The organism is Spirosoma areae (genome assembly GCF_054781775.1).
Map to the genome: position 1 here is coordinate 114,323 of NZ_BAAGTT010000052.1, position 224,272 is coordinate 338,594.

General features: G+C 52.5%; 191 protein-coding genes (1 of these 191 only partly in view). 88 read left to right on the forward strand and 103 right to left on the reverse strand.

Annotated features, from left to right (window positions below; translation table 11 throughout):
- From ACYVI1_RS29365 to ACYVI1_RS29390, 6 genes are all read right to left on the reverse strand, one after another.
- A protein-coding gene (locus ACYVI1_RS29365; RefSeq protein ID WP_460915004.1) for a DUF4267 domain-containing protein crosses the window boundary here: on the reverse strand, positions 1-118 show its 5' end (the start). Its footprint begins 293 nt before the window's first position; only the first 118 of its 411 coding nucleotides appear in the window; it begins with the start codon at positions 116-118; its stop codon lies off the left edge, out of view.
- A gap of 76 nt (positions 119-194) precedes the next feature.
- Positions 195-785 carry a Crp/Fnr family transcriptional regulator gene (locus ACYVI1_RS29370; RefSeq protein ID WP_460915006.1) on the reverse strand — a complete coding sequence of 197 codons (591 nt, stop codon included), beginning with the start codon at positions 783-785 and terminating at the stop codon, positions 195-197.
- A gap of 162 nt (positions 786-947) precedes the next feature.
- Entirely contained in the window at positions 948-3,416 is a 2,469-nt protein-coding gene (locus tag ACYVI1_RS29375; protein ID WP_460915008.1) for a TonB-dependent receptor, read from the reverse strand.
- 48 nt (positions 3,417-3,464) lie between these two features.
- On the reverse strand, positions 3,465-4,238 hold the full coding sequence (locus ACYVI1_RS29380; protein ID WP_460915011.1) for a hypothetical protein: 774 nt from the start codon (positions 4,236-4,238) through the stop codon (positions 3,465-3,467).
- A 22-nt stretch (positions 4,239-4,260) separates the two neighbouring features.
- On the reverse strand, positions 4,261-4,854 hold the full coding sequence (locus ACYVI1_RS29385; protein WP_460915013.1) for a hypothetical protein: 594 nt from the start codon (positions 4,852-4,854) through the stop codon (positions 4,261-4,263).
- Between the two features lie 160 nt (positions 4,855-5,014).
- Positions 5,015-6,676: a 7TM diverse intracellular signaling domain-containing protein gene (locus ACYVI1_RS29390; protein ID WP_460915015.1), complete on the reverse strand. Its 1,662-nt coding sequence runs from the start codon at positions 6,674-6,676 to the stop codon at positions 5,015-5,017.
- A gap of 170 nt (positions 6,677-6,846) precedes the next feature.
- On the opposite strand from ACYVI1_RS29390, the gene ACYVI1_RS29395 reads away from it, so the two are divergent.
- The 3 genes from ACYVI1_RS29395 to ACYVI1_RS29405 all read left to right on the forward strand — a co-directional run bounded on the left by ACYVI1_RS29395 (position 6,847) and on the right by ACYVI1_RS29405 (position 9,342).
- A complete protein-coding gene (locus ACYVI1_RS29395; protein WP_460915017.1) occupies positions 6,847-7,605 on the forward strand; it encodes a cytochrome b/b6 domain-containing protein in 759 nt (252 codons plus the stop codon).
- Entirely contained in the window at positions 7,602-8,432 is an 831-nt protein-coding gene (locus tag ACYVI1_RS29400) for a molybdopterin-dependent oxidoreductase (RefSeq protein ID WP_460915019.1), read from the forward strand. Before ACYVI1_RS29395 ends, ACYVI1_RS29400 begins: the two co-directional genes overlap by 4 nt.
- A 136-nt stretch (positions 8,433-8,568) precedes the next feature.
- Positions 8,569-9,342 (forward strand): DUF1223 domain-containing protein, encoded by a 774-nt coding sequence (locus ACYVI1_RS29405; protein WP_460915021.1) that lies wholly within the window; start codon positions 8,569-8,571, stop codon positions 9,340-9,342.
- Here the strand turns inward: ACYVI1_RS29405 and ACYVI1_RS29410 are convergent, their stop codons facing one another.
- From ACYVI1_RS29410 to ACYVI1_RS29440, 7 genes are all read right to left on the reverse strand, one after another.
- Positions 9,343-10,350 (reverse strand): substrate-binding domain-containing protein, encoded by a 1,008-nt coding sequence (locus ACYVI1_RS29410; protein WP_460915023.1) that lies wholly within the window; start codon positions 10,348-10,350, stop codon positions 9,343-9,345.
- 86 nt (positions 10,351-10,436) lie between these two features.
- Positions 10,437-11,378 carry an ABC transporter permease gene (locus ACYVI1_RS29415; RefSeq protein WP_460915025.1) on the reverse strand — a complete coding sequence of 314 codons (942 nt, stop codon included), beginning with the start codon at positions 11,376-11,378 and terminating at the stop codon, positions 10,437-10,439.
- A gap of 2 nt (positions 11,379-11,380) precedes the next feature.
- A complete protein-coding gene (locus tag ACYVI1_RS29420; RefSeq protein ID WP_460915027.1) occupies positions 11,381-12,454 on the reverse strand; it encodes a TolB family protein in 1,074 nt (357 codons plus the stop codon).
- A complete protein-coding gene (locus ACYVI1_RS29425; RefSeq protein ID WP_460915029.1) occupies positions 12,451-13,839 on the reverse strand; it encodes a glycoside hydrolase family 140 protein in 1,389 nt (462 codons plus the stop codon). Before ACYVI1_RS29425 ends, ACYVI1_RS29420 begins: the two co-directional genes overlap by 4 nt.
- Positions 13,840-13,963: 124 nt before the next feature.
- On the reverse strand, positions 13,964-14,797 hold the full coding sequence (locus tag ACYVI1_RS29430; protein WP_460915031.1) for a phosphogluconate dehydrogenase C-terminal domain-containing protein: 834 nt from the start codon (positions 14,795-14,797) through the stop codon (positions 13,964-13,966).
- Positions 14,794-15,657, reverse strand: a complete 864-nt coding sequence (locus ACYVI1_RS29435; RefSeq protein ID WP_460915033.1) for a sugar phosphate isomerase/epimerase family protein — start codon at positions 15,655-15,657, stop codon at positions 14,794-14,796. The genes ACYVI1_RS29430 and ACYVI1_RS29435 overlap by 4 nt, the downstream gene beginning before the upstream one ends.
- 3 nt (positions 15,658-15,660) lie before the next feature.
- Positions 15,661-16,671, reverse strand: coding sequence for a GntR family transcriptional regulator (locus ACYVI1_RS29440; protein ID WP_460915035.1), 1,011 nt, complete (start codon positions 16,669-16,671; stop codon positions 15,661-15,663).
- Between the two features lie 124 nt (positions 16,672-16,795).
- Between ACYVI1_RS29440 and ACYVI1_RS29445 the strand changes: the two genes are divergently transcribed.
- The 3 genes from ACYVI1_RS29445 (at position 16,796) to ACYVI1_RS29455 (ending at position 20,950) form a co-directional block, all read left to right on the forward strand.
- On the forward strand, positions 16,796-17,851 hold the full coding sequence (locus ACYVI1_RS29445) for a Gfo/Idh/MocA family protein (protein WP_460915037.1): 1,056 nt from the start codon (positions 16,796-16,798) through the stop codon (positions 17,849-17,851).
- 33 nt (positions 17,852-17,884) lie between these two features.
- Positions 17,885-19,348 carry a sugar ABC transporter ATP-binding protein gene (locus ACYVI1_RS29450; protein ID WP_460915040.1) on the forward strand — a complete coding sequence of 488 codons (1,464 nt, stop codon included), beginning with the start codon at positions 17,885-17,887 and terminating at the stop codon, positions 19,346-19,348.
- Between the two features lie 84 nt (positions 19,349-19,432).
- The gene (locus ACYVI1_RS29455) at positions 19,433-20,950 is read left to right on the forward strand and encodes a hypothetical protein (RefSeq protein WP_460915042.1); all 1,518 of its coding nucleotides are present in this window, start codon (positions 19,433-19,435) and stop codon (positions 20,948-20,950) included.
- 40 nt (positions 20,951-20,990) lie between these two features.
- On the opposite strand, the gene ACYVI1_RS29460 is transcribed toward ACYVI1_RS29455, so the two are convergent.
- The 8 genes from ACYVI1_RS29460 to ACYVI1_RS29495 all read right to left on the reverse strand — a co-directional run bounded on the left by ACYVI1_RS29460 (position 20,991) and on the right by ACYVI1_RS29495 (position 32,453).
- A complete protein-coding gene (locus ACYVI1_RS29460; protein ID WP_460915044.1) occupies positions 20,991-22,787 on the reverse strand; it encodes a sensor histidine kinase in 1,797 nt (598 codons plus the stop codon).
- A gap of 113 nt (positions 22,788-22,900) precedes the next feature.
- A complete protein-coding gene (locus tag ACYVI1_RS29465) occupies positions 22,901-24,037 on the reverse strand; it encodes a sensor protein KdpD (protein ID WP_460915046.1) in 1,137 nt (378 codons plus the stop codon).
- 294 nt (positions 24,038-24,331) lie between these two features.
- The gene (locus ACYVI1_RS29470) at positions 24,332-25,687 is read right to left on the reverse strand and encodes a sigma-54-dependent transcriptional regulator (protein WP_460915048.1); all 1,356 of its coding nucleotides are present in this window, start codon (positions 25,685-25,687) and stop codon (positions 24,332-24,334) included.
- A gap of 263 nt (positions 25,688-25,950) precedes the next feature.
- The gene (locus ACYVI1_RS29475; RefSeq protein WP_460915050.1) at positions 25,951-26,529 is read right to left on the reverse strand and encodes a hypothetical protein; all 579 of its coding nucleotides are present in this window, start codon (positions 26,527-26,529) and stop codon (positions 25,951-25,953) included.
- Positions 26,530-26,811: 282 nt separating this feature from the next.
- Positions 26,812-27,675 (reverse strand): chromate resistance protein ChrB domain-containing protein, encoded by an 864-nt coding sequence (locus tag ACYVI1_RS29480; protein WP_460915052.1) that lies wholly within the window; start codon positions 27,673-27,675, stop codon positions 26,812-26,814.
- 47 nt (positions 27,676-27,722) lie between these two features.
- Entirely contained in the window at positions 27,723-27,917 is a 195-nt protein-coding gene (locus tag ACYVI1_RS29485; protein ID WP_460915054.1) for a type II toxin-antitoxin system antitoxin, read from the reverse strand.
- An 85-nt stretch (positions 27,918-28,002) separates the two neighbouring features.
- A complete protein-coding gene (locus ACYVI1_RS29490) occupies positions 28,003-28,866 on the reverse strand; it encodes an SPFH domain-containing protein (RefSeq protein ID WP_460915056.1) in 864 nt (287 codons plus the stop codon).
- 407 nt (positions 28,867-29,273) lie between these two features.
- Complete coding sequence (locus ACYVI1_RS29495) at positions 29,274-32,453, reverse strand: Ig-like domain-containing protein (protein ID WP_460915058.1); 3,180 nt, start codon at positions 32,451-32,453, stop codon at positions 29,274-29,276.
- A 227-nt stretch (positions 32,454-32,680) separates the two neighbouring features.
- Between ACYVI1_RS29495 and ACYVI1_RS29500 the strand changes: the two genes are divergently transcribed.
- A complete protein-coding gene (locus tag ACYVI1_RS29500) occupies positions 32,681-33,469 on the forward strand; it encodes a hypothetical protein (RefSeq protein ID WP_460915060.1) in 789 nt (262 codons plus the stop codon).
- Between the two features lie 34 nt (positions 33,470-33,503).
- A complete protein-coding gene (hemH, locus tag ACYVI1_RS29505; protein ID WP_460915061.1) occupies positions 33,504-34,562 on the forward strand; it encodes a ferrochelatase in 1,059 nt (352 codons plus the stop codon).
- 183 nt (positions 34,563-34,745) lie between these two features.
- Here the strand turns inward: hemH and ACYVI1_RS29510 are convergent, their stop codons facing one another.
- Positions 34,746-35,828, reverse strand: a complete 1,083-nt coding sequence (locus ACYVI1_RS29510; protein WP_460915062.1) for a hypothetical protein — start codon at positions 35,826-35,828, stop codon at positions 34,746-34,748.
- Between the two features lie 206 nt (positions 35,829-36,034).
- Between ACYVI1_RS29510 and ACYVI1_RS29515 the strand changes: the two genes are divergently transcribed.
- The gene (locus tag ACYVI1_RS29515; RefSeq protein WP_460915064.1) at positions 36,035-36,997 is read left to right on the forward strand and encodes an OmpA family protein; all 963 of its coding nucleotides are present in this window, start codon (positions 36,035-36,037) and stop codon (positions 36,995-36,997) included.
- A 70-nt stretch (positions 36,998-37,067) separates the two neighbouring features.
- On the opposite strand, the gene ACYVI1_RS29520 is transcribed toward ACYVI1_RS29515, so the two are convergent.
- From ACYVI1_RS29520 to nadE, 4 genes are read right to left on the reverse strand one after another with little or no spacing between them, the layout of a single operon-like run.
- A complete protein-coding gene (locus tag ACYVI1_RS29520) occupies positions 37,068-37,940 on the reverse strand; it encodes a DMT family transporter (protein WP_460915065.1) in 873 nt (290 codons plus the stop codon).
- On the reverse strand, positions 37,940-38,380 hold the full coding sequence (locus tag ACYVI1_RS29525; RefSeq protein WP_460915066.1) for a PIN domain-containing protein: 441 nt from the start codon (positions 38,378-38,380) through the stop codon (positions 37,940-37,942). The genes ACYVI1_RS29520 and ACYVI1_RS29525 overlap by 1 nt, the downstream gene beginning before the upstream one ends.
- Entirely contained in the window at positions 38,377-38,607 is a 231-nt protein-coding gene (locus ACYVI1_RS29530) for a hypothetical protein (protein ID WP_460915067.1), read from the reverse strand. Before ACYVI1_RS29530 ends, ACYVI1_RS29525 begins: the two co-directional genes overlap by 4 nt.
- A 27-nt stretch (positions 38,608-38,634) precedes the next feature.
- Positions 38,635-40,749 (reverse strand): NAD(+) synthase, encoded by a 2,115-nt coding sequence (nadE, locus tag ACYVI1_RS29535; RefSeq protein WP_460915069.1) that lies wholly within the window; start codon positions 40,747-40,749, stop codon positions 38,635-38,637.
- 238 nt (positions 40,750-40,987) lie between these two features.
- On the opposite strand from nadE, the gene ACYVI1_RS29540 reads away from it, so the two are divergent.
- The 3 genes from ACYVI1_RS29540 to ACYVI1_RS29550 all read left to right on the forward strand — a co-directional run bounded on the left by ACYVI1_RS29540 (position 40,988) and on the right by ACYVI1_RS29550 (position 44,439).
- A complete protein-coding gene (locus ACYVI1_RS29540) occupies positions 40,988-41,323 on the forward strand; it encodes a hypothetical protein (protein ID WP_460915070.1) in 336 nt (111 codons plus the stop codon).
- A 164-nt stretch (positions 41,324-41,487) separates the two neighbouring features.
- Positions 41,488-43,533 (forward strand): 1,4-alpha-glucan branching protein GlgB, encoded by a 2,046-nt coding sequence (glgB, locus tag ACYVI1_RS29545; protein WP_460915072.1) that lies wholly within the window; start codon positions 41,488-41,490, stop codon positions 43,531-43,533.
- A gap of 132 nt (positions 43,534-43,665) precedes the next feature.
- Positions 43,666-44,439, forward strand: a complete 774-nt coding sequence (locus ACYVI1_RS29550) for a hypothetical protein (RefSeq protein WP_460915074.1) — start codon at positions 43,666-43,668, stop codon at positions 44,437-44,439.
- 65 nt (positions 44,440-44,504) lie between these two features.
- On the opposite strand, the gene ACYVI1_RS29555 is transcribed toward ACYVI1_RS29550, so the two are convergent.
- Entirely contained in the window at positions 44,505-45,467 is a 963-nt protein-coding gene (locus tag ACYVI1_RS29555; protein ID WP_460915076.1) for an alpha-E domain-containing protein, read from the reverse strand.
- A gap of 219 nt (positions 45,468-45,686) precedes the next feature.
- Here ACYVI1_RS29555 and ACYVI1_RS29560 point away from each other — a divergent pair, with 219 nt between their 5' ends.
- Complete coding sequence (locus ACYVI1_RS29560; protein WP_460915078.1) at positions 45,687-46,505, forward strand: NIPSNAP family protein; 819 nt, start codon at positions 45,687-45,689, stop codon at positions 46,503-46,505.
- A 99-nt stretch (positions 46,506-46,604) separates the two neighbouring features.
- Here the strand turns inward: ACYVI1_RS29560 and ACYVI1_RS29565 are convergent, their stop codons facing one another.
- Positions 46,605-47,261 carry a DUF3267 domain-containing protein gene (locus tag ACYVI1_RS29565; RefSeq protein WP_460915080.1) on the reverse strand — a complete coding sequence of 219 codons (657 nt, stop codon included), beginning with the start codon at positions 47,259-47,261 and terminating at the stop codon, positions 46,605-46,607.
- A gap of 69 nt (positions 47,262-47,330) precedes the next feature.
- On the opposite strand from ACYVI1_RS29565, the gene ACYVI1_RS29570 reads away from it, so the two are divergent.
- The gene (locus tag ACYVI1_RS29570) at positions 47,331-48,725 is read left to right on the forward strand and encodes a Gfo/Idh/MocA family protein (RefSeq protein WP_460915082.1); all 1,395 of its coding nucleotides are present in this window, start codon (positions 47,331-47,333) and stop codon (positions 48,723-48,725) included.
- A gap of 27 nt (positions 48,726-48,752) precedes the next feature.
- Here the strand turns inward: ACYVI1_RS29570 and ACYVI1_RS29575 are convergent, their stop codons facing one another.
- The 4 genes from ACYVI1_RS29575 to ACYVI1_RS29590 all read right to left on the reverse strand — a co-directional run bounded on the left by ACYVI1_RS29575 (position 48,753) and on the right by ACYVI1_RS29590 (position 50,317).
- Positions 48,753-49,262, reverse strand: a complete 510-nt coding sequence (locus ACYVI1_RS29575) for a GNAT family N-acetyltransferase (RefSeq protein WP_460915084.1) — start codon at positions 49,260-49,262, stop codon at positions 48,753-48,755.
- 253 nt (positions 49,263-49,515) lie between these two features.
- Positions 49,516-49,770 (reverse strand): Txe/YoeB family addiction module toxin, encoded by a 255-nt coding sequence (locus ACYVI1_RS29580; protein WP_460915086.1) that lies wholly within the window; start codon positions 49,768-49,770, stop codon positions 49,516-49,518.
- 2 nt (positions 49,771-49,772) lie between these two features.
- Positions 49,773-50,027 carry a type II toxin-antitoxin system Phd/YefM family antitoxin gene (locus ACYVI1_RS29585; protein ID WP_460915087.1) on the reverse strand — a complete coding sequence of 85 codons (255 nt, stop codon included), beginning with the start codon at positions 50,025-50,027 and terminating at the stop codon, positions 49,773-49,775.
- Positions 50,028-50,098: 71 nt separating this feature from the next.
- Positions 50,099-50,317: a hypothetical protein gene (locus tag ACYVI1_RS29590; protein WP_460915323.1), complete on the reverse strand. Its 219-nt coding sequence runs from the start codon at positions 50,315-50,317 to the stop codon at positions 50,099-50,101.
- A 50-nt stretch (positions 50,318-50,367) separates the two neighbouring features.
- On the opposite strand from ACYVI1_RS29590, the gene ACYVI1_RS29595 reads away from it, so the two are divergent.
- A complete protein-coding gene (locus tag ACYVI1_RS29595; protein ID WP_460915089.1) occupies positions 50,368-51,213 on the forward strand; it encodes a hypothetical protein in 846 nt (281 codons plus the stop codon).
- Between the two features lie 6 nt (positions 51,214-51,219).
- On the opposite strand, the gene ACYVI1_RS29600 is transcribed toward ACYVI1_RS29595, so the two are convergent.
- Together ACYVI1_RS29600 and ACYVI1_RS29605 are read right to left on the reverse strand one after the other, a co-directional pair.
- Positions 51,220-53,070: an ABC transporter ATP-binding protein gene (locus tag ACYVI1_RS29600; RefSeq protein WP_460915091.1), complete on the reverse strand. Its 1,851-nt coding sequence runs from the start codon at positions 53,068-53,070 to the stop codon at positions 51,220-51,222.
- A gap of 63 nt (positions 53,071-53,133) precedes the next feature.
- A complete protein-coding gene (locus ACYVI1_RS29605; protein WP_460915093.1) occupies positions 53,134-53,373 on the reverse strand; it encodes a hypothetical protein in 240 nt (79 codons plus the stop codon).
- Between the two features lie 226 nt (positions 53,374-53,599).
- Here ACYVI1_RS29605 and ACYVI1_RS29610 point away from each other — a divergent pair, with 226 nt between their 5' ends.
- The 4 genes from ACYVI1_RS29610 to ACYVI1_RS29625 all read left to right on the forward strand — a co-directional run bounded on the left by ACYVI1_RS29610 (position 53,600) and on the right by ACYVI1_RS29625 (position 57,323).
- Positions 53,600-54,424 (forward strand): leucine-rich repeat domain-containing protein, encoded by an 825-nt coding sequence (locus ACYVI1_RS29610; protein ID WP_460915094.1) that lies wholly within the window; start codon positions 53,600-53,602, stop codon positions 54,422-54,424.
- Positions 54,425-54,490: 66 nt separating this feature from the next.
- Positions 54,491-55,012 (forward strand): thioredoxin family protein, encoded by a 522-nt coding sequence (locus ACYVI1_RS29615; protein ID WP_460915096.1) that lies wholly within the window; start codon positions 54,491-54,493, stop codon positions 55,010-55,012.
- 91 nt (positions 55,013-55,103) lie between these two features.
- Positions 55,104-56,006, forward strand: a complete 903-nt coding sequence (gene rbsK, locus ACYVI1_RS29620) for a ribokinase (protein ID WP_460915097.1) — start codon at positions 55,104-55,106, stop codon at positions 56,004-56,006.
- A gap of 51 nt (positions 56,007-56,057) precedes the next feature.
- On the forward strand, positions 56,058-57,323 hold the full coding sequence (locus ACYVI1_RS29625) for a hypothetical protein (protein ID WP_460915099.1): 1,266 nt from the start codon (positions 56,058-56,060) through the stop codon (positions 57,321-57,323).
- Positions 57,324-57,363: 40 nt separating this feature from the next.
- Here ACYVI1_RS29625 and ACYVI1_RS29630 read toward each other — a convergent pair whose 3' ends face one another.
- Positions 57,364-58,821 carry a sulfatase family protein gene (locus tag ACYVI1_RS29630; RefSeq protein ID WP_460915100.1) on the reverse strand — a complete coding sequence of 486 codons (1,458 nt, stop codon included), beginning with the start codon at positions 58,819-58,821 and terminating at the stop codon, positions 57,364-57,366.
- 12 nt (positions 58,822-58,833) lie between these two features.
- Positions 58,834-59,826, reverse strand: coding sequence for a GRP family sugar transporter (locus ACYVI1_RS29635; protein WP_460915101.1), 993 nt, complete (start codon positions 59,824-59,826; stop codon positions 58,834-58,836).
- A gap of 101 nt (positions 59,827-59,927) precedes the next feature.
- Here ACYVI1_RS29635 and ACYVI1_RS29640 point away from each other — a divergent pair, with 101 nt between their 5' ends.
- The 6 genes from ACYVI1_RS29640 to ACYVI1_RS29665 all read left to right on the forward strand — a co-directional run bounded on the left by ACYVI1_RS29640 (position 59,928) and on the right by ACYVI1_RS29665 (position 65,085).
- Entirely contained in the window at positions 59,928-60,371 is a 444-nt protein-coding gene (locus ACYVI1_RS29640; RefSeq protein WP_460915102.1) for a DMT family transporter, read from the forward strand.
- Positions 60,372-60,447: 76 nt separating this feature from the next.
- A complete protein-coding gene (locus tag ACYVI1_RS29645) occupies positions 60,448-61,071 on the forward strand; it encodes a hypothetical protein (RefSeq protein WP_460915103.1) in 624 nt (207 codons plus the stop codon).
- A gap of 10 nt (positions 61,072-61,081) precedes the next feature.
- Positions 61,082-62,350: an MDR family MFS transporter gene (locus ACYVI1_RS29650; protein WP_460915105.1), complete on the forward strand. Its 1,269-nt coding sequence runs from the start codon at positions 61,082-61,084 to the stop codon at positions 62,348-62,350.
- A 130-nt stretch (positions 62,351-62,480) separates the two neighbouring features.
- Entirely contained in the window at positions 62,481-62,996 is a 516-nt protein-coding gene (locus tag ACYVI1_RS29655) for a hypothetical protein (RefSeq protein ID WP_460915107.1), read from the forward strand.
- Positions 62,997-63,106: 110 nt separating this feature from the next.
- Positions 63,107-64,441, forward strand: a complete 1,335-nt coding sequence (argH, locus tag ACYVI1_RS29660) for an argininosuccinate lyase (RefSeq protein WP_460915108.1) — start codon at positions 63,107-63,109, stop codon at positions 64,439-64,441.
- Between the two features lie 38 nt (positions 64,442-64,479).
- The gene (locus ACYVI1_RS29665; RefSeq protein ID WP_460915109.1) at positions 64,480-65,085 is read left to right on the forward strand and encodes a Uma2 family endonuclease; all 606 of its coding nucleotides are present in this window, start codon (positions 64,480-64,482) and stop codon (positions 65,083-65,085) included.
- Between the two features lie 99 nt (positions 65,086-65,184).
- On the opposite strand, the gene ACYVI1_RS29670 is transcribed toward ACYVI1_RS29665, so the two are convergent.
- Both ACYVI1_RS29670 and ACYVI1_RS29675 read right to left on the reverse strand, forming a co-directional pair.
- Positions 65,185-66,057 (reverse strand): SMP-30/gluconolactonase/LRE family protein, encoded by an 873-nt coding sequence (locus ACYVI1_RS29670; protein WP_460915110.1) that lies wholly within the window; start codon positions 66,055-66,057, stop codon positions 65,185-65,187.
- 128 nt (positions 66,058-66,185) lie between these two features.
- Positions 66,186-67,445, reverse strand: a complete 1,260-nt coding sequence (locus ACYVI1_RS29675) for an MFS transporter (RefSeq protein WP_460915111.1) — start codon at positions 67,443-67,445, stop codon at positions 66,186-66,188.
- A gap of 118 nt (positions 67,446-67,563) precedes the next feature.
- On the opposite strand from ACYVI1_RS29675, the gene ACYVI1_RS29680 reads away from it, so the two are divergent.
- On the forward strand, positions 67,564-68,226 hold the full coding sequence (locus ACYVI1_RS29680) for a phosphoribosylanthranilate isomerase (RefSeq protein WP_460915113.1): 663 nt from the start codon (positions 67,564-67,566) through the stop codon (positions 68,224-68,226).
- Between the two features lie 147 nt (positions 68,227-68,373).
- Here the strand turns inward: ACYVI1_RS29680 and ACYVI1_RS29685 are convergent, their stop codons facing one another.
- Positions 68,374-68,796 carry an Hsp20/alpha crystallin family protein gene (locus ACYVI1_RS29685; RefSeq protein WP_460915114.1) on the reverse strand — a complete coding sequence of 141 codons (423 nt, stop codon included), beginning with the start codon at positions 68,794-68,796 and terminating at the stop codon, positions 68,374-68,376.
- 339 nt (positions 68,797-69,135) lie between these two features.
- Here ACYVI1_RS29685 and ACYVI1_RS29690 point away from each other — a divergent pair, with 339 nt between their 5' ends.
- On the forward strand, positions 69,136-70,476 hold the full coding sequence (locus ACYVI1_RS29690) for a tetratricopeptide repeat protein (RefSeq protein WP_460915116.1): 1,341 nt from the start codon (positions 69,136-69,138) through the stop codon (positions 70,474-70,476).
- 28 nt (positions 70,477-70,504) lie between these two features.
- On the opposite strand, the gene ACYVI1_RS29695 is transcribed toward ACYVI1_RS29690, so the two are convergent.
- Together ACYVI1_RS29695 and ACYVI1_RS29700 are read right to left on the reverse strand one after the other, a co-directional pair.
- The gene (locus ACYVI1_RS29695; protein ID WP_460915117.1) at positions 70,505-70,810 is read right to left on the reverse strand and encodes a hypothetical protein; all 306 of its coding nucleotides are present in this window, start codon (positions 70,808-70,810) and stop codon (positions 70,505-70,507) included.
- Positions 70,811-70,857: 47 nt separating this feature from the next.
- Positions 70,858-71,628 carry an AMP nucleosidase gene (locus ACYVI1_RS29700; RefSeq protein ID WP_460915118.1) on the reverse strand — a complete coding sequence of 257 codons (771 nt, stop codon included), beginning with the start codon at positions 71,626-71,628 and terminating at the stop codon, positions 70,858-70,860.
- A 118-nt stretch (positions 71,629-71,746) separates the two neighbouring features.
- Here ACYVI1_RS29700 and ACYVI1_RS29705 point away from each other — a divergent pair, with 118 nt between their 5' ends.
- Positions 71,747-72,190 (forward strand): type I restriction enzyme HsdR N-terminal domain-containing protein, encoded by a 444-nt coding sequence (locus ACYVI1_RS29705; RefSeq protein ID WP_460915119.1) that lies wholly within the window; start codon positions 71,747-71,749, stop codon positions 72,188-72,190.
- 31 nt (positions 72,191-72,221) lie between these two features.
- Here ACYVI1_RS29705 and ACYVI1_RS29710 read toward each other — a convergent pair whose 3' ends face one another.
- From ACYVI1_RS29710 to ACYVI1_RS29760, 11 genes are all read right to left on the reverse strand, one after another.
- Positions 72,222-73,547, reverse strand: a complete 1,326-nt coding sequence (locus ACYVI1_RS29710) for an MFS transporter (RefSeq protein WP_460915120.1) — start codon at positions 73,545-73,547, stop codon at positions 72,222-72,224.
- A gap of 66 nt (positions 73,548-73,613) precedes the next feature.
- Positions 73,614-74,252: a bifunctional 4-hydroxy-2-oxoglutarate aldolase/2-dehydro-3-deoxy-phosphogluconate aldolase gene (locus tag ACYVI1_RS29715; protein ID WP_460915121.1), complete on the reverse strand. Its 639-nt coding sequence runs from the start codon at positions 74,250-74,252 to the stop codon at positions 73,614-73,616.
- A complete protein-coding gene (locus ACYVI1_RS29720) occupies positions 74,249-75,304 on the reverse strand; it encodes a 2-dehydro-3-deoxygalactonokinase (protein WP_460915122.1) in 1,056 nt (351 codons plus the stop codon). Before ACYVI1_RS29720 ends, ACYVI1_RS29715 begins: the two co-directional genes overlap by 4 nt.
- A complete protein-coding gene (locus ACYVI1_RS29725) occupies positions 75,305-77,548 on the reverse strand; it encodes an outer membrane protein assembly factor BamB family protein (RefSeq protein ID WP_460915320.1) in 2,244 nt (747 codons plus the stop codon).
- Positions 77,549-77,592: 44 nt separating this feature from the next.
- Positions 77,593-78,570, reverse strand: a complete 978-nt coding sequence (locus tag ACYVI1_RS29730) for a hypothetical protein (RefSeq protein WP_460915124.1) — start codon at positions 78,568-78,570, stop codon at positions 77,593-77,595.
- 140 nt (positions 78,571-78,710) lie between these two features.
- The gene (dgoD, locus tag ACYVI1_RS29735; protein WP_460915125.1) at positions 78,711-79,955 is read right to left on the reverse strand and encodes a galactonate dehydratase; all 1,245 of its coding nucleotides are present in this window, start codon (positions 79,953-79,955) and stop codon (positions 78,711-78,713) included.
- 135 nt (positions 79,956-80,090) lie between these two features.
- Positions 80,091-81,446 (reverse strand): enolase C-terminal domain-like protein, encoded by a 1,356-nt coding sequence (locus tag ACYVI1_RS29740; protein WP_460915126.1) that lies wholly within the window; start codon positions 81,444-81,446, stop codon positions 80,091-80,093.
- A gap of 185 nt (positions 81,447-81,631) precedes the next feature.
- The gene (locus ACYVI1_RS29745) at positions 81,632-83,176 is read right to left on the reverse strand and encodes a SusD/RagB family nutrient-binding outer membrane lipoprotein (RefSeq protein WP_460915127.1); all 1,545 of its coding nucleotides are present in this window, start codon (positions 83,174-83,176) and stop codon (positions 81,632-81,634) included.
- Positions 83,177-83,321: 145 nt separating this feature from the next.
- Positions 83,322-86,453 (reverse strand): SusC/RagA family TonB-linked outer membrane protein, encoded by a 3,132-nt coding sequence (locus ACYVI1_RS29750; protein ID WP_460915128.1) that lies wholly within the window; start codon positions 86,451-86,453, stop codon positions 83,322-83,324.
- A gap of 146 nt (positions 86,454-86,599) precedes the next feature.
- A complete protein-coding gene (locus ACYVI1_RS29755; protein ID WP_460915129.1) occupies positions 86,600-87,844 on the reverse strand; it encodes a mandelate racemase/muconate lactonizing enzyme family protein in 1,245 nt (414 codons plus the stop codon).
- A 70-nt stretch (positions 87,845-87,914) separates the two neighbouring features.
- A complete protein-coding gene (locus tag ACYVI1_RS29760) occupies positions 87,915-88,955 on the reverse strand; it encodes a LacI family DNA-binding transcriptional regulator (protein ID WP_460915131.1) in 1,041 nt (346 codons plus the stop codon).
- 310 nt (positions 88,956-89,265) lie between these two features.
- On the opposite strand from ACYVI1_RS29760, the gene ACYVI1_RS29765 reads away from it, so the two are divergent.
- Both ACYVI1_RS29765 and lysS read left to right on the forward strand, forming a co-directional pair.
- The gene (locus ACYVI1_RS29765; RefSeq protein WP_460915133.1) at positions 89,266-90,246 is read left to right on the forward strand and encodes a type I phosphomannose isomerase catalytic subunit; all 981 of its coding nucleotides are present in this window, start codon (positions 89,266-89,268) and stop codon (positions 90,244-90,246) included.
- Positions 90,247-90,320: 74 nt separating this feature from the next.
- Positions 90,321-92,087 (forward strand): lysine--tRNA ligase, encoded by a 1,767-nt coding sequence (lysS, locus tag ACYVI1_RS29770; protein ID WP_460915135.1) that lies wholly within the window; start codon positions 90,321-90,323, stop codon positions 92,085-92,087.
- Positions 92,088-92,161: 74 nt separating this feature from the next.
- On the opposite strand, the gene ACYVI1_RS29775 is transcribed toward lysS, so the two are convergent.
- Positions 92,162-92,365 carry a cold-shock protein gene (locus ACYVI1_RS29775; RefSeq protein ID WP_460915136.1) on the reverse strand — a complete coding sequence of 68 codons (204 nt, stop codon included), beginning with the start codon at positions 92,363-92,365 and terminating at the stop codon, positions 92,162-92,164.
- A 336-nt stretch (positions 92,366-92,701) separates the two neighbouring features.
- Here ACYVI1_RS29775 and ACYVI1_RS29780 point away from each other — a divergent pair, with 336 nt between their 5' ends.
- A complete protein-coding gene (locus tag ACYVI1_RS29780; RefSeq protein WP_460915138.1) occupies positions 92,702-92,923 on the forward strand; it encodes a PspC domain-containing protein in 222 nt (73 codons plus the stop codon).
- Positions 92,924-93,641: 718 nt separating this feature from the next.
- The gene (locus tag ACYVI1_RS29785; RefSeq protein WP_460915140.1) at positions 93,642-95,816 is read left to right on the forward strand and encodes an ice-binding family protein; all 2,175 of its coding nucleotides are present in this window, start codon (positions 93,642-93,644) and stop codon (positions 95,814-95,816) included.
- A gap of 32 nt (positions 95,817-95,848) precedes the next feature.
- Here ACYVI1_RS29785 and ACYVI1_RS29790 read toward each other — a convergent pair whose 3' ends face one another.
- The 3 genes from ACYVI1_RS29790 to ACYVI1_RS29800 all read right to left on the reverse strand — a co-directional run bounded on the left by ACYVI1_RS29790 (position 95,849) and on the right by ACYVI1_RS29800 (position 99,406).
- Positions 95,849-96,892, reverse strand: a complete 1,044-nt coding sequence (locus ACYVI1_RS29790) for a glycosyltransferase family 2 protein (protein ID WP_460915141.1) — start codon at positions 96,890-96,892, stop codon at positions 95,849-95,851.
- An 89-nt stretch (positions 96,893-96,981) separates the two neighbouring features.
- A complete protein-coding gene (locus ACYVI1_RS29795; protein ID WP_460915142.1) occupies positions 96,982-97,326 on the reverse strand; it encodes a YbaB/EbfC family nucleoid-associated protein in 345 nt (114 codons plus the stop codon).
- Positions 97,327-97,405: 79 nt separating this feature from the next.
- Positions 97,406-99,406 carry a T9SS type B sorting domain-containing protein gene (locus tag ACYVI1_RS29800; protein WP_460915144.1) on the reverse strand — a complete coding sequence of 667 codons (2,001 nt, stop codon included), beginning with the start codon at positions 99,404-99,406 and terminating at the stop codon, positions 97,406-97,408.
- Positions 99,407-99,448: 42 nt separating this feature from the next.
- On the opposite strand from ACYVI1_RS29800, the gene ACYVI1_RS29805 reads away from it, so the two are divergent.
- The 3 genes from ACYVI1_RS29805 to trxA all read left to right on the forward strand — a co-directional run bounded on the left by ACYVI1_RS29805 (position 99,449) and on the right by trxA (position 101,282).
- Positions 99,449-99,622, forward strand: a complete 174-nt coding sequence (locus ACYVI1_RS29805) for a hypothetical protein (protein ID WP_460915146.1) — start codon at positions 99,449-99,451, stop codon at positions 99,620-99,622.
- Positions 99,612-100,889: a bifunctional 3,4-dihydroxy-2-butanone-4-phosphate synthase/GTP cyclohydrolase II gene (locus tag ACYVI1_RS29810; protein WP_460915148.1), complete on the forward strand. Its 1,278-nt coding sequence runs from the start codon at positions 99,612-99,614 to the stop codon at positions 100,887-100,889. Before ACYVI1_RS29805 ends, ACYVI1_RS29810 begins: the two co-directional genes overlap by 11 nt.
- Before the next feature lie 87 nt (positions 100,890-100,976).
- Positions 100,977-101,282, forward strand: a complete 306-nt coding sequence (gene trxA, locus ACYVI1_RS29815) for a thioredoxin (RefSeq protein ID WP_460915149.1) — start codon at positions 100,977-100,979, stop codon at positions 101,280-101,282.
- 39 nt (positions 101,283-101,321) lie between these two features.
- Here the strand turns inward: trxA and ACYVI1_RS29820 are convergent, their stop codons facing one another.
- The 3 genes from ACYVI1_RS29820 to ACYVI1_RS29830 all read right to left on the reverse strand — a co-directional run bounded on the left by ACYVI1_RS29820 (position 101,322) and on the right by ACYVI1_RS29830 (position 104,237).
- On the reverse strand, positions 101,322-101,804 hold the full coding sequence (locus tag ACYVI1_RS29820; RefSeq protein ID WP_460915151.1) for a hypothetical protein: 483 nt from the start codon (positions 101,802-101,804) through the stop codon (positions 101,322-101,324).
- Positions 101,805-101,944: 140 nt separating this feature from the next.
- Positions 101,945-103,231 carry an AGE family epimerase/isomerase gene (locus ACYVI1_RS29825; RefSeq protein WP_460915153.1) on the reverse strand — a complete coding sequence of 429 codons (1,287 nt, stop codon included), beginning with the start codon at positions 103,229-103,231 and terminating at the stop codon, positions 101,945-101,947.
- On the reverse strand, positions 103,224-104,237 hold the full coding sequence (locus ACYVI1_RS29830) for a bifunctional heptose 7-phosphate kinase/heptose 1-phosphate adenyltransferase (protein WP_460915155.1): 1,014 nt from the start codon (positions 104,235-104,237) through the stop codon (positions 103,224-103,226). The genes ACYVI1_RS29825 and ACYVI1_RS29830 overlap by 8 nt, the downstream gene beginning before the upstream one ends.
- 178 nt (positions 104,238-104,415) lie before the next feature.
- Between ACYVI1_RS29830 and ACYVI1_RS29835 the strand changes: the two genes are divergently transcribed.
- On the forward strand, positions 104,416-105,321 hold the full coding sequence (locus tag ACYVI1_RS29835) for an HNH endonuclease (protein WP_460915157.1): 906 nt from the start codon (positions 104,416-104,418) through the stop codon (positions 105,319-105,321).
- A gap of 411 nt (positions 105,322-105,732) precedes the next feature.
- Here the strand turns inward: ACYVI1_RS29835 and tnpA are convergent, their stop codons facing one another.
- From tnpA to ACYVI1_RS29865, 6 genes are all read right to left on the reverse strand, one after another.
- A complete protein-coding gene (gene tnpA, locus ACYVI1_RS29840) occupies positions 105,733-106,194 on the reverse strand; it encodes an IS200/IS605 family transposase (protein WP_460915158.1) in 462 nt (153 codons plus the stop codon).
- A gap of 107 nt (positions 106,195-106,301) precedes the next feature.
- Positions 106,302-107,486 carry a cysteine desulfurase family protein gene (locus ACYVI1_RS29845; RefSeq protein WP_460915160.1) on the reverse strand — a complete coding sequence of 395 codons (1,185 nt, stop codon included), beginning with the start codon at positions 107,484-107,486 and terminating at the stop codon, positions 106,302-106,304.
- Between the two features lie 44 nt (positions 107,487-107,530).
- Positions 107,531-108,631, reverse strand: a complete 1,101-nt coding sequence (locus ACYVI1_RS29850; protein WP_460915161.1) for a hypothetical protein — start codon at positions 108,629-108,631, stop codon at positions 107,531-107,533.
- Positions 108,632-108,649: 18 nt separating this feature from the next.
- Positions 108,650-109,261: a hypothetical protein gene (locus tag ACYVI1_RS29855; RefSeq protein WP_460915162.1), complete on the reverse strand. Its 612-nt coding sequence runs from the start codon at positions 109,259-109,261 to the stop codon at positions 108,650-108,652.
- Positions 109,262-109,324: 63 nt separating this feature from the next.
- Positions 109,325-110,179, reverse strand: coding sequence for a methyltransferase domain-containing protein (locus ACYVI1_RS29860; protein WP_460915163.1), 855 nt, complete (start codon positions 110,177-110,179; stop codon positions 109,325-109,327).
- Positions 110,180-110,305: 126 nt separating this feature from the next.
- Positions 110,306-112,039, reverse strand: coding sequence for an FAD-binding protein (locus tag ACYVI1_RS29865; protein WP_460915165.1), 1,734 nt, complete (start codon positions 112,037-112,039; stop codon positions 110,306-110,308).
- A gap of 206 nt (positions 112,040-112,245) precedes the next feature.
- On the opposite strand from ACYVI1_RS29865, the gene ACYVI1_RS29870 reads away from it, so the two are divergent.
- Positions 112,246-113,175 (forward strand): polysaccharide deacetylase family protein, encoded by a 930-nt coding sequence (locus ACYVI1_RS29870; protein WP_460915166.1) that lies wholly within the window; start codon positions 112,246-112,248, stop codon positions 113,173-113,175.
- Between the two features lie 124 nt (positions 113,176-113,299).
- Positions 113,300-114,259: an ABC transporter substrate-binding protein gene (locus ACYVI1_RS29875; RefSeq protein WP_460915168.1), complete on the forward strand. Its 960-nt coding sequence runs from the start codon at positions 113,300-113,302 to the stop codon at positions 114,257-114,259.
- 52 nt (positions 114,260-114,311) lie between these two features.
- Here ACYVI1_RS29875 and moaA read toward each other — a convergent pair whose 3' ends face one another.
- Complete coding sequence (moaA, locus tag ACYVI1_RS29880; protein WP_460915170.1) at positions 114,312-115,307, reverse strand: GTP 3',8-cyclase MoaA; 996 nt, start codon at positions 115,305-115,307, stop codon at positions 114,312-114,314.
- Positions 115,308-115,481: 174 nt separating this feature from the next.
- Between moaA and ACYVI1_RS29885 the strand changes: the two genes are divergently transcribed.
- The 17 genes from ACYVI1_RS29885 (at position 115,482) to ACYVI1_RS29965 (ending at position 137,625) form a co-directional block, all read left to right on the forward strand.
- Positions 115,482-116,258 (forward strand): DUF2490 domain-containing protein, encoded by a 777-nt coding sequence (locus ACYVI1_RS29885; protein ID WP_460915172.1) that lies wholly within the window; start codon positions 115,482-115,484, stop codon positions 116,256-116,258.
- A gap of 135 nt (positions 116,259-116,393) precedes the next feature.
- A complete protein-coding gene (locus ACYVI1_RS29890) occupies positions 116,394-116,933 on the forward strand; it encodes a hypothetical protein (RefSeq protein ID WP_460915173.1) in 540 nt (179 codons plus the stop codon).
- A gap of 397 nt (positions 116,934-117,330) precedes the next feature.
- The gene (locus tag ACYVI1_RS29895) at positions 117,331-118,446 is read left to right on the forward strand and encodes a hypothetical protein (RefSeq protein WP_460915174.1); all 1,116 of its coding nucleotides are present in this window, start codon (positions 117,331-117,333) and stop codon (positions 118,444-118,446) included.
- A 98-nt stretch (positions 118,447-118,544) separates the two neighbouring features.
- Positions 118,545-119,447, forward strand: a complete 903-nt coding sequence (locus tag ACYVI1_RS29900) for a hypothetical protein (RefSeq protein WP_460915176.1) — start codon at positions 118,545-118,547, stop codon at positions 119,445-119,447.
- A gap of 4 nt (positions 119,448-119,451) precedes the next feature.
- The gene (locus ACYVI1_RS29905; protein WP_460915177.1) at positions 119,452-120,999 is read left to right on the forward strand and encodes a vanadium-dependent haloperoxidase; all 1,548 of its coding nucleotides are present in this window, start codon (positions 119,452-119,454) and stop codon (positions 120,997-120,999) included.
- Between the two features lie 111 nt (positions 121,000-121,110).
- Positions 121,111-121,653: an ester cyclase gene (locus ACYVI1_RS29910; RefSeq protein ID WP_460915178.1), complete on the forward strand. Its 543-nt coding sequence runs from the start codon at positions 121,111-121,113 to the stop codon at positions 121,651-121,653.
- Positions 121,654-121,661: 8 nt separating this feature from the next.
- On the forward strand, positions 121,662-122,225 hold the full coding sequence (locus ACYVI1_RS29915; RefSeq protein ID WP_460915179.1) for a carboxymuconolactone decarboxylase family protein: 564 nt from the start codon (positions 121,662-121,664) through the stop codon (positions 122,223-122,225).
- Positions 122,226-122,378: 153 nt separating this feature from the next.
- Positions 122,379-125,165, forward strand: a complete 2,787-nt coding sequence (locus ACYVI1_RS29920) for a TonB-dependent receptor (protein WP_460915181.1) — start codon at positions 122,379-122,381, stop codon at positions 125,163-125,165.
- Between the two features lie 161 nt (positions 125,166-125,326).
- A complete protein-coding gene (locus tag ACYVI1_RS29925; protein WP_460915183.1) occupies positions 125,327-126,547 on the forward strand; it encodes an MFS transporter in 1,221 nt (406 codons plus the stop codon).
- Positions 126,548-126,581: 34 nt separating this feature from the next.
- The gene (locus tag ACYVI1_RS29930; protein ID WP_460915185.1) at positions 126,582-127,130 is read left to right on the forward strand and encodes a carboxymuconolactone decarboxylase family protein; all 549 of its coding nucleotides are present in this window, start codon (positions 126,582-126,584) and stop codon (positions 127,128-127,130) included.
- A 78-nt stretch (positions 127,131-127,208) separates the two neighbouring features.
- Complete coding sequence (locus ACYVI1_RS29935) at positions 127,209-128,603, forward strand: vanadium-dependent haloperoxidase (protein WP_460915188.1); 1,395 nt, start codon at positions 127,209-127,211, stop codon at positions 128,601-128,603.
- A gap of 116 nt (positions 128,604-128,719) precedes the next feature.
- Complete coding sequence (locus tag ACYVI1_RS29940; protein ID WP_460915189.1) at positions 128,720-129,334, forward strand: carboxymuconolactone decarboxylase family protein; 615 nt, start codon at positions 128,720-128,722, stop codon at positions 129,332-129,334.
- A gap of 17 nt (positions 129,335-129,351) precedes the next feature.
- Positions 129,352-131,532 carry a TonB-dependent receptor family protein gene (locus tag ACYVI1_RS29945; protein ID WP_460915190.1) on the forward strand — a complete coding sequence of 727 codons (2,181 nt, stop codon included), beginning with the start codon at positions 129,352-129,354 and terminating at the stop codon, positions 131,530-131,532.
- 12 nt (positions 131,533-131,544) lie between these two features.
- Positions 131,545-132,774 (forward strand): DUF3179 domain-containing (seleno)protein, encoded by a 1,230-nt coding sequence (locus ACYVI1_RS29950; protein ID WP_460915191.1) that lies wholly within the window; start codon positions 131,545-131,547, stop codon positions 132,772-132,774.
- A gap of 185 nt (positions 132,775-132,959) precedes the next feature.
- Positions 132,960-133,877 carry a hypothetical protein gene (locus ACYVI1_RS29955; RefSeq protein WP_460915192.1) on the forward strand — a complete coding sequence of 306 codons (918 nt, stop codon included), beginning with the start codon at positions 132,960-132,962 and terminating at the stop codon, positions 133,875-133,877.
- Positions 133,878-133,916: 39 nt separating this feature from the next.
- Positions 133,917-135,413, forward strand: coding sequence for a phosphatase PAP2 family protein (locus tag ACYVI1_RS29960; RefSeq protein WP_460915194.1), 1,497 nt, complete (start codon positions 133,917-133,919; stop codon positions 135,411-135,413).
- 160 nt (positions 135,414-135,573) lie between these two features.
- A complete protein-coding gene (locus ACYVI1_RS29965) occupies positions 135,574-137,625 on the forward strand; it encodes an alpha-1,4-glucan--maltose-1-phosphate maltosyltransferase (protein WP_460915196.1) in 2,052 nt (683 codons plus the stop codon).
- A gap of 113 nt (positions 137,626-137,738) precedes the next feature.
- Here ACYVI1_RS29965 and ACYVI1_RS29970 read toward each other — a convergent pair whose 3' ends face one another.
- The 6 genes from ACYVI1_RS29970 to ACYVI1_RS29995 form a co-directional block, all read right to left on the reverse strand.
- Entirely contained in the window at positions 137,739-138,818 is a 1,080-nt protein-coding gene (locus ACYVI1_RS29970; RefSeq protein WP_460915198.1) for an Ig-like domain-containing domain, read from the reverse strand.
- A gap of 16 nt (positions 138,819-138,834) precedes the next feature.
- Positions 138,835-139,947: a hypothetical protein gene (locus ACYVI1_RS29975; RefSeq protein ID WP_460915199.1), complete on the reverse strand. Its 1,113-nt coding sequence runs from the start codon at positions 139,945-139,947 to the stop codon at positions 138,835-138,837.
- A gap of 213 nt (positions 139,948-140,160) precedes the next feature.
- Entirely contained in the window at positions 140,161-140,760 is a 600-nt protein-coding gene (locus ACYVI1_RS29980) for a YceI family protein (RefSeq protein ID WP_460915200.1), read from the reverse strand.
- Between the two features lie 48 nt (positions 140,761-140,808).
- On the reverse strand, positions 140,809-143,727 hold the full coding sequence (locus ACYVI1_RS29985) for a PQQ-dependent sugar dehydrogenase (protein WP_460915201.1): 2,919 nt from the start codon (positions 143,725-143,727) through the stop codon (positions 140,809-140,811).
- 58 nt (positions 143,728-143,785) lie between these two features.
- Positions 143,786-144,760 (reverse strand): sugar phosphate isomerase/epimerase family protein, encoded by a 975-nt coding sequence (locus ACYVI1_RS29990; RefSeq protein WP_460915203.1) that lies wholly within the window; start codon positions 144,758-144,760, stop codon positions 143,786-143,788.
- A 36-nt stretch (positions 144,761-144,796) separates the two neighbouring features.
- The gene (locus ACYVI1_RS29995; RefSeq protein ID WP_460915204.1) at positions 144,797-147,394 is read right to left on the reverse strand and encodes a TonB-dependent receptor; all 2,598 of its coding nucleotides are present in this window, start codon (positions 147,392-147,394) and stop codon (positions 144,797-144,799) included.
- A 257-nt stretch (positions 147,395-147,651) separates the two neighbouring features.
- On the opposite strand from ACYVI1_RS29995, the gene ACYVI1_RS30000 reads away from it, so the two are divergent.
- Together ACYVI1_RS30000 and ACYVI1_RS30005 are read left to right on the forward strand one after the other, a co-directional pair.
- Positions 147,652-148,719 carry a sensor histidine kinase gene (locus tag ACYVI1_RS30000; RefSeq protein ID WP_460915205.1) on the forward strand — a complete coding sequence of 356 codons (1,068 nt, stop codon included), beginning with the start codon at positions 147,652-147,654 and terminating at the stop codon, positions 148,717-148,719.
- A complete protein-coding gene (locus ACYVI1_RS30005; protein ID WP_460915206.1) occupies positions 148,716-149,477 on the forward strand; it encodes a LytR/AlgR family response regulator transcription factor in 762 nt (253 codons plus the stop codon). Before ACYVI1_RS30000 ends, ACYVI1_RS30005 begins: the two co-directional genes overlap by 4 nt.
- A gap of 20 nt (positions 149,478-149,497) precedes the next feature.
- Here the strand turns inward: ACYVI1_RS30005 and ACYVI1_RS30010 are convergent, their stop codons facing one another.
- The 7 genes from ACYVI1_RS30010 to ACYVI1_RS30040 all read right to left on the reverse strand — a co-directional run bounded on the left by ACYVI1_RS30010 (position 149,498) and on the right by ACYVI1_RS30040 (position 158,164).
- Positions 149,498-151,486, reverse strand: a complete 1,989-nt coding sequence (locus ACYVI1_RS30010; RefSeq protein ID WP_460915208.1) for a M1 family aminopeptidase — start codon at positions 151,484-151,486, stop codon at positions 149,498-149,500.
- An 81-nt stretch (positions 151,487-151,567) separates the two neighbouring features.
- Complete coding sequence (locus ACYVI1_RS30015; RefSeq protein ID WP_460915211.1) at positions 151,568-152,236, reverse strand: DUF4230 domain-containing protein; 669 nt, start codon at positions 152,234-152,236, stop codon at positions 151,568-151,570.
- Positions 152,237-152,347: 111 nt separating this feature from the next.
- Positions 152,348-153,958: a ribonuclease Y gene (gene rny, locus ACYVI1_RS30020; RefSeq protein WP_460915213.1), complete on the reverse strand. Its 1,611-nt coding sequence runs from the start codon at positions 153,956-153,958 to the stop codon at positions 152,348-152,350.
- Between the two features lie 152 nt (positions 153,959-154,110).
- Positions 154,111-154,398 (reverse strand): cell division protein ZapA, encoded by a 288-nt coding sequence (locus ACYVI1_RS30025; protein WP_460915215.1) that lies wholly within the window; start codon positions 154,396-154,398, stop codon positions 154,111-154,113.
- 46 nt (positions 154,399-154,444) lie between these two features.
- Positions 154,445-154,783, reverse strand: a complete 339-nt coding sequence (locus ACYVI1_RS30030) for a hypothetical protein (protein ID WP_460915217.1) — start codon at positions 154,781-154,783, stop codon at positions 154,445-154,447.
- 82 nt (positions 154,784-154,865) lie between these two features.
- Positions 154,866-157,295 (reverse strand): phenylalanine--tRNA ligase subunit beta, encoded by a 2,430-nt coding sequence (pheT, locus tag ACYVI1_RS30035; protein ID WP_460915218.1) that lies wholly within the window; start codon positions 157,293-157,295, stop codon positions 154,866-154,868.
- 233 nt (positions 157,296-157,528) lie between these two features.
- Positions 157,529-158,164, reverse strand: a complete 636-nt coding sequence (locus tag ACYVI1_RS30040) for a DUF1684 domain-containing protein (RefSeq protein WP_460915219.1) — start codon at positions 158,162-158,164, stop codon at positions 157,529-157,531.
- A gap of 308 nt (positions 158,165-158,472) precedes the next feature.
- Here ACYVI1_RS30040 and ACYVI1_RS30045 point away from each other — a divergent pair, with 308 nt between their 5' ends.
- The 8 genes from ACYVI1_RS30045 (at position 158,473) to ACYVI1_RS30080 (ending at position 165,617) form a co-directional block, all read left to right on the forward strand.
- The gene (locus ACYVI1_RS30045) at positions 158,473-158,880 is read left to right on the forward strand and encodes a sugar 3,4-ketoisomerase (protein ID WP_460915221.1); all 408 of its coding nucleotides are present in this window, start codon (positions 158,473-158,475) and stop codon (positions 158,878-158,880) included.
- Positions 158,877-160,016: a DegT/DnrJ/EryC1/StrS family aminotransferase gene (locus ACYVI1_RS30050; RefSeq protein WP_460915223.1), complete on the forward strand. Its 1,140-nt coding sequence runs from the start codon at positions 158,877-158,879 to the stop codon at positions 160,014-160,016. The genes ACYVI1_RS30045 and ACYVI1_RS30050 overlap by 4 nt, the downstream gene beginning before the upstream one ends.
- Positions 160,017-160,058: 42 nt before the next feature.
- Entirely contained in the window at positions 160,059-160,982 is a 924-nt protein-coding gene (locus tag ACYVI1_RS30055) for a glycosyltransferase family 2 protein (protein ID WP_460915322.1), read from the forward strand.
- 54 nt (positions 160,983-161,036) lie between these two features.
- Positions 161,037-161,816 (forward strand): class I SAM-dependent DNA methyltransferase, encoded by a 780-nt coding sequence (locus tag ACYVI1_RS30060; RefSeq protein ID WP_460915225.1) that lies wholly within the window; start codon positions 161,037-161,039, stop codon positions 161,814-161,816.
- A 58-nt stretch (positions 161,817-161,874) separates the two neighbouring features.
- Positions 161,875-162,477 carry a riboflavin synthase gene (locus ACYVI1_RS30065; protein ID WP_460915226.1) on the forward strand — a complete coding sequence of 201 codons (603 nt, stop codon included), beginning with the start codon at positions 161,875-161,877 and terminating at the stop codon, positions 162,475-162,477.
- 110 nt (positions 162,478-162,587) lie between these two features.
- Positions 162,588-163,364: a PASTA domain-containing protein gene (locus ACYVI1_RS30070; protein WP_460915229.1), complete on the forward strand. Its 777-nt coding sequence runs from the start codon at positions 162,588-162,590 to the stop codon at positions 163,362-163,364.
- Between the two features lie 25 nt (positions 163,365-163,389).
- Positions 163,390-165,225: a T9SS type A sorting domain-containing protein gene (locus ACYVI1_RS30075; RefSeq protein WP_460915230.1), complete on the forward strand. Its 1,836-nt coding sequence runs from the start codon at positions 163,390-163,392 to the stop codon at positions 165,223-165,225.
- A 98-nt stretch (positions 165,226-165,323) separates the two neighbouring features.
- Positions 165,324-165,617 carry a rhodanese-like domain-containing protein gene (locus tag ACYVI1_RS30080; protein WP_460915232.1) on the forward strand — a complete coding sequence of 98 codons (294 nt, stop codon included), beginning with the start codon at positions 165,324-165,326 and terminating at the stop codon, positions 165,615-165,617.
- Between the two features lie 42 nt (positions 165,618-165,659).
- On the opposite strand, the gene miaA is transcribed toward ACYVI1_RS30080, so the two are convergent.
- From miaA to rpiB, 10 genes are all read right to left on the reverse strand, one after another.
- A complete protein-coding gene (gene miaA / locus ACYVI1_RS30085; RefSeq protein ID WP_460915234.1) occupies positions 165,660-166,553 on the reverse strand; it encodes a tRNA (adenosine(37)-N6)-dimethylallyltransferase MiaA in 894 nt (297 codons plus the stop codon).
- 137 nt (positions 166,554-166,690) lie between these two features.
- Entirely contained in the window at positions 166,691-167,053 is a 363-nt protein-coding gene (locus tag ACYVI1_RS30090; protein ID WP_460915236.1) for a VOC family protein, read from the reverse strand.
- A gap of 314 nt (positions 167,054-167,367) precedes the next feature.
- Positions 167,368-168,768 (reverse strand): L-fucose/L-arabinose isomerase family protein, encoded by a 1,401-nt coding sequence (locus ACYVI1_RS30095; RefSeq protein ID WP_460915237.1) that lies wholly within the window; start codon positions 168,766-168,768, stop codon positions 167,368-167,370.
- Positions 168,769-168,783: 15 nt separating this feature from the next.
- On the reverse strand, positions 168,784-170,133 hold the full coding sequence (locus ACYVI1_RS30100; protein WP_460915239.1) for an MFS transporter: 1,350 nt from the start codon (positions 170,131-170,133) through the stop codon (positions 168,784-168,786).
- Between the two features lie 44 nt (positions 170,134-170,177).
- On the reverse strand, positions 170,178-171,674 hold the full coding sequence (locus ACYVI1_RS30105) for a glycoside hydrolase family 28 protein (protein ID WP_460915241.1): 1,497 nt from the start codon (positions 171,672-171,674) through the stop codon (positions 170,178-170,180).
- Between the two features lie 11 nt (positions 171,675-171,685).
- The gene (locus tag ACYVI1_RS30110) at positions 171,686-172,558 is read right to left on the reverse strand and encodes an AraC family transcriptional regulator (protein ID WP_460915243.1); all 873 of its coding nucleotides are present in this window, start codon (positions 172,556-172,558) and stop codon (positions 171,686-171,688) included.
- A gap of 108 nt (positions 172,559-172,666) precedes the next feature.
- Entirely contained in the window at positions 172,667-174,322 is a 1,656-nt protein-coding gene (locus ACYVI1_RS30115; protein ID WP_460915246.1) for a RagB/SusD family nutrient uptake outer membrane protein, read from the reverse strand.
- Between the two features lie 11 nt (positions 174,323-174,333).
- Positions 174,334-177,402 (reverse strand): SusC/RagA family TonB-linked outer membrane protein, encoded by a 3,069-nt coding sequence (locus ACYVI1_RS30120; protein WP_460915248.1) that lies wholly within the window; start codon positions 177,400-177,402, stop codon positions 174,334-174,336.
- A gap of 128 nt (positions 177,403-177,530) precedes the next feature.
- A complete protein-coding gene (locus tag ACYVI1_RS30125; RefSeq protein WP_460915250.1) occupies positions 177,531-179,057 on the reverse strand; it encodes an ADP-ribosylglycohydrolase family protein in 1,527 nt (508 codons plus the stop codon).
- A 247-nt stretch (positions 179,058-179,304) separates the two neighbouring features.
- On the reverse strand, positions 179,305-179,793 hold the full coding sequence (gene rpiB, locus ACYVI1_RS30130) for a ribose 5-phosphate isomerase B (protein ID WP_460915253.1): 489 nt from the start codon (positions 179,791-179,793) through the stop codon (positions 179,305-179,307).
- Positions 179,794-179,836: 43 nt separating this feature from the next.
- On the opposite strand from rpiB, the gene ACYVI1_RS30135 reads away from it, so the two are divergent.
- Entirely contained in the window at positions 179,837-180,406 is a 570-nt protein-coding gene (locus ACYVI1_RS30135) for a TetR/AcrR family transcriptional regulator (RefSeq protein ID WP_460915255.1), read from the forward strand.
- A 59-nt stretch (positions 180,407-180,465) separates the two neighbouring features.
- Positions 180,466-180,846, forward strand: coding sequence for a DUF5367 family protein (locus tag ACYVI1_RS30140; protein ID WP_460915257.1), 381 nt, complete (start codon positions 180,466-180,468; stop codon positions 180,844-180,846).
- On the opposite strand, the gene ACYVI1_RS30145 is transcribed toward ACYVI1_RS30140, so the two are convergent.
- The 4 genes from ACYVI1_RS30145 to ACYVI1_RS30160 form a co-directional block, all read right to left on the reverse strand.
- On the reverse strand, positions 180,843-181,718 hold the full coding sequence (locus ACYVI1_RS30145) for a TIM barrel protein (RefSeq protein ID WP_460915259.1): 876 nt from the start codon (positions 181,716-181,718) through the stop codon (positions 180,843-180,845). The two genes, ACYVI1_RS30140 and ACYVI1_RS30145, sit on opposite strands and share 4 nt — an antisense overlap.
- 12 nt (positions 181,719-181,730) lie before the next feature.
- Positions 181,731-182,522, reverse strand: coding sequence for a gluconate 5-dehydrogenase (locus ACYVI1_RS30150; protein ID WP_460915261.1), 792 nt, complete (start codon positions 182,520-182,522; stop codon positions 181,731-181,733).
- 310 nt (positions 182,523-182,832) lie between these two features.
- The gene (locus ACYVI1_RS30155) at positions 182,833-183,750 is read right to left on the reverse strand and encodes a sugar phosphate isomerase/epimerase family protein (RefSeq protein ID WP_460915263.1); all 918 of its coding nucleotides are present in this window, start codon (positions 183,748-183,750) and stop codon (positions 182,833-182,835) included.
- Between the two features lie 97 nt (positions 183,751-183,847).
- Positions 183,848-184,717, reverse strand: a complete 870-nt coding sequence (locus ACYVI1_RS30160; protein ID WP_460915265.1) for an AraC family transcriptional regulator — start codon at positions 184,715-184,717, stop codon at positions 183,848-183,850.
- A 185-nt stretch (positions 184,718-184,902) separates the two neighbouring features.
- Here ACYVI1_RS30160 and ACYVI1_RS30165 point away from each other — a divergent pair, with 185 nt between their 5' ends.
- Positions 184,903-185,748, forward strand: a complete 846-nt coding sequence (locus ACYVI1_RS30165; RefSeq protein ID WP_460915267.1) for a fumarylacetoacetate hydrolase family protein — start codon at positions 184,903-184,905, stop codon at positions 185,746-185,748.
- Between the two features lie 78 nt (positions 185,749-185,826).
- Positions 185,827-187,497 carry a UxaA family hydrolase gene (locus ACYVI1_RS30170; protein ID WP_460915269.1) on the forward strand — a complete coding sequence of 557 codons (1,671 nt, stop codon included), beginning with the start codon at positions 185,827-185,829 and terminating at the stop codon, positions 187,495-187,497.
- A 99-nt stretch (positions 187,498-187,596) separates the two neighbouring features.
- On the opposite strand, the gene ACYVI1_RS30175 is transcribed toward ACYVI1_RS30170, so the two are convergent.
- Together ACYVI1_RS30175 and ACYVI1_RS30180 are read right to left on the reverse strand one after the other, a co-directional pair.
- Positions 187,597-189,159, reverse strand: a complete 1,563-nt coding sequence (locus ACYVI1_RS30175; RefSeq protein WP_460915271.1) for a flavin-containing monooxygenase — start codon at positions 189,157-189,159, stop codon at positions 187,597-187,599.
- 83 nt (positions 189,160-189,242) lie between these two features.
- On the reverse strand, positions 189,243-189,959 hold the full coding sequence (locus ACYVI1_RS30180) for a hypothetical protein (protein ID WP_460915273.1): 717 nt from the start codon (positions 189,957-189,959) through the stop codon (positions 189,243-189,245).
- A 148-nt stretch (positions 189,960-190,107) separates the two neighbouring features.
- Here ACYVI1_RS30180 and ACYVI1_RS30185 point away from each other — a divergent pair, with 148 nt between their 5' ends.
- From ACYVI1_RS30185 to ACYVI1_RS30255, 15 genes are all read left to right on the forward strand, one after another.
- Positions 190,108-192,030, forward strand: coding sequence for a sensor histidine kinase (locus ACYVI1_RS30185; RefSeq protein ID WP_460915275.1), 1,923 nt, complete (start codon positions 190,108-190,110; stop codon positions 192,028-192,030).
- Entirely contained in the window at positions 192,027-193,889 is a 1,863-nt protein-coding gene (locus ACYVI1_RS30190; protein ID WP_460915277.1) for a sensor histidine kinase, read from the forward strand. Before ACYVI1_RS30185 ends, ACYVI1_RS30190 begins: the two co-directional genes overlap by 4 nt.
- Before the next feature lie 71 nt (positions 193,890-193,960).
- On the forward strand, positions 193,961-195,841 hold the full coding sequence (locus tag ACYVI1_RS30195) for a sensor histidine kinase (protein WP_460915279.1): 1,881 nt from the start codon (positions 193,961-193,963) through the stop codon (positions 195,839-195,841).
- A 63-nt stretch (positions 195,842-195,904) separates the two neighbouring features.
- Positions 195,905-196,543: a response regulator gene (locus ACYVI1_RS30200; protein WP_460915281.1), complete on the forward strand. Its 639-nt coding sequence runs from the start codon at positions 195,905-195,907 to the stop codon at positions 196,541-196,543.
- 409 nt (positions 196,544-196,952) lie between these two features.
- Positions 196,953-198,194, forward strand: a complete 1,242-nt coding sequence (locus ACYVI1_RS30205) for a sterol desaturase family protein (protein ID WP_460915283.1) — start codon at positions 196,953-196,955, stop codon at positions 198,192-198,194.
- Entirely contained in the window at positions 198,191-198,787 is a 597-nt protein-coding gene (locus ACYVI1_RS30210) for a redoxin domain-containing protein (protein WP_460915285.1), read from the forward strand. The genes ACYVI1_RS30205 and ACYVI1_RS30210 overlap by 4 nt, the downstream gene beginning before the upstream one ends.
- Positions 198,784-199,068 (forward strand): ACT domain-containing protein, encoded by a 285-nt coding sequence (locus tag ACYVI1_RS30215; RefSeq protein WP_460915286.1) that lies wholly within the window; start codon positions 198,784-198,786, stop codon positions 199,066-199,068. Before ACYVI1_RS30210 ends, ACYVI1_RS30215 begins: the two co-directional genes overlap by 4 nt.
- A 2-nt stretch (positions 199,069-199,070) precedes the next feature.
- On the forward strand, positions 199,071-199,898 hold the full coding sequence (locus tag ACYVI1_RS30220; RefSeq protein WP_460915288.1) for a phytanoyl-CoA dioxygenase family protein: 828 nt from the start codon (positions 199,071-199,073) through the stop codon (positions 199,896-199,898).
- Between the two features lie 609 nt (positions 199,899-200,507).
- Positions 200,508-203,591, forward strand: coding sequence for a SusC/RagA family TonB-linked outer membrane protein (locus ACYVI1_RS30225; protein WP_460915289.1), 3,084 nt, complete (start codon positions 200,508-200,510; stop codon positions 203,589-203,591).
- A 186-nt stretch (positions 203,592-203,777) separates the two neighbouring features.
- Entirely contained in the window at positions 203,778-205,133 is a 1,356-nt protein-coding gene (locus ACYVI1_RS30230; protein ID WP_460915291.1) for a RagB/SusD family nutrient uptake outer membrane protein, read from the forward strand.
- Between the two features lie 57 nt (positions 205,134-205,190).
- Positions 205,191-206,639, forward strand: coding sequence for a DoxX family protein (locus ACYVI1_RS30235; protein ID WP_460915292.1), 1,449 nt, complete (start codon positions 205,191-205,193; stop codon positions 206,637-206,639).
- 13 nt (positions 206,640-206,652) lie between these two features.
- Positions 206,653-208,395: a hypothetical protein gene (locus tag ACYVI1_RS30240; protein WP_460915293.1), complete on the forward strand. Its 1,743-nt coding sequence runs from the start codon at positions 206,653-206,655 to the stop codon at positions 208,393-208,395.
- 30 nt (positions 208,396-208,425) lie between these two features.
- Positions 208,426-208,581: a hypothetical protein gene (locus tag ACYVI1_RS30245; RefSeq protein ID WP_460915295.1), complete on the forward strand. Its 156-nt coding sequence runs from the start codon at positions 208,426-208,428 to the stop codon at positions 208,579-208,581.
- A 2-nt stretch (positions 208,582-208,583) separates the two neighbouring features.
- On the forward strand, positions 208,584-210,044 hold the full coding sequence (locus ACYVI1_RS30250) for a phytoene desaturase family protein (RefSeq protein ID WP_460915296.1): 1,461 nt from the start codon (positions 208,584-208,586) through the stop codon (positions 210,042-210,044).
- A 550-nt stretch (positions 210,045-210,594) separates the two neighbouring features.
- Positions 210,595-210,879 (forward strand): HPF/RaiA family ribosome-associated protein, encoded by a 285-nt coding sequence (locus ACYVI1_RS30255; RefSeq protein WP_460915297.1) that lies wholly within the window; start codon positions 210,595-210,597, stop codon positions 210,877-210,879.
- 191 nt (positions 210,880-211,070) lie between these two features.
- On the opposite strand, the gene ACYVI1_RS30260 is transcribed toward ACYVI1_RS30255, so the two are convergent.
- Positions 211,071-213,548 (reverse strand): ribonucleoside-diphosphate reductase subunit alpha, encoded by a 2,478-nt coding sequence (locus tag ACYVI1_RS30260; RefSeq protein WP_460915298.1) that lies wholly within the window; start codon positions 213,546-213,548, stop codon positions 211,071-211,073.
- A gap of 607 nt (positions 213,549-214,155) precedes the next feature.
- On the opposite strand from ACYVI1_RS30260, the gene ACYVI1_RS30265 reads away from it, so the two are divergent.
- The gene (locus ACYVI1_RS30265) at positions 214,156-214,425 is read left to right on the forward strand and encodes a type B 50S ribosomal protein L31 (RefSeq protein WP_460915300.1); all 270 of its coding nucleotides are present in this window, start codon (positions 214,156-214,158) and stop codon (positions 214,423-214,425) included.
- Between the two features lie 114 nt (positions 214,426-214,539).
- Here the strand turns inward: ACYVI1_RS30265 and ACYVI1_RS30270 are convergent, their stop codons facing one another.
- The 3 genes from ACYVI1_RS30270 to ACYVI1_RS30280 all read right to left on the reverse strand — a co-directional run bounded on the left by ACYVI1_RS30270 (position 214,540) and on the right by ACYVI1_RS30280 (position 216,819).
- On the reverse strand, positions 214,540-215,154 hold the full coding sequence (locus tag ACYVI1_RS30270) for a hypothetical protein (protein ID WP_460915302.1): 615 nt from the start codon (positions 215,152-215,154) through the stop codon (positions 214,540-214,542).
- Positions 215,155-215,228: 74 nt separating this feature from the next.
- Complete coding sequence (locus tag ACYVI1_RS30275) at positions 215,229-216,302, reverse strand: DUF3103 family protein (RefSeq protein ID WP_460915303.1); 1,074 nt, start codon at positions 216,300-216,302, stop codon at positions 215,229-215,231.
- A gap of 205 nt (positions 216,303-216,507) precedes the next feature.
- Complete coding sequence (locus ACYVI1_RS30280; protein WP_460915304.1) at positions 216,508-216,819, reverse strand: response regulator transcription factor; 312 nt, start codon at positions 216,817-216,819, stop codon at positions 216,508-216,510.
- Positions 216,820-217,021: 202 nt separating this feature from the next.
- Between ACYVI1_RS30280 and ACYVI1_RS30285 the strand changes: the two genes are divergently transcribed.
- The 3 genes from ACYVI1_RS30285 to ACYVI1_RS30295 all read left to right on the forward strand — a co-directional run bounded on the left by ACYVI1_RS30285 (position 217,022) and on the right by ACYVI1_RS30295 (position 219,854).
- Positions 217,022-217,765, forward strand: a complete 744-nt coding sequence (locus ACYVI1_RS30285; RefSeq protein ID WP_460915305.1) for an acyl-[acyl-carrier-protein] thioesterase — start codon at positions 217,022-217,024, stop codon at positions 217,763-217,765.
- A gap of 223 nt (positions 217,766-217,988) precedes the next feature.
- A complete protein-coding gene (locus ACYVI1_RS30290) occupies positions 217,989-218,900 on the forward strand; it encodes a 2-oxoadipate dioxygenase/decarboxylase family protein (protein WP_460915306.1) in 912 nt (303 codons plus the stop codon).
- Positions 218,901-219,017: 117 nt separating this feature from the next.
- Positions 219,018-219,854 carry a sugar phosphate isomerase/epimerase family protein gene (locus ACYVI1_RS30295; protein ID WP_460915308.1) on the forward strand — a complete coding sequence of 279 codons (837 nt, stop codon included), beginning with the start codon at positions 219,018-219,020 and terminating at the stop codon, positions 219,852-219,854.
- 30 nt (positions 219,855-219,884) lie between these two features.
- On the opposite strand, the gene ACYVI1_RS30300 is transcribed toward ACYVI1_RS30295, so the two are convergent.
- The 4 genes from ACYVI1_RS30300 to ACYVI1_RS30315 all read right to left on the reverse strand — a co-directional run bounded on the left by ACYVI1_RS30300 (position 219,885) and on the right by ACYVI1_RS30315 (position 223,648).
- Positions 219,885-220,976 carry an aminotransferase class I/II-fold pyridoxal phosphate-dependent enzyme gene (locus ACYVI1_RS30300; RefSeq protein ID WP_460915310.1) on the reverse strand — a complete coding sequence of 364 codons (1,092 nt, stop codon included), beginning with the start codon at positions 220,974-220,976 and terminating at the stop codon, positions 219,885-219,887.
- A gap of 107 nt (positions 220,977-221,083) precedes the next feature.
- Positions 221,084-222,106 (reverse strand): dipeptide epimerase, encoded by a 1,023-nt coding sequence (locus ACYVI1_RS30305; RefSeq protein WP_460915311.1) that lies wholly within the window; start codon positions 222,104-222,106, stop codon positions 221,084-221,086.
- Between the two features lie 39 nt (positions 222,107-222,145).
- Positions 222,146-222,793, reverse strand: a complete 648-nt coding sequence (locus ACYVI1_RS30310; RefSeq protein ID WP_460915313.1) for a response regulator — start codon at positions 222,791-222,793, stop codon at positions 222,146-222,148.
- An 84-nt stretch (positions 222,794-222,877) separates the two neighbouring features.
- Positions 222,878-223,648, reverse strand: coding sequence for a sensor histidine kinase (locus tag ACYVI1_RS30315; RefSeq protein WP_460915314.1), 771 nt, complete (start codon positions 223,646-223,648; stop codon positions 222,878-222,880).
- Positions 223,649-224,272 lie beyond the last annotated feature (624 nt).

Consider the following 224,272-nt stretch of genomic DNA (forward strand, 5'->3'; position numbering starts at 1 on the left):
CAAATCCACGCTCGGCGACTTCGGGCGCGAGCAAAAACCGGCCACCAATAAAAAGCAGCCCTAACCCAAAAAGATACCCTGTTATTTTGGCCCACAAGGGCAGTTTTTCCGTTTGCATTGTCGTAGTTGTTTAGTTTGACAATACAAAGGTCTCGCCCGGCTCCTGCACCCGCATTCACGTAGGTGAAGATCGCTCAATAGTGCTTGCCTGCCCGTTGCGCCCGAATTCGGCTTAGCGACTGGGGTTTGATGCCGATGTAGGAAGCCACCACGTACTGGGGCACACGGTCGGCCAGGCCAGGAAACAGGCGCAGAAAATTGTCGTAACGCTCGTCGGCCGTTTCGCGGTAAAACGAGGTCAGTTTCTGAAGCGTTGCAACAAACAATTGTTCAGCCACCAAGCGGCCAAACTGCTGACCATGCTGCAGGGTTTGGTATAATTTCTGGAGATTGTCGTAGCTGATACGTAGCAGCATCGTGGTTTCAATTGCCTGAATGTTGCGCCTGGAGGTGGTTTGACTTAGAAAACTCTCATAGTTGCAGACAAAGGTTTCCTCCGGCGAAAAATCGTAGGTATGTTCTTCGCTGTCGTCCAGCACATAATAACGCACTAAGCCCGCAGTTATGAAACCAACGTATCGGCAAACTTCACCCGCTTGCAGAAAATAATCTCCCGGCGCAATGGTATGCGATTCAAATAGTTGGTTGATGGTAACTTCATCGTCGGCAGTGATGGGCACAAACTGTCGAATAGCGTTTAGTAAGCGTGTTTTGTCAGCGGTCATCCTACGTTTTACCCTAAATATGGGTTGGGTTTCCTTCTCTGGTGAATTAACGTGTGCTGTGTTCGCAACCTCAGCCGCTACTTATGCTGAACAATGTCGTAGTTTAGTCATGAACGTCCGGGGTTATTTAAACTGGATGTCGCAGAAAAGTTAATTCTGTTTTCAAAAATTTACCCGGTAATAAAACACCGGCAGAAAACCCAGTTGGTACTCCTGCTTCACGAAGGTACCGTCGGGTTGGGGCGCATAGCTGAGCGACAACAGGTTTTTGATGCCCAGCACATTCACCAGATCAAGGGCAATGGTATGCGTGAGTTTCGGGCGGTTGATTTTGTAGTCGATCTTCACGTCGAACCGGCGATAGGGCGCAAACTGAATTGAGTTACGGGTGGCGCTGGCGTAAATGATTTCCAGATTCCGGCGGGAAGCCGCTTCATCTACCGGCCCATACCAGCGCCCGCCCGTTGCGGTAAACTTCGCTCCCAAACTCAAACTTGACCGCCGAAAGGGTATCTCTTTGGCAAACAACGCATTGAAGGCATACCGTCCGTTGAAATCGGTGTTGCGCCAGACCCCATCGGAGCCTTTGTAGCGGGCATCGAACAGCGAGCCGGTGACCAGAAAATAATACGTATCGCTGAAAAACTTTTCGAGCGTCAGCTCAATTCCATAATTGCGGCCCACACCCGTATTGGCCAGCGGACCGGGAAAGATTCGACTAAAAGCCGCACCGGTATTCAGCATCGAAAACGACGACTGCAATTGCTCCACCGGCACGTTGAACAACTGCTGGTAATACGTTTCGAGCAACAGCCGCAGGTTCCTGCCCAGCAATCGGTTATAACCCGCCACATAATGCCAGCTTTTAGTCAGGCCCACCGTGCGGTTATTTTTCACCAACGGGCTGGGGAACATAGATGAGGTGAGGTTGGGGGTTTGATAGAAGTACGTATAGGTGGGTTGCATCTGACTGTGCAGACCAACGGCTACGCTTAACTTCTGTCGGTTAGGCAGGTCATAACTCAAACCAAGCCGGGGTTCAATCGGCGAACTACTATTCCGGTTCAGCGTCAGAAAGAGGGCATTCAGGCCCGCTGTCAGCGTTAAGTTGGTGGTCAGGCGGGTACGGTAACTAACATAGGGCTGCAACAGGGCAAACACTTCGTTGCTATTCCAGCGGCTTCGCCAGGGAGTAAACTGCGTGGATGCAGGCGGTTCAAACGTCCGCACGCTATCGAAGGCGGTGAAGTGAATGGCATCGGCATTAACCCCAATTTTAAGCGTAGAACGCGGCCCGGTTTTGTGGTTCACAACCGAAGAAAGTGTGTACCGGACTTCGTTAAACTGGAAGTCCAGACTCGGCCGGAGCGAGTCGACCACAAACCGGCTGTTCTGTACGAGCGGATTGCCAGCCACATCTTTTCGCAGAAACAGGTAATTATCGGTAGCCGTCTGCCCATTTCCCGACACAGACAGCGTCGTTTTCCAGAACGTTTGTTTGTTGACCGGCCGGGTGTAGGTCAGGCCCGCCACGCCCATGCGCGAGGTATAATACTGATCGCGGTCGTTCTGTCCAAAAATATTGCGGTCGTCGGCTTTCTGCTGACTGATGAGAATATCCACCGTACTGGTGCCGCCCAATGCCCATATTGAGATGGAACTGCCCGATTTTTTCAACGGAAAATTCAGCCGCAAAAAGCCATCCTGATACGACGGAACCGCCTGGGTACCAATGTCTAAGCCAAGTTTACTGAACAGCCCCAGATTGGCGTAGCGATACGAAACCATGTACGACGCACCCGGCCGGTCCGCCGGTGCGGTGGATTCGCCGGACTTGCGCGACAGTGGCCCCTCCACCATCGCTTCGGTTCCCAGAAACCCAAACTGGATGGTTCGCTCGTGACGTTCGTTGTTTCCGTTGCGGAGTTTGAGGTCGAACACGCCCGCCACGGTATTGCCAAACTCGGCGGGGAAAGCCCCCGTAAAGAAGTCAGAATTAGCCAGATACCGGTTATTGATGATACTCACCGGCCCGCCCGACGTGCCGGCAATGGCAAAGTGGTTTGGGTTCGGAATGCTGACGCCCTCCAGCCGCCACAGCACACCCTGTGGCGAATTACCCCGGATAACGATGTCGTTGCGTGAATCGTCGGCCCCCTGTACCCCGGCGAAGTTGGAGGCCATGCGGGCCGGTTCGCCCCGGCTTCCAGCGTAGCGGTCGGTTTCATCGACCGAAAACTGCCGCGCCGATACGACTGCCATATCGTTGCGGGCCTCGCCCGTGCGCTGGGCTTTCACCGTGACGGCGGCCAGTTGCTGAATGCTTTCTTCCAGGTCAATATCCAGAATGGACTCGCGCCCGGCATCGACAATGATGTTGTTGAGCAGCACTTCTTTATACCCCACCAGCGTAATACGAACCGTTCTTCGGCCCACGGGTACGCTGGGAATTCGATACACGCCTGCGCTATCGGTCAAACTACCGAGCGCAACATCGGTTACCTGAACGGTTGCGCCTACAAGTGGGTATTTGGATTCTTTATCGACAACCCGGCCCCGCAGGGTTTGCGTCAGTTGAGCCTGGCCGGCAAAAGGCAACAGGATAAACAGGAATAGGGTATGGATACGCATAAACTCGAACATTTGGTACTATCGGCACGATTTGCTCTCAACGCCTGATTAACAGCACACCGCAAAACCAAGGCCATCGCTGAATAGCGTCTTCACGAAAATATAGGAGCCGACGCTGATAATGCCAAATGTAACAGCAACGGTTCTAAGGGTCGCCGGGCGCGTTTCAACGGTATACAGCGCGTTGGGTCGACCTTTTTGCCGCGACCCGTAGCGTCTGATTAGTTCATCGGTGCGGACAACTTCGACCTTATTTACCCAAAATGAGTGGTCTATCTGATGCGCGTCAGACCGCGTTTTAGTGAGCGAGTAGGCCAACTGCTGACCAAACCGCAGGGGCGAATTTTCTTTGGTATACGTGAAAAGTTTCTCCTTCGTTTTCTTGTGCTCAACGGGCTGCTGAATCGGAAAGTCGGCAATGGCCGCGAACGTCTGCGGAGCAAGTTCAGTCAATGGGTTAGCTCGTGCCGTTGCCCGATATGGCTCAACTAACGTGTTTTGGTACATATAGCGAACGGTATCGATTGCAGTTCTTTTGGGAAGTGCCGGAAGCTGACTATACGCTATTTTGGCGTCGTTACGCATCAAAAAACTCTTCGACCAGTCGATGTAGAGCGGCTGGTCAGTTTTATTGAAGAGCAGAAACCGCATCCGACCGCCCTGTTCCCAAAAATTATACACAACCTTCAGGTGTTCATTTTCAAAAACGAGGTCCTTTCCACTGAAGGATACCTGCTCTGATTGCACCGAAGCGACGTGGTAATAGGAGTTGGTGCAGCCTAACGCCAGCACAAGAAACAGGACGGAGAGGAGTTTTTTCATGGTCTTCAGGATGCGATTTATTTCAGGGCCTATACAGGTCGTGCCGCCTGACCTGCTCAACAATCGTAAATTTTTGAAACCGGCGCTGAACGTTGGCCGCCAGCGACTGCTCTTTGGCGTTGACGCTCTTAGTCATGGCCGCCCCAACCAGCAAACCGGGGATGCCCAATAGAACAACCCCGGCGAGGGCGTTCTGAGCGGGGGTCGTATAGCCACCAGTCTCTCCACCTCCAGCACTCAATACCAGAATGATGCCCAAACCCGCGCCAATCAGGAACCCTTTGCCTCCATGACCCCGCCGGTGCAGCGTCAGCCGGCTTATCTGCGAATAGCGATACGTTCGCAGGGGTAAAACCAGGGCAAGTGAGTCACTTGGGGGCAAGGTTCCGCTGTGCTGATTCAGCAAGGCCATCAGTGTGGGCTTCAGGTCTCTGATCGGGGCCAGCAGAATCGTTGAATCGGTCAGATCGAACAGCACACCCGTTTGGGCAACCTTCCCTTCCTGACGCACATTAGCTACGTAGCGTCGAAGAAAAAAGCTGGCTGATTGAGTCTGGCAGTAGGCAGCGCAGCCATGTGCCAGTAATCCAGCAACGATAAGAAGACGTAGACTCATAAGGATGGCTGGTTGAACGGTGTGGATAGAGGGGCAATTATTCACTCCAGGTCCGCCTGAAATTCTGTAGCAGGAAGTCTTTACCAAAACTGCCGGTGGTACATACGAAAACCTACCCCCGGTTGAGCAACGGGAGGGTTGAGTTGAGCAACGGCGTTTTTTACTCCTCTCCCACTAACCGTTTCATGAGGTCGGGTTTCGAGCGCCGGGAAACATCAACCGTGCAGCCATCCTGAAGAACAACCTGACCGCCTTCGCCACGCAGGTATTTGACCACATGGTTGAGATTGACGATGTGCGATTTGTGCGTGCGAAAGAAGGGTTCTCCCTCAGCGCAGAGGTGGTCGAACTCGGCCAGCCCCCGCGAGGCAAGTACCGTTTTCTGGTTGGAGAAATGGATGGTTGTGTAGCTGCCGGCGGCTTCGAGCCAGGTGATATCGCCCATCGGGAAAAGCAGCATCCCGTCGAGGGTAGGAATCGCAATTTTACGAATCCGGTCCCGGTCATCTTTCATTTTGCGAAGCAGGCTTCGCATCTCATTGGGCAGGGGTTCCTGGCGGTGTTCATCCTGAAGTTTTTCCTCCAGTAGCTTATTATTTCTTGCCAGTAGCTGCTCATTCTCTCCGGCGCGTTGCAGAGCCAACTGTTGGGCCGCCTGGTACTCAGCCTGATAGGTTTGCAGCCGGTCGGCTAAGGCCAGCGTGAGCAGGGTAGCCTCGCAGGCGGCTCCAAGCTGATAGCCATACACGACCCAAACGTGGGTAAAGGTTAGCACATCGAGCAGTCCCAGCACGGTTGTCATGGCGCCTGCAATGTAAAAACTCCAGGCAAGCAGGTAATACCGGGCGGGTCGGTAGCCCTGCCGGTAGGTGCGGATACCCAGAACCAGAAGTGATAAAAAGCCCAACAAGGTCAGGCCGTAAAAAACCCGCTCCAGGCCCGGCACATCGAGCAGGCGCAGCAGCGTGGTTAGGGCAACCAAACTCAGCAAACCAATAAAATAGCGGTAAAAAAAAGGCAAAAACTCGCGGGTACGCAGAAAATTCATCGAAAACCAGATCGCTGCGCCAAACGTCATGGCCGTAATGAGCAGGTATAGCCGCCCGTTGTTGAGCGCCGGAACAGATCGCCAGAGCAGGTCATACAGCAACCCCTCAAACGACATAAACGTCAGACATGACAGGGTTATGTAGGCCGCATAGAGCAGATAAACCCGGTCCTGAACCAGCCCGTAAACAAACAGGTTGATCAGCACCATCACTATCATCAGCCCCATAATAGCCCCATTAAAGAGCGATTCTTTCTGAAGGTGACTGACAACGGGGCGGACGGGCGCAAGCAGAACCGAAAAGTGAAGGATATTATCGTCGCGAAGGGCTAAAAATACCGTGCGGGGCCGCCGACCGAGGGGTAACACCACCGTGTTGGTTAGAAAATAGCGGCTGTCGAACGGGCGCAGAACCCCCGAATGATGCTGGGTGATGGACCCGATTTCGCTGACAACATACAGGTCGACGTAGTCGACATCCTGCGTCATAAACAGCAGAAACAGCGATTCGGGCAGGGTATTGTCGATATGGAATTTTAGCCAGATGCGCGAGTTGGTCTGACCGAAATTAAGTTTTTGCTGCTGGCTGGGCCGAAAAGCGGAGTCCGAACGGGCGGCTACCTGAGCAAAGGTTAGTTGACGGCTTGGGTCATCCAGAACAAACGCCTTCGGTCCAAGCTCGATAAGCTGGTCAGGGGCGGGCTGCGCCACGGGCTGAGCGATGGCCGCTAACCCGCTCACCATCAGTAGAAACAGGACCCATTTACAAACCATGACGTATAGAAAGCCAAACTTCTTTGGTGTTTGCCGGATACCTGCCGGCTATTCATTCGGCACCAGCGAAAGTCGGCAACCAACTGATTATGAAATTGTAACAAATGTATCACGTTCAAGCTTTTCCGCAAGATTGGGCGTATATTTCCCGCCATAACCTTACAGGCCTGATGAAACGCATTGTTCATAAACACCCGCTGGCCATTCGCTGGTTTCACTGGGTCAACTTCCCCATTCTGTTCGTCATGATCTGGAGCGGGATGCTCATTTACTGGGCCTACGACCCCTACAAAATCACCATTGGCGACTGGACGCTTATCTCGTTCTTTCCCGATGGCTTCTACAAAGCGCTGGGCTGGTCGCGTCGGCTGGCCGAGGGCATGGCCTGGCATTTTGTGTTTATGTGGGTGTTTCTGCTCAACGGGCTGCTCTACGTGGCCTACACGTTTATATCGGGCGAATGGCGGCATTTGGTGCCCGACCGGAACTCGTTCCGCGAAGCCATTCAGGTAACGCTCTACGACTTGAAGCTTCGCAAAACCCAGCCGCCTTTTATTAAGTACAATGGCGCCCAAAAGATTGCTTATTTCTCGATTATGCTTATGGGCGCTGGCTCAGTGCTAACGGGTTATGCCATTTACAAACCGACCCAGTTTTACTGGCTGACCAGGCTGACCGGCGGCTACGAAACGGCCCGGCTCCTTCATTTCGCGCTCACCATCGGCTACGTTCTCTTCTTCGTGATTCATATCGTTCAGGTCGTTCTGGCCGGGTGGCACAATTTTCAGTCAATGATTACGGGCATCGAGGTCCTGAAACCCAGCGCACCCGGCCCTGACCGCCCGGTCGTCACCGACCCAATCCCTGAACTACCCGACACTGACCCAGCCGACCGACCCGCGCCTGCTCCAACCCCCATGCTGTCATGAACTCAACGAATTCCTCAACTAACGAACCGAACTTACCCGAAAGCGAAGTTCCTGAATCGGCAGTGCGCCGGCAGATGCTCAAATCCTTTGGCTGGTTTGCGCTGGCATCAGCCGTGCCGGTGGGCGTCTACTCCTGGATAAAATCCAGCCCCAACCTGCTGGGGGCCAAAAAACCCTTGCGTCAGGTGCTCAATGCCAACGAAGCCATTGCCCAAACGTATTTCAGCAATGCCAACTTAGTGAAAACTTTTCCGGTCGAAGCGGCCGTGAAAAACGCCAGAGTGAACGGGTTCGACGGGCTGCACACACCCCTGCCCGACGACTGGAAACTTCAGGTGGACCGTAACAGTGGCAGCGAACCGTTGCAACTCACGATGGACGACATCAGAGCCTTACCTAAGCACGAGTTAATCTACGATTTTAAATGCGTGGAAGGCTGGAGCCAGATTCAGCACTGGGGTGGAGCGCGATTTTCTGACTTTCTGGAGCATTATAAACTCGGCACCCGGCCTGGATTGGCTAAAAGCGGCAACGCGCCCAACCCTGACAATACGGACGATTTAGTGAAGTACGTCGGTATGGAAACGCCCGACAAAGGCTATTATGTGGGCATCGACATGGAGAGCGCGATGCACCCGCAAACGCTGCTGGCCTACGAACTGAACGGGCAACCCATTAGCAACCAGCACGGTGCGCCGGTCCGGCTGATTATCCCGGTAAAATACGGCGTTAAAAACCTAAAACGCATTGGCCGGATTTTCTTCTCGGATACACGCCCGCGCGACTTCTGGGCCGAGCGTGGCTATGACTATTACGTAGGCCTGTGATTTGGGTGGAGTGAACCTAACCCGTCTACTTACACCCAACTGAATTCATCTCCTTTCGTCGGCTATCTGACACTTGAGAAATTCCCGGTTAGCGCCGTTTGTAACGTAAAAACGGACCGTTTGCGGGCTGTCAATCATGCAATCATCAACAAACACAACCATGAAATCGATTCTGTTTATCGCGGCTATTTTGGGAGCAGCCGGTTTAACTCTCCCAACCCGTCCAGACAAACCCGCAGCAGCCCCGGCTCCGCAGCCCGTTGTTGTGCTGGAGTTGTTTACCTCGCAGGGCTGCTCCAGTTGCCCACCCGCCGACAACGCCCTGCAGGACATCACCCGGCAAGCCGCCCGCTCGGGCCAGGCGGTGTATGGCCTGTCGTTCCACGTTGACTACTGGAACCGGCTGGGCTGGCAGGACCCGTTCAGCGCCAAACAATACACCGACCGCCAGCGGCAGTACAGCCATAGCTTAAAAAGTCAGACCTACACGCCCCAACTCGTTATCAACGGGCGGCAGGACGTTGTCGGCGGGCAGCGTGGGCGCATTGAGCAGGTCATTCAGGCGATTCAGAAACAACCAGCATCGGCCTTTGTGGGCGTCGATGGCCGCATTACCCACTCATCCAGACAAGTAACGGTCAACTACGAACTATCAGCCGCCGGGCCATACCGGGTGAACGTAGCCTTAGTGCAGAAAGAAGCCCGCACCGCCGTGAAAAACGGCGAAAACGGGGGCCGAACCTTGCTGAACACAAACATCGTCCGTCAGTTTGAAACCGTTGACGAGACCGGAACATCGGGCCGCGTCGCCCTTGACTTGCCAACTGACCTTGCCGCCGACCAAACGACGGTGCTCGTATACGTTCAGCGCACGGATAACGGACAGGTTGTTGGGGCAAAACTGTTGTGATTACCGGGGTTGCTTCACAAATTCCTCTACGTTTTGGCTCGTGATGCGAAGCAGGCCGGTGTTCACCGCTGTCGGTACGTTGGTAATGCCCGCCGTTGCATCACGAGCCGAGAGCCGGTTGGTCTGGTGTGCCATGTCGTATAGAAACTGAGCGCCATACCAGGTGAAGAGTTCGCGTTTCTGGCCCGCCAGCATCTGAATAACTCCCTCCCGCACAAGCTGAAGGTGCTCCGGCTCCCAATCGACCGTTGTGATTTTCACCTTGCCTGCCCGCCCCGCTTCTTTCACGGCCAGCCCCATGCCCGGCCCCGAATTGGAGTCGAATCCGCAGAGGCCGGCTAAATCGGGGTGGGCGGCCAGCAGGTCGGAGGTGATGCGGGCGGCTTCTTCCACATTGGCTTTATCATCAAATTTTCCGACAACCTCCATGCCGGGGTAGTTTTTCACAACATCCAGCAGCCCCCGAAAACCCGCTTCCATATTAGTCAGGCCCAGAATACCCATGTAGGCAATCTTACCCCGCCCGCCCAGCAGCCGCACCATTTCGCGGCCCTGCATCTGCCCGATTTCGTACCAGTCGGTGCCCAGAAAAGCGTGGCGTTTTGAATTCGGTATGTCGGAATCATACACAACAGTTGGAATACCAGCCGCCACGGCTTTGTCGATCACGGGGCCAATGGCGGGGTCAGTACCGTTGATGAGTAAACCTGATGGCCGGGTGCCAATGACTTCTTCGATGACGTTGATTTGGGTCGGCACGTCCCATTCGGCGGGGCCAAGAACCGACACTTTCACCCCACGCTCACGGCCCCACCGCCGGAAGGTTGCCTGATCGTGATTCACATACATCGGCATCGTTACGGCGGTAGTAATCATGACATATTCCTCTTCGGTACCCGATGTTGTCGAGTCAGCGATCGTATTAAGTGCAGTTGCGGTCGTTGCCTGACGCGGGGGTAACTCACAGGAAGTTAGACCGAGAAGGGTTAGGAGGATTAGGTTTCTCATGGGTTTACAATTTTGAGGTTTCAAGTTTCAGGTTTACCGTTCCAAGTTTCAGCAATTTGGAACGGTAAACCTGAAACTTGAAAAAACTATAAATTACCCCGCCTTTGCAGCGCTTTATCGGTCCAGACAGCCGCAATCAGAATCAGGCCGAGGATAATCTCCTGCCAGTAGCCCGACACGCGGGCCAGCACCATGATGTTGCTGACTAATCCCATAAACACGGCTCCCAGCAACGCCCCGGCAATTTTACCGTGACCACCGGCTAAACTGGCCCCGCCCAGAATCACTGCCGTAATCACGCGGAGTTCCAGACCCCGGCCTGCTGTTGGCAGGGCCGTACCGAGTCGTGAGGCTAAGAGAATACCGGCAAGGCCTGCCAGCAGCGATGTCAGCACGAAACCCCAAAGTTTCATTCGCCGAACCCGAATCCCCGACAGATCAGCCGCCCGTTCATTGCCACCGATGTAATAGTAGCGTCGGAAAAACACCGTTTTGTTCATCAGAAAAGCAAATACGCCAACCGTCAGCAGCATATACCAGACCGGCATCTGCACACCCAGCAACCGCGACTGACTCAGCGCATTAAACCAGTAGGGCAGATTCTGAATTCCCGAACCGCTTACCAACAACGCGCCCCCGCGCACAATGCCCATCATGGCCAGGGTCTGAATCATGGGATTAATAGCCTGATAGGCAATTAGATAGCCATTCACCGCACCAATCAACCCGGCAGCGGTCAGCGCGAGAAAGAGGGCAATCGGCACGGGCAGGCCGAACGTCATCATGGCATAAGCCGCGACTCCACCCGAAAACGCAACCACCGACCCAACCGACAAATCGAACACGCCCGCTACCAGCAACAGCATCATGCCCACCGCCACAATTGTGTCGATGCTTAGGTTCAGCAGCAACTGACTCCAGTTGCCAAAGGTCGGAAACGTCTGCGGAAACGCGATGGTTGCCCCAATACCAACCAGCAAAATGGTCAGTGTCAGCGAGTAAGTCCGTTCCTGAAGGAGTTGGCGCATAATTAGTTTGCAGGTTGCCAGGCCGCCCGGCTTCCGTCGATAGCGCAGTGATAGCGGAGGGGTTCGAGTATGAACGGGGTTGATCCGGGCGTGGTGCCAATCATCCAGACCGGGCGTTTGTCGGGTTGTTTGTCTTCATAGGCTTTGTCGCGGGTAGTGGCGTTGCGCCAGTAGGCATCCCCCGTTACGCGAAATGTTACCCACTTGCCATCCGGCGACCAGGCCCCCGATGAACTAATTTTACCCAGCGAGGTCAGTTGGCGGCTTTGTTTGGTGGCCATATCGTAAATGAATAGTTCGAGTGCTTCACCGACCTGATCGCTATAGAGAATCTGCTTCCCATCGACCGACCAGGTGGGTGCCACCGCGCCAATTTCATCCTCGTGCTGCGTCAGTTGGCGAACGTTTTTGCCGTCGGCATCCATCGCAAAGAGGCAATAGCCTTTGCCAGCCTGCTTCGTAAACGCAACCGTTTTGCCATCGGGCGAAATGGCTCCGTCGCGGCCATTGGCAACTTCTTTATAGGTCTTACCGTCGGGCGTCACGTAGCCAACCACAGCCTTGCCCTTTGTGTCGTCGGCCAGACTGAACCAGATTTGCCGACCGTCGGCGGTCCAGCTTGGAAAGTAATAAACGGCCGGCGATACAGCATTTCCGGCCGGTTGGGTGGTCAGTTGCCGAACGTTGGTGCCGTCGGCGTTGGCGATGTAGAGATTGAACGTTCCGGCGACCGTAGCCCCGGCCCGGTTGGAAGTAAACGCCACCTGTTTCCCATCCGGCGACCAAACCGGGTATCGCTCTTCCGAAGTTGGAGCTTTGGTGATATTGAACGCATCGCCGGTAGCCGGATTGATCCAGAACACTTCGGTATTGCCCGTCCGAATGCTTGTTGTGAGCAGGCGCGTGTTGGGCGGTGGAGTCTGAGCGATGGTTAGCAGAGGCCAAAGCAACGTGATCAGCGTCAGGTTTGCGAAGAAGATTGTCTGGTAAGCCATCCGGCATACGCCATATCTTGGAGATATGGCGTATGCCGGATGGCTTACCAGACAACTCCAGAGGAAGGTTAACCTTTTCATAAAGCCGGGTAATTTTTGGCGGCATCGTCCAGCACCAGCACCCAGTCCTGCCCGTAGCCCTGTTTCGGGGGCGCGAATAGCTGCGGCTTCTGGTTGTCGAACGTACCCGCCGATTGGGCTTTGCCCGTGCGCGGGTCGAACCAGGTCGCCGTGATGGTCTTACCGGAAATCTTACCCGGATTCACCGTAAACGGCTTTCCCACCGTCGAATACACAAAGGCATAATCAAGCCCACGGGTGGCCTGAATCCGCTCGGCCGGGCCGAGACTGTTCTCCACAATCAGCGACTGGTCGGGAATGCGGGCCAGTTGAGGGCGGGCGGTTATCAGTTTCCTGACGTGTTTCATCTGGTTGGCGCCGGGCAAATCGAGGGCTTCGGGCCAGTAGATATGTGGCCCGTTGACGGCCGGACGGCTCGTGCTATACATCTGCCAGATGTCATGACAACCGTAGGTATGCCCGTGCGCCCCGGCGAAGAGGTCTAAGTAGGCATACACCCGCACGTCGTAGGCATTGGACGTGCCGAGTTCTTTGGCGTTGAAACAAACCGGGTGGTCTTCATAAATGGGTTCGGCATCCATCGTGGGCTTGGTGGGCTGTCGATTGTACGACAAGGCAATGTGGTCGTAGACGGGCGTGAAGCGGCAATGCCCGTTCTGGTGCATGTTGAAATCGAACCAGGCGTCTTCCTGAAACCATTTTGATGCTCCCCCATCGAGTCCATTAGGTTGTGGATGATAGGTGATTAACGCTTTATCGGCCCCGCCAACGCCTTCCTGAATACCCTCGGCCATTGCCCGCCAAACAGCCACATCCTGCGAACCCTCGCGCGGATTGCGGTCGCCCCCCAAAATCCAGACGATGTTCTCGCGGTTTTTGTACCGATTTCCCACATAGCGGCCATAGATTTTGGCGTTGGCTGGGGTGAAAATTTCCGGTCCTTTTCCCCATTGCATTTTATTCAGTTTGTCGCCCCAGGTTGGCAGGAACCCAATAACGATACCGTACTGAGCCGCTTTATCGACGATGTAGTCAACGTGCTTAAAATACGCTTCGTTGGGCGTCGTAGGGTCATTGTTCAGCAACGGTGTTTCGTTGTAGGGATTCGGTTCTTTAAGCCCGTCGAACTCCGCGAGGGCTACCGCCTGCACGACCGTAAATCCCTGCTCAGCCCGTTTTTTGAGGTATTGGTCGGCTTCTTCGCGGTTGAGCCGGTGGAAGAGTTCCCAGGCCGTATCGCCCAGCCAGAAAAACGGCGTTCCATTCTGATGAACCAGATACCGTTTGTTGTCGGACACCTTCAACCGACCATTGACGAAGGGTTGCTGTGCTACTGTTAGTAGTTGCACGAGTAGTAAGCCGGTGAGAATGAGAAGTTTTTTCATGAGGAAAAAGGTGTTGTAGAGACGCAATACCTTGCGTCTCCTGACCGGATGGTTTTGCTGAGACACACGAGACGCTTACCGGATGGTGTTGCTGCTGCGGAGACGCAAGGTATTGCGTCTCTACTTACCTGGCTGTAATATCTTTCACCTGTTCTTTAATGTCGTCCATCTCGAAAATGCGCTGCCAGCCCTCGCGGAACAGAATCGGTTTGGCGCGTTTGGAGATTTTATAGGCCGCATCGGAAAACGTCCCGTTAACTTCCCCGAACAACACAGCAATCTGAATGCGAAGGTGGCCCAGCACAAAATCGCGGGCGGCTGCTTCGGGTACGCCAAGGGTCACAATTTTATCGAACCCTTCTTTCACCACCTCCATGCAGGTTTGGGCCAGCGTCTCGACCATCGCCGGTTCCAGAATCGCCATTTGTTCCAGCGTGATGCGGTGCGTGTCTTTCACGGGACCATACATATCCTGGGCCACCCGCTCGCCGAGGGCATAAGCCTCTTCGCTACCGTGCATCAGCGCAACGACGATGGACTGTTTGGCCGAGATACCCCCGTAGAAATCCCGAAATGACGCTTCGGTCGGCTCCCAGTTGAACACCGATGGATGGCAGGGATGGGCAATCACGTAGCCCAGGTCCACCCGGTGAGCAATGACGCCGTCTAAGGGAGCCGCCGGGTCGAGGGTGAGCACAAGAGCGCCCGGTTTCATCTGCGGAATTAGCTGTTCCGACAGTTTACCGATAGCCACGTCGGGCAGGGCCAGAATCACTACGTCGGCAGTGGCAATGGCCGGTTCCTGATCACTCACCGACACGCCCCGCTGCCGGAGGTTTTCGATGCCCTGCGGAGCCACTTCGAGGTAATAGACTTCATAATCAGCGTGTTTCAGAAAGTTATCGGTCAGGCGGCAACCCATCTTGCCACCTGCCCCCACTAAGGCGATTTTGGTCATGGTACTTGATGTATAATCTGCTTTATCCAGTTAATTCCTTTTTCGGCCCACTGGGCTTCCAACGCGATGGTCTGCTCAAGCGTACCAGACAATGGCGGCCATTGCTCTAACGTCAGGACCAGCGGATAGTCGCGTTTAGTAACGGCATAGGCTCGTTTATCTGGTTTTTTTGCCAAATCCAGTATGTCAATTAACAAGGATTTCAGGTCAAGCTTACCGGTTCCAGGTTCGCAGCCTTCGATCAGAAACCCCATCTTATGCGGAACACGCCGAATTAGAAAATCTTTTACATGCAGGTTCACGACAGACGCATTTTCTAAACAGGCCAATACATTGTCGACGGTTTCGCCCGCGCCGAATGAATTCGTAGTATCTAAGCAAAAGCCAACTTGCCTCAAACTGGTTTGCAAGGCGATTTGCCATAAATCATGACCCGTAAATCGGTCATGATTTTCGATAGCCAATACAACACCTGCCGTTTCCAGAGTCGGTACTTTGTCGCTGATTATCGCAACGATTTCATTAATAGTTGGCTGGTAATCAGCATCGTCAATAACGATTCGTAGAAAAGGCGAACGGGCTTCCCACGCTAATCTGATATAGGTTTTAAGGTTCTCCGACGTTAATCCACGTGTTCCTACCTGAATTTGAATATTACTTCGCGTAGCTTCATTCAGCAACGCCTGCCAGTCGGCAGGGGGTAGTACATGCAAGGGTAAATTATCGCCGAACTGAACCGCCTGCACGTCCAGCCTTTTTGCCTCCCGAAGCAGGTCAAAAGCGGTCATCGGATAAGTTGGCGGGTAGCCCGGCACACCAATAGCCCAGGGATAAGTGTATGTGCTGATGCCTGCCTGCATACCTTACAACGAGTTTCTCAACGTTAACCCACCCGGATTTGCGATTTTTTCCCGTCGGCGTTGCGTGAGCAATTCACCGGCGGTCTGTCCCATTCGGGCAAAATCGGTGGAAATCACGCTGATACCACCCGCCAGGATTTCCTTCATCGGGGTGTCATCATACGAGAGCAGGCCCACCTCCTGCCCCAGCCTCAGCCCGGCCCGGTCAACCTGTTTCAGAAACGCAACCAGGTCGCGGTCGGCAAAGAGCAGAAACGCGTCGCCCGGCTTCACCAGCTCATCTGAATAGGTATCAACTATGTCGCAGGGAAAATTAAACGCCTGTCCAAATCGCTGAAATCCCGTCAGGGTGGCGGCTGGTACGTACTGAAAATGGTCTTTCGCCAACACTAACGTCAAACGCTGATACTGACGGAGCCGATCGATGGCCGACGCCAGCGCGTTGTACATATCCCATTCAAAATCTTGATAAACAGCCATATAGTCGCCCTCCAGGGTTGATAGATTCTGGTCGAGCAGCAGCAGTTTGTCCGGTGGCAGCAACGCCACACTGGCCGACACGTCGCTGTCGAAATGCGGCATCAGCACGTAGGCATTGTAGCGACCGAGGTTATTCCGAATCAGGGTGTCAAAAAGCGCCGGGTTGTAATGATGGAAGAAAATGCTCATCGTCGCGTCGGTCGGCAACGCGGCTTTCAGCGCGTCGTAGAGCGTTTCTTTGTAGGCGTTGAGCGTGTCGAAAATCACCAGCACATTGAGCGGAGTCCGCACGTTGGTGCTGGCTACGTAAAATCCTTTGCCGTGTTGTGAGCGGATGACCCCCCGTTGCCGCAAGTCTTCATAGGCTTTGGCCACAGTGACCTTTGCCACGCCCTTCGCACCGGCCCATTCACTGATGGACGGCAGTTGCTGGCCCAGTACCAACGTGCCCTGCTCAATACCGGTCAATACGGTTTCAATCAGTTGCTGGTATTTAGGTTGGTCGGTTGCCGGTTCCGTGATGATTTCCTGCACTTTTTTCAGAAATTCTTGCCATTCAACAAAAAGCCGCTACTTTTGGCTGACGCCAGCTAAGGACAGTAGAGTACAGTAGAGTTTGGGCAAATGTACAGCATTTTTGGAATTGTCAAACAAAATCATGCAAAAAGTAAAATTTGCTGTTATTGGCACAGGATTCTGGGCAACTTACCAGCTACCGGCCTGGTTTGAACTCGATCCGTTTCAGAACGGCGAACTCGAACTCGTTGCACTTTACAACCGTACCCGCGCTAAAGCCGATGCGTTTGCCCAACAATACACTATTCCGAATGTTTATGACGACATCGACGAGTTATTGAACAACCATGCCGATGAACTCGATTTTGTGGACATCATCACCGATGTCGATACACATTTGCTCTTCACCACGAAAGCTGCCGAGCGGGGTCTGGACGTAATCTGCCAGAAACCAATGGGGCCGAGCCTGGAGACTGCCCGGCAGATGCTCGACGTCTGCCAGCAGGCAGGCGTTCGGCTGTATATCCACGAGAATTTTCGGTGGCAAACCCCCATTCGTACCCTGAGAGCCGTGCTGGATTCGGGCGTAATCGGGAAGCCCTTTAAGGCGCGGGTCAGCTTCTGTTCGGCTTTCCCGGTATTTGAGAATCAGCCCTTTCTGGCTGGCCTGGAGCAGTTTATTCTGACCGATATTGGGTCGCATATCCTGGACATTTGCCGGTTTCTGTTCGGCGAGGCCGAGTCGCTATACTGCCAGACAATGCGCGTCAATCCAACCATTCGGGGCGAAGATGTGGCCAACGTACTGCTCCGAATGCAGACCGGGCTGACCTGCTACGCCGAGATGTCCTATGCGTCGCTGCTGGAACGGGAAGCATTTCCGCAAACGCTCGTCAGCGTTGAAGGCGCAACGGGTTCGGTGGTGTTGACGCACGATTTTGTGCTTAAAACCACCACGGCAACGGGCACAATCACGACCGTAGCGACGCCCCCGCCCTACGCCTGGGCTGATCCCGCCTATGCGCTGGTTCATTCGTCCATAGTGGCTTGTAATCAGAATTTATGGGGTGATTTTCGGGATAAAGAGCGGCTTGTTCCCAGTCTGGCTGAAACAACGGGTGCTGATAATTTCGAGACGATGCGGCTCGTGTTTGCGGCTTACGATTCGGCGAAACGAAATGAAGTGGTGTATTTATGAACGATTCAAACACAGAGTTCGCGTCAAAAAATTATGCTTCAACTCCTCAACATAACTAAACAATTCCCCGGTGTGAAAGCCCTCGATGGTGTATCGTTTGGGGTTGACGCGGGCGAAATTCACGCCCTCTGTGGCGAAAACGGCGCGGGCAAAACTACCCTGCTGAACATCCTGACGGGTAACCTGCGCCCGGACGCCGGTCAGGTTCTGCTCAACGGTCAGTCCGTGCAGATGTCCAGCCCCGCGCACGCTACTGTCCTGGGCATTGCCATTGTTCATCAGCAGCTTAGCCTAATCGATAGCCTAACGGTGGCCGAAAATATTTTTGCTAATCGACAGCCCCGAAATCGTTTCGGCCTGATTCAATATCGAACGCTTTACAGAAACACGCAGGCCCTGCTCAACCAACTGGCTCTGGCCGATTTACGGCCCGAAACGCCCGTCGGCACCCTGTCGCCGGGGAAGAAGCAACAGGTTGAAATTGCCAAAGCCCTGTCGCAGAACCCCAATGTGCTGTTGCTGGATGAGCCGACCGCGTCGCTTACGGGACGGGAAACCGACGTGCTGTTTTCGCTGTTGCGGCAACTACGGGCGCAGGGGAAAGCCATTGTCTATATCTCGCACCGATTAGCCGAAATTTTCGCCCTCGCCGACCGCGTTTCGGTCTTGAAAGATGGCCGTTATCAGGGTACGGAGCGGGTGGCTGACACAACGCCTGATGCGCTCATCAACCGCATGGTAGGGCGGGATTTAACAACCCAAAAACAACCATCTTCGGCTACGAATGAAGTGTTGCTACAGGTCGAAAATCTATCGGGTGGGGGGTTTCGGGAGGTTAGTTTCCACCTGCACCGGGGCGAAATTCTGGGATTAGCGGGCTTAGTGGGGGCGGGCCGAACCGAAATTGCCAGCGCTATTTTTGGTATGGACAGACATGCTTCCGGAACGGTTTCTGTGGGCAACCAGCCGGTTCAAATTAACCACCCCGCCGATGCGCTGCGGCTGGGCATTGGCTACCTGCCCGAAGACCGAAAAACACAGGGCTTGTTTCTGGAACAGTCAGTGGCGCAGAACATCGTTGCTACCCGACCCCCGACCAATGGCCTCTGGTTCAACGCCAAACGCGTGACAGCAATCGCCGAATCATTCCGGGATCAGTTGGGCATCCGAACGCCGTCGGTTCATCAGGTGGTGAGGAAATTGAGCGGGGGAAACCAGCAAAAAACGATGCTGGCCCGCTGGTTGCTGGCCAATCCTGACGTACTGATTGTGGATGAACCGACGCATGGCATCGACGTGGGCACAAAAGCCGACATTTACACGCTCCTTCGGAAATTGGCGGCTCAGGGTAAGGGGATTCTGTTGATTTCAAGCGAACTACCCGAACTACTTGCCCTCGCCGACCGCATTTTAGTGATTCGCGAGGGCCGCATGTCGGGCGAATTAAGCCGTGCGGACGCAACCGAAGAACGAATTATGAGTTTAGCCACGAAATAATTGTTTGAGGGTCAACGTTCCAGCCGGGCCGCCGGAGTGGCTGGAACGTTGACCCTCAAACCTGAAACCTGAAACATGTAACGTATGCCCCATTTCCTCTCTGCTGGCCCTGTGCGGGTTCGCTATGAAAACGGCTTTTTGCGCTATCTGACCCTCAATGGGGTGGAAGTGCTGCGGATGATTTACGTCGCCGTTCGGGACGCTAACTGGCTCACGGCCAGCCTAATAGTTAGCAACGAAACCATTGAGGAAACCCCCGATTCGTTTTCGGTTCAGTACGATTGGCTGATCGACGATTTGGGGATTCAGATGGCGGGCCAGGTTATCATTCGGGGCGATTCGGGTGGCACAATTGCAGTCGATTTCTACGGCAAAGCGCTACATTCGTTTCGCAAAAACCGGCTTGGTTTATGTGTGCTGCATCCGATTGATGGCATTCTGGGCCAACCTGTTGCCATCACCGAACCAGATGGGAGTTTGACCAACGGCCAGTTTCCAACATTCATCAGCCCGCACCAACCCTTTCTGAACATCCAGACACTGCGCTGGAAACCAGCTTCCGGCGTTCCGCTGCAACTCGACTTTTCGGGGGAGGTGTTCGAGATGGAAGACCAGCGCAACTGGACTGATGCGTCGTTTAAAACCTACTCAACCCCGCTCGAACGCCCGTTTCCGGTGGCTGTTTCAGCCGGTGACGAGTTTTGGCAACGTGTGGCGTTCAGCCTGTCAGAAGAATGGCTGCCCCAACCGAACATTAATAAAACCGATTTTCAGGTAGTCGATAAAAAACCAGCATCTGCTGGCCATAAGCCGCTCATCGGCACTTGCCAGCGAACCGACGGAAAACTGTTGACTGGTGATGAAGCCGATTTACTGAAAAAGCTAAACCTGTCCCAGTTGCGGGCCGATGTTTTCTTTCGGCTCCCCGACTGGCAAACGCGCCTGAACAACGCCCTTGCCGATGCTCAACGGCTGGCCGTTCCCCTCGAACTGGCCCTTTTTTTCGGCAACGACCCCCTAAACGAATTTCAGGCGTTGCAGTCTTTTCTGCAAGCCACAAACGCAGCCGTTCGTTCGACACTGCTATTCAATGGGGCTACGTTGATTACATCGACTGAATTGCTACAGACGGTTGTACCTCTCCTGCGAACAGAGTGGCCCGGATTATTAATTGGGGGCGGCAGCGACGGGTATTTTGCCGATGTGAACCGCAACCGCTTCAACTATGAGTTAGTGGATTTTGTAACCTACTCCATCAATCCGCAAGTCCACGCGTCCGATGACCTGACGTTGATGGAAAACATCGCCGGGCAGGCCTATACCGTCCTGTCGGCCAGGGCGTTGAGTGGCGGTAAGCCCATTCATATCTCGCCCGTCACGTTGCGCCCCCGCTTCACGACCGTAGCCGGAACGGCCACCGAGCGACTAACCAGCCCCGCCGACCCCCGGCAATCAACTGACTTTGGGGCTGACTGGACACGCCAAAGCCTCAACGCACTGATTCAGGCAGGCGTTGCATCAATCACGTATTACCAAACGCACGGCCCGGCTGGGTTAATCGACGGCGAAAAAGTATTTCCGGTGTATACCGTTTTTGCCTGAACGGGGGTGGAGTGGTAAGATGGAACCGGAAACGTTTTCGTTACGCCACCGGTAGCTGAAAATAGAAAGCAGCTCCGTCGGTTACGGTTCTGTCTAAGCCAATGTGGCCGTTCATGCTTTGAATAAATTCGCCGGAAATGGCCAGGCCAAGTCCGGTACCGCCCGTTGGGCCATCGGTAAGCTGGCCATTCTGCCCCGGCGCTTTGAAATAGCGGTCAAATACGCGGTCCTGGTGTTCGGGCCGGATGCCCGCCCCGTGATCCCGCACCCGAAATTCCACCAGCTCGTTCGTTAGCCGACGGGCCGACACCTCAATTTCGCCATCTTCGGGACTGTGGCGAATGGCATTGGAGAGGAAGTTAATCAGCACCCACGAAGCCTTGTCGGGGTCCGCCTGAACCGCAGGCAACTCATTCGGTATGTTCAATACAAAGTGCAGGTTTTTTTGTTCGGCCTGCACCCGAAGTGCCGTTGTCGAATACGTGATAATATCGGCGGGCGCTACGGGCTGCATCGTCAACTGAATCTGGCCGGTTTCGACCTGCGCCATATTCAGCAGTTCACCGGTTAGTTTGAGGAGCCGGTCGACATCATCGCGGACGTTCTGCGCCAACTGTTTCTGCTCGTCATTGAGTTGACCAATCCGACTGTCATCCAGCAGTTTAAGGCTCATTTTAATGCTCGACAGGGGTGTTTTCAGTTCGTGCGAGACAGTGGCGATGAAATTCGTTTTGGCTAAATCCAGCTCCTTGTAGGGCGTTACATTCTCCAGCACAATCACGTAGCCTGCGAGTTGGGGCTGCTCTTCGCCCGTGCGGGTCACGTCGACGGTGTGGGTCCGGCGGTTAAAATAATTTTCCTTTCCCTTTCCATCGGCGTCGACATCATAAATTTTCAGCACCTTCGGCGGGGCCGAGGTGGGCATCGTGTCCGGCATCACCTCCTGAATCAGCGTTCGCATGAGGTCATTTGAGGCTGCAATATCGGGCGCATAATGGCCCAGTAGCTGTGCTTCATTGACGCCCAGCAACCGGCAGGCGACCGAATTGGCGAACAAAATCCGGCGATTTTCGTCTAAGCCGATGATGGCCTCATTCATGATGTGAATGAGTGTGTCGATGCGCCGTTTTTCAAACAGAACGCTGGCCAGGTTGGAATGCTCGTATTCGTCGAGTTTCTGCGCCATCGAGTTAAACGACCGGGCCAACTCGCCAAACTCATCCCTGGAATCAATGTGGATACGCTCGCCAAAATTGCGCTTGGCTACCTGCCGGATACCGCGCGTAAGTTCCCGGACAGGATTGGCTACGTAGCCGGGAAAATTGATAATGAACGAAAACAAGACCAGAAAACAGCCGGTTCCAACCACCGACAACCACAGCAGAGCATCTTTAGCGGTTTGTTTGGCGGTCTCATTTTTGCGGATGATGGCCTGTCGGTTAATGTCGTCCAGCGCAAACAAATAGTGTCGGATTCGAGCAATGGCTGTTGGCTTATCGGCTTTGGTTTTCAGGCGATTAAATTCCCGGCGCAGCCCATCGGTTGCGTTCTGCTCACCTATTTCGGTTATGTTGGCTTCCTGTTTTTTCAGGTTCGCGTCAAACTCGCTTAGTGCGTCCGGGTCCGGTGTTGAGGGGTCGTTCCCAGCCGATTCGGTCAGCATTGCCAGGGCTTTCTGCATGTTGCTGGTGTATTCGAGGGAGATGTAATTATCTTTCAGAATGGCCTGCGAATCGTTCGACAATTCAGTCAGATAATAAGCGCCTAAGCCACCAAGAACCAGAAGAATGGCGAACATAAAGACCAGTGCGGCTGCTATTTTACGTTTAATGGTCATAGTGAACGATAGGAATGTGGCCGGGCTGGCGAACCAGTGACGCAGATACGGCGAATTTTCGCTGATTAATGGTGAAAACTCTGTGTGAATCTACCCATCCGCGTTCCCGTTTTTTACGCGAGAATAATCAGGTCCGTATCTGACCCCGATAATTTGTTAAGCAGTTGATTAAACGCATTGGTTCGCAGAATAATCTGCACTAAGGTAAAGTGGGGCTTGCCAATGCAAACGGTCGTTACGTTTCGTTTTTCCACCTCGGCCATAATACTACCAACGATGTTACCGCTTTTGACCTGAATTACCTCCGCGCCCAGTTCAGTAGCCAGTTTCAGGTTATTGATCAAATGACGCTGGAGGTCGAGTTTAATCCGGTCGGCGTTTTCGGCGGGTATTTGCACATACAGCACAAACCACCGCGAGTTATAGTAAGCCGCCAGCCGGGCCGTTTTGCGAATAACGCGCCGGGCAATTTCGTGGTTGGTGCTGATGGCCGCCAGAAAACGCTCGGATTTGGCCTTTGCGCCGGGCGGGAGCGAGATTTCAATTTTGCGCTCAACGGCCGTGGCCACTTCCCGCAGGGCCAGTTCCCGCAGTTGGAGGATTTTATCGGCCTGAAAGAAATTACCAAGAGCGGTTTCTACTTTAGCCCGGTCGTAAATCTTGCCCTCGCGCAATCGGGCGATCAATTCGTCGGCGGTGAGGTCGATATTCACCACTTCGTCGGCCAGTTGAAGCACCCGGTCCGGTACGCGCTCGGTTACGTCGATGCCCGTAATGGCCCGCACTTCGTCGTACAAACTTTCGATATGCTGAATATTAACGGCACTGATCACGTTGATACCGGCCTCCAGAATTTCAACCACATCCTGCCAGCGTTTTTCGTTTTTCGACCCCGGAATGTTGGTATGGGCCAGTTCATCGACAATAACCAGTTCGGGATGCCGATTCAGCACGGCCTGCACATCCATCTCTTCCAGTTGACGGCCTTTGTAGAACAACGTTCGCCGGGGAATAACGGGCAGTCCATCGACCAGCGCAACTGTTTCGGCCCGGTTGTGCGTTTCAATAAACCCAATCCTGACATCGATGCCGTTCCTCAACAGCGCGTGAGCTTCCTGCAGCATCCGGTACGATTTGCCCACACCCGCACTCATGCCGATATAAATCTTGAACTTTCCCCGGCGCGACTCCTGAATGAGCCGCAGAAAATGTTCAGCCGATTGGTCGCGGGTCTCTATGTCCTTACCCATTTGGCGTTAATTTATCCAAATCGACTGTCAACGCCAATTGTCATACCGGAACTGGCCCGAAATCTATCGTTGGCGAAGGCAGTGCTGTACCAGTGAAGATGTGCCGGAAGCGAGTGGTGGCGCGTCGGTCCGGGAATGAATTTTTCTTTATCATTTTTGGTATCGACCCTCAGAGCCAATGACACTGGCGCAAGTCCTCACGTTTATTTCAGAACATCTCAATCCAGGCTGAACTACTCCGCCAAACAGCCTCTACTGCCCGTGCCAGCTTTTCAACGTTGCCCTGGTCACTTCCTACTCCAGCTCATACTCAGTCAGTTTCCGGTATAATGTTGTCAGGCCGATGCCCAACAGCCGGGCCGCTTCGGTTTTGTTACCGTTGGTATGGCGCAGCACCCGCCGGATATGGTGCTGCTCAAGAGTAGCCAAATCAAAGGCCGCTTCATCGGTCGTTGGCTGGGCGGTTCCCTGCATCTCATAGGGAAGCAGATCGGGGGTTAGTTCGGTGGGGCCATCATTGGGCGAATCGGCCAGAATCACCGCCCGCTCAATCACGTTCTTCAACTCACGGATGTTGCCCTTCCACGAATGCTGCCGGAGTTTCTCAACGAAGGCCGGACTGAGCCGAATGTCGCGTTTACCAATCTTAACGGCATCCTGCCGGGCAAACTGGTTGGCCAATGTTGGAATATCCTCGCGCCGGTCGCGCAGGGGAGGCAGCTCAATCGCAAACACCGACAGCCGGTAGTATAAATCGAGCCGGAACGAACCGGCTTTGGCAGCCTGCTCTAAGCTTCGGTTTGTAGCGGCCAGTACCCGCACATCCACTTTGGTTGGTTTGGTATCGCCCACGCGCAGAAACTCGCGGGTTTCCAGCACCCGCAGAAGTTTGGCCTGCAGATCGAGTGGCATTTCGCCAATCTCGTCCAGAAAAATTGTGCCTTTGTGCGCTTCGGCGAATAAGCCTTTCTGGTCGCGGCTGGCGCCCGTAAAGGCCCCAACCCGATGCCCGAACAATTCACTCTCCAGAATATCTTTGCCCAGCGCCCCACAGTTAATGGCCACAAACGACTCTTGCCGGCGCGGACTGGCGTAGTGAATGGCCTGGGCAAATACCTCTTTGCCGGTGCCGGTTTCGCCCGTCAGCAACACGGTGGTATCGGTTACGGCCACCCTGCGGGCCAGTTCGATGGCCTGCTTCACGCTCTTCGAGTGGCCCACAATACTGTCGAAACCGTGCCGGCGGCTAACCTGCTCCTCCAACCGCTTTATTCGGAACTGTAGATTGGCTTTTTCGACGGCCCGGCTCACGAGCGGAATAATTTTGTCGTTGTCGTCGCCTTTGGTGATGTAATCGAAGGCCCCACTTTTAATGGCTTTTACGCCATCGGAGATGGTGCCATAGGCGGTTAGCAGAATGATTTCGGTGGCCGGGTAGAGCTGTTTAATCTGGGCCGATAGATCGACGCCGTTTTTGTCGGGCAGCTTAACATCCGAGATAACTACCTGAATTTCCTCCCGTTCCAGCACCCGCAGACCCGCGCGGGCATCGGCGGCTTCCAGCACCCGGTAATCTTCCAGGCTAAGCAGCCGGGACAACAGTCCGCGCAGCCGTTCTTCATCGTCGATTAGCAGAATGGTCGCCAGCATCGTTTCACGTCTGTTTATCTGGCAAAGATGAGGAAAAGGCTGCGACACGGAGATACACAGCGCGTAAAAGAGATAGACGGAGTTTTTTTATGGCCCTCTGCGAATCTCTGTATCCTCGGTCTGTGTCCTCACAGACCGCTGGCAATTAGGTAGGTATAGCGGTCTGTGTCCTCACAGACCGAGGACGCTTGCGAAAAACAGAGATGCACGGAGACTAATAAAAACTCCATGAATCGCTGTTTTTCTCGGCGTCACAATTCACCTCAAAAGCCAATTCCAAACTGAAACCCAACGGTAACTGATGCGGGGTGATTATTGCCGAAACGCACTGGAATCGGTACGGCAACGAAATAGGTACTGGCCTTATTTCGCTTCACGACTTTATTCAGTACGGGCGTGAATCCGTAGCGGCCAGCCGTTTCAAAAGCGGCCCGCCCAACGAAGGTAAACCCATGCCCCAGGCCAACGAGCAAGCCGGGATGGAACAGAAAATTGGCCACCCGGCTGCTGCCATTTTCAGACCGGATGATGGGGACAAACTCCACCGAAAAGCCTATTTTCTCACTTTTCCAGAGGTTGATGCCCGTCGGCAGGCCAACGGCGTAATAATCCCTGAAATTGACCTGAGTCTCCTCGGCACTGAGCGTCACTAATGGATGCAGCAGGCCGACGTAACCAGCCACGCGCGGATAAACAGGTGGCTTGTCCTGTGCCTGTATGGGCTGGAATAACCCAAACAACCCCAAACTAATTAGCAGACTCGTGCCGACTTTTGGGTGGAGTGAGGGGATCGGGTGACGTAAAATCAGTGAAATAGATGGAATAATGCAAGACTTTCGCAAAACCCGAAGGGTTGTTAGGATTATAGCCAAAACGTAACCAAACAGGGAATAACCCCGAAGGGGTGAGACCCCTTCGGGGTTATTCCATTCGAAACAAATCGTTTTCAGGCTATAAAAATGACATCCCTTCGGGATTTCAGGCACTTGTTGCGAAAGTCGTATAGTCCCTTCAAAAACCTGCATAAAAAGCCTTATTCTGTAGCGAAAGACAAGCGACTGGCCTACCCAGTGCCTTTTCTGCTGCAAGGCTACGAAGTCCCGATACCCGAAAATAGAACAGAATTATCTGTTTGTATCTGCTTTACCTTTTTCCCGGTTTTTCCGATAGCCGGATGGATTTTGGCCGGTATGTTTTTTGAAAATACGGGTAAAATGGCTCTGGTCGGAGAAGCCCGTCAGGTACGCAATCTCCGACAGCGTATGGGTCGATGCGTCGAGCAGTTGGATTGCTTTTTCGATGCGGAGTTTACGGATGTAGTCGCCGAAGGAGAGGTTATCAAAATAGGCAGGAAACTCGCGGGAAACGTAAGTCGGGTTTACCTGTAGTGCTTCGGAAATTCTTTTCAGGCTCACCGTCAGGTTCGTATCGATGTGGTCCTGAATTAATTCCTCCAGTTCGGTGATCCAGGCCGGAATTTTTGTTTTCTTTCCCTTTTTCGACGTGATGTAGCGACCAACTACCTGCAACAGCAAATTTTCCGTTGGATTTTGCGTATGCCGTACCTGTTGAAGGTGCTTCGCCCAACTGTAAAGCGCATCGTAGAGCACCATTCCTTTCTCCAGTAACTCAGAATCGTCTTTTATATTAAATGCAAGGCCCGCCGAAATGGCCCATAAACCAGCCGCCTGTTGGGCAAGGGTATGATCGTCGGTATCGGCCCCGCGAATGATGGGCGCCATCGTATGCAGAGCCGGGTCGGTCAGGTTGTACTTTTTCAGAAAATAATCGAACGTACACAGACTGCCATAGTGCGAAAACTCCGTTTCAGGAACATCGAACGGGGTGGCGCGCAACGCTTGAGCCTGCGTCAGAACGGTATGCTCAGGTACGAAAATAAACTCGGCCTGTGAATCAATAAACCGCCGAATCAGCCAGGGGCAGGCGATTCGGTCGATTTTTGGCCGTTCGCGGGTTATCCATTTCATAAGGTCGTTTGCCGGTTTTACGGGTGCTTTCGGTAAGTGCATCGTGGCTACGCATCCGGTTGCGGCACGGCTTCATCGCCGGTAGAATCGCGGGGGCGTTTTTTGCGTTTACGCAGCGCGTCGTTGAGCAGGAACTCGATCTGCCCGTTCACACTCCGAAACTCTTCCTGCGCCCATCGCTCCAGTTCCTTCAGCGTTTCGGGCTGAATTCGCAGGACAAAGGCTTTTTTTTCAACAGCCATTGATACGTTATAAAGTTTTAGGGGTATAAAGCTGTACAGTTGAAGAGCAGCCACTTTACAACTATACAACCTTATAACTTTTCAACTATGCATAGAGGGTTCCTGCGTTAACGACCGGGCTAACTGATTTTTCGCCACACAACACAACCAGCAAGTTGCTCACCATAGCTGCTTTGCGTTCTTCGTCCAACGAAATGACCCCATTTTTTTCCAGCCGGGCCAGGGCCATTTCAACCATGCCAACGGCACCCTCAACAATCAGGCGACGGGCGGCAATCATGGCCGATGCCTGCTGGCGCTGCAGCATGGCCCCGGCAATTTCCGACGAGTAGGCTAAGTGACTGATGCGGGCTTCCAGAATATCGACCCCAGCCCGCTCCAGCCGCTCGTTGAGTTCCTGCTCCAGAAACAGGTTGATCTGGCCGGTGCTATCCCGTAGCGTTACCGACGAGGTTTCGTCTTCCATGTGGTCGTATGGATACGAATTAGCCAGTTTACGGACCGCTGCTTCTGATTGAATCTGCACGAAGTTCACGTAGTTATCTACATCAAACAGCGCCCTGGCCGTGTCTTTTACCTGCCAGACCACTACGGCGGCAATCTCTACCGGATTACCCATTATGTCGTTGACTTTCAGTTGCTGCCCATTGAGGTTGCGGGCGCGCAGGCTGATTTTGGTTTTGCTGTAGAGTGGATTGACCCAGCGCAGGCCGGTTTCCTTGATGGTGCCCACATAATCCCCGAAAAACGTAGCCGCCATGCCTTCGTTGGGATAAATAACGACGATGCCTTTCAGAATGAAAAAACCAGCACCCGCCAGCAAAAAGGCCGGAATTGGGCCATACACGCCAACTAATCTGAGAAACACGAAGGCTGCCAGGCCAAAACATACCAGGGCAAGCAACAGAAACAGGTAACCCGAAACCGCTGTAAGTTTTTTCTCTTCCATGACCGTAGTTATTCAGTTGTTTTTATAATATCATTTTGATAGCACAATGATAGCTACATCCTGACTGATTTTCACAAAAATTTCAGGAACGGTCATAAACACGGGCGGAATGGTTCCCCGGTGTTTTTTATCGGGCGGATGTACGCCGAATCACAGATGTAGGTTGGATTGGGTAAATTAATCCTGAAGTTTGCTTATTAGCTACAGTGAACGCCAGTGGACGCTGTTTCTCCCTGTTTTTTACAGCTTTTTGTACCCAGTATTGCTCGTCAAACGGAACCCGAAAACAGTAGCCCACTCGTTTCCACGCCCGTTTAATCGATTAAACAATTTCATCATAGGTAGTATTCTGGAAAGCCCCGCCAGCTTGCGTGAGGGCTTTCTTTTTTTAACAGTAGCTGACTGCCTTATAATTTCAGCACCCGCTTAGAGGCCGTTCGCTCGCCAACCCGGATGCGTAATAGATAGATGCCCGACGGCTGCTGGTCCAGGGGCAGCGACGAAATGGCGTGGCGAACTTCCTGCCGAAGCGTGGTCCGGCCCGTCAGATCGATTAACTCCAGCAACGCAGGCTGGGCAGGAGATATCCCCGTAATGTGTACCGTTAAGGTGGCTGTGGCCGGTATGGGATAAACACTTACCGCATCGGCCAGCCACCCATCATCCAGGCCCAGCAACGGAGCTACCGTCACGATAGCGGGGCTGCCGGTTCTGGTGCCGATGCCACAACCGTTGCTTACTGCCGTCAGCAGGTAGGCAGTGGTTTTGGTGGGTCGCACCTCAACCACCTGCGGATTGGTTGTGGCGGTGGCTGTCAGGCTGGCTCCCAGACCGGTGGCGGTGCTATCGCGGTAGGCGAAGGTCCAGGGGCCATCGCCGGTAAAAGCGACGGTCAAACTCGCGGGTTGCCCTTCATAAATGGTCTGATTGCCCCTTAGAGCCGCCGTTGCCAGTGCCCGAACGGTTAGCCGGGTTGGGCTGTTGGTCCCATTGATGGGAATTTTTGGATTGGTGGCCATCACCCGCACCCAATACACACCGGCAGGCGTATTGGCCGGAATCGTGCCGGTCATCTGGCCATTGCTGGTCTGGCTGTTTGCGGCATCCACGAAGTTAATTTTGGTCGTATCCGTCTCAACTTTAGCCAATTGAAGTTTAAAAACACTACCCGGATTGAAGGCGCCGGTCGTTCTGAAGTTCGTGCTTAGGCTGGCCCCGGCGCAGACCGTTGTGGTTGTAAAACTCAGTGTTTCTATGGTCGGAATTAGAACCGTAATCGTAGCGGTAGCCCCATTTCCGGGCAATCCGGTTCCACATTTATTGCTCACTTCGGCCACCTGATAAATGGTGGTGCGGTCGGGCAGCACCAGAATCGTCGTGTCTTTAATGGCCGTCCCACTCAACCCATTTGCGAGTTTATACTGATACGGCCCCACACCGGTAAACATCAGTTTCAGCGGCACTTCCAGTCCCAGATTAGTCGTCGTTGTGCCCGTAATAGCTAACGTTGGTGGCGTCTGGACGAATACCCGGATGGCGGCTTTCGGGCTTTCGCAGCCGTTGGCTCCTGTCTGGGTAACGTAGTACACATCGCCCTCGGGCTTAATGGTGGCATTTATCGTCGGGGGCGTCGGTGTGCTTGTGCTTACGGTACCATTGGGGTCGGTCCATTTTAAATTGGTGCCCGTGGCTTCCAGGGGTTGAGGAGTGGCTCCCCGGCAAATTTCAACGATGGGTTTACCAACAGTGGGCACCGGCGTGGTTAGTACATTAACCGTTAGGGTAGCCTTGGGGCCCTCGCAGTCGTTGACGGTTTGCGAGACAAGCAGGGAAAACGAGGCTCCTTTGTCGGTATTGATGATCGGCGCTGACCCAAACTTATTCCCGTCGGTGTTATACCACGTTAGCCGCTCGCCCAGGGCCGATACGGATTCGGGGGGTGCAAACTGGCAAATAGTCTTAGTGGTTACGACCGGAGCCGCTGGCAACGACCGGATGGTTACGGTCAGCGTGGTACGGGCACTTTCGCAACCGTCCTGACTCTGGCTGACGTAGTAGTTGATCTGACCTACCTGGCTGGTAGTGAGTGCTGGGCTGGTGGCCGACCCCGTGCCACCCGATTCGGTGCTATACCACAACAGATTCTGCCCATTGGCCGACAACGCCCGCGTCGATTCGTTCTGACAAACCGAAATGGCCGAGGTACCGGGGGCGCCGGGGGTGGGCTTTACGGTCACTTTAATTTCGGAGCGGGGGCTTTCGCAGTTGTCCGTCGATTGTGTCACGAAATAACTCATCATGCCGGGGTTGTCGGTCGAGGGCGTGGGAGCGGTGGTGGTGGTATTTCCCGACGGTTCGAACCATTTCAAGCCCGTTCCGGTAGCCATCAACGCTGAGGCTGGGGCTTTCTGACAGTAGCTGTAGGCATTGGTGACGGAGGGGGCCGCCGGCAGGGCCGTTACCTTCACCGTGAGGCTACTCCGCGACCCCTCGCAGCCGTCAACTGTCTGACTAACGTAGTACGTAAAGCTGCCGCCAACTTTGGTGTCGGGCGTTACGCTGCTACCTAATGAGGTTCCTCCCGACGATTCACGATACCAGTTCAGGTTTTGCCCATTGGCCTGTAAGGCAGTGGCCTGGGCGTTCTGACAGTAGGTGGGGCCGGTGTTGGCTACGGCTGGAACGCTGGGCAGCCCCTTAACCGTCACCGACAGGGCCGAACGCGAACTTTCGCAGCCATTGACCGATTGACTGACATAATAGGTTGTCTGACCTGTCTGCGAGGTGCTAACGACCGGTGCCGTCGCTGAGCCGCTGCCGCCATTTTGGGTTGTGTACCATACCAGATTTTGCCCGGTTGCTGTCAGGGATTGGGGGGGCGCGTTTTGGCAGAGTGATACGTTGTTGTTGGCAAGGCCTGGTGCTGCCGGATTACTCTTGACTGTGACTGGCAGTGGTATTCGCTGGCTCTCGCAACTACCGCTGACGGTCTGAGTGACGTAATAATTAATCGTTCCAACCGTAGTCGTAGCAGGAATTGGACCGACAGACAAAGCTCCTCCGCCTGATGCCGATGTATACCAGCTAAGAACCCCGCCATTGCTGGTAACAGCCGACAATTGGCTTGCCTGTGTACCCTGGCAATAACTCATCGCCGAAATGGTGGGGTCAGGAGACACCGTCTTTATGGTCAGAATGGTGGGGCTGGGTGTACCGGCTACGGTTGGATTTTTGGCAACTAACCGCACCCGATAGTTGGTGCCTGCCACTGTATTTGCCGGGATAGTCGCCTGGTAAGTAATCTCAAATCGCCCCGATGCCGTTAGAAACGACGACGGAATTTCGTAATACGCCCCGCCGTTATTCGACAACTCTACCGTGAAATCGCTACTGCCAAACGTTCGGATGCCGGGCACGTCAAGTTGCGAACCGGGGCAAACAGATGTAACGGATAAAGCCTGTGTATCAAGCGTTTGCTGGGAAAATACCTGGCCGCATCCGAGTAGGCCAATGCCAACGAACAGGCCCAGACGGAAACGTCGTAGCGGGAATGTAAGTAAAAACAATTTACATAAACGATGAGTCATACTGCCAGGAAAGTAAGGGTTAGTTGTTGATCTGCGAACAGGTAAAGCAAATATAGGATTTTGCGGATAGAAGAGGTAACAAAATCATACGCTGCCAGTTGAGGGAACGGCCTGTTTTACCTACTGACTGCGTCTTTATGAATAAAAAAGCAGCACGAATCAGGCTCGCCGTAAACCAAATAATTCATTGCATGGTTTTATTTTTACCGGTCCAACGCGCTATCTTTATGAAAATACATCGACTTTATTTTGTCCTGTTTGTACTTCACGGCGCCTTGAGCGTTGCTCAGCCGGTGAAAAACCCCAATCCGCCTGCACCGGGTTTCGATGCGGTTGGTTCAGATGCCCGTGCGGTGCAGGTTGCCGACGCGGTTATGGCAGCCATGGGCGGCCGGGCGGCCTGGGACGAGACGCAATTGATTGCCTGGACGTTTGACGGACTGCGAAAGTTCGTCTGGGATAAATGGTCGGGCGATGTGCGTATCGACAACCTGCTCGACGACCAAACCATACTGTTCAACAGCACCAACGACATGGGACGCGTTTACCGGGATGGCGAGGAACTGACCCAACCCGATTCAGTGGCTAAGTACGTCAGGCTGGGTAAGCGCGACTGGCTCAATGACGCCTACTGGCTGCTGATGCCTTTCAAACTCAAGGAGTCGGGCGTGACGCTCAGGTACCTCGGGTATGACCTCACCCAGGAACGAAAACCTGCCGATGCCCTTCAGGTGACGTTTAAACCCGGCACGGCGATGGCCGGTGGTAAGTACAAACTATGGGTCGATAAAAAGTCGCACTTAGTAACGCAGTGGGCCTACTACCCGAAGCTCACTGACACGCAACCGGTTTTTACCCTTCCCTGGGAGGATTATGAGCAACATGGTAACATCTTGCTGTCCAGCGACCGGGGTGAGCAGAAAATCAGCGATATTATGATTTTTACAGGACTACCGGGCGAAGTCTTCAGTGATTTCACGCGCACCGATTTAAGCCGCTATATTCAGGCAAAATAAGTATCAACTTAGTCAACCCACCGTTATTTTCAGTATGGAAGCACCTGTTTTACAAGCACCCGTCGCGGCCGCAAAAGCCGTTGGCAAAACGGGTGTTCTGCTGGTTAATCTGGGCACGCCCGACAGCCCTTCGGTGCCGGATGTACGCAAATACCTGCGCGAGTTTTTGATGGATGGCCGGGTCATCGACATTCCGCTTGTGCCGCGTTCGTTGCTGGTGAATGGCCTTATTGCGCCCTTTCGGGCACCTAAATCCGCTAAAATTTACAAGCAGCTCTGGACCGAAACGGGCTCACCCCTGAAGCATTACGGGCACGTTGTTGAGCAGAAACTGCAAAACGAGCTGGGCGATGCATACGTCGTCAAGTTGGCCATGCGCTACCAGAGTCCGGCCATCGAAACGGGCTTGCTTGCCTTTCAGCAAGTAGGACTGACCGAGATTGTGGTGGTTCCCTTTTTTCCGCAGTATGCGTCGGCTTCAACCGGTTCGGTTTATGAGAAAGTGATGGAGATCGTCAAAAGCTGGCAGGTGATTCCTTCGATTCGCTTCGTCAATCGGTTTCTGGAGCATCCTAAATTCATTGAAGGATTCGCGCAAACGGGCCGCAAATACATGGCGACTTACGACTACGACCATTTCGTATTCAGCTATCACGGCCTGCCCGAAAGCCAGATTAGGAAGGGCGACGTTACGAAGTCCGTATGCCGGTTTGGCGATTGCTGTGGAACCTTTCAGGCCATGAACCAGCATTGCTACCGGGCGCAGTGTTTTGAAACAACACGCCTGCTGGTTCGGGCAATGGGCATTCCCGAAGGAAAATACACGACCTGTTTCCAGTCGCGGTTAGGCAGCGACCCCTGGATTAAGCCCTATACCGACGACATTATCAGGGAGTTACCCGGCAAAGGCATTAAAAGCGTACTGGCGTTCTCGCCCGCCTTTGTCGCCGACTGTCTGGAAACGACGATTGAAGTAGGCGTTGAGTACAAGGAGCTTTTCGAGCAGGCCGGCGGAGAGCACTGGCAATTGGTCGAAAGCCTGAACGACAGCCCAATTTGGATCGAAACGCTGGTTGATTTGGTGACGGGTTAGGGTTTTTAGGTTAGCTGGCACATAATTGTCCTCATTCTCCATTGCTGTGCTGTGGGGACACAGCAACGGGGAACAACCCTTTACTTGTAGAATTTTAAACAGGTTGCTAACCAATCAGATGAATACAAAAAGCCCGGCCAGCGAGTTGCTGACCGGGCTTTTTGTATTCATCTATAGGCCCAATTAAGCCGCCATTCGGAGTGGCTGTGGCATGTGTTGCTCCGGCTCCTTCAGCATGGGTGCAATGATCGTGTTCATCCGCTCACGCACGAAACTTTCCTGAAGATAAGACGGCAGCTTAGCCACTAACTGGCGATACGCCTGAATGCCCAACGCTTTGGCAATATAAGCTTCATGCACCGCATTAACGTGGGCCACTACATTGACCAAACTCTGGTGAAAAAGCTTGACATCAATCTCTGAATCGACAAAACGCTCAATTTCACGGTTTGTAGATGAAATACGGAGTCGGCTCAGCATATCGAAATACGTCGTGTAGCCAATTTGTTTGGCCAACTGTTTGTACTGCTCAATGCTGAATTTTTGCAGAATCTCCCCTGTTTTGGGGCTACGCAGGGCTGTTTTCGGGTTATTCTGAATGGCATTCCGCAACGACCTGACGCGCTGATCGCGGGTGGTTTTCAGGAACTGCGCCAGTTCGGCCTGAACCGAACCCTCACGCGAGGGTAACAGCAAATCGGCTTTGGCCGCTACGCTAAACCGCTTCGCCATCGGCAACCGCTGAATGCGGTAACTGTTGATGGGTCCAAGCGCATAATAGCCAATGGAAGCCGGGTAATAGCCCCGAACGACCATATTCCCAATCCGTTTGCGAATCAGTTCTTCATTGCTGACGTTGACGCCCTGCACGGCCAAAAACGCACGGGCACTAAACAACGCGCTGTAGTAAGCCTGTGGAAACGTCCAGTGCAGCGAACTTTGGAGGTATTGCTCGTCGTTGACAACCGGCGTAATCCGCAGCGCATATTCAGCGCTCCAGCTATTCAGCAAAAGCTTTTCCAGCGCTTTCCGATTTTCGTCGGTAGCACGGCCATAAAACTGCTGAAAGATGGGGAATTTCGGCAAATCAAAAAGGTCATTCTGATGCTGGATGTGGTAATCCATGGCAAAGAAATGGTTCAGAAACACCTGCGCCGGAATCGATTTCCGCCAAGTATCATCGAGTGGCAGGTTGCCCGTCGAAGCCGGGACAACAGGAACCTGATTGTCCGGGGAATGCATCGTCACGTTGGTTATCTGTGTCATATTTTATTAACGAAAAAAGGGGGGTTGGCGTTCCTTTGCCTGTAATTATTTTCATTACGTAAGTATACTGTTAGTCAGGCAGTTAATTCATGTTTTTTACTCTGCAAAAGAAGCCTGAAATCAAGCCCTGCGAAACACCTGCAGGGGCTTAACTTTTGCGATTTTCGACGTACTTTTGGCCAACTTTTCAACGTTGTCCGTACAGCATGAGGTGGATAAATTTTGTAGTACTTGCCGGTAGCCTTTGGTTGCCGAACAGCTTACCGGCAATTGGGCAGGTGCAGCCTACTCACCAGGTCGTTCCAACCGAAGGAACGGCAACAGTGGAGGGCAAGGTGCAGGACGCCCGGACCAAAAAACCAATTGTGGGCGCAGTGGTAATGGCTAAAAATGAGGACGGCGTTGTACGCTCGAAACATACCACCAGCGCCGATGGAGCCTATCAACTTACCCTTGATCCGAGACAATCGTATATTTTCACGTTTGAAGCAGTAGGGTACATTACCCTTGATGAGCAATTCGCCTTCTCCTCCTCGACGGCCTATTTGGCCAAACGTCTGCCTACCCTTCTGCATCTTATCGGTACCAGTCCACCCCCGGCCAGTAAATCAACAACCGTTGCCGTAGCATCCTCTACAACCCGCCCCCCGGCAACGACATCCGTAGTGGAGCAGCCAGTCGTTACCCCGCCTACCGTCGCTTCGCAGGCAGCCGGGCAATCGACAGCCGCCAGCACCACAGTGGTTCATACATCGCGCGTAACGCCCCCCAAAACCCTCGACGCAAAGGTTATCTATAGCCCCCCGCTCATTGTGGCGGCTCCGGGCAAAACAACGCAGCTACGGGCCATTCAGTTTGTGCAGAGCAAAGCCGAACTCCTGCCCGATGCTCAACCTGCTCTGGAGCAGTTAGTCGCTTTCATGCGCGACAAACCCACCGTCGAAATCGAACTGGCGGGCCACACGGATAATCAGGGCGATTTTGATCAGAACGTATTGCTCTCCAAACAGCGGGTCGATGTTGTGAAGGAGTATTTAGTAAAAAATGGCATTGCGGCCAGCCGCATCAGCACGCGCGGCTATGGCCCTACGCGCCCCATTGGCAGCAACAACAAAGAAGCTACCCGCCAGCTCAACCGGCGTGTCGAGCTGATTGTGGTGAAGGAGTAGAGACGCAATACCTTGCGTCTCCTGTGCGCCAGCAATACCATCCGGTCAGGAGACGCAATACCTTGCGTCTCTACGTTTTCCGCCCCAGCCACAGGCCGCCAATCACCAGCCCGGTCCCGATGCCGGTATAAACGGTGATGGGTTCGTTCAGGAGCAGATACGAGTACGCAAAGCCGAAAATAGGGCACAGGAACAGCCACAGCGACGCCCGGATGGGGTCTTGCCGGACCAGAAAGAACCACAACTGCAAAGCCGCCACCGACACGGGTAGAATGAGCCAGAACACCGACGCCCAGAACCGACCGTCGTAGTGCGACGCCCCAAAGTCCGCCGTTAGCAGTGTGAATGGCAGAAGAAGTAATCCACCCAGCATCACCTGCCAGCCATTGATGACCAGATCGGGCAGCCGCCACTCGATGCGGGCATAATAAACCGTTGCCGCCGACACCGAAATCATACCCACCAGCAAAATCAGCAGCCCTTCGAGGGTAGCAAAGCTGTTTTTCAGGAGTGGATACGTTGCGATGCCGACACCCGTCAAGCCAAGCAGCAAGCCACCAAGTTCAGTCCAGCGCGGCATCCGGCGCAGCCACAACGCCGATAACAGTGCGATAAATAGTGGATTGGTGGCCGTCGACAAACTACCGATTCCTGCTGATACCTGCTTGAGGGCCAGCACAAAGGCACCGAGATAGATGGTGGTGTTTAGCAGCGCGAAAATGGTGAGTTGGCGCCACTCGATGCCCGTCGGCCAGGTGTTTCTGGGACTACGCGCCCCGGTACGCTGAATGCCATATGCAAACAGCAGCATTCCACCCCCGGCTATGAAAAACCGGACGTTGGCCAGAATAAGCGGATGTACCGACTGAACCCCGAATTTAGTAGCAACAGAAGCCGATGCCCACAGGGCTGCAAAGAGGAGACCAGGGAGGAGGTGTTTCATCAGGCCCCCTTTTCGCTTATCTGCCCAGCTACAAAGTCGTTAAAAAGTTGGATTTGCGTGTATCCTTTATGTATTAATCCGTCATGAAGTAGCTTATCACGAGTCAGCAACGTAGCGTCCAGTTCAATACTTAATGCTACATAGGCTATGTCTTTCGGATCAATATCAGCCACTAATTTCTCTGCACGTTCATAAGATTCCAGCGTAATTATGTAGTCGGGCACAACAATTATTTTTGAGAACAGAAAGAGTGTAAATTCTTTTAGGTCGGTTCTTTTAATGGCTGACTTTTTCAGAAAAACGGTGCGGTACGTATTTAATTCAGCCAGTACAAAATCGGGTGTATAAAAGACATTCTTACCAAACATTGCCCGATAGATTGGCTTTTGACTAATTACTCCGCTGAATAAGACATTGGCATCCAGAACATATTGATTCATGGAGCCAATTTTCGTTTTCGCTGATATTCCTCATACGCCTGCTGCCGGGCATCTTCAAACTCCTGCGGCCAGTTCACATCAACGGCTTCGTGCATTGCTGTCTGAATGCTATTTTCGAGCAGTTTAAAGCGTTGATAGTTTAGTTCTTCTTCCAGCAATTGCTTAACTGCACCTATCCCAAGTTGCTGAATAAGATCGTCCTGAATTTGTAATTGAATCGTTGCCATGATACAGCCAATTTACATTAATTTTCATCAAAACCCAATCTTGCCTTTGCGGCCGTTGGGCTGCTGCTCGTTGGCCCAGTCGCGCATCTCGGCCAGTTCTTTCTCGAAGCCACCTGATAGAATCGGGAAGCGGCACCACGAACGGGGGTCGAGGTTATGGTCGTCTAAGTGAAAACTCGGTGCGTAGCGTTCGCGTTTCCACTGGTTGCGGCTCCAGAGTTTGAAAAACCGCTCCACCCAGAGCACCAGTTTCTCGCGGTTGTGGAAACCTGCATAACGCACCTCCACGAGTTTCAAGACCTCCACGGGTGGTTGTTTGTCGCGGATGGCGGCTTCTTCAATGGAGTTCAGCACGTCGTAGGGCATCAGGTCGTCTTCGTCGGTTTGCTTTTTAGCCAGCGGACGCAGCTCGGCGGTGGGTTGCAGCCCGTTGACGGCACTTAGCCCGGCTACTTTGATTAACTGGTCGGACGTTGTCGGGTCGGTAACGGAACCGGTCCGGTCGGCGGGCGTCCATTCGTTTTTCACGTTCAGGCCTACTGTTTGGAGCCACCGCAGCCAGCCCCGCAGAAAATGCTTGTCGATGCCTGTAATGGGCGAGATGCTGCCCGCTGTGTCGCCATCCATCGTGGCATAGCCAACGGCGGCTTCGGAGCGGTTGGACGTGCTGAGCAACAGGGCGTTGTTGATGTTCGCCAGCATCCAGATACCGGGCGCACGTACCCGCGCCTGAATATTTTGCAGAGCTACGTCGTCGGTATCCCAGGAGAGTTTCCGACCCAACTGCTCCTCAATCAGGCCACGATACGTTTCGACTAAGCCATTGATGTTGATGTTCAGAAAAGAGGCCCCGATGTCGTCGGCCAGCGTTTTGGCTGAGTTATACGTATCGTCCGACGAGTTTTCGGTGCCCTGATACATAACGGTCAGGAGTTTACTGACGATTTCTTCCGGCGTCTTGCATTCCTTCAGCGCTTTGATGTAGCCAAGTTTTTTCTTCACGCCCGCGATGCCAATGTTTTCAACGGCCATCCGAATCATCAGAAACACCAGGGCCGCAATAGCCGACGAATCGGCGCCCCCACTGAGCGACAGGACATACCCCTGCGAACGGCTTTTCCGCAGGTAATCGAACAGACCCAGGGCCACCGCCCGCGCAAATTCTTCTTCTTTCAAATAGCCGCCCCGCTCCCACGCTTCGAGTTCGGCTTTTTGAATAACGGGCGCAATATCAGGCCAGTCGAACCGGTCCGACACGCGCAGATTCGGGTAGGCCAGAGCGAGATTAGCGCGGTTCTGGGTCTGATTCAGCCGGGTCGCTTCCACATCGATCACCGCCGGAACGATCAGAAAATCTTCGTAGCTCAGCCGCGCTCCCGACACGAGCAGTTCGCCGTTGGAGGCCACCATGGCGTCGCCGTCGAAGATAATCCGTCCCGATTCATTCCCCAGCAGATTGGCGTAGACATAACTAACACCGAACGAGCGCGACGCATCGACCACAAATCGTTCGCGCACCTGCGATTTCAGAAACGCAAAATGGCTGGCTGTCGGATTCAGAATAATGTCGATGCCCCGTTCGTAGAGAATACGACCCGGCCGGTTCGCTACCCAGGCATCCTCGCAGATCTCGAACCCAACCCGAACCGCACTGGCGGGGGTGCGGCCTTCCGACCGCCCCGACAAATCGAACACAACATCGCCAAACGGGTAGGAGAATTCGCCAATTTTAATCTCGTCGCGAACGAAGGGTAGCCAATGCTGGAACCAGCGCGTTTCGTAGTGTACGCCGTTGTTGGCGAGGTATTGCTTCGCCACGAAGCCCAGAATCCGCTTGTTAGCGATCAGGCAGGCTACATCGAAGGTGCGGTTGTTGTGGCGCAGGGGCAGCCCTACGGCCACCGCGATGTCATTCGTGTGCTGCACAATCTCCAGCAGCGACGCAATGGATTGGTCGATGGTATTCTGGGCAAAAAACGCATCTTCGCAGCCGTATCCCGAAATGCAGAGTTCGGGCAAACACAGCAAGCTCACGCCCTGTCGTTGGGCTTCTTCAATGGCGTTGATGATGTTTTGTTTGTTGTGATCCCACGCAAGCGGGGTTTGATTGAGCACACCGGCGGCTACTTTCAGGAGTTTCATTTCTACTGGTGAATGAGTGAATGAGCGAACGAGCGATGGGTCAGCATTCCGGGCCGTCGTCAGGGCGAATGGCAGCTACGACGAACCATCGTTCAATTCTCAACGCTACATTAATTCATAATTTTTAAGGATAACAAAGATGGAGCGAAAATAGGTTGTGCGAACAGAATTTAGGTTAAATTACAGTCGGGTAGCAACTACCTGTGGATGCGCTTTTCACGGTAAACCCCTCCTCATCATGCTTCAGGAACTTCATGATTCGCTTCGACAAGAACTGTTGTCTATTGATGGAATGGCCAGTCAGCCGTATGTTCCGTTCACGGGGAATGGCCCCAAAGGCGGCATAGAAGAATTCAACTTAGATGGCCGTTATTTTGCCGGTTTGCGCCTGACCGACAAGTACCTGATGCTCTATCTGACTCCGCTGTATACCTTTCCTGACCTCGACGCTGCGTATGGCGAACGCCTTAAGCCCGTTCGGAGTGGCAAGAGTTGCCTGAAGATTACAAAACCGGAGAAAGTAGACCGCGCTGCCGTAGCGGCTATTCTGGAACAGGGCGCAGCGAAGTGGTAATGGCCGTCCTGTACGGTTCGACCATCCCCATTTTATGCCCATCTACGAGTCATTTAGGCAAACCGTGCGGGGCGAAAAATAATAGCCCCTTTGACCCTCCCGCTTTTTTTCTAACTTTCCGGTCTTGATCACGTTCCCTAACGTAGTTGAACCCGTTCGAACCTATGGCAAAACGCAAAACCACAACGTCTCCCGACCCGTCCGCTGAAACCGGCCAGTCGGTGCAACCCACTTCACCAAAAAAGACCAAAAAAGAACCGGAACCCTCAGTACTGCCTGTATCTCCCGATAACCAGGCACAGGCCGGAGATGGTCATTATTCCCGTTTCACGGACTTCGACATTCATCTGTTTCGGGGCGGGAAGCACCACCGGCTCTACGAAAAATTTGGCTCACACGTCGTTGAACACAACGGTGTTACGGGTACCTATTTCGCCGTGTGGGCACCCTCGGCCCGGTATGTAGCCGTGATTGGCAACTTCAACGGCTGGAACAAGGGCAGCAACCCCATGAATGTTCGCTGGGATTCGTCGGGCATCTGGGAGCTTTTTATCCCCCATATTGGCCGGGGCGAGTCGTACAAGTATTTCATCGTGCATGAAGGCGGGCGTGAAGTCGAAAAAGGCGACCCCTACGCACACTGGTGGGAAGTACCGCCCAAAACGGCGTCGCACGTGTGGGACACCTATTACGAGTGGAACGACCAGGACTGGATGGCCAATCGCAAGGCAAAAAATGCCCTCAATGCGCCGGTTTCGGTCTATGAAGTGCATCTATCGTCTTGGCGACGCGACCCCGGCAATCCGGAGCGCGAGTTAAGTTACGGCGAAATTGCCGACGCGCTGGTGCCTTATGTGCAGGACATGGGCTTCACGCACGTTGAGTTTATGCCCGTTATGCAGTACCCCTACGCGCCATCGTGGGGCTACCAGATCACGGGCTACTATGCCCCCAGCAGCCGCTTTGGCACCCCGCAGGAGTTCATGAAACTCGTTGAACGGCTCCACCAGGCTGGCATTGGCGTACTGCTCGACTGGGTTCCCTCCCACTTCCCCGGCGATGCCCACGGGTTGTATGAGTTCGATGGGTCGCATCTGTACGAGCACCCGGACAGGCGGAAAGGCTACCACCCCGATTGGAAAAGCTATGTGTTCAACTACGGCCGGCCTGAAGTCCGTTCGTTTTTATTGAGTAACGCCCTGTTCTGGCTCGACCGCTGCCATGCCGACGGGCTGCGTGTGGATGCCGTGGCGTCGATGCTCTACCTGGATTACTCCCGAAATGCTGGCGAGTGGGAACCCAATATGTTTGGTGGGCGCGAGAATCTGGATGCCATTTCGCTATTCAAAGAGTTAAACGAAGCCATTTATCAGGAGTTTCCGGATACGCAAACCATTGCCGAAGAATCAACCGCTTTTCCGGGCGTGTCGCGCCCGGTGTTCACGGGTGGGCTGGGCTTTGGCATGAAGTGGATGATGGGCTGGATGAACGACACGCTGCGGTATTTCGAGCGCGACCCGGCGTTCCGCAAATTCCACCAGGACGAGCTGACGTTCAGCACGATATACGCGTTCACCGAAAACTTCATGCTGCCCCTTTCGCACGATGAAGTGGTGTATGGCAAGCAGTCGTTAGTCGGTAAAATGCCGGGCGATGAGTGGCAGCGATTCGCCAATCTGCGGCTACTCTTTTCCTACATGTTTACCCACTCGGGCACCAAACTGCTATTTATGGGTGGGGAGTTCGGGCAAACATCGGAGTGGAAATTTGACGCCAGCCTCGACTGGCACCTGCTCGACTTTGCCCCGCACAAGGGCATGGCAGCCTGTGTGAAAGCGTTGAACACGCTCTATAAAACAGAACCGGGTCTCTATGAGCGCAATTTCACGGCCAACGGCTTCGAATGGATCGACACCTCCGACCGGGAAAATAGCATTGTCACGTACATCCGAAACGGGGAGCAGCCCACCGATACGCTCCTCATTGTGCTGAACATGACCCCCGTACCCCGCTCCGGCTACCGCATTGGCGTACCGTCGGCAGGGTCGTATCAGGAAGTGTTTAACAGCGACGCAACGGAGTTTTATGGCAGTGGTGTGGTCAACGCCAATCTTATAGCCAGCGAAGCCGAAGCCTGGCACGGACGGTTACAGTCGATTCAACTGAATGTGCCGCCGTTGGGAGCGGTTGTGTTGAAGGTTAAGGAATAAAGGAGAAGAGAGGGGAAAGAGGACGAACGGGAGGAGGGGCCTATCAGGTAATTCCCTCCTCCTGTTCGTCCTCTTCCTGCTTTTCATCCCTTTGTCTTATCTTTGCCCGCTCGAACAGCCTCATTCGTTTGCATGAAGAAAATACTCGTTGCCTTTTTCCTCGTAAGTTCTCTCCAAAGTTTCGCTCAATCGCCGGTTGCGGCTCGCCTTCGCAGTGGTTTTGACCTGGGAATGGCTTATTCTACAGACAATTACAATCCCTCATTAGCTTATTTCCAGCTCATCAATATTGGCGAACGCAAATTGGTTTCGCTCGGCTGGACGGCCCGGCTGGGGGCTTTTTACGCCGATAACGTAAATTATTATACAGCTCCTGCCCGCCTGACCCGCGGAAAAACGGGTTTCAGTGCCCTGGGCGCTCCACTTATTGTCAACAATATTGACACCATCCGCTACGATTATTCAAGCATGACCTCGTTTAATTTTGGGGTTCGGGCGCAGCTAAATTTAGGCATCATCGACCTCGGCGCCAGTGCTGATATACTGGGATTAACCATCGGCAAATCGCGCATTGGCCGCTACAAGTCGTCGAATGGTCAGTTTATTATTACCTCCTCAACGGGGGCCGATTCGGCCAGGGTGTACTTCCAGGGGAGCAACACGTTCCAGCGGTCACGTCCCGCCAACGTGAATCTGCGCCTGCTGGGCGATAATGATATTGGCACCCTGTCGACCGAAGTGTATGCACGCCTGCACGTCAGTCAGCGCATAGGCATTAAGTTTGGCTATCAGTGGCTTACCACCGAAACTACCGTTAGTAAACGCGATGTTATTGCCGACAACAATCGCTTTCGGAACCGCGCTGGCATGGGGTATCTGGCCCTGACGTTTCCCATCTTTTATTAATGTTGAATGATTGAATAGCTGGCGCATACACCTATTCAATCATTCAATCAATCTATCATTCAACATTATACCTCCACCGGTTTCAGGTCAAAATAGGTCTTAAAGATGGTTTCGCCGACAGCGTTGTTGCGGGTCTGAAAATTATCGAGATACTGGTGCAGGCCCGTTTTAAATATATCGGATGTTTCCGTGAATTCGATCTCGGTGCGAAGTTTGGAGAGTGTCCGCTCGGCCATGTTTCCGAAGCCCTGGGTGATGTTATTGCCCGAAATCTCATACAACGACAACTCAGCCTGCCGAATGCAATGAGAAACCGCCCGCGGAAACATTTTATCCAAGATCAAAAACTCAACGATACTCGTCGGTGTGAGCGAACGAAACTGCTGGCGGTGCATATTATAGGCGCTGACCGACTTGAGCACCGCCGACCAGATCATCAGGTCGAGCGTGGAGCCAACGGCATTTATTTCGGGCAGGAGCGTAAAGTATTTCACATCCAGAAAGCGCGAGGTTTTGTCGGCCCGTTCCAGAAACCGGCCCAGCCGCCCAAAATGCCAGGCTTCGTTGCGCGTGATGGTTGCGTCGATGATGCCGTAGAAAAGCTGCGTACTATTCTGAATTTCCGTAAAAAAAAGCTGCGTCTGATGCTGCCCCCATTCCTGCTTGGGCGACGTATCGCGCACCATCAGGTAGAACTGATTCAGGTGTTCCCACATCTCTTTTGAGATTACCTCCCGAATGGTACGGGCATTTTCGCGGGCATCACTCAAACACGATACAATGGAGTTTGGATTCCGCTTGTCGAAGGTCATAAACTGAATGACATTCTCGCGCGTTGGGTGCTTAAAATAGTTGCTGAACAGGTCATTATCAGCCGTTGCAATGAGCAGAGGCTCCCATTGTTCATCAACGTTGGGCGGCAAATCGAGGGCCAGGTTGAAGTTAACACTCATAAACCGGGCGTAGTTTTCGGCCCGTTCAATGTAGCGGTGCATCCAGTAAACAGAGTTGGCAACGCGGCTTAGCATAATCTATAAAATTGGGATAAAACGGTGGGTTACGGACAAAAATAGGGCTTTGCAGCTATTTTACAAGAAAATAAACTTACAAATGAGTGGTACACAAAACAATCAATTATACACCCAAACCTGCGGTATTCGGTAGGTCGATGAGGTAAAGGGTTAGAAAAACAGACCCAGCTACTTATAGCTCATAGAAACGCTCTACTTTTTCGTTCGCACAATACTATGAGTTACAAACTGTATTTACTACTCGCCTGCGGGCTATTGGTTAGCACGACCCTTTTTGCAACGGTCAATCCGCGTAAACCAGCCGCACCGGCGAACCGGCCAAACGAATCCACACGGGGTGAATCCGTGCCGGGTTCCAAACTGTATGAAGTCCGTATTTATCATCCAACGCCGGGCAAATACGCCGAAATCGTGGACCGCTTTCGGCAATACACGACCAAACTTTTTGAGAAGCACGGCATGGAAAATATCGGCTACTGGACGCCCACAGATACGGCCCGCAAAGAGTTGATTTACATTCTGGCTTACCCAAACCGCGAAGCCCGCGATGCGTCCTGGAAAGCCTTTGGCAGCGACCCGGACTGGAAAGCAGTCGTTGCCAAAACCGAAGCCAACGGCAAATTGGTCGACCATGTCGACCAGATTTTCATGACCGAGGCTGATATATCTCCCAAAATCAGCGTAGGCCAAAAGTCCCCCGCCCGAACCTTCGAGTTGCGTACCTATACGACCACACCGGGCAATTTACCCAATCTGCTCGCGCGCTTCCGCGACCATACGATTAAGCTATTCAGCAACCATGGCATGACACACATTGGCTACTGGACAACAGAGGAAAAAGACCCTGCTGTACAGCCAAAATTAGTGTATATCCTGGCTCATCCCAGCGAGGCCGAAGGCAAGCAGCACTTCGAGGAATTCCGTAAAGACCCGAAATGGATAACTGCCAAAGCCGAATCTGAGAAGAACGGACCACTGACCACCAAAGTCGAATCAGTCTACATGAAGCCAACCGATTATTCGCCGATGAAGTAAGTGGTCAAAAAGGTAAACTTTGACAAAGCTGATAGCTCCGTTAAGCAACGAAATAGAGTATCAGCTTTGTCAAAGTTTACCTTTTTTGTGCCTGATTACTTAGACTTCCACAAAGAAATAGGACCGCCGTTCGCCTTCCATGTCGTCGTAGGTGTAAATGGTGCGGTGGCGATTTTTGTAATAGTACCTGATTAACACGAAATCACCAATACAGCCAAACGTATGGGTTAGCAGCAGAATTACCCAGAAAAGGGTGTAGGCTGGCCAAACCAGCAGGCCAATGAGCAGCCCGGTCGTGATGACAAGGAACGGCATGGCTGCCACAAAAGCGACTTCGCGCATGGTGGCCGGAAAAAGCTGACTGTAGGCATAAATCATCATGCTTTTTAGCGACCAGCCGTAGCCAATCTTGGTGGCGCCAAGCCGTTTGAACCCCAACCCATGAATGAATTCGTGAATGGGCAGCAGCAGAACGAAGGTGACTATAGCCCCCACAGCCTGCCACAACTGCGTTGCCCCTCTGCCTTTCATCGCACCCGCGACCGACCCGCCAACGACATAACCGAACCCCGCCCCGGCCAGCCCCATACCTATCAGGACAAGCCAGGTTTTCCAGCTTCGTTTGCGAACTCTCTGCTCTGGCTGCGGAGCCATACCCAACTCACGCCGGAGAAACTGATTCATGTCGTCAATGGCAAATGACTCAAGCAGCACGTAGCGGCCGGAGTGATGCAGTTGCTCAATAGTAGGGCGCATAGAAACACAGTCTATTGGTTTTCGTAACAATGTGTTTACTCACGGAGTTCTTCGCAAAACTCCTGCGTTATGAAACCAACCGAGAACTTAGTTAGTGCATTACTAAACCAGCCGCTTGCCTCCTCTGTGTCGCGGCAGCAGTTTCTTCAACTAACCGGGCGTGGCCTGGCCATAGGCGCGTTAGGCGGCACGATTGTCTCCTGTGAAAAAAAACCGGAAGCCAGTTCATCGACGGCATCAGCCGGTAGCACACCCAGCGGCCCCGTACCGAAACTACCTGCCACATCGCCCCCCGCCGAAGTACCCGCCGACTCCACCAAACCCATTGAGCTGGAGCAAATCAAAGCTAAAACCGAGCAGCAGGAAGGCCCCACACCCACACCGCTGCCCGAAGACCAGCGGGTTGGCTACGCCTTAGTTGGACTTGGCCACCTGACGCTCAACCAGATTTTACCCGCCTTTGGCGCGAGTACAAAGTCGAAAGTGGTGGCGCTGGTGAGCGGCAGCCCCGAAAAAATGCAGAAAGTGGCGGCTCAGTATGGCATAAAAAAAGAAAGCTGCTACAGCTATGCCGACTACGACAAACTGGCCGATAACAAAGAGGTACAGGCTATTTTCATTGTGTTGCCCAATGGGATGCACGCCGAATACACGATTCGGGGAGCGCAGGCGGGTAAACATATTCTGTGCGAAAAACCAATGGCGAACTCAGCCGCCGAGTGCGAGGCCATGATTGAGGCCTGCAAAAAAGCCGACCGTAAACTCATGATTGCCTACCGGATTCAGTACGAACCCCACCACCGGATGGTGCGCGAGATGGTGCAGAAAGAGCAGTTCGGGAAAGTGAAAAACATTATGGCCAACAACGGACAAAATTCAGACAACCCCGCTCACTGGCGGTTTAAGAAATCGTTAGCCGGGGGCGGCTCCCTGCCCGACGTGGGTCTCTACTGCCTGAACACAATTCGGTATCTGCTGGGCGAAGAACCCACCGAGGTGGTCGGCTACGTGCACAGCACGCCCAACGACCCGCGTTTTACCGAAGTGGAAGAGCAGGTGAACTGGCTGATGAAGTTTCCGAGTGGGGTGCAGGCCAGTTGCGCTACCAGCTACGGCCATCACGACGACAAAAACTATAAGGTCTTGGCCGACAGGGGCTGGATTAAAATGGACCCGGCCTTCCCGTACACGGGCCTGCAACTGGAAACGAGTCAGGCGCAGGGCGAGGAGAACCAGGTTATCCAGCACAAAATTGCCGACAAAGACCAGTTTGCCGCCGAACTTGACCATTTTTCGGCCTGCATTATGGAGAACAAAACGCCCTACACACCCGGCGAAGAAGGACTTCAGGACCAGAAAATTATGGAAGCAATTTACCAGTCGGCGCGGGAAGGAAAACCCGTGAAATTGGCGGCTGTCAGCAAAAAAGACGCCTTCCGGGGATCGGAGCCGAAGCAGGCGTAATTGAGGAAGAGCGTGTACTAAATACGACTACGCCGATTTGCCCAATGCCTTCCAAAAAAAGCGGTTGTCTAATCGCATCCTGGGGAAGGCATTGGGCAAATCGGTCATGGCAATGGGTAGATAGCCGTTTTTGGCATAGAACCGCTGGGCGGCTGCCAGAATATCGAGCGTGCCGAGGTAAAGTGTTTTCAGGTCAACTGCCGCTGCGTGGTCTTCAAGCGTTTGAAGCAACAACGTAGCCAGCGCCAACTCCCGGCCCCGGAAATCGGCGTGAACAAACATTTTACGGATCGTACCGAACTCTTCGCCCACATCAATCAACGAAATAGTGCCCACAACATGCCCGGTTTCGGTGAGAGCACACCAGAAACCACCCCGCTTCGACTGATAAAAGGTCTCGATAGTGAGCAGGTCGGGCTGGTCGGCAAGCGAGATCGGAATGCCGAACTCTGCCTGCTGGATACCCAGAACGAGGTCAATAACGCCTTGCTGGTGTTGAGCCGTGTAGGGCACAATCCGAATAGGGGTTGTCGGCATTTAGTCCCGCTTTGCTTTCTTTTCCCGCTTCTCTTCCTTTTTTTCTTTTGGCGTTTTCAGCGGCTCTTTCTTCGTACTTTTCTTTGCATCCTGACTCTTAGCCATAGTGGTTTTGTTTAGACGTGGTTCGTTAGGGTCAACTCAGGTAAATATAAATGATATTCCCGGAAATGATAAATTCGGGTATAGCAGCCGGTGGTGTTGATTGCAAAAGCAGTTTTTTTAGTTAGGACATAGCCTATACGTACTGTGCTTAGTAATGAAATCGGCACTGAACGATATGCAGCCGGTCGGCTTCCACGCGATAGACAAGCCGATGCTCATCCGTAATTCGGCGCGACCAGTACCCGCTTAAATTTTCTTTCAATGGCTCTGGCTTTCCTTTGCCCTCGAAGGGGGTCCGCAAACACTCCTTTATGAGTTCATTTATGCGCCGGAGAACATTCTTATCGGTCTGCTGCCAATAGATATAATCTTCCCAGGCATCTTTATCCCACGATAGATCCATTGTTAGTCCTCAATCAGGTCATGCGACTCAAATTGGCCCCGATTGGCTCGTTCCACCGCGCTCATCAGCCGGTTACGATTTTTTTCCGAACTCAGCAAATGAAGGGTTTCCTTAAGTGAGTTGTATTCCCGTAAGGAGATAAGGACGACATTTTTATTCTCGCTGCGGTTAATTATTACCGTATCGCCGTCATCGCTGACCTGATCTAATTTGGCTTTCATTGACCGCCGAAACTCAGTATAATTAACAACTTGCATAATAAATTACGTAAAAACGTACAAATTTATGTACTTAAATCGTATACTCTTCTGTAAAAGTATAATTTCTTTTACTTATATCCCCGCACCTGCAACCCAAATAACCCGGCATAGCGGCCATCTTTCTCCAGCAATTCATAATGACTGCCGATTTCGAGCAGCGTACCGTTTTCCAGCACCAGAATCCGGTCGCATAGCCGACTGGTGTTTGGCGAATCAATCATCAGAAATGCCGAAAACAGTGGTCTATTAGTAGGTTTTCCGTTTGATAAACCAATTTCGGTGAGCATTGCAGAAATGATGAACTTTACAGGGATCACCTCTTCTGAATTGAATCGTCATGAAACTATCGTTCACCCGTCATCGTCTTGTTTCGGCAACGGTATTGTGCGGGCTAAGTCTGCTGGTTATGGGTTGTCCGGGAAATAGCCCCAGCAATGAACCTGCCCCTGCGGGTAGTGCGATATGCAAAAAAATAGCGATCACCAAAACGGATAAATGGGGCACCGACGATGAAGGCGTGTATGAATTTGATGCCAGCGGTCGGGTTAGCAGGTTAGATGGCGTTGCCATTTACTATGACAGCAAGGGCTTTCCGCTCCCTAACGCCCTTTTCGACGTTTCGTATGATTCTCCCATACCAAACGGACCACGGGATCGCTTTAGGATTCAGTTAGCGGGTACGGGTTGCCGGGAGAACTATGAACTAAGTCTGACCGATAAACGGGTATTTTCATTTTTCGTCGGTGAGTTCTTCAATACAACAGGATACGACTGTTCGGAAAATATCGACTGGTTTGTTTATTTTGAGTTTGATGCCGCCCAAAATGTTATAAAGGCCGACGACTATTACGTAAGCGATCTGAATGATACACACACAACTATAACCTGCTCATATACGAACAAGGTTAGCCCGTTCGCCGGTAATTTGTTTCAGTTTTATATGTCGAACTGGGCGGGTAGGTATGGGTATAACAGCAAGTATTTAATAAAGCATGAAGAGGGTACGGTATTGGAACGTTCTAAATATAATCAGAGCGTTATCGACACCTACACCATCAGCACCGACTATACGTATACGTTCGACAATCAGGGACGTATCAGTACAGTGACTCTGGACCACACCTACCGGGGCGTTACCGACCCCAACGACCGGGTTATCTACCGATTCAGCTATGCCTGTTGATAAAATCTACTGATACCCCCGCGCCTGCAACCCGAACAACTCGGCATAACGACCATCTTTCTCCAGCAATTCATAATGACTGCCGATTTCGAGCAGCGTACCATTTTCCAGCACCAGAATCCGGTCGGCCATGCGAACGGTGCTGAACCTGTGCGAAATAATCACCGACGATTTGCCTTCGGTTAATTTGCCAAATCGCTGAAACACGTCATATTCGGCGCGGGCATCGAGGGCGGCAGTGGGTTCGTCGAGGATGATGAGTTGGGCATCGCGCATGTAGGCCCGGCCCAGTGCAACCTTCTGCCACTCGCCCCCCGACAGTTCAACGCCTTTGCCAAACGAACGGCCCAATTGCTGGTCATAGCCCCCGGCAAGTTTGGCAATCACCGTATCGGCCAGGCTTCGCTGCGCCGACGTTTCGATGCGTGCCTGGTTGGTTCGTTCGTCAATATCGCCAACGGCAATGTTCACCCCCGCCGACATTTTGAAACGGGTATAATCCTGAAAAATGACCCCGATGTTACGCCGGAGTTCCATGAGGTCATACTCGCGCAGGTCGAAGCCATCGAGCAGAATGCGGCCCTCAGCGGGGTCGTAGAGCCGGGCCAGGAGTTTAACGAGGGTAGTTTTCCCCGCGCCGTTCTCGCCAACGAGGGCCAGTTTTTCGCCCGCTTCGAGCGTGAACGAGAGATTTCGCAACGCCCAGCGTTCGGAATTTGTGTATTTGAATCCAACGTTCTCAAACCTAAAACCCTCGCGGATTGGCTTCGGAAACGGACGCACTGTTTTGGGCGAATGAATGAGGGGTTTGATGGCAAAATAATCGAACAAATCCTGCAAATAGATGGCCTCCTGTGTCAGACTACTGAACTGAAGCAAAATACCCTCCAGCGACCCGCGCACCTGCCGGAACGACCCCGCCAGAAACGTCAGGTCGCCGAGTGAGATTTGTCCGTTAACGGCCCGCATCACAATCCAGACGTAAGCACCGTAGTAGCCCGCCGTACCGAGGGCCGTCAGCACTATTCCCCAGCCCGCGCGGCTAATGGCCAACGCCCGGTTTTTCAGAAAATACTCCCACGATAAAGACCGAAACCGGTCAATCAAAAAGCCCGACAAGCCAAAAATTTTGACTTCTTTAGCCGTTTCGTCGCTGGCGCCAATGTAGCGCAGGTAGTCGAGTTCGCGCCGTTCGGGTGTCCAGGAGCGCGAGAGCGAATACGACCGCTGATTGAAGTAATTATCGCCAATGAACGAGGGCGTCACGGCCACCAGAATCAGCAGCAACAGCCAGGGGTTGTACACGGCCAGACCAGCCGCCAGAAACGCCACTGAAACCAACTCCTGCACCTGCCCAAACACGCCGGAAAGCAGCACTGTCCGGCCCGTAGTTTGACGGCGGGCGCGTTCGAGTTTGTCGTAGAATGTGGCGTCTTCAAACTGTTCCAGATCGAGCGTAGCCGCGTGTTCCATCAGCCGAATGGAGGTCTGATTGGCAAACAAATCGCCGAGCAAACTATCCATCAGCGAGACCGCCCGGCCCAGCGCCGTGGAGAGAATGGCCAGCCCAAACTCCGCCCCGACGAGCCACCAGAGGGAGTTAAGATCATCGGCATTAGGTTGTTTAGAGAGCGCAACGACCTGGTCGATAATAAGTTTACCGATATAAAGCGTAGCGGCCGGAATAGCCGCCCGAACGAGCCGCAGAGCCGCATTGCCCAGAAACAAACCCGGCGACACTTCCCACACTAATTTGAAAAACGCGGGCAGGTTGCCGAGGGCCGCAAAGCGTTCGCGCCAGCTTACCTGCTCCTTCGCATCAGCGGGAGCAACGTGTGGAATTTCTTTTTTTGCCATACACAAAAAAGACAAGCCCGGCGGGAGATTAGTTCATCGGGACTGGGGTTGCGGCATATAGACTCACACCAGCCAATCCATATAATTCTCCGGCGAGATAACGGCCGTTTCGGTGGTGGGATACGCCTGCATAAATGAGGCCGGGAATCTGGCTCGTGCTCGCGGATTCCATCGCTCCGGCGACCCGGTTGAATTCAAACGCCCGTTGCTGCCCGGCGTCTTCTTCGAGCCAGTCGATTTCCTGCTGTTGGGTGGTTTCAACTCCGCTTGCTGAACATCCGCATACTCTTGCCGTAACTTCATTTTTACGAGTATACTCGTAAAATGAACTGTTTTTTTAGACGATTCCTCTTGTGCTATTTATTTATCAGGTAATAAAGAGCCAGCTAGCCCGACTTCGGTGGATGATTACCGGGCCGTATCTATACAAAACCCGTAGTACTGTACCCTTACAGCAACTTTTCGCCCGTCTTCCCGTCCAAGTCCTTACCCTGTTGATTCAGAGACAGATACTACACGTCACCTGATTATGAATACCCGAATTATCCTGCGCCCGATGGCTATGCTGCTAAGCCTGCTGGTTGTAGCCTGTACAAAAAACAATGACCCTGTGCTCAACGGAGCCGATCTTTACGTGCAAATACCAGACGTAAATTTTGAGAAAGCGCTCATCAACCAGAAGATTGATGACATACAGGACGGAAAATTACTGCTGGCGAATGCCCGGAACGTAACTGACCTGACTCTTTACGGGCAAGGCATCAACAGCTTGCAGGGCATCGAAGCGTTTGAGAAGCTGATGACGCTGGATTGCACGAAAAATAAGTTAACCAAGTTGAACGTCAGCCAAAACACGACTCTGGTTCGATTGATGTGTTATGATAACAACCTGACAACACTTGATGTCAGCCGGAACGCAGCCCTTACTTATTTGTATTGCCATGATAACAAGCTGACGACGCTGGACATGAACGCGAACCCAGCCTTAACCACCCTGGTTTGTTCGTATAATTACCTGACCAAGCTGACCATCAGCCGGAACGCAGCGCTAACCGGTTTAGATTGCCATCAGAACAGGTTAGATAGCCTGAACGTCAGCCGGAATACGGCTTTGGCCGAATTCGTTTGCTCCGCAAATCGCTTAACCCATTTGGATGTCAGCCAGAATACACGGCTGGCTAATTTGGTTTGTTCACGGAATAACCTCACAACGCTGGACCTGAGAAACAACCTGTTTGTGCACAGTCTGGCCTGCGACACGAATCAAATCAAGACGATTTGCGTAGCCGACCTGTCGAAGGTAAAAGCCACCTGGAAAAAAGACGCTTCGGCAACGTATCTGGTCTGTCCGTAGAGCCGTTTGAGCATCGGAACGTACCAGGCCCTGGGGTATGATGGGTTAACCTTCTATATTTGGTTCATGAAATGCCCAACGCTGCTGCTTCCCGTTGCTTGTTTGTTCGTTCTAAACGTTTATGCCCAGGAACCAACCGGTATTCGTTTTTTCAGCGGTTCGTGGCCGGATGTGTTAGCCGAGGCTAAGCGGCAGAATAAGCCTGTTTTTGTCGACTTCTACACAACCTGGTGCCCTCCCTGCCGACGAATGGCACGGGAAGCCTTCCCAAACGAAACGGTAGGGGCAAAATTCAACGACCATTTTATCAACTATCAGGTAGACGCCGAAGCAGGTGAGGGGTTTAGGCTGGCCAAACAATACGCCGTGGCAAGCTATCCAACGGCATTATACCTAATCCCTTCGGGCGAAATTGTTCATCGTGGGGTTGGCTATGCGGGCGTAGTGGCCATGGTGAAGCAGGCCGATATGGTTCTGTCAATGCCCCAGGTGCGCCGGGCCAAACGAAAGGGCATCGCTCTCAGCCACTTCACCATCCCTACCCTGGATAACCGAATCGATACAGGCAAAACCCAGTTGATCAATTAGTTTCCCGCTTTATGGCGAAAGTACAGCGTACAGTAAATGAATCCTGGTAAATGTATTTAGTTGGCAACCCTATTTAAATTCCTTATACGCAATGTCTGAGCAGATTCTGGTAATTGGCAGTTCGAACACGGATATGGTTGTAAAGGCCGATAAATTGCCTGCGCCCGGCGAAACCGTTCTTGGCGGCACCTTTCTGATGAATGCGGGCGGCAAAGGCGCCAATCAGGCCGTGGCTGCCGCCCGACTTGGCGGGCAGGTGACGTTTGTAGCAAAAGTTGGCAGCGACATTTTTGGCCAGCAGGCGATTGACGGGTTTCGGCAGGCGGGTATCGACACGACGTATGTACAAACCGATGCCGACCACCCGTCGGGCGTGGCGCTTATTAACGTGGATGCTAACGGAGAGAACTGCATTACGGTAGCGCCCGGCGCCAATGCCAACCTTCAGCCCTCCGAAACCAAGGCGGCCCTGCAACTGGCAGCAGCCAACACGCTGGTGTTGCTCCAGCTCGAAATTCCCCTACAAACGGTCGAACAGGTTGTACGGCAGGCAGCACAGCAGGGCCTGCGGGTTATTCTGAACCCGGCGCCGGCGCAATCGCTCCCCACCGACTTATTTCCGCACCTGTTCCTGATTACGCCCAACGAAACCGAAGCCGAGCTGCTCACGGGCATCCGCGTCATGGACCTGCCCACGGCTCAACAGGCGGCAACCAGACTGCACGATATGGGCGTCTCGAATGTGGTTATCACGCTGGGGCCAAAAGGAGCCTACCTGCTGATGGGAACGCAGGGTCAGGTGATTGCGACGCCAGCGGTTAAAGCCGTTGACAGCACGGCTGCCGGTGACTGCTTCAATGGCGCCTTAGCCGTTGCGCTGGCCGAAGGTCAGGCCCTGCCGGAGGCCGTTGCTTTTGCCTGTCAGGCGGCTTCCATTTCGGTCACGCGCATGGGTGCTCAGGCGTCCATGCCAACTCGCAGCGAGGTACTATGAGTTCGTGCGGACAGCGAAATAACCCGAACTTTTGGCTTACCTTGTCAGCCTATGATGCTTCACCGGCTTTTGTTCCTGTTGCTTTTCTCGCTGCCGGGCTTGGCCCAGAAGCCCGTTCCACCGGCTGTTCATCCCGATCCGGCGGGCGCCCTGCAAACCTACCGCTTAAACCTGACACGGCTTCGGCAGGAGCACCCCAACCACCGCGAGCTACCCGACCTGAAGTTTTTTCTGTTCGGTATGGGCAACCGGCTAAAGCTCATCTACCGCAACGGGCGACTGCTGAATGCGCTAACGGGCAACATTGAGGAGCAGTGGAAAGTAAAGGAAGAGCTTATCATACCGGCCGAGTATCTGGTTCATCTGGTCTTATCCGATGGGCAAACCGTTCAGATTCGCGAAGATGAAACGGGGGTGTGGCTGCTGCAACCGCCCAACCGCCCGAAGCTTATTCCCGGAACCCGCAGTCCGTTGGCGCTGCCCCGATTTGCCAGCCACCCCTACGGCCCCGTTTTGCGGGTATTGCATCAGGAAATCCTCATCAATGTCATCAACGGGCGACCAGTACCCAACTTTTTGGTCTATCAGAAACCCTGGTTTCGCGATGCCACCCTGATGGCGATGGTCATGCGTGAAACCGATAATCTGCACCTGATTCGCGACTGGATTATGGCCATCCGCGATCCCTTCGACCGCAACAATCACGGCATTGCCGAAGCCGATAACCCCGGTGAGGTGTTGTTTCTGGTATCATTAGTGGCCGATAAGAGCCACCCTGCGGTGCAGATGGCGCTGGATTCGGTAAAGCAGTTTGAATACCTCACCGACCCGCCGGACCGCCCCAACCCCTCAACCTCCGTTGCGGCCCCTAAAACAGGAGAGGGGCGAAGGAGCATCGTCGGGAAAACGGATTATGCCGATCATCCCGTTTTCCAGACCAAATGGCTTAAATACGGCCTGAAATCGCTTAAATTGCCCGACCCCTACACGATTCCCAACCAATATGACAGCTATTCGTCGCTGTTCTGGTGGGACTATAAAAAGGAGCATGTCGACGGGAAGAAGTTCGACGATGGCTCCAGCACGAATTACCCGTATTTAGTCTGGGCCGAAGATCATTTTTATAGCCGGGCGGGCGTTCCCGAAACACGCGGCATTGTGGGCAACCTCGACTACCCGCTCAGTTGGGAGCAACAAGCCAGCGACGCCCACTACCCCGGCCTGACTGTGCTGGACAAATCGTTGGTGAAGCAGAAATTAGCGTTCCCGCACACCTGGCACGCGGCCGAAATGTTTCTGTTGTTAGTCGATAAATAAAGATTATGCAGGTTGGACGGCCACGTCCAACCTACTCCGCTCACTCGTCCAATAAAATAATTCCCGTTTTGGTTATCCAGGCCCGCGTGGTGGCCTGGTACTTATCAATCTGATCGCCACCACCCCCTTGGCGCGGATCGTTTTCCTGCTGCATCCAGTTGGTTAATCGCTGGCGCAGACTGGCTTTAATTTTGGCGTAACCGGCTTCATTTGCCCGATTGACAAGGTTATAGGGGTCATCTTTCAGCACATACAATTCGTCGGCGGGCCGCTTCCCGAAACCCAGGGCAAACAACGGTTTCACGGCGGCATCAGTCCGGTGATCCATCATGTATACTTTAGTTGGCCCACCGTCAACATCGCCAAAAACGGACGGTGTGTTCGGGATCGTTTCGTCGCCGGCGGGCATTCGATTGGGTCGAAAATTTCGGATATACAGGTAGTCTTTCGTCCGGATGGCCCGCATTGGGTAGCCCGCGCCATAGTCGAATTCGGGTCGGCACAGGCAATGTCGTTCGCGCTCCAGAAATACCTCCGACCGATGAACGGCTTTCTGACCACGCAGCACGGGCACTAAACTCAGGCCATCGAGTTCGGGACGCTGCGTAACACCCGACCAGTCCAGAAACGTAGGCATTAAATCAATCAGATTCACGAAGGAATCATGGCGTTTGGGCAGCTTAGTTTTGGCCGAAAACCGACTGATCAGCAGCGGAACGCGCGTTCCGTAGTCGTACAGGTTCGCTTTGGCATGGGGGAACGGCATTCCGTTATCGGACGTGACAACGATAATTGTATTTTCGAGGTGGCCGGTGGTTTCCAGTTTCGTCAGTAGCTGACCAATTTCGCGGTCCAGCCGTTCCACCTCCGAGAGGTAGTCGGCTACGTCGCCCCTGATTTCCGGCACATCGGGCAGAAACCGGGGCAACCTGATTTTTTGTGGATCAATGCCTGCTTTCTTTCCGTCGCCCAGATCAAAAGGCCGGTGAGGATCGTTGGTTCCAAACCAGAAGAAGAACGGTTTTCCGTTTGGCAGCTGATCGATAAACGGCGAAAATTCAGCCGACTGACCCGCTGGATTTTCGCTATAGCCCATTTTACGGAAATCGCCGGGCGCCCATCCTTTCCGGTCGAATGCTACGGCATATCCTTCTTTTCGCAGCAGTTGCACATACGTCGGAACACGGTAGTCGAGTTTGCCGCACAGGCTAACGCCTTCACTCAGGTTGTGCGGGTAACGGCCCGTGAGCATGGCTGCCCGCGAGGGTGTGCAGGACGGCGATGCACAAAACGCATTGGTAAAAACGGTACCGTGCTGCGCCAGCCGGTCCAGGTTTGGTGTTCGGATGGTTTGGTCGCCGTAGATGCTCGCGTAGGGATAACTCCAGTCATCGGCCAGGATGAACAGGATATTGGGCCGGGGTGCGTCCTGATCAACAGAAACAGAACCAGAAACAATCAGCGAAAGCAAGCCGGACAGGAGAAGGATTGATTTCATACCAGTACGGCTCTACTTGGCAGAAATAATCAACACTAAGCCAAGCACATAGCACACGCCCATCAGCATCAGGTAACGGTTTGAGGTAACAGGCGCCCCCCGGAATTCATGCCAGATAAATACGCCCCACAAAACGGCCACGATGGTTGCACCCTGTCCCAGCCCATAGCTAATGGCATAGCCGGCCGCCCCCGATGCCAGCAGACTCGATGCCATGCCCAGGCACCAGACCATGCCGCCCAGCATCCCAATCTGGTGATTGCGCCGACTAACGTCGCTGTAGTCAATTTCGCCATCGGCGGGTTTACTGGCGTACCGGCGCAACACCGGCAAAAACAAGGGCGTACTGACAACCACCCCCACCGCAAAAAGCACCAGCGCTGTGTAGGGCGTTAGCAGACCCGACGCGGGCCGGGCGAAATCGCTGGCCATCGCTTTTACGACGAAGAAGAAAAAGAAACTCATCAGAAATCCGCCTGCCAGCGACATCACAAGGCCCGTTGTGCTAACCGCCTGGCCGGTACTTGCTTTGGCCCGGTAGGCTAATGCGCTCAGAACAACGGCCAGAAAAATGGCAAAAACCCCGCCTGCCAGCAACCCGATATTTCCCACCGGCGAAAAGATGTAATTAACGATGACGCCCAGAATCAGGGCCAGCCCGATGCCCACCGGCATTGCTACTGACAGTCCCGCCAGTTCAATGCCGACCACGATCAGAATATTGGCAATGTTGAACACAAAACCGCCAATCAATGCATATACAACGCTCTGCGTATCGGCCTGTTTAATATCCGTCAGAAACGACCGGCCCTCTTCGCCAAAGCTACCCATTGTGAAGGCAAGCAGCAGGCTCAACAACAGAATACCATAGGTATAATCGCGATAATAGATAGTTGTAGGCACAGATTGTGTCGCTAATTTCTGCGTATTAGCCCATGAACCCCAGCAAAGCATGGCTAAAAAACAGACTGCCACAGCCAGGGGATACTGCGTAATGATTAACATAGAGTCAAACTTAGTTAGGTAAGGTTAGGATTAATGGGCAATCTACAAAATGCCTACTTTATGACAAAACATTGATTCGGTTGTTCTCTACCTTTGCCGGTATGAATTACGTCTATCTTTTGCTGGCCTTTCTAACGGGTTTGGCGATCACGGTTCAGGCGGGTGTTAATGCCAATCTTCGCCAGGCCATGACCAATCCGGTTCTGGCGGCTGCCATTTCGTTTGGATCGGGATTTCTATCGCTGGTGCTGTTTCTGCTGGTGTCGGGCAGCGCTGCCCCTACCTTCGAAACCATCCGACAGGTGAGCTGGTGGAAATGGACAGGTGGCCTGATTGGGGCGGTGTATGTGACAACGGTCATCGTCAGCGTGCCCAAAATTGGCACGGCAAATTTGATAAGCCTTAGCGTGGCCGGGCAGTTGATAGCCGCACTCGTGCTGGACCATTATGGATTCCTGGGTTTTGCCCTTCATCCGGCCAATGGCTGGCGGCTGCTCGGTGTTAGCCTGATTGTAGCGGGTGTACTGCTCGTGGTGAGAAATTAATAATGAATAATGCCAACAAGCCAGACCCACCATTCTCCATTATTAATTATTCATTATTCATTGGGCGTTCTCCATTATGTTAATAAACTACCGCTTTTACCCCTCTCTGCTCAACGTGTTTTCCCGTTACATGAGCGGGGGAAACCTATCGGCACAGGAACTCATCGACGCCATTAACCGCGTGCCCACCCCCACAACGGCGGCTCAGGAACGGGGCATTTCCTTTGAAGACGCCATTGTGAAAGGGACCGATGAAGCCCGTTTCGACCCGGAGGTTATCAAAAAAGTTCGTAAGCTCCTCCCCCGCCCCATTGTCGATACGCAGGTTTATTGCCAGTGGCAAATTGACGATGTGCTATTCTACGGGTACGTCGATCTGATTGGCAAGTTCAAGGCGGTGGATTTAAAAACAACGGCTTCCTATCAGCCCGGTCGCTACCTGCACAACCACCAGAACCTGTATCTGCATGCGCTGAAGCGAAAAGGCATTAAACTGATGGAGTACGTGATTACGGAATTTAAGCCGGGCGGCCCCGCCGACGTGTATGTGGAGAGTTACGCCCTGACGCACCCCATCGACAGGCAACTGGAAGAAATCCGGCTCTTCAAAGCTTTTCTGGACGAACACCGTCCGCTGATTACCGACCGGAAAATATTCGTCGCTCCCGGCGAGGATGCCGATGCCCGCCGGAAGTCGTAACTTTCGCGCCATGTTCCAGTCTACTATCCGCCTGTATCAGAACGCCTATCAGGGCTTATCGCCATCGGTATGGCTGCTGGCGGGCGTGATGCTCATCAACCGCTGCGGCACGATGGTGCTGCCTTTCCTGACGCTCTACCTCATCCAGCACCTGCATTACTCGGTCACCAACGCCGGTATCGTCATGGCGGTATATGGCTTGGGGGCTTTCGTCGGTACGTTCATTGGCGGACGGCTGACCGACCGGTTTGGGTTCTATTACATTCAGTTAGTCGGTCTGCTGCTGGGGGGCGTGTTTTTAATTCTGCTCCAGTTGGTTACGGATTTTTACGCGCTCTGCGGCAGCGTGTTTGTCTTTACGCTGCTCAGCGACTCGTTCCGGCCTGCCAATCAGGCCGCCATTGCCCACTACTCCAATCCCGATACGCGCACCCGTGCGTTCTCGCTCAACCGATTAGCCATTAACCTCGGCTGGGCCGTTGGCGCGGGTCTCGGCGGCTGGTTAGCCAGCATCGACTACGGTTTGCTTTTCTGGGCCGATGGTCTGACCTGTCTGGCAGCAGGCGGGGTGCTCTGGCTTTGTTTACCCGTGCCAGTCAACGAGGCCACCGTTAAATCGAGTCAGTCAGCTATGCACGCAGCGCCGGATGAACCAGGCAGTACACAGTCGCCGTATCAGGATGGATTATTTATTGCTTTTGTCATTTGTTCGGCGCTTTACTTGATGGTATTCATGCAGTTGTTTTCGATTGTACCGTTGTTTTTCAAGCAGGTGCTGCACCTGAGTGAACGGCTCATTGGCCTGCTGATGGCGCTGAATGGTCTCCTGATTGTGCTTGTCGAGATGGCGCTGGTATACAGACTTGAACAGCAAAAACGGTCGAAGATTAACTTGATTATGACGGGCGTTACCCTGACCGCCATTTCATACCTCGCCCTGGCGCTGATTAATGTCTCCATCTTCTCCGGGTTAAGTCTCGCACTGCTATTTATCCTGTTGGGTACACTCAGTGAAATGCTGGCGATTCCATTTATTCAGTCGTTTACCGTCGGGCGGTCTAACCCGGCCATGCGGGGACAGTACTTAGCCCTGTACTCGATGGGCGGGGCGCTGGCACAAACAGCCGCGCCAGCCTTCGGCTCGCAGATGGTCGCCCATTTCGGCTTTCTGGCCCACTGGCTGACCGTTTCGGCGATTAGTTTAGTGGCTGCTGGCGGGTTCTGGTGGGTGGGAAAGCGGTTGAACGAAGGTAAGAAAGCAGTGGTTGTGAATCAGTGAGTACCGCTCCAATGGTTCGTATGGGTTATCATCGACGGTCCGGGGCACCGAGATACCGGGGTTGTCAACGCTCTATTTTCGTCACCGAATAATACGTAGCTTCGTTCTTCCGAAACCAAAAACATCTGCGATGAAACCAACAGACCAGGCACCCTCAGTCAAGCCTACCGCCCGGCGAGCCGGGCCTTTGGCCACCATTGCCTCAGCGGGTTTTACAGCCGGTTTGCTGGATGCCCTCGGCGCCATTCTGATTTATTGTGTCCTCGCGGGTACGTTATCGGTGCAGCGGCTGTTTCAGTTCATTGCCAGTGGCGCAGTAGGGCCGTCAGCGTTCGGGGGGAACTGGCCAATGGCTGCATTGGGCTTGTTCTTCCACTTTTTGATCGCTCTTATTTTTGCGGCTATCTATTATGTTGCGGCCACCCAAATCCGGTTTCTCCGTACACAACCCAGCATCAGTGGCTTGCTATTTGGTGCGTTCATCTGGCTAACCATGAATTTCGTGGTCGTTCCACTCTCGGCCATCGGCGGCAGACCTTTTGCGCTCACGACGGCTTCTGTATTAAACATTCTCTGGCATTTATTTTTCATTGGCCTTCCCATCGCGCTCATCACCGCCCGGCGAAGCAGAACGTTGCCGTATTGAATCTCTTTACGACCTTTGCCACTATCAATGAGTGAATAAGTGAATGCGCGAATGAGTGAATATTGTTCGCGTCAGCTATTCACTCATTCACTCATTCACTCATTAAGAATTTGAAACTCTGGCAAAAAGAAGGCGTTATAACCGCCGACAAAATTGACCGCTTCACCGTCGGGCGCGACCGGGAAATGGACCTTTACCTGGCCCCCTTCGATGTGCTGGGCAACCTCGCCCACGCCCACATGCTCGAGACCATTGGTCTGTTGGGCAGTGATGAATTAGGCATGATGAATGCTGAATTAAAAGCCATTTATCATCAGATTCAGCATGGGGAGTTTTTGATTGAGGAGGGTATCGAGGATGTTCACTCGCAGGTCGAGCTGTTGCTGACCAGGGCGTTGGGTACTGTCGGGAAGAAAATTCACTCGGGGCGGTCGCGAAATGACCAGGTGCTGGTTGACCTGAAACTCTTCACCCGCGACCGGCTCTGGCGCGTGGCCGAGAGTGTCCGGCGGGTATTCGACCGGCTCATCCGGCGTTCGGAGCAGCACAAAGCCGATCTGCTGCCCGGCTACACGCACCTGCAAATTGCCATGCCCTCGTCGTTTGGGCTGTGGTTTGGCGCCTACGCTGAAGCCCTTGCCGACGATATGCTGATGCTCCAAACCGCCTACCGGCTTGCCAACCGCAACCCGCTTGGGTCGGGTGCGGGCTATGGGTCCTCATTCCCACTCAACCGCACGCTCACGACCGAGTTGCTGGGTTTTGAGGGAATGCACGTCAATGTCGTGTACGCGCAGATGAGCCGGGGAAAAACCGAACAAACCGCACTCACGGCAGTAGCTGCCCTTGCCGCTACGATCTCGCGGATGGCGATGGATATTTGTTTGTATAACAGCCAGAACTTCGGCTTTCTAACCCTGCCCGATGCGCTCACAACCGGCTCAAGCATTATGCCGCATAAGAAAAACCCGGACGTGGCCGAGTTGCTGCGGGCCAAAACCAATCGCCTGAAAGCGTTGCCCATGGAAATAACCCTGGTGATGAGCAACCTGCCCTCCGGGTATCACCGCGATATGCAGTTGCTGAAAGAAATCCTGATGCCTGCCTTCGACGAAATTCTGGATTGCCTTGATATCACCGATTTCATGCTGGAGCATATTCAGGTAAAACCAAGCCTGTTGGACGACCCCAAATACGACCTGCTGTTTAGCGTGGAGCGGGTCAACGAGTTGGTAGTACAGGGCGTGCCGTTCCGGGAAGCCTACCAGCGGGTGGGGAAGGAAATTGCCGAACACACCTATTCTCCGCCCCGAGCGTTGCATCATACCCACGAAGGCAGCCTTGGCAACCTCGGCAACGACCTGATTGTGGCGCAGATGAATCAGGCAATGGAAGGCTTCGGGGCCGAACGGGCGCAGCGGGCCATTGCGGGACTTCTTTCCTGAAAAAGCGTTATATTGCTGTAAAATAAGGTCAAACTGAGATGGTAACAACGCAGGATTCTTCGCAGACAAACGCTCCAGTTATCCCGTCGGCACTGGTTTACGAAGTGCTTAACGGTCGGCCTCTGTATTATAGGGGGTACCGGGAGGTAATGGCGAAAAACCTGAATCCAGAAAACATTATGGGGAGTAGTTCGCTGCAGGCAATTTTAGTGTCATTGATTCATTCATTTATCATGGTTAATCGCGACCGAAAAAAGTACCTGCCTGTTACAAACGAAGCGGGTGTACATCTTGACCTTAAAGACAACCTGTCGTGCGATGTAGCTATATTCGAAAAAGGAACTTTTGCAATCACAACCAAATACTTTAACACTCCGCCTAAAATTGTCATTGAAGTCGATGTCAAAATCGACCTAACCGATTTTGACGGGCAGGAATACGATTATGTTGCTGAAAAAACCCAGCGGTTGTTTGATTTTGGGGTCGAACGGGTGTTTTGGGTCCTCAGCAAGTCGCGCCGGGTATTTGTAGCGATACCCAATCAGGACTGGATCTTTACCGACTGGAGCAACGACATTCCGGTTATGGAGGGCTGCGTGCTGAACGTGAAGCGGTTATTGGACGAAGAAGAGATCGCGTATTAAGAAACGGGAGTGAAGGAACGAGGGGGCAGAACGGGACGAGAGGAGCTTGTAGCATTCCCTCTCGTCCCGTTCTGCCCCCTCGTTCCTTCACTCTTTTTACTACTCTACCCGATAAGCCACCAGTTTATTCTTGAAAAAGGTGGGCACAACCAGCAGTTTTCGCTTTTCAACGTAGTCAATATCAGCCGAGTTAATCTTCTCGCTGCGGGTGTCTAACAGTTGCGATTTCGTACCGTCGGCGCTGACGTGGAACACCTGCCCGTTCCAGTCCGAAACAAAATAATTGCCTTTCCCTTCGGGCACAATGCCATCGGTGGCGGCCATGCCATCGGCCAGCACCGTCATGGTTTTAGTAGCCAGATCGACCGTCCGCAGGGCGCCAATTTTTGTACTGCCGACCATAAGTTTGTCTTTCCCAACGGCCAGCAGCCCATTGGGTTTGTTGAGCTGTTCGCCCTCCATGAAGACCTCCCATTTGTCATCTTTCAGGCGGTAAATCTTATCGGCGCGGCTGTCGGAAACGTAAACCGTACCATCTTTAGCCACCGTGACGTCGTTCAGAAAAGCGCCTTTTCCAACCGCATCCCAGGTTTTTTCGGCCTGTCCGTTTGTGGTGTTGATGCATACTAAGCGATACACATCCGTTACGTACAGCCGGTCTTTGTAAAGTCCCATTCCTTTCGGTGCGTTCAGGCCCGACGTCCAGCGCAGGTTGTCAATTTTACCATTGAGTGAGACTTTCGAGATAAACCCGCTGCCATCGAGCGAATCGGATTTACCGTCGATGTTCGCAACATAGAGTGTGTTCTGCCCATCGTACAGCACCGACTCGGGCGTTCGGAGGGTTGTGTCGGTTTCCCACGCTTTTACTAATTTAATCGGCTTCGGTTTGAACCGGGCGGGCGGGGGCGTCAGGGCAAGCAGACTGACTCCGCTGATAAATGCAGTGATAAGGAGAATAGCTTGTTTCATAGTTAGAGACGTATAAACAGATTAAAAACACCAGGAGAAGCACATACATCAGGCCGGGCTGGCATTCGATTTGCGGCACACTACTAAAAGACAGTCTGTGATTTTTCTAACCGGGAATAAATTAGTCTTTATCCGTTCAACCGCACGGCAAACAGGGCTTTCGATTTAGCATACACGTAGGCAACCACCGCAAGCGTAACAACGCCACCCAATGCTACCGAAGGAACCGTACCCAGCAGGCGAGCCATCAACCCCGACTCGAACGCGCCAATTTCGTTTGACGAACTGACGAAAATGCCATTCACGGCGGCCACACGCCCCCGCATGTGGTCGGGTGGGAAAATCTGCAGGATTGTCTGGCGGATAATTACGCTGACGCTATCGAAGGCGCCCGTCAGGCCAAGCATAACGAGCGACAGGTAGAAATTTGTTGACAGTGCAAACACAATCGTGGCCGCGCCAAAGCCCAAAACGGCCAGCAGCATATTGCGCCAGGCATTGTGCGTGGGGGGGTATCTGGTCATGAACGCCATCGTCAGCACGGCCCCGATAGACGGGGCCGCCCGCAAAAAACCAAGCCCTTCGGCGCCCACGTTCAGAATATCTTCGGCAAAAACCGGCAGAATAGCCACTACGCCCCCAAACAGGACCGAGAACAAATCAAGTGAGATGGCATACAGAACAATCTGGGTTTTAAACACGAATTGAAACCCTTCTTTCAGGCTCGCCCGGAAGCCCAGCAGGGGCGCATCGGTTACCGGCACGGGTCGGCGTTTGATGAGGGTAATCAGCAGAAAACAAATCACCAGCAGCCCAACCACAACCAGCAGGGTGTTGTCGAATCCAACCCAGATGTAAAGGAAACCCGCTACGCCCGGCCCCACAATGGCGCCGATCTGCCAGAACGAACTGCTCCAGGTAGCCGAGTTTGCGTATAATTCGCGGGGCACTAAAAACGGCTTCAGCGACGAACTGGCGGGCGAATAAAATCCTTTGGCTGTGCCAATCAGCATCAGTACCCCGTAGATGGTGGCCAATTGCGCCGTTCGCGACAAACCAGCCGCAACCGATGGCTGGAAGACCAAGTACAGAATAACTGAACTAAGCATGATAACCGACAGGCTCCATTGCAAAATGCTTTTCTTATCGCGCCGGTCGGCTAAGTGACCACCAAACAGCGAAAGCACAATGAAAGGCAGCGCTTCGGCCAGGCCAACCAAACCCAGCATCAATGGGTCGTGCGTGATTTTATAGAGCTCATATCCCAGAATCACTTCCTGAATCAACAGCGAGACCGTTATCAGAAAGCTATTCATGACGAAATAGCGGAATTCAGGAATACGAAGCGATGCGTAGGTATCGACCGGAACGGGAGATTGCTGAACCATAATCACAAAAACTATTGACTGACAAACCGTATGTTTGCGACTTGCGTCTTTTCAGCCTTCGCGTCGACGCCGTGTGAATACGTCTACGTAAAGGTCTTTAATCAATCAACCGAAAACAATGGAATCTGCGTTCCGAAGGCGGATTAAAATTTGCTGCATCAGTAGTCTTGATGAAGCCAAACTGGCTGTTCAGCTTGGGGCCGATGCGCTTGGTTTAGTGGGTCGAATGCCCAGCGGCCCCGGCGTGGTGGCCGATGAACTGGCTGCCCGGATTGTACGGGCAACGCCCCCACCCGTAGCTACCTTTATGCTCACGAGCGAACTGACTACCAACGACATTCTGGCCCATCAACGGCGTGTGGGCGCCAACACAATTCAGGTTGTGGATGCGGTGCCGCCCGAAACCTATGCTCAACTGCATGAGGCACTGCCCGGTATAAAGGTCGTGCAGGTCATTCACGTTACTGATGAACGGAACCTTGATGAAGCCCTGCTGGCCGTTGACAATGGGGCCGATGCGCTGCTGCTCGACTCGGGCAACCCTAATCTGGCCGTGAAAGAACTGGGTGGCACGGGACGGATACATAACTGGCAGGTGAGCCGTCAGATTGTGACTCAGGCGCGGGTACCCGTCTTTCTGGCCGGGGGGCTTACCAGCGAAAATGTTCGGCAGGCCATCGACACCGTGCAGCCGTTTGGTCTCGACATTTGCAGTGGCGTGCGGACGGGCGGGAATCTGGATGCCGGTAAACTTGATGCTTTTATGCGGTTGTTGGTATAGAGCAGGGGGCAAGGAGCGGGGAGCATGGGGACTAAATTGTATCTTTACTCCGCGCTCCCCGCAAAAAAGCCCGCACCAATGGGCGCGGGCTTTTTTGTTTCTGCCTGATTCAGGATGCAAAGCAGCAAGCCGTGCTCCCTGCCATAGTTAAGCAACGGCAATTTCTTTCACTAATTTCTCTTCTTTTACCTCCACTTTTGGCAATTCAACGCTCAGGATACCGTCGGTATAAGCAGCGTTGATGGCGTCGGCATTGACCGTTTTGGGTAAGCGGAAACTGCGCTCAAATGAAGTGAAGCCAAACTCCTGCCGGGTGTATTTTTCGGTCGCTTCTTCGGTCTTCACTTCCGACTGATACCCAATCGTCAGCTTATTGTTTTCTATGTTGATTTTCAAATCCTCTTTTTTCAGACCAGGAGCAGCCAGTTCAAGCAGGAACGCTGTTTCGGTTTCTTTGACATTAACAGCCGGTACGTTCGGCGTGGTATTGTGGAACCGATTGATGACTGGACGGTCGAAAAGCGGATTGAAGAAGGTTGGGAAGTTGTTGTATCGAACTAAGGTTGCCATAATTTTAAGGTGGTTTAATTGGGTTGTTTACTATCAAACACAACATCCTTAGGTCAAATCCTGTACCAAACTAATAAAGGAAAGTTATTGTGCCATTTTGTCAGTAATTCAGGTAATTTAGTTAAAAGTATAATGACAAAATGACCTATTCACTTAACACTGGTTGTCTAACGGAGCCTGAATCGCTGAATTTTTGACATTGTCTGCGTCAGTCATCAATATGCTTGACTGCCGACACTCACCTGCCTGCCTATACGCTTGGCAAACCGGTAACAAACGCCTACTTTTATCCCGCTTAATAAGCGCCTGCTCACCCGAAAACTTCTGGACTTACTCTATATGAAGCGACATATACTGCCGCTGGCTATTTTATTTTTATGCGCCAGCCTGACCCTTCCGGCCACTGCTCAACAAACCGCCGTTGACTTCTTTGAAAGTGGCATCACCAAAAGTAAAGCAAATGATTTTACGGGTGCCCTGCAGGCCTTCAGCATGGCCATTACGATGAATCCCGATAACTCCGCGAGTTATTACAACCGGGGGGTAGCCAAAGCCAACCTGAAGGATCACCGGGGGGCCATTCTTGACTATGATAAAGCCATCGACCTGAATGGAAAAGATGCGCTGGCTTACCTGAGCCGGGGTGTCAGCAAAAGCAAACAGGAAGACCACCGGGGGGCACTGCTCGATTTCAGCCGTTCCATCGAACTCAACCCCGACGATCCACAAGCCTATTATTACCGGGGTGTTAGCCGCAGCCGCATCGATCAGCACCGGGGGGCGCTGGCCGATTTTTCCAAAGCCATCGAACTCGAACCGGCCAATGCCCAGACGTATTACGTTCGGGGGGTTACAAAGCAAAAATTAGAGGACTTTGCCGGTAGCCTGACCGACTTCACCAAAGTGATCGAACTAACGCCGAAACGGCCACAGGCGTATGCCGGGCGGGGCATGTCGAAGGTAGAACTGAACGACTTTGCCGGGGCCGTAACCGACCTCAACAAAGCCATCGAACTCAGCCCCGATGATGCCGAGTCGTTTTTTTATCGGGGATACGCGAAAGGGAAATTGGATGATTATAAAAACGCCCTGCCCGACTACGACCGGGCCATTGCGCTGAAAGGTGACAACTACCGGGCCTACTACGGGCGGGGTTTCTGCCGCAGCAAACTCGGCGATCAGCGGGCTGCCGTTCAGGACTTTAACCAGGCCATCGAACTGAACAACGGCAACGTCGACTCGAAGGTCGTGTATACGGGGCGCATCAATCACGCCATGCTCGACAACCTCCGGAATGTGGTGCAGGAGCGTAACAAGATTAGTGAATTAGGCAGCGAACGGGCCGAAGCCTATTTCAGCCGGGGCGTTAGCAAAAACAAGCAGGGCGACCAGAAGGGAGCCATTGTTGATCTGAATAAAGCCATTGAACTCAGCCCGACCTATGCCGAAGCGTATTTTTGCCGGGGACTCATTAAATCGGCGCAGGGCGATCAGAAAGCCGCTATCATGGACTGCAACAGCGCGGCCAAACTAAATCCCCGTTATGCGGAAGTGTACTATGTCCGGGGCATCATCAAGCACAGCCTCGGCGACGACAACGGTGGTTGTTTAGACCTCTCCAAAGCGGGCGAACTGGGCTATAACCCGGCGTATAAAGTAATTAGTGATTATTGTAATTAGGGAAGGAACAGGGTGTCGATGCCCTTATCTATTTTAGACGCTCCTGAATAAGCGTCACAAGTTGGTCAAACCGTTGATTCATCTCCTGGCGTAGATTACCTACTTCACTGTCAAATTTTTGATTGACCTGCTCAAATCCATCACGTACTTCCTGCTTAAACTCATTAAAGCTAATGGTCAGGTTGGCTAATCCTTTCGCGGTCGTATCCGCTTTTTGGTCGGCACGGGTGGCTACGTCTAAAATCTGGTCCTGCCCTTCAATGAGCCGGTCAATCTTTTGAAGCGAGTCAGCCAACAATGGCTCTAATTGGTCAAGTCTGCGGTTAGGTGTCATAAAGCACATATACTGGTTACACGTTTATTTTAAACGCTTTATAACTGCTATTCAAACTTCAGATGCTTCACCGAATCGCCGGAGGATTCGAGTTCGAGCAGGGCGTCGATGCCGATGTCTAAATGAACATTGACAAACTGGCCCGTTACGCGCTTGTCGCTCTCTTCGGTTTTGACGCCTTCGGGCACTAATGGATTGTCAGATACTAATAACAAGGCCCCGTGCGGAATGGAGTTGACAAAGCCGACGGTAAAAATGGTAGCGGTTTCCATGTCGATAGCCATTGTCCTGATTTCGCGCAGGTAATCTTTAAAGGCTTCGTCGTGCTCCCAGATGCGCCGGTTGGTGGTGTACACGGTGCCGGTCCAGTAGTCCAGTTCGTATTTTTTGATTGTGGATGATACCGCCCGCTGCAACCGGAACGAGGGCAAAGCCGGAATTTCGGGTCGCATGTAGTCATTGCTGGTCCCTTCGCCCCGGATAGCGGCAATGGGCAGAATTAAATCGCCAAGCTGCGTTTTTTTCAGCCCACCGCATTTGCCCAGAAACAACACCGCTTTGGGGTCAATTGCCGTCAGCAAATCCATAACGGTAGCGGCCATCGCACTGCCCATGCCGAAATTGATAATGGTGATGTTATTGGCAGTTGCCGTTTGCATAGCCCGCCCCATGCCAAAAATCTCCACATCGAATTTCTGCGCGAACAGTTCAACGTAGTTGATAAAATTAGTCAGCAAAATATATTCACCGAATAACTCAATGGGTGTGCCCGTATAGCGTGGCAGCCAGTTCTGAACGATTTCTTCTTTGGTTTTCATATTTCTAAAGAGTGAAAGAGCGAATCGGAACGCCGAACCGGAGCGAAAGAGCGAAAAGTTGCCGCGAATTTTTTCACTCTTTCGCTCTTTCGCTCTTTCACTCTTTTATCTTTGAAACATGGACGCACTGAACCTGCCCACTTTCGACTGCAAAACTAAGCAAGTAGACGGGAAACCATATATTTTCGATTTGCTTCGCCGGAAGTACGTTCGGCTGTCGCCAGAAGAGTGGGTTCGTCAACATATCGTAAACCTGCTGCTGACGCATTATGCCTACCCAAAAGCCCTCATCCGCACCGAAGGAGGCTTAACGCTGAATCAAACCCAGAAACGAACCGACGTGGTCGTTTTTGACCGGCAAGGGCAACCGTTTCTGGTGGTCGAGTGCAAAGCCCCGCATATTGCGTTGACACAAGGCGTTTTTGACCAGATTACCCGCTACAACCATGTGCATCGGGCACCCTACGTAGTCATTTCCAACGGCATGCTGCACTATTGCTGCTGTATCAATCACGATACCGCCGACGTGCAGTTTATGGACGACTTTCCGGCGTTTGTGTAACTGTTCGGGAAGCAGAGTAACCGTCTGACGCTTACATCAACTGGCTGATGTCCACCGCTTTGGCTTTTCGCGTCAGCAAGTGGATAATTATCCAGGCCGTCAGGTACGTAAAGCCGCAGATAGTGAAGAGAATATTATACCCACCCGCCAGATTTCCAGCCGCTTTGTAGGTATCCAGCAAACTACCGACCAGCATCGGAAAAAAGATGCCGCCAGCCGCCCCGGCCATACCCGCAATGCCCGCTGCCGACCCGACTGCCTGCTTCGGAAACAGGTCGGAGGCTAAAGTAAACACGTTCGTAGCCCACGCCTGATGCACCGCTACCGCCAGACTAATCAGTCCTACAGCCACCCAGACATCGGTTGCAAACTGAGCCAGAATAATGGACAATTCCGTCACGGCAAACACCAGTAGCACGGTTTTGCGCGCTTTCAGCGTGGGCCAGCCTCGTTTTATCAGCCAGGATGACAGATAGCCACCGCCAATGCTGCCAATGGTCGTTGCTGCGTAGATGAGCATCAACTCCAGGCTTGGTTTTTTCAGGTCCAGCTTAAAGGTAGACGAAAAATAGGAAGGCAGCCAGAACAGGAAAAACCAGTAAATCGGGTCAATTAAGCCTTTGCCGGTGATAAGCGCCCAGGTTTGGGGCAGTGTAAACAGCTTTATCCATTTAATGGGCAATTTAGTATCGGTTGCGGATTCCTGCCCACTGACGATGTAGGTGTATTCCTCCGGTGATAACCGTTTCTGTCGGGCGGGAACCTCGTAAAAAATAAGCCAGAACAGCAGCCAGACGAACCCCAGCACCCCCGTAATCCAGAAGACCTCCTGCCAGCCGTAATGGCTTAAAATCCAGGGAACGATGAGCAGAGCGACCACAACGCCAACGCTCGTGCCAGCATTGAAAAGGCCCGTTGCCAACGCCCGTTCTTTTTGCGGAAACCACTCGGCTACGGTCTTCACAGCCGCCGGGTAGTTTCCGGCTTCACCTAAGCCTAATCCAACGCGGGCGATACCGAACCCTACGGCACTTCGGGCGAAGGCATGAAGCATTCCGGCCACACTCCAGAACACAATTGTGACAGAGTAGCCCACTTTCGTACCGACTTTGTCGATGAACCAGCCGAAGAGCAGTAACCCAGCCGCATAAGCCGCTGTAAATGCTATCACAATTCGGGCAAAGTCGGTCTCCGACCAGCTAAATTCAACCTCCAGAATTGGTTTCAGCAAGCCAATTATCTGCCGATCGAGGTAGTTGATGGTCGTTGCCGTAAACAGTAGCCCGACAATCACCCATCGGTAGTTCTTACTGCTCGAAGTTATGACAGGTTTTAGGTTTTTTGAGGGGGTTATCATGCTAAATTTAGTTACATCTCTCCTTTCATCGGAATGACAAAAATTTAGTCAAATACATAGATAGCCTTATGCAGGCAGTTTCTGCACGAATTTCTGAAAGTGTTTTTTCAAGCCTGACCAGTCTTTTTTATCGATCAATTCTTTATTAAAAAGCTGGCTGCCAATGCCCAGTCCATCGGCACCGGCATTCAGAAAATCCTGCATGTTTGTTAGCGTAATGCCACCGGTGGGCAGGAGTTTTAGCTGATTCAGTGGCGCTTTTACATCGTTAATATAATTCGGGCCCAATGCCGTTGTTGGAAATACTTTAACCATTGATGCCCCCAATGCCCACGCCTGATAAATTTCCGAGGGGGTGAAGGCGCCGGGAAAAATAGGAATGCCTCGCTTTACGCATTTCTTAATCACTTTTTTGCTGACGATGGGCGTAACAATGAACTGTGCACCCGCCGAAAGGGCTTTGTTTAAATCGTCTTTTGTACAAACCGTTCCGGCCCCAATGTTTAACCCTTCCTGATGATGTTCCAGCGCATAATGGATAATGGTTTCGGCGCCAGGGGTATTCATGGTTATTTCGATGGTCGTCAGGCCCGCTTCCCGGTAAACCGGCAAAATCTGAATGACATCGTCGACCGGAAGATTTCGGATGATACCGACAATTGGCGCCTTCGCGAATAAGGCCCACGAAAAGGTAGTTTGACTCATCTGACAGCTTCTTTTATTGCCTGATTCTGGAACAATATAAGTTGCCCAACACCAGCCGTTTTATCAATTAAGTCGGCAGAAATTATGGTCGTTCGCGGTGTCAGATGCAGCTCGTCAATGGCCATTTTATAAAAAGCAGCCAACCGGCTTCCGCTGCATAAAATAATCGGCCATTTCTCTTGTTCGATAAGTGGATTTAGCTCGGTACCGATCAATAAACCACTTAAATAGAAAGCATTCTGTTTTTTAGTTAATTTATCGAAAAGCTGATTGGTTCTGACCGCAAATAAACTGTTTAGAATAGTGCAGAATTTCACCTGACCGACACCCAGCTTAAATGCCTGAATGGCCGCATCTGACATATCCGATAAACCTCTGAGATCAACAGAATCTTTTAAAATACTCTGACTTGCCAGAAGGTCAAACAGTTCACCGGTCATGTAGGTTTCTATGTTGATTAGCTGCCCATCCTGAACGTACATATGCTTGGAATGAGTACCTGGAAAAACACAAACGGCCTCGGCTGGTTTATCGCCCGATTGCGTGAGCAACGCCATTAAGCCAATGAGCTGTGTTTCTTCACCGCGCATAACATCCCGTTCGCTGCTGACGCCGGATATCAGGATAAGTTCATGCGGAAAATCGGCCTGAGCATCAAGGCGTCGTAGGCTGGCCTGACTTCCGTCAACGGCAAACGGCAAACCGGCATACGGAATCTCCTCCATGCCGATCGACGACGAGGCCATGCCCGAAATAATGACGGGAACGCCCGCTAAACTGAGCGACAGGTTGTTGGCTAACTGGTCAATAGGCGTTTTTAACTGCCTGCGAAAAAACTCATTTCTGGTAATACCCTTTTGTTCACCCGTCTTTTTCCAGGCATCGAACGTACCGGCGATTCCCTGCCGCGAAAGCACTTCATCAACGCATTGCCAATCAGATGTAGTCATCAGTTTTAATCGCAGAAACGACGTTCCCCAATCACAGCATAGCAGATACGTTGTCATTGATTTGTTGGTTGACACCGGTGGATGTAGAGCTACGGTATTCATTCAGTTTCGGCGGGTCGGGGTTCGGCTGATCGGTAAGGCAAACGCAACGTATGAACCGCCCGGCTTTAGGCCATACCGGGTTCCCCCGGCCGCCAGTACGACAAATTGCCGACCGCCAGCCATGTAGGTTATGGGCGTAGCAAAACCACCGGCGGGCAGTTTATACGCCCACACGACCTTACCCGTTTTGCGGTCGAAAGCACGCAGTTTCTCATCATACGTGGCGGCAATGAATACCAGACCGCCTGCCGTTACTACCGGACCACCGTGATTCTCCGTACCCGTCGGCGGAACTCCTTTTTTCATTAATTCAGGGTATTCACCCAGCGTTACCTGCCATACATAGTCGCCCGTGTTCAGGTCAATGGCATTCAGCGTTCCCCAGGGCGGCTTAATAGCCGGGTAGCCGTCCTGATCACGAAACTGAGTGTTACCATTGTTCAGGAAGGGTGGTATATGCGGGAAGAGTTTCTCGTTGGAAACCGCCCCTGTTACCTCCGAACTATGAATATCGACCGAAGCCGAAGGGGTGGTTGTGGCCGTTTTAGCTTCGGTATTCAGCAAAAAATGAACAATTGCCTCGCGGTCTTCTGTGGCGATATGACTGAACGACGGCATCCGCCCCCGACCCGTAGCTAACAGGCTGCTAATTTGTTCTTTAGTTAACCGGTTGCCAACGTTCGTCAGGTCGGGGTACGCCTGATTGCCTTTAGCTACCGGACTCTCTTTGCCACCAATAGCATGACATACCGAGCAATTCGCAGTAAACAGACTGGCACCCCGCGTCAGGGCTGCGCCCCCCCTGGGTTGTACCCGACTGTCGCGCATCTTCAGCCACCAAAGCATATTGTTTGAATTTACATACAAAATGCCATCGGGATCGGCCGCAGCACCTCCCCATTCGGCCCCGCCACCAAAGCCATAAAATAACGTTCCTTCCTGGCTGGGCGGCATGTATTTGCTGCCTTGTCGGCTGTTGCGAAAGCGCTCCAGCACGTAGGCACGGGCTTCGGGGGTTCGATTGGTAATGGTTGCTTCAGTCAGTTCCTGAAAGCAAAATGGAGCCGGTTTGGTCGGAACGGGTTGCGTAGGCCAGGGCTGTTCGCCGGGTAAAGCAGGTGATGCTGGCACAGGTACTTCATTGACCGGGAACAGCGGCTTGCCCGTATCCCGGTCGAACACAAACACATAGCCATCTTTGGTAACCTGCGCGACAGCGTCAATTCGCCGGGGCTGGCCATCAGGACCCTTGTGCGTAACCGTTATAAGATTAGGCGGACAGGGCAGGTCGCGGTCCCAGAGGTCGTGGTGTACAGTTTGAAAATGCCAGATGCGCTTGCCCGTCTTGGCATCGAGGGCAATCAGACAATTGGCGAAGAGGTTCTGACCTGGACGGGCACCGCCATAAAAATCAACCGAGGGCGAACCCGTTCCGGCATAGACAACGCCCCGCTTGTCGTCGACAACCATACCAGCCCAGCAGTTGGCTCCACCGAGTTTTTTGTATGAATCGGTCGCCCAGGTTTCGTAGCCATACTCGCCCGGCAGTGGAATGGTTCGAAACGTCCAGGCCAGTTTACCCGTGCGAACGTTAAACGCCCGAATGTTACCCGGCAGGGCATCGCCCCCTTCTGACACGCTCGACCCCATAATCAGATACTCATTATAGATAACGCCCGGCGTGGTAGCCCGGATGGAAAAGTCGGCCACATCATAGCCCAGCGTTTTTTTATCGCCAAGTCCTTCATGCAAATCGACCTCGCCATGTTGACCAAAGCTGTCGATCGGCTTGCCAGTCAAGGCATCGACAGCATATAACGTAGCGCCAACTGAATACAGAATTCGTTTGTCTGGTTTGCCATTGCGGTCGCCGTCTTCCCAATAAACAACTCCGCGCATGGGATGAAAACGCGGCTTTTTCGCCGGGTCGGCGAAGGGGTCAAATTTCCAGAGTGGCTGCCCTGTAGCGGCATTGACGGCAACGAGTTTCAGGCGCGGTGTGGTTCCGTACAGTACGCCATTGACCACAATGGGCTGGCATTGAATGTCCATGCCGCGCTCGTCGGGATTTTTATTTTCACCGGTATCGAACGTCCAGGCCAATTGCAGGTCCTTTACGTTTTGCCTGTTAACCTGCGTCAGGGGCGAGTAGCGGTTACCGGCCTTATTACCGCCATACGTGGGCCAGTCGGTATTAGCCGGTGGCTCGTTGCCGGGCGAAAATAAAGAGCGGTGGCCCGTCATAACGACTGACGTTGAACACACCAGCAGCAGGATAAAAACAACTTTCATGGGGTGGGTTTTTCGTAAAAGTCATACGTTATTTTCCACCGTACTTCCTGTCCGGGTGCTGCCTTCAAGTGCAGGTAAGGTTCGGGGCAGGAGGTGGTGGCACAGGCCCAGAAAACTAATTTTTCTAAGGGCTGATCACCGGTGGCCCGCACACCAGCGCCGGTTTTCAGGTTTTCGATGCGGATGTTGTAGTCGCTGGCCGTTGGGCCAAATCCCTGCAAACCGGCACTGTACACCTGCTCTTTCTTTTCCAGTTCGCGTGCATACAGCAGGTTTTTGCCCGTTGGCTGAATAACCGTGCCGAACCCTTTGCCTTCCCCTTTCACCTCGAACGGAAACCGGACAGCGATCTGCGGACCGGTGGGCTGCTTGTCGATTACCCAGAAGTTGTGGTTATACACGCTCGTTTCGATGATTTTTTGACCCATATTTTTCAGGCTATGTTCCAGAATTAGTTCGGGTTTGTTTTTGCTAAGTCGAACGGTTTTGGTGTAGCGGTACGCATAGCCTGTTGCATCAGTCAGTTCGTGCGTAAAACCGACATGGTCTTTATGCGTTTTTACCGTCCATTTTCCATGATTGGCAATGTCGTAGTGTTTGGAAAATGTGTACGCCTGCTCGTCGGGTTTCCGAAGGACGCCAACGCCAATTTTTACAAAGGTTTCGCCTGGTTTTGCTTCCTTAAAGTCTATTGGCATGAACTCCTCCGCCGGTCCGTTGATGGCGTCATGCGTTTTTGGGTTATAATTCTCAAACCATTGGTCTACGTATCTATGGCCCTTATAATCAAGGCTTTTGAACGCCCCCGACCAGTCGAACCGGGTACCCTGGTAATACCCCTGACTGGTATCGGGCAGGTACAGCGCGAGCTTAACCTGGCCGTTGGCCAGTTCGATTTGCGGAGGGTCAATGGTGGGTTTTGTGATGCCGCACAAACATACTAGTAGACTGATGAAGAGGATGGTCGTTTTCAAAGGCTTGTATTGGTTTTATGTTATTTTTCTCGCCGATGCGTACAAATACCCCCAACCCCCTAAAGGGGGCTTTGTCCAAGAGTGAGTAAAGCCCCTTTAAGGGGTTGGGGGTATTTGCAACCAGCTTATTGTTTCCATCGTTACCAATCCACGACCGAGCCATCCAGTGCGTTGTACGTTTCGGGGTTTTTCCAGTCGTGGCCGATTTTATCTTTCATCAGTGCCTCGTCCAACTCAACGCCCAGCCCCGGCCCTTTGGGAATCAGCACCGTGCCATCGGGTTGGAGTTTGAACGGGTTTTTTAAATAGCCTTCGCCCAGCGAGACCTGTTCCTGGACTAAGAAATTCGGGATACTGGCCGCTAAATTCAACCCGACCGCCAGTGAGATTGGTCCCATCGGATTATGCGGAGCAATGGGTACGTAATACGCTTCGGCCATGCCCGCAATGAGCCGACCTTCGGTGATGCCCCCCGCATGACACAAATCGGGCTGGATGATGCTGGCGGCCCCTTTCTCCAGGATTTCGCGGAAGCCCCATTTCGTAAAAATCCGCTCACCGGTGGCAATGGGCAGGTGCGTGCCCCGCGCAATGTCGACCATTGTGTCGACGTTTTGCGCCTGGCAGGGTTCCTCCACAAACATGGGTTTATACGGCTCTAACTCTTTAATCAGCACCTTGGCCAACTGGGGCGAAACGGCGCCGTGAAAGTCGATGGCGATGTCCATGTCGTCGCCCCCGGCCTCACGCAACGACGCAAAATTGTCGGCTGCGTACTTAATAAATTTCGGGTTTTCGACAATGTTGGCCGGGTTCTTTTTGGCGATGCCGGTTTTAATTACCGTGTACCCTTCGGCCTTTCGCTTCTTTATGTCTTCGGCATTGCTGGCGCGTCCGTACACCCGAACGCGGTCGCGGGTGGGGCCACCCAGCAGTTCGTACACGGGTACGTTCAGGAGTTTGCCTTTAATGTCCCACAACGCATGGTCGATACCACTCAGGGCACTCGTCAGAATCGGGCCGCCCCGGTAAAATGCGTGGCGGTAAATGGCCTGCCAGTGATGCACGACCGCCCGTGGGTCTTTCCCAATCAGGTACGGCTCGACTTCCTTGATGGCCGTTTGGATGGTGAGGGCACGCCCTTCGAGCAGCGGTTCGCCCAAGCCATAAACGCCCACGTCGGTATGAATTTTGAGAAAAATCCAGCGGGGCTTGACCAAAAACGTTTCGAGCTTCGTGATTTTCACTTTGCTGTAATCCCGAAACTGACCGGGATTGGCCGCATACGACGATTCAGGCAGGGCCATCGTACCCATACCGACAACGCCCAAAACCGACTGGATGGCCGAACGGCGGGAGATGGGTTTCTTGAAGGGAGATTTCATGGGGTTTGGGGTTGTGGTTTTTATGTAGAGACGCAATACCTTGCGTCTCCTGCGCGTCAGCAATACCTTGCGTCTCCTGCGCCGGATGGTATTGCTGACGCGAGTGAGACGCAAGGTATTGCGTCTCTACATGAATTACGGCCGAATCAGCGTTCCGTCCATTTTCCGTACCTGCCAGTTCGATTTGGTGCCGATGGGGTATTTGGCTGCTTCTTTTTCGTTGATATCGACGCCCAAACCTGGCACCTCATTCACTGACATGTACCCTTTGTTCATGGTCGGGCAGCCAGTGAATACCTCCTTCATTTTATCGGAAAACTGTACGGCTTCCTGAATACCGAAATTCCAGACGGCCAGGTCGATGTGGGCGTGAGCCGCGTGACCGACGGGCGATACGTCGCCGGGGCCGTGCCAGGCGGTGCGGATGTTGAACCACTCGCCCAACCGCGCCACTTTCATGGCCGGGGAAATGCCGCCAATCTGCGAAACGTGAATGCGGATAAAGTCGAACCACTGGTTCACCATCGGCTCCTTAAACTCATTGATATTGTTGAACAGTTCGCCCATCGCAATCGGCACCGACGTAGCCTGCCGAAGATTCGCAAACCACTTCATGTTTTCGGGCGAGAAGGGGTCTTCGATGAAGAACGGGCGGTATTCTTCAACCTGCTTAATCATGTTGATGGCGTCGATGGGCTGCACCCGCTCGTGAATGTCGTGGAGCAGCTCGACTTCATCGCCACACGCCTTCCTGACTACCTCGAACATCTTCGGCACGGATTTCAGGTATAACCGTTCATTCATGTAGTTGTCGGTGGCACCCCCAAAATTAGCGGCTTTAAAATCGGGCTGGTCGGACGTAGCGCCCACGGCTCCGTAACCGCCCTGCTGAATGCGAATGTATTTGAAGCCCTGCTCCATGAATTTCTTCACACTGTCGGCAGCGGCTTCGGGCGTGTTGCCACTCGCGTGGGTGTAGCACGGAATGGCAAACCGCACTTTTCCGCCAAGCAGTTGATACACGGGCATATTGGCCCGCTTGCCTTTGATGTCCCACAGCGCCTGGTCGAGCCCGCTCAGGGCGTTGTTGAGCACAGGGCCATTGCGCCAGTATGAACTGACATACGCACCCTGCCACATGTCTTCAATCTGGTCAACATCCTTGCCGACGCAGAACTCATTCAGGTACGTATTAATCGCCACCACCACGACAGCAGCCCGTTGGGTGAACGTCGCGCAGCCTAAGCCGTACAGACCCGGCTCGGTGGTTTCAACTTTTACGACAATCAGGTTGGAGCCTTGCGGGGCCGTCGCAATGGCCTTTACGCTTTTGATTTTGACGGGTGCCATTCCAACCGCATATTGGGGCGTTCCCTGCTGTTCGCGGGCTTCGGCGGTGGAAATGCCGCCAAATAAGCCAAGCACACCGGCGGAGGAGCCGAAGCCCAGCATTTTTAACGTATCGCGACGATTGAGGTCGGGTGTTTGCATGAGAGAATTTGTAACTGGTTAAGAGATTATAGCTGTGTTTCTTATAGATGATAGTTGTGTGTCGTGGTGTCGTGATGTCGGGTTCTCAAACCCGACACTAATCGTTGACGCAAGGTGTCGGGTTTGAGAACCCGACATCACGACGAGAACCCGACACCACGACAACAAACCCGACACCACCACGATTATAATTTCTTATCCCACCAAACCCGCGTATCCAGCGTGTTAGGCCCCTGTCGGGTGATGGCTTCGTTCAACATCCCCGAATTAACCGTAATCTCACTGTCGGGATATGGCAGGCGTCGGATGAAGTCACCCTTAACTTCGGAGCCGGGATAGGGGTTTTTCTTCAGCGCGGGAAAGCCGCTGCGCCGGAAATTGGCGAACGACTCGTTGCCATCTAAGAATGTAGCCACCCAATACTGCGTGTTAATCTGTTCCAGCGCCTTGCTGGCATCCAGCGGGTGTGTATCTAAATACGCTTTGATACTCGCTTCGGGTAGAACCGCTGCTGGACCATACGACGCCATCTGCTCTAAGTTGGCCCGGATGCCCTTCGCGTAATAGTCGGCCGCCGTACCGGTCACCCAGCCGCGAACGGCGGCTTCGGCCAGCAGGAGTTGCGTTTGCGCGTGGGTAACGTGGAATTCGGGCGCGTCCAACGCCAGCACCGTACTCAGATTTACCTGCGAATAATCCCACAGGCTGACCACGCCGGTTTGCGGGAAGGTTTGGGCAATTGTTACGTCGTTATAGCCCATCGGCATCCCAATCTGCACTTTCGGGTCGGAGGTAGCCCGTGCGGACGTTTGTTCCGGTCCGCCCTTAGCCCCCACATACCGCACGGCGAAGATTGGCAGACGTGGGTCGTTGTTCGCTTTGAGGTAATCTACAAAAGGAGCTGCGAGGTAAAAATTGGTTTTTTCGCGGGCAGCTAAGTGGTTGGCAATGTAGTTGTTGTAAATGGCCGTATGCCGGATAATTGAGTTATCGGCGTTGGACGCGAACACCCCACCCGCCACGGCTTTTTTCACGTAGGCTTCTGCCGTAGCCGGGTCAACTTTTGTGTGGCGCATGGCGGCCCGCAGCATGAGTGAATAGCCCAGCTTTTTCCACTTGGCTACATCGCCCCCGTACAGAATATCGGTCGTTACGGCGGCCTGTGTGGTGGTCAGCGCAGCCGAAGCCTCTTCCAATTCCTTCAGAATGTCCTTATAAATCGCCTGCTGGGCATCGTATTTAGGTGTGATAATCTCGGTCGTGTAGCCCTGCCCCGCTTCAAAATAAGGAATATCCCCATACGTATCAGTCAGAATCATGAACGAATAGGCTTTCCAGATGCGGGCCGCGTTATAGGTGTTGATTTGCAGCGGGTCGCCCTTAGTTTGGTTCAGTACGGCGATTAACTGTTTTATCACGTTGCGGTAGAAATTAACCCAGACTAAGGGCGTATTACCTCCGTTGACCTGGTCGTAATTTCCACCCGACAGCGAACTGCCGTAGGGCGTGATAATCTGCTGTACAATCCCAAAATTATAGGTCAGCATTCCCAGCGTAGACCCCCCATCCAGGTAGGTGGTACTCACAATCGCCTTGTTCAGAATCAGCGACGGGGCCAGAAACGTGGGGTCTACCTTGTTGATATTCAGTTCCTCAAAGCCATCATCACAGCCCGAAAGCAGGCTTAGAGAGAGGAGTAAGGAGAGGGTATATTTCAGATTTGTTTTCATGAGATTATAGTTTACGGTTTACGGTTTGTGGTGAGTAGTTTGTAGTTGGCTGACCGCAACGGCGGTGATGCGGCATTCCGACCGTGCGAAAGCAACGTATGCGTCAGCCAACTACAAACTACTCACCACAAACTACAAACTTGATTTAAAATCGAGCGTTCAAATTAAATCCAATGCTGCGGGTAGGCGGCAGCCCCGGCCAGAAGTCCAGCCCCACGGCATTATCCGACGACACTAAGGCTTCTTCGGGGTCCATGTTTTCGGTCCATTTCTTGATAATCAGCACGTTGTTCGCTACGGCATTCAGTTTCAACCCTTTGATGAAAAAACGCTGGGGAAGCAGTTTGCCAAAATCGTAGCCTATCGACAGTTGCCGCAATTTCCAGAAGCCGGCATTGTTCACAAAATCCTCATTGATAGCCAGCGGGTTGATGGATTCATAGAAGGGCTGCACCGCTGATTTCGTCTGGTTGATTTCGCCGTTCGGATTGACCCCGTTCCCAATCACGTAGCCCACATCGCGACCCGGCAGCGTTCGTTTCGACAGGCCGTGGCGCATGTAATTGATGTTACGGCCAGCAATCAGTTTGTGGCCTAACTTGAAATCAATCAGGGCCGACAGCGAGATGCCCCGGAACGTGAATGTGTTGGTGATGCCGCCGAAGTAGGTGGGCAGCGCGTTCCCCACGTTCACTAAGTTGTTGTTACGCAGCGGTAGGCCACTGTTGGGGTCGAACACCTGCCGCCCCTGGGCATCCCGCAGGTAGGTGAAGGTGTACAATTGCCCGATGGGCTTGCCAACCACCTGATGCAGGTTTCGGCCTCCACCGCTGCTCACCGCAATGACGGTATCATTCGGCGACAAGCCTAACTGCAGCACCTTCGAGGTATTATAGGACACGTTGGCGCTGACATCCCACCGAAACGCATTCGTCGTCACGGGCGAAAACGTCAGCAGCATCTCCAGGCCCTGGTTCATACTCCGGCCTACGTTGATGAGCTTGCTGGTATAGGACGAAGCATCGGAAATCTGGGCGGCCAGAATCTGGTCTTCAGTCGTTTTGTGATAATACGTAAAATCAAAGCCTATCCTGTTTTGAAAGAGCTTCAACTCCACGCCAACCTCGGCTTCCTGAATGCGGAGTGGGCGCAGGTTTTTGTTCGGCACTACCGACGCGTTGATGCCCCCCAACGGCACGAGCTGTCCCGACGGAGTGGGAAACGAATTGTTGTCGACCGAGTAGTAGAGCGCATTGGAATACGGCGCTACGTTATCCGACCCCACCTGCGCGTAGGCGGCCCGCAACTTGCCAAACGACAGCCAGGCGGGCAGGCCCTCAAACGCCTGCGAGAACACGAAACTGCCTGTGACAGACGGATACAGGATGCTGTTATTGGCCGGGGCCAGCGTCGAGAACCAGTCGTTGCGGGCCGTTACGTTCAGGAACAGGTAATCCCGGTACGACAGCGTAGCGGCCCCGAACACAGAGTTGATTTTCTTCTCCGACAGGGCGTATATCGGGTTTTTAATCCGGCCATTGGCAACCGTGTATAGCCCCGGCGTCACGAAATCCTGTACCGTCACGCTGTTGTAATCATTGCGGGCATAGCGCGTATTTCCGCCCAGAGTTATGTCCACGCCAATCTTCCCGAACGTTTTGTTCGCCCCCAGAATGAGGTCGAGATTCCGCTCGGTATTCTGGCGTACATCCTGGGTGTAAGACCCGTTTACGAAGCCAACCGGAGCGCGGGCAATGGGTGCGTAGCCGTTGGGAATGTTGTAGTCCTGATTACGGACGTAATAGTCCTGGGCAATTCGTCCCTGCACATACAGCCAGTCGGTGAACTGGTATTTGAGGGCGATGTTGCCAAACACACGGTCGCGGTTGATGTTCTCGAAGTGCCGGTTCATCGAATAGTACGGGTTGTTCCGGACCAGAAAGCGCGCAAACGAAAATTCATCGCCATTGGGCAGGGTCTGATTGTCCCGCAGGGCATCAAATGGCATGGAATTGGCCAGTGTGAAAATCACCGTCGACACCGAAAAATCCTGGGTATTCAACTGGGGGGGGTTGATGTTATTCTCTTTCGAATAGTTGATATTTCCGCTGGCGGTCAGTTTGGGGGTGATGTTCTGGGTGAAGCCGAGGTTAATCACCTTGCGGTTGAAGGTGTTGTTCTCCATAATCCCCTTGTTGTCGGTGTTGCTGAACGAAAGGCTGAACCCACCGGTATCCCCGTTGTTCGCTACGGTTACGGTATTGGTAAAGTTGGTACCCACGCGGTAGAACTGCTTCACCCGGTTGAAAACCGGCTCATAGGGATAGGTCTTATTGTCGAACAGGATTTGCGTCATGCCCGGCTGAAACTTCTCACCAAAACTCCACACACCTGAACTTGGAAAAGCCGTGGTTGGCCGTTTCCCGCCTTCACCCTGCCCGTACTCGTACTGAAAATCAGTGAAATCCAGTGGCGTATCGGTGGTAAAATTGGTGTTGTAGGTAACGCCAAACCCTTTGCCCGCCCCCCGGCTTTTGGTGGTAATCATCACCACACCGTCTTTGGCGCGTGAGCCATACAGGGCGGCTGCCGTAGCTCCTTTCAGCACCGTCATGGTTTCAATATCGTCGGGGTTGATGCTGCTCAGTCCATCGCCCCCGTCGGAACTATTCGCGGCACGCGTGCCAAAATCGCCACCGAGCGAATAGTTGGAGTTGTCGATGGGCACCCCGTTCACCACAATCAGCGGGTTGTTCTGCCCCGAAAACGACGACTGCCCGCGAATCCGAATCTTGGCTGTTCCGGCGGGTCCCGTTCCCATCGTGGTGATGTTCACCCCGGCCATTTTTCCCTGGAGTCCACTCACAAAATTGGGCGTGCGGTTGGTGGAAATCTGGTCGGCATTGACTGTAGCTGTTGCATAGCCCAGCGTTTTGGCTTCCCGCTTAATGCCGAGGGCCGTTATAACATATTCGTCGAGAATTTTCGCGTCTTCTGCCAACTGCACATTGATGATGGAGCGATTGTTGACCGGAATCGTCTGGCTGACGTAGCTGATGTACGAAAAAACCAGCGACGCATTCGGCTGTACGTTAATGGAATAGTTCCCCGACGCATCGGTCGCCGTACCCACCGACGTCCCGCCCACCACCACGTTCACGCCAGGCAGACCCTGGTCATTAGCACCGGTGACTTTACCAGTCACTCTGTTCTGTGCAAAGCCATAGCCCTGACAAAGCAGCAGCCACAGCACAAGTAGTTTTACAGGTTTTTTCATGGTTTAAGGAATAGTTAAAAAAGGAGACTCGATAAAAGAAACTTGTAAGCTACCGTCTGAACTACCCCCAACCCCCTGAAGGGGGCTTTGTTCACTCGTTGATTAAGCCCCCTTCAGGGGGTTGGGGGTAGTTCAGACGGTAGCCATCACCAATTGTGAATCGACCCATCGGGCGCTTTCAGAATCGGGTGCGGGAACTTGGTATTTTCTTTAACCTCCATGATGAAGGTGGCCTTCTTCGGGTCGAACTTCACGCCCAAACCCGGCTCAGGGTTCAGGTAGAGTTTGCCATTTTTGAAATTGACAAAATCCTCGTTGAAGTAAGGTGGCCGTTCGGGTTCACCCCCGCCTAATTCCATCAGGCAGCGCGTGGGGCTGCTGGAGCCTAATACATGTACCAGTGTTGCAGTCGACAGCGGCCCCGTGAAATGCGGAATCATGCCCACATAGTGCGTTTCGCACATGGACGCCAGTTTTTTAAATTCGGAGATGCCGCCCGTGTTCGGAATCGTAAACCGGGTGTAATCAATCAGGTGCTGCTCAATGAAAGTATTGCTGTCCCAGCGGTCGCCAAATTGTTCGCCAACGGCAATGGGCACGCTGGTCATCTGCCGCACAGTTTTGTAGACGTCCGGGTTTTCGGAGCGGACAATATCTTCGACGAAATACGGCTCCAGACTTTCCAGTGCTTTGCAGATTTTGATGCCTTCGGTGGTATCGAAGCGCGTGTGCAGGTCAACAGCCCATTTGCCGCCCCCGCCCACAGCCGCGTCGATGCGTTTGCAGAAGTCGATGGTTTTTTTGGCATTGTCATAGAAGTCGAACGGGTCGGCCCCGTTGCCGCCCGTTGGCCCGATGCGGTAGGCCCGCAACCCGGCTTCGATGCAGTCTCTGGCGCGTTCTTCTTCCGTTTTGGCCTTCGACGCGCGAAAACCCGTGGCATAACATTCGATGTAGTCGCGGGTGGCTCCGCCCAGCAATTCATAGACGGGTACGCCCAGGGCTTTGCCTTTAATGTCCCACAGGGCCATATCCAGTGCGCCCTGCGCGTGGAGTTTTTCGCGGCCCGGCGGGTAAAACATACCCCGGTACAGATTCTGCCAGATGTGCTCGACGCGGAACGGATTTTCGCCAATCATCATCTGGGCCAACTGCTCAATCATGTCTTTCGAGCCACCTTCGCCAATGCCAATAATGCCGCCATCGGTTTCGATTTCAACAATGCCCCGCGCCTGATTGAAGAGCGGTTTGGTATAGCCGGGTGCCGCGTAATACCGGATTTTGGTAATCTTCAGTTTGGGGGGAGCGGCCAATGCATCCAGAAGCGGGAACCCCGTCATAACCGCCGTTGAGCAGAGCGTTGCAGACTTTAGAAAACTTCTTCGTTGCATAGGATTAGGTTAAAATAGAGGAAGGAAGTTAGTCTCGTTTAAACGATTAAGCAACCGCATAAAAAATGGTTTATTCAGGTATCCTGATTTTTCGCCCCGAAGAATTCCGGGCAATTAGTTTGGCTTCCATCAGCACTTGTTCAGGAGCTTCCTGCGGGTTTTTTAGTTTATTAACAAGCACTTTAACGGCTGTTTTCCCCAAATCATCCATGGGTTGTTCTAAGTAGGTTATCGGGCAGTAGTAGAGGTCGAACGCTTCGGCCTGACCAAAACTGACAATGGCGAGGTCATTGGGCACGTTAAGCTCTAACTGATTAATGTATTTCAGACCGCTGATGGCAATCCGATACGTGGCAAAAATCAGTGCATCGACCGGCGCATCCGACGCCAGCATCGCATCGATTCCTTCCTTAACTTCCTGCTCAATTGACTCAAACCCAACTTCGCATAACCACTCGGGCCGAAACCCGATGCCATGCGCCTGAAGTGCGTTTCTGTAGCCCCGTATCCGCTCCTGCATATGAAAAAGCCCGGATTTATACGCAATCAGACCAATCTGTTCATAGCCATTCGCTACCAGATGCGAACCAGCTTCATAGGAAGCCAGGTAGTTATTCAGCGACACAAAATCGGTTTCTATTTCCGGGAAATGCCTGTCTAATAGAACAAACGCGGTATTTTTCTCTTTCAGGTAGTGAATCTGTTCTTCCGAATTTTCGGCCGATACAATGATTAATCCATCGACCTGCCGGTTCAGGAATACGTCAATTAAATCCTGTGATTTATCGGCGGTCTCATCCGAACTCCCAATAATGACCGTATATCCGTGTTTCTTGGCTTCGTCTTCAACAATCCGGGCGATATTCGCGAAAAAGGGATTGGCAATATCGGCGATTAGTAAGCCTATCGTATGGGTTTTACCACTCCGTAAGCTCTTAGCCAAATAGCTTGGCTGATAATTCAGTTCGCTGGCTATCTTCCTGATTTTAATGGCAATCTCCTGCCCTACCCGGCTCTCTTTTTCCTTCCCATTGAGCACATACGACACCAAAGCCGTAGAAACACCTGCCTGCTGGGCTATATCTTTTATTGATACTTTTTGCTTGCCCATAAAACCTGAAAACGGCTATAATACATGGGTATGGCTTCTTTAGAACTTACCTTCAACCTGGATGCCCAAAAGTAAGCTTAATCGTTTAAATAGCAAATAAATTGGTAGAATTTTATTAATTTATTTTGTTATTCGTATAAAAACGGGGAGCCTGGGTTAGTATGAGCGTTATGATTTTTATCAGCGCAAGTCATAGTAATCATAAAAATCAGCGTTCTATTTTTAAAATATCCTTACCTGTCCAAGCAACAAATGCTGTATTTTGCCGGTCAGTTTTCAATAACTACTCATTAGCCATTATATACTCATCATGCTGTATCCGCTAACATTTGAGACCATTTTTAAAGATAAGATTTGGGGTGGACAGAAAATCAAAACCATTCTGGAGAAAGACTTCGCGCCCCTGCCCAATTGTGGCGAAACCTGGGAAGTTTCGGATGTAGACGGAAACGTGTCGGTGGTGCGGGAAGGTAGTTTGCAGGGAAAAACACTGCATGAATTGGTTGAACAGTATAAAGATAAGTTAGTAGGTGAGCATGTGTATGCCCAATACGGCAACCGATTCCCACTGCTGGTCAAATTCATCGACGCCAACGACGACCTCTCCATTCAGGTTCACCCCAACGACGAACTGGCCAAACAACGGGGCAGTGGTTTTGGAAAAACCGAGATGTGGTACATTATGCAGGCCGACGAGGGCGCGAAACTCAATTCGGGTTTCAATCGGGAAGTGACAAAAGACGAGTATGTCAGTGCTGTCGCTAACAACACGATTCAGGACCTGCTCAACATCGAGTCGGCCCAGCCCGGCGATGTCTTTTTTCTGCCCGCCGGACGCGTTCACTACATCGGCAAAGGGCTGCTGCTGGCCGAAATTCAGCAAACCTCTGATACGACCTATCGCATTTACGACTTCGACCGGGTCGATGCTACCACTGGTCAGAAACGCGAACTCCACACCGACCTGGCCGTCGATGCCATTGACTACCAGCACTATGACCAGTATAAAACACAGTTCGAGCGCAAACAGAATGAGAGCGTCAACGCCGTTACGAGCGACTATTTTGTGACAAACGTGCTGAATTTCAGCCAGGAAGTCCAGCACGACTACACTCATATCGACTCCTTTGTGATTCTGATTTGTGTGGCCGGTGCGCTCACCATTGAAACGGAAGGCGGCTACAACCTACCCCTGAAAATGGGGCAGTGCGTGCTGATTCCAGCCTCGATAAATACGGTTACGCTCGTGCCCGATGGCGACATGACCGTGCTGGAAACGTATGTGCCCTGATGGGGTAAAGGCCAATCCTTTTCGTTATTTTTGCGGCCTTAAATACCGGTCAACCGACCGATTAGCTAACTGACATGGTGCTGAGTGAACAAGAGATAAACCGCCGTCTAAAGCGTGCCGAATTAATGCAGATGGGGATCGACCCCTACCCCGCTGCCCTGTTTGATGTAACCACAACCATCGCCGACATTCGGGCGGCTTTTCAGACAAAAGACACCAGCCTTGAACCCGAAATGGACCTCTCCGGCGACGAACGCTGGGGCAATGTTCAACTCGCCGGACGGCTGATGATTATTCGCATTAGTGGCAGTGCATCCTTTGCGGAAATACAGGATTCTACGGGACGGCTGCAGCTCTACTTCCGGCGCGATGATATTTGCCCCGGTGAGGATAAAACGCTGTACAACACGGTCTTCAAAAAATTGCTGGATATTGGCGACATCCTTGGGGTACGCGGCCACGTGTTCTCCACCAAAACCGGCGAACTGTCCGTCTACGTGAAAGAATTCACGATTCTGAATAAGGCACTGCGCCCGTTGCCGGTTGTGAAAGAGGTGGTAAACGAGCAAGGCGAAACCGAAATCTATGATGCCTTCACCGACCCCGAACAACGCTACCGCCAACGGTATGTCGACCTGATTGTGAACCCGCAGGTGCGCGATGTGTTCGTGAAGCGCACGAAATTAGTTAACTCGATCCGGCAGTTTTTAAGCCAGAAAGGGTATCTGGAGGTTGAAACTCCTATTTTGCAGCCCATTCATGGGGGGGCGGCTGCCCGGCCTTTCCGCACGCACCACAACTCGCTCGACATGACGCTCTATATGCGGATTGCCAACGAGTTATACCTGAAACGGCTGATTGTGGGTGGCTACGATGGCGTGTTCGAGTTTGCCAAAGACTTCCGAAACGAGGGTATGGACCGCACCCACAATCCCGAATTTACGCAGGTCGAATTTTACGTGGCCTATAAAGATTACCTCTGGATGATGGACACCATCGAGGAGATGGTCGAAAAGGTTGCGTTAGACGTGGCCGGAACTACCCAGGTGACCGTTGGCCAGAATGTAATTGATTTCAAACGCCCCTGGAAGCGGCTCACCATGTTCGAAGCCATTCAGGAATATACCGGCGTCGATGTGTCGGCGATGGACGAAACGGCACTTCGGCAGGTGGCCCAAAGCCGGGGCATCCGCGTGGACAGCACGATGGGCAAGTCGAAATTGATTGACGAATTGTTCGGTGATGCCTGCGAACCTAACCTGATTCAGCCGACGTTCATCACCGATTATCCCGTCGAGATGTCGCCCCTGACGAAGAAGCACCGCAGCAAACCGGGTCTGGTGGAGCGGTTCGAGGCTATCTGCAACGGGAAAGAAATTGCTAACGCCTATTCTGAATTAAACGACCCCCTCGACCAGCGCGAGCGGTTTGAGGAACAGTTGCGTTTAGCCGAACGGGGCGATGAGGAAGCAATGGCCCTGGACGAGGATTTTCTGCGGGCGCTCGAATACGGCATGCCGCCCACGGCAGGCGTTGGTCTGGGCATCGACCGCCTAACGATGATTATGACCAACCAGCCTTCGATTCAGGATGTGCTGTTTTTTCCGCAGATGCGGCCCGAAAAGAAACTGGAGCAGTCAGACGAAAGTGATTTCGTGGCCGCCGGTGTGCCCGCCGAGTGGGTTCCGGCAGTGCAGAAGCTGGGGTTTCTGACCGTTGAGCAATTGCGGACGGCCAACCCCAATAAGCTTTTCAATGATTTGGGGGGCGTTCGTAAGAAATTAAAAATGGAGACCAAACTACCCGCTCTGGATGACGTGAAAGGCTGGACGGGTCAGTAGAGCGGCCAAAACTCAAAAACCCCACCTGGCGTCCGGGCGGGGTTTGCCTGGTCTGAACAGACGCTGTAGGCGTACTAATCCTGGTCGATTTTTTTCACTTTCACGGCGTTTAATCCTTTTTTGCCGTCAACCACGTCAAACTGCACCCGGTCTTTCTCGCGAATCGTTAGTCCATTCAGGCCGGTAATGTGGACGAAGATGTCCCGGTTGGTATCGTCCTCAACGATAAATCCGTAACCTTTACTTTCGTTAAAAAATTTTACTACACCTGTTTGCATAAAACGTAAAAAATTAAACAATTAAACATAAAGAGGGTCAGTTACTAACAAAGATCGCGAGACCTCGACCAGGGTAAAAGCAACGGCATAGTTACTTGAGCATCAACGGGCTTTGTTAAAAAAACAGCGAAAAACAATACGGATGTGTCGTTAACGCCGTTACAACGCAAAGAAAACAAAAATGTTCTGACTTCAATCAGTTTGAAGTCACTTTTAAAGGATTTTGACTAAGTTTATATCGGTTATCTTTGCAAATGGCAAACAATCTACCAAAAGATTCGTTAGTACGAGTTGCCAGTTGCGCGAACATGACCGATACACTTCGCACTATAAAGCATGGATAAGATTCGATATTTTGTAGAAAAGCAAGCATTTGGGGTCTGTGCATTGCTGGGCGAAAAGATGAATATTTCGGCCAGCAGCATTCGATTGTATTTTATTTATACCTCATTTCTAACGCTTGGCTCTCCCGTTATTCTTTATCTGATTCTGGCGTTCTGGATGGAAATGAACAAGCATACGCGCCGACATGCTCACCCCACAATTTGGGAACTGTGAAACTATACATAATGTAACCACTATAAGATAAAGTTATCTTTGATAGTTAACGTGTCGAAAGTTGCGGTAGGGACCAGCCGCCCGGAGGTTCTGTTATAGAATTTCCCCGCTCTCCAGGAATAAATCAACTTTAAGTTACTACGGTACGGGTGAACAAATTTGGCCTTGCTTTACCCCAGCCGGTCAATGTTGGCATGATTATAGTGATCCAGTGGGCGAATCGGTCGGGCGCTCGCAGCCGACTAACATAAAAATAGGCACGAAAGAAATCCAACCCTCCACCCAAATAGCCTACCCGGTCCGGGACGTGGCTAATCGGGCCACTGCTCTGCTGTCAAGAGTGGTGTTTTCTCTGAACAGAACCCAGCTCGTCTGTTGAGCCAGCAACCCGGCAAATACCCTTACAGTCTCGTCGATTACCACACACACAACCCGTTATACAGGCATTTCGGTCAGGCTATTTTAGTTTTAGTCCACATACCGCTTCCCTGGCCCAAGGGCGGCCCGGCCACTCACAGCCGACCATCTTCTCTTTTTTAAGCGTCTAACCTGTCGGGTTGAACACGCCTGGTTCCTCCAATTATACGTCCTCTGAATCGCTAAAATTTACGCCAAAGTAGGGTAATCATCATTCTTTGGCGTAGATTTTGCACACTACACTATAAGTTACCATCTCAACCTAATCAATAACTCTTCTTTTACTAATTTTTTAGAAATAATGAAAAACATAGCTCTATTTATTCTGCTGGCCAGTAGTCAATTAGCTTCTCCAACTGTAGGTTTCGGCCAGGCGCCTAACTTAGGAACTACAGCCAGTTTTGCTGTTTTCACTGCCGCCGGTGCTTTTAGCAATGATGGGGCTACAGTCATATCGGGCAATATTGGCACTCATGTCGGTGCACTCACTGGATTTCCTCCGGGAACAGTCATTGGAGAAACTCATGTGGCCAATGCTACCTCAGCCCAGGCCGCCACCGATGTGGACGTTGCCTATGGTTCATTGACGGGAGTTACCTGTGGTTCTGTTATAGGAACCACCCTGGGAAACAACCAGGTTCTCACTCCGAACGTTTACTGCACCGGAGCGGCTTCAACATTAACTGGAAACTTAACGCTGGATGGACAGAACAACCCGAATGCCTTGTTTATTATCAAGATAGGCGGCCCTTTATCGACAGCCGCCTTATCAACCATCAGTCTGATTAATGGAGCCTCCTGCAGCAATGTCTATTTCCAGGTTAACGGGGCAGTCATTTTAGAGACTAATTCCGTTTTCAAAGGTACTATACTGGCTAATGGCGCTATCAGCCTGTTGGAAGGGGCATCACTCGAAGGCAGAGCTCTTTCCCGCGGGGGAGCTATTAGCTTGCATAATAATGTAGTGTCAGCAACAACCCTATCACTGGGTGTTGTTACGGCCGGAGCCTGTAGTCCGGCAACTAACCTGTTTAGCATCTCAGGTACCTTTAGCCTGACCAATGCTGCTGTCGGCATAGCCACCCTTACCGATGGCACATCCACGGCGACGGTTTCCGTTAGCGCTGGCAATACGTCGGTGCCTTACAGCCTGACGGGCCTGATTTCAGGCACAGGTACTCATACGGTTACAGCAGGTTATGGGTGCAAAATCTTCAGCGTGACCTACACCGCTCCGGCTTCCTGTACCGTGAGTTTAGGCGGCCTGGTCTTTTCTGACAACAACAATGACGGTCTGCGGAACGGGGGCGATACGCCTATACCGGGTGTAACGGTCACCCTGCTCGATGGCGCCAACGCGCCCATCACCAGCACAACTACCAATGCATCGGGTCTGTATAGTTTCTCTGGGTTAACCTCCGCCCTACCCTACTCGGTGAGTTACACCACCCCAACCGGCTACTCGGCCACGGCTCCCAGCCTTACCGGGCCGCTAACGCTGACTTCGGGTGAGAACACCACCCCGGATGTGGGCTTCCTGCCGCTCGTCAATTCCTTACTGTCCGTGCAGAGTTTTGTTGATCGCTCAATAGCCAGGGTCGGCGATTTACTGACGTATGCCGTGGTAGTGACCAACGCTGGCTCAACGTCAGCATCTACGACTGTACGTGACTCGGTCAGTGCCGGTTTAACCTATGTACCCGGCTCAGCCGCAGTGCCAGCAGGTACATCGTTTACAGTTGGCCAGCCACTCAGCTTATGGGATATACCAGTCATTGCCCCTGGTCAGAGCCTGACCCTGACGTTTCAGGTTAGGGTGGATTCTACGGGTATCCTCTATAACACAGCGACTATACCCGGCGACACCGTTAAGGTTTGCACCTCCATACCCGTCAAACTGTGCGTCGGTGATGAATATACCCTTACCGCACCGGTAGGCCGCACTGTCTATAGCTGGTACAAGGATAACGTGCTCATTGCGGGGCAGACGACTAATGTACTGGTCGTGACAGCGCCTGGCACATACAGTTTAGGCGTAGATAACGCTGGCGGGCTATGCGCCAACTTCTCCTGCTGTCCTTTCATTGTTGAAGAGGACACCCTGCCCGTCTTTCAGGCTGTAGCCATTGCGGCTACTTGTCAGGGTAACAGTCCGCAAAGCAATGGCCGGCTTGTGTTAACCAATTTTAACCTGGGTCATACCTACCAGTACTCATTGGGTTCAACGTTTAACCCAGCCGCTTCCCTCTCTGGCGCACCGCAGGCAATTCCGTCAAATGGAGTGATTGTTAGTACCCTGGCTAATCCGGCAGTCGTTCAATCCTATACCGTGCGGGTTATTAACAGTTCGGGCTGCTATACGGATATGGCGGTGATTCTGATACCCACCGTGTGCGGTTGCCCCGTGGATGTATGTGTACCTTATGTGATTGCCCAAACCAATCGGCCTAAACGTATCGGCGACCTAATTCGGTAGAAGTGATGAATGATTTTTTGTAGAATCATTCATCACCGCACGGGCGGCTCCGTCATCATTCCCGTAAACGTCTTTTTGCCTTCAACAAAATAGTGCCAGACGATACTCTTGGGATATAAACCGACCTCGACCTTCCGCTGCTGTTTCAATATATTGCGCTGTTTCTGGAGGTGTGGCAAATGACCATAAAAGGCGAAATGCGCGCGCAGAATAGCCCAAACGTCGCGCCATTGCCCTACCTTCAGAAACAGAAGCGACGATAGGCCGTCCAGCACCAGACGCCACAGCAACTTGGGCCATAACCACCCGTCGGCTGGCCAGTTTTTGTAGAGCATATACAGGCTGTTGCGGTAGTTGAGGTAGGTTTTGTGCGGATTCGATTTGTGCAGCGTGCCGCCCCCCACGTGATACACCGCCGACGCTCCGCAGGCCCAGACTTCGTAGCCGAGCTGCTGAACGCGCCAGCACCAGTCAATCTCCTCCATATGGGCAAAAAACGATTCATCGAAACCACCCGTTTCATGAAATACGTCGGCCCGCACAAACAGGCACGCGCCCGTTGCCCAAAACACCCGGCGGTTATCGTCATATTGACCCTGGTCGGCTTCAAACGCAGCAAAGATTCGCCCCCGGCAGAAAACATACCCCAACCAGTCAACAAAGCCACCGGCTGCGCCCGCGTGTTCAAACAAGTCGGGGTGACTATACGACAGAATTTTAGGCTGGCAGGCCGCCATGCGCGGGTTCGCTTCCAATAAAGCCAGTACGGGCGAAATCCAGCCCGGTGTTACGTCAATATCAGAATTCAGCAGCACATAATACGTTGCCCCGCCATACTGCGTTCGGATGCGGTCGAGGGCCGTGTTATAGCCACCGGCATAGCCTTCGTTGCGCGGAAGTTCGATAAGGCGAACGGCGGGGAAGGTTAAGCGGACGAAGGACACCGACGAATCGGTGGATGCGCTATCGGCTACGTACACCGGATGCCCGTCGGCATGGGCCAGTACCGCTGGCAGAAATTTAGCTAAAAACGGTTGCCCGTTGTAATTGAGAATAACAATGGCAAGGGTAGTCACAGAACAAATTTACGCTGTACGAATTACGATGTACGATTTTTCACTCGTCAGTAATAAATTGTACAGCGTAATTCGTACAGCGTACTTCATTACATTAGCCCATCTAAGTTCAGGCCGGGAATGTTGGGCAGCAGGCCTTCGGTGGCCTGGCGGAGGTGTTCGCGGGCTTTGGTGTCAACGTTGGCCATGGCTTTGTTGGTGGCCGCCACAATCAGGTCCTGCAACATCTCGCGGTCGTCGGCCGGGGTCGCGCCCGACTTGATCAGATCGGGGTCAATCTCAATTTTGAGGACGTTTTTCAGACCATTAACGGTCACCTTTACCAAACCCGCCCCCGACTCACCCGTTTCTGTAACGTTGCTGAGGGTCTCCTGGGCATCTTTCATTCGGGATTGAACTTCTTTCATTTTCCCGAACATATCCATCATGTTCATAGCCTTTTAGTCGATAGTCAGTAGTCGATAGCATTCAGCGAAGTCACTATTGACTATCGACTAATGCCTATCAACTTCTTCATCGTATCAATAACACAGCGCCCGTGCGAACAGTTTTCAGGCCGGTCAAATCAATAACCTCGATTCGATACAGGTACTGGCCGGTAGCGGCCTCCTGCCCATTCACCAGGCCATCCCAGCCTTTGGTTTTATCGGTCGTGCTATACACCACTTCGCCCCACCGATTATAGACGTGCATGGTGAACTGGTCAACATAAATGCCTCTGGCCAGCAGTTCATCATTGATACCGTCGCCGTTGGGCGTGAACGCATCGGGCACTAAAATTCGGGCTTCGCGCCGGAACGTAAAAAAATTGGAAAAGCTGAGGTTACCGTCAGTGCCAATGGCAATAATCCGGTATTTCTGCGATTGCAGGTTGGGGTCGTTGGGGTCAGGTTCGTAGTGTGTGTTGGCGCTAACCGGAATTTCGCGCTTTGTGCCATTCACCGAGTCAATGACCTCAACAATGTAGTTGTTAACCGAACCCGGCACAAAGGGCGACTCGGCCGTCCAGTCGATGCCTGTACTTGACTGCGACCCCAAAAACACCGTACAAACCGGCTCCGACGGGACTGATGTGAGACCACAGTTGTTCAGATAGGCTACCTGATAACAATAGGACCCCGCCGACGGGTCAGCCGTTTCATCGATGAATTGACTCTTACCGTCAACCGTGGCAATCTGCTGAAAACCAGACGGTCCGCTGGCCCGGCTAACGATTAATGTAAAGCTTGTTCCAACGTTGGGCTGGGTGGCCACAATACGGGGGCGGTTGTTTTCGATGGTAACAAGAATATTCGCGGATCCGGCGGGTACGTCGCCGTTGATGCCCATGACGCAGACCGGGGCCGATGTTACTACAGTCTGGGCAGTTCCGCTAATGGTCGCTTCGATAGAGTAGCAGTACTGGGTGCCACACGCAATAGCAGAAACATCAGGATAGGTACCGGTGTTTCGATTGGTCTGTGTACCACCCGTTGGAGCGCCATTTCGTAAAATCCGATAATAGCGAAACGGCGAGGCTGCCGAAATGGTACCTGCATAAGGCTGCCAGCTTAAGTTATTCTTCTTGTTCTCGGCTTTGACATCTAACACCAAACTGCACACTTCGTCGGATTTCAGGCTGTTGCAGCCATCCTGCGACAAAATCTGAAAACACTGCACCTGGTTGGCATCCGTTTGAACGGTGAATGTGCCTGGCCCGGTGCCTTTCTGCCCTGTTGCGACATACGCTCCGTTTATTTTTTGATAAAGCTGCACCGAGGCTGTCGGGGCCGTCTGGTACTTGAGTTCAATGGAACTCGTGCTGGTGGTTGTCAGGGCCGTAATGGTCGGCTGCAGGCTGGCTGATGTAACCGTGACGGGCGACGATGAGGTTATGGGGGAGTTGCAATTGGCAGGCGCGTTATAAATACCCTGCACTGTGACTGTGTAGGTTGAGTTGGTGGCATTTCCATACGTATGCGCTACCTGACCCAGCATTTCGGCCCGTGTTTTTCGTTCGACAACCCTATCGCCCCAATTCACCTCATAGGTGTCATACTGGCCTAACGTAGTGGCATCGACGACAACAAGTGCCCTCCGGTTAGAGCAGGTTGTAACAACAAACTTTATTGGATCGAGCGGCAGAACGGTGACTGTCTGGCAGGCAATTGTTCCCGTTCCCGTTCCACTGCCGGCCTGTATAACGGTGTATGTACCCGGTTTGCTGTAGCTGAAACTTTTATCGGGCTTAAGAACAACCTTATCAATTGAACTCATCCCGTCATACGAAAAATTATACTGTTCGTTAACCACATTTGCAGCTACGGTGACAACATTAACAGGCGTATTGACACAAACCGTTGTTTTCGATAAGGTGAAACCGCCTTTCGCTACGGGATTATTACAGGCACTCTGCGCCCGGGCCGACCAATGTCCAATGAAAAAAAACAGGATAAGTAAGGCAACGGGTTTCCAACGAACCAGCCCACTGGTTTTCACCCCAACGTCAGTCAGCCTCAATCGTAAAATTCGCACAGAGGGTAAATTTTTGTTGTTCGTATAATCGGAATCGTTTCTATGGTTGAGAAACGCTGTTCATCGACATTTTCGCGTCCGGCGAAACGTATCTTCCGTAAAATCAGTTTTCAGGTCAAACTAAACAAAGCCCTGGGGTATTGGCGATACAAACCGGTCAGCCGACTCTTCAAAGATAACTCCACCGTCACGCATCAGCAAAACAATGAGCAATAATAATACCAACTCTGAAACCACCCGGAAAATCGAATCAAACCCGATTCGGCTGGACCGTATCGACGACGCCATTGCCGACATCAAGGCGGGCAAAATTGTGCTGGTGGTGGATGATGAAGACCGTGAGAATGAGGGCGATATGATCTGCGCTGCGGAAATGATCACGCCCGAAATGGTCAATTTTATGGTTCGCGAAGCACGCGGGCTTATGTGTGCGCCACTCACTCAGGAACGCTGCGACGAATTGGGTTTAGACATGATGGTCAGCAGCAACACATCGGTTCATACGACGCCCTTCACGGTGTCGGTCGATTTGCTGGGCAATGGCTGCACAACGGGTATATCGGCCTCCGACCGGTCGAAAACCATTCAGGCTTTAGTTGACCGCAGCACTACGCCTGATGACCTGGGCCGCCCCGGCCATATTTTTCCGCTGCGGGCCGTTGAGGGCGGAGTTATTCGCCGGGCGGGGCATACCGAAGCGGCTGTTGATCTGGCACGGCTGGCGGGCCTGGCTCCGGTGGGCGTGCTGATTGAAGTGCTCAACGAAGATGGTACTATGGCCCGACTCCCTCAACTGCGCGTGCTGGCCGACCGCTTTGGCATGAAACTCATCAGCATTCAGGATTTGATCGAGTACCGGCTCCGCACCGAAACGCTGATTCATCGTGAGATTGGCGTCGATATGCCTACTGCATGGGGTCATTTCGACCTGATTGCCTATAAACAACGCAACACGGGCGATATGCACTTAGCCCTGGTGAAAGGAACCTGGGAACCGAATGAACCCGTGCTGGTGCGCGTCCACTCGTCGTGCATCACGGGCGACATTTTTGGCTCGTGCCGCTGCGATTGTGGCGGACAGCTTCATGCCGCCATGAAGATGGTCGAGGCTGAGGGCAAGGGCGTCATCGTATACATGTTTCAGGAAGGCCGGGGCATTGGTCTGCTCAACAAACTAAAAGCCTACAAGCTTCAGGAAATGGGGCGCGACACGGTGGAGGCCAATCTCGAACTGGGGTTGCCCATGGATGCCCGCGACTATGGCGTTGGCGCACAGATTCTGCGCGACCTGGGTATTCGAAAACTCCGGCTTATCTCCAATAACCCCAAAAAGCGGGCGGGGTTGATGGGCTATGGCTTAGAAATCATTGACACGGTGCCGGTTGAAATTCAGGCCAATCCGTATAACGAAAACTACCTGCGGACCAAGCGCGACAAAATGGGCCACACCATTATGGGTGAGCCGGTTAACGAGGAGCAATAGGTGAATAAGTGACTGATAGAATGAGTGAATAAGATTTACGTTAGCTATTCACTCATTCTATCAGTCACTCATTCAAAATTAATACTCATGAACAAGCAATCCTTCAAAGACCTGATTCACGGAGACAAGCCTGTACTGGTCGATTTCTACGCCGATTGGTGCGGCCCCTGCAAACAGCAGGCCCCCATTCTGAAGCAACTCACCGAACGCGCTGGCGACAAAATTCGGGTGGTTAAGATCGACGTAGACAAAGCACAGGCAGCCGCCAACCAATACCAGATTCGGAGCATTCCGACGATGATTTTGTTTAAAGACGGCAAGATAGTCTGGCGGCAGTCGGGCGTTCAGCCGCTGCACACGCTGGAAGGGTTAGTGAAGCAGTTTGGGGGGTAATTTCCCTCACCGCACCGGCGGCCCGGTGAGGGTGCTTGCCTACGGAGTCTTCTGGGCTAACCCGAAATTTTTCAGGTTTGTGAGCGCAATAACGTTGATTATCTTCCACTGACCATTCAGTTTCTCAACCACCCGCGTTTCTTTCGAGGTTGTCTTTCCGTGACTATCCAAGAGCGTTTGGTCGTAGGTCACAAAGGCCATGTTCCCGTTCTGGTGAATCGTGTAGTTGGCGTTTTGCACCGTTACTTTATCCGATACTTTCGAGCTTTTGAACTGGCTGGCAAATGCCTTTTCCAGTTCGTTCCATCCTTTAATCAGCCTGAAGTCTCCGCCATAGAGATTAGCGGCAAAGTTGATGTAGGGCGTATGCGCCCAGGCATTTGACCACTCGGCTTTATCGCGCTTGAAAAAGCCTTCCGTTTCGCTACGCAACACCCGCTTAATAGCCTCGTTGTCGGCCTGAGCCAAACCACGAATAACGATACCCAATAACAGAGTGGTTACTAAAAGTGACGTTTTCATGACCGTGAGAAAATTGATTCAACGGTTAAGGTAGAGAACGTTATTAGAATAAACAAGTATTATTTTGTACTTTTTATGCACACATGAAAAAAGCATAAAATACAGTTATTTTGAATTTACAGAACGCTTTCGCCCATTAATCAGGCTGAAATCAGCAACTTATCTAATCGGCGAATCGACTGCACCATTGCCCGAACGGTATGGTAATTGATTTTCCAGGAGTGGCTCATGTGTGTCCAGATGGGAATGCCCTGCCGGGTCATCAGCGGCCACCACTCCCCTACCGAATGATTTACCATCTTATCCATCACAAAGCGATGAACCGTTTCATAGGCCCGCCAGTATTTGGCATCGCCCAAAATCCGGTACGCATCCAAAAAGCCAATCAGCACCTCGGCCTGCTGCCAGAATTCTTTCTCCCGATCATAGACCTCACCACCGTGCGAGCCTTCGACGAAGACCCCGCCAAACTCCCAATCCACGCCATAGTCAACGGCGTGAGCAAATGATTTCTGTAGCTGATCCCGGTAGGCATCATCGGGAATCGCCAGCACGTCGAGCGCGTGCAGCAGCAGCCACGCAAACTCGGCGTTATGCCCATAGCTGGTGTTGTCTTCGGCGTCGCGTTTCACACCATCTTCGGTGAAACGGTCCCACCCCCAGATAACATTGAACTTAATTTGAGGAGCCACCCGCCAGTCGGCCCAGAACTGCGGAATGCCGGTGCCATACGTCGGGTGCATGATTTTCGTAATCAGCAACTCAATAACTTCGAGCAACTTCCGGCGATGAATGGGCTGGCCTGTGCATTCGTATAAACTTGTGAAGGCTTCCATCAGGTGCATGTGGGCATCGAGCGTTTTGCGGTCGCCCCCAGCCGCGCCCGGCCCTGCCAGCGTCCAGTCGCGGTGAAACACCTCGAAATAGCCGCCATAGCCCGTATCCGACGCGTACTTCTGCAACAGGTCGAACACTTTTTGGGCGTACTCGACCCCGCGCGAATCGCCGGTTGCTAAGGTGTATTCGCTCAGGCAATAGATGGCAAAACTTTGGCCATACACGATTTTTTGGTCGTTCAGCACCTCGCCGTTGCGGTTGGTCATCCAGTAGAAACCGCCATGTTCGTCGTCCCACATCCGGCTTAGTAAATAATCCACCCCATGACGGGCCATGTCGGCCAGCTCGCCCGTGTCGAACGCGACTCCGGCGTAGCCCGCCCTGTGCGCCGACGAATAGGTGTAAATGGACCGGGTTTGGGCAATAAGCGATTTCTCGTCCTCGCCCGAATCGTGCCCGTACTGGTCAAAATGCGTGATGAACCCGCCATTAATGCGGTCAACCGTTCGAGCCGTCCAGAAGGGCAGCAACTCCGTCGTCAGGTGCGTGTGCAGTTCCTGACGGCACCGCTGAAGAACCTCGTTAGTCATGAGAAAAGTAAGTCGTGTGAAGGGTAAGGATTTCGGGCAGTGTGGCCGTGCCGGTCTGGTTGAGTTTCTGGACGGTCACGGCAGCCGCCAGATTCGCCAGTTCTATAGCCTGTGCGGGCGTGGCTACGGCTCCCAAACAAGCTGCCCAGGTTGCCACAACGGTATCACCTGCGCCCACCGTGTCGAGTTCTCCGCGTAACGGCAGGCCATCGACCAGTTGCATGTCGTGGTCATCCAGATAGAGCATTCCGGCCTGACCGCGCGTAATCAGGAGTGGCCCGCCACTCCGTTGCCGAAACGTACTCCCGTGCTGAATGCACCAGTCCAGGTCGGGCTGATTGGGTGGCTCAAGGTTACAGAAACGGGCCAGTTCGTCTGTATTTACTTTCAGCGTAGCCCCCCGAATCAGCATTCCGACGTCGCGCATATCGGCCACAAACCGAACGGTGGGGAAGCGGGCAATCAGGTCATTCAGCACGGCGACCCGGCTTTTCGTCAGCAGCGGATTGGCGAACTGCTGATTGATAATGAGCACATCGAGGTTTGCCAGTGTTTGCTCCAAACCAGCAATCAGCTTCGCGAAAAGCACGTCAGGCAGATCGTTGCCGGTGCCAAAATCAATCCGGTTCGTTTCCTGTCCGGCTTGATTGGGTTTGGTATACAGGCAGGTATCCCAGTTTTCGGCAACTGTCTGGAGGTTGGTCGTGTTGACGCCCAGTTCAGCAAACAGGTGGTGCATCTCGCGCCCGAACAGGTCATTCCCCACGCAACCAACCACCTCAATCCTCGAAACGCCCAGCGCCACCAAATTCTGGACTACATTACCTGCCGCACCAAGCGACGCCTTCGGCTGACTTCCCCAGAAAACCTCCAGGCCCGTTTCCAGCGAGTGCTCGCCCGTTTGGGTTTGCAGGGTAATGTACAAATCGAGGGCAAAATCACCGATAACGCCCACGTTAACCGTTGAGAACCGCTGGAAGAGCGTGCTGATATCGGCGGATGTCATTGGCGAACGTAGCATGTCCATTTTGCAGACACAAAGAGCGTTGGGGCGGGTTGCTTACTCACTTGAGGGGGTTATATTGTGTAGTAATGAAGCCTTCTGGCAAGGCGGAAATAAGTTAGCAATAAATAGACTATATGGGCAAAGCTGATTTATCTTTACCTCATCAATCCTCTACTTTATGCTTGCCAATTTTGACCAAACTTTACTGGTCGTTTACGCACGAAAATTTACCAAAATCAAACAGGGCGGCACTCAATATGGTAAAGCGCCCCACAAACCTGTTTTGTTAATTACCCTCCTTGAATTAATTGATAAGCGACTACCTGTTAAGAATACGATTACAGTCACGCCCGAATTGGTTGCTACGTTCAAAGAAAATTTTTCACTTTTGGTAAAAACAGCGCATAAAGACGATTTCACTCAGCCGTTCTTCTACTTACAAAGTGATGGGTTCTGGTTTCTCAAACCTAAAGTGGGCTGTAGTATCGACGCGCATATTAGTAGTGTGCAAACCCTCAGTGAACGACTGGACTATGGTTATTTTGCCGACGATTTGTTTAGTTTGATAAGTAACGACTATGCCCGTTTGTCGCTAAAAAATGCGGGACGTAGTTATTTAAACGACCTGGAAACGTATCTGCTGAACGAAAAAGAAATGACCTATACACTACCACTACAATCATCTGATGAAGAAATGCGCTTTGTACGCGGTAGTCTATTCAAAAAGTTAATCCCAAAAGTATATGATTTCACCTGCGCCATTTCGGGCATGAAAGTGATTACCGTTGATGGCTCCTCACTGGTAGAAGCCTGTCACATCGTGCCTATCAGCATAGCGGGCGATGATAGAGTGACGAATGGTATCGCTCTTTGCCCAAATCTACACACTGCCTTTGACCAGGGTATGATTGGCGTAAATGAACAATTACGTGTAGTAGTCTCGCCCTCCCTGGCCGACAACGTAACAAGCCCCTATAATTTGAAGCAGTTTCACGGCAAATTACTTCGTTTGCCATTTGGCAAAATGCATTACCCGAAAATGGAGAGTTTTCGTTGGCATTTGAGAGAGAAGTTTAAAGGATAAAAGAGAGAGATAAAATCGTGCCTGTCTGATTCAGTTCAATAAACCGCCGGAGCCACATACCCCTGAACCAATGTCAAGCGGGAAAAATTAAACCCAATCTTTTCCCCGCTCGACATTGCCCCGCTCGATGCGAAAGCGTTTAAAGTTTGCTAACTGGCGATACTTATTGTGTTGGGGATGATTGTTCCTATCGACATCGTCGGCTGTTGTGTCCCTATGGGACGGCAGTTCAATGGCAATACACTTAAACCATGATTAGTACGTCCCGTAGGGACAAAACAGCCAAAGGCGTCGGTAGGACAGTAACGTCATCTTCCCCGCGCACTCGTCCCGTAGGGACAAAACAGCCAAAGGCGTCGGTAGGACAGTAACGTCATCTTCCCCGCGCACTCGTCCCGTAGGGACGAGACTTTATTCCAGCGGCTTGAACAAATACCGTTCGTCATATTCAATGCCGAACGCATCTAAAAACCGGCGGTATTCCTCTAAGAACGTTCTCGTTCGGTGATGTTCCTCTTGATTTTCAATGTATTTAATTACGGCGGGCAATTGGCTTTTACCGTATGAAAATGCCCCATAACCTTCCTGCCAGGCGAAGCGGCTACCCGTTAGTCGGTTGTCGTTAACCCATTTTGACGAATCCTGTTTGAGTTGTTGCATCAGATCAGAAAGCGATTGCGTGGGGCGCATACCGATTAGAAGATGTACATGGTCCGGCATGCCATTGATGGCGAGTAATTTGTGAGTATGGTTGTGGATGATGCCCGTTATGTAATTATACAAGTCATATTTCCAGGTTGGTGCAATTACGGCGGTTCGGTGTTTAACCGCAAAGACGAGTTGGAGGTGAATTTGGGTGTAGGTATTGGGCATAGGTAGTTAGTTACGGGAGTTTAACGGTGTTGTCCCTACGGGACAAATGAATCGTGGTATTGTTTTTTCTACCGACGCTACGCTGTTGCGCCCCTACGGGACAAAGGCTATACCAACGCCCGCAACTCCTCCACAACGTTCTTCACCCCATCAATAGCAGCCACAATGTCGGCTTCAGTCGTGAACCGGCCTAAGCTGAAGCGCAGGCAGGAGAAAGCTTCGGTTTCGCTGAGACCCATTGCCAGCAGGACGTGTGAGGGGTCAATGCTGGCGGCTGTGCAGGCTGAACCGTTGGAAACGGCCATGTCCTCTAAACCCATAATCAGCGCGTCGGAGTCGCAGTTTTCAAAATAGATATTCGTCACGTTGTACAGTCGGTGTTCCCGACTGCCATTTACGCGGGTGCCCGGAATGGTCAGCAAGCCCGTTTCGAGACGATCCCGTAGAGACGCAACCAACCCGTCGGACCGCCCTTGCGTCTCCCTCGCATCAGCCATCGCCAGCCGCGCCAGTTCTGCCGCTTTGCCCATGCCCACAATGCCGGGTACGTTGAGCGTTCCGCTGCGTAAGCCGCGTTCGTGACCTCCGCCATGCAGGAGGGCTTCTAATTTTACTTTTCTCGGTCGGCGTTGCCGCACAAACAGGCCGCCAATACCTTTCGGGCCGTAAAATTTGTGCGCTGAAAAAGCCAGTAAATCTACCGAAGCCGCACCGGCGGACCGATCAAGCGTATCAACGTCGATAGGTAATTTGCCGACGGCCTGCGTGGCATCGGTCATGAACAACGCACCGGCTTCGTGAGCGAATTGAGCAATTTCCTGAATCGGTTGAATGACGCCCGTCTCGTTGTTCACCAGCATCACCGAAACCAGAATAGTGTTGGGACGGATAGCTGTTTTTACCAACTCTAAATCAAGTAAACCATCGGGCTGAACGGGTAAATAGGTGACCTCAAAACCGCGTGTTTCCAGATACCCGCACACGTCCAGCACGGCTTTGTGTTCAGTTTGGACTGTAATAATATGGCGTCCTTTACTTTGATAATTCTCAGCAACGCCCTTGATGGCCAGATTAATAGCTTCGGTTGCGCCCGAGGTGAACACCAGTTCGTGGGTTTCGCAACCCAACAAATCAGCTACCTGCTGCCGTGCCTGCTTCACGGCTTCATGCGCCGATACGCCGAACGGGTGCGTACTGGCCGCATTCGCATAGGTGTCCGTCAGGAACGGCATCATGGCATCCAGCACGCGCGGGTCGAGACGGGTCGTAGCGTTGTTATCGAGGTAAATCATAGTCAAAAATACGGCAGAATGATTTCGCCTTTGCCAAACTACACTCAATAATCATAGACATGCTCAATCGTCACGTTCTGCTCGTTGACGAATCGGATTGTTTTGTCTAACCAGCCCACAGGCGTTACCAGCGCGACCCGCTTCAGGCCAGGTTTGGTCACGATGGGCTGAGTGAACACGAATCGAAAATCGGGGGAGGTGGGTTGCCAGGTTTCGGGGGCCAGCACCGTCAGCAGAATGGCCGAGTTGTTGCCCGCAATTTCGCGGAACGTCACGCCCTGCTTCACCAGCGCCGACACCGCCGGGTGAAACGCTTCGTAGCGCGGCAACAGGAGTACTGCCGACCCATCGGGCCGAACACCCTCAATTTTGGTGTTGGGCACCGGAGTTAGGGCAGGAGGAAGTTGGTCGACCACAACGGCAGTGACTAAAAGCGCTTCGTCGTAGGAGGCTTTGGTGCCGAGTTTGATGAGGTAGCCATAGCCCGCTTTCACTAATAACTCCGTCAGCAACATGTACTTGCGTTCGCATTTGCGAATGAAGTGCGGCCCAAAAAACGATGTGCCAGTGAGCAGTTTGGGAATCCGGGAGGTAAAGTCGAATTCATACCAGGGCAACACGCGAATGAACTCCACGTACTCTTTTGTAAACCGGGCGTTAAACTGGTCTTCTTCGGTCACGATTGCCCCGTTGGCGGGGTTGGTGAGTCGCCCGACAACCGTTTCGTAGAGGGCTTTTAGCGCGTATTCGACGGTGGTGCTCACGCCAATCACCCAAATCATGATGTGATAGCCGGTATTGAATGGAAAACTACCTTTAATCTGGTCATACACAATGCCGTAACTCTGCCAGAGTTGGTTGACGTGGCTCATATATGGAAACGTAGTGGTGGTTTTCGCGTGGGCGTAGTCGGCCAGTTCGGCGGGGCTATGCACCAGAAACCATTCAGGATAGGTCAGAAACGTCTGGTCGGCGGGGCGGATGTGCTCGGCGGGCGTAACCGGATGCGGGTTGCTGACGAGCCAGTCTTTCGGCACCACGCAGCCTTTTCCAGCCGGTATGGTTAAGGGGTTTCGCTTGTTGCGAAAAAACAGAAAGCTGGCTAAAAGCACCATCATGATGGTCAGAATCGGGAGTCGTAGCATAATAATTCGTAATTTCTACTAATTCCATGTCAAGTCAGCCGTTCGGAACTCAATCTGTCGCCTGCCCTGGGCGTAGAACTCAACGTCGATGATCATGTTTCGGGATGCGTTCATCCGGTCGATAAGGGCCTGTGCCTCATCGAAAAAGATAATGTTCGCACTCCCATTTTCGGCTGCCGAAAACGCATACGTACTGGCGGGTTTCCCATCAAAACCAATGCGGGCGTTACCTCCCTGAAAACTCCGGTTAAACTGCCCTTTCGACACGTGCAGGTACACATTTGTACCACTATCCCGTTTCCGAATGGTTAGTGTGGCCGTTGAGCCACCGGCATAGGGAAAGCCAAACTGAAGCAGATTCGGGGAGGTGATCGACGCCTTCTGAACAGTACGCCCTTCCTTATCTGTTGTCTTTTCATAGAGCCATTTACCGGCATTCGCAACGGGGCTATTTTTAGAAATCGTTTTTTTAGATGAACTACCAATTGGTGGCTCAGGATTCACGCTGGATGCCACTTCGGGCTGATTAGCCGCCTTTTCCTGCGTGGCTGTTTTCTTCTCCGAACAGGATACAAAAAGTAACAAACTAAGTAGATAAAGCAGATTTTTCACGCCGTTTTTTTGATTCACCGGGTTTTAACCCGGCGCATGGACAATTGAATTTGCGCCAGGTTTTAACCCGGTGAGTTGTGATCAGTTTTTCGTAAACAGCACCATCGTATTGTCCGAAGGGTCGTTGGCCTGAAGAAGCCGCCTGCCTGCGTCCGTAAACCCGGCCTCGCCAATAAGCCGACTCCACTTCTCAATCGGCTTGAAATCCTTGTAATCACTTTTGTCGACTTCCCAGGTAATGTTCAAACCGAGGTTGAAGACCGTGTGTACGAGCGAGACAAACCTGGCCATGTCGTCGGTTTTCACGTCGTGGTCGCGGAGAATGAACCAGCCGCCGGGTCGCAGAATCCGGCGGATAGACGCCAGAAAGCCGGGCAGCTTTTCGGGTCGGGTATGGTGCAGACCAATCAGGCAGGTTACCAAATCGACGCTCTCGTCGGGAATGGCGTTCGCACGAATTGGCTCGAAATCATGCGATTCAACGAAGGTGCCGATTTTGCTCAACTGCCCCCGCTCCATAATGTCGGCGGGGCTATTGGTTGGGGCTACGTCGTTGATTAAGTAAATGGGGCCGCTGATGGGCAGGTGTTTACGCAGATCGCTGATGTAGCGCCCCGGCGAACCGATTTCGACGTAGCCATTCACCTGCGCCCCCGTCGGCAGCAGTTCCAGCATTTGCCGGGTCATTTCCTTTTTCTGGGTTTTCAGCGCGGGCAAGGCATACGTCAGTTCCGACAGAAACGGTTTGATTTTGGGCAAACGATGCTGAATCGTTTTATAAATGCGCTCATCCGACGTTTCGGTTTTGGTCACTTCCCCAATCAGGTGATGAAACTTATCTTCGGGATACAGATGAAAAACGACCTGTAGAAACCGGTAGAACGCATCGCGCGGTTTTGTGTGGTCGAAAACGGCATGAAATTCAGACGTTGTCATGAGTTTGTTGGTTTAAAGGGCTGGGACACAGAGATACACAGAGAAGACACGGAGATACGCAGAGATGACTTCATAAACCTCTCTGCGTATCTCCGTGTCTTCTCTGTGTATCTCTGTGTCATAATTTTATTGGTAATACGTATCCCAAAATACGTTGTGGAACCGGAAATTCGGGTCTAATTTTTTCTTCAGGGTAAATAGTTTATTTGCGTTTGGATACGCCCGGTGAAACTGCTCCAGCGTGGCGTGAGCCTGATAGGGCAAATAATATGCCCCGCCCACCAACAGCACCGCGTCGATTAGTTCGCGGGTCCAGGTGGCCACTTCCTCTTTATCGACGCCATTGGTGCGCTGTTTGTAATAAACGACAAACGCAAAAACTTCTTCGCGTGCCCAGGCCAGATACGACCCTGAATCGGGCAGAGCATGCCGCACCGATACGTTGATAACATTGACCTGGTAGCGAGTAAAAATCTCGCTCATCTTCACCGAAAATTCATCGAAGTGCCGAACGGGAACGAAATATTCCTGCAGCACATAGGTACGCTTGATACGGGAACGGGGTTCGAGTTCGGCCACGTCATAACCAGCTTCGTAGTTGCGCCAGTGAATGGGTTTGCTCAGGTAAATAAGCGGGTCTACGATGTGCTCGCGTCGCCACTTGCCGGAGAGGCTCTCCGTGAACGCCCACATAAAATACCGTTCCAGCGGATACGACTCCCGGAGCGGCATCAGCCGGGTTTTCACGGTGGGCTTTTCGGTGGTTTTGACCCACGTAACAGCCCGCATGTTTGTGAATGCGGGCGGATACATATCGCCGTTATGAAAAATCGCTTCGGGATTATCGCGGATGGCACCGACAAAATAGGTGCCATACTCAGGCCGGGTGAGTTTGTGGTATTCCCGTCGAACGGCTACGTTTTGGTCGAGGTCGAGTTCCGCCGAAACAATGATTCCCAGGCCGTTATACCCACCGATGGCCCCGAAAAATACGTCCGGGTTCTCGGTCGGGCTGGCCCGAACGAGCGACCCATCGGCCAGCACAACCTCAATGGCCCGCACCGACAGAATCAGCGGCCCATGCCCCATGTAACGCCCGTGGCAGTTCACGCTCAGCGCCCCGCCAACGGTGAAATTTGCGTAGGTCTGCATGATCTTGATACTTAGGTTGTGCGGGTCGATAATCCGCTGAATATCGCACCACCGAATGCCGGTTTGCACGGTGATAACCCGAGCTTCTTTCGAGAAATGAAGAACCTGATTCAGCCCGCGCATATCGACATGCAGGCTGCCCGGACTGGCCGTTTGCCCACCCATGCTGAACCGCCCCCCGCCCACCGACACCGGCCCGGCGGTGGTACGCAACCGCTCCTGCAAATCAGCTACCGACGCGGGCCGGAATACATCGGCCACAATGACTGGATTCAGTTGCGTTACGTCGTTGATGATTCGCTCCTGGGGACGAAGGCTGGGGTTGGTTTGGCCCGTATCGTTTTTGAAATAATCGGCGGCCTCGTTGGGCACCGTTCCGAAGGTGTTTTTGTGTTTGTCGCCCTTTCGAAAACCTAATCGATAAAGTAGCCAAAGCGCGCCCAGCACCGGAATCAGCACCATCAGCAGCCAGTAGCCGGAGCGATTGGTGTCGTGCAGTCGTTTGGTGGCCGTTGCGGCCAGCGACCCAAGCAACAGCGGGTATAAAGCATAGGTTGCCCCCTCGCTCACAAAATCGTGTAAGAGTGTATGAAGCACATAGAACATGCTCCAGATAAAGGCCGAAACCAGCCAGTACGTTGAGCGGTGAATACGGCCGCGCGTCGTGAAAAGGAGGTAACTAAGCGGAAGTTTGTCTTTCAGGCGCATAGGAATAGACAAATATAGACGAGAGCCGATTTAGTTAACTGATTGACAGATTACTTTTGAGCGTAAGGTCGTGCGTTCAGGGATGCAGAAACGAGGACGGCGGAACGCATCCGTACACCTGCGGGCTTTATGGCAGAAGAAATAAACAATCGGTTGCGCTACGATTCGTATTACTTTTCCCTAAGTTTGGGGTATATTCATTCATTATGTGTACCCAGAAAACACTATCGTTTGCAGCAGCCCTTTGCTTGTCTGTACTACTAACCAACGGCCTGACGGGCTGCCAGTCGAAAAGTTCAGCCGCCACCGAATCGGCAACGACCGAAACCAAAACAGCCGAATCAACGGATAAGCCGGTTGACCGCCCGAAAGAAACGGCGACGACAGCCCCTGATCCGGCGTCAATTCCGGCTGGAAAAATCGCCGATGCGGCCACGATTCTGGCCCGACCGCAGGTGCCGGTTTTGTGTTACCACCAAATTCGGGACTGGCGGGCCAGCGATTCCAAAAGTGCAAAGGATTATATTATTCCGGTGGCGGCTTTTCAGGAACAGATGCAGTTGCTGGCCGACAGTGGCTACCACACCATCCTGCCCGATCAACTGTATGCCTATCTGACTACCGGCGCAGCTCTGCCAAAAAAACCCGTTATGCTCACCTTCGACGATGGCGACCTCGACCAGTACGAAACGGCGGTACCGATTCTGGAAAAGCACGGCTTTAAAGGTGCGTTCTTCATTATGACCGTGGCCATCGGTCGGCGGGGGAAACAACCCTACATGGATAAGACGCAGATTAAAGACCTGTCGGATCGGGGCCACACCATCGGCGCCCATACCTGGGACCATCACAACGTGAAAAAATACCAGGGCGAGGATTGGAAAATCCAGGTTGAGGAACCGAAGGCCAAATTAGAAGCCATCATTGGCAAACCAGTAAACTATTTTGCCTATCCGTTTGGCCTGTGGAACAGGCAGGTTCTGCCCGAAATTCAAAAACGAGGGTACGCGGCCGCGTTCACACTGGCCGACAAACGCGACGATCAGATGCCCCTCTACACCGTTCGGCGTATTATTGCCGGTGGTCAGTGGAAAGCAAAAACGATGTATCGGAACATGGTGCAAAGCTTCGATTAGAACTCCTGTGGTTGTTTATCCATAAACAAATTTCTCATGGGCCTCTGGAAGAATACATTCCCACATTTGCAAAAAACTTTCCATTGGCTGTACAGTTAACTTAGCCGTAACATTACTGCGCCACATGAATACGCAAATCCGTTTAGCACTCGACCGTACACCAAATACGAACCACACGGGGTTTTATGTCGCTCAGGCCAAAGGCGCTTATGAACAGGTTGGCTTGTCCGTTAAGTTTATCAGCCCCGATGAAGAAAACTACCAGACAGCCCCATCCCGCCGGGTAGCCCATAACGATGCTCACTTAGCCATTACACCCTCCGAAAGCGTTATCAGCTACCAGAGCAATGGAATTCCATTGATCGCCGTAGCCACCCTGCTGGCCCGCGACATCAGCGCCATTGTTACCCTGCAGGAAAGCGGTATTGACCGGCCACAGGCGCTGGATGGCAAAGTGTATGCGTCGTATGGTGCTCGTTATGAGGACGATATAATCCGGCAACTCATCCAGAATGACGACGGACGTGGCCAGTTTGTTTCGCATAAATCGCCCTGGTCGGGTATCTGGCGGTCGCTGTTAACCCGCGAAGTCGATGCCGCCTGGTGCTGGCTAACCTGGGAAGGGGTGAAAGCCGACATTGAAGGCGTTAACCTCAACCAGTTCCTGTTCGACGATTACGAAATTCCCTACGGCTACAATCCTGTGCTGACGGCCCACCGCGACTGGGCATCTGACAATGCCGATGTGCTTCGCCGGTTTCTGGATGCAACGTCAGCGGGTTTCCGTTTTGCGGTGAAGAATCCCGACGAAGCTGCCCGGTTGTTAATGAAAACGGCCAATCACCCATCGCTTACCAACCGGAATTTTGTGGAGCAAAGTCAGCAGATGGTTTCCGGCTATTATTTAGATGGCGAAGGCCATTGGGGATTCATGCACCGGACGGTTTGGGTGTCGTTCGTCAACTGGATGATCCGAAACCATCTCCTGACCGACCCCGACGGCGAATTAATTCAGCGTATGGATGTCGATAAGTTGTTTACGAACGAATTTTTAGCCGAAGTACCCGTTGCAGTGCGGCTGTAAACAAATGAATAATGAATAACGGCTACAGAACCCATTCTACATTATTCATAATTTATCCCCCTATCGTCGACATCGACTCGGTAACCAGCCCACCAGCCCGCACAGCCCGATGCTGTTCAGCCTCGAACCCGTTCAGCGGGCGGTGAGCAAAGGCGTGCAGGAAGGCCCCCGTCAGTTCCTCGTCCGACGCGCCGGACCTAAGCAACGACCGAACGTCCAGCACGCCCTCATCATACAGGCAGGTTTTGAGTGTGCCCTGGGCAGTCAGGCGAATGCGGTTACAGGTACCGCAGAATGTCCGGCTAAAAGCAGCAATCACACCGATGGTTCCCAGATGACCCGGAATCTGGTAATTAGCCGAGGTCGAAAACGGCGGGTCAGGCAGTTTTTGTAGTGTTGGAAAATGCGTCCGGATTTCGTCAATAATGCGCTGATGGGTCCAGTAAAGGATTGGATAGTGACTTCCCTCCCCATTGAAGGGCATTTCTTCAATAAACCGCACATCAACGGGCATCGTGCGGGTCATATCCGCCAATGGAATCAAATCCTGGATATTCTGCCCATCCATCACCACCGCATTGATTTTCGTCTGAATACCTACCGACAGCAGGGCGTCGAGGGTATTCAGCACGGCGGGCAATTCATCCCGGCGGGTAATTTTGTGAAATCGTTCGCGGTCGAGGGTATCCAAACTTAAATTCACTGACCGCACACCCAGCGCGGTCAAATCGGTCACATGTGGGGCTGTTAGCACGCCGTTCGTAGTTAAGGAAATATCGGTAAGTCCGTCAACCTGAGCCAGCCGATGCAGGAAATCCATCAGCCCCGCCCGCACAAAGGGCTCCCCGCCGGTGATACGCACTTTTTGCACACCCAGCCGGGCCAGCACCCGAACCAGCCGTTCCATTTCCTCGTAGGTCAGCACCTGATGCTTTGGCAGGTATTTGATGCCTTCTTCGGGCATGCAGTAAAAGCACCGCAGGTTGCAGCGGTCCGTTACGGCCAGCCGGAGGTAGGTAATGGGGCGGTTATGGTTGTCGTAAATCATGCAGTATCGGTAACACAAAGTTACGGATTTTGATTGCATTATCAGGCCGGGGCGGGTTTCATTGGCTACCGCAGTGGCGGCTACCGGGGTCATTACACATCAGGACAATCTGAATTGGCACACTATTTGGTAAGGCTGCTTACGAATGATGGATACACCTGCCTCTTCTAACCGATGCGCTTTTTTCTATTGATTGTTTTGTTGCTGAATAGTGCCCTTAGCTTTAGTCAGGATTGGGTATTTTACGGATTTCTGCCAGCCATATCGCAGTCGGGTAACTTAAGCAAAAAGCTTCAGTATAACCTGTATGTGTCGGCAACAGTTGATGCCTTTAAACAGACGGTTCGGGATAAGGAGTATCCGGCAACCGCCCTTCAGTATTACGTACAGCCAAGTTTAAGCTATAAAATCACGCCAAACGTTCAGGTTGGCGCGGGGTATGCCTACGTAAAGCACAATTTGTTTGGGTTGCACGTCAACGAGAACCGGCTATGGGCGCAGGCCGTTGCCACCCACGACGTTCCCATGCTGGGCCGAACGAAACTGTCGCACCGGTTGCGATATGAAGAACGTTATCCGCTGAATATGAAGACGAATCAGTGGTCGTATGCCACCCTATTCCGGTATCAGATAGGGGTCAATCTGCCCCTCTACGACCCGAAACTGAAAACAAAAGGCTTCTACGCATCGGCTTCCAACGAATTTTTCCTGTGCCTGACCGGAGCCAGAAATAGCCCCATAAGTTCTAAAAATGCGTTTTATGGCGAAAACTGGCTATATGGCGGGCTGGGCTACAATACGGGCAAGTTCGGTAAAATTGAAGTAGGCTATCTGTACCAGAACCTGATCCGAAATCCGCAGCAGGACCACCGGTATCTCCATCTGCTGCAGGCTACCTGGGCGGCTAACTTCGACCTGTCGGAGATTGGCGTCTGGTTATATACACCCTGAATATATCCGCTGTTAGACGGCCTTCGGGCCGCTGCTGATTTATAGAATTGGCCTGAAATTTGTGTATAATTACTCAGGAAAAACGTTGTTTGGAAAATTAGTATTATTTTTGAGAAAAGTTTACCTATTGCAGTAATGAAGAAAGCAGTTTCCATCGGGCTCTTTGCCTTGCTCCTGTATCACACGCTGGCCTATGTGCTGGTGTTCGTGGGTACGTGGTGGCAGGCTGAGCATGACCTGACGGAACGGCTGCTGGTTTACCGGTCGGTGGATAGCATTGTTGAGTTTCAGATTCCGCTGAACGAGAAGCCCGATGTGACGGCCATCACCCGGACAACGTCCGACGGGTTTAGTTACCGGGGGCAGTACTTTAGTGTGGTCAGCATGGAAGTCCGGGGTGATACACTCCATATTGCCGGACTGCAATCGGAAAGCCGCTCATTCTGGCAGAGTGACCTGCTGTCGTTTCTGAACAATCACATTGCCGGTGCAACGGATTCACAACAGAAAGCCAATCAATTCCTGAAATTTCTCTTAAAAGAATACTCGCCTACTCCGCGAGCTATTTTCAATTTTCTCTCTCCCAACTGGCGCGAGGCTGTTCGCATTCCCGACGTATCGTTTGTCGTTGAAACGCGCGCCCTCCCTGTTCATTCGCCACCGCCCGAAGCCTAAGGCACATCATCTGTCGCAGTCTTTGCGATGCGCTCTGGGTATTCACGTATTTTTCCTGACGCTGTTGCCACCGTTGATTTCGGTCGATGGAGTATAAGCTATCGTTTTCGTGTCGACAGGCAGTTGGTAGCCTGCCCGACCAAACGGTTCTTCATTACTTCAGGCGAGTCAGGGATAGTTCGCAAATCTCTCCGGTGTATCTGTACACGACAGATGATCATGACCTGTGTTTCGACAGGTTTAACCCAAATGTTTTTTGCCAGCGTTATTCGGATCTGTTACTTACAGTGTCCAGCGAGTAAGCATGAGGGTTGCTATCTGACAATAGCAAACCATTGTGTTGCTTTCGCCCGGTAGCGTGGCTGTTCTGTATTCATCTTTCCAAGACATTTTATCTATGAAAACGATTTATACTATCGTTCTGGCAGTTGCCTATATATTGATTTCTCAGGCGTCTGCGTCGGCGCAGGGTTGCGTGGCCGTTCGCCACATGAGCTGCTCGGCACCGGCCGGTTCAGCCGATTATTTCAAACAGCGCACCGGCCACTGGCAGGTATCGGCGGGGTACCGCTTCTTTCGTTCCTATAAACACTTCGTGGGCGATGCAGAGCAGAAACAGCGCGTCGAACAGGGCACCCAGGTTATCAACGTTTCGCACGCTATCGATTTGGGGATTACCTACATGGTCAATCAGCGGCTTTCGTTCTCAGTCAACCTGCCGATTCAGGATAACGACCGCTCGTCGCTCTACGAACATTATGGTAATTCTGCCACACAAAATCCGCAGCAACAACGGTTTCACACCGGTTCGCAGGGAATTGGCGATTTGCGTATTTCGGGCAGTTACTGGCTCATAAACCCGGTTAAACTCCCGAAAGCTAACCTGTCGGTAGGGTTAGGGGTAAAATTGCCAACGGGAAATTACAGCGTGACCGACGATTTTCATAAACTGACCAAAGAAGGGGTAGATTACACCATCAATCAGCCGGTCGATCAGTCGATTCAACTTGGCGATGGCGGTGTTGGCGCCAGTGTTGAACTTCAGGGATATGCTCAGCTAAACAGCTCCCTCACGGCTTATGCGAATGGGTTTTATCTGTTCAACCCACGCGAAACCAACAGCACGGTGCGGAATCCATCAGCCACGACCATTGATTTGGTAACGGGCAAATTCTCGGTTGCCGACCAGTTTGCTGCCCGCATTGGCCTAAGCCAGTCGATCAAAGCGATTCCGGGTTTGGCCGTTATGCTGGGTGGCCGGGTCGAAGGCGTACCAGCCATCGATGCCTTTGGTGGCAGCGCGGGCTTCCGTCGGCCAGGGTACATTGTTTCGGTAGAACCGGGGCTGTCCTACATGCGCCACAAAACATCGGTAGCGGCAACGGTGCCGGTAGCTGTTTATCGCAACCGGATCAAAAGCTACTCCGACCGGTTAGATCCCCTGGGCGTGAAACAAGGCGACGCTGCGTTTGCCGATTATTTGATTTCCGTCAACGTATCGCGTTGGTTCTAAGTGCTAAATAGTTGCCGGGCGATTTTTTCATCGGGTTTCAACCCTATGCAGGAATTGCCCGGCAACTCAACTAAATGTAACTGTACATTATTACTTCGATGAAACTACGTCTAAAAAGTCTGACCATTGCTTCGTTGCTGGCCTCCGTTGCGGCTCACGCCCAGATGCCCCACGATGCGATTTATATGGGTAAAAATCAATTATGCACCGCCGTCATGTATGGGCACAGTTCCTGGAATCAATACTGGGAAAACACCCTCAAGCGCGAAAATTTTAACATCGGCACACACACGACACAGAGCGTGATGGTCATGCCTGCTTTTGGTATCAGCAAACGGGTCAACATCATCCTGAGCATTCCTTATGTCTGGACCAGCACCAGCGCGGGCAATCTAATGGGACAGAAAGGTGTGCAGGACCTCTCCGCCTGGCTGAAAGTAAAAGCGGTGCAGGCAGGTGGTTTCTCACTGAATGCCATCGTGGGTGGGTCGATTCCGGTGGGTGATTACGTGCCCAGTTTTATGCCGATGTCGATTGGTATGCAGTGCCGTACCTTCACCGGGCGGTTGCTGGCCAACTACCGGGAACCCAAATCAGGCCTCTACCTGACGGCGCATGGCAGCTACGGCTGGCGGAGTAATAGCAGGATTGACCAGGATTCCTATCAGGCCAACGACCGCGTCTACAATACGAATCAGGTTCAGGTACCCAACACCTACGATGCAGCCCTCCGCCTGGGCGTTCTCCGCAAAGGCTGGCAAACCGAAGTGTGGGCTGAGCGCATCGCTTGTTTAGATGGCGACAACATTCGCCGGAACGATATGCCTTACCTGACCAACAACATGCAGGCTACGTCGGTGGGTTGGTATGGCAAAGTACAGCCCCGCAACATCGGCGTTAATGCCCGCGTCGGCTACGTAGTCGATGGGCTGAACGTAGGGCAGAGTACCAGTTACATGGTAGGGCTGCTGTATCAGATTAATTTTAAAACCAAGCCGTAACATCATGAAAAAATATAGTCATTTCCTTATCATCGGTGGCGTAGTTGCCGGCTTGTCAGGGGCATTGCTCTCCTGCGATAAAAGTATTTCGGAACCGCAGCGCGTAGGCTATACGCCCGCCAGCGTCGACGACAAAGCGGGTACCTGGAAAACCTACGTGCTAACCGCGCCGACCGACGTGACCCTGGCCTCACCGACATCTACCTCGTCGGCTGAATACCAGGCCGAACTGGCCGAACTGAAATCGAAGTCAGCGAGTTTAACGCAGGAGCAGCAGGAAGCCGTCGTCTATTGGGGAGCAGGAGCGGTGTATCGCTGGAACGAGATTGCCCGCGAATTAGCCGCCCGCTATAACGTGCCGCCCGCGTCGAACGCTGATGGCAAGTATCCGGTGCCGGATGCCGCCAATCCGCTGGCCGACCCGAGGTTTCCATTTGCCAACCCGCCCTATACGGCCCGTGCGCTGGCTTATCTGAGCGTGGCGCAGTACGACGCGCTGGTATCGGCCTGGAATTTCAAATACAAGTTCAAGCGGTCGGCCCCGGCGAAAGTCGATGCCACGGTTCGGGTCGCGTTGCCCACGTCGGCCCTGCCGTCCTATCCGTCGGAGGATGCCGTGGTTGCGGCTGCATCGTATACCGTACTGAAAGCCATGTTTCCCGGCGAAGGTCCTTTCTTAGATGCCAAATTAGCTGAACACCGCAACAGCCGTCTGTGGGCGGGTATGAACGTCACGAGCGACTTAACTGCCGGTGCCGATTTAGGTAATCAGGTGGCGGCTAAAGTGATGGGACGCGCCAAAACGGATGGGATGAGCGCGGCTAACAACCAGACCCTTACGGCTGGCTTTATCGAAGCCGCCAAAGGTCGTGGGATAAGCGAGGTGTGGGTTAGTCAGGAAAGTCCGCTTCGCCCACCGATGCTGCCGAACTACGGAGCAGTGGTACTCTGGAACTTTGACCGGGCTACCTTAGTGAAACTTCGGCCGGGTCCGGCACCATTGGCAGGTAGTGCCGAGTTTACCAAAGAGCTGGACGAGCTGAAAGCTATTAACAAAAGCCAGACCCGTGAGCAGGCGCGGATTGCCAACTACTGGGCCGATGGGGCGGGCAGTTACACGCCCCCCGGCCACTGGAGCCGCACGGCCGCCAATGCCGCCCACGAGAGCAAGTACAGCGAAGTTCGCATGGCCCGGACGCTGGCCTTAGTGAATACAACCCTGATGGATGCGGGTGTATGCTGCTGGGAAACCAAGTATTACTACTACACCCCCCGCCCGCAACAGTTTGGCGTGAAAACGTCGGTAGGTCTGCCGAATTTCCCGTCCTACACGTCGGGGCATTCGACCTTCTCAGGTGCAGCGGCTGCGGTACTCTCCTACGTGTTTCCAGACCGGGCGGCTGAATTTGACGCACAGGCTAAAGAAGCGTCGGAATCGCGGATTTACGGCATGATTCACTTCCGGTCGGATTGCGAATCGGGTCTTCAATGTGGCAAAAACATCGGTGCCTACGCCATCACGCGGGGCAAAGCCGACGGGTCGGGACTCTAATTTAATGATGAATTATAAATGATGAATGATGAATTGCCGTTGGACATACGACTTGCCCTGCGCCTAAGTAGAATCATTCATCATTTATAATTCATCATTCATCATTATCTTATGAACTTCCTGAAAATCACCTTGCTGGTGGCAGTTTTGCTGCTGGCCGGGCCGCGCTTTGCCTCGGCCCAATATACCGCCCTGAATACGGGTGTTGCCCAGAAAAATGAGGGCCTTATCAAGAAAAATAATGCCCTGTCGGTTTCGTCGGCGAATGGAAAAACGGCGGTAGCTTTCTTTAACGCGCTGCTGAATGCCCGCGATGTCGCATTTCTAAAAACTGTGATTACGCCCGATGTGAGTTTTCGGAACTCGCTGGGCGTAACGGTGCAGGGCATCGACGGCCTGACCGCCATGATGGGCAAACTGGACAATACGTTTGCCGGATTTCGCATTGAAATTACGGAGGTCGTTAGTGAGGGCGATGCGGTATTCCTGAAAGCGAATTTTATGGGGACGCACAGCAGCGCGTTTCTGGCGTCGGCACCAACGGGTAAGCCGTTTTCAGTGCCGGGGTTTGCGCGGTTTACGATTCGGGATGGTAAAGTTGCCGAGGGATTTTCCGTCGCTGATTTCTACCAGATTACGAAACAGCTTCAATAGCCTAACGTATGCCACATCTGCCACTTCCTGAGCAGCTACCCGGCATTACGGGCCTGCTCGAATATCGCTTAGATACCGCAAAGCCAATTCGTGAACTCACCCAGCTTTTGCTGCGGGGCGAGTCAAGCCTATCTCCGGGTGAGCGCGAACTGATTGCCGCGCTGGTGTCGTCACGTAACTGCACGAACTTCTGTGACGCGGCCCATACCAAAGCCGCCGACCTGCTGCTGGGCGAGGATGAAACAACCCGCGCAGTGAAGCACGACATCGAAACGGCCCCGGTGAGCGAGAAAATGAAGGCGTTGCTCCAGATTGCCGCCCTCACGCAGCAAAGTGGCTTAGCCGTAACGCCCGAAGCCGTTGCCCGCGCCCGCGAAGCCGGTGCTACCGACCGCGAGATTCACGACACGGTCCTGATTGCCGCCCTGTTCTGCCTCTACAACAAGTACGTAGATGGACTGGCAACCGTAGCCCCAACCGACCCGGCATTTTATCAGATGCTCGGCGAACGCATTACCGGACGGGGCTACGTTCGCCCGCCGGGGGGCTATCCGGTGGCTGAAGAGCGTTGACTGAAGGAAAGGGCTTTGACAAAGTTCGAAACTTTGTCAAAGTCCTTTCCTTCAGTCAACGCTCTTCAAAATTGGCCTAAACGATTCCCTGTCGAAAATCCTGTTTTCGTCGGGCCGGAATTCTTTTATCTCATCCATTCAGATAAAACACACATGAAATATATACAACTCGTTATCGCTCTGGCGGTAACACTACTGACTTGTGCTGCTGCGCTGGCGCAGTCACGTCAGATTACGGGCGTGGTGCGCGATGCTGCGTCTGGGCAACCACTGGCCGGTTCGACAGTGCAGATTAAAGGCCAGCAGACCGGCACCGTAACCGATGCCGAGGGACGCTTCACGCTGATAGCCAGCCAAACAAAGAGCCTAAAATTAATTGTTTCGATGGTGGGACAGGAAACCCAAACCGTCGCGGTTCCGGCTGATACTAAGCCGATTGACGTTGCACTGGTTGGGGCCGATAACCAGTTGAAGACGGTAGTTGTGGCAGCGTCGCGGGTGGAGGAAAGCCTGTTACGGTCGTCGGTGAGCATCGAAAAACTCGACGCCCGCGCCGTGCAGCGGTCGGCGGCTCCCAACTACTTCGAGGCTCTCAACAACGTGAAAGGCGTGGATATGGTGACGAGCGGATTGACCTACCGCCAGATTAACACGCGGGGCTTTAACTCGACGGGCAATACGCGGTTCCTGCAATTGGTCGATGGTATGGACAACCAATCGCCGGGGTTGGGTTGGTCGGTAGCGAACCAGAACGGCACGTCGGACCTTGACCTCGAATCGGCGGAGTTGATTCCGGGCGCGGCTTCGGCATTATACGGCCCCGTGGCGTTCAACGGACTGCTTTACATCCGCACGAAAAGCCCGTTTGCCCATCAGGGGCTGAGTGTGCAGCAAAAAGTGGGTATCAACCACATAAACGACCCCACCGGCGATACACCCAAACTTTTTACTGAGTCGGCAGTGCGGTATGCGAAGGCATTTGGCAATCGGTTCGCATTTAAAGTGAATGCGTCGTATCTGGCCGGACGCGACTGGTATGCCGCTGATTATACGGACATTGACCCGAACACAAACCCCGAAGGACGCGGGCAAACCAACCCCGGCCGGAACGCGCTCAACATCTACGGCGACGAAGTGGCGCAGTCGCTGCCGGGCATCGGGCGGGTGTCGCGCACGGGCTATACCGAAACCGACCTGACTAACTACAACGTCTATAGTTTGAAACTCGGCGGGGCCGTTCACTACCGAATCAGGCCGAATACCGAACTGATTTATGCCCTGAACTTTGGGCAGGGAACGGTCAACTATACGGGCAGCAGCCGGTTTATGCTCAACGATTTTCAGTTAACGCAGCACCGGCTCGAACTACGCGGCAAAAACTTCTTCGTGCGGGCCTACTCCACCGCCGAAAATTCGCAGAACTCCTACAACACCCGGTCGCTGGGGCAACTCATCAACCGGACGTGGGTGCGGGATTTGGCTGGCAACATCGTTACGCCCGACAAGGCCGATGCCACCTGGTTTGCCCGTTACGGCGCGGCTTTCGGCGGGCAGGCATCCGGCATTTCGCCCAGCGACCACACGGCGGCCCGTGCCTTCGCTGACCAGGGACGACTAACGCCCGGCTCGGCTGACTTCGACCGCGAGAAACAAAAATACATCGACATTGCCGGTTTGCAGGGAGCTGGTGTACTGAGTAAGAGCAAGTTATATCACGTTGAAGGGGTATACGATTTCACGTCGGCACTAAAAGTAGCAAGCGTTCAGGCTGGCGGCAACGTGCGCTATTTCGACATGAACTCGGAAGGCACCCTGTTCGACGATAAGGTCAATAAAATCCGCGTGTCGGAAGCAGGCGTGTTTGTGCAGGCATCCAAAACCCTGTTGCAGGATAAGCTAAAGGTTACACTGTCGGGCCGCTACGACAAGAACCAGAACTTCGCGGGCAACTTTACGCCCCGTGCCGCAGCCGTTTTTTCGCCTTCCGATGCCCATCACTTCCGGGCCAGCTACCAAACGGGTTTCCGCAACCCGACCGTGCCCGACCAGTTTATCAAGTTGAATGTTGGCCCTATCATTATCCTCGGCTCGGCTCCGGCGAATACGGCAGGACTGAATGCCTACGAAAACTCGTTCACGGCGGCTTCGGTGGGCGCGTTTGGTTCGGCTTTCGGGCAGGCGGTGGGTTCGGGAACGGCCTTTCCGCAGGCCGTAGCAGCCAACAAAGACAAGTTGGTAAAGTCAGACGTGCCGCGCAGCCGGGCCGAGCAGTCGCAGGTCTTTGAGTTAGGCTATAAAAGTCTGCTGACGCCCCGGCTGCTGTTCGACGTGAGTTATTACCACGGCCAGTACCGTAATTTCATTGTTAATCAGGTGGTTATCCGGCCCAACAGTCCGGTGTTACTGCCCGATGGCAGCGTGAACCCAGCGGCTGCTGCCGACATTCTGACAGCGGCCAACCGGCAGGCGTTTCAACTCTACACCAACGCTGCTGACCGCGTTTCGACCGACGGAGCCAGCGCGGGATTGACAGCCCTGCTCAACCGGAACTACCGCATCGAAGCCAACGCAACCTGGGCGCAGTTCAACATCCTGGATGCCAATCCTAACAACATTCCGGCGTTCAACACGCCCCACTTCAAAACCAATGTGGTGCTGAGTAACGACCGGCTTACGAACCGGCTGGGGTTCAGCGTCGCCTGGCACTGGCAGGAGTCTTTCGACTGGTATAGCACCTTCAACGAAAACCGGCCCGGTCGCATTCCCGCCTATTCGCTCGTCGATGCCCAGATGAGTTACCGGATGCCCGTTCTGAAAACAGTGCTGAAAGTGGGCGGCAGTAATCTCTTCAATAACTATGTGGTGCAGGCCTACGGCTCGTCGGCGGTGGGTGCGCTGTATTACGTGTCGCTTACCTTCGACCAGAGTATATTACGGTGAGAACCTTCAGACCTAAACGGTTTAGCTCAGAAGGCTAAAAAATTATAATCTGATCAGCCTGAAAACACCCCCAACCTCCTGAAGGGGGCTTAATCCGCGAGTGAGCAAAGTCCCCTTCAGGGGGTTGGGGGTATTTTTAGATAGTTTCTAAACGAATCACAATGGAAACAAGCCAACTTTTAGTGAATCAGGAGCGACAGACGGCCTTACCCTGGCTGGGATTTATGCTGTGCGCTTTGGCGTATGTTTTTGGCGGAACGGCCAGCACGCTTATGGCTACCTACTTGCCGATGGCCGTGCCGCAACTGCTCGGCAGCACCACTACGGCGGCTCAAGTAAGCAATGTTGGGGCCTGGATTAGTGCTGCTTTTCTGTACGGCTGGATGATTGGCGGGCTGCTGTTTGGGCCAGTGACCGACCGGGTGGGGCGAGTCAGGGCGTTGGCATTAGCAACGGGTCTCTGTGGCGGGTCAATGCTGGCAACGGCTTTTGTACCCAATGAATACGTCCTGTTGCTCCTGCGGGCGTTAACCGGAGCGGGCGTTGGTGGCATTTTATTGGTAGCAACGGTCTATCTGTCAGAGGTTTGGCCCATGTCGTCGCGGCCTGTGGCGCTGGGTGTGCTGGCAACGATGTTTCCGGTTGGCATTGTGGCAACAGGCGGTCTGGCGAGTGGTTTCGGGGACTGGCGGTCGGCGTTTGGCATCGGTGCGGTGCCAGTCGTCATCGCTATTCTGGTTTGGCTATTCCTGCCCGAATCAGCCACCTGGCAACGCGAACGCAGGGATACACAAACTGCCAAACCCAACTTATTCAGCGTTGAAAACAAAGGCAATGTGATTAGCGGAGCCGTTATTTTCGGGTCAGTGCTGATTGGCCTTTGGGGCATTTTCTCGTGGATACCGACCTGGGTACAATCGCTGTTGCCATCAGGACAAACCGGCCAGACCGAACGTGGCATCACCATGTTGCTGCTGGGTGTGGGCGGTATTCTGGGCGGTATCGTATCGGGTTTTTTAGTCGCCCGACTGGGTCCGCGCCGAACGTTGCTGGTCACCTTTGCCGGTTGTATACTGGCCTGTGGTTTGCTGTTCCTGACGAACCGGACGTTCACGCCCATTATTTATGGTGAACTGGCCTTGCTCTCGCTGTTTTTCGGCATTAGTCAGGGGTCGCTGTCGAGTTATGTACCGGCTTTGTTTCCGGCTCCCATTCGCGGCACAGCTACGGGTTTCTGCTTCAACATTGGCCGGTTGTTTACGGCCACAGCGGTGCTGTTCGTCGGTTCGCTGGTGACGGTCATGGGCGGCTACGGCAACGCCCTCACCCTGTTCTCAGCCGCCTTCGTCATCGCGTTCGCAGCTATTTGGTTTCGCCGGTAAGCTATTCGCTCATTCAACAATTCACTCATTGATTATGCCTCACATACCTCTTCCCGACGGCGTTCCCGGTATTCGGAGTCTCGTCATGTACCGCCCAGATACGGGTCAGTCTCTGTATGAGTTGGCGCAGGCCCTGCTCCGGGCCTGTTCGCCCGATAGCACGCTCAGCGATGCCGAGCGCGAACTGATTGCGGCTTTTGTGTCGAGCCGCAACGCGACGGATTTCTGCATGAACAGCCACGCAGCAGCGGCCCGCTATCTCTACGCCGATGAGCGCGATATAGTCGATAAAGTCCTGGCCGACCCTAATACCGCGCCTATTTCAGCGAAATTAAAAACGCTGCTGACCATTGCCGATCATGTTCGGGCTGATGCTCGTACTGTTTCGGATGAATTGGTAGCAGTAGCCCGCAATGAAGGAGCTACCGATGGCGACATTCACGATACGGTGCTGATTACCGCTTCTTTCTGCATGTATAACCGCTATGTCGATGGGCTGGCCTCGCTCACCCCAACTGACCCGGCAACTTACGAAGCGATGGGCGAACGAATGGGAACCATCGGGTATCAACTCCCGAACTAACAAAGCTTAATCAATACGTGACTAACCCGTATACATAGAAAGATGGAAAAAAAGTAATCACTCTCACCATGTTTAGTCATGAAAACAAGCACTCATTTCACCAGCCAATGGATTGCTGGAACCCTGTTGCGTAAAGCATTCATTATCACTTGCATCTGGGTGGTGGCAGCCTGCCAGACGAATAAAGACCCCGACGTAGCTCCATCCAATTCGGTGGACAAAACCGACGCGGCTGTAGCGGTTCAGTGGATGGATTTATTTTTAGATGTTGAACGCTATGCCCCCGGCTATCGACCGCCCGTTGCGGCCCGGTCGCTGGGCTACATTAGCCTGGCGGGTTATGAAACCGTTATACCGGCGTCAACGGAGTATCAGTCTGTCGCTTCTCGCTTTGCCGGGCTAACCGTGCCAAAACCACAGGCGGGAAAATCATACCGCTGGGACGTAGCCGTTAACGAAACGTACTACGTAATGATGAAAAACTTCTTCCCGCACGTTGTCGAGGCTGACAAAGCCAAAATTGAGGAGTTGTATAAGAAACTCACGGTTAGCACCGGTGAAGCCGACGAACTGACCCGTTCGAAGGCGTTTGGCCGGGAGATGGCCGAGGCTGTGTTTGCTTACTCGAAAACCGATGTTGCCGGTCATGAAGCGCACCTGCGTAACCAGCCTGGCGACTACGTACCACCAACGGGCGTGGGCAAATGGCAGCCAACCGCCCCCGACTTTGGCAAGGCTTTGCTTCCTTACTGGGGAAAGGTCAGAACCTTTGTGGCCACCGAGAGCGAAAAATTAGCGAAGCCTCCGCTGGCGTACGGAACGTCGGTGATGACACCTCTCTTCGTGCAGGGTCTGGAAATTTATAATGTAACAACGCCTATTTCCTACGAACAGCAGTGGATTGCCGAATTCTGGAGCGACGACATTTATAAACTCACCTTTGAGCCGGCTGGTCGCTGGTTGGCTATCGCGCAGCAGATCATCAAAAAAGAGAACGTATCGCTTCAAAAAGCGGCCTATACCTACGCTAAAGTGGGGATTGGCCTGAGCGACATAGGGGTAGCCTGCTGGAATTCTAAATACGTATACAATGTCGAGCGGCCCATCTCCTATATTCAGCGAACCATTGATCCCAAGTGGCGACCAAAGCTCAACAATCCGATTGCGGCTCTGAATGGTGTTACCCCACCCTTTCCAGCATATCCTTCAGGCCATTCGAGTTTTGGGGCGGTAGCTGCTGAAGTATTGACCGATATTTATGGGATCAATTATGCCATGACCGACCGCTGCCACGAAGGCCGCACCGAGTTCATTGGCAAGCCCCGGTCGTTCAACAATTTCTACGAAATGGCCGAGGAGAACGCCTACTCGCGCATTCCGCTGGGGGTTCATTACCGCATGGATTGCCAGGAAGGCTTGCGGATGGGCTACGCCATCGGTCGGCGGGTCAATCAGTTAAACTGGAAAAAATAACAAGGGCTGACCGTTTGGCCAGCCTCGTCACAAATTTATCATAGGTTACAGAGTGCATAGTCCCCGGCTGCTTTGCGGCCGGGCGACTATTTTTCCACCGCAAAATAACAAGAATTATGCCACATATCGAACTACCCGCCGGACTGCCCGGCATTCGCGGGCCAATGGCGTTCAGTCCCGAAACGGCCCGCCCGCTCAATGAGCTGGCTAACCGGCTGCTGGTGCAAAACGCCGACCTGCCCGACCAAACCCTCAGCAAAGGCGAGCGCGAACTGATTGCCACCTACGTGTCGTCGCTGAACGACTGTTATTTCTGCCAGACGGTACACGGCGCCATTGCCAGCCATCACCTCGGCGACCGCAACGGCGGACCGGACTGGAGCCTGATTCAATCGGTAAAAGGCGATTACCAACGGGCCAATATTTCACCCAAAATGAAAGCCTTGCTCACCATTGCGGGAAGTGTGCAGCAGGGTGGTAAATACGTTACGACTGAACAGGTCGAAGCCGCCCGCGCCGAGGGAGCCACCGACCGCGATATTCATGACACGGTCCTGATTTCGGCTGCGTTCTGCCTGTTCAACCGCTACGTCGATGGCTTAGCGACCGAGGCCCCGACCGACCCGGCTATTTACCGCTATCGGGCTTCCCGTGTGGCCGAAATTGGGTATACGCACGAGGATACGTATTTTCCAACTTCTGTATCAGAACTATCTGATAACCAGAAATAGTTGTTAGGTATAACTCGATGACCACGACAAATACCATACTGACCCTATTCGTGATGGTTACGGCAGCCACAGCGCAACCAAAACAGCCGGACACGCTGCGGTCGCGCACGTTGAACCCGGTAACGGTGACGGGCATCCGGCCAACGGTCGTTGAATCGCTGCCCATTGTACACGGTACCTATCTGATGGGCGGTAAACGCAGCGAAGTGATTCGGCTGTCGGAAATGGATGTAAACGTGGCCGAGAAGACACCCCGTCAGGTGTTCGCCCGCATTCCCGGTGTGTTCGTGTATGACATGGACGGCACCGGAAATCAGATTAATATCGCGACGCGTGGACTGGACGCGCATCGGTCCTGGGAGAACAACATTCGGCAGAACGGGGTCATCATAAACTCAGATATATACGGTTATCCGGCCAGTCATTACTCGCCCCCGATGGAAAGCATCGACCGGGTCGAACTGGTGCGCGGAACGGCTGCCCTGCAATACGGTGCCCAGTTCGGGGGTATGCTCAACTACGTGACCAAAGGGGCCGATACGTCCCGCCGGTTTGGGTTTGAGACCATCAATTCGGTGGGTTCGTATGGGTTGCTGAGCAGTTACAACGCCATTGGCGGGCGCGTGGGTAAGTGGACCTATTATGCCTATTATTACCGTCGGCATTCGGACGGATACCGGAAAAACAGCCGTTCAGACGCCGAGGCCCAATTTGGTACGCTCCACTTCCAGGCGACCAAACGACTGGGTATCAGTGCTGAATTGGGCCGCTCGACCTATCAATATCAGGTGCCGGGTCAGTTGACCGATGCGATGTTTGCCCAGGACCCACGCCAATCGACGCGGAGCCGCAACTATTTCAACCCCGACATTTACCTTCCATCCCTGAAATTTGACTGGCAACTATCCAACCGGACGCGCTTCCTGTGGACGACATCGGCAGTGCTCGGTGCCCGAAACAGCGTCCTGTTCGACCGATTGGCTACCGTCCTCGATACGATTAGCCGGGTCACCCGGCAGTATGCACCCCGGCAGGTCGATATTGACAATTTCCATAGCTATACGACTGAATTTCGGCTACTGCACCGTTATAAACTCGGTAGCATCGGGGCTACAGTAGCCGCTGGCGTTCAGCTAACCAGCACCGACCTGCACCGGCGGCAGTTGGGCGGGGGAACCACCGGCACAGACTTTGACTTGTCGCTGATTAGCCCCTTTCGGCGGGACATGCACTTCCGCTCGAAGAACATCGCGGTCTTTGTCGAAAATCAGTTTTCGCTGACAGACCGGCTGACGATTTCGCCGGGGATTCGGGTCGAAAATGGAAAAACCGAATTTCGGGGCGTCATCGACTACTACGACCCTTTCAATCTGCCAACCGACATCGACCACAAATTTGCCCTGCTGGGCATCAACGGGCAGTACCGAATCAACGAGGGAATCAAGGTGTACGGCGGCTGGTCGCAGGCATATCGTCCGGTGATTTTCAAGGATATTATCCCAACCACAGTGTATGAACGCATTGACAAAAATCTGAAAGATGCGTATGGGTATAACGCCGACGTGGGTATCGACGCCCATTGGTCGGGTCTGCACCTGAACATAACGGCCTTCGACCTACTGTATCGCAATCGGTTAGGCTCCTTACTGCTGACCAACCCCGACGGGTCGGGCTACGTGTTCCGAACCAACATCGGCGATAGCCGCAACAGGGGTATGGAAGCCCTCATCGAAGGGCAACTGTGGCGAACAAAACAGTTCATGCTCAGCGGATTCACCTCTACGGCCTTCATCGACGCCCGCTACATCAATGGGCGTGTTTCGACGGGTACCGACAACCGAACCGTTACCGGCAACCGGGTCGAATCGGTCCCCCGCCTGACGAGCCGCAATGGACTGACAGCCCGCTACCGAACCGCCAGCCTGACACTCCAATATAGCTACGTCAGCGAGACATTCTCCGACGCCCTAAATACGCCCGCACCATCAGCCAATGGTGCTGTTGGTCCCGTGTCGGCCTATAGCCTGTGGGATTTGAACGGCACCTGGCGTATCAAATCGGGGCTTATACTACGCGGCAGCGTCAATAATCTGCTGAACACACAATACTTTACCAAACGCCCAACATTTTATCCAGGACCCGGCATCTGGCCCTCCGACGGGCGAAGTGCGGTGCTGACCGTTGGAATACGACTCTAACCTTATTTATTCATGAAAAAACCATTTATCTGGTTTCTAATCAGCATTTTACTGTTGATTTTACTTGAAGTCGCCCGCGTTTATTTCATCATGCCGTTTCCCGGCAGTCAACTCGGGCTTGATGGTGCCAATGCTGGTTCAGCAAGTACAGGCCGGGTCGAGTTGGGGTATTGGCTACATCAGAACATTGGCTGGCTGCGGGCGGTTGGATTGCTGCTGTTGGCGTATCCGGCGTTCATGCTCATCACCAGACCCCGCCGGGCGTGGCATCGTTATTTGGGGGGCGGACTGGTGCTGGTGTACGGCGGGGTGCTGTATATGGTTAATCGGGAGATGATGGCCGACCAGATGTTTCGGCAACCGACCGACAAGCGTGTGGTGCCGATGAGCCAGAACAAGATTCCGCTTCATAAACTCGTACTGGGTTTTGAGTCGGCGGGGCAGGCTACGGCTTACCCGATTCAACTGATTGGGTATCACCATCAGGTGCGCGACACGGTGGGTGGTCAGCCCGTGATGGTGACGTATTGCACCGTTTGCCGCACGGGGCGCGTGTTCAGTCCGTTGGTGCGGGGGCAGGCCGATGAATTCCGGTTGGTGGGTATGGACCATTTCAATGCCATGTTCGAGGATAAACGCACCGGTAGCTGGTGGCGGCAGGCTACGGGTGAGGCTGTGGTTGGGCCGTTGCGCGGGCAGACACTGAACGAATTAGCGGCCCGGCAGATGACCCTGCGCGAGTGGGCTGCCGAACACCCAAACACGCGGGTGCTACAGGCTGATTCAACCTTTGCTGAGGAATTTGCGGGGATGAAAAACTACGAACGCGGTCTGTCGAAGGGTAAACTCACCCGGCGAGATTCGGCATCATGGAAACCCAAATCGTGGGTTATCGGTATCGAGCAGGCGGGATTCACCAAAGCCTACGACTGGAACCAACTGCAAACGAAACGTATCCTGAATGACGTGCTGGGTGGTGAGCCGGTCTTGCTGACGATGGCCTCCGATAGTGTTTCCTTTGGCGCGTGGAGTCGACGGGTAGGTGTGCAAACGCTTACCTTTCAATACACCAACCGGCAACTTACCGATTTGGAAACCAAATCTCTCTGGACGTGGCGGGGAAATTGCATTTCGGGGCCGATGGCTGGTCGGCGGCTGGTGCCCATTCCAAAAGCCCATCAGGAGTTCTGGCATTCGTGGCGGTCGTTCCACCCTGATACGCAAGCGTATGGAAAGTTGTAGTGCTATAAACAGCATACCTAAAAAGCAGGCAAACTCGTTTACAAACGCGAAGACCATACTGTACGAAAGCAGTGAATAGCCGGGTCATAAGCCTGGCTTTTTGTTGACCACCCGCGAGGAAAACACGGGGTAATGCCGGATGCTGTGCCTGAACGCCTACCTTTGTCCAACCCTAAAATGGATTTATGCGATTAACCGTCTTTATTGTCAGCCTTAGTTTTCTTCTTAATCTCTCGCTGCAAACTCACGCTCAGGGATTAGTTGACGGGTTTATGCGGGGTCAGCGAAAGGCCAATCTGACCATTATTGGTTCGCAGGAGACCTACGATACGTACTACATCAATACCACTAAAACGAAAAATCCGAACCTCGGCACCGTAACGACGCAGGCCCTGACGGTCGTTGGTACGTATGGCTTAGGCTACGACCTCGACCTGATTGTGGCGGCTCCCTACGTCCGCACCGAATCGAATGCGGGCTTTTCACCTAAACAGCAGGGCTTTCAGGATGTGTCGGCTGCATTACGTTGGGAAGCTTTCGACTACAAATTTGGCAACACCCGGCTCTCGTGGCTATTTGCCGTCGGGTATTCCATGCCAATAGAAAATTATGTCAACGACGCATTAGTTGCCATTGGTCGTGGGTCGCGTAATGTAGACGGGCGAACGATGCTTCATTTTAAGGCGGGGTCGTTTTTCATTACGGGTCAGTATGGCTACATCCGCCGGGGGCAGGTTGCGCTCGACCGCTTAGTCAACTTCTATGATCCCAGCCAGCTTAATCCGTACACTGGCTCAAAGGTCAATGTGCCCGACGTTACCGAACTCATTATCCGTGCGGGCATTGTCTCGAAGCGGTTTAATATAGATGTATGGGGGCAGCGACAAACGCCCTATACCGAAGGCACCAACATTGGTCCCGGCATCCCATTTCCGACGAATGCGGTTGGCTTCACGCGCGTGGGCGCAACAGCTTATGTGAAGTTGATAACCAAACTTGGCCTGACAGCGGGCTACAGCGCCACCCTCGATGGGCGGAACATCGGCCAAAGCACGCAAATCAATGGGGGCTTAGTTATTGGGTACTGGACCACAAACCGGTAGTAGCGTGGGCGGAAGCCCGGTATACAAACCACCAAAACGATGAAAACGATTGTCTTATCCATTATTGTCAGTGGCCTGTTCCTCTGGCTGGCGAGTTGCAAAGAGCCTGCCATCGACGAAGGCGTTCTGCCTTTTTCTGAACCGGCTACGGTCGATGCGGAGGGCGGCAACTGGCGAACCATTGTTCTCAAATCGGCGGCTGATGTTAGCGTGCCAGCCCCGTTGGCCAGTACATCTGATGCTTACCAGCAGGAGTTGACGGCTATTAAAAATGGGGTATTGTCCATAACTCCCGAACAAAACACCGCCGTTAATTATTGGGCCGATGGGGGTGTTCGGCGCTGGCAGCAAATTGCCCGGCAATTGGTAGCCAAATACAATATATCGCCCGATTATACAACAGCTACCGGCTCCGATGCCATCAATCCGTTGGCCGGGCCGTTGTACGCAGCCAGGGTCTACGCGTTGCTGAGTGTGGTCCAGTACGACGCGCTTGTGGTTGCCTGGCGAGCCAAATACCAGTACAATCGTCCGGCGCTGGAACGGCAGGGTGTTATAACGCGGGTGCCGATACTCGATGTTCCATCATATCCGTCGGAGGACGCAGCCGTTGCCGAAGCGTCGTGTCAGGTACTGGCCTATTTATTTCCGACCGAAGCGGGCTGGCTCAAGACGAGAGCTGCCGAGCATAAACAAAGCCGGTTGTGGGCGGGCGCCAACGTAGCCAGTGACCTGAAAGCAGGCGAAGATCTGGGGTCGGCAGTGACGGCGAAATTACTTGACCGGGCAAAAACTGACCGGTTTGCCCTGGCTCTCGATCAAACCAACACCTGGCAAACCGCGCTGGCCAAAGCTCCTTACGACCAGAAATGGAAAAGCATTGAAATGCCGGCCCGGTCGCCCCTTTTGCCACTGGCAGGGAAGGTAAAAACCTGGTTCGACTCGACGGCAATTTTTCGGGCGGCACCCGCCCCCCCGCCCATGACAACTTCACCGGCGTTTCAGAGCGCATTGAGCGAGGTGCGCGACCTGGCCAGCAATCGTACCCGTGAGCAGTGGCGCCTTGCCGATTACTGGAACGATGGCACCGGCACCTATGCCCTGCCCGGCCATTGGAATAGTATTGCCGAAGACCTCATTCGGCAGGCGCGCCAGAACGAACTTCGGTCGGCCCGCACCTATGCACTCGTGAACCGGGCCATGCAGGATGGTGGCACGGCAGCCTGGTCAACCATGTACACGTATTTTGTGCCCCGCCCGTCGCAACTCGACCCCAGCATTAAAACGGCTACAGCCATCCCGAACTCACCCGCATACGTATCCGATCACGCAGCCTTTTCGGCAGCAGCCGCCACAGTACTGGCCTATTTATTTCCGGATGAGGCTGCCCGCCTGACTGACCAGGCTACAGAAGCGGCCATGTCGCGCCTTTACAGCGGTGTAAACTACCCGTTCGATACGGAGCAGGGGACAAAATGGGGAACCCGCATTGGGCAGTTGGCTATCGACGGGGCGAAGGCCGACGGAGCTAACTAAATCGCGGATGGCACGCGGTCAGGCTGGCGCACCAGTGACACAGTTTTATGGGCAAAAATCCGCTTAATCTGTATCACGGGTGCGCCAGCCTGACCGCGTGCCATTCTTTTTTGTAACATTGCCCCACTATTCAGGATTAACCAACCAAACCGTAAGCTGAATGAACTTTCCCAGTACGTTTTCCGGCCAATCCAGGCCGGGACAAACCCGCGTGGTTATCGAGCGCGTAACGCCCGAACTCGATAGCGGTCAATTCCCGATAAAAGCGATTCCGGGCGACGTGATAGCGGTTGAGGCCGACATCTTCGCCGATGGTCACGATTACCTGTCTGCCCGCCTGCTCTACAAACATAGCGATGAGGCCACCTGGACAGAAACCGCGATGGCTCCTCTGGGCAACGACCGCTGGGGGGCTTCGTTCATTGTTGAGAAACAGGGAACGTATACCTACACGTTTGAGGCCTGGGTCGACCACCTCAGTTCGTGGCAGCACGAAGTTCAGTTGAAAGTGGCCGACGGTCAGCGCATTACGAGCGAACTGCTGGCCGGGGCACACTATGTGGATGGCATGTTAGTAAGGGCCGGAGGAGAAAAAGGAGAAGGCACCCCAAAGGGACCGGGCCAACGTTCGGGAAAAGGCAAAAAAATCGCCGGGCCGGTTGCAGAGCTGGCTGATGTGAAGGCACTGCACGAAATGGCCGTGCTCTTCCGTGACGAAAGCCGGTACGACGAAGCCGTTTCGGTTGCGGAAAGCGACCAGTTCACCTTTTATGCCAACCGATACCCCGAACGGCAGTACCCAGCCCGGTATCAACGGGAGTTAGGCGTAGACGTAGACCGTGCCCGTGCCGGGTTCAGCACCTGGTATTGCCTGTTTCCCCGTTCGGCTGCGCGGGAGGAAGGCAGACATGGTACATTCCGGGACGTAGAAGCCTTACTGCCGCGTATAGCGGATATGGGTTTTGATGTGCTCTATCTGCCCCCGATTCACCCCATTGGCACGGCACACCGGAAGGGTAAAAACAACTCGGTTAGTTGCCAGCCGGGCGAGCCGGGCGTTCCCTATGGTATTGGTTCAGAGCTGGGTGGACATGACAGCATTCACCCCGAACTCGGCACGGTCGATGATTTCAAACACCTCATTGCCATTGCTGCTAACTACGGCATGGAGGTAGCCATGGACCTCGCCATTCAATGCTCCCCCGACCATCCCTGGGCCAAAGATCATCCCGAATGGTTCAAAAAACGGCCTGATGGCACAATTCAATACGCCGAAAATCCACCCAAGAAATACCAGGATATTTACCCGGTTTATTTCGAGACCGACGACTGGCAGAACCTGTGGGACGAACTGAAGCGGGTGCTGCTGGTGTGGGCCTCGTGGGGCGTCCGGATTATTCGGGTCGATAATCCGCATACCAAACCGTTTGGGTTTTGGGAATGGGTCATTGCTGAGGTCAAAAAAGAGTTTCCGGATATATTGTTTCTGGCCGAAGCCTTCACCAAGCCGAAGGTGATGCAGGAATTAGCCAAGCGGGGCTTCGCGCATTCGTACACCTACTACACCTGGCGCAATGGCAAGGCCGAACTGGAGCAATACATGACCGAGTTGACCCAGAGCGAGATGAAGTATTACTTCCGCCCCAACTTCTGGCCAACAACCCACGACATTAACCCGTATAGTTTGCAGGGAGGCCACGAACCGCAGTTTCTGATTCGCTACTTCATGGCCGCCACACTGTCGAGTAACTATGGCATTTATGGCCCATCATTCGAGCTGATGGAGCATGTTCCCTTCCCTAACAAAGAAGAGTATCTGAATTCGGAGAAGTATGAAATCCGGCTTTGGGATTGGGAGAAAACCAATAAACTCACCTACCTGATTACGCTCGTAAACCGAATCCGCCGTGAAAATGTTGCTCTGCAAACGACCAATAACCTCACCTTCTGCGCCGTGACCGACGATGCCATCATGGCCTACCTGAAAACCTCCGGTACGAACCGATTATTGATTATCGTGAACACCGATGCCTACAACCGACGGGCCGGTATGGTGCAGGTGCCCATCTGGCAGTTGGGTATCGGGCATGACCAGGCTTACCAAGTACATGACCTGCTTACAGATGCGTATTATACGTGGCAGGGCGACCGGAACTACGTTGAACTGGACCCGTATGTGCTGCCCATGCACCTGTTCAGGATTGAGTTGTAAGTAAAGCGTGTTCGATGGAGTGATTCTGAGTGTTGGTATGCCATATCTTAGAGATATGGCATACCAACACTCAGAATCACTCCATCGAACACGATGCTCCGTACTCAGATTGACTATTTCACCCTGAAAAAGCGGCTGGTGACGGGTTTAGCTGTTAACGTGCTGTTCTTATCCGTCACGTCGCGGTCGAAAGGGCGATTCAGGTTATTGCCCGCCAGATCTTCCAGCCGCCCCTCAACCTGCAACCGGTATTGTCCGGACCGCCAAACCGCATCGGGTTTGAACCAGCCTCGTTTTTCTTCATCAATTAATTGCCATTTACCCAAAACTGCGCTCCCGTCTTCATCAAGAATGTGCAGGGTTTCGGTCAGTAAACTATAATCGAGGGCCTCGCCGAAAGCTACATCGAGTGGTTGCTGGCTACCCAATTTCGGCTCGTATATCGACCACCGTGCGGGCACAGGCGACAGGCTATCGCGTTCGACAGCCACAAACGATTTTGTTATTGCTGTTCCCAGTGAGGCACCCTGCTCATCGGGCCAGGTGGCAGAAATAACCAACTGATACTGAACCCCGGCTTTCAGGGGCGCCCCCAACTGTTTATTCGGGCGCAGGTCGCGTTTAATCCGTCCGGGGTCGAGCCAAAGCGTAAGCATAGTTCGGTCTGCATTCCACAGTTCTGGCTGAAGGTCGAGAAATACGCCCGGCAGGGTGTCGGTCCTGTTTTTGATGAGAGCAACGTACTTCTTCGATTGGCCTTCCCGCATGGACCGGGAAAAATGCAGATAGATTTTCAGCAGGTTATCCGGCAACGAATCCTGGGAAGGATAAATGGCCAGTAGGGCCGGGTGGTTGTCAGCAGCTAAAGCAGGAATGGTAAGTTCCTGTAATCGTTTGGCCCTGAGCCATATACTATAACGCAGTCCACGCGTAAACGGCACAATCGGTTCAAAAATAATCTCGTCGCCAATCTGCTGGTAGTTGCCTAAAATGGCGGTCTCGTTCCCAGACAGACGCACGGCCAGAAGTTGGCCTAACGAATCACCGGAAATGGGCAGCCTGGGAATGGAAAGTCCGGTTGCCCGCTGGCCGTTCCAGCGAATGGTAACGCCCTTGTCTTCCGGCTGGTGGCACGCAGCCAACCGCCAGGAAACAAAAAAAATCAGACTATACCTGGCGCATAGCCTGATCAAACGTTGTCGGACGTTTTTACAAATACCGATCACTGGATGTCCAAAGGTCAAGGTTGCCGTTGGAGCGACGCTGTAGTAAAATCATCCGTGACGCATCGAGTTTGTCTAACTGGATCACGTTGGTCAGCGGCAGGGAAACAAAATCCAGACCAGCGGTAGCGAAATTTTCTTCTACGGGTGTAGTCAGCGAACCCTGGTAGGCTTCTAAATTTTTTTGCCGGACTTTAAACACCGGACGGCTTGAGTTGGCCATGATTAAAAACGATTCACCGCCCTTCGTCAACGTAATGATGTCCAGCGGAGAATTACCGCTCCCCATTTCGGCAACGGTCCGTCCTTTTACGTGGCTGCCCGCCTTTAATTGATCGAGCGGAAACAGGACCAATGGCGTGCAGGTGTAGCTGGCTACCATGTATTTTCTGCCTTTGATTTCGGTCGTTGTAAAGGTTTTAATGGGCGCCATCGTCTCATACTTGCCGTGTGCCGCATGGTAAATTTCGAGCGACGCCTGGTCCTGCGTATTCGTAAACGGAAAGGGAATGCTGCGAAACGTCGATCCGAATTCCTGATTCGACAGCCCGCTGACCAATACCTTCCCATCGGCATAGCCCATATCGGAGATGGCCGCAATTCGTAACGATTCGCCCCGCTGATTTTTGGCATCTTCGGCAGGAACATTCGTCAGTGCCAGGGTCGAAAACGGAATATCTTTCAACGATACAGCCGTTAGTTGGTCGCCCTCTATCCGGAGCAAAACCGGCGTGCCATCGCTGTGCTGGACGGCACAATAGACTTTCTTCGAGGCTGGATTAACGGCAATATCCTGAATCGTGATGTTGGCGGCATCGGTTCCCAGAAGGGCCGCAATTTTCTGGTCGATGTTTTTAATGTCGACGGGATTGGGGGTGGAAACCAGGCCCGCATCTTTGGTGTCGATGGCAAAAACGGCTGCGCTTCGTCCGTCGCCGATAAACAGGACGCCATCCGGTCCAAACGTGAGGGCGTTAATGGACTTAATGGCGGGTGTGCCCCTTACAAATCCATACTGATTATGAATTGAACGGGTGGTTGTCGCCAGCAATACAAGGCCAGTAAAGCCGACGGCCAGCAAAGCATATAGTTTGTTCATGGTTATTGAGATTAGCTCGGTTGTGAAAAGGCGGATGATTCGTTTGTTTACCCGGTGAATATAAACAGATTAGCACAGATGCCAATGTATGTTGGTTGGGGGTGGTAAACTGCCGTAAAAGAAAGAGGTTCTCTAACCAAAAAGGGTACTATCCCTTAGTTAAAGAACCCCGTACTTTGAGAGATAGCTCGTTTAAGAAGCCGTAACCCTGTTTTATTTACTTTTCTCGGCTGTTGCGTCGTTCTGTTTTGCGAACTCGCCGGTTGCCTTTAGTTCAACCTCGTCACCAACAACGGCAGTTGACGAAGAACCTACCCCAAAATCAGAGCGTTTCAGTGTGCCGCTCAGCTTCAGGCCTGCTTTTTCCTGCTTCCCACGGGGGTTCTCCATGGTAACCGGCCCCGTCAGCACGGCATCCAGCGTAACGGGTTTGGTCACGCCGTGCATCGTCAGGTCGCCTGTCAGTTTATACTTCTTGCCTTCCACTTTCTTAAACGACGTGCTTTTAAAGGTCAGTGTCGGGTATTTGGCCGCGTCGAAAAAGTCGGGGCTTTTCAGGTGCGTATCGCGCCGGTCATTCTCCGTACTGACGCTGTTGATATCGGCTGTCAATTCGACAACGGCATCAGACAGGTCCGGCTTGGTGGCTGTGATTTTAGCGTCGTAGTTCTTGAAGATACCATCTACTTCGGTCAGCATCAGGTGAGTAACGGTAAAGCCGACTTTAGCGTGGGCTTTGTCTGCCGTCCAGGTTTGTGCGTAAGATGCCGAGATGGTAAGTAACGTGGCAACGGTGAATACGAATGATTTCATGCGTGTTTGAAATTTGATTGGATGAAAAAATTGATTTAATGGGTACTCCTATTGATTGATTTTATTCAGAAACTTGATACTCGACAACGACATAAGTGGCTGAATGGCTTTTGCCTGATCGTTCTTAAAGACCAGGTATACATTGTGAACACCTTCAGTTGCTTTCAGGTTCATATGTACCGGTGGGCGCGCGAATGGGTTGCGGGCAGCGGGAGGACCAGCGGGTTTTGCACCTGTTCCGCCCGCCGGGGAGGTACCGGCTGCACCGGGCGCTGGTTTCGGGCCAGCTTCCATCTGCGCCATCAGTTTAGCCATATCCACTTCGGGGGCCAGTTCAACCACTGTTTCGCCAATAAGTGGGCCAGTGGGTGAGTCAAGCCGAACTTCAATTGTGCCACCGGCGCTGCCCTCCCGTCGTTGCGCGGCCGCGGTGATTTCGAGTTGTTTAATACCCGTCAGGTCTATCTGCTGAAACCCGATGTGAGCGTTGGAATAGGGAATCACGTTCTCGCCCTTTCCCATACCTTTTGCCTTAATGTCGGCCCGGTGTATAATCGGTGCCAACGAAGCCTCTACCTGAGGGCTACGCAGGATTAGCAGTTGCTCAGCCGTTTGGGCAGGAACCGGTTTACCGCCCATTACCGGATGACCACGATCGGTATAAGCGGCCCGAATCAGTACCGACCCTTTGCCATTATCGCCATCGGGTAGGTTAACCGCATACGTTCCGTGCAGGGGCAGGCTGCTGAGCGTTTTCTCATCGATATGGAGAATATACTGGACAAGGCTACCCGCGTCGGCAACGGACATGGCTGGGTGGCCTGGCATGGCCACATCACCCCAGACGCCCACGCCCCCCTGCCTGATTTTAGCAATCAGCCGGTCGTGGGCACCTGCGTCGCCTTTGTATTTAACTGCGATGGCGGTGAAGGCCGGCCCCACCGATTTTGTGCTGATCTGGTGACATACTTTACAGTCACTTTGGTTGATTAATGTCTGCGCTACAGCATATTGTGTTGAGGCATCGACACTACGTTGCCCCTGCATGACCTCGGCATAATCGAATCCCTCCGACGTATAGTCGATACTCATGGCGACCCGTGCCGGGTTGATCTTCCCCTGGGCCAAACTTCCGTCTTCCTTATCCTCTACCTGAACGGCATACTGAATGGGCTGATCCGGAAAAAAAAACGTTCGGTTGCTGCTCAGATTCACGTTGACAACCGGCGGGGCGTTGCCCGCAATGATTCGTACCGATTGGCTGTTAGCCGCACCCTGTGGATCGGTAACGGTCAGTGTGGCCACGTAGACACCCGCTTTATCGAACGTAACGGATGGATTAGCGGTCGTAAATAGGCGCGGAGCAGCACCCGGTGAGGTCACCTTCCACTGATAAGCTAACTTATCACCGTCGTTATCTTTACTGCCATCGGCCAACAGGTTTAGTTGCAGGGGGATGGCGCCCCCCTGTTTGCTGGCGGCTGCGTTCACAATCGGTTTTCGGTTACCGCCATTGTACTCAATGCGAACGAGTTTCGCATTATCGCTCTTCCGGAACCAGTTACTGCCATACTCGAGGACGTACAGATCGCCATCGGGCCCAAACTTCATGTCGATGGGTTCAACGGGATGGTAGCCGGACAGGAATCGCTCCATGGAGGTATAATTTCCGTCGGCGTCCATCGTAATGGCCATAATCCAGCCCCGCGAGAAGTCGGTAACTAACCACTTACCTTCGTAGTAAGCGGGCCAGGGGCGTTTGGCCTTTTTAAAGTCAGCCTGGCGATAAACAGGCCCGCCCGTAGCCGACCGCGATCCCGTTCCAACGAGCGGAAACTCTTCCGAAACAGCGTAGGGATAATAAATGAAGGAAGGAGCCGTAGGCGGCAAGGCCGTCAAACCCGTATTATTCGGTGAGTTATTGGCCGGGTTCTTGGGGTCTTTTTTGTCGAGTGGCTTTTTGGTTTCGTAGTCATAAACGGGAAAGGCAAAGTTGTTTCCCACAAACCAGGGCCAGCCGAAATTACCCGGTTTGCGGGCCTGATTCAGTTCGTCGTAACCGCGCGGGCCGATGTCCGAATCGTTCGTCGCATCGGGGCCTATTTCACCCCAATACACAAAACCGGTCTGGCTGTCAATCGAAATACGCCAGGGATTCCGGTGCCCCATTGAGTAAATTTCCGGGCGGGTTCGGCGGTCGCTACCGTTGTCGGTTCCTTTCGGAAACAAATTGCCTTCGGGAATGCTGTACGTGCCATTGGCTTCAGGGTGAATGCGTAGAATTTTACCCCGCAAATCGTTCGTGTTACCCGCATGGCCCTGATCGTCCCAACTGCTGCGGCCGGGCCGCTCGTCGGTTTGGGCCGCCTGCTGATTGCCCGTGTTGTTGCCTACGGTCAGATACAGGTTGCCCGCCCGGTCCCAGGTCATACCGCCCCCCGTATGGCAGCACACTTCACGCTGGGTGGGCACCTCAAGCACCACTTTCTGCGAGGTCTCGACCAGTTTGTTGTCGCGGAATTCCCAGCGGGTCAGGATGTGTTTTTTCTCTGTCGGATGGGCGTAATAGAGATAGATCCAGTGATTCTGGCCGAACTGAGGGTCAAGCGACAGCCCGATTAGCCCCTCTTCGGCCTCAGATACGCGCCCCTCCGCCGAGGTGTATTTGGTGTTGACTGGAATCGTGGCAATCAGGTCAACCGTTTTTGTGACGGGGTCATATTTCTTCAGCGCCCCTTTGCGCTCGATGATAAACGCGGTGCCATCGTTCAACACCTCAAACGCCATCGGTTCGTCGAGGTCTTCGGCAACCACTACTGGTGTAAATCGGGTTTCGTCCGGTTTAGCCGGATTGTCCTGTACAACAAAAGAAGCCAGTCCCAACAAGAGTATTACGTTCACAACAAGCGGGAACGGACGAGGCAACGATTTGGGCCACATAGCCAATGAGCAAGTAGATAGGTTCATAAACATAGGGGTCCCAACAGCCATTTTGAGTGATTGAAATGCCTGTTGGGAGACGTGATTAAGCCAGAATTTTTTTCAGGTTCTGATAACTCGTTGTAATGCTCTCAATGCCGTTTGGGGCCATGTCCTGCTCCACGAAGAAGTATCTCAAACCCGCTGTTTTAGCTGCGGCAAAGGCTTTTTTGAAATCCACGCTGCCGTTACCAACTTCGGTAATAGTTTTGTGATCGTCTTTCATGTCTTTGATGTGCCAGAGCGGGAAGCGGCCGGGCTGTTCGTTAAATAGCGCGACGGGGTCTTTGCCCGCTTTGTATGCCCAGGCCAGATCCAACTCCATCTTTACCAGCTCCTTATCGGTTTGCGACAGAATCAGTTCGTAAGGGGTTTTGCCGCCTTCCACCGGATCAAATTCAGTCGAGTGGTTGTGGTAGGCAAAACCAATTCCGGCTTTTTTTGCCGCTTCACCTGTCTTCTGAAACACCTCGATGGATTTCTGAATCTCATCCAGCGTAGCCACCGGTGTACTGGCACAAACCAGGTATGAAAGCCCACCCTCAACGGCCTCATCGACTAATTGCTGGTAGTTATCGCGCAGGTTCAGCATGGGCGGCATTTTGGAAAAATCCATTGCCGGGCGTTGCCCACCAGCCGGGGGCGTACCGCCTGCTGGTGCCTGTCCGCCTGCCACAGCGGGCATAGGGCGTGGTCGGAATGGAGCGCCCCCGGCATGGTGTGCCCGCCAGGTCATACCCAGCCCCGACACGAGTGCTTTGAATTCCTTAGCTGTATAGCCGTAGTAGCCACCCCGCATACTAAAGGCTGACTCTACCTCTTTATAGCCAACAGCCGCTACTTTTTCCAGGGTTCCTTTTGGGTCTTCGTTCATCGACTTAAAGAGCGTGAACAACTGAATACCAATGGGATATGAATTCGCGGCTGAGAACAGGCCATTGGCCTGGCTAAACTGGGGGAGCATCAGCCCGCCAAGCGTTAATGCACCGGCATCCCGGAGAAAATGTCTTCTTGAGGTCATTCTGAGTAATCAGTTAAGTAATGGAATTGATTGATCTTATTTTGGCCGTCCACCCGCTGGTGCCGCCTGTTGCTGACCGCCACCATCACCGTCGCCCCCTTTAACGTCGTCGTTGCTGACGGAGCGGGCTTTCCGGCGGGGTTCTTCAAACGTCATTTTACCGATGCGATACGAGAACGTGACCTTCACGTTTGAATTGTAGAGGTTATTAACGCTCACCTGCGACAGCAGCGGAGAGTTCAGGTTACTACGCATCGTTACCCCCCGGCCGAGGAAGTTTTCAGCCGCCAGCCCAAGGCTGCCCCGCTTGTTGGCAATGTCTTTCCGAAGCCCCAGCGAGTACATGTAGAAACTGCCCATCGTGCCCTGCAACTGCGGATTAGGCCCCCGGAAGAAACTGAATACCTGGGCGCTCCAGCCTTTCGTCAGTTGCAACTGACTCATCAGCCGGCCGCCGATGCTGACACCTGAGTTGCTGATCGTCATCGACTTGCCATCTAAGCCAGGCGTTGTTCCCTGCATGTACACATAATACCCATCCAGACCACCATTGATACTCCATTTCGGGGTCAGGTTGGTGTTGAAGAAAACGTTGGCCCCAACGGTACGCTGCACACCAATATTCTGAAAGGTTGTGATGATGCCACCTGCGAGTGTGTCTGACGGAACACGGATTTGCGTGATGGCGTTGTTGGTTAACCGCCCGAACAGCGATGCGTTCAGGTAGGTTTTTTTGATGGTCGAACTGAGGCTTAACTCAACATTGTCGGTCAGTTCGGGCTTAAGCGTTGGATTCCCCACCATAATCATCTGCGGGTTAGCCGCGTTGACGTTCGGGTTCAACTGTTGCAGGCCGGGCCGCTGAATCCGCCGGTTGTAGGCCGCTTTTATAGTGCTGCCGCCTTTCAAACTCTTCGATACGTTAATACTCGGTACCAGATTGCTGTAGCTGGGAATATTCAAGTCTCTACTTTCGTCCGACTTAGCCGTTATGCCCGTATGTTCGTAGCGCGTGCCAACCTTAAAGGTGAATTTGCTGGGCGTTACGTAGGTGTACGAAATGTAGCCCGCCCCGATATTCTGGCTGTAATTGAGCGATCCGGATGGATTGGTCGGATCGAAGAGTAACTCGCCGGTACTGCCACCAATCTGATACTGATAGCGGCTGTCTACCTGGCGCATAATGGCTTTCCCGCCAAACTCCAGCAACTGATTCTTTTTGATGGGCGTCTGGTAATCCGTTTGGAAAGTAAGTTCCTGATTCGTGTTGTTATTCAGATTTCGTTGTCGGGCAGTTAACTCACCCGCCTGACCGAGCAGGTCAGCGTAAAAATTATTGGTCAACCCCGTGCGGCTGTACTGGGTCGAAATACTCCACTCCTGCTGGGGCTTAAACGTGCGGATGTAATCCAGATTCATGTCCACCGAGTTCGATAAATCCCTGCGGTCAACGTCGCGGTTGGTCAGTCGAAGCAACGAATCACCGATGAACGAACTGGTCAATTGATTCTGCTCCTGAATAAAATTGCGCGTACCGAACCGGACGTTCGCCGACAAGGATTGATCTTTAGCGAGGTCGTAATCGAAACCCATCGTATACTGTCCGAAAACGGGTTTATCGAAAGCTGTTCCCTGTTGACTGGTTCGTAGTAACTGCGTACCGACCCGCGTAGTCTGGTCTAAGGTCGACGAAGCCCCATTGTACATGGCCCGGCCAAAACCGCCAAGTGTGATGCCTAATTTGCCCTGCCGGAAGGAACCGTTCAAGCCTAAGTTGGAACCGCGAATACCGGCACCCGCGTCGACGTTCAGCGTCAGGCCGTGCAGGGTGTTCTTTTTAGTGATAATGTTGATAATTCCGGCGGCTCCTTCGGCGTCGTATTTAGCGGATGGGCTGGTGATTACCTCCACCGATTTAATCATGTCGGCGGGTAGTTGTTTAAGCGCATCGGCTACGTTGGCGGCAACGATGGTGGAGGGTTTGTTATTGATCAGCACCCGGATGTTGCTGCTTCCGCGCAAACTGACGTTCCCGTCCAGATCAACTGACAGCATCGGTACGCGCTTCAGAACATCTGACGCATCGCCCCCTTTGGATGTGATGTCTTTATCGGCGTTGAAAACGAGCCGGTCTACTTTTTCTTCGATCAGAGCAGCCTGCCCCGTCACCACTACTTCACTTAGCGTGCGGATATCGGCGGGAAGTTTCACCGAACCCATCTTCAGGTCGGTGCCCTTCGCCACCGTGAAGGGCTGGGAGTCGCGGGTTTTGTAGCCAATAAATGAGTATTGAAGCCGGTACTCGCCCGGTCCTAATTTGGTCAGTGAAAAATTACCCTTCACGTCCGACGTCGTACCGTCGATGGGCTTGTTGGTTTTTACGTCCATTAGGGCGATGGTCGCAAATTCGACGGGCTTACCCGAGGTTGAATCGACCAGCAGGCCCGTTATCTTGCCATTCCCTTTCGGCACATCCTCGGCCACACCCGTAAATTCTTTTTTCTGCCGCCCCTCCTGAGGGCGACCGAAACCGCCGGGTCCGCCACCCGGAGGGCCAAACTGAGCGAATGTTGCCGGCATCAGACCGCTCCAGAGTCCAAAAATCAGTAGCAAAAACAGGAAGGAGGTACGCATGGCTGGTAGAATTTTCACGAATTGACAACTCAAAGCAACAACCACTTGATGAATCCCGCAACCGCAATAGACCGGGGGCGGGTAAACGTCGGCAGATACCCCCTTTTAGCCGATGAATGGGTTACAGCCCGGGTTCTTTCTGAAAACGGGCCATTCGTCGGTTAAAAGAGTCCAGCCATCGGCAAATCCGGCGTACCGAGCGATTGGCTGCGGATGGGTTTGGGATTTGATGTAAACTTGCAGCGTTTCAACTGATTATGGCTGCTACCCTGTTTTCCCGTCGCTACGTTACCTGGCTCATTCATGGGCTGGGCTGGATTTTGCTGGGCTACCTGCTTTTTTTCTCCCAGTCCTTTAATTCCGACATTCGGCTCCCCAATTTATTCTGGGTTAAACAAATACTTTTTTTTGGGCTGATGGTCGCCATGTTCTATATGAACTCCCAGTGGTTGGTTCCCCAGTTACTCCTGCAGGGGCAGTCGGGCCGGTACGTACTGGCTTTGCTCGGCATTATGCTTACCATACTTATTTTACTGGGAGCCGTTGAGTTGTGGTTTGATTTAGCTACGCTCATGCACCGGGCTTTTCATCCCGATGGGCGCGGACAGCCTAAAGTGTACGGCTGGATTCAGCCGTCGGTGTTTACGATTGTGCTCGTGCTGGCCATCAGTACGAGCATTGCCCTGTCGCAGAAATGGCAGGACGACGCAAATCTCCGAACGGCTCTGGAGCAGGCCAAAACCACCTCCGAACTGTCTTTTTTAAAGGCTCAGATCAACCCGCACTTTTTCTTCAATACGCTCAACAACATCTACGCACTGACCTTAATTGACGCCGAAACTGCCCGCGAAGCCCTGCACCGGCTCTCGCGGATGATGCGTTACGTGCTCTACGAAACCCAGACGGGCACCACCTTGCTGAGCAAAGAATTGTCCTTTGTCAGCGATTACATCCAGCTCATGCAGCTCCGGCTAACCGATAAAGTAACGGTTAGTCTGCAGTCGCCTACTCCGCTGCATGATCAACCCATTGCGCCAATGCTGCTCTTACCCTTTGTGGAGAATGCCTTCAAACACGGTGTTAGCGCGTTGCATCCGAGCCGGATTCACATAGCTATCCAACAACAGCAGGCGACGTTGCTGCTGGACGTTCATAATACCTTATTTGTTGAAAAAACACCGTCGCTCGAAGCGGGCAACGGCATCGGGCTGACCAATACCCGTCGGCGGCTTGATCTGCTCTATCCGGGTCAGTACGCACTTCAAATCAATGAGCATACGCCAGCGGGTGAATACCACGTCCACCTAACCCTGAACCTGTCATGACGCTCACCTGCATTGCCGTCGACGATGAACCCCTGGCGTTGGGACTGGTTTGTGCATTTATCGAAAAAACGCCCTTTCTGAAGCTGACCGGGCGGTTTAGCAGTGCCGTAGAAGCCCTCCAGCATTTGCTGCACCAGTCGGTGGATGTTATTTTCCTGGATATTCAAATGCCCGACCTGACCGGCCTGGAGCTGGCCCGCGTCCTGGAACGCAGCAATCGGGGCGCTCATACAACGCGAATTGTGTTTACAACCGCTTTTGATCAGTTTGCCCTCGATGGCTTTCGGGTCGATGCCCTGGATTACCTGCTTAAGCCATTCAACTACGAAGAGTTTTTGCGGGCTGCCAGCAAGGCACGCCATTATTTCGAGTTGGTGCAACGCACTGAACCTGTGTCGATTGCCAGCCTGCCAGCCGTGCCCGCCGAAGCCGCCGATGACTATTTATTCCTGAAAGTTGAATACCAGTTAGTCAGGATTGCGTACAGCGATATTCTGTATATGGAAGGCCTGAAAGATTACGTGAAAGTGTATCGCCAAAGCGATCCGACCAGGCCGCTGCTATCGTTAACGAGCCTGAAAGCACTCGAAGAGAAATTACCCGCCAACCTGTTCATGCGGGTGCATCGGTCGTTTATCATCGCCCTCAATCGGATTAATGCCGTTACGCGTAACTCCGTGCAGATGGGCACAACGACGATTCCGGTTAGCGATCAATATAAAGACGTTTTCGGTGAGTTCATTAGCCGCTGGCTATGAATTAGCGTTACCTGCCATCGTCAGCGCACCAAAACCACCTGACTCTGAGGTCCGCCCGGTGCTTCGACCGTAATGGTGTAGCGACCCGTCGGCAGGCCGCGCAGGTTAAGCGTGCGGGTATACTCGCCCGGAGCCAGGTTCGGCTCATTCGTTCCGCGAACCCGCTGACCGAGCAGATTCGTGAGTGACAGCGTCACGGCTCCAGCCGATGTTATGGTAAAATCAACGGCCAGCGTCTCGGTGGTTGGGTTTGGATAAACCCGTAGCCTGCCCAATTTAGGTTCAGTCAATGCCGTGACCACGCTGCCGGTCGATGTGTCTACTGCCTTCAGAATCCGATTGTTGGGGTCAATGACGACGTTAGTGACGGTGCCCCGCGCGGGTAACGTAAAGGTCTGATCGGCGCGGTCGTTGAAAACGGTTACGGTTGTGTCGCCGGCCGCCGACTGCACTTTAAGCTGCACCGGCATCGTAAACGACGTTGGGTTGGTGGCCGTCGTGTTTCGTTGCTCCAGCCGCACGCTAACGGTGCCGGTTCCACCACCCGAAACGGTTGCTTTGTAGGTTGGATACCCTGCGCCATAAACCCACTCTTTAAAAAAGTAATCTAAATTTTGGTTAGCAAGCTGCTGGGCTATGGCCTGAAAATCTTCCGTCACTACCGTTTTGTAGGCTAAAGCGGGGCTGGCCGCATAGGTTCGTAAAATACGGAATAACGTGCTGTCACCCACAACGCCCCGCAGCATGTGCAGTACTGTTGCGCCTTTCGCGTAGGTTCGATTGCTGTTAAAAATACTATTGATGTTACTGATATCCTCGACATACAGCGTGCCCTGTGCAGCGCGGGCGCCGGTCATAAAACTGTTCATATAGGCCTGATAACCCGTCTGGCCATTGACCGACTCGGCATAAACGGCTTCGGCATAGGAAGCAAAGCCTTCGTTGAGCCAGATATTCTGCCAGTCGCGGCAGGTGATTTTATCACCAAACCATTGGTGTGCTAATTCGTGGGCAATCACGGCAGGCGTAAGCGCTCTCACTTCCATTGAACTGATGGTTTGGTGTTCCATCCCGCCATTTCCCAGCCCGAACTGCGCGTGGCCGTATTTCTCGCGTAGAAATGGGTATGGCCCAAACCGATTCGTAAACAGGGCCAGCATGGTAGGCGTCAGGCTCAGGTTAGTACGTACCTGCGGCAGGATTTCGGGATAGATGTAGTGCGTGACGGGCATGGTCTGCGTGCCATAGGCGAACGGTGTGTCATACCGTTCATAGTTCGACATAGCCAGCGAAATCAGGTATTGAGCAATGGGGTAACTGTTGCGCCAAAAGTAGGTGCGGGTGCCGTCAGGATTGTCGGTTGTGCTGACTAAGGTGCCGTTGGACACCGACACAAAGCGAGCGGGTGCTGTGATCCGGACCGACGACGAATCGGCCTTGTCGGCGGGGGTATCCCGGCACGGAAACCAGTCGGGTGCGCCATAGGGTTCACTCAACGTCCAGATGGATGGTTCCGTGTTATTCTCGTGCCGCCCAAATTGAAAACTTCCCTGATTGCTGATGGGTACGCCCTGGTAAAATACGGTGAGCGTGAGTGCCTGTCCGTTGGTTAAGGGCTGCGGGGGCGTGATGGTCAGGCGATTTTGCGCGTGCTGAAAGGTAAGCTTCTGATTACCTACTTTCACAGAATCTACCCGTAAGCCTTCGCCGGTTGCCACCGTGGTTGAGTTTAAGTCCAGAAAGAACGAGTTAATGGTAGCCGCTGTGCTTTTCAGGGTAATGGTTGCGGCTCCGCGCAGGTTGTTGGGCGTATGCGTCAGGCGAAGATCGAGACCATAATAGGTAACATCAATGGTGGCATCGCCGGGGTAGGCAAGCCGGGCCTTCGGGTTAGCCGCCAACCGGCCAAAATAGCGAACTTTACCCGCCTGACAGAATCGCCCGCCGTCGGTATCGACCTGGGCCTGGGTAAGGAATGGGATGAATAAAACGAAGTAGATGAAGCGCATTCGGCCAGAGCGTTTGAAATTTATCATCCTGAGTACTCAGGATGATCGTGTTAAAAAACAAACGCCTGACGAGTCAAAAAGTTATTCACCTGCCGGTAACTCACGTCGGCTATTGCTTTCGGCCTCTGCCTTCGCTTTCAGGGCCTCCAACTGACGCTGCTCGGCTTCGGGCAATTGAAGCTGCCAACCCATCGAACTCGCCAACTGATACATCATGTATTGAATCTGGTTGTTGGCAATTTTGGGAAGGTCGCTTTGCATGGCCCGCTCGTTCATGGCCTGCTTGGCTTCATCCAGAATCTGCGTGTAATCGGCTCCGCTAAAGTGATTCAGGAAACCCGCCTGGATGTCGTAGAATTTATAATCGGTATCAATCGAAAGGATTTCCGGTTCGGGGAATGCTTCAATAATTAATTTTTTGTCACCCTCTTCCGGCACCCGAAACCGAACTTTGGCAAAGTCGAACCCAACCAGCACTTTCGATTTGGCAATAACCATTGCTTTCTTGGGGTCGTTGAGCAGGTAAAGAATTTTTTTCTGGTCCTGGTAATTATAAATTTCGGAGAAGTACCCTTCGGCCATCACAACCTTGAATACTTTCTCGATGCGCTCCAGAAGTAAAACCGAATCACGCCGAACGTCGGTGACCGAAGCGTCGGACCGTCCCGTGCGTTTGCGTAATGTATTGGCGAGGGCAACGCCCCCACCTGCACCCACGAGGAGCAATAAAGCAGTGGTTAAAAAATCCATATTAGATTAAATGTATAATGAGTAATAGATAATGAAAAATGTACAATGGATAACGGGTTAGCTGGCCCCTTACTCATTGTACATTTTTCATTATCTATTATTCATTAAAAATTACTTCGCGTAAGCCACAGCCCGCATTTCCCGAATGACGGTTACCTTAATCTGGCCGGGATACTGCATTTCTTTCTCAATTTTCTGCGAAATTTCATACGACAACACACCCGCCCGCTCGTCGGAAACGTGATCGGCATCGACCATGATGCGGAGTTCACGACCCGCCTGAATGGCATAGCACTTCTGAACGCCGGGAAAACTACTGGCTAACTCTTCGAGTTCTTTGAGTCGCCGGATGTACGACTCCATCATCTCGCGCCGGGCGCCGGGCCGCGAACCCGACACGGCATCGCAGACCTGCACAATGGGCGAAATCAGGGTGGTCATCTCGATTTCATCGTGGTGAGCGCCAATGGCATTGATGACTTCGGGGTTCTCTTTGAACTTCTTGGCCAACTCCATGCCCAGAATGGCGTGGGGAAGTTCGGCTTCTTCGGGCCACACTTTACCGATGTCGTGGAGCAACCCGGCGCGTTTGGCTAATTTGGCGTTCAGTCCCAGTTCGGCGGCCATTGTCGCACAGAGTTTGGCAACCTCACGCGAGTGCTGAAGCAGGTTCTGACCGTAGCTCGACCGGAAGCGCATCCGGCCTACCATTTTAATCAGTTCGGGATGCAGGCCGTGAATGCCGAGGTCGATGACCGTCCGCTCGCCGATTTCCACAATTTCGTCCTCAATGTTCTTGCGGGTTTTGGCCACAATTTCCTCAATACGGGCCGGGTGAATGCGGCCATCCTGCACAAGCCGGTGAAGCGACAGCCGGGCAATTTCGCGCCGAACCGGATCAAATCCCGAAATAATGATGGCTTCGGGCGTGTCGTCAACAATGATTTCGACACCGGTGGCAGCTTCGAGTGCCCGGATATTGCGCCCTTCCCGACCAATAACTTTACCCTTCACGTCGTCGGATTCGATGTTGAAAACCGACACGCAGTTCTCAATAGCGTGTTCGGTGGCGGTCCGCTGAATGGTTTCAATCACGACCTTTTTGGCTTCTTTTGTAGCGGTCAGTTTGGCTTCTTCAACGATGTTTTTGATGTAGGAACTGGCACGCGTTTCGGCTTCGGCCTTCAGCGTTTCGATGAGTTGATCGCGGGCTTCGTCGGCCGATAAACCCGCAATTTTTTCGAGTTGTGCTACCTGGTCGGCCAGCATCCGGTCGGCTTCCTGCTGCCGCCGGTCTACCTCTTCCCGGCGTTTAGTCAGGGCGTCAATCTGTTGAGTGAGGCTATTTTTTTGCTGCCCAAGTTCGTTGCGTTGCTGGTTTAGTTCGCCCTCGCGGGTTCGCTGCTGGTCGGCCTGTTGCGTTAACTGTTGCTCGCGCTGCTTGAGTTTAGTCTCGTTCTGGAGGAGTAGATTTCGTTTCTGATTCGTGGTTTCTTCAAATTCCGTTTTCAGTTTCAGGTACTTCTCTTTTGCCTCCAGCACTCGGTCTTTCTTGATGGTTTCGGCCTGTAACTCAGCATTCTTTAAAATCATTGCCGCCTGCTCTTCGGCTTCTTTTTCGTGCTTTGCGCGAACGCCCGCCATCATCTGGCGGCCAATAAATATACCAATACCCCCTCCGGCGAGGGCGGCAAGGATAGTAAACCAAACTGGAATGTCCATTGGACTATATCGTTAGGGTTGAACAAATAAACCATCAACCTGCTGCGATACGTGTGCCGAATTAGTAATGAATAATGTAAAATGTATACTGGTTAGTACGTAAAAGTAAACGCGTTTCAGCGTTCATTGTACACTGTGCATTATTCATTGTATCAACTTGTAATGACCGGCGTGACAACCTGGTCCAACTGAGTGATTTTGTCAAATACCATTTGTTGTAGTCGCTGCATTTTTCGTTCTCCCCTGAGCTTGTCGACTAAACAGTCGAAGGCTATCCGCGCCAGGGCTTCCTGTGTGTCGCTGATGCCCATTGCCCGGCATTGTTTCAGATCCTCCTGAATCTGTTTAGCGGCTTCGCGCACAATGGCTTCCAGTTCCGGCTCTACTTTTAGCCGGTAGGTCCGGTCGGCAATTGTCAGGCGAATTGGCAGTTCTTCCATCGCTGCGGTCGGCTCAGGTTGGGTTATCCCCGGAGCCAATTTAGGTTTATGACAAACTACTCAAGTGAGCTATACACCGTTCCAATTCCCGGATATACTCGTCGAGTTGTTGTTTTAATTCGGCATTCGTATCTGTCTCAGACAGATTGTCTTTTACAATTATACCAACATCTTTTGACTTTGATGTATTTTTTTCTGAAATAACAGGTTTTTTCCGCAAGTCACGCACCAAATTCTGCTGTTCTTTCAGGCTTTCCTGTAACGCATCGTTCTGCCGTTCTAACTGCCCCACCTGATCTTTGGCATCGGTATACAGCCCACCGAGCAGTTCGAGTTTGCGCTCCAACTGGTTAATTAACGCAATAATCTGGTGTTCGCTAACCACGGGATTTAATGAGTGATTGAGCGAATGAGTGAATGAGTGAATAATAGGCGAGAAAATATTCACTCATTTACTCATTCAGTCATTATTTTCTGATCACCGCGCCCAATTCCTGCTCAAAGGCGGTCATGAGTCGCTGCATGGTTTTATCAATCAGTACATCCGTTAATGTTTGGGTCGAATCCTGTAAGGTGAAACTGACGGAATACGCTTTCTTGCCAGCACCCAGGTTCTCGCCTTCATACACGTCAAACGCATTTATAGCCCGTAGTAGTTTCCGTTCGGTTTGACGAGCCAGCCGACTGATCTGCTCAAATGTGACACTGCTATCGAGTACCAGCGATAAATCGCGCCGAACATCGGGGAACCGAGCCACTTCTTCGTACCGGGCCTTAGTGGCCGATAGCTTCAGCAACGCCTGCCAATCGAAGTCAGCGTAGAAGACGGGCTGTTTAAGGTCCACTAATTTCGTAAGTTTTGGCTGAATAAGCCCTAAACTTACCACTGCTTTTTTGTTGACGACATACGTCAGCCCATACTGAAACAGGGTTGCGTCGGCGGGCTGCGTATCGAACGGTTTAATACGGAACAGATTCAGCACCCGCTGCACCGCCGTCGACAGGTCATGATACACCACCGGCTGACCTTTTTGCAGCCAGCTTTCGCCCTGCTGATTGCCAGTCATGGCTAAACTTAACCGCATCTGTTCAACGTATTTAGTACTGCCATCTTCAAGCTGATGTTTATGATACACGTTGCCGAACTCAAACGTTTTCAGGTCTTTCTGCCGACGGTTCAGGTTGTAAACCAGCGTTTCGAGCGCTGAAAATAACAGCGTTTGCCGCATCACCGACAGTTCGTCGCTAAGGGGGTTGAGCAAGGTTACATCAGGGCCGGGCAACGAAGACCGGATGGCCTCGTGATAGGCTGGCCGGGTGAGCGACAGGGTTAGTATCTCATAAAAACCGTTGGCCGCCATGAGTTGACCCACCCGGTTTTGCCACTGGTCGGGATCGGTCTTAGGAAACGTCGACAGGGAATCGGCGGCAAGGTTAACCGAAAGCGGCACATTGTCCAGGCCATAAATACGGAGAATTTCTTCAACTACATCGGCCTCGCGGGTCACGTCTACGCGGTAGGGCGGCACAACGGCTACAAAACCTTCCGGCGTCTGTTCATCGGCCTGAATATCCAGCGCGTTCAGAATCCGCATGATTTCAGCCCGGTCAATCTGAATCCCAATCAGCCGGTCGATGTTGCGATATCGGACCGGCACCCGAAAGAACTCAATTGGGGCCGGATAAATGTCCGTTATGCCGGAGCTAATCGTCCCCCCGGCTACCTGCTGAATGAGCAGCGCGGCCCGCTTGAGAGCAAACACCGGCATGTTTGGGTCAGTGCCCCGCTCAAACCGGAACGATGCATCGGTTTTCAGGCCATGATGCTGGGCAGTTTTCCGCACCGATGCCGGCGAAAAATACGCTGACTCCAGAAAAATGCTGGTTGTTTGCGCTGATACGCCCGAATGCTGCCCACCAAATACGCCCGCTATACACATGGGCTTTTCAGCGTCGCAAATCATGAGGTCTGTAACGGTTAGCTTTCGCTCCATACCATCGAGGGTAACAAAAGGTGTTCCTTCGGGCAGGGTTTTAACAATCACCTGCTTGCCGACGATCTTATCGGCATCAAAGGCGTGGAGAGGCTGGCCGAGGTCGTGGCAAACGAAATTCGTTATGTCCACAATGTTATTGATGGGATTCAGACCAATGCTCAACAAACGTTTTTTCAGCCAGTCCGGCGATTCGCCAACCGTCAGTCCCCGGATGGTAAGGCCGGTATAGCGCGGGCAGGCTTCCGGATCATCTACCCGCACATCGAGCGTCAGGTCGGTGGTAGTAATGGCAAACGCATCGACCGAGGGCAGCGTTAAGGAGCGTTTCAGAACGGCTTTCAAATCGCGGGCGGTGCCCAAATGCGACGCGGCATCGATGCGGTTAGGCGTCAGGCCAATGGCAATCTGATAGTCGGCTTCGAGGTTGAAGTAACGGGCAGCGGGCATACCATTTGGCAAATCTGTATTCAGCACCAGAATACCATCATGCGACGTGCCCAGGCCGATTTCATCTTCGGCACAGATCATGCCTTCGGATGCTGCTCCCCGAATTTTGGCTTTCTTAATCTGGAAGGGTGATCCTGATTGGGGGTGCAGTGTGGCGCCTACAAGCGCAACCACTACTTTTTGCCCGACGGCAACATTGGGCGCGCCACAAACAATAGGCAGTGGTTGTTCGGCACCAACATCTACGGTTGTCAGGCTCAGTTTATCGGCATCCGGGTGTTTGGTACAGGTTACTACTTCGCCAATCACAACACCCTCCAGCCCACCCGGAATGGCCTCAATTTTCTCAATTCCTTCAACTTCCAGACCCGTCGCAGTCAGTAGTTTACCAACTTCCTGGGGCGACTCGGGCAATTCAATGAATTCTTGTAACCATTTATACGAAACTTCCATATAGGGGCAAAGCAGATAACTCCTGCAAAGGTAGGGAGAAAGCAGGAAAGGGCGGAGAGGGGCGAACGGGAAAAGGCAGGAAAGGAGTTTTCAGCCCACAGCTTTAGTTGTGGGTTTTCGTGAGTGACGGAGCGAATCCCCGGTTAAAACCGAGGGCTGATAAACGTATCTTCTGCCCATAGCCATACGAGGATGAAAGGAGAAAGGTTGTGATGTATTCCTTTTCTCCCCTGTCAATGATACCGCTCTCCGGCTTTTATGGCTATTGAAAGGGTATTTTCGGCGGGAGGAATGGGGCAGGCATAGGTTGGATTATAAGCACAATAGGGATTGTAGGCGGTGTTGAAATCGAGTAGGGTGCGATTATCAGTAAGCGTGGCCGGATCGAGTTCAAGGTAACGCCCACCACCGTAAGTCTCCCTGCCCGACGTAGCGTCCCTGAACAGGACCGAATACGTGTTCTGGAGTTTTACGATCAGCAATCGGCAGGCTTCACCATTCAGACTGAACACGGCATGGGCATACTTGTCATACACTTCTTCGCTGCCATCGCTCATTCGAACAACGAGTTTCTGAGTTTTATCGGCAAAAGGTTCAAGTCGGGCAGTTACGCGGTAGGCCGGGTCAGGCGCAAAATAAGTAAGCTTCTTAAACGCCGTTTTATCGGCAATCGGCGACTCGGCGTCTGTCCGAAAGAAGCGGTCTTTTTCCGCACGCTTCGTGTCGATCTGCTGCCGATACGTTTCGGGAGAAATCGACTTGGCCAGGCCATCGGCCGAGGTCATGTTACCGCCATCAAAAAAGGTGTAATACAACACGATGAGGGCAACAAAAAAAAGTCCCGTCAGGAAGAACCTATTTTTTAGCATAGCACAGCAATTTTATAAATTAAGTATAGAGCTGACAAAATAAGCAGGCGAAACGCATTATGATTAAAATCAATCCAAATCTACTTTTATCAGGCAGGCAATTGTCCTTAGCCCGGCGCATTGGCCATGTCACTATTTAGTTACACACACGAGTAGTATATGCTCATAATGAACTATTTAGCAAGCCGGTTAAAAATAATTGACTGCGTCTAATTCCGGCGGGTTAAATCAATTTTCTTTTACTCAGTTTTTAATAACTTTAATGCCCCATTACAACTAACTCACTCTGCAAACTAAACATGATGCCAATGCCTAAACTCTACGACTTAAAAACATTCACCTCTGACACCGGGAATTTAACGGTCTTTGAAAACATTATTCCCGGTGTCATTCAGCGCGTTTTCTACATCTACGAAGCTGGAATCACGGCCCGCGCGGGCCATCGGCACCACCGCGCCTGGCATGCCCTTATCTGCCTGAGTGGAAGTTGCCAGGTGTATAGTTGCAACGGAAAACAAGAGACCATATTTCGATTGAGAAGCCCGCGCCAATGCCTTGTGCTGGCTCCCGAAGACTGGCACACGATGGCCGAATTTTCCGAGGACGCCATTCTGTTGGTTGTTTCCAATGAGCCCTACGACAAAGAGGATTATATCTATGAACCATACCCGAATAGCCGACGGCTTGGCAAATCGGCAATGGTCGGCTCCGAATGATTCCGTTTCTGGATCTGCAACGGGTAAATAAACCGCATCAGCCCGCTATTCAGGCGGCCATTGAGCGCGTTATTGACTCAGGCTGGTATATTCTGGGCCGCGAGGTAGACGCTTTTGAACGCCAGTTTGCCGCTTATTGTCACACGCGCCATTGCATTGGCGTAGCGAACGGCCTCGAAGCCCTGACATTAGTGTTAAAAGCCTGGGATTTTCCGCCAGGCAGCGAGGTAATCGTTCCATCGAATACCTACATTGCTACGGTTCTGAGCATTACACAGGCTGGGCTGACGCCTGCGTGGGTTGAGCCTGACCCGCACACGTATCTGTTGAACCCAGCCCGGATAGAAGCGGCCATAACCGCCCGCACGAGGGTAATTCTGCCCGTTCATCTATATGGCCGATGCTGCGAGATGGATCCAATCAGTGTTCTGGCGCAACGCTATCAGTTGACTGTTCTCGAAGATGCCGCCCAGGCACACGGAGCAACCTACAGGGGCGAACAGACGGGCCTGCGACGGGCAGGTAATCTGGGCGATGCGGCTGGCTGGAGTTTTTACCCCAGCAAAAACCTGGGCGCTCTGGGCGATGCCGGCGCCATTACGACCAGCGACGACGCATTGGCCGACCGGTTGCGGGCCTTGCGAAACTACGGCTCGACACAGAAATATGTGAACGACTACCCCGGACACAACAGTCGGCTGGATGAACTGCAGGCGGCTATCCTGTCGGCTAAACTGCCCAGGCTCGATGCGGAAAATAACCGAAGACGAGCGCTGGCCCGGCAGTATCTCGACGGTATTCGCAACCCGGATGTGGTATTGCCACCCTCTGAGCAGCTTGAAGAAGATGTCTGGCATTTGTTTGTGATTCGACACCCCCGGCGCGATGACCTGCGGGCTTACCTTCACCAACGAGGCATCGGCACCGACGTGCATTATCCGATTCCTCCCCATCAGCAACGGGCCTATGCATCATTTGCCCATCTGCGCCTGCCCATTTCAGAGCAGTTGCATCGGGAAGTCGTCAGTTTGCCACTTAACCCCACCCTCACGGATGAAGAGGTGGTGTACATAGTTGATATGATAAATCAATTTGGTGAGATTAAAAAACAAACGACTACAAACGCGAACGAGTAAAACCGGATGCGCCAGCTTTTCACTCGTTCGCGTTTTCAACCCATGCATCTGTCCGTCGTCATCCCGGTTTATAACAGCGAGCGAACCATTGGTCTGCTGGTGGAGCGGCTACAGGCCTGCCTGGCCGGACGCGCCTTCGAGATTGTACTGGTGAATGACGGGAGCGCCGACCGCTCAGAAACGGTTTGCCAACAGGTAGCGACGTACTACGGCAATATTCAATTTATTTCGCTGCGCCGGAATTTCGGCGAGTTTAACGCTGTACTATGCGGACTTACTCATGCTACCGGCCAATACGTTGTTATTATCGACGATGACTTTCAGAACCCGCCCGAAGCCATCCAGACCTTGCTGGACGTTGCCGAAAACGGGCATTACGATGTTGTGTATAGCCGCTATGCCCGAAAGCAGCATCACTGGTTTCGCAACGCAGGAAGCTGGTTCATAAACCGGTTAACAACCTATTCGATTGGGAAACCGCGTGATTTATATCTGTCGAGTTTTAAGCTCATTCGGCGCGGGGTGGTGGATGAGCTTGTTCAGTATCGCGGGCCGTATCCCTACATCGACGGGCTGATTTTTCGCGTAACCCGAAATGTCGGCAGTGTCGAAGTGCCGCACAATGCCCGCACGGAAGGCCGTTCCAACTACACCATTGGCAAACTTATCGGACTGTTTCTGAACGTGTTTATCGGTTATTCGCTCTGGCCGATTCGTTTGTTTACTGCCATCGGTGGGTTGTTTTTAGGGTTGGGGTTGCTCACAGGATTATTTTTACTGATTGCCGGGCTGATGAAGTGGCTGCTGGTGCCCGGATGGGGCATCGTTCTGTGGGGCATCGTAACGGGTTTAGGCCTGCAACTGCTTTGTCTGGGGGTGTTGGGCGAATACCTTGGTAAATTATTTATGGCCCACAGCGGACTGCCGCCGTATGTGGAAAAAAAGTCGATAGCCGATAGTTGTTAGTATGTCACACGCAGAACGCCTTTTGACTATCGACCAACGACTATTGACAAAACAATGATCGGTCGGTCGGAAGAATACGAAAAAATGTTTCGGCTGGAAGGCCAGCTTTGGTGGTATCGAAGCCTGCACGAGCGAGTAGAAGCAAGTCTGCATCAATACTTTGGCAATCAGCGCGATATAACCCTTTTGGATGCTGGCTGCGGAACGGGCGGTCTGCTTGATTTCCTGCGTCGGCGGGGCTACACCAACGGGCGGGGCATCGACGGGTCGACTGATGCCGTTGCGTTTTGCCACGAGCGTGGCCTTGTCGTCTCGCTGGTTGAGTTAACTAAAATCACCGATTTTGAGCCAGAAATGCAGTACGATGTTATCATTTGTAACGACGTGTTTTGCTATTTTGCTGACGCTGATTTGCTGGTTTTACTGGCCGCCCTCGCGCGTCGGTTGAAACCCAGGGGCATTCTACTGAGTAATAACAACGCTTTCAGGGCGTTTGAAGGGCAGCACGACCTTGCCGTTGGTATTGTTCAACGATTTGTTCGGGCCGATTTTGAGCGATTAGTGCCCAAAGCTGGCTTGCATATCCGATTTTCGACCTACTGGAGTTTTGCCTTATCCGTCCCGATTTTGCTGATGCGCCAGTGGCAGCGGCTGCAACTGAGGTTGGGCTGGCGAAATCCGAAAAACGCCCAGTCCGATGTGTATCTGCCGGGCGCGTGGCTGAACGAAACGCTGTACCGAATCGTGCGAATTGAGCAAAAGCTCCTTCCCCGAACCCCCTTTGGCAGTTCGCTGTTTATAGTAGTCGATAGTGGTCAGTCATCAGTCGTTTGACGCCTGAACAAGCCCTGACGGATTCCTATCGACCAACGACTAACAATTATTGACGCTTATGTTTACAGGTATTATTGAAACCACCGGCATCGTGTCGGGTATTGAGACCGACGGCACCAACCTGACCTTCACCCTCAACTCATCCCTCGCTTCTGAGCTGAAAATCGACCAGAGCGTGAGTCACAACGGCGTTTGCCTGACGGTCACGAGCGTAGCGGAGGATAGTTATACCGTGACGGCGGTTGATGAAACGCTAAAGAAAACCAACCTCGGCTTCCTGAAAACGGGCGACCGGGTCAACCTCGAACGCTGTATGCCCGCGAATGGGCGCTTTGATGGGCACATTGTGCAGGGGCACGTTGACCAGACGGGCATCTGCACGAACGTGCAGGATATGGCTGGCAGTTGGCTGTTCGATTTTGACTACAGTGCGACTTCCGACAATATAACCGTCGAAAAAGGGTCGATATGTATCAATGGAGTGAGTTTAACCGTTTTTAACTCAGAATCTAACCGGTTTCGGGTAACGATTATTCCGTACACCTATCAACATACAACTTTCGGCGATCTGAAAGCTGGGGACACGGTGAATCTGGAATTTGATATTATTGGAAAGTATGTCAAAAAAATGCTCGCTGCTTCAGTTACTTTTGTGAATTAAGTGAGGCTGACAACCGGGTGAACAACGTGAAGTCGTTTCATCCACTCCACCAGTCTACTTACTTTGCATCGTTCACGTACTCCACCCACTCCACTAATTACCAACCCTGAATGACTAAAATCAGCGCCCGCTCTTTTTCTGATTTGCTGGTTCATATTGGCATCATTCTGGCCCTGCTGGCTGTCCTGTTTCTGGCGTTTTTCTTTCTTTATCTGCCCTACACAACCAATCACGGCCAAACGATTACCGTGCCCGATGTAACCCGTCTGAGTCTGGATGAAATGGAGAACCTGCTCGAAGATCGCGACCTGCGTTATGAGGTCAGCGATTGCACATTTGTAGCCGAAGCTCAGCCCCTGACGATTATTCAGCAGTATCCAAGAGCCAACTCAAAAGTAAAAGAAGGCCGTAAAATATACGTTACCATCACTAAGCGGGTGGCGCCAATGGTGCAGATGCCCCAGTTGGTTAGCCTGACGCTTCGCAGCGCCGAACTAAACCTGCGATCCTTGGGTCTGCTGCGGGGCGACGCCACCTACGTGCCCGATGTAGCCAAGAACGCGGTACTTCGTCAACTTTATAACGGGAAAGAAATTACGCCCGGAACGCCCGTACCGAAAGGAGCCAGCATTGACCTTGAAATCGGGAATGGTTTGGGCATCACTATGTTCGACGTTCCCGATGTGATTGGCAAGCCGCTGGATGAAGCAAAGCTGACCATTCAGGGATCGAACCTGAAAGTTGGCACGATTATTCCTGTTGACGATCCCGAAAAAGAGGTTGGAACAGTAGTTCGCCAGCGGCCCGAAGCCCGGTCGGGCGAACGCATCCGCGTGGGTGAAACAATGGATTTATGGATTGTGGGGCCAATCGAGCCGGATCAATGAAACTTGCTTCCGGCACCAATGCCAAATGAGAATTGATGGATTTAGTTTGCCGTATGTAGTGCTTATCAAGCGATTCCTGCGCGGTTTTTTGCCCATTCTGTGCCAGTTATCGGGGCCGGTGGCGTTCGGGCAAGCCCCGCTGAGTCTGCCGTTTTTCGATGACTTCTCAACGGCTTCCGGTCGCCCCGGTCTCGATCATCCCGATCCCGTCCGGTGGCAGCCTGGCAGTGGTGTGTATATCAACAACACGATGGCCATTAACCAGCCAACGGTCAATGTTGCGTCGTTCGATGGGCTACAGGCTAATGGGCGGCCCTATGGGCAAATCAATCCGTTGTCGCAGGGCTATACCGATACGCTGGCATCGAAGCCCATCAACCTGGCAGGCTTATCGGCAGCCGATTCGGTTTACCTGAGTTTCTACTGGCAAATCAAAGGATTTGGGGAACTGCCCGACGCGGGCGATTCCCTGACGCTTCAATTTCTGGACCGAACCGGTATCTGGCGAACGGAGTGGAAAAAAGAAGGCGGCACGATCAACAATAACTTCCCGCAGGAATTTGTTTCTGTTCGCAACCCTGTGTATCTCCACAGCGGCTTTGCGTTTCGCTTTCGCTCCTACGGGCGCGAGTCAGGACCATTCGACACCTGGAATCTGGACTATATTTACCTCAACAAAGGCCGGTCGAGGAATGACCGATTTGTGAAAGACGTAGCCCTGCGGGAGAATCTTAGCCCGTTCCTGAAACGCTATACGGCCATGCCATTAACGCAGTACGTGGTTAATGCAGCCGCCGAAACCGCCGACTCGGTCATGACCGATATCAACAACCTTTTCAATAACTTCAATTTCACAAGCTTTCGCTTTACGGTGCGCGATGACGTGACGGGGCGCATTGTTCAGAATGATCCACAAACAAATTCAGTGCTGATTGCCTCGCTGAGTTCGCAACGCAAAAAGGTCAGGCCATCGCCCGCCACGGGTTTTGGCTCAGCCACCCGTGCTTTATTACGCTATAAAGTCGATTTGCTGACTACCGACGATCAGAACCCATCGATTCCGGGTGTTAATCTGCGCCAAAACGATACGCTTTCGGCGGTTGCCGCCCTCGATGATTATTACGCTTACGACGATGGCACCTGGGAGTATGCCCAGCAAATCAGGCAGCGCGAGCAGGTAGCGGTGCGGTTTATCCTGAACAAGCCCGATGCGGTGGCAGGCGTTCGGGTCTGCGTTGTTCCGTTTAGCCCCAATCAGACGGGGCAGACGTTTGTGATTCGGGTGTATGCAAATCTGGCGGGTCGGCCAGGTTCACCTATTTACCAGCAATCGTTTCCAACGCAGTACCCAACGTCGCGCAATGGGTTTGTTGAGTTGAAATTTAACAAGAGCGTTTCGGTAAAAGATACATTTTTTGTTGGCTACCAGCAGATTAGCAGCAGCGATACCACGTTGTTCCGGTTGGGTTTCGACAAAAACAGCCCGTTTGGTTCGCACATATTCTACAATGGCGGCACCAACTGGGAGCAAAACCTTACCTCGGCCTCGCTGAACCTACAGGGAGCCTTTCTGCTTCGGCCCGTTATGGGCGGAAAACCGGATACGGTTGTAACGGCCGCCCCCGAACCATTCGCCCCCCTGCGTGCGTTCCCAAATCCAACGTCCGGCCTGATTCAGTGGGATGAGCCGAATCTGACTCGCTTAGAGGTACTGAACAGCACTGGCCAGTTATTGGTGACGATTGAGCCCAACCGGGGACAACGCCACCTGGATTTGAGTTATCTGCCCGATGGTTTATATTTAATCCGGCTTTTTGCCAGCCAGCGAACAGCCGTACAAAAATTGATTATTCAACATTAAAACCAATCGATAGTCATTTGCTGATAGTTAGTAGTTGCCGGTAGCTGATGCTGGCGGTCATTAACTAACGACTACTGACTATCCACGAACGACTAACGATGGATATTACCGTACAGGAATTGAAAGAACGACTCGACAAAGGGGATAAACTGAATCTGTTCGATGTTCGTGAACCCGACGAATACGAAGCCGATAACATTGGCGCTACGCTGATTCCCCTGGGCGATTTATCGTATCGCTTAGATGAACTCGACGGGTTGCAGGATGAAGAGGTGATTGTGCATTGCCGGTCGGGAAAACGCAGCGGCATGGCGCAGCAGATTCTGGAACAAAATGGTTTCAACAACGTCCGCAACGTTATTGGCGGTATGCTGGCCTACCGGGCGCAATAGAATGATGAATGATGAATGATGAATGATGAATGATGAATGATTCTACAAAAAATCATTCATCATTCTATTTAAAATCTCTTCCTCTGGCCCAAGCCACTGATAATTTCCCTGGTTGCGAAACCAGGTGAGTTGCCGCTTGGCGTAGCGTCGGGAGTTGCGTTTGAGAAGACGAACCATCTCAGCGTAGTCATAGGTGCCGTCTAAAAACGGAAATATCTCCTGATAACCAACCGTTTGCAACGCCGGTAGGTGTCGATAAGGAATCAATGAGCGAACTTCATCGACTAAGCCAGCCGCCAGCATTGCGTCCATCCGGGCGTCAATGCGGGCGTAGAGTTCCTGTCGGGGGCGTTCGAGGGCAACCAGCACCGGCCGAAAAATTCGTTCTGCTGTCTGCTGCCGACGAAACGATGAATAAGGCTGTCCGGTTGCCAGACACACCTCTAAGGCCCGCGTTACCCGAACTGGATTCTGCAAATCGGCCGTTTGTGCGTACATTGGATCCAACTGCCGCAACTCATTCCGAAGCACATCCAGGCCTTCCTGTTGCAGGCGGGCAAACAGGCGTTCCCGCAGAGCCGGGTCTACAGTGGGGATGTCATCGAGACCGAAACAGACCGCGTTGATGTACAGGCCTGTCCCCCCCGACAAAATTACGACGTCTTTTTGCTGAAACAGGCTGCTTAACAACGCCAGGCATTCGCGCTCATAACGCCCGGCGTTCACGGTGTCGGTAATCGAATGTGAATTAATGAAATGGTGCCGAACCCCGTCCATTTCGGCAACGGTGGGTTTTGCTGTGCCGATGTTTAGTTCACGATACAGTTGCCGCGAGTCTGCCGAGACAACATCGGTTTGCAGCATTTTCGCTAATTGAACACACAGGGCGGTTTTACCAACGGCCGTAGGACCGGCGATAACGAGTAATTTTTTCAATAGGAAACCAACCAGAGTATATGGGTTGTCAATATCGGAAATTAATGGAGTTTTGACGTAAACCGGTGGGCAATCATAAACTTGTGCATTGTGAATGCTACGCGGAAAGGAGGCTATCTTTCCGCCAGATGTTGAGCTTACCGCTCCTGGGTAAACTGGAGCAGTTCAAGGCGATTGCCAAAGGGATCGCGAAAGAAAAACCGCTGCCGTCCGTCTATATCCGACGAATAGGAAATAACAATTCCGTTCTGCTCCAGTTCCTGCTTAGCCGCATTCAGGTCGGCGACTTCAAAGGCGGGATGGCGCAGGGAGAGGTTTCCCGGGGCTTCTTCCCGCAGGTGCAACTGAATATCGGCGATGGCGAACCAGATGGCCCCGGCGGGATGCGTACCGGGAATTTCGGTAAGCTTGAGCACCTGCCCGTAGAAGGCGCGGGCCTCGGCCGTTTTGCCTTCCGGAATGCAGATAAGAATATGGTCTAATCGCTTGATGTCAATCATAAGGGGTCCAATCGTTGATGGAGGTATTCAGAAAGTTTTTCGGGACCACCCGACATGAAGAACATATTGAAACGATAAGAAGCTGGCTAAATTTCTTAAAATTACCTGCGGATTCCCCGTCGCTGTGTCCTCACCGCGCCACGGAGGCAGCGACGGGGGCAATCAGGCAATTTTAGAATTTTAGACAGCCTCTTACAGCCTGATACGTTCTTCACCATCATTCCCGTTGCCCTAATCACTTGTTAGCCAATACCAGAGTGAAACCCTGTTTTTCCAGGAAACGCATTAATTGAGCGGAAGGGCAAGTTTATGGATTAATTTCTGTCAGGACTGTCGTATTCCAATCCGGGAATATACTTGCAGGCTTCTTTCAGCACAGTGGCATACTGCCCGTGAATACACGAAACATGGTGAATATAAGGCCCTTCCATGAACTTACGCTCCCATTTCGGCCAGTTGTCTACTTTCGCCCAGATGTATGTTCCGGTTGTTTTAGGTCCATCGACGCCCTCAGCGTGTCCGGCAAAGAGTTTATAGCTGCCCCGGTCGCCATCGAAACGGGCAATGGTAATGTCGCCCCCTTTAATCTCCCAATTGGGGCGCTCCTGCACTATTCGGGGCCTGGCATCGTCCTTCCTGAGCGAATGCGGAAACGGCCCGCAATGCCAGATTAACTCCGTGTTGTCGTCGTCGGGGTGGCGCATGGTGAATTCACCGAAAAACGAGGGCGTTTTGCCACGAGCGGCTGCCGTTAGCAGCATCGACGTAATGATGCCGTTTACGTCGGTTTCGCAACTAACGGGCAGGCCCGCTTCGGTCAGTTCAGCCAGGGCTAAGCAGGGCATCACGCCCAGTACCTGCGGCATCACCGTCCAGCATTCCGACGCCAGGGCGGTGCATTGGTAAGTATTGGCCAGTTCCTGGTAGGTGAGTTTGAGGGCGGCCACTTTTTTGGTCCAGTCTTTACCCGGCTCTGAGCAGTCAATTTTGCCACACCAGTCGTCGGAAATGCGCTCGATGGTTTCGCCCTGGGTTTGCCGGATTTCGTCCATTTTCTGCTTCACAACGCCGATGTTGATGGGTACAATTTCGATGCCGAACGTTTCCATGAGTTCGCTTTCGTTGTACATCACGCTGGTAAAGAATTTCGGGCGCGAGCTTATCTGCCCGATGCGTAGATTCTGGAATGTTTTTACCACCGAAGCGACCGATAAAAACAGGACCCACCCTTTGCCGAAGGGTGGGTCCTGTACCCGGCAATTCTCGATGTAGGTATAAGGCACGCCATACCGCAGCATCAGCCGGCTGCTGGCAAACAAACCGCATTGGGTATCGGTCGCGCGGCTGCCATCTTCGCCGATAGCCTCGTCTCTTGCGCCCCACAGCAGTATGGGTTTCTGCATCAGTTTAGCGAGTTTGCCCACGGCTTCTTCGCAGCCAAAATTGCAATGCGGCACGAACAGCGCATCGACCCCGGCCGCTTTAAAATGCTGGGCAATGAGGTCGGCATGGGCATAATCGAACATCATGCCCTCGTCGTTCAGCCAGTCGATGGTCACCAGCTCAACCTGTTCATCGCTGAGGTGCTGAATGGCCTCCAGTGTTTGGTTTTTATTCGCCATAGCCGCTTCCGGGGTAAAGGCCCCTTTCCGATTCGAAGAAATTCCGCGCCGGGTGGGCGCAACGCCGACGACTAATGTATGATTGAAATTCATCTCGTAACCTTACGTTTAAGGCTCATTGGTAAGTACCTGGGGTTGCGTTATGGGGTGAGCCAGTGGCTGAACCTGAACAAAACGCCTGATAATAAGCATGACCAGCAAAAAAGCCAGGGGGTGCATCAGCCCCACCAGAATAAACACGGGTGAATAGCCGAAGTTATGGACCATTTGCCCGGCCAGGAGACTGAACAGCATGGCCCCAAAACACCCGGCGCTCCCGGCAAGTCCTGCCACGGCTCCAACCACTTTATTGGGGAAAAGGTCGGTGCAGGCGGTCTGTAAAATTGTCGAAAAAGCCTGATGACCAAACATGGCCATGCTAAAAAAGACGATGGCCAAACTCAGTGGCGACTGGGTGATGAGCAACGTGGCAGGCAACAGCGCAGCGGCAATCCCCAGTGTAATTTTCCGCGACGTATCGAGCGAGACCCGCTTTTTAATCAGGTAGCTGCTCAACCAGCCGCCCAGAAAACTGCCTCCGCCCGCAAAGGCATAGGGTATCCAGGCAAACCCGCCAATGGCCTTAATATCCAGCCCCCGCGCATCGGCAAGGTATTTGGGTAGCCAGAAAATGACAAAATACCAGGCCGCATCAATCAAAAACTTAGCGGCCAACAAGCCCCACAGTTGCCGGTATGCAAACAGCTTTGGCCAGGTGATGTCAAAATCAGCCGGTTTTTTTTCGGTGTCGGTAGTACCGGCTCCTGAAATCAGCGCCATCTCCGGGTCAGTAACGAAACGGCTTTTTGTGGGATGATTGTACAAAAAATACCAGATACCTGCCCAGACAAAACCGGCTAATCCGGTGAACACAAAGACCCACCGCCACGAAAAGGACAGGACGATGGCCGCGATTAACGGCGGGGCCAGCATGGCGCCAATGGCCGACCCGGTATTGAACAAGCCAAAGGCAAACGACCGCTCTTTGGGCGGAAACCACTCCGAAACCACTTTGGCCGAACCCGGAAAACCACCGCCTTCGCCCAACCCCAATAAAAACCGGGCCACAAAAAGACCGGCCAGACCCGACACCAGCCCGTGCATCATGTTGGCGAGCGACCACCAGGTGACCATGATTATCAAACTAACTTTAGGACCCAGCCAATCCACGAGTTGCCCGCCACCGATGTACATCAGTCCGTAGGCCAGCAGAAACAGGAAGTTCAACCGGCTGAAGGCGATGTCATCAATGGGGATGGTGTTTCGTAATTCAGAAACCACCATCGGCAGGCTTTGCCGGTCGAGGTAGTTCAAGGCTGTGGCCACCATCAGCAGGACGGCAATCCACCATCGGAACGGTCGGAATGCCCGGTCCGGCGTTCCGGCACCACCGCCGTTGCGGTTCTGTAGTTTTCTCATCGGGTTTCTGATGGTATGGCCATGCCGCAGCCTGACTGATTTCCTTAGTTTCTCTCAGGCGAATACGTCGTTTGTTTCGGCTCGTCTTTCACCTGGAAAGGTGGGTTGTCTTTCGTTTTGATAAAAACATCTTTCACATCGTCGAAGGCGTAGGCGGGCCGCCGGTCGGGGTTTCGCAATTGAAAATCAACGTTTTGGAAGGTGATATTTTTGGCATGACGCAGGTAAAAACCATGCGCGGGCAGAGAGTAGCCAAACATGCGCTGCTCGGGGTAGACCGCTGCCCGTTCGGGAACGGGCATACTGGCTTCTTCGGCGGTGCCTTTGCCCATGCTGTTGATTTGAATGTTGCTGAGTTGAATATTCTCGACCGGGTAGCCGGGTTGCCCCGAAATGGAATTGGTGATTTTGCTGTGACTGATGGCGTTAACGTTGCTGATAATCACATTTTTAAGCACACCCGGCGGACGAACGGGGTCGGTCGGTTTTTCGCGTCGGGCCCGGTTGCCGAGGTGCACAAAGATGGCCGTTTGCACATCCCGCATCGAAATGTTGGTAATGGTGATGTTCTCCATCGTGCCTCCATCCACCAGTTCTAAGGCCAAACCCGCCAGCACCGACACGGGCAGCTCGATGTCTTTCATTTCTTTATGCCAGTTCCAGGGCCAGTGTCTCGTAGCCAGCACCTTGCTGATGACGCAGTTGGAAATGCTCACATTCTTGAACCCGCCCAGTGAGGCCGTCCCAAACTTAATGCCGTTGCAGTTGGATTTGATGACGCAGTTGGTAATGGAGATATTTTCAATGGGTTCATAATCACTGCTTTTCAGGCAGATTCCGTCGTCGTCGCTTTCGATGATGCAGTCCGATACGCTGACGTTGCTGCTTTCAATGTCGAGTCCGTCATTATTAATGATGCCCAAACTGTTAATCTTCATCCGGTTGATGTTTACCCGGTTGCATTTCAAATAATAGGTGGCCCAGTTGACGGAGTTTTTAAGGGTAAAATCTTTCACCAGCACATCCTCGCAGTAAATAAACAAGACACAATTGGGCCGGTTGGGGCCGTCGTTCTCTTTGCTGCCGGTCCACTCCATGCCGTTTCCATCAATCGTACCCGTGCCTTCAATGCCCACATGATGCACATTCTGCGCCACCACAAATCCAACCTGACAGCGCCTTTGTGTATCCGGGTTACGGATTTTGGTGGCCGGCGTTCCGGTGGTTTCGCCGGGAGGCAACGTCTTGAAAATATCGGGGTAATCCTGGGGCAATGGGCTGCCTTTCAGCACGGCCATCGGCGACAGATGCAGCGTCACGTTGCTGCGGAGAAAAATGGTGCCGCTCAAAAACGTGCCTTTGGGAAAATAGACCAGCCCCCCCGTTTCGGCGCATTTGTCGATAGCTTTCTGAATGGCCTGGGTATTGAGCGTTTTTGCATTGGGTACGGCCCCAAAATCGACTACGTTATAGGTTTGGGCATGGGAAAAACGTCCCGGTAACAAGGCAAGCAGAATCAGGACAATTTTCAGGTGTTTCATGGAAGAGTTGGTTACCGATTCAAATGCGTTGTCTGGTATTGTTTCGGTGTACTGCCCGTAATCTTTTTGAACTGGTCGTTGAAATGGGTAAAATTATTGAAGCCCGTTTCAAAGCATATTTGCGAAATGGTCAGTTTATTGTCGAGCAGCAACCGGCAGACGTTATCAATCTTGATGTCGTTCAAAAACTGCGTGTAGGTCTTGTTGGTGTGCGATTTAAAATAGCGGCAAAAGGCCGTCGAACTCATGTTAGCGACCTTCGAGACATCATCGAGCGTGGGGTTTTCGGTGTAGTTGTCGATGATGAACTGATAGACTTTGTTGATGCGTTCGCATTCATCTTCGCTTACGTATCGGGTAAAATCGCTGGTGAGCAGCAGGTCGTAGTCTTTGGTTTCGGCCATTAGCTGAAGAATCGACAGCAGGTCAATGATGCGGCCAATGCTGTTCGTCTGTTCGTCTAAGCGCTGAATCTGTCGCTGTAGTTCGGCTTTGGCTTTGCCGTTGAACTTAATGCCCCGCTTCGAGAGGGCCAGCAACTTTTTGATAGGCGCAATGGGCGGCAGTTGCCAGAAGCTGTCGCCCAGGAAGTTCTCTTTGAAATAAACGACCGTCGCCCGTGATACCAACGGGGTGTCTTTTGCATAATATTCTTTATCCGAGCGGTAGAGGTGCGGAATATTGCTGCCATACAGGACCAAATCGCCCGCCTGAAACCGTTCCATGCTGTTGCCCACGAACCGAATGCCCGACCCTTCCTGCACGAGCATGATCTCCAGTTCAGGGTGGAAATGCCAGGTCGGGAAAAAGTACGGGTCATTCACCTTCATAATCTGGAAGGCTTCGCTCTGCTGGGTGTTGACTATTTTCAGAATCGGTTTCATAAGCAGATGAATAATGAATAATGTACGAGGCTCACTGGAATTTATCTATTATTCATTTTCCTTTACACATTATTCATTATTCACTGTACATTATTCATTTACCAACCCTTAATACCCCGGGTTTTGCCTGAATTCGCCTGTTGTTCGGTCAATTTGTTGCTGAGGGATGGGCCGCAACACATGAAAATCTTTAATGTTGACGGCCGCAGCGGGGTTGTATTTTTTTACCCGTTCCAGCAATTTTCCCGTCCGTACCAGGTCAATCCAGCGATTACCTTCCCCTAAAAGTTCTCTGGCCCGTTCATCTAATATAAAATCGATATTTAGTTGCCCAGGGGTTATCTCCATCGCCTTTCGGTTCGTTTCCGTTTCGGTAGCTGTAGCCCCCGTTTTAGCAGCCCGACGTCGAACGGTATTGATATACGTGGCCGCTTCAGCCGGATTACCACTCATCATCAGGCTCTCGGCGGCAATCAGATAGGTTTCTGCCAGCCTAAAGAACAGGAAATCCCGTGAACCTGGCTGGTCATTTACGCCGACCCGTTGCGGATCAAGGTGTTTAACCAACGTGGGGAAAACCCGTTCAGTTTGCTTGCTGGGGGTGTAAACGACGTACTTCGCCCGGCTGATTTCGGCGGCTGTCCATTCCCGGTCTGCTATGTAGAAAGCCGTATCGCCCGCAGCCAGCGCAACCGATTTGCCATTGATGGTGTAGGTGCCGGGTTTATTGCAGTAATACGTTCGCTTAAAACTTTTATCATACCGGCTATCCAATTGCCGGTCAAACAGCGTGTTCAGGGTAAAGTCCGTTGGCTTGTAGCGGCAGTAGGGGCGGCCGTTGGCGACATCGCGCTGCATCCCGATTAAGTCGTCGTACTTCATCCCAAAATACAAGTGCATCGTATTGCCCGGCCCGTTCGAGATGACATCCTTATTGCTTTGAATCGACCAGATTACTTCGGTATTTTTTTCGCCGGCTCCCTGCTCGAATAGTTTCGCAAAATCGTCCAGCAATTTGAAACTGTACTTACTGATAACCCCCTTGGCTAATTCGGCGGCTTTGGCATAATCACCGGGTTGTTTGGCTTCGGAGGTGGCACGGGCTAAATAAACGCTGGCCAGTGCATTTTCGGCGGCTGGTTTGGTCACGCGCCCATATTGGGTCTGGGTGGCGGGTAGCGTTTGTGCGGCAACCTCTAAATCGGCGATGATGGCGTCATAAATATCCTTAACGGGTGCCCGGCTCGCTGTGGTTTGTACGTCCGTTGTTTCCGTGAGGGTTAAATGAACCGACCCCCAAAGCTGAACCAACATGAAGTAATACTGAGCACGGATGAACCGAACTTCGGCAACCCGCCCATTTTTGACGACATCGGTCAGACCAGCCACTTGGGATGCCCGGCTAATGACCGCATTGCAGGTGTTAATCGACGTGTAGAGGTTGTTCCAGTTAAACGTAACAATTTTATCGCGCGGGTTCAGGTCGCTGTTGTAAAAATTGAAATTCTTAAAAGCCCCGTCGAACCCATTGGTATAAGTATCGGTGCCAAACGTGGTCATCATGGAAATGAGGCCGTTGTCTTCGATTTGCGTAAAAACCGTCTTCAGCGAAGCATAAGAACCATTAACGGCATCATTAAAACCGGCTGCCGTATTCAGATAGCTGTCTGTAGGCTGGGTGCGAACATCCTCGTCAAGCTGACTATTACAGGCCATCACGAGCAGCAGAAGGCTCAGGAGGTAGGGTATTTTATCTGTTTTCATGAGGAGTGTTGTTAAAACCTGACGTTTAAACCCGCTAAAAATGACCGGACCGGTGGTGTGCTGGAGGTAGGGAATTCTGGGTCGATGCCGTTGTATCTGGAAACGTAGGTCGAAATTACAAACGGGTTCTGGGCGCTTACATACACCCGCAACGACTGCATTTTCAGCTTCTGGGCGAACGTCGCTGTGACATTGTAACCGAGGGTAATGTTTCTGATTTTGGTAAATGAGCCGTCGAAATACGATAGCGTCGACCCATAAATTGGTGACTCCTGGTTCACGTTCGGTTGGGGATAGTCGTTCGTTGGATTGGTTTTGGTCCAGTAGTTGACAGTATACTGGTTGACCCGTCCCGACAGATAGCGAAATGAGCCATGAAACGGACTCTGAATGGTGCTGCCAAACCGGGAAAACAGCACGACCGACAGGTCGAACCCTTTATAACTCATCCGATTCGTCATACCCCCCGTGAGGGAAGGCACATCGGAGCCGATTATCTGCCGGTCGTTGGGGTCAATAACGCCGTTGCCATTCACGTCCTGGACTTTTATGCCGCCCACAATCGACCCGTTTTTCCTGGCCAGTTCGTCTTCGCCCAACTGCCAGATACCGGTCTTCGCAAAATCATAATACACAAGGGCGGGCTGACCAATAAACCGCAGGTTGCCCACATCATCGACCTTTCCCTGCGAAAGCTCCAGGATTTGTTCCTTGTTGGCGAACAGATTTAAGTCCGTACTCCACTCAAACCCACCTGCCTGTTTAGCGCTGATATTCAGCGTCGACACCGAAAACTCGATGCCCCGATTCTGCTTTGAGCCAACATTAGACAGTATCGACGTATAGCCGCTCGTGATGGGCAGGAGTTGAGGCAGCAACAGGTCCGTTGTTTTTGACTGATAGACTTCTACGGCCCCCGTTATCCGGTTGTTGACTAAGCCAAAGTCGATGCCCGCATTGAAGGTAATCGTGGTTTCCCAGCGAAGTCCCGAATTGCGAATGCTTGACGGGCGATAGCCAAATGCAGCCGTACCATCAAAATCATACTGGGTTCGGGAGAGTAAGCTCAGGGTCTGATAGGGTAAGATGCCTTCATTGCCCGTTGCGCCGTAACTGGCCCGCAGTTTCAGGTTCGTGAATAGCTTGTTGCCGCTCATAAACGGCTCATTCATGATGTTCCAGCCAACAGCCGCCGACGGAAAATAGCCCCATTTTTTACCCTCAGCAAACTTGGACGACCCATCGGCGCGGCCCGTCAGGGTGAATAAAAACCGGTTGTCGTAGTTGTAATTGATGCGGGCCATATACGAAAGAATTGCCCACTTCTCATAGGCGCTGCCTACCCCGGTAATCGTTGAGGCTGCGCCCAGGTTGTAATACTCCAGCGATTCGATGGGAAGGCCCGTAACATTGACGTTCGACTGTTCGTACTGACGGACCTGCAAGCTGTACAGACCGGTAAAATCAAGGGTGTGCTTCTGCCCAAGTGCTTTTTTGTAGGTCAGAATGTTTTCCCAGGTATAAGCCAGTGTAAAGTCGTCATTGGAAGTGGCTGATGGCGTTCCTAACCGACGTACATTGGTATACGTCCCCCTGAAATCGCCTTTTTTATTCCGAAGCAGGTCGGGGGCAAAATTCATTCGGAACCGCAGACCATCCAGAAGCTGGGCTTCGCCGTACAGATTGCTCAGTAAGCGAAACGTCTTTCGTTTATTAATGACCGCACCCGGCACCAGTTCGGATAAGGGGTTGCTGCGGAGTCCATCGCTGGTGGGCAGAAAAATCAGGTTGCCGCTGTCGTCGTAAGGTTTTCCGAGTGGGTTTTCGCCAATGGCGCCAAAGTCAGCCGACTGACCGTAGGGATTGACATCTTCGCCGTTGCGTTCGCTGTAGGAAGCCAGTGTGGACGTTCCAATCCTGAAGCGTTGCCCGATGGTTTGGTCGATGTTGATGCGGGAGGTATACCGGGTGAAATCCTGGCCCGGAATAATGCCCTTATCCTTAAAGTAGCCTAAGGCGATGTTATAGCGTGTATTGTCGGTGCCGCCCAGAACACTGAGCGCGTGATTTTGCACGCTCCCCGTCTTTATCATCAGCCGCTGCCAGTCTGTGGTGCGGCCCTGGGCGATGGATTCTAACTCAACAGCTTCAAACAGTTTGGCATCGGCTTGCGGGTCTGTGTCGTCGTAGGCGGGTTTACCCGTAGCCGGATTGATGACGGCCCGCCGGGATTCCCGCTTGTATTCGGCAAACTGCGGGCCATTCATGAGGTCGGCGTAGCGCTGAATCTTCGACACGCCCACATACGTCTCATAACTAACCGTTGGCTTGCCGGGCTTGCCTCGTTTGGTCGTCACGATAATGACCCCATTAGCCCCCCGCGACCCATAAATGGCCGTGGCCGAGGCATCTTTTAAGACATCTATCGATTCAATATCGCTGGGGTTAATGTCGTTGATACCTCCGCTAATGGGAATGCCGTCGATAACATACAAGGGATCGTTACCGGCACTGAACGACCGCCGTCCCCGAATCTGAACCGACACATTACCCCCCGGTTTATTATCCGTCGTTAACACATACACCCCGGCAGCCCTGCCCTGAAGCATCTGAGAGGCATTGGTTACAGGCACTTCCTTCAGGGCTTTCTGTGAAATAGACGAAATGGCTCCGGTTACATCCCCTTTTTTCTGGGTTCCATAACCAACCACAACAATCTCGTCTAATTTGCGGGCATCGGCATTGAGTTTGATGTCGATAACGGTCTTGCCGGCTACCGACACCTTTTCGAGCGTATAACCCACATACGAAAAAACCAGTACGGCATCTGCTTTTGAGGCATCGATTGCGTACTTACCTTCCGCATTGGTTACCGTACCAATCGTTGTTCCCTCCACCAGTACGTTGACACCCGGCAGGGCTTCTCCGTTGGCCCCATCGACTACTTTTCCCGTTACTAAAAATTTTGACGTGGGGCTTTTCCCCGACAAAACGGGACTCCACAGGGCCAGGCAAAGCGAAAAAACAGTCCATTTTTTCAACAGTCTCCCGACCAACGCTAGTTTAGAGCTGGCATTCATAAAAATTGAGGGTTTAGAAAGTAGGTATTACTTCAGATTTGGGATGTCAGATTTCGGATTTGGCTAACGCGAAAGCCGAAGAACGGATGCGCCGACCCGGCAATAAATCCGGCATCCCAAATCTGAAATCAGTTGGGGTATAGCCCGACCGGGTCTTTCCAGACCACCACGTTGCCGTAGATTTCCTGGTCGCCGTATTGTTTAGACGGGGTTTTGAAGCCAGCCCGAACGAACTTATCTTTCAGTTTGCCCAGACTAATGAAATTACCGAAGAAAATGTTGTTCATCACCCGCCAATAGCCGCTCAAATCGTAGCAGGCCTGCTTCCACTGGGCAGGGTACTTTTGGCTTAGCGTTTTATCCAAATCTAAACAAACCGCCATGTAAGCCGCCCGTGCTTTTTGCTCTTTCGTGCCGGTGAGAAGATGGTCGGCAATTTCTTTAGCATATTGATTTTGAAGCGCCAGTTTCTGGCTTTCGTGGGTTAGTAGTTGGTCCACCGGTGCCGGGATCTCGGTCGGGATCTCATAAACAACCGTCTGGTTTACAATCGTTTTTTTGCCGCCGTTCGTCTCGTTGACTAATTCAAACAGGTCAATCAGGCGGTCGGCAAAACTGGTGATGGTTTCGTCCATCGGCATGTTGTCGCGGGTGGTGTTTTTGTAGCGGTCAACAATCATCCAGCCTTCACTCATCATTTTTCGGTACCCTTCCTTTGCGCCCAGAATGGTTCCCAGCGTAGCGGCATTGCAATCGGCATCCCATCCCAGATTGAACGACAATTTAATCGTTTCGGCAAAATCACCTTCTCCATACAAAAAAGCGATGAGGATGGCCCCCGTATTGAGTTCCGTTCCATTTTGGTCTCGTCGGCCGCTATTTTCCTGGGTGTATTTTTCTTTCAGCAGTCGGCGGGTTTCCTGCCAGTTCGTGGGGTTTTGGCGGTGCCATTGTTTGACATCGTTGATGATGTTAAGTGTATTGCTTTTGGGGTCGATGGCAGCAATGCCCGCATCTAAAATCTTATTGACGTCGGTTTCAACGAAGGCGGTGGCAATCATCGACGTAAAAAGCTGCGTGGTTTGGGCCGGTTCGTGGTCGATGGCTACTTTGGTATAGTGCAACCCGATTTTAGCTGCCGTTTGGGGCATGGCCGGTGCCAGCAAGCCAAAGGTTTCGCACAAAAACTGCCCCGACACGTTGAAATCGGCCCACGGATTCAGCGTCATCAGGCCCGTCATGGGCGGTTTCATCTCAATATCCATCAAATGCCGGGCGTAGCGGTTGGAACTCCAGATGCTCCGGTTAATTCGTTCTTTCCACAGCGCATCAATGTCCGGGTAAGGCAGAAAGACCGTCCGTTTCTTCTGCATGGTGTAGATATAGACCCACTCAAAATCGGTGTCGTCATCGGTGAACGCACCGTTGGGCAGCGACGGGACGTAGTTTTTCAAATCCCCGGCCTCTTTGATGTACTTGAACTCATACGGTAATCCATTAAGATTGCCTATAATCTGCCCCAGCAATCCCCCCCGAATTTTATCCTGAATCGTTTCGGCGGGAATCTGCATGGGTTTGCGTTCCTGCCCAGCACTGATAGTCGTGCTAACCAGTACGAAACAGACGGCAAAAAGAAGGGGAAATAACCGGTTCATGTTAGCTGGCTTTTGGTATTAAGAAGAGAAAATTTTGGTCAAAAGCATGATACAAATATGTGTTATCAAAACAGTCGATAGATAAAGTCAATTAGCCAATACTTAAAGTATTTTAGCAAGTATTGGAGAGCCATATGCTGAATCTGTTAATATGGGCAGGAAAATAGCGTCCTGCCGAGTAGTTAGTGTGGTGTCGGCGGGGCCGCCCGCGCGGTTCTCAAACCCAACGCGCCACCCTAACCACCATTTACTCCCTCTCCTGGGGCAACCACTGCATATCCGAGAAATTGACCTGTTCAGCCTCCTCGATTAAGCCCAGCGAAATATCGTGTCTGCCGCCCTCGTAGCGCGTTTCCAACCAGTTGTCGAGCATATCCTGAGCCTCAAAAACCCCAACGCACCGCCCGCCCAGGCAAAGAATATTCGAGTTGTTGTGTGCCGATGTCATGCGGGCCTGATAGCTGCTGTAGCACAAGGCGGCCCGAATTCCTTTGAATTTATTGGCGATAATGCTCATGCCAATGCCCGTTGAGCAAAGCAAAATTCCTTTGGCATTGTCAGCTGCCAACACCGCTTTAGCTACACTGGCGGCATAAAGGGGATACCGCACAATGGCTTCCGAATCACAGCCAACATCGGTCACCGTATAGCCTTTTTCGGTCAGGTACCTGACTAAGGCCACTTTTAGGGCATAGCCGCCGTGGTCACATCCAATAAAGAGCTGAGGCTTTTCCATAGTTAGTGGTAATTTTAGAGCGGCCCACAATAATCAGTGAACAATGAAAAATGAAAATAAACAACCCTGGATTTTAACAGGCTATGACTTATTCGCTAAAGAAGGCCCCAAAGGACTAAAGGTTGAAGTCATTGCACGGACTGTAGGTAAAAGCAAATCGTCTTTTTATCATCATTTTGCTGACCTTGATGTTTTCATCGAAAATTTGCTCAACTATCATCTTGAAAGAACAAGTAGTATAGCCGACAGGGAAAGGAACTGCAAACATGTTATTCCCGATTTGTTGAACTTGCTTTTAGACGTAAAACAGGACTTATTTTTCAATAGACAATTACGAATACATAGGTATGTTCTGGAATTCAGGCGTTGCTTCGAAAAATCAAGCGAAGAAGTTGGCAACGCAATTCTGAGCATTTGGGCAGAAATGCTCGGGTTGACGGATAATTCAGATTTGGCTCAACTGGTTTTAGACCTAAGCCTTGAAAACTTCTACCTGCAATTAACTGAAGAGACATTGTCTTATGAGTGGCTGGTAAACTATGTAAATGACCTGAAAACGATGGTAAAGGCATTTCAAGTCAACGAACTGAAAAAAGGCAGCTCTGTACGGTAGCGTCTAAAATAGCTCGTTTCTTCTGCTCAAGTTTGCGGAAACGTTTAAATCTCCGGCAGATGAGCAAATCAAAATTAGTTCTTCTCGTATTCCTGGGTGCGGTATTCTGGTTTAATGGCGCCCTGATTATTCGGTTTTTTGGAACAACGGTTTTCACGGAAAGTAACCCGAAGTTGATTCTGTTTTTTGTCCTTGCGATTCCGTTAACACTCTTGTCGATGTACATCACTACCTTGATAAGTAAGCTGCGATTTGATGAACTGCTAAAACCAGTAGTGATTATGACATTTACCGCTACGTTTTTAGATGCAATCGCGCTTGTCTGGTTCAGGCAATTGTATAGTCAATCGGTTGAAGTAGCCCTACACGGCGCAGCCTGGATACTTTGGGGTGCCGGTTTAGGTTTGTTGTTCTCCTATTACTTCGACATAAACGATTAAGCACCTACCACGCCATTAACTTCCACCCGTTTTTCGTTGTACGCTTTCAGCAACGGCAGCAGAAATTCCGCCGACTGTCGGGCGGCTGTATCGGGGTCGGGTTTGGGCAGAATTTCAACGGAGACCCAGCCGTCGTAATGGGCGTGAAAAAGATGACTGAGTATTTTATGAAAATCTAAATGCCCCTGCCCCGGTGCCAATCGGTTGGAATCGGCGAAGTGAATGTACTGGACGAAGTCGATGTACTTTGCCAGTTCGGGTCCAATGGTCCGGTCTTCGATGTTCATGTGAAACACGTCGGGCATGAGCATCATATTTGGCCGGTTCACTTTTTTCATCAGCTCAACGCCCTGTTCCACGCTGTTGATGAAATCAATCTCATAGCGGTTGACGGGCTCCAGAATCAACGTCACGCCTTTGGGCTGTGCGTATTCACACAACTCCTGGGCGAGGTCGATGAACAACTGCTCGGCCGGGGCATCGCTCCGGCGCACCGGTTCGGCTGGCGGGCGTTCGCCAATGCGCCCCCGCACCCGCCCAATGTTGACAAGCTGACCAAACTCGGCTGCCAGGTCGATTAATTCCCTGAAAATAAACCTCAACTGCGCTCGTTTAGTCGGGTTGGGGTCGGTAAACATAAGCCCATCAGCGGCATACACCTGCCCGGTGGAGATGCACGAAACCTCAATTTGGTTGTCGGCCAGCAGGGTTTGGAGTTGCCCGGTGTTGATTTCATCGGCCCGTTTTAAGGCCAGTTCAACCCCGTTAAACCCTAATCGGGCGGCTTTGGGAATGCAGGTCTGAAACCCCCGATACACGACGAAGGCACTCGGCAGCGCGTGCGTATCGGCAATGGCAATGGATAACTTCATGTGAGTAGCTGATTAAGCGTTAGTGAGTGGCTTACCGAACGAGCTTAGCAATCCGCCGTCGACGTAAATAATCTGGCCGTTCACGAAATCAGAGGCACCGGAGGCTAAAAATACGGCTGCTCCTACCAGGTCGTCGGGTGTTCCCCAGCGTCCGGCGGGCGTTCGGCTGATGATGTAGTCGTTGAGCGGATTTCCGGCTTCCCGATAGTCGGTATTGATGGGCGTCGCCATATAACCGGGTCCAATACCATTGACCTGAATGTTATGCTGCGCCCATTCCGTTGCCAGGTTGCGCGTCAACATTTTTAGGCCCCCTTTGGCCGCTGCGTAGGCCGTAACGGTCTCCCGGCCCAACTCGCTCATCAGCGAGCAGATATTGATAATTTTACCCCTTTTGCGACGAATCATTTGCTGGCCAACGTATTTAGCGACCATAAACGGAGCGGTCAGATTGGTGAGAATGCACACATTCCAGTCTTCTTCGGTTATGTCTTCGGCGGGAGCACGTCGGATTATCCCCGCATTGTTGACCAGAATATCAATCGGACCGATGTTAGTTTCGATGGCTGCAATTCCGGATTTTACCCCTTCGGCATCCGTAACGTCAAATAAAGCAGGTGCCGCTTCAAGTCCCGCTTCCTGCAACTGCTGAATACAGGGGGTGAGCTTTTCCACATTCCGGCCATTAATCACGAGTGAAGCCCCCGCTTCGCCGAGACCTTTGGCAATGGCATAGCCGATGCCCTGCGTGCCTCCCGTGACCAGCGCCCGTTTACCCGATAAATTGAAGAGAGATAATGACATACTTTTTACCCAAATAATACAACCCGCTATGCCCACAAAAGTAGCGGCACTAACCGTAGCGAAGTTCAGGGAAATTAGCGAAGAGCTAAAGTATTTTAGCGCATTTTGGCCTCAAGTCCGGCGAAGGCAGGTAAAAACGTCAGAATTCAGGATTGGTTTAATTGCATAGCGATTGATGTTTATAGAAGAGGTGACTCACTACCACGCGGATTAGGCAGGACTGGACCAACCCATTTCGGTGGGAAGGTTAGCGGCCATACGGGTTCGGGGCAAAGACGTTTTTTCGTTAACCAGCCTTCGTTTTGCCAGTTCACCTATAGGTTTTCAGGGCGGCAGAATCGCCCAATGCCTTAAGCTGTCGTTTCAATCCGTCTATGTTCATCCTAAGACCCACCTCCGCATCGGGAGCTGTGTATTCATTGATGATGCCAACGGGGCCTGTGTAAGCGCTTTTCTTGACAATCCGCATCATGTTTAACTCGGCATCGCCCTGACCAATCGGAACGACTGTTACCGGATTGCCTTTTTTTAGTCCCGAAAGATTCAACGCCAGCAAGTGCGGAAGGATTTTAGGAAAAAAGTTTGGGAAGCGGTCGATGTCGGCTTCGGCGTGGTGAAAATTATAGACAATCCCAATGGCTGGTTTTTTCAGGTAGTCAATAATGGCTAATTGATTTTCGGGGTCGCCAAACCACCCACCATGATTATATAAGCCAACTGTACACCCGATTTCTGCGGCTTTATCGGCAATGTACCCTACCGGTTTTGCGATGGTTTTGATTTTTTCCTCCTGCGTCATGGCATCCAGCCCGTTTATGTTGCTAATCATGCACCAGATTTGGGTTTTCACCTTATGCCGCTTCAGTACATCCAGAATGGCCGTCAATTTTTTATCGTTTTCCGGATTGGGGCCTGAGTTGAGCCAAAATGCCTGTAGGGCGATATTGTGTTTTTTAAGTGCGTCCAGTTCGGCATCAAACGTGGGAATGTGTTCGTCGCGCCAGTCATACGCCAACTTGGTAATATGTAGTTTATTGAGCATTTCGGCCCGCTCTTCAGGACCCCGCTTAGCTACGTCGAAGGGTACAATGCACCAGGCAATCAGATTATTCTGCCCATAAATATTTTTGACAGTTGACTTACTCTGTGCACTAACAGGCTGATTAACAGCTATAAAAACGATCAACAACGTAGCGAGTACTGAATATAAGGAGATGGGGTATTTCATGCGTTTCGTTTCTTTATTGGTTATACGGCACACAATCTACTGATTAGTTCTGGCGATCCATTTTGCAGGAATGTGGGCAGCTACATCCTGAATCAACTCACCCGCCAAAAGCCGCCCGATACGCCGTGGGTTTCTGGTTTTTCAGCAGCCGGAACGACCGGTTGAAGTTCGACAGGTTATGAAAGCCACAATCGAAAGCGATTTGCTGAATGCTTTTTTTGTTTTCGATGAGCATCCGGCAGGCATAGCCGATGCGGACTTCGGTCAGCAACTGAATGTATGTTTTTTGGGTGCGGTTTTTGAAATATCGGCAAAAATTAGCCACCGACATGTGAGCTACAGCGGCGGCTTCGTCAATCAGAATCCGGCGGTGAAACTGCGACAGCGTAAACTCATAAACCCGGTTAATGGTATCAGTATCGAAGCGGTGATACGAGTCCAGAAACCCGTCACTACTCAAAAAAACCACCTCGTCCGATTCGGCGATGAGGTCCAGGATATGCAGAAATACGCCAATCCGCTGCACGCCACTGGGGTTTTCCATTAATTGAGTCATCAGGGTCAGCACCTCCTCTTTTGTCTGGCCCATAATGCGTAATCCCCGTTTCGATTTGTCGAAAAGCCGTCGGATGCTTTCCATTTCTTTCAGGTTCAGAAAATCCGGTCCGAAGCAGTCGGGTAGAAATTGAATGACCCTGGCCTCGGCCCGCAACGGAGCACCGGGCAAAAAATACGTCTGGTCGTTTTTCCAGACATGCGGCAGGTTACTTCCCAGAAACGTCAAATCGTCTTCGTCGAACTCCTCTATGCTATCGCCCACAAACCGGGTGCCCCGGCTTTTTACAATGTGGTTAATCTCCAGTTCGGGGTGAAAGTGCCATTTATCGTACAGAAAAGGCAGCTTGTCGGTCCGGGCCACAAACGAATAGTCGGCCGAAGGGTTAACTTTACGGAAGATAGCCTGCATGAAATACTTGTAGAATAAACGCTGTAGTTTGGCAAAGTTGATACTATTTCACCAGAATTGGCTAAGACTTCATAAAAACTGTATCGCCTTTCCGTGTTGCTTTGCACTCAATTACGGGTATAGGACAAGGTTAATGTTAACTGATACAGGCATCGAAGCATCACTCTTTCACCCTTTATTTTCAAATGAAACTGTATCGCACCCGTCAGGGCATCGTCATTGAATCGAACGGCCATTTCTACCGTTCCCCGCAAATGGACTGGGACGTTTATATCAATCGGGACGATTTATTCGACGCCCTGACCACTGAAATCCAGACCCTTTCTGCTGATGATTCGCTGGAGAAGACGCTTGAAACCGGCGTATTGGCTCCCATTCAGCAACAGGAAGTGTGGGCATCGGGCGTGACGTACCTGAAAAGCCGCGAAGCCCGCATGGAAGAGTCGAAGGACGCGGGGGGTGGTGATTTCTATGCTCGTGTCTACGACGCTGACCGGCCCGAACTGTTCTTCAAAGCGACTGCCGCACGAACCGTCGGAACGGGCGATGCCGTGTTGATCCGGCGCGATTCGGCCTGGAACGTGCCTGAACCCGAACTAACGCTTTTTGCCACGTCGAGCGGTACCATTGTTGGCTACACCTGCGGCAACGACATGAGTTCGCGGGATATTGAAGGCGAAAATCCGCTATATCTGCCCCAGGCTAAAAGTTATGATGGCGCGGCCGCCATTGGCCCCTGTCTGTACGTAGCCGCGCAACCCATCGACCCGGACGCCCGGATCAGCATTGCCATTCTGAGAGACAACGAAACCGTTTTCGATGGTACAATTTCCATCAACCGCATGAAACGAAGCCATACCGAGTTGGTCGGCTATTTATTCCGCGAAACCTCGTTTCCTCACGGCGCTTTCCTGATGACCGGTACCGGCATCGTTCCCCCCAACGAATTCACACTGGCCGTCGGCGACGAAATCCGTATCACGATTGACCACATTGGTACGCTGGTCAATACCGTCACGCAAAAACCGTAAATACCCCACATCCCGCAAAGGGCAGGGTTGTTACGTGCTGATTTCGAACGCCTAAGGAGGGGTATAAGTATAGCAAAAATGCGCCAAACCGTATTAAAAATCAACCCATCCGACAATGTGATTGTGGCCCTTCGTACTCTCGAAGCGGGCGAAATGATCGACTATGATGGCGAACGGTACACCCTGCCCCGCCCGATAGCTGCCAAGCATAAATTTGTTACGGACGATTTAGCCATCGGCGACCCCGTCACGATGTACGGGGTATTGGTGGGCAAAGCGACCCAGCCTATTGCACGGGGCGAACAAATCACCACCTTCAACCTCAAGCATGAGTCGGATGATTATTCGGTGGATAAACGCAAACCCCGAACCAACTGGCAGGCCCCCGACGTATCTAAATGGGTTGACCGAACGTTTATGGGGTTTCCGCGCTCCGATGGGCAGGTCGGTACGGCTAATTATTGGTTAGTAATTCCACTCGTTTTTTGCGAAAACCGGAATATCCTCAAACTCAAAGATGCCTTCGACAAAGCCCTCGGTTATGCCTTTCCCGATACGTATCTGAAGCAGACCGAAGACTTGGTTACCCTTTACAAAACGGGCGGGGCTAACGCCGTAAACGCCTATAATCCCACCACCCAGGGCGAGACGTCAGGCCCTCAGCCACTGTTCAAAAACCTCGACGGTATCAAGTTTCTGACCCACGAGTCGGGGTGCGGAGAGAGTAATCAGGAGTCGGCCGTGCTGGCGGCCCTGTTTGCGGGGTATGCCCATAATGCCAATGTAGCGGGTATCACCGTGTTGAGTTTGGGCTGCCAGAAAACCCAGTTTTCGGATTTAAAGAACGAAATCAACAGCCGCAACCGCAACGGCGGACCGCCCCGGTTTGATAAACCAATTCTGTTTTTTGAGCAGCAAGCCTATGGCACCGAGTTTGCTATGTTGTCGGCGGCTATCAGGGAGACGTTTATGGCGTTGGTAGAGGCCAACAAACACGAACGGCAACCGGCCCCGCTTTCCAAACTCAACATTGGTCTGAAATGCGGGGGTTCCGACGGGTTTTCGGGCCTTTCGGCCAACCCCGTTCTGGGGCACTTGTCGGACATGGTCGTGGCGCTGGGCGGCACGACCTATTTAGCCGAATTTCCTGAACTCTGCGGGGTAGAACAGGAACTGATTGACCGCTGTGTGAATGAGGACAAAGCCCGAAAGTTTGAAACCCTCATGCGCGACTATGCGAGCAAAGCCGAGGCCGTAGGAGCCGGATTCGACATGAACCCCTCGGCCGGAAACATTAAAGACGGCCTCATTACGGATGCCATCAAATCGGCCGGAGCCGCCAAAAAGGGCGGGAGCGCCCCCATTGCCGACGTATTGAACTACACTGAAATTGCCAGGGAACCGGGCCTGCATCTGGTCTGTACACCCGGCAACGACGTGTTAGCTACCACCGGTCAGGCAGCCGCCGGTGCAACGCTCACCCTCTTCACGACCGGCTTAGGCACGCCGACGGGCAATCCTATTTGTCCGGTAGTGAAAGTGTCGACCAATACCAGGCTGGCCCGCAACATGCCGGACCTCATCGACTTTGATTGTGGCGCAATTATCGACGGCGAAAAAACCATTGTAGAAACGGCCGGGGCCTTATTCGATTATTGCATCGACCTGGCGAGTGGAAGCTATAAGACCAAAGCTCAACTGCTGGGTCAGGACGATTTTATGCCCTGGAAACGGGGTGTGAGTTTGTAGTTCGCGAACCCATCAGTAGAACAAAATAGGCGCGCAGAGAAGGCGCCTATTGCTCCATCAACGGGTAGTGGTGGGGCCGCTGCCAAAAAAGCAAATCATTTACCCGTCATCCGATAATGACGCCAACAACTTGTTTCTGCCCGACAATCCGGAAGCCACAGCCGAAGCCGTTTTTGTTACCGTCTTCGCCTTATGAAGCGCCTGCAATTCCTTTGTAAGCCCCTGGTAAATACCTGGGTTGAACGGGGCCATAAACTCAGCAATGGGATTACGGGTCCGGCGGGTGTTCAGGCCCATGTCGTGCATGAGTTCATCGGCATGATGAAACGAGAACGGGATAATGCACGTACCCGACGCATTGCTGTGCGGAGCACGCTGCCCCAGCCATTCGTGGTGCAGGGCAATTTCAAGCTTCATGGCCTGGGCATCGGGCAAATTCAGTTGCCCCTTGAAATACTGGGCCGAATAATGCGCGGCCAGTTCCGACGTGGATGGCGTGAACAGCGAGGGATTATACCCAACAAAGGCCAGGTTCGGCACATCGGCGGGCAGCACGTTCCGGTACAACTGGAACCACCCTTTCCGGTTGCGGATTCGCTGGCTAATGGCTTCACCGAAAAAAGGCACCGTTTGCCGAAAGCCCGTGGCAAAAATCACCTGATCAGCCACGATCTTCCGGCCAGTGCTGAGCACAACGCCATCGGATACGAAGCGGGCAATCTCGCCCCGCTCTAATTGAATCTCACCCGACCTGGCCCGCTCATAGAAGTTGTCGGATGTTAAGCCGATAGAACAGTTGGCGATGCTATTGAAGGGTTTATCGGGCAGCAGGCCGCTCTTTGTGAGTTTCAGTTGGGCCGACACTAACTTGCCTAAACCCTTCACCAGCAAGTTTGTAACTGGTTTGCCGAGCGGACCATGCAGAAACGCATGCAGGCCAAACAAAAACCGGTAGGGGAATAATGACTCACCAAAACGGCTCAGCAACAGATACTTAAAGTTCAGGCCCCAGAAAATACGGGGCATCTTCCATTTAGCCTCCCGATAAATACAAACGGGCTTCTGGGAAACGTTGCTCACCTGCGACAGAATATCGTGGGCCGATTTGGCAAAACCCACCACGGCTACCTTCTGGTGTCTGGCCGCGTCGAGGTGATGCTGCCGGAATTCCGTGCTGTGCAGAACCGTTCCCCCGAACACGTCCCGCCCTGGAATCTGGGGCCTGTTCGGCTCATTAAACACGCCGTTGCAAACCACCAGAAAATCGACCATTGTCTGGTTAGGCTGGCCGTGTTGCAAGGTATGAATCACCCAGCCCCCCGCACCCTCCTCAACCGCTTCGGTGTACTCAACGCTGGTGCTGAAGCGAATAGAAGGCAGAATACCGAATTGTCGGGCGTAGTTGGTCAGGTATTCCTGTACCTGCTGGCCGGTGGGCCATTCAGGATAGTGTTTGGGCATTGGAAAGTCCGAGAACGTGTAGGTGTCGCGGGTGTTTTGGGTGGTCACGTTGGGATATCGGCGGGTGGAGGCCCACACCCCGCCCAATTCGGCTTCGCGTTCAAATACCACCACCGAAAAACCGTGTTCGCGCATGGTCTTTGCTGTGACTAAGCCGCTGACTCCGGCTCCGATGATGCCTACTGTTTGTGTCGTTTTCATGGTTCTGAATCGGTAAAAGAGGAAGGATTTTAGCCCGTTTTGTGAGACAAACGTGGCGTATCGATTGAGGGGACGGAGCCAAATCAGTTATTGGGTTCGGCTAAGTAAACCTCAATAATGCGGGGTGTCATGGAGACAATCCGAACCCCGCCATAGCGATACGGATTCTGATTGCCCAGTTTAAAGAGAAATATGTCGCCTTGCTTGTAGGTAAATTCGGTGTATAAATTATACACATCAAACGACGCGCTTTCCCAATAGGTCCCAAACAGAGATGGCCGTTCTTTAACCATGTATTCAATTTTGCTGACTGTATAATTCGTCTTATAAAACCAGGCCATTTCCATCTTCTGACCGGCACCGTAAGCATACGTCAACTCCGTCCAAAGGGTATTGGCCGTTTCCAGTTTAGTGTTGTTATACAGGTTAAAATTAGTCTTGTAGGTAGTGGAGGCCGACGTGTTGTTTAAATACTGGAAACTGTTCAGCGCCCCATTGGCTGCAGTAAACACGGTTGGAATCAGGTTAGGGTCCGTACCCGCCGGATACGTGGGCCACGTAATTCGCCAGGTTTGACATTTGGTTTCAGCAAACGGCTTGTAGTCGGGAATAAAGGTCTGTTTGGTAATCGTTGGCGGGGGCAGGGTCTGCCCGCCCGGATTGATGATTCCGCCCCCGCTACTTTCGCGAGCTGATCCCTGAGCGGTGGACGTTGTTCGTTCCTGACTGGTAATAACCTGTTCTTTACAACCACAAATTGCAATCAGACAAAACGTTAGCAGGCTAAGTGTATTTTTCATGATACTGGTTTGATTGATAAAAAGAGAAAGATGCTATCCCGTTTGGGTGATACAAAGGTGGCGGATTGGCGCAGGGCAAATCCATACAAACAAGTTTGTATTTTGACGAAATACCGCGTTCTTTTGGCCTTCCCTCTTGATCCTCACAATGAAAGGTTTCGGTTGCCTCTGGGTTTTGATGCTGCTGACCGCTCCTGGCCATGCACAGCCAGCCCGGCAACCCGCAGGGGTTACCACCGCCCGGTTCGATGCCACAGGTGAGATTTCGCTCCGGGATAACCTGCGTCACTTCGTCGATTCGACGGGCCAACTGAGCATCCGGCAGGTACTTGAACGCCAGCAGGCGGGCCAGTTTCAACCGGCATCAAGTTTGACCAATCGGCAGGATTTCGGGTATAATGTCACCGCTACGCACTGGTTCTTTTTTGACTTACAGGCCCCCGCTACCCCAAAGCAGACGCGGCTGATGCTCGAAATCGAGTACGCCAACCTCGACGAACTGCAACTAACCGAGGTAAATGCGGGTCGTATTGAGTCGGTAGGGCCAACCGGCGACCGGTTTCAGTACAGTCAGCGACCTTATCAGAATAATAATTATGTGTTTCCCATCCGGCTCCTGGCGGGGCAGCGGGTCGGGTACTTTCTTCGGGTGAAGCAGCCCCACGCCATTCTGTCCTTTTTTGTGCGGCTCTGGCACCGACCGGCGTTTGTGGCTTCCGACCGCACCGAATACTTCCTGTGGGGAATTTACGTGGGCATCATCTGCATCGTGCTGGTGCTGAACATAGTCCTGCTGCTGGCCCTGCGCGACAGAATATACCTGTGGTACAGCCTGTATCTGCACTTTATTACGATGCACCTGTTTTCCGACGCAGGGCTGGGGTTTCAGTATCTGTGGCCCACGGTGCCGTACCTGAACGAATTTTCGCCGGTGTATCTCTACGTTTGGGCGGCCATGGTGGCCCAAACAACCTTCATGCAGTTTTTCATTCACCAGAGCCGCCGGAACAGCCGGATGTATGGGTGGGTCAATGCGTTCAAACTCGTCGTGACGGCGGCACTTGTGACGGCTATTGCCGTGCATTGGCTGGAGGTGCCGGGTCGCGAAACGTATATGTACCAGGTGGAATCGCTCGCTACTTCCTGTTTTGTGCCCGTGATGGTGCTGCTGATGGGCGTTAGTCTTTACGAACAGGAGCACAGGAAAAACAAGCGCGAAAAAGTGGTTCGCTATTATAGTTACGCCCTGGCAGTGCAGTTCACGGGCTATGCCCTCGTGACCATCATGAACTTTTGCCAGGCACGGGGCTGGCCCCTGCCCTTCGATATAGAAACGTATGTCGTGATGGGGCTAAGTGTTCTGGCCGACCTGGTGTTTTTTACGTATGGGCTGACCTACCGCTATTCGCAGGCTAAACTGCACAACCAGCAGTTAGAATTAAACCTGCTGCAAAGTCGGCAGGAGGCTCAGCAACAGGTCATTGCGTCGCTGGAAGATGAACGCCGACGGCTGGCTCAGGACCTGCACGATGATATTGGCCCGCTGCTGGCTACGGCCAAAGGGTATCTTTCCCGATTGGCCCGAACGGCCCCATCCCACCGGCTCGAAAAGGCGCAGGGCCTCATCGATGAGGCCGCCGACGAACTCCGTACCCTCTCGCACCAGTTGCTGCCCCATCATCTGGAGCAACGGAATGTAGCCGATGCCATTGCTGAAGTAAGCCGTAAACTGGGCCAACGGGGCGTACCGGTACGGTTTGTGAGTTTGGGGCAGGCAAAGTCTCTGGGTGAGCAACGCGAGCAGTTGCTGTTCAGCATCGCCACCCAACTGATTCGCAATGCCCGGCAGCATCGTCAGACGACCGAAGTACTTGTTCAGCTACTCTACCACGATCAGGAACTAAACCTGTCGGTAGAGGACGATGGATTGCCGGCCCCGGTAGCCCATACCGATGCAGCCCACCTCCGTGCCAAAGCTGGCCTGCTCAAAGCCGACCTGCTTTTCGACGCTACCGACGCGGGAAATTCAGTCATGATGAGTGTGCCGATTGCTAACTCCGTTCCGGTATGATCCGAAATCTGGTCATCTTGTTTGTGGTTGTGGTGGCCATCGTGCTGGGTATGGCTGCCTACCACCTTCGTTCGGTAAACGCGCTCACCGAGCAGATCACACCATTCTTTCACTGGGAAGACACGGGCGGACGAACAACGGCTGAGGAGGCAGCGCGGGTCGGTTCGTTCCGGCCGGTTCGCAAACGGCGGATTAATGTAGGGTACACCGAGTCGATACACTGGTTTCGGTTTAGTGTCGAAGCCGACAGTCTGCCCAAGGAGTTGACACTTGAAATCCGCAACCATACCATTGACCGGCTCGACCTGTTTGAACGAAAAAACGGGGTTATCACCTCATTAGGTAAAACCGGCAGTCGGTTGCCATTTGCCCGGCGGCCTTCGCCTACCAAAACGTTTGCTTATTTGCTGAACGTCGAAACGGGGCAACCGACTGAGTACTACCTCCGGCTCGACAAGCGCCATGAGAATCTGGTTACCGAACTAACCCTGTGGCGCACCAACGATTTTGAAGACAAAGAGCAGCGCGAGTATTTTTTGTGGGGCATTTTTTCGGGCGTCATCGGGTTGATTGTCCTGCTGGCCTTCCTGTTTTTTGCCACCACCCGCGACCCGGTTTATGGCTGTTATGGGCTGTATGTGCTGGCGCTGGCGCTTCGGCAGTTTGCCGATGCCGGGCTTGGCTTTCAATACCTGTGGCCCCGGATGCCGGCCATTAACCACCCGGATGCCGTGATTCTGGCGCTGTGGCTATACGTTCCCTCCCTATTCCTGTTTCAACAGTATTTTTTGGCGCTTCGTACCGAATCGATCCGCTTGTTTCGATTAACGCAGGTTGTTAAATATACGTTTTTTGGCCTGTTTATGGGGCTGGTCATCAGTCAGATCACCGGCCTTACCGAAACCTATACCGGCACCTACAAACTTGTTACCCAGATTCATACCTGGATGGCAGTTGGCGCTTTTTTGTTGTTTCCTGTCATCATTGCCGTTGGGCTGAAGTCTCACGATACTGTTAAGCAACTGTACGCTGCCGGGTTTGGCATTCAGTTCGCCTGTCAGCTTTTTATCATTGCTCAAAACATGATGCGGTATCGGGCGGATGGCATCTTCTTTATGGATGCCTACCTGATTCTGATGGTCATCTTTTTTATCGACATCGTCATATTTGCTTATCTGCTGGCCTACCGTTACCGCAAATCCACCGATGACCAACGGCGGTTGCAGATTAACCTGGCTCAAACCCGGCAGCATACCAACGAAGCCATTATCGACGTGCTGGAATCAGAACGGCAGCAGGTAGGTGACCTCATCCTGACGGATGTGGGTGGCCGACTGAGCAAAACCCGCGCCCTGCTGACTAACCTTCCTGAATCGCCTTTGCTGACAGAAGCCCTTGAATTAATCGCAAAGACTGATGCCAATGTCAACCAGATTCTCCGCGACAGCCTGCCCCCTGACCTGATGCAGAAAGGATTGCCAGCCGCTCTGGCCGAACGGGTACAACAGTGCTGCCAGACGAATTCCCTGCGCCTGTCGTTCGCCCACGAAACTGCCGCAACGGATGGTGTAATGCGTTTGTCCGACACGCAGACCCGACAGCTTTACCGAATGGCGAACGAATTGATCAACAATAGTATAAAACATGCCAACGCTACCGAAGGTCAGGTGCTGTTCCGCCAGACGCCAACGGAGTGGCAATTGATTGTTTCTGATAATGGGCGGGGGTTCGACACGTCCCGCGTTCGGACTCAGGAAGGTATTGGTCTCAAAAATCTACAGGCCCGCGCCCGAACGATTGGCGCAACGCTCACGCTTGTGTCCGGCGAAAGTGGGACCGTCGTAAGCGTGACAAGCTGAGAAAAAATACAAACTTGTTTGTATGTGATCGACCGGTGTACCTACCTACTTTTGACGAAATCATAATCTACTTGAAGTCAATTAGTTCTATATTTCTTTTACTTGCCACGGCTGTTCTTCCGGGATATGCCCAAAAAACTGCATCCATCAACCTGGATCAGCCGTTGCCTGTTACGGGCTATATAGACACCTTCTCCGACCCGACCCGACAGCTCACTCTGCCACAAATCCAATCCCTTTATGAGCAGGGACAGTTCCGCCCATTGCCCGGCAATCGGTTTCTGAAAAACTACACCACGGCCAACCATTGGCTGCACCTCCGGCTCGCCCCCGCCAGCCATCAGTTAGTTTATCTGGAAATTGACAACCCGCGTATCAACCAGGTTCGTTTTCATCAGGTAGTGAACAAAGTGGCTATCAATCAAGTAATTACGGGCGATTCGCTGCCGTTCAGTTCGCGCGGATTTCCGCACTATAACTGGGTTTTTCCCGTACTGCCCGATGCCCGACAGCCCACCGATGTATTTGTGATGCTGGCCAAACACGGCGAAATTCTGAATACCCACATGACACTTTGGGGGGCAAATGCCTTTAACCAGTATGACCGGGAACGGCATTTGCACTGGGGCGTTCTGGCCGGGCTGACGGTGCTGCTATTACTCCTGAACAGTATGGTCTGGATTGCTACGGCTGATACACTATACGGCTGGTTCATGGTCGTTATCGGCCTGTATGCCTTTCACCTGAGCGCGGCCTCGGGCCTGAGTTTTCAGTATTTCTGGCCTCGTTATCCAATCCTTAACGACTGGTATCCGCAAACCATTTCTTCCTGGCTCATTGTCCTGGCTCAGGTGCATTTCATGCAGCGATTTATTGGCCAGACGGCCGAAAACAGCCGGGTGTTTCGGTGGGCAAATGCCTTTAAATACACCATCGGCAGCTTTACGGCGCTCACCATACTGCTGTTGCTGCTTAGGGCAGTTCCACCCTTTTATTTTCGGTCATTAGTGCTGTTGAGCCTGATTTTTTCGGTTGTGGTGGTTCCGTTAGCGATTCTGAGTCTGCGCGAACGTATTCGCCACCGGGAGCCAATTATTTTGTTCTACGCAGGCATCATTACCGTTCAGTTTCTGTCGCTGCTGCTCTATTTAGTCAACATCGGTTTTACGCAGGCGGGTCGTCCGTTGCTTGTGTTCACCAATGAGGAAGTGGTGCTGGTCAATTTCTTAGTCGATCTGGTGGTGTTGTCGATGGGGGTGTTGTATTTCGGTTTCACGACCTATCGGCAGCAAAACGACCAATTGCTCATAACCCTGCATCAGCAGGAACAGGGGCAATCAAAAAAAATTATCGAAGCCCTCGAAATTGAACGCAGCCGCATTGCCGAAGACCTCTACGACGATGTAGGGGCCATGCTGTCAACCGCCATTGGGTATGTATCGAGTGTGGTTCGTAAACCCGATGTTCGGGAGCAATTCCCGCTGCTCACCGAAGCCCGCCAACTACTGGTTCGGGCGGTGGATAACCTCCGCACGGTGTCGCACAACCTGATGCCCAAGAATTTCGCGGAGCTTGGTCTGGCCAAATCCTTAGCCGAAACGATTGACAAGGTATCGGCCAGTACCGACATCCGGTTTCAGTACATTGTAGCGGGTTCTGAACGTCGACTGGATGCGGCCACCGAAGTGCAGATTTTTCGGATTGCCGTCGAACTTCTTAACGACATTGTCAAAAACTCAGACGCTACGCAGGCTACTTTTCAATTGGTGTATGGCGAAGAGAGTTTAGTGCTGATATCTGAAGATGATGGACCCAATCCTCCGCAATACAATAACCTGCATTCCAAAGTGGCTTTTATCAACGGGAAACTCAGTGCCGATGTCAGTCCAGATGGGGTTACGGTACTGGCCGAGATACCCTATCCGGCGTTTAGCGCCAACAAACACACCTAAGTTAACAAACTGAAAAATAGCGACTTGCGCTGAAATAATTTTACCTGAAAACCTCTCTTCTTTATGGAAACGCTGACAAAAATTCTTATCGCCGATGACCACCAACTCTTCAACGACGGCATGAAAATGATGCTCTCCGCCGAAGATAATCTACAGGTTGTGGGTCAGGTATTCAGTGGGAAAGACGTACTCGATGCCGTGCATCGGTTTCAGCCGGATGTGGTCCTGCTCGACATCAATATGCCCCACCTGAACGGGCTGGAAGCGGCCGATAAGTTACTCAGAAACTACGCCCACGTTCGGGTCATCATGCTCACGATGTATAGCGACCGCAAGTTTGTCGAAGACTGCCAGCGGCTGGGTGTGCCGGGCTATATCCTGAAAAACTCCGGCGTGGACGAAGTGATAAACGCTATTGAAACTGTTCTGGCCGGTAAACGCTACTACGACCCTAAACTCACCAAGAATACGACCCCGAATCAGCACGCCGATGATTCGTTTCAAAAACAGTTTCAACTCACTAAGCGCGAAGTTGAAATTATCGGTCTGGTAGGGCAGAGCTTTACGAACGATGAAATCGCCGATAAGCTTTTTCTGAGTGTAGCCACCGTTAAGACGCATCGAAATAATATAAACCTCAAACTTGGCATCAACAAACCTGCTGATCTGGTGAAGTTTGCCGTGGAACACGGGCTTGCCTGATAGCTCGTACTCGTCCACTTTCGTTTCTATCGATTCTGTTGAAGCTATTGTGTCTGACAGGCAGGGCAAGAGAATCGATAAAATCTATTTTGGCGAAGTAGTAGCTGAATGTGCTTAAAAGCAAGTCAACCAATTTGTTAGTCATCAGCAGTTTCGTGCGAATATCTGAGAATGAGACAATTATATCTATTAGTCGAGTAGTTTTATAGGAAAACTCCCCAAAGTCGATAGACTTTTACTTAACTACCTGATACTCATTTTATTATATTTTTCTTGTAGAACTCAAATTCCCTTCTCACTTTTGCCGGTAGTCAGTGCTAATCCGGCAAAAAGACTAATTCAAGTCGGTGTGTTAACTGACTTATTTGTTTTCCGTATTAATCTATTAAGTATATAGGTTAACAGTATTATGAACCACTACTGGCTTGCACTTGCTATCCCGCTTTTCCTGCTTCTGATTGGGCTGGAATGGGGTCTGTCTGTCTGGATGAAGAAGTCGTATTTCCGCTTCAATGATTCGGTGGCCAACCTCAGTGTGGGCATTGCCGAGCGACTGCTGGATTTGTTCACGGTTGGTATTTTCTACGGCGTCTATGACTACCTGCACAAGCACTATGGGCTTCTCTCCATTCAGCCATCGGTCTGGACCTGGGTGGCGCTGTTTCTGGCCACTGACTTTGTCTGGTACTGGTATCACCGGCTGGCGCACGAAGTAAATCTGTTCTGGGCGGCTCACGTGGTGCATCACCAGAGCGAAGAATTCAACTACACCGTCTCCGCCCGAATTACGCTGTTTCAGGCCGTTATTCGCACGGGGTTCTGGGCCATTCTGCCTATCATCGGCTTTCCCGCCGACATGATTACCACCCTGCTGCTCTTTCATGGCCTGTATCCATTTTTTATCCATACCCGTACCATCGGCAAATTGGGCCTGCTGGAATATGTGCTGGTAACGCCTTCCCACCACCGCGTTCACCATGCGAGTAACCCAGCGTATTTGGACAAAAATTACGGCGATGTGCTGATTATCTGGGACAAACTCTTCGGTACGTTCGCGCCCGAAACCGAAGCCCCGGTCTATGGCCTGACCAAACCGCTCAGAAGCCATAGTTTTCTGTGGCAACAGTTTCACTTTCTGCTCGAACTCGCCGAAGCCACCCGCCGAACGCCGGGCTTATGGGCGAAAATACGCTTAGTCTTTGGCCGACCCGACCGGGTCGATGGCGACATCCGGGACCACCTGGCGACCCGCTTTTTACCCGACAGTAGCCCGGCGGATTCCCGTCAGGCAACGCCAAAAACCCGATTTCGGGGTTATGTAACTGGCCAAATGGCCGGGGTGCTCGTGCTTTTGTTTGCGCTGTTGCTGGGTGAAGCATACGTGCCCGGCCTGGAGCAGGGGTTGTTGGCCGTCTTTATTCTGCTGACACTCATCAACTGCGGAGCCATTCTGGAGCAGCGCCGGTGGGTGCTGCACCTCGAACTGGCCCGGTTAGTGGTCCTGTGGGCCGTGCTCTACGCCGTTACGGGCAGTCCCATACTGATTATTCTGGCCTACATCGGTGGGCTATCCTGGTGGGCATATCAATCCAGGATTCAACGCTATTACTTCGGGTTTCTTTACGGACTTTCTAAACAACCAATACAATGACATTAGAACTGGTTAACGAATGGGGCGACATACGCGGGGTAGTTGTTAAAGACCGCCAGCCCATCGAACGGGTACGGCCCCTGCTTACGGGTGAACTGGCTCCTTTTTTCTCTTTAATCGGAACGACGGATTCCTGGCAGGCATCGCTGTTTATGGCGAGGCAAACCGGGCAGTCGCTCAATCTGCCCGACTTGCTGGCGCAGGGGCCGGTGGTGGTCAGTTTTTATTGCCCCTGCTGGGGTGGCTACGCCCGACCATTTCTGACGGCGTTAACGAAGTTAGCAGAAGGTGTTCGGGCAGCGGGTGGGCAATTGGTGGTGTTCTCCAATGAAAATCCTAAGTACCTACCGAAACAGGCGAACTTCTCAGACATGCTTATTGCCCACGATACGGATAACGCGGTGGCTCGTCGGTTTGGCGTGTATTCAGAAACCGACCCCATCTGGGACCGCGTGTCGGGCATTTCGGAGGATGTGTACGTTCCGGCAATGTATGTTATCGACCGCTTTCGCCGGATTCAGTACCATTTCTTAGATGAAGATTTTGAGGGGTTTACCCAACAAACGGACGTCATAAACGAGCTGTATTCATGATACCCGCCACCGCTTCATCAACGTACCGGCAAACCGTGTATCAGATTATCGGCTTCGACCGCCTGAACTTCGTGGGCGACGTGGCGAACGCCATTCCCCAGCATGAGCATTGCCGGATTATGGGCCTTTCGTTCGAGGGCGACGGCATTCGGGTCGATGGTCGGCTCACGGTGCAGGTACAGGATGAAGGGCAAATGTCTATCATCGACCGCCAGCTACGGGCCGTTCCAGGCCTGGTTAGTATCCGCCAAACGCTTCAGCATCCGCATTTCCATAGCTAATCATGAACATCACCGATATTGCCTCCCCGCTTACCCGCGTCCTCACCACCGACCAACTGGACTTCTTTACGCATAACGGGTTTCTTCATGTAAAAAACTTCGTTGACCGCTCAACGGTACAAACGTTTCTGTACGAGATTCAACGCATCGAGTCGCTTTGGTTTGCCGAAAAACCGGGCCGCCGGAGCGGTCTTAAAATCAATGGGACACCTATAAAATTCGGACACGACGAAACCGGTCGGCGGATTGTGCAGCGGTTCGCCTTTACGTCGCTGTTCAGCCCGGTGCTGGATGCGTTTCTGAAAGACGAGCGCATCCAGACGCTGACCCAGTTGCTGGCTCCCTACGAAGGCCGCATCAGCCCCGAAGAAAAAGACGGTTTGGTCGTCAACCATTACGTTCGCACGCCCGAATCAAACTTTTCAAGAATGGGCTGGCATACCGACAGCCCGCGTGACCTCTTTATGGGCCACCGGATTCGCCCTATGCTCAATGTTGGACTGCACTTAGACGACTGTCCGCAACGGAATGGTGGCCTGCGGGTGCTGCCCGGTACGCACCGGCAAAACACGTTACTGACGCTCTTCCGCAAACGGCAGTTCATCGACCATCGCCCCGACCCACGCGAAGTAGGCTTTGATATTGAAGCGGGCGATTTGACGATTCATAACGGCAGCTTATGGCACCGGGTCGAACAATCGCCCTATGTGGGCGCGGCCAGTCGGCGACGGGTCATGTACATTCCCATTATCACCGGCGATTATCAACCCAAAGATGCGGCCAGCAAAACCCCGTTTTATCACCGCTTTGCCAAACGCATTCAAGACTGACTACGCTGGTTGCTAAGGGCCTAACCCGAAAAGTAATTGAGCACAACCGGATTATATTATTGTCCACAGAGTGGTCCGCCGTTGCGACACAGAGGCCACAAAGAAATAATTATTTAAAGCAGGGCTTTCTTGTACAAATTAAACCTTTGGTAGTCAGTCAAATAGGCGTTGTCTGTGTGGTGTCGGTTTCTCAAAACCGACACGATTGCTGACGCGAATGTGTCGGTTTTAAGAAACCGACACCACACAGATGCACGTCTGCTGGTGTAACTAAATTTTTAGAAGAAAGCCCTGTTACTTAAAGTCAATTGCCTAAAAATCAGTGTTCTCTGTGGCTCTGTGGACAATAAATTTTTCTGAGTACTTAATTCATTCCTCTTTTTTAACCCTATAAGCTGATGAAGTTAACCGAATACGACTGACAAACTTTCGGGCGGTACTCTGCTGTCAGCGATAACTGACTACTGGTTTAAAACAAAAAACCGGAACGGTTGCCGCCGTTCCGGGTAGTTACAACAAAACAGAAACCGCCGAAGCGATTACTAAGGCCCCTGCGTGCTACTAACACGCATTGGCTTGTCTCATTTCTCACGTAACCATTGCAAAGTAATGAAAAAAATGCTACCGGGCCTCGCTTGGCTCCTGTGGGGATTAAGCCTATTTATTCCTTTTTTAATACAGGCTCAGCCAAATGAACCCATCATCAACGCCACCATTTCCGGGCGCATAACCGATGGGCGGACGAAAGAACCCCTGATTGGGGCTACGGTTCTGATTAAAGGAACCGGAACGCCGGACCGCACCAACGGCGGCACGGCGGATGTGAAAGGCCGGTTTGTGCTCAAAACCGGTCAGAGACTTCCGTTCACGTTAGTGGTCAGTTTCATCGGCTATCAATCGAAGGAAGTCGTTGCCGAAGGGAGCACGATTAACATTGACCTGACTGCCGATGCCAAACAACTCTCCGAAGTGGCCGTCGTCGGTTACGGCACCGTCGAACGCAGGAACCTGATTGGGTCGCTCACCAAAATTGACCCCGCCGATACGAAGAATATTCCGGTCGGGAGTGTCGATGCACAGTTGCAGGGCAAAATTCCGGGAGTCCAGATTTCGAGTGCGACGGGCGTTCCGGGCGAGCGGGTGAACATCCGGGTGCGGGGCGCCACCTCCCTCAATGCCAGCAATGACCCGCTCTACGTGGTCGATGGCGTGTTTATCAACAACAACAGCCTGCAAACCATCGGCACGGGCGGGAAAGCAACGTCCCCCATTGCCGACATTAATCCATCCGACATCGAGCGCATCGACGTGCTGAAAGATGCCGAAGCGACGGCCTTATACGGTTCGCGGGGGGCCAATGGGGTGGTGATTATTACCACCAAACGCGGTTCGTTCGGGCAAAAACCGACCATTAGTCTGAACGCATCAGCCGGGGCCGCGAAAGCCGCTAAGCTCTGGGATTTGACCACCGGCCCCGAACATGCTACGTTAGTCAATGAGTGGTGGGTTAACACCGGAAAAGACGACCCAACCCTGAAACGCACGGTCGAGAATCGCCCGTTCCGGCCTGTTTCGGAAGGGGGTCGTGGCCTGCCCGAAGAGCAGCAGACCTATGACCGCCTGAGCGAACTGTTCCGCACGGCCCAACTCCGCAACTACGACCTCTCGCTGACGGGCGGCACCCAGACGACAAAATACTACATCGGCGGAGGCTACAACACCCAGGAAGCGATTATTAAGCCGGTTACGTTCAATCGGGCCAGCTTCAAAGTTAACCTCGACCAGCAGGTAAACGATAATATTCAGGTGGGTGTGAGCAACACGTTCACGCGCACGTACCGCAATCAGGCGCGGGCGGGCGATGGCCCGGCCGGGGGGCTGTTGCAGGCGGCTCTGCATACACCAACGTACCTCTCGCCCGTCAATGAGCAGGGCGTACTGGTGGGTCGGGCAGGCTTCGATAACCTGACGCTGCTCCTTGATAACTACGCCGTTAACACCACCAGTCTGCGCTACATCGGCAATCTGTATGCCGATGCCCAACTGCTGCCGGGGCTGAAATTCCGCACCAGCTTTGGTCTTGACTACAACAACTACAACGAGTCGGAGTACTGGAATTCACTGCTCATCGCGGGCAGCCCGAACGGGTTTGCTACGTCGAGCGTCAGTCAGTACACGACCTGGCTCAATGAGCAGACATTGACCTACCGCAAACGGATTGGCTCGAGTCACTCATTCGGCGTATTGCTGGGAAATACGCTCCAGAGCGATAACCTGACCCGTACCTACGCCGAAGGCCGGGGATTTCCGAATAATTCCTTCACCCAGATTTCGTCGGCATCCACCACGGCCAGCACGCAAAACTGGTCGAAGAGTACGCTGGCCTCATTTTTCGGCAAAGTCGATTACAATTTCGCCGGTAAGTATCTCATCGACGCCAGTGTGCGGGCCGATGGTTCGTCGCGGTTTGGCTCGTCGCGCAAATGGGGGTATTTTCCGTCGGTGGGAGCGGCCTGGCGCGTAAAGCAGGAGGATTTTTTACGCAGCAACCGCATCATCAGCGACCTGAAATTGCGGGCCAGTTGGGGCGTAACGGGCAACCAGAACGGCATTGGCAATTTCGCGGCTCAGGGGCTGTGGATGGGCGGTACAGGCTACCAAGGCAATCCGGGTATATCTCCGCAGCAGCTTGGCAACCCCGATTTGCAATGGGAACGCACCCGGCAACTTAACGTGGGAGCCGATGTATCGCTGTTTAACGACCGGGTTAGTGTTGAGGTTAATGTCTACAATAAATACACCACCAATGGCCTGCTGCAACTGGCCCTGCCCGGCACAACCGGCTTCAGCAGCTACTGGAGCAATGCGGCTGAAATCAGTAATAAAGGCTTTGAATTTGGGCTGAACACGGTCAATATACAGCGGGGGGACGGTCCGACGGGTCGGCTGACCTGGAGCACCAGCTTTAACATCGCCCGGAGCGTCAACCGCATCGAGAAATTAGCTACCCCGCTTCGCTATGGCAGCCGGGATTTGATTCTTCAGCAGCAGGGTACGCCCCTCTACTCCTTCTGGGTTTACAAACAGCTTTACGTGGACCCGCAAACAGGCAACGTCGTGTATGAGGATGTCAACAAAGACGGGAAAATCACCGTGGACGACCGGCAGTTGGTGGGCAGCATCTGGCCTAAATTCTTCGGGGGCCTGACCAACACCCTGACGTACCGGGGCTTCGACGTGAACCTGTTTTTCGCGTATCAGTACGGCAACAAAATCTACAACCACAACAGATTCTTCGGGGAAGGTGGGGGTGCGCGTGATGCGGCCCGCATCATTTTTGCGTCGAATCTGGCCCGCTGGCAGAAACCCGGCGACATCACCGACGTGCCGCGACCCGACGGTATCAACGTTAACAACTACCGCGATGGCGGCAGCCGCTGGCTCGAAGATGGCTCCTTTCTGCGCTTAAAATCGCTCACCATTGGCTACACGCTGCCCAAAGGACTGACCCATAGGATTGGCATTCAGGGCCTGCGGGTGTATGCGGTGGGCACCAACCTCTGGCTACTGACGAAGTACACCGGCCTCGACCCCGAATCGAGCGCCAGCAGCGACCCCAACGCCCAGGGCATCGACCTCGGTACACCCCCGCAACCGATTGGTATTCAGGGCGGTATTAGTCTGACGTTGTAAGCCAAAACTATTGCTGTGGTGGCAAATCCGTTTTTGTGATGTCGGTTACTTCTAACCGACACAGCGAGGTTTCTTAAAACCTCGTGCATAGTTTCTAATAAGGTTTTAAGAAACCTCGCTGGTCAGGTTTTAGAACCTGACCCCACTGAAAGACCCGGCTGACCCCATTGATAAACCTACCAAACAATGAATCTGAAACAATCCATTTTTTCGCTATTCCTGCTGCTAACGGTTAGCAGTTGCCAGAACTTTTTAGACGTAAAACCGCTGGAGTCCATCTCCGATGCCGTGACAATTACCGACCAGAATTCGGCGCTGACGGCTCTGCGCGGGGTGTATAGTGCTTTAGCCAGTAGTGATTACTACGGCACGAGTTTCCAATCCATCGGCTATTTGTCGGGCGATAATATTCAGTGGACCGGCTCACAGTCGCAGGTGCAGGAGTTTATCAACCACAAAGTCAATGCCGATAACGCAACCATTGCCGCCGTCTGGATTGCGATTTACCGGACCATCAACCGGGCGAACAATGTGCTGGCGAAAGTGCCTGCTGTAACCGACCCAGCCCTGACAACCGCCCTGAAAAATCAGTACCTCGGCGAAGCGTACACCCTACAGGCGTTGGCGTATTTCGACCTGGCCCGCACGTTTGGCGGAGTGCCGCTGATTACCAGTCCAACGGTTAAGCCGACTGATAATGTGGGCATTAAACGCAGCAGTCAGGCCGAAACCTACGCCCAGGTTATCAAAGACCTCGAAGCCGCCGAACCGCTTTTACCGGCAACTATCGACCGCAACCGGGTGACGCAGAAGACGGTATTCGCCCTCAAAGCCCGTTATTATCTGTATCAGAAAGACTACGCCAAAGCCGAAGACTACGCAACCCGGCTCATCAGCGACGCGGTTAATTACAAACTCGTCAAACCGTTCAGTGCGTTTTTTCAGAATGATGCGCGGGGCACAGCGGAGTCGGTTTTCGAGCTGTTTTACAACGGCACGACCGAGGTAAACGGCCACCGGAATCAGTGGCAACCCCAAACCACCGGCGGCACCCGCCAATGGGCACCCAACGACGCATTGGTAGCCTTACTGAACAGTCCATCCGTCGGGGGCAATCGTTCAGTTCTGGTAGCGAAAGACAACCAGAACCGCTGGTACGGAAACCTGTATTACCGCAATCCGGCTTCTGACCCGTCGTATATTTTCCGCATTGCCGAAGCCTACCTGATTCGGGCCGAAGCCCGCGCCCAGCAGGACAAGTTGCCTGAGTCCCTCACCGACATCAACGCTGTGCGCGACCGGGCGGGACTGACTGCCCTAACTGCACTAACCACTACTGCCACCAAAGACGCGGTATTGCTGGCGGTTGAAAACGAACGGCGGGTTGAGTTCGCGCTGGAGCCGCACCGCTGGTTCGACCTCGTGCGGACAGGTCGGGCCAAAGACGTACTGAACGTAACGGACCCTAATCGGTATGTGCTGCCTATTCCGGTGCAGCAACTCCTGTCTGACCCGGTGCTTACCCAAAACCCTGGCTACTAAACCACACTGAACCGACTCTTTGGTTCCTTTTTTCAACTTTTCTCAAACCGATAAACCATGAGCAAACATACGCATGAACTGGTTGGTGCCGAATGGGGAGCCGACCAAACGGATGTACACCCCGCCTGGGAGAGCCGGACGCGTCCCGCTATCGAACGGACCGAAGACTGGACACCCGCCGAAAAAACCATTTTCCGGTTCGTCTTTCTCTATTTTCTGATTCAGGCTCTGCCCATCGACGGGCAATTTTTCAAGAATCTGGTTGACGTTAATGGGGCCGGGGTCGCCTTCGACTACACGCGCTACCTGTTCAACTTGTCGCGCTACGCTCCCCGCTTTTTCGGGTCGGCCGATACCTTTGCCAACTGGGGCATTGTGCTGCTGATTGCGGCCATTGGCACAATCATCTGGTCACGGCGCGAGGATAAGCACACGAATTATCCAGCCCTATATTACTGGCTTCGGGTTGTGCTTCGGTATCGGCTGGCGTTGGGCGTGATTGCTTATGGGTTCATTAAACTGTTTCCGTTGCAGGCTCCGTTGCCATCCATCAGCAACCTGAATACGGCTTACGGCGACTTCACGGCCTGGAAACTGTTTTCGCTCTCGCTGGGTATCGTGCCTTCCTATGAATCGTTTCTGGGCGGGGTCGAATTGCTGGGCGGACTGTTGCTGCTGCACCGCAAAACGGCCACTCTCGGCACCCTGATTCTGTTGCCGTTTCTGGGGAATGTCTTCTTCTCGAATCTGGCCTACGAAGGCGGAGAGTACGTCTATAGCGGCCTGTTAATTACGTTTGCGCTGGTGCTTTTTGCCTTCGATGCGGTCCGGTTGTTCCGGCTGCTGTCGCTCGAATTACCCGCTGCACCCAATCGTTTTCAGCCTGTTTTTGGGCAACAATGGCAACGCTACGGCCGACTGGCGCTCAAGGGTGCGTTTATTCTCCTTGCCATCGTTTTATACTGGTTTACAACCGCCCAAACCTACCGAAAAGGCCCCATTCGGTTTCCGCAAACACCGGGTTTACCGGGCGTGGCCGGGCTGTATACTGTTAGTGAGTTTCGGCTGGGTGGTAAAACGATTCCTTATTCCAAAACAGACCGTGACGACGGACCGCCCATTCGCTGGCAGGACGTGGTATTTGAAACCTGGAACACCATCAGCATCCGGTCGAATCGTCCGGTAAAACTCGTCAATACATCTGTTGAAGAACTGCCTGCTGCTGATGTTGAGCGGGATTATGAACTGGCCGGGTCGCAGGGACGGCAGTATTACCGCTACACGGTGGAACCGGCGGGCAAACGGCTGACGCTCACGAATGCGAACCCAAATCAGCCCGCCGAAACGCTGCAACTGACTTACAGAAAGGCAGGTAACAGCCGGATTATTCTGGCGGGCGTGGACCAAAACCGGGTCTCGGTGTATGCTGTACTGGACAAGATTAATAAAAAATACCTGATTGACGAAGCCGCTAAGGCTGGTCGGCGCGGGTCGCTCAAACTATAACCTCTTCTGAACAATGGCAACCTCAAACATCACTCCCGAACGCGTTGACTTAGGGCTGGTAGCGCCCGAAGAACGGGCCAATACACAGTCAGCTACTCAACAGAACGCAGCCAATCCAACGCCGTCTACAACTCAGCAGCCTCCCATCGGACAACGGTCAGTATGGACAGACGGTCAGAAAATACTATTCCGTATTGCGTTTGTGTTTTTCATCAGTATGTCGCTGCCCAACAGCCCCGACTGGTACAAAGAAATTCTGGCGTTCAACTGGCTGCACCTGCATTACCGCGACCTCTACGACGTGGCCCGCTTCGGTTCCGGGCTGACCATTTTTGGCAATAAGCTCTTCGGTAGTACGCTGAACGGGTACGCTACGTGGATTATTACGCTGATTTTTGCTGCTGTCGTCGGGTTACTGTGGACGGCTGTTGCCAGACTTCGGAAGAAAGAAGCCCCGAATTATACCCTGTTGTATTATTGGCTTCGGGTGGTGGTGAGGTATCGGGCGGGCATCGGCATTATCGGTTTCGGGTTTACCAAACTCATGCCGACGCAGTTACCTTACCCATCGCTGGGGGTGCTAAACACGAATTTCGGCGACCTGACCGCCCAGAAAATATACTGGCTGTCGATTGGCATTGCGCCCTGGTATGAAGTGTTCACGGGCGTAGTCGAGGTGCTGGCGGGTGCCCTGCTATTTTTCCGGGTCACTACGTTCTGGGGTGCGATGCTGCTGTTCGGGGCATTAGCCGATATTGTTTATGTCAACTTTGCCTACGACGGGGGCGTTCATGGCTACAGTTCGTACTTCGTGCTGCTGGCCGGTTTTCTGCTCATCTACTATATCAAAGACATTTATAACCTCCTCATTCGGGAGCGGCCAACGATTCCCAACTACTTCGCGCCGGTATTCACAGGCTGGCAGCAATCCGTTCGTATCGGGCTGAAAACGGCGACTATTGGTATTTTCTTAGTGTTCCTGTTCTGGCTCCAATACATCAATTTCCGGTACGACCCCTACAAGCAACCGGCGCAAAAGGGACTAAAAGAACTGCGGGGGAATTACGCCGTAACGGAATTTCGGCTTAATGGAAAAGAACTTCCCTATTCGCCAACCGACTCGGTGCGCTGGCAGGAAGCCACCTTCGAAAACTGGACGACGCTGACGTTTAAAACCGCCAAACCCGTTGAACTCGACCTCTCCAACGGGGGCGGAGCACCCATGCGCGATATCAACCGGACGTTTGAACTGACGGGTGTTGCCGGTGGGCAGCGGGTATTCTATTACGATGCCGACACACTGCATCATGTACTGTATTTGCAGGATAAAAACCGGGGTGCCCGCAACGCTGAAAACCGGGAGTTCTTAGTCAATAATCAGGACATGGGAGGAAACGGAACCGGTAGGAATGGTGTGAACAAAAGCCGGAAAAAGAATGACAATGCACAGGCCCGTCAGGATTCTATCGAAGCGGTGACATTCATTCCGAAAGAAGCGCTGGCGATTATCGGCCCTGAAGACCCGAAGATTGACCCCATTGCCCGGTCGGTCCGGCGCACGAAAGGGATAAAGGCCGAATCGAAACCGACCAAACGAAACCGGATGATTCTACGCTACACCGCCCTGGATGGCGGCAATCAGGTCATTCTGCGAGGTATCAACGAACAGAAAGATTCGATTTACGTGGTGCTCGACCGCTACGACCGCAAGTACGCCCTGTCGGAAAGCACACTCAAAGCGGGCACCTATGAGTAGATTGCAGTTTAGTTAGCCAAAACCCAACTCATGAGTCGTGTTACCGATGATACGGGTTATATTCAGCCAACATTTGCCCAACTGATTGACGCGCGGGGAGCCGATACGGGCGGCTACCATTTTAATCCTATTACGGTCTGGCAAATTAAACCCGACGGACGTGTACTCAACAAACCTGAAAACTGACGGTGAACGGACCTGAAAAACAATACGACGCGGTAATCGTCGGCTCCGGGCCAAACGGCCTGAGTGCGGCCATTGTGCTGGCGCGGGCGGGCCTGTCGGTGGTGGTGCTGGAAGCTCGTCCGACCATTGGGGGCGGCACCCGTTCGGCAGAACTGACCCTGCCCGGCTTCGTGCATGACATCGGTTCAGCCATTCACCCGCTGGCGGCTGCTTCGCCCCTGTTCCAGAGTCTGCCTTTGGCCGAACACGGTTTAGCGTGGATTTATCCGCCTGTAGCAGCCGCGCATCCCTTCGACGGTGGCCGGGCAGCCCTGCTCGTGGGGTCGGTGGACGAAACAGCCCGGTTGCTCGGCGTCGATGAACAGCCGTACCGCCAACTTATAGATTCCGTCGTGCAGCATTGGCCTACCTTAGCCGTCGATATACTGGGGCCGTTACGCGTTCCAAACCATCCGCTCGATATGGCCCGCTTTGGGCTGGATGCCGTGCTGCCCGCTACCCAGTTAGCGAAACGATTTCAAACCCCCGAAGTGCGGGGCTTGCTGGCGGGCATGGCCGCTCACGCCATTCAGCCGCTCACCAACCTGACCACCTCGGCCATTGCGCTGGTGCTGATGGCGGCAGGTCACTACCGGGGCTGGCCGCTGCCGAAGGGAGGTTCTCAGGCTATTGCCGACGCCCTGGCTTCCTATTTCCAATCGCTGGGTGGAGTGATTGAGGTGGACCGGCCCGTGCGCTCGTTAGCCGACCTGCCCAAAGCGCGGACGGTGCTGTTCGATTTAACCCCCAAACAACTCCTGAGCATCGTAGGCGACCGCTTTTCGTACCTATATCGAAAGCAACTGGAAACCTATCGCTATGGTCCCGGTATTTTCAAGATAGACTGGGCACTCGACGGGCCGATTCCCTTCCAGAACGCTGACTGCCACCGGGCTGGTACGGTTCACCTCGGTGGGACACTCGAAGAAATCGTTTCGGCTGAACAGCAAACGTATGACGGGCAACACTCCGACCGGCCTTATGTGCTGCTGGCCCAGCAAAGCCGCTTCGACCCTTCCCGTGCCCCCGTCGGCAAACATACCGGCTGGGCCTATTGCCATGTACCCAACGGTTCGACGGTGGATATGACCGAACGCATCGAACGGCAGGTGGAGCGATTCGCGCCGGGTTTTCACGACCGGATTCTGGCCCGCCATACCATGAATACGGCTCAGATTGAAGACTGGAATCCCAACTACGTCGGGGGCGACATCAACGGGGGTATCCTCGACTGGCGGCAGCTATACACCCGCCCAACGCTGAGCCTATCGCCTTACAAAACCGGAGCGCCGGGTATTTTTATTTGTTCGTCAGCTACGCCACCGGGCGGGGGAGTGCATGGGATGTGTGGCTATCACGCGGCCCGTGTTGCGCTACGCGAGAGCTTCGGCAAAGATGTACCGATTATACTGACTGATTCCTGAATCTTAACCGATCCTTACTCAGAACGCATCATGGAAGTGAAAACAAAATTCCCGGCAGTCAGCACTCCCAACTGACTCAGTACTCTGGAAACTGTCCCTGTTGTTTGCTAAAGCGGGCGCGTTTGTGTTTGGCAGCGGCTTAGCTATTGTCCCATTGCTGTTCGGTTAGCCATATTGCCCATCCCCTACTTCAAACGCTGAGGTAAACATCCGGGCGTGAAGGCATTTGTTGATGGTGTTACGGTAGCCGACATTGGGCCATTGCCGGGGCCATGTTTGTGCTGGCGCGTTGGCAATTGGTCGATGTGCCTACTGCGTTGATCGCCCTGACGACGGTAGGGCTACTGTACTGGTTAAAGAAGCTACCAAACCGAGTGTTATCGGGGAGCGGTCGTTATCAGCCTGTTGCGCCGGTATGTTGGGTAAGAGCGGTTAGTTCTGCTCAACAATGTTGGCTAGTGCGGGCGTATTGAATAAACGCTTATTTGAGTCGACCAGTCCTTGTCAGTTGGCCGTTTTAGGGTGAGTTTATCGGAGCGGTACTGCGGTATTGGACGCCCTCACTAAGCTTCGGCGTTTCTACAAGGGCGATGTCATTCCGGCTGACGTGTATCTGAAAATGGAACCCAACCAGCAAACCAACAACCTACACGTCGACATTAACTATGGCCTACCCGGCAACGACGTTTTTGCCAATGACTTGGGCGACAACTGGTATGCGCTGATCCATCATGTAGTGGGCAAGCTGCACCGCCAGTTAGAAAAACGCGTTGGGAATCCTATCAACGCCAACCGGGGCAAGATCGATCAAAGCGACCCGGCCAGTTTAGCCTGATGCAGCATTGATACTATTACCCCGCTCGCCAACACTGACAAACATATAGCCAGTATGCTCTGATGACGCTCTAAACCTTCACTTCTCTAACTGCATGGGTTAACTTCATTACGGCGAGTACTAAAACAACACTCCCGGCCATGTCACCACAGCCGGGAGCGAAACCCTGAAACCTTAAACGCGAAACTCCGTTAACTCCCACACATCTCGCACCCTTCCGGGTCATCCAGCGAGCAGGTCATGGCGGCATACTGCTGTTCCAACTCCGTTACCATCGGGACAGGGATGGGCTGGGCGTTGGTGGCGTTGTCTTTGGCGTACTGCACGTAGTCGAGGGGTTTCTCGACGGCGATGGTTTCGGCCATGACCGGTTGTAGCTGGGGTTCGGCCTGTGGCTCCACCGTAAACTGAATCGCGTCGGAAGCGGCCTTCGTGCGGAGGTAATACATGCCCGTTTTCAGGCCTGCTTTCCAGGCGTAGAAGTGCATGGACGTCAGCTTGCCGAAGTTCGAGTCCTGAATGTGGATGTTAAGCGACTGCGACTGGCAGATGTACGCGCCCCGGTCGGCGGCCATGTCGATGATGTGCTTCTGCTTAATCTCCCAAACCGTTTTGTAGAGGTCTTTGATGTTCTGCGGAATAGTTGGAATCGCCTGCACCGAGCCATTAGCCCGAATCAGGTTGTTCTTCATCGTGTCGTTCCACAGGCCCAGTTTCACGAGGTCTTTGAGCAGGTGCTTGTTCACCACGACAAACTCGCCCGACAGCACGCGCCGGGTGTAGATGTTGCTCGTGTACGGCTCAAAGCACTCGTTGTTACCCAAGATCTGCGAGGTCGACGCGGTGGGCATAGGGGCCAGCAGCAGCGAGTTCCTGACGCCATGTTCCACCACCTCCTTCCGCAGGCTTTCCCAATCCCAGCGGTTTGATTTTGGCGTAACCCCCCACATATCGAACTGGAACTGGCCTTCCGAAATGGGCGAGCCTTTCCAGGTTTCGTAGGGGCCGGATTCTTTCGCCTGCTCCATTGAGGAAGTCATAGCGCCAAAGTAAATTGTCTCAAAAATATCTTCATTTAGCCGACGCGCTTCCTCCGACTCAAACGGCATCCGCAACATGATAAACGCATCGGCCAGCCCCTGCACACCTAAGCCAATGGGCCGGTGACGCATGTTGCTCCGACGGGCTTCCTCAACCGGATAATAGTTGATGTCGATGATTTTGTTGAGGTTGCGGGTGGCCGTTTTGGTCACTTCGTACAGCTTCTGGTGGTCGAACCGCATCATGCCATCCTCACCGCGTTTGATGAACTTCGGCAGGGCAAGCGACGCCAGGTTACAGACCGCTATCTCATCGGGGGCCGTGTACTCGATAATTTCGGTGCAGAGGTTGCTCGATTTGATAGTGCCGAGGTTCTTCTGGTTCGATTTCTTGTTGGCGGCATCCTTATACAGCATGTAGGGCGTGCCCGTTTCGGTCTGCGATTCCAGAATCTTGAACCACAGTTCCTGCGCTTTCACCGTCCGGCGGGCGCGGCCTTCGCGCTCATAGCGAGTGTATAAAGCCTCGAATTCATCACCGTAGCAATCGGCTAAGCCGGGGCACTCGTGCGGACAGAACAGCGACCAGACATCGTCATCTTCCACGCGCTTCATAAACAAATCGGGCGTCCAGAGGGCGTAGAACAAATCGCGGGCGCGGCCCTCCTCTTTACCAGAGTTCTTTTTCAGGTCTAAGAAATCAAAAATATCGGCGTGCCAGGGTTCTAAGTAAATGGCAAACGAGCCTTTGCGCTTGCCCCCGCCCTGATCCACATAGCGGGCCGTGTCGTTGAACACGCGCAGCATCGGCACAATCCCGTTCGATGTTCCATTGGTGCCTTTGATGTAGGTTCCCGTTGCCCGAACGTTGTGGATGCTCAGGCCGATTCCCCCCGCCGACTGTGAAATTTTGGCGGTTTGTTTCAGCGTGTCGTAAATCCCGTCGATGGAATCGTCTTTCATCGTCAGCAGGAAACAGCTCGACATCTGCGGCTTGGGCGTTCCGGCGTTGAACAGCGTCGGTGTGGCGTGGGTGAACCACTTTTCCGACAGCAGATTATACGTCTCAACGGCCGCGTCGATGTCTTCCATGTGAATTCCGACGGCCACCCGCATCAGCATGTGCTGCGGACGTTCGGCAATGCGGCCGTCCAACTTCAGCAGATACGACTTTTCGAGGGTTTTGTAGCCGAAGTAATCATAGCCATAATCCCGGTCATAAATAATCGTCGAATCGAGCAGGGCTGCGTGTTGACGCACCACCTCGTACACCTCCCGCGAAATCAGCGATGCATTTTCACCAGTTTTCGGGTCTTCGTAATGGTACAATTTCTTGATCGTGCCGGAAAACGACTTGTTCGTCTCTTTGTGTAGGTTCGAGATGGCAACCCGTGCGGCCAGAATGGCGTAGTCGGGGTGTTTGGTGGTCATCGAAGCGGCTGTTTCGGCGGCTAAGTTGTCAAGTTCAGTGGTTTTAACGCCATCGTACAGGCCACTTACCACTTTTACCGCCACCTCAACGGGTTGCACATAGGCTGGGTCAAGACCGTAGCACAGTTTTTCGATTCGAGCGGTGATTTTGTCGAATTTGACGGACTCCCGGCGACCATCGCGTTTGATTACGTACATACGTGTTTTGGGTTAGTTATTTTGGGGAATGTGAATACTACAGGAGACCATAGCCGCTGTGCTGGCTTTATTCAGAAGGGAATTTATTTCTATTTTACTGATTACGAAATCAAATGTAACCAAATTACTTCAGTTACAGCTTTATACGAAAGCTGCAGCAGGATAAAGTTCTAAAGTTCTCTTGAAATAGACGGAAAAGCAACGCCAAAGGTTCGGGTGACCGGGCAAATCCCTGAAACGTCCAACTCTGCCGGGCAGGTTAAGAAATTGTTATGCCTAAGCCTTAGCGACTTAACAATACTCCACCGGAGAGCTATTCTAAAAAATAAAAAAGAGCGTATTTACACTTGGACTTTTAGCGCCAAAATCAGCCGGGCGAACCGGAGGAGGCCGCGTAATGGCATTAAATATAAGAAGAATAGTAAACCAAGAAGTTAATGCCAGCCCTATTTAATCCCCATAATTAGGTAACGGTACTACTTTATCCGGTTCATAATCAGGTCATAAAAGAACCGGCAAAAAGGCTTTGCAATCCGCTGGCAACGCCGTACCTTTGCAATCCTTTTCGGTCGGAAACCGAGAAGATGACAAGAAACTGAGATTCATCATGAAAAAGGGCATTCACCCGGACTACCGCGACGTGGTATTCCACGACCTGTCGAGCGACTATAAATTTCTGACGCGCTCAACAGTTCAAACCAGAGAAACCATCGAGTTTGAAGGACAGACCTATCCGCTCGTGAAGATTGAAGTAAGCTCGCAGTCGCACCCGTTCTATACGGGCAAGAACGTACTGCTCGATACGGCTGGCCGCGTAGACAAGTTCCGCAAGCGCTACGGCACCAAAGAAAACGCAGTACCGACCTCGCAGTCGTAGATTCGCTGCCGTTCTTTCTTTTCGACTATCACAAAAAACTCCCCCGCTGCGGCTACCGCAGCGGGGGAGTTTTGTTAGAATTTTATCCAGCGTTATTTACTGGCTATAGAGGTTTTAGAAGCGATAGCCTATGTTGAAGCCTACGTTTGTTGCGGTTTCTCCGCTCTGATAATTTTGAAAAGACCCTCTTGCTCCTGTAATCCATCGAGAACTTACGGTTAACTCCCCTTCCAGAACCACGGTATAGCCTATAGTCCAGTAATTCTGAGGGCGGCTGTAGACAATTGGAAGTAATGCATAAGTAAATCCTGGTAGGCCTGGGCTATCTACCGCATGAAGACCATAGGAGCTAGGAAAAGAATCGGAGAAGAAGCGGATGGATGGCCCTACGCCTAGTCTGATTTTATTTCGCTCAAATCGCATTGGGGAAACGAAAAGATTGGCATCCAGCGCAAAAGAAACCTTTGTAAAACGTAATTCCTGGTTAAATCCATCGGCGCCACTAAGCAGAGTCATTTTTGACCCGTAGCCAACGTGTAAAGATGGCGCAAACGTCAGGAATCGGTTAAATTTCCGGTTATATTCATTGTAGTAGTTGAATCCGCTTAGATCGCCACGACCAAACAAAATGTAGGTAATGCCGGCTTTGACACCACTACGAACATTGTTTTGACAGGCAGCTAAGTAGCTGTTGGCTAGCAATGCCAGAATAAAAACAAGTTTTTTCATTTGAGTAAGTCAGTTTAAACCCTTTGAGTGAAAAAAAAGGTGGCTCATCTACTGAACCACCATCCAGACGTCTACTAAAAACGTACTCTGAATTGAAAAGCAGAACCATACGCTATATCATGACTGGGCTCGTTTCTATAGATAGTATAGACACCCAGTTCATCATCATTATTATGCTTTGGAATTGTTGTTGAAAACTGGGTTATATTACCACCTCCAGTAACAGGAGCCCAACTCACAGAAATAGGGATACTTTCTATATCACCCTCGTCCTCTTCAATCCATACGTAAGACAAATACATTCCGTAATCTTCTGTCCAAGTGAACGTAAACGTATCTGGCACATACCACCATCCACCAGAGCATTGGTTCCTATTGGGATACCAGCCAGTACCACGCCATATAGGATTGACAACAGCTCCGTTTCGTACACCAGCAATAGTTAAAAAAACTTCAGGCCCGCCCCTTGCCCAGCTTTCAAAATCACCCAGATGGTCACCGAATGCGAATCCCTCCATATATTCCATACTGTTTGCTGTCCGCGCCCCTTTCGTGTTGTTAGGTTTGTACTTACTTTTACCCGATTCATCAAACCGTTCGCTCAGACTTACAACAATAACCGGTTCCTTCGGCTCTTCTGTAGCAGATAGTAAATGAACTTTACCATCTTTATCATACGCCTTTATTAGGCCTTTTTCATCATCATCTGGTGAAACAAAAGCCACCAATGGCGTGTGCTCTTTTGTATTCCAATCCTCACAATTGACAGGGACTGATAACTGGAAAGTAGGAAGCGAACTCAATATGTTATCAGTGACTCCAAAGGCTTTAAGTTCTTCGTGAACAGTTTTACCATCTTTAGTTTTTTCTTTTGAAAAGCTTCCATAAAATACATCAAAGTCCCCATCTGCCTTGAGCATAGCTTTAGCCTTTATTGCGTCCCGAAGAGATTGCTTTTGAACAGCCTTCGCTACGGCCAGAGCCGTTTTGTCCAAAAGTTCTTTGATTCTTTCATTGTCAGTGCCCACTCTCAATGCTTTGTTTATATCAGAGCTTACTGGCGTGACAACGCTATTTTCATTAGTGCATGAAAAAAATAAAACTATAGCTACAACAAAAACTCCTGCCGCATACAAAATCTTTTTCATCTTTGTAAAAGGTTTAATGGTGAAACATTGAACTGCTCAAAGCCCTGCGTCTGGTCGCCAAACTGTCGTGGGGCTTTTTCTGTGTCAAAGGTATTGCGTCGATATACGCTGCGAAAGAGGGAAAACCCCTCAGTTAATGTACCAGTGGCCGCTTATTCGGTTATTGACATTTTCAATTGTCCTGATTACTAATCTACTTGTAACTTTATTTCGGGGGGGGTAACTTTTTAGATTGGCGTTCATACCACTGGCGTAGTTCAGTAGCGTGTTTGCGGGCAAACCTTGCCAGTTTGTGCCTGCCCTGCAAATTCAGTTTACCACCAATCCGGGTTCGATAGTTTTCAACGCTTTTTGACGTTAGACAAAATTTTTCAGCGATCTCAGCGGTTGTCAGATCGTCGGCTACATGGAGAAGAATTTTCCACTCACACGGAGTTAAGTCGAAAAGCATTTGATTCAATGGGCAGCCTTTAGACAGTCGATCGTGACTGTTCGGAAAAGGATGTGGTTGTTCCATCGTTCGTTGACAGATACGGCACTATGTAACTTCTTTAATTAGACAGGCTAATTAGTGGCTTAGCCGCTTAGGGAGCAAGTACTTTTGGGCTAAATTGTCTTAAATCACCATTTATACGGATGAAATCACCCAAAAAGTAGACACATATACCAATATTGTAACAGAGTAAGGGGTCATTCAAACTTCGTATTACCTTTACAGCATGGCTTTTATTCAAACTGACTCGTTTACCCTGCGCGGCTACGAGTGCGATGCTTTTGGGCGGATGAGTATTCCGGCCCTGATGAACATGATGCAGGAGTCGGCCAACCGCAATGTGATCGACTACGGCATCGGCATCGCTGATCTGGCCCAGCAGGGCTTTGGCTGGATGCTGATACGCTTTCGGCTGCGAATACACCAATATCCACGCTATGGCCAGACAATCCGGTTGACGACGTACCCAACTGCCGTTGAGCGATTTTTTGTCTACCGCGATTTTCAGGTTCTAAGCGAAAATGGAACACTGCTGGCCGATGCGTCGAGCACATGGCTTGTTTTCAGCATCGAAAAACGGGCCATGGTACCTGTGCCGGAGTTCATTCGGACCTTAACACCCCCATCCGGCCCTGAACCACTGCCCAAACTATCGCTCAAACCCGACTTTCAGGCAACACCGTTCGTTTCTGCTCAGGAGAAAACGGTGGAAGTGGGCTGGTTCAGCATCGACCAGAATCAGCACGTCAATAATGTGGCCTACGTGCAGTGGCTACTCGAAGCTATTGATAAAGAGACACTGGAAACGCGGGAATTAACCGAAATTGATTTAGTTTACCGGGCCGAAAGCCACTGGTGCGATTGGTTGCAGATACAGACACTGATCGAGACGCCCGAAACATTTCTGCATCGAATTAATCATGCTGAATCAGGGAAAGAGATGATTCTGGCCCGAAGCCGGTGGAAATGAGTTTGTAGTTTGAGCCGGAGAAATCATTGTTTGAAGGTTTAGGTTGGTTGATCTATGAGTGATTTTTGCGTCAGTCAACCTAAACAGCCAAACACCATAAACTTGAAACCATGACCTCTTTTCCGGGGTCTGTGTCTTCACAGACCCCGGAAAGTTTCAGCCGGGCCACCGTTGCGGTTGTACAAGATATGGAACACGAAACCTTGAAAAAACCTACTCATCCATGACCCCTTTCCCAACCCCTGCCACTACCCTCGATGCTGTACTGGGCGGTCTGATGCGACGGTACAGCGAGCGCGTTCCTGATGTGCAGAACATACTTGACGCGATGCTTAATGCGGGTGTGATTGACTCGCCGAATGAGATTGAGAATGACCACATCGCCTTCCGAACGATGGGGGTAGCAAATCTCGGCCTGGCTTCCTTTGAGAAAATTTTTCAGCGCTACGGCTACGAAAAACGGGATGAATACAACTTCACCGAAAAGAAATTAACGGCGTACTGGTATGCACCACCCGAACCCCACCATCCACGTATCTTCGCCAGTGAACTACGTGTTCGTGAACTGTCGGATGAAGCCCAGCAAATCATTCACCGCTATACTGATGCCGTTACCAGCGACCCGGCTGATTTACTGAATCTGGACGATGCCGAAGCTGTTGACCGTTTTCTACATCAATCTCTCTGGACGACGCCCACGCTGGCCGATTATAAAACGCTGTTGGCCGAAAGCGAATATGCGGCCTGGGTGATTTATAACCGCTATTACCTGAACCACTTCACGATTAGTGTGCATAACCTGAAAGCCGGGTATAACACCATCGATGAGTTTGTGGCGTTTCTGCAAGGCCGGGGCTTTCGGCTCAACTCGGCGGGGGGCACCATCAAGGTCAGCCCGGACGGTGGTTTGCGCCAGGCATCGACGGTGGCTCAGTTGATCGATGCTGAATTTGCCGGGGGAGAGGTGTACCAAATTGCCGGGTCTTACGTCGAGTTTGCTGAACGGCGTGTGCTTCCTCAATTCCGGCACCTACCCACCAACCAGATTAGCCGCCAGCACCGACGCGAAGGCTTCGAGGCCGGTAACGCCGATAAGATTTTTGAAAGCACATTTACAACCCAAACGGGTAAATAACATGTCGTTCCAGGTTTCAAGTTTAAAGTTCATTGGCTTAGCCACTCTGCTGGTGCAGTTGTAGGAGATTTAGAACGTTGAGCCTGAAAACCGGAACCCTCTTAACCCTTTCACTCCATGAAAACAAAACCCTATCTCCTGCTCACCGGACTGCTGTTGTGTGGTCTGGTTTCGCTGGCCCAGAAAGCTGCGCCGGTGGGTCTGCAACTGTACAGTTTTCGCCACCAGTTTGCGAAAGACATGCCGGGAACGATGGCGAAAGTTAAGCAGATGGGGTTTCGGGAAGTGGAACTGGCCGGCACCTACGGGTTAAGCCTGGAAGATTTTCGTAAACTATTGAAGGAGAACGATATAAAGCCTGTAAGTACTGCTGCCAGTTTTGAGGACCTGGACATAAATGTGCCCAAAGTCATTGCCGAAGCGAAAGCATTAGGGGTAAAATACGTTGTCTGCACCTGGATACCGCACACAGGTGATGCCTTCACGCTACAGGACGCCGACCGCGCTGTCGATGTATTCAACACGGCCGGGCTTTTACTGGCCGAAAATGGGATAACCTTCTGCTACCACAATCATGGCTATGAATTTCAAACCTATAAAGACGGCACCTTCTTCGATTACTTAGCTGAAAACCTGGACCCCAAAGCAGTTAATTTTGAAATGGACGTTTTTTGGGTCAAAGCCCCTGGTTATGACCCGGTTGCGCTATTGCAAAAATACCCTAAACGGTTCCTGCTGATGCACCTTAAAGACCGAAAACCCGGCACACCCGATAGCCAGAACGGTCATGCCGATGTGGAATCGAACGTTGCCCTGGGGCTGGGCGATGTGGGCATTGCAGCCATCATGAAGCAAGCCAAAAAGTCGGGTGTGAAACACTTTTTTATCGAAGACGAATCGTCCCGTTCGATGGAGCAAATGATGCCCAGTCTGGATTTTTTGCGGTCGTTGTAATTAGTTTTTTAACCGCCAGGTGCGCCGAGACTAATGGTTGAACGTATGCACCTGGTTCGCCAATTGCTCAATGTCCTCTATCTCATGAAAGGCACTGATAACGATACGTGTATTGGCTCTATCGGCGGCTGTTGGGTAAGCGAATGAGTAAATAATAATTCCGTTGTTCAGCAGGAAGGAATACAAATCGTCGCGTTCGGTGAAGAACACCGGATACCCAGTTGCATGGTGAAATAACCCAGTTGGCAACAGCAGTTTCTCAGCCAGCAGAATGTTTTGCCGGAGCCGTTCGCGCCCCTCGTCAATGAGCGTGTCAGCCCGCCCGTAGGCTGCTAAGTAAGCGGGTGGCATAGGCGAAGAGGCACCAAAAAATGCGGTTTGGCGTAGCGCAGCCATTGATTCGGCATCGCCAAAAATAACCCCGCCGGGCATCCCCATTGCCTTCGCCAGCGAAGCCGTAACCAACAACTGAACCGGCTGGCCAATGCTATCGAATTTTCCAGAAATCTGCGGCCATACACCCCGCCCATTATTCAGGAGGCCTAACCCGTGCGAATCATCGACAACAAGTGTAATGAAGCGGTCGTGGGGAAGGTCAGCGAGCCAATCAAATGGGTAATAAGCCGACCAAACGGCATCGAGCGAATTGGTCAGGATAGCAACCGGGCCGGGTGGCATAGCGCGAAGTTGATCAGGAAGCTGTGCGGCCCAGTCAGCGAACGACAGCCCAGGCAAAACAACTACTGGCTCGTGCCAGAGAGCCGGGTGGGCGTTGGGGGCATACAGAAACGAAACGCCCTGCCCACGTAACCAGTTGATAACAACCTGCCCCGCCATCATGCCGGAAGACAGCGTCAGTGCCGACGGCGCTTCGGCTCCGGTATCGACAACCGAAGCTGCCAGTTTCGCTTCCGCTTCTTCATAAATAGCAAGTCGTAAATTACCATTACGTGAACTGCCAAAAACGGTCCCGTACTGGTTCACGCTCTCCACCATCAATTTCTGGAAAGCAGGGTGCTGGGGTAGCCCAAGGTAGGCGGTTCCGCTAAAGAACAGGTACGGCTGCCCGTTGTGCCTGATGGTTCGATTCGGCAGGTGATTTATCTCAAAAAATTCGCTCATTTACACATTAGCATACTGCAACAAGTGTCGATTTCTTAGACAGGATTATGATTCTACAAAATCCTGTAAGCCTGCCTAAGAGGAAAACCTGTCCTACATCCAATGACTTACTCGTTGATTATCAATCGTGCACCCGTGCCATTTTCAGCGGCATAAACAATTTTCCCCTGCTCAAAGGTAACGCCCGTAGCCGGATCGTTGGCAATGAGCATCGCGCCATCCAGATCAGCATAGTCGAGGAGGGGCAGCAGTTGCGCGATGGCCGAAATACCCACACTTGACTCAGTCATGCAGCCGACCATCACCCGCAAACCCAGTTCACGGGCGCGGACAATCATGCGTCGGGCGGGCGTGATTCCCCCACACTTCGTCAATTTTATATTCACCCCGTGGAAGTAGCCCGCACAGTGGTCGACATCAGCTTCAGTAATGCAGCTTTCGTCGGCAATGATGGGCAAGGCGCTTTGTTCATACACGGTTTTGGCACCTTCCCAGTCGTCGGCGGGGAGCGGTTGTTCGATAAACTCAACACCTAATTCATTCATTTGATGCGACTTACCAATGGTATCAGCCACCGACCAGCCGCAGTTGGCATCGACCCGAAACACGGCATCAGTATATTGGCGCAGGGCTTGAATAATGGCCATATCCATCTCAGGCCGACCTAATTTTATTTTATAGAGTGGCCAGGGGCATTCCTGCAATTTTTCGACCATTCGTTCGGGCGTATCAAGCCCAATGGTATAGTCGGTTAGGGGGGCATTGGCCGGATTCAGTTTCCAGAGTTTATAGAGTGGTTGCTCCTGCCGTTTGGCCCACAAATCCCAGGCAGCCTGATCGAGGGCACAGAGGGCGAACGGATTGTGGGCCAGATGCGGCTGCACATCTGCCCAAAATTGTTCAGGATTAGTTACCGTATGCGCTTCGATTCGTGCGCGTAAGGCTTCGAGAGCCGCCACCATCCCATCGACCGTAATGCCATAATACCGGGTGGCGGTGGCTTCACCGTAACCGCTATAATCACCATCGCGAAGTTCAACAATCAGCGCTGGCTGCACGTCGCGGCTGTCATGAGCAATGGTAAAGGTATGTTTCAGGCGGAGGTCCACCTGATGAACGAGCAATTGCATTCGTGGGAAATTTAGGCAAAGATAGGCGTGGATGTATACCTACAATTCTATCAGCCCCAACCGTAACGCTTCGAGTACCATACCTGTCCGGCTTTTCACGTTTAATTTCTGGAAAAGTGCTTCACGATAGCCATCCACTGTCCGGGGGGATACGCACATTTTGTCGGCAATGTCGGCATAGGTCAGATCCCCACAAGCGAGCTTCAGAAACGTAATTTCCCGCTCGTTGAGGTGGGGAACGGCCAGATTGATACCTGCTTCGCCGGGTGCCAGATTCCGAATCAGTTTGTTGGTGAGGAACTCGGAGTAGTGATAGCCTTTCTTACTGACGTCATCCAGTGCCAGCCGTAATTCCGAAGGCCGGCAACCTTTCAGCAGATACCCCCGGACACCAAGCCTGACCATTTTTGCCACTTGCTCCTCCCGGTCGAACATCGAGAGCGCGATGATTTTTATGTCGGGATGGTTTTTTTGCAGGTATTCTGCCGTTTCAAAACCATTCATTTCGGGCATGTTCAGGTCCAGCAATGTGATGTCGGGAACCTGTTTTCGCTTTAAATAACGAATCAATTCACGGCCGTTTTCAGCAGCGAACAGAACATCATACCCATCAAATTTTTGAACTAAGTCGGAAAGGGCCTGGGCGAACAGATGGTGATCGTCAACAATGGCGATGGTTGTGGGCATTAGCAAAAGAGAGGGAAGGTGAGCGTTAGGCCTGAAAGTTAACCCGTTAGCTCTCTTTCTACAATACCGTCTATCAGGTATTTTTTATTTGGTAGGTTGGCGCGGCAATGTAATCCCGATGCGCGTTCCCGTATTCGCCTGTGTACTGATCGTACACGTACCGCCCAGCAGTTGAGCGCGTTGATACAGGTTGTTCACGCCCGAACCAGACGCAGTTGCCTGTCGATTTGTAGCTTCAGCCAGGTCAAAGCCTCGTCCGTCGTCGGCAATGCTGAGCATGAAGCGTTCCAACTGGTAATCAACGGTAACGGTGAGCGTTTTGGCCTGTGCATGTTTGAGCGCATTGTTGAGGGATTCCTGCGCCATCCGAAACAGGATGATTTCTGCTTCATCGCCCAGGTCATAGGGCTGCCCCGTTATATCCAGATGCGTCTGGTAGCGGCCCGTCTGCCCAATTCGTTCGAGTTCAAGCGCCAGGCTTTCGCGCAGACCAAAACGCCGAACCGTGCCGCTGTCGAGCGTTTTGGCTAATTGCCGCACCGCCTGAATCGTGCTTTGAACGGTTTCAATCATCTGGCGCACCGCCGACTGATGCGACGGGTCGGACAAATCTTCGTCCAGCCCGTTCAATTGCAGCATGGCTACTGAGAGCATCTGGCCCACATTGTCGTGGAGTTCCTGCCCAATGTATTCGAGGGTTTGATTTTGAGTTTCGAGTTGGGTCTGGAGGAGTTCACGCTGGTAGGTTTGCTCAAGACTTGATAAATGCTGCTGATAGCGTAGATAACGATTTTTATAAATAAATAATAGTACTGTAACAAATGTCCCAAGAGCTAAGAGGAGAATAGTTCCCACGATGATAATTAATATAACCTCTGAAAACTGATTTCCCATTTTACTCCTATTAATGAGGAAAAAGTTTAGGGCTGTAAAGAGCTACTATCATAATTATTACCAATAATATATTCATTAATTCTTGTATCCAATATACAGTTAAAGCCTGTTGAACTGATTGACTAATGAGATAGTGCATTAATCCCTGTACAAAAAAACTTCCAAGCGAATTAAAAAAAAACCAACACTAATCCAGAACATGGGCTCTGACTCCAAAGAGACAATCTTTACTTCCGAGAATAAATACCATATGTAAATGGTTGACCAACAGCATATTAGTAGATTAAATAAAGAAATAGAATATGAATTATATTGGTTTAAAGGTTGAACAAAAAGTGATAGATTGATGGCGATAAATACGTAAACTATGGCCGATAGTTTAACTGCAAATTTAACCCTCCTCCGGGTAAATGTAACTATATACATTCTGCTTAAAAATATATATTGAACAATATATAATGTGTGTAAGAGGCTGTCTAAAAATTAAAAACGTCGAATCATAATACGAATCATTGCCAGTTGGATCATCGCTTCGGAGACCTTTACCGAACGTTCATAATCCACCCTTAACCGACGCTGATGAGT

Coding starts and splice junctions, on each gene's coding strand:
- ACYVI1_RS29370 (WP_460915006.1), bottom strand. CDS start 785: ATGACCGCTGACAAAACACGCTTACTAAACGCTATTCGACAGTTTGTG.
- ACYVI1_RS29375 (WP_460915008.1), bottom strand. CDS start 3,416: ATGCGTATCCATACCCTATTCCTGTTTATCCTGTTGCCTTTTGCCGGC.
- ACYVI1_RS29380 (WP_460915011.1), bottom strand. CDS start 4,238: ATGAAAAAACTCCTCTCCGTCCTGTTTCTTGTGCTGGCGTTAGGCTGC.
- ACYVI1_RS29385 (WP_460915013.1), bottom strand. CDS start 4,854: ATGAGTCTACGTCTTCTTATCGTTGCTGGATTACTGGCACATGGCTGC.
- ACYVI1_RS29390 (WP_460915015.1), bottom strand. CDS start 6,676: ATGGTTTGTAAATGGGTCCTGTTTCTACTGATGGTGAGCGGGTTAGCG.
- ACYVI1_RS29395 (WP_460915017.1), top strand. CDS start 6,847: ATGAAACGCATTGTTCATAAACACCCGCTGGCCATTCGCTGGTTTCAC.
- ACYVI1_RS29400 (WP_460915019.1), top strand. CDS start 7,602: ATGAACTCAACGAATTCCTCAACTAACGAACCGAACTTACCCGAAAGC.
- ACYVI1_RS29405 (WP_460915021.1), top strand. CDS start 8,569: ATGCAATCATCAACAAACACAACCATGAAATCGATTCTGTTTATCGCG.
- ACYVI1_RS29410 (WP_460915023.1), bottom strand. CDS start 10,350: ATGAGAAACCTAATCCTCCTAACCCTTCTCGGTCTAACTTCCTGTGAG.
- ACYVI1_RS29415 (WP_460915025.1), bottom strand. CDS start 11,378: ATGCGCCAACTCCTTCAGGAACGGACTTACTCGCTGACACTGACCATT.
- ACYVI1_RS29420 (WP_460915027.1), bottom strand. CDS start 12,454: ATGAAAAGGTTAACCTTCCTCTGGAGTTGTCTGGTAAGCCATCCGGCA.
- ACYVI1_RS29425 (WP_460915029.1), bottom strand. CDS start 13,839: ATGAAAAAACTTCTCATTCTCACCGGCTTACTACTCGTGCAACTACTA.
- ACYVI1_RS29430 (WP_460915031.1), bottom strand. CDS start 14,797: ATGACCAAAATCGCCTTAGTGGGGGCAGGTGGCAAGATGGGTTGCCGC.
- ACYVI1_RS29435 (WP_460915033.1), bottom strand. CDS start 15,657: ATGCAGGCAGGCATCAGCACATACACTTATCCCTGGGCTATTGGTGTG.
- ACYVI1_RS29445 (WP_460915037.1), top strand. CDS start 16,796: ATGCAAAAAGTAAAATTTGCTGTTATTGGCACAGGATTCTGGGCAACT.
- ACYVI1_RS29450 (WP_460915040.1), top strand. CDS start 17,885: ATGCTTCAACTCCTCAACATAACTAAACAATTCCCCGGTGTGAAAGCC.
- ACYVI1_RS29455 (WP_460915042.1), top strand. CDS start 19,433: ATGCCCCATTTCCTCTCTGCTGGCCCTGTGCGGGTTCGCTATGAAAAC.
- ACYVI1_RS29460 (WP_460915044.1), bottom strand. CDS start 22,787: ATGACCATTAAACGTAAAATAGCAGCCGCACTGGTCTTTATGTTCGCC.
- ACYVI1_RS29465 (WP_460915046.1), bottom strand. CDS start 24,037: ATGGGTAAGGACATAGAGACCCGCGACCAATCGGCTGAACATTTTCTG.
- ACYVI1_RS29470 (WP_460915048.1), bottom strand. CDS start 25,687: ATGCTGGCGACCATTCTGCTAATCGACGATGAAGAACGGCTGCGCGGA.
- ACYVI1_RS29480 (WP_460915052.1), bottom strand. CDS start 27,675: ATGAAATGGATAACCCGCGAACGGCCAAAAATCGACCGAATCGCCTGC.
- ACYVI1_RS29485 (WP_460915054.1), bottom strand. CDS start 27,917: ATGGCTGTTGAAAAAAAAGCCTTTGTCCTGCGAATTCAGCCCGAAACG.
- ACYVI1_RS29490 (WP_460915056.1), bottom strand. CDS start 28,866: ATGGAAGAGAAAAAACTTACAGCGGTTTCGGGTTACCTGTTTCTGTTG.
- ACYVI1_RS29495 (WP_460915058.1), bottom strand. CDS start 32,453: ATGACTCATCGTTTATGTAAATTGTTTTTACTTACATTCCCGCTACGA.
- ACYVI1_RS29500 (WP_460915060.1), top strand. CDS start 32,681: ATGAAAATACATCGACTTTATTTTGTCCTGTTTGTACTTCACGGCGCC.
- hemH (WP_460915061.1), top strand. CDS start 33,504: ATGGAAGCACCTGTTTTACAAGCACCCGTCGCGGCCGCAAAAGCCGTT.
- ACYVI1_RS29510 (WP_460915062.1), bottom strand. CDS start 35,828: ATGACACAGATAACCAACGTGACGATGCATTCCCCGGACAATCAGGTT.
- ACYVI1_RS29515 (WP_460915064.1), top strand. CDS start 36,035: ATGAGGTGGATAAATTTTGTAGTACTTGCCGGTAGCCTTTGGTTGCCG.
- ACYVI1_RS29520 (WP_460915065.1), bottom strand. CDS start 37,940: ATGAAACACCTCCTCCCTGGTCTCCTCTTTGCAGCCCTGTGGGCATCG.
- ACYVI1_RS29525 (WP_460915066.1), bottom strand. CDS start 38,380: ATGAATCAATATGTTCTGGATGCCAATGTCTTATTCAGCGGAGTAATT.
- ACYVI1_RS29530 (WP_460915067.1), bottom strand. CDS start 38,607: ATGGCAACGATTCAATTACAAATTCAGGACGATCTTATTCAGCAACTT.
- nadE (WP_460915069.1), bottom strand. CDS start 40,749: ATGAAACTCCTGAAAGTAGCCGCCGGTGTGCTCAATCAAACCCCGCTT.
- ACYVI1_RS29540 (WP_460915070.1), top strand. CDS start 40,988: ATGCTTCAGGAACTTCATGATTCGCTTCGACAAGAACTGTTGTCTATT.
- glgB (WP_460915072.1), top strand. CDS start 41,488: ATGGCAAAACGCAAAACCACAACGTCTCCCGACCCGTCCGCTGAAACC.
- ACYVI1_RS29550 (WP_460915074.1), top strand. CDS start 43,666: ATGAAGAAAATACTCGTTGCCTTTTTCCTCGTAAGTTCTCTCCAAAGT.
- ACYVI1_RS29555 (WP_460915076.1), bottom strand. CDS start 45,467: ATGCTAAGCCGCGTTGCCAACTCTGTTTACTGGATGCACCGCTACATT.
- ACYVI1_RS29560 (WP_460915078.1), top strand. CDS start 45,687: ATGAGTTACAAACTGTATTTACTACTCGCCTGCGGGCTATTGGTTAGC.
- ACYVI1_RS29565 (WP_460915080.1), bottom strand. CDS start 47,261: ATGCGCCCTACTATTGAGCAACTGCATCACTCCGGCCGCTACGTGCTG.
- ACYVI1_RS29570 (WP_460915082.1), top strand. CDS start 47,331: ATGAAACCAACCGAGAACTTAGTTAGTGCATTACTAAACCAGCCGCTT.
- ACYVI1_RS29575 (WP_460915084.1), bottom strand. CDS start 49,262: ATGCCGACAACCCCTATTCGGATTGTGCCCTACACGGCTCAACACCAG.
- ACYVI1_RS29580 (WP_460915086.1), bottom strand. CDS start 49,770: ATGGATCTATCGTGGGATAAAGATGCCTGGGAAGATTATATCTATTGG.
- ACYVI1_RS29585 (WP_460915087.1), bottom strand. CDS start 50,027: ATGCAAGTTGTTAATTATACTGAGTTTCGGCGGTCAATGAAAGCCAAA.
- ACYVI1_RS29590 (WP_460915323.1), bottom strand. CDS start 50,317: ATGCTCACCGAAATTGGTTTATCAAACGGAAAACCTACTAATAGACCA.
- ACYVI1_RS29595 (WP_460915089.1), top strand. CDS start 50,368: ATGAAACTATCGTTCACCCGTCATCGTCTTGTTTCGGCAACGGTATTG.
- ACYVI1_RS29600 (WP_460915091.1), bottom strand. CDS start 53,070: ATGGCAAAAAAAGAAATTCCACACGTTGCTCCCGCTGATGCGAAGGAG.
- ACYVI1_RS29605 (WP_460915093.1), bottom strand. CDS start 53,373: ATGAAGTTACGGCAAGAGTATGCGGATGTTCAGCAAGCGGAGTTGAAA.
- ACYVI1_RS29610 (WP_460915094.1), top strand. CDS start 53,600: ATGAATACCCGAATTATCCTGCGCCCGATGGCTATGCTGCTAAGCCTG.
- ACYVI1_RS29615 (WP_460915096.1), top strand. CDS start 54,491: ATGAAATGCCCAACGCTGCTGCTTCCCGTTGCTTGTTTGTTCGTTCTA.
- rbsK (WP_460915097.1), top strand. CDS start 55,104: ATGTCTGAGCAGATTCTGGTAATTGGCAGTTCGAACACGGATATGGTT.
- ACYVI1_RS29625 (WP_460915099.1), top strand. CDS start 56,058: ATGATGCTTCACCGGCTTTTGTTCCTGTTGCTTTTCTCGCTGCCGGGC.
- ACYVI1_RS29630 (WP_460915100.1), bottom strand. CDS start 58,821: ATGAAATCAATCCTTCTCCTGTCCGGCTTGCTTTCGCTGATTGTTTCT.
- ACYVI1_RS29635 (WP_460915101.1), bottom strand. CDS start 59,826: ATGTTAATCATTACGCAGTATCCCCTGGCTGTGGCAGTCTGTTTTTTA.
- ACYVI1_RS29640 (WP_460915102.1), top strand. CDS start 59,928: ATGAATTACGTCTATCTTTTGCTGGCCTTTCTAACGGGTTTGGCGATC.
- ACYVI1_RS29645 (WP_460915103.1), top strand. CDS start 60,448: ATGTTAATAAACTACCGCTTTTACCCCTCTCTGCTCAACGTGTTTTCC.
- ACYVI1_RS29650 (WP_460915105.1), top strand. CDS start 61,082: ATGTTCCAGTCTACTATCCGCCTGTATCAGAACGCCTATCAGGGCTTA.
- ACYVI1_RS29655 (WP_460915107.1), top strand. CDS start 62,481: ATGAAACCAACAGACCAGGCACCCTCAGTCAAGCCTACCGCCCGGCGA.
- ACYVI1_RS29665 (WP_460915109.1), top strand. CDS start 64,480: ATGGTAACAACGCAGGATTCTTCGCAGACAAACGCTCCAGTTATCCCG.
- ACYVI1_RS29670 (WP_460915110.1), bottom strand. CDS start 66,057: ATGAAACAAGCTATTCTCCTTATCACTGCATTTATCAGCGGAGTCAGT.
- ACYVI1_RS29675 (WP_460915111.1), bottom strand. CDS start 67,445: ATGGTTCAGCAATCTCCCGTTCCGGTCGATACCTACGCATCGCTTCGT.
- ACYVI1_RS29680 (WP_460915113.1), top strand. CDS start 67,564: ATGGAATCTGCGTTCCGAAGGCGGATTAAAATTTGCTGCATCAGTAGT.
- ACYVI1_RS29685 (WP_460915114.1), bottom strand. CDS start 68,796: ATGGCAACCTTAGTTCGATACAACAACTTCCCAACCTTCTTCAATCCG.
- ACYVI1_RS29690 (WP_460915116.1), top strand. CDS start 69,136: ATGAAGCGACATATACTGCCGCTGGCTATTTTATTTTTATGCGCCAGC.
- ACYVI1_RS29695 (WP_460915117.1), bottom strand. CDS start 70,810: ATGACACCTAACCGCAGACTTGACCAATTAGAGCCATTGTTGGCTGAC.
- ACYVI1_RS29700 (WP_460915118.1), bottom strand. CDS start 71,628: ATGAAAACCAAAGAAGAAATCGTTCAGAACTGGCTGCCACGCTATACG.
- ACYVI1_RS29705 (WP_460915119.1), top strand. CDS start 71,747: ATGGACGCACTGAACCTGCCCACTTTCGACTGCAAAACTAAGCAAGTA.
- ACYVI1_RS29710 (WP_460915120.1), bottom strand. CDS start 73,547: ATGATAACCCCCTCAAAAAACCTAAAACCTGTCATAACTTCGAGCAGT.
- ACYVI1_RS29715 (WP_460915121.1), bottom strand. CDS start 74,252: ATGAGTCAAACTACCTTTTCGTGGGCCTTATTCGCGAAGGCGCCAATT.
- ACYVI1_RS29720 (WP_460915122.1), bottom strand. CDS start 75,304: ATGAATACCGTAGCTCTACATCCACCGGTGTCAACCAACAAATCAATG.
- ACYVI1_RS29725 (WP_460915320.1), bottom strand. CDS start 77,548: ATGACGGGCCACCGCTCTTTATTTTCGCCCGGCAACGAGCCACCGGCT.
- dgoD (WP_460915125.1), bottom strand. CDS start 79,955: ATGAAATCTCCCTTCAAGAAACCCATCTCCCGCCGTTCGGCCATCCAG.
- ACYVI1_RS29740 (WP_460915126.1), bottom strand. CDS start 81,446: ATGCAAACACCCGACCTCAATCGTCGCGATACGTTAAAAATGCTGGGC.
- ACYVI1_RS29745 (WP_460915127.1), bottom strand. CDS start 83,176: ATGAAAACAAATCTGAAATATACCCTCTCCTTACTCCTCTCTCTAAGC.
- ACYVI1_RS29750 (WP_460915128.1), bottom strand. CDS start 86,453: ATGAAAAAACCTGTAAAACTACTTGTGCTGTGGCTGCTGCTTTGTCAG.
- ACYVI1_RS29755 (WP_460915129.1), bottom strand. CDS start 87,844: ATGCAACGAAGAAGTTTTCTAAAGTCTGCAACGCTCTGCTCAACGGCG.
- ACYVI1_RS29760 (WP_460915131.1), bottom strand. CDS start 88,955: ATGGGCAAGCAAAAAGTATCAATAAAAGATATAGCCCAGCAGGCAGGT.
- ACYVI1_RS29765 (WP_460915133.1), top strand. CDS start 89,266: ATGCTGTATCCGCTAACATTTGAGACCATTTTTAAAGATAAGATTTGG.
- lysS (WP_460915135.1), top strand. CDS start 90,321: ATGGTGCTGAGTGAACAAGAGATAAACCGCCGTCTAAAGCGTGCCGAA.
- ACYVI1_RS29775 (WP_460915136.1), bottom strand. CDS start 92,365: ATGCAAACAGGTGTAGTAAAATTTTTTAACGAAAGTAAAGGTTACGGA.
- ACYVI1_RS29780 (WP_460915138.1), top strand. CDS start 92,702: ATGGATAAGATTCGATATTTTGTAGAAAAGCAAGCATTTGGGGTCTGT.
- ACYVI1_RS29785 (WP_460915140.1), top strand. CDS start 93,642: ATGAAAAACATAGCTCTATTTATTCTGCTGGCCAGTAGTCAATTAGCT.
- ACYVI1_RS29795 (WP_460915142.1), bottom strand. CDS start 97,326: ATGAACATGATGGATATGTTCGGGAAAATGAAAGAAGTTCAATCCCGA.
- ACYVI1_RS29805 (WP_460915146.1), top strand. CDS start 99,449: ATGGTTGAGAAACGCTGTTCATCGACATTTTCGCGTCCGGCGAAACGT.
- ACYVI1_RS29810 (WP_460915148.1), top strand. CDS start 99,612: ATGAGCAATAATAATACCAACTCTGAAACCACCCGGAAAATCGAATCA.
- trxA (WP_460915149.1), top strand. CDS start 100,977: ATGAACAAGCAATCCTTCAAAGACCTGATTCACGGAGACAAGCCTGTA.
- ACYVI1_RS29820 (WP_460915151.1), bottom strand. CDS start 101,804: ATGAAAACGTCACTTTTAGTAACCACTCTGTTATTGGGTATCGTTATT.
- ACYVI1_RS29825 (WP_460915153.1), bottom strand. CDS start 103,231: ATGACTAACGAGGTTCTTCAGCGGTGCCGTCAGGAACTGCACACGCAC.
- ACYVI1_RS29830 (WP_460915155.1), bottom strand. CDS start 104,237: ATGACATCCGCCGATATCAGCACGCTCTTCCAGCGGTTCTCAACGGTT.
- ACYVI1_RS29835 (WP_460915157.1), top strand. CDS start 104,416: ATGCTTGCCAATTTTGACCAAACTTTACTGGTCGTTTACGCACGAAAA.
- tnpA (WP_460915158.1), bottom strand. CDS start 106,194: ATGCCCAATACCTACACCCAAATTCACCTCCAACTCGTCTTTGCGGTT.
- ACYVI1_RS29845 (WP_460915160.1), bottom strand. CDS start 107,486: ATGATTTACCTCGATAACAACGCTACGACCCGTCTCGACCCGCGCGTG.
- ACYVI1_RS29850 (WP_460915161.1), bottom strand. CDS start 108,631: ATGCTACGACTCCCGATTCTGACCATCATGATGGTGCTTTTAGCCAGC.
- ACYVI1_RS29860 (WP_460915163.1), bottom strand. CDS start 110,179: ATGACAACGTCTGAATTTCATGCCGTTTTCGACCACACAAAACCGCGC.
- ACYVI1_RS29865 (WP_460915165.1), bottom strand. CDS start 112,039: ATGCGCCTGAAAGACAAACTTCCGCTTAGTTACCTCCTTTTCACGACG.
- ACYVI1_RS29870 (WP_460915166.1), top strand. CDS start 112,246: ATGTGTACCCAGAAAACACTATCGTTTGCAGCAGCCCTTTGCTTGTCT.
- ACYVI1_RS29875 (WP_460915168.1), top strand. CDS start 113,300: ATGAATACGCAAATCCGTTTAGCACTCGACCGTACACCAAATACGAAC.
- moaA (WP_460915170.1), bottom strand. CDS start 115,307: ATGATTTACGACAACCATAACCGCCCCATTACCTACCTCCGGCTGGCC.
- ACYVI1_RS29885 (WP_460915172.1), top strand. CDS start 115,482: ATGCGCTTTTTTCTATTGATTGTTTTGTTGCTGAATAGTGCCCTTAGC.
- ACYVI1_RS29890 (WP_460915173.1), top strand. CDS start 116,394: ATGAAGAAAGCAGTTTCCATCGGGCTCTTTGCCTTGCTCCTGTATCAC.
- ACYVI1_RS29895 (WP_460915174.1), top strand. CDS start 117,331: ATGAAAACGATTTATACTATCGTTCTGGCAGTTGCCTATATATTGATT.
- ACYVI1_RS29900 (WP_460915176.1), top strand. CDS start 118,545: ATGAAACTACGTCTAAAAAGTCTGACCATTGCTTCGTTGCTGGCCTCC.
- ACYVI1_RS29905 (WP_460915177.1), top strand. CDS start 119,452: ATGAAAAAATATAGTCATTTCCTTATCATCGGTGGCGTAGTTGCCGGC.
- ACYVI1_RS29910 (WP_460915178.1), top strand. CDS start 121,111: ATGAACTTCCTGAAAATCACCTTGCTGGTGGCAGTTTTGCTGCTGGCC.
- ACYVI1_RS29915 (WP_460915179.1), top strand. CDS start 121,662: ATGCCACATCTGCCACTTCCTGAGCAGCTACCCGGCATTACGGGCCTG.
- ACYVI1_RS29920 (WP_460915181.1), top strand. CDS start 122,379: ATGAAATATATACAACTCGTTATCGCTCTGGCGGTAACACTACTGACT.
- ACYVI1_RS29925 (WP_460915183.1), top strand. CDS start 125,327: ATGGAAACAAGCCAACTTTTAGTGAATCAGGAGCGACAGACGGCCTTA.
- ACYVI1_RS29930 (WP_460915185.1), top strand. CDS start 126,582: ATGCCTCACATACCTCTTCCCGACGGCGTTCCCGGTATTCGGAGTCTC.
- ACYVI1_RS29935 (WP_460915188.1), top strand. CDS start 127,209: ATGAAAACAAGCACTCATTTCACCAGCCAATGGATTGCTGGAACCCTG.
- ACYVI1_RS29940 (WP_460915189.1), top strand. CDS start 128,720: ATGCCACATATCGAACTACCCGCCGGACTGCCCGGCATTCGCGGGCCA.
- ACYVI1_RS29945 (WP_460915190.1), top strand. CDS start 129,352: ATGACCACGACAAATACCATACTGACCCTATTCGTGATGGTTACGGCA.
- ACYVI1_RS29950 (WP_460915191.1), top strand. CDS start 131,545: ATGAAAAAACCATTTATCTGGTTTCTAATCAGCATTTTACTGTTGATT.
- ACYVI1_RS29955 (WP_460915192.1), top strand. CDS start 132,960: ATGCGATTAACCGTCTTTATTGTCAGCCTTAGTTTTCTTCTTAATCTC.
- ACYVI1_RS29960 (WP_460915194.1), top strand. CDS start 133,917: ATGAAAACGATTGTCTTATCCATTATTGTCAGTGGCCTGTTCCTCTGG.
- ACYVI1_RS29965 (WP_460915196.1), top strand. CDS start 135,574: ATGAACTTTCCCAGTACGTTTTCCGGCCAATCCAGGCCGGGACAAACC.
- ACYVI1_RS29975 (WP_460915199.1), bottom strand. CDS start 139,947: ATGAACAAACTATATGCTTTGCTGGCCGTCGGCTTTACTGGCCTTGTA.
- ACYVI1_RS29980 (WP_460915200.1), bottom strand. CDS start 140,760: ATGAAATCATTCGTATTCACCGTTGCCACGTTACTTACCATCTCGGCA.
- ACYVI1_RS29985 (WP_460915201.1), bottom strand. CDS start 143,727: ATGAACCTATCTACTTGCTCATTGGCTATGTGGCCCAAATCGTTGCCT.
- ACYVI1_RS29990 (WP_460915203.1), bottom strand. CDS start 144,760: ATGACCTCAAGAAGACATTTTCTCCGGGATGCCGGTGCATTAACGCTT.
- ACYVI1_RS29995 (WP_460915204.1), bottom strand. CDS start 147,394: ATGCGTACCTCCTTCCTGTTTTTGCTACTGATTTTTGGACTCTGGAGC.
- ACYVI1_RS30000 (WP_460915205.1), top strand. CDS start 147,652: ATGGCTGCTACCCTGTTTTCCCGTCGCTACGTTACCTGGCTCATTCAT.
- ACYVI1_RS30005 (WP_460915206.1), top strand. CDS start 148,716: ATGACGCTCACCTGCATTGCCGTCGACGATGAACCCCTGGCGTTGGGA.
- ACYVI1_RS30010 (WP_460915208.1), bottom strand. CDS start 151,486: ATGCGCTTCATCTACTTCGTTTTATTCATCCCATTCCTTACCCAGGCC.
- ACYVI1_RS30015 (WP_460915211.1), bottom strand. CDS start 152,236: ATGGATTTTTTAACCACTGCTTTATTGCTCCTCGTGGGTGCAGGTGGG.
- rny (WP_460915213.1), bottom strand. CDS start 153,958: ATGGACATTCCAGTTTGGTTTACTATCCTTGCCGCCCTCGCCGGAGGG.
- ACYVI1_RS30025 (WP_460915215.1), bottom strand. CDS start 154,398: ATGGAAGAACTGCCAATTCGCCTGACAATTGCCGACCGGACCTACCGG.
- pheT (WP_460915218.1), bottom strand. CDS start 157,295: ATGGAAGTTTCGTATAAATGGTTACAAGAATTCATTGAATTGCCCGAG.
- ACYVI1_RS30040 (WP_460915219.1), bottom strand. CDS start 158,164: ATGCTAAAAAATAGGTTCTTCCTGACGGGACTTTTTTTTGTTGCCCTC.
- ACYVI1_RS30045 (WP_460915221.1), top strand. CDS start 158,473: ATGCCTAAACTCTACGACTTAAAAACATTCACCTCTGACACCGGGAAT.
- ACYVI1_RS30050 (WP_460915223.1), top strand. CDS start 158,877: ATGATTCCGTTTCTGGATCTGCAACGGGTAAATAAACCGCATCAGCCC.
- ACYVI1_RS30055 (WP_460915322.1), top strand. CDS start 160,059: ATGCATCTGTCCGTCGTCATCCCGGTTTATAACAGCGAGCGAACCATT.
- ACYVI1_RS30060 (WP_460915225.1), top strand. CDS start 161,037: ATGATCGGTCGGTCGGAAGAATACGAAAAAATGTTTCGGCTGGAAGGC.
- ACYVI1_RS30065 (WP_460915226.1), top strand. CDS start 161,875: ATGTTTACAGGTATTATTGAAACCACCGGCATCGTGTCGGGTATTGAG.
- ACYVI1_RS30070 (WP_460915229.1), top strand. CDS start 162,588: ATGACTAAAATCAGCGCCCGCTCTTTTTCTGATTTGCTGGTTCATATT.
- ACYVI1_RS30075 (WP_460915230.1), top strand. CDS start 163,390: ATGAGAATTGATGGATTTAGTTTGCCGTATGTAGTGCTTATCAAGCGA.
- ACYVI1_RS30080 (WP_460915232.1), top strand. CDS start 165,324: ATGGATATTACCGTACAGGAATTGAAAGAACGACTCGACAAAGGGGAT.
- ACYVI1_RS30090 (WP_460915236.1), bottom strand. CDS start 167,053: ATGATTGACATCAAGCGATTAGACCATATTCTTATCTGCATTCCGGAA.
- ACYVI1_RS30095 (WP_460915237.1), bottom strand. CDS start 168,768: ATGAATTTCAATCATACATTAGTCGTCGGCGTTGCGCCCACCCGGCGC.
- ACYVI1_RS30100 (WP_460915239.1), bottom strand. CDS start 170,133: ATGAGAAAACTACAGAACCGCAACGGCGGTGGTGCCGGAACGCCGGAC.
- ACYVI1_RS30105 (WP_460915241.1), bottom strand. CDS start 171,674: ATGAAACACCTGAAAATTGTCCTGATTCTGCTTGCCTTGTTACCGGGA.
- ACYVI1_RS30110 (WP_460915243.1), bottom strand. CDS start 172,558: ATGAAACCGATTCTGAAAATAGTCAACACCCAGCAGAGCGAAGCCTTC.
- ACYVI1_RS30115 (WP_460915246.1), bottom strand. CDS start 174,322: ATGAAAACAGATAAAATACCCTACCTCCTGAGCCTTCTGCTGCTCGTG.
- ACYVI1_RS30120 (WP_460915248.1), bottom strand. CDS start 177,402: ATGAATGCCAGCTCTAAACTAGCGTTGGTCGGGAGACTGTTGAAAAAA.
- ACYVI1_RS30125 (WP_460915250.1), bottom strand. CDS start 179,057: ATGAACCGGTTATTTCCCCTTCTTTTTGCCGTCTGTTTCGTACTGGTT.
- rpiB (WP_460915253.1), bottom strand. CDS start 179,793: ATGGAAAAGCCTCAGCTCTTTATTGGATGTGACCACGGCGGCTATGCC.
- ACYVI1_RS30135 (WP_460915255.1), top strand. CDS start 179,837: ATGAAAAATGAAAATAAACAACCCTGGATTTTAACAGGCTATGACTTA.
- ACYVI1_RS30140 (WP_460915257.1), top strand. CDS start 180,466: ATGAGCAAATCAAAATTAGTTCTTCTCGTATTCCTGGGTGCGGTATTC.
- ACYVI1_RS30145 (WP_460915259.1), bottom strand. CDS start 181,718: ATGAAGTTATCCATTGCCATTGCCGATACGCACGCGCTGCCGAGTGCC.
- ACYVI1_RS30150 (WP_460915261.1), bottom strand. CDS start 182,522: ATGTCATTATCTCTCTTCAATTTATCGGGTAAACGGGCGCTGGTCACG.
- ACYVI1_RS30155 (WP_460915263.1), bottom strand. CDS start 183,750: ATGAAATACCCCATCTCCTTATATTCAGTACTCGCTACGTTGTTGATC.
- ACYVI1_RS30160 (WP_460915265.1), bottom strand. CDS start 184,717: ATGCAGGCTATCTTCCGTAAAGTTAACCCTTCGGCCGACTATTCGTTT.
- ACYVI1_RS30165 (WP_460915267.1), top strand. CDS start 184,903: ATGAAACTGTATCGCACCCGTCAGGGCATCGTCATTGAATCGAACGGC.
- ACYVI1_RS30170 (WP_460915269.1), top strand. CDS start 185,827: ATGCGCCAAACCGTATTAAAAATCAACCCATCCGACAATGTGATTGTG.
- ACYVI1_RS30175 (WP_460915271.1), bottom strand. CDS start 189,159: ATGAAAACGACACAAACAGTAGGCATCATCGGAGCCGGAGTCAGCGGC.
- ACYVI1_RS30180 (WP_460915273.1), bottom strand. CDS start 189,959: ATGAAAAATACACTTAGCCTGCTAACGTTTTGTCTGATTGCAATTTGT.
- ACYVI1_RS30185 (WP_460915275.1), top strand. CDS start 190,108: ATGAAAGGTTTCGGTTGCCTCTGGGTTTTGATGCTGCTGACCGCTCCT.
- ACYVI1_RS30190 (WP_460915277.1), top strand. CDS start 192,027: ATGATCCGAAATCTGGTCATCTTGTTTGTGGTTGTGGTGGCCATCGTG.
- ACYVI1_RS30200 (WP_460915281.1), top strand. CDS start 195,905: ATGGAAACGCTGACAAAAATTCTTATCGCCGATGACCACCAACTCTTC.
- ACYVI1_RS30205 (WP_460915283.1), top strand. CDS start 196,953: ATGAACCACTACTGGCTTGCACTTGCTATCCCGCTTTTCCTGCTTCTG.
- ACYVI1_RS30210 (WP_460915285.1), top strand. CDS start 198,191: ATGACATTAGAACTGGTTAACGAATGGGGCGACATACGCGGGGTAGTT.
- ACYVI1_RS30215 (WP_460915286.1), top strand. CDS start 198,784: ATGATACCCGCCACCGCTTCATCAACGTACCGGCAAACCGTGTATCAG.
- ACYVI1_RS30220 (WP_460915288.1), top strand. CDS start 199,071: ATGAACATCACCGATATTGCCTCCCCGCTTACCCGCGTCCTCACCACC.
- ACYVI1_RS30225 (WP_460915289.1), top strand. CDS start 200,508: ATGAAAAAAATGCTACCGGGCCTCGCTTGGCTCCTGTGGGGATTAAGC.
- ACYVI1_RS30230 (WP_460915291.1), top strand. CDS start 203,778: ATGAATCTGAAACAATCCATTTTTTCGCTATTCCTGCTGCTAACGGTT.
- ACYVI1_RS30235 (WP_460915292.1), top strand. CDS start 205,191: ATGAGCAAACATACGCATGAACTGGTTGGTGCCGAATGGGGAGCCGAC.
- ACYVI1_RS30240 (WP_460915293.1), top strand. CDS start 206,653: ATGGCAACCTCAAACATCACTCCCGAACGCGTTGACTTAGGGCTGGTA.
- ACYVI1_RS30245 (WP_460915295.1), top strand. CDS start 208,426: ATGAGTCGTGTTACCGATGATACGGGTTATATTCAGCCAACATTTGCC.
- ACYVI1_RS30260 (WP_460915298.1), bottom strand. CDS start 213,548: ATGTACGTAATCAAACGCGATGGTCGCCGGGAGTCCGTCAAATTCGAC.
- ACYVI1_RS30265 (WP_460915300.1), top strand. CDS start 214,156: ATGAAAAAGGGCATTCACCCGGACTACCGCGACGTGGTATTCCACGAC.
- ACYVI1_RS30270 (WP_460915302.1), bottom strand. CDS start 215,154: ATGAAAAAACTTGTTTTTATTCTGGCATTGCTAGCCAACAGCTACTTA.
- ACYVI1_RS30275 (WP_460915303.1), bottom strand. CDS start 216,302: ATGAAAAAGATTTTGTATGCGGCAGGAGTTTTTGTTGTAGCTATAGTT.
- ACYVI1_RS30280 (WP_460915304.1), bottom strand. CDS start 216,819: ATGGAACAACCACATCCTTTTCCGAACAGTCACGATCGACTGTCTAAA.
- ACYVI1_RS30285 (WP_460915305.1), top strand. CDS start 217,022: ATGGCTTTTATTCAAACTGACTCGTTTACCCTGCGCGGCTACGAGTGC.
- ACYVI1_RS30290 (WP_460915306.1), top strand. CDS start 217,989: ATGACCCCTTTCCCAACCCCTGCCACTACCCTCGATGCTGTACTGGGC.
- ACYVI1_RS30295 (WP_460915308.1), top strand. CDS start 219,018: ATGAAAACAAAACCCTATCTCCTGCTCACCGGACTGCTGTTGTGTGGT.
- ACYVI1_RS30300 (WP_460915310.1), bottom strand. CDS start 220,976: ATGAGCGAATTTTTTGAGATAAATCACCTGCCGAATCGAACCATCAGG.
- ACYVI1_RS30305 (WP_460915311.1), bottom strand. CDS start 222,106: ATGCAATTGCTCGTTCATCAGGTGGACCTCCGCCTGAAACATACCTTT.
- ACYVI1_RS30310 (WP_460915313.1), bottom strand. CDS start 222,793: ATGCCCACAACCATCGCCATTGTTGACGATCACCATCTGTTCGCCCAG.